Annotated in this window: 157 protein-coding genes and 2 tRNA genes; 62 read left to right on the forward strand and 97 right to left on the reverse strand. The window is 39.7% G+C overall.

Translation table 11 applies throughout. The annotated features are described in order from the left end of the window. The first annotated feature begins 125 nt into the window (after nucleotides 1-125). The 5 genes from ABFX33_RS22590 to ABFX33_RS22610 all read left to right on the forward strand — a co-directional run bounded on the left by ABFX33_RS22590 (nucleotide 126) and on the right by ABFX33_RS22610 (nucleotide 7,261). Nucleotides 126-1,418 (forward strand): HAD-IB family phosphatase, encoded by a 1,293-nt coding sequence (locus tag ABFX33_RS22590; RefSeq protein WP_346088433.1) that lies wholly within the window; start codon nucleotides 126-128, stop codon nucleotides 1,416-1,418. A 176-nt stretch (nucleotides 1,419-1,594) separates the two neighbouring features. After that, a complete protein-coding gene (locus ABFX33_RS22595) occupies nucleotides 1,595-2,179 on the forward strand; it encodes a hypothetical protein (RefSeq protein WP_257096531.1) in 585 nt (194 codons plus the stop codon). Nucleotides 2,180-2,181: 2 nt separating this feature from the next. Further along, nucleotides 2,182-2,313, forward strand: a complete 132-nt coding sequence (locus ABFX33_RS22600) for a hypothetical protein (protein ID WP_257096529.1) — start codon at nucleotides 2,182-2,184, stop codon at nucleotides 2,311-2,313. Nucleotides 2,314-2,526: 213 nt separating this feature from the next. Continuing rightward, nucleotides 2,527-5,865 carry a transcription-repair coupling factor gene (mfd, locus tag ABFX33_RS22605; protein ID WP_346088436.1) on the forward strand — a complete coding sequence of 1,113 codons (3,339 nt, stop codon included), beginning with the start codon at nucleotides 2,527-2,529 and terminating at the stop codon, nucleotides 5,863-5,865. 202 nt (nucleotides 5,866-6,067) lie between these two features. Beyond that, nucleotides 6,068-7,261, forward strand: coding sequence for a trans-sulfuration enzyme family protein (locus ABFX33_RS22610; RefSeq protein ID WP_346088438.1), 1,194 nt, complete (start codon nucleotides 6,068-6,070; stop codon nucleotides 7,259-7,261). Nucleotides 7,262-7,569: 308 nt separating this feature from the next. On the opposite strand, the gene galK is transcribed toward ABFX33_RS22610, so the two are convergent. From galK to ABFX33_RS22635, 5 genes are all read right to left on the reverse strand, one after another. Continuing rightward, complete coding sequence (gene galK, locus ABFX33_RS22615; protein ID WP_346088440.1) at nucleotides 7,570-8,721, reverse strand: galactokinase; 1,152 nt, start codon at nucleotides 8,719-8,721, stop codon at nucleotides 7,570-7,572. A 2-nt stretch (nucleotides 8,722-8,723) separates the two neighbouring features. Beyond that, a complete protein-coding gene (locus tag ABFX33_RS22620; protein WP_346088443.1) occupies nucleotides 8,724-9,773 on the reverse strand; it encodes a UDP-glucose--hexose-1-phosphate uridylyltransferase in 1,050 nt (349 codons plus the stop codon). Between the two features lie 202 nt (nucleotides 9,774-9,975). Then, a complete protein-coding gene (locus tag ABFX33_RS22625) occupies nucleotides 9,976-11,250 on the reverse strand; it encodes a metallophosphoesterase (RefSeq protein ID WP_346088608.1) in 1,275 nt (424 codons plus the stop codon). Nucleotides 11,251-11,262: 12 nt separating this feature from the next. After that, on the reverse strand, nucleotides 11,263-12,297 hold the full coding sequence (hemH, locus tag ABFX33_RS22630; RefSeq protein WP_346088445.1) for a ferrochelatase: 1,035 nt from the start codon (nucleotides 12,295-12,297) through the stop codon (nucleotides 11,263-11,265). Between the two features lie 80 nt (nucleotides 12,298-12,377). Beyond that, nucleotides 12,378-13,226 (reverse strand): 4-hydroxy-3-methylbut-2-enyl diphosphate reductase, encoded by an 849-nt coding sequence (locus ABFX33_RS22635; RefSeq protein WP_346088447.1) that lies wholly within the window; start codon nucleotides 13,224-13,226, stop codon nucleotides 12,378-12,380. A gap of 300 nt (nucleotides 13,227-13,526) precedes the next feature. Between ABFX33_RS22635 and ABFX33_RS22640 the strand changes: the two genes are divergently transcribed. After that, entirely contained in the window at nucleotides 13,527-13,946 is a 420-nt protein-coding gene (locus ABFX33_RS22640; protein ID WP_077437233.1) for a nucleoside-diphosphate kinase, read from the forward strand. Between the two features lie 68 nt (nucleotides 13,947-14,014). Here ABFX33_RS22640 and ABFX33_RS22645 read toward each other — a convergent pair whose 3' ends face one another. The 3 genes from ABFX33_RS22645 to ruvX all read right to left on the reverse strand — a co-directional run bounded on the left by ABFX33_RS22645 (nucleotide 14,015) and on the right by ruvX (nucleotide 16,093). Next, nucleotides 14,015-14,791, reverse strand: a complete 777-nt coding sequence (locus tag ABFX33_RS22645) for a class I SAM-dependent methyltransferase (protein ID WP_346088450.1) — start codon at nucleotides 14,789-14,791, stop codon at nucleotides 14,015-14,017. Between the two features lie 319 nt (nucleotides 14,792-15,110). Beyond that, nucleotides 15,111-15,539 carry an rRNA maturation RNase YbeY gene (gene ybeY, locus ABFX33_RS22650; RefSeq protein WP_257096504.1) on the reverse strand — a complete coding sequence of 143 codons (429 nt, stop codon included), beginning with the start codon at nucleotides 15,537-15,539 and terminating at the stop codon, nucleotides 15,111-15,113. 140 nt (nucleotides 15,540-15,679) lie between these two features. After that, nucleotides 15,680-16,093 carry a Holliday junction resolvase RuvX gene (ruvX, locus tag ABFX33_RS22655; protein ID WP_257096502.1) on the reverse strand — a complete coding sequence of 138 codons (414 nt, stop codon included), beginning with the start codon at nucleotides 16,091-16,093 and terminating at the stop codon, nucleotides 15,680-15,682. Between the two features lie 175 nt (nucleotides 16,094-16,268). Here ruvX and def point away from each other — a divergent pair, with 175 nt between their 5' ends. After that, the gene (gene def / locus ABFX33_RS22660) at nucleotides 16,269-17,495 is read left to right on the forward strand and encodes a peptide deformylase (RefSeq protein ID WP_346088453.1); all 1,227 of its coding nucleotides are present in this window, start codon (nucleotides 16,269-16,271) and stop codon (nucleotides 17,493-17,495) included. A gap of 121 nt (nucleotides 17,496-17,616) precedes the next feature. Here def and ABFX33_RS22665 read toward each other — a convergent pair whose 3' ends face one another. Next, nucleotides 17,617-18,606 (reverse strand): aspartate-semialdehyde dehydrogenase, encoded by a 990-nt coding sequence (locus ABFX33_RS22665; protein WP_120260404.1) that lies wholly within the window; start codon nucleotides 18,604-18,606, stop codon nucleotides 17,617-17,619. A 405-nt stretch (nucleotides 18,607-19,011) separates the two neighbouring features. Between ABFX33_RS22665 and ABFX33_RS22670 the strand changes: the two genes are divergently transcribed. The 10 genes from ABFX33_RS22670 to trhO all read left to right on the forward strand — a co-directional run bounded on the left by ABFX33_RS22670 (nucleotide 19,012) and on the right by trhO (nucleotide 28,544). After that, nucleotides 19,012-19,959, forward strand: a complete 948-nt coding sequence (locus ABFX33_RS22670) for an NAD-dependent epimerase/dehydratase family protein (protein WP_346088456.1) — start codon at nucleotides 19,012-19,014, stop codon at nucleotides 19,957-19,959. A 2-nt stretch (nucleotides 19,960-19,961) separates the two neighbouring features. Beyond that, nucleotides 19,962-20,687, forward strand: a complete 726-nt coding sequence (locus ABFX33_RS22675) for a YebC/PmpR family DNA-binding transcriptional regulator (RefSeq protein ID WP_120260406.1) — start codon at nucleotides 19,962-19,964, stop codon at nucleotides 20,685-20,687. Nucleotides 20,688-20,809: 122 nt separating this feature from the next. Next, nucleotides 20,810-22,405 carry a hypothetical protein gene (locus ABFX33_RS22680; protein ID WP_346088458.1) on the forward strand — a complete coding sequence of 532 codons (1,596 nt, stop codon included), beginning with the start codon at nucleotides 20,810-20,812 and terminating at the stop codon, nucleotides 22,403-22,405. A 66-nt stretch (nucleotides 22,406-22,471) separates the two neighbouring features. Continuing rightward, nucleotides 22,472-23,215, forward strand: a complete 744-nt coding sequence (locus tag ABFX33_RS22685; protein ID WP_120260408.1) for a DeoR/GlpR family DNA-binding transcription regulator — start codon at nucleotides 22,472-22,474, stop codon at nucleotides 23,213-23,215. A gap of 23 nt (nucleotides 23,216-23,238) precedes the next feature. Further along, a complete protein-coding gene (locus ABFX33_RS22690; protein WP_120260409.1) occupies nucleotides 23,239-24,699 on the forward strand; it encodes a lipopolysaccharide biosynthesis protein in 1,461 nt (486 codons plus the stop codon). Next, nucleotides 24,700-25,572, forward strand: coding sequence for a glycosyltransferase family 2 protein (locus tag ABFX33_RS22695; RefSeq protein WP_346088461.1), 873 nt, complete (start codon nucleotides 24,700-24,702; stop codon nucleotides 25,570-25,572). A gap of 3 nt (nucleotides 25,573-25,575) precedes the next feature. Beyond that, nucleotides 25,576-26,490: a glycosyltransferase gene (locus tag ABFX33_RS22700; RefSeq protein WP_346088463.1), complete on the forward strand. Its 915-nt coding sequence runs from the start codon at nucleotides 25,576-25,578 to the stop codon at nucleotides 26,488-26,490. A gap of 2 nt (nucleotides 26,491-26,492) precedes the next feature. Then, on the forward strand, nucleotides 26,493-27,248 hold the full coding sequence (locus ABFX33_RS22705) for a glycosyltransferase family 2 protein (RefSeq protein ID WP_257096479.1): 756 nt from the start codon (nucleotides 26,493-26,495) through the stop codon (nucleotides 27,246-27,248). Continuing rightward, nucleotides 27,248-27,463 (forward strand): DUF3820 family protein, encoded by a 216-nt coding sequence (locus tag ABFX33_RS22710; RefSeq protein ID WP_046673143.1) that lies wholly within the window; start codon nucleotides 27,248-27,250, stop codon nucleotides 27,461-27,463. The genes ABFX33_RS22705 and ABFX33_RS22710 overlap by 1 nt, the downstream gene beginning before the upstream one ends. Before the next feature lie 94 nt (nucleotides 27,464-27,557). Further along, nucleotides 27,558-28,544: an oxygen-dependent tRNA uridine(34) hydroxylase TrhO gene (trhO, locus tag ABFX33_RS22715; RefSeq protein WP_257097194.1), complete on the forward strand. Its 987-nt coding sequence runs from the start codon at nucleotides 27,558-27,560 to the stop codon at nucleotides 28,542-28,544. A 65-nt stretch (nucleotides 28,545-28,609) separates the two neighbouring features. Here the strand turns inward: trhO and ABFX33_RS22720 are convergent, their stop codons facing one another. The 4 genes from ABFX33_RS22720 to ABFX33_RS22735 form a co-directional block, all read right to left on the reverse strand. Next, the gene (locus ABFX33_RS22720) at nucleotides 28,610-29,290 is read right to left on the reverse strand and encodes a DUF937 domain-containing protein (RefSeq protein ID WP_346088466.1); all 681 of its coding nucleotides are present in this window, start codon (nucleotides 29,288-29,290) and stop codon (nucleotides 28,610-28,612) included. Nucleotides 29,291-29,417: 127 nt separating this feature from the next. Further along, the gene (locus tag ABFX33_RS22725; RefSeq protein WP_257096473.1) at nucleotides 29,418-30,677 is read right to left on the reverse strand and encodes a DUF5689 domain-containing protein; all 1,260 of its coding nucleotides are present in this window, start codon (nucleotides 30,675-30,677) and stop codon (nucleotides 29,418-29,420) included. 3 nt (nucleotides 30,678-30,680) lie between these two features. Continuing rightward, nucleotides 30,681-32,150: a SusD/RagB family nutrient-binding outer membrane lipoprotein gene (locus ABFX33_RS22730; protein WP_346088468.1), complete on the reverse strand. Its 1,470-nt coding sequence runs from the start codon at nucleotides 32,148-32,150 to the stop codon at nucleotides 30,681-30,683. 11 nt (nucleotides 32,151-32,161) lie between these two features. Then, nucleotides 32,162-35,416, reverse strand: coding sequence for a SusC/RagA family TonB-linked outer membrane protein (locus ABFX33_RS22735; RefSeq protein WP_346088469.1), 3,255 nt, complete (start codon nucleotides 35,414-35,416; stop codon nucleotides 32,162-32,164). Between the two features lie 413 nt (nucleotides 35,417-35,829). On the opposite strand from ABFX33_RS22735, the gene ABFX33_RS22740 reads away from it, so the two are divergent. Continuing rightward, a complete protein-coding gene (locus tag ABFX33_RS22740; RefSeq protein WP_257096448.1) occupies nucleotides 35,830-36,414 on the forward strand; it encodes a hypothetical protein in 585 nt (194 codons plus the stop codon). 75 nt (nucleotides 36,415-36,489) lie between these two features. Here the strand turns inward: ABFX33_RS22740 and trmB are convergent, their stop codons facing one another. Next, entirely contained in the window at nucleotides 36,490-37,146 is a 657-nt protein-coding gene (gene trmB, locus ABFX33_RS22745) for a tRNA (guanosine(46)-N7)-methyltransferase TrmB (protein ID WP_257096446.1), read from the reverse strand. 57 nt (nucleotides 37,147-37,203) lie between these two features. Here trmB and fcl point away from each other — a divergent pair, with 57 nt between their 5' ends. Then, nucleotides 37,204-38,142, forward strand: coding sequence for a GDP-L-fucose synthase (fcl, locus tag ABFX33_RS22750; RefSeq protein WP_346088471.1), 939 nt, complete (start codon nucleotides 37,204-37,206; stop codon nucleotides 38,140-38,142). On the opposite strand, the gene ABFX33_RS22755 is transcribed toward fcl, so the two are convergent. The 3 genes from ABFX33_RS22755 to ABFX33_RS22765 all read right to left on the reverse strand — a co-directional run bounded on the left by ABFX33_RS22755 (nucleotide 38,139) and on the right by ABFX33_RS22765 (nucleotide 39,453). After that, nucleotides 38,139-38,642, reverse strand: a complete 504-nt coding sequence (locus tag ABFX33_RS22755) for a hypothetical protein (protein WP_346088473.1) — start codon at nucleotides 38,640-38,642, stop codon at nucleotides 38,139-38,141. The genes fcl and ABFX33_RS22755 overlap by 4 nt on opposite strands. Next, nucleotides 38,635-39,054 (reverse strand): hypothetical protein, encoded by a 420-nt coding sequence (locus ABFX33_RS22760; RefSeq protein ID WP_257096441.1) that lies wholly within the window; start codon nucleotides 39,052-39,054, stop codon nucleotides 38,635-38,637. Before ABFX33_RS22760 ends, ABFX33_RS22755 begins: the two co-directional genes overlap by 8 nt. A 129-nt stretch (nucleotides 39,055-39,183) precedes the next feature. Further along, nucleotides 39,184-39,453, reverse strand: coding sequence for a YtxH domain-containing protein (locus tag ABFX33_RS22765; RefSeq protein ID WP_104383581.1), 270 nt, complete (start codon nucleotides 39,451-39,453; stop codon nucleotides 39,184-39,186). A 238-nt stretch (nucleotides 39,454-39,691) separates the two neighbouring features. On the opposite strand from ABFX33_RS22765, the gene ABFX33_RS22770 reads away from it, so the two are divergent. Beyond that, nucleotides 39,692-41,236, forward strand: coding sequence for a YifB family Mg chelatase-like AAA ATPase (locus tag ABFX33_RS22770; protein ID WP_346088475.1), 1,545 nt, complete (start codon nucleotides 39,692-39,694; stop codon nucleotides 41,234-41,236). Here the strand turns inward: ABFX33_RS22770 and ABFX33_RS22775 are convergent. From ABFX33_RS22775 to rsfS, 4 genes are read right to left on the reverse strand one after another with little or no spacing between them, the layout of a single operon-like run. Further along, a complete protein-coding gene (locus ABFX33_RS22775) occupies nucleotides 41,233-41,856 on the reverse strand; it encodes a rhomboid family intramembrane serine protease (RefSeq protein WP_346088477.1) in 624 nt (207 codons plus the stop codon). The genes ABFX33_RS22770 and ABFX33_RS22775 overlap by 4 nt on opposite strands. A 2-nt stretch (nucleotides 41,857-41,858) precedes the next feature. Further along, a complete protein-coding gene (locus ABFX33_RS22780) occupies nucleotides 41,859-42,506 on the reverse strand; it encodes a LutC/YkgG family protein (RefSeq protein ID WP_104383578.1) in 648 nt (215 codons plus the stop codon). Nucleotides 42,507-42,563: 57 nt separating this feature from the next. Next, entirely contained in the window at nucleotides 42,564-44,648 is a 2,085-nt protein-coding gene (ftsH, locus tag ABFX33_RS22785; protein ID WP_346088480.1) for an ATP-dependent zinc metalloprotease FtsH, read from the reverse strand. 48 nt (nucleotides 44,649-44,696) lie between these two features. Beyond that, nucleotides 44,697-45,071: a ribosome silencing factor gene (gene rsfS, locus ABFX33_RS22790; protein ID WP_104383576.1), complete on the reverse strand. Its 375-nt coding sequence runs from the start codon at nucleotides 45,069-45,071 to the stop codon at nucleotides 44,697-44,699. A 47-nt stretch (nucleotides 45,072-45,118) separates the two neighbouring features. On the opposite strand from rsfS, the gene ABFX33_RS22795 reads away from it, so the two are divergent. From ABFX33_RS22795 to pfkA, 4 genes are all read left to right on the forward strand, one after another. Continuing rightward, on the forward strand, nucleotides 45,119-45,889 hold the full coding sequence (locus ABFX33_RS22795; protein ID WP_346088481.1) for a biotin--[acetyl-CoA-carboxylase] ligase: 771 nt from the start codon (nucleotides 45,119-45,121) through the stop codon (nucleotides 45,887-45,889). 123 nt (nucleotides 45,890-46,012) lie between these two features. Continuing rightward, nucleotides 46,013-46,462, forward strand: coding sequence for a protein-disulfide reductase DsbD domain-containing protein (locus ABFX33_RS22800; RefSeq protein WP_120260426.1), 450 nt, complete (start codon nucleotides 46,013-46,015; stop codon nucleotides 46,460-46,462). Nucleotides 46,463-46,548: 86 nt separating this feature from the next. Continuing rightward, nucleotides 46,549-48,255 carry a protein-disulfide reductase DsbD family protein gene (locus ABFX33_RS22805; RefSeq protein WP_346088483.1) on the forward strand — a complete coding sequence of 569 codons (1,707 nt, stop codon included), beginning with the start codon at nucleotides 46,549-46,551 and terminating at the stop codon, nucleotides 48,253-48,255. 196 nt (nucleotides 48,256-48,451) lie between these two features. Then, nucleotides 48,452-49,426 (forward strand): 6-phosphofructokinase, encoded by a 975-nt coding sequence (gene pfkA, locus ABFX33_RS22810; RefSeq protein WP_257096435.1) that lies wholly within the window; start codon nucleotides 48,452-48,454, stop codon nucleotides 49,424-49,426. Nucleotides 49,427-49,647: 221 nt separating this feature from the next. Here the strand turns inward: pfkA and ABFX33_RS22815 are convergent, their stop codons facing one another. From ABFX33_RS22815 to ABFX33_RS22835, 5 genes are all read right to left on the reverse strand, one after another. After that, nucleotides 49,648-50,094 (reverse strand): hypothetical protein, encoded by a 447-nt coding sequence (locus ABFX33_RS22815; protein WP_257096433.1) that lies wholly within the window; start codon nucleotides 50,092-50,094, stop codon nucleotides 49,648-49,650. A gap of 370 nt (nucleotides 50,095-50,464) precedes the next feature. Beyond that, complete coding sequence (locus tag ABFX33_RS22820) at nucleotides 50,465-51,604, reverse strand: TlpA disulfide reductase family protein (protein WP_257096432.1); 1,140 nt, start codon at nucleotides 51,602-51,604, stop codon at nucleotides 50,465-50,467. A gap of 74 nt (nucleotides 51,605-51,678) precedes the next feature. Beyond that, entirely contained in the window at nucleotides 51,679-52,470 is a 792-nt protein-coding gene (locus ABFX33_RS22825) for a TPM domain-containing protein (RefSeq protein WP_428835660.1), read from the reverse strand. Nucleotides 52,471-52,489: 19 nt separating this feature from the next. After that, nucleotides 52,490-52,918, reverse strand: a complete 429-nt coding sequence (locus tag ABFX33_RS22830) for a TPM domain-containing protein (protein WP_346088486.1) — start codon at nucleotides 52,916-52,918, stop codon at nucleotides 52,490-52,492. A gap of 153 nt (nucleotides 52,919-53,071) precedes the next feature. After that, nucleotides 53,072-53,650: a LemA family protein gene (locus tag ABFX33_RS22835; protein WP_120260560.1), complete on the reverse strand. Its 579-nt coding sequence runs from the start codon at nucleotides 53,648-53,650 to the stop codon at nucleotides 53,072-53,074. Nucleotides 53,651-53,816: 166 nt separating this feature from the next. Here ABFX33_RS22835 and ABFX33_RS22840 point away from each other — a divergent pair, with 166 nt between their 5' ends. After that, nucleotides 53,817-55,361: an NAD(P)/FAD-dependent oxidoreductase gene (locus ABFX33_RS22840; RefSeq protein WP_346088488.1), complete on the forward strand. Its 1,545-nt coding sequence runs from the start codon at nucleotides 53,817-53,819 to the stop codon at nucleotides 55,359-55,361. 59 nt (nucleotides 55,362-55,420) lie between these two features. Continuing rightward, nucleotides 55,421-55,496, forward strand: a tRNA-Gly gene (locus ABFX33_RS22845). A 49-nt stretch (nucleotides 55,497-55,545) separates the two neighbouring features. On the opposite strand, the gene ABFX33_RS22850 is transcribed toward ABFX33_RS22845, so the two are convergent. Continuing rightward, nucleotides 55,546-56,769: an MFS transporter gene (locus tag ABFX33_RS22850; protein WP_346088489.1), complete on the reverse strand. Its 1,224-nt coding sequence runs from the start codon at nucleotides 56,767-56,769 to the stop codon at nucleotides 55,546-55,548. Between the two features lie 28 nt (nucleotides 56,770-56,797). Between ABFX33_RS22850 and ABFX33_RS22855 the strand changes: the two genes are divergently transcribed. Next, nucleotides 56,798-56,983 carry a hypothetical protein gene (locus ABFX33_RS22855; protein WP_346088491.1) on the forward strand — a complete coding sequence of 62 codons (186 nt, stop codon included), beginning with the start codon at nucleotides 56,798-56,800 and terminating at the stop codon, nucleotides 56,981-56,983. Nucleotides 56,984-57,151: 168 nt separating this feature from the next. On the opposite strand, the gene sufD is transcribed toward ABFX33_RS22855, so the two are convergent. From sufD to sufB, 3 genes are all read right to left on the reverse strand, one after another. Continuing rightward, the gene (gene sufD / locus ABFX33_RS22860; RefSeq protein ID WP_346088493.1) at nucleotides 57,152-58,459 is read right to left on the reverse strand and encodes a Fe-S cluster assembly protein SufD; all 1,308 of its coding nucleotides are present in this window, start codon (nucleotides 58,457-58,459) and stop codon (nucleotides 57,152-57,154) included. Nucleotides 58,460-58,519: 60 nt separating this feature from the next. Then, entirely contained in the window at nucleotides 58,520-59,278 is a 759-nt protein-coding gene (sufC, locus tag ABFX33_RS22865; protein ID WP_104383566.1) for a Fe-S cluster assembly ATPase SufC, read from the reverse strand. 63 nt (nucleotides 59,279-59,341) lie between these two features. Further along, nucleotides 59,342-60,793, reverse strand: a complete 1,452-nt coding sequence (gene sufB / locus ABFX33_RS22870) for a Fe-S cluster assembly protein SufB (RefSeq protein ID WP_346088496.1) — start codon at nucleotides 60,791-60,793, stop codon at nucleotides 59,342-59,344. 333 nt (nucleotides 60,794-61,126) lie between these two features. Between sufB and ABFX33_RS22875 the strand changes: the two genes are divergently transcribed. Next, nucleotides 61,127-61,597, forward strand: coding sequence for an Lrp/AsnC family transcriptional regulator (locus tag ABFX33_RS22875; RefSeq protein WP_028071042.1), 471 nt, complete (start codon nucleotides 61,127-61,129; stop codon nucleotides 61,595-61,597). Nucleotides 61,598-61,608: 11 nt separating this feature from the next. After that, a complete protein-coding gene (locus ABFX33_RS22880; RefSeq protein WP_346088497.1) occupies nucleotides 61,609-62,682 on the forward strand; it encodes a DUF6695 family protein in 1,074 nt (357 codons plus the stop codon). Here the strand turns inward: ABFX33_RS22880 and ung are convergent. Next, a complete protein-coding gene (gene ung / locus ABFX33_RS22885; RefSeq protein ID WP_346088499.1) occupies nucleotides 62,679-63,353 on the reverse strand; it encodes a uracil-DNA glycosylase in 675 nt (224 codons plus the stop codon). The two genes, ABFX33_RS22880 and ung, sit on opposite strands and share 4 nt — an antisense overlap. 232 nt (nucleotides 63,354-63,585) lie before the next feature. On the opposite strand from ung, the gene ABFX33_RS22890 reads away from it, so the two are divergent. Further along, nucleotides 63,586-64,125 (forward strand): tetratricopeptide repeat protein, encoded by a 540-nt coding sequence (locus tag ABFX33_RS22890; RefSeq protein ID WP_257096415.1) that lies wholly within the window; start codon nucleotides 63,586-63,588, stop codon nucleotides 64,123-64,125. Nucleotides 64,126-64,210: 85 nt separating this feature from the next. On the opposite strand, the gene ABFX33_RS22895 is transcribed toward ABFX33_RS22890, so the two are convergent. Continuing rightward, the gene (locus ABFX33_RS22895; RefSeq protein ID WP_346088501.1) at nucleotides 64,211-64,678 is read right to left on the reverse strand and encodes a hypothetical protein; all 468 of its coding nucleotides are present in this window, start codon (nucleotides 64,676-64,678) and stop codon (nucleotides 64,211-64,213) included. A gap of 66 nt (nucleotides 64,679-64,744) precedes the next feature. Next, nucleotides 64,745-65,227: a DUF4293 domain-containing protein gene (locus ABFX33_RS22900; protein ID WP_257096413.1), complete on the reverse strand. Its 483-nt coding sequence runs from the start codon at nucleotides 65,225-65,227 to the stop codon at nucleotides 64,745-64,747. A 283-nt stretch (nucleotides 65,228-65,510) separates the two neighbouring features. On the opposite strand from ABFX33_RS22900, the gene ABFX33_RS22905 reads away from it, so the two are divergent. Beyond that, on the forward strand, nucleotides 65,511-66,029 hold the full coding sequence (locus ABFX33_RS22905) for a PglD-related sugar-binding protein (RefSeq protein WP_346088503.1): 519 nt from the start codon (nucleotides 65,511-65,513) through the stop codon (nucleotides 66,027-66,029). 3 nt (nucleotides 66,030-66,032) lie between these two features. On the opposite strand, the gene ABFX33_RS22910 is transcribed toward ABFX33_RS22905, so the two are convergent. From ABFX33_RS22910 to ABFX33_RS22920, 3 genes are all read right to left on the reverse strand, one after another. Further along, the gene (locus ABFX33_RS22910) at nucleotides 66,033-67,796 is read right to left on the reverse strand and encodes an ABC transporter ATP-binding protein (protein ID WP_346088504.1); all 1,764 of its coding nucleotides are present in this window, start codon (nucleotides 67,794-67,796) and stop codon (nucleotides 66,033-66,035) included. An 8-nt stretch (nucleotides 67,797-67,804) separates the two neighbouring features. Further along, nucleotides 67,805-68,560, reverse strand: a complete 756-nt coding sequence (gene truA / locus ABFX33_RS22915; RefSeq protein WP_257096408.1) for a tRNA pseudouridine(38-40) synthase TruA — start codon at nucleotides 68,558-68,560, stop codon at nucleotides 67,805-67,807. A 254-nt stretch (nucleotides 68,561-68,814) separates the two neighbouring features. Next, a complete protein-coding gene (locus ABFX33_RS22920; RefSeq protein WP_346088506.1) occupies nucleotides 68,815-70,116 on the reverse strand; it encodes a UDP-N-acetylmuramoyl-tripeptide--D-alanyl-D-alanine ligase in 1,302 nt (433 codons plus the stop codon). A gap of 314 nt (nucleotides 70,117-70,430) precedes the next feature. Here ABFX33_RS22920 and uxaC point away from each other — a divergent pair, with 314 nt between their 5' ends. From uxaC to ABFX33_RS22945, 5 genes are all read left to right on the forward strand, one after another. Then, complete coding sequence (gene uxaC / locus ABFX33_RS22925; RefSeq protein WP_346088508.1) at nucleotides 70,431-71,831, forward strand: glucuronate isomerase; 1,401 nt, start codon at nucleotides 70,431-70,433, stop codon at nucleotides 71,829-71,831. A 5-nt stretch (nucleotides 71,832-71,836) separates the two neighbouring features. Beyond that, a complete protein-coding gene (locus ABFX33_RS22930) occupies nucleotides 71,837-72,862 on the forward strand; it encodes a PfkB family carbohydrate kinase (RefSeq protein WP_346088509.1) in 1,026 nt (341 codons plus the stop codon). Then, nucleotides 72,859-73,503 carry a bifunctional 4-hydroxy-2-oxoglutarate aldolase/2-dehydro-3-deoxy-phosphogluconate aldolase gene (locus ABFX33_RS22935; RefSeq protein WP_346088510.1) on the forward strand — a complete coding sequence of 215 codons (645 nt, stop codon included), beginning with the start codon at nucleotides 72,859-72,861 and terminating at the stop codon, nucleotides 73,501-73,503. Before ABFX33_RS22930 ends, ABFX33_RS22935 begins: the two co-directional genes overlap by 4 nt. Before the next feature lie 31 nt (nucleotides 73,504-73,534). Further along, complete coding sequence (locus ABFX33_RS22940; RefSeq protein ID WP_346088611.1) at nucleotides 73,535-74,974, forward strand: MFS transporter; 1,440 nt, start codon at nucleotides 73,535-73,537, stop codon at nucleotides 74,972-74,974. 72 nt (nucleotides 74,975-75,046) lie between these two features. Continuing rightward, nucleotides 75,047-76,666 carry an NADP-dependent glyceraldehyde-3-phosphate dehydrogenase gene (locus ABFX33_RS22945; RefSeq protein WP_120260446.1) on the forward strand — a complete coding sequence of 540 codons (1,620 nt, stop codon included), beginning with the start codon at nucleotides 75,047-75,049 and terminating at the stop codon, nucleotides 76,664-76,666. 83 nt (nucleotides 76,667-76,749) lie between these two features. On the opposite strand, the gene ABFX33_RS22950 is transcribed toward ABFX33_RS22945, so the two are convergent. The 3 genes from ABFX33_RS22950 to ABFX33_RS22960 all read right to left on the reverse strand — a co-directional run bounded on the left by ABFX33_RS22950 (nucleotide 76,750) and on the right by ABFX33_RS22960 (nucleotide 81,342). After that, the gene (locus ABFX33_RS22950) at nucleotides 76,750-79,158 is read right to left on the reverse strand and encodes a TonB-dependent receptor domain-containing protein (protein WP_346088512.1); all 2,409 of its coding nucleotides are present in this window, start codon (nucleotides 79,156-79,158) and stop codon (nucleotides 76,750-76,752) included. Nucleotides 79,159-79,307: 149 nt separating this feature from the next. Further along, nucleotides 79,308-80,978, reverse strand: coding sequence for a PspC domain-containing protein (locus ABFX33_RS22955; protein WP_346088514.1), 1,671 nt, complete (start codon nucleotides 80,976-80,978; stop codon nucleotides 79,308-79,310). Next, entirely contained in the window at nucleotides 80,971-81,342 is a 372-nt protein-coding gene (locus tag ABFX33_RS22960) for a PadR family transcriptional regulator (RefSeq protein ID WP_120260448.1), read from the reverse strand. The genes ABFX33_RS22955 and ABFX33_RS22960 overlap by 8 nt, the downstream gene beginning before the upstream one ends. A gap of 155 nt (nucleotides 81,343-81,497) precedes the next feature. On the opposite strand from ABFX33_RS22960, the gene ABFX33_RS22965 reads away from it, so the two are divergent. Next, nucleotides 81,498-81,881: a VanZ family protein gene (locus ABFX33_RS22965; RefSeq protein ID WP_346088516.1), complete on the forward strand. Its 384-nt coding sequence runs from the start codon at nucleotides 81,498-81,500 to the stop codon at nucleotides 81,879-81,881. Between the two features lie 85 nt (nucleotides 81,882-81,966). On the opposite strand, the gene ABFX33_RS22970 is transcribed toward ABFX33_RS22965, so the two are convergent. From ABFX33_RS22970 to ABFX33_RS22995, 6 genes are all read right to left on the reverse strand, one after another. Continuing rightward, nucleotides 81,967-82,668, reverse strand: coding sequence for a ComF family protein (locus ABFX33_RS22970; protein WP_346088518.1), 702 nt, complete (start codon nucleotides 82,666-82,668; stop codon nucleotides 81,967-81,969). Between the two features lie 42 nt (nucleotides 82,669-82,710). Further along, complete coding sequence (gene rlmN / locus ABFX33_RS22975; protein WP_208642585.1) at nucleotides 82,711-83,778, reverse strand: dual-specificity RNA methyltransferase RlmN; 1,068 nt, start codon at nucleotides 83,776-83,778, stop codon at nucleotides 82,711-82,713. A gap of 108 nt (nucleotides 83,779-83,886) precedes the next feature. Next, entirely contained in the window at nucleotides 83,887-84,468 is a 582-nt protein-coding gene (locus ABFX33_RS22980) for a MiaE family protein (RefSeq protein WP_346088520.1), read from the reverse strand. Nucleotides 84,469-84,540: 72 nt separating this feature from the next. Next, entirely contained in the window at nucleotides 84,541-85,581 is a 1,041-nt protein-coding gene (locus tag ABFX33_RS22985; RefSeq protein ID WP_346088521.1) for an Atu2307/SP_0267 family LLM class monooxygenase, read from the reverse strand. A 76-nt stretch (nucleotides 85,582-85,657) separates the two neighbouring features. Continuing rightward, nucleotides 85,658-86,326 carry an AcvB/VirJ family lysyl-phosphatidylglycerol hydrolase gene (locus ABFX33_RS22990; RefSeq protein ID WP_120260454.1) on the reverse strand — a complete coding sequence of 223 codons (669 nt, stop codon included), beginning with the start codon at nucleotides 86,324-86,326 and terminating at the stop codon, nucleotides 85,658-85,660. A 39-nt stretch (nucleotides 86,327-86,365) separates the two neighbouring features. Further along, the gene (locus ABFX33_RS22995; RefSeq protein WP_346088524.1) at nucleotides 86,366-88,960 is read right to left on the reverse strand and encodes a phosphatidylglycerol lysyltransferase domain-containing protein; all 2,595 of its coding nucleotides are present in this window, start codon (nucleotides 88,958-88,960) and stop codon (nucleotides 86,366-86,368) included. A gap of 121 nt (nucleotides 88,961-89,081) precedes the next feature. On the opposite strand from ABFX33_RS22995, the gene ABFX33_RS23000 reads away from it, so the two are divergent. After that, nucleotides 89,082-90,320, forward strand: a complete 1,239-nt coding sequence (locus tag ABFX33_RS23000; RefSeq protein ID WP_346088526.1) for a glycosyltransferase — start codon at nucleotides 89,082-89,084, stop codon at nucleotides 90,318-90,320. On the opposite strand, the gene ABFX33_RS23005 is transcribed toward ABFX33_RS23000, so the two are convergent. Continuing rightward, nucleotides 90,321-91,430, reverse strand: a complete 1,110-nt coding sequence (locus tag ABFX33_RS23005) for an MBL fold metallo-hydrolase (RefSeq protein WP_346088528.1) — start codon at nucleotides 91,428-91,430, stop codon at nucleotides 90,321-90,323. 1 nt (nucleotide 91,431) lies between these two features. After that, nucleotides 91,432-91,968: a dCTP deaminase gene (gene dcd, locus ABFX33_RS23010; RefSeq protein WP_120260458.1), complete on the reverse strand. Its 537-nt coding sequence runs from the start codon at nucleotides 91,966-91,968 to the stop codon at nucleotides 91,432-91,434. A gap of 311 nt (nucleotides 91,969-92,279) precedes the next feature. Here dcd and ABFX33_RS23015 point away from each other — a divergent pair, with 311 nt between their 5' ends. Together ABFX33_RS23015 and ABFX33_RS23020 are read left to right on the forward strand one after the other, a co-directional pair. Further along, nucleotides 92,280-92,921, forward strand: a complete 642-nt coding sequence (locus tag ABFX33_RS23015; RefSeq protein ID WP_120260459.1) for a 4'-phosphopantetheinyl transferase family protein — start codon at nucleotides 92,280-92,282, stop codon at nucleotides 92,919-92,921. 111 nt (nucleotides 92,922-93,032) lie between these two features. Next, a tRNA-Glu gene (locus ABFX33_RS23020) sits at nucleotides 93,033-93,107 on the forward strand. A gap of 552 nt (nucleotides 93,108-93,659) precedes the next feature. Here the strand turns inward: ABFX33_RS23020 and ABFX33_RS23025 are convergent. The 8 genes from ABFX33_RS23025 to ABFX33_RS23060 form a co-directional block, all read right to left on the reverse strand. Further along, nucleotides 93,660-95,009, reverse strand: a complete 1,350-nt coding sequence (locus ABFX33_RS23025; protein WP_346088531.1) for a BT_3987 domain-containing protein — start codon at nucleotides 95,007-95,009, stop codon at nucleotides 93,660-93,662. A 25-nt stretch (nucleotides 95,010-95,034) separates the two neighbouring features. Then, the gene (locus ABFX33_RS23030) at nucleotides 95,035-96,873 is read right to left on the reverse strand and encodes a RagB/SusD family nutrient uptake outer membrane protein (RefSeq protein WP_346088533.1); all 1,839 of its coding nucleotides are present in this window, start codon (nucleotides 96,871-96,873) and stop codon (nucleotides 95,035-95,037) included. 11 nt (nucleotides 96,874-96,884) lie between these two features. Continuing rightward, complete coding sequence (locus ABFX33_RS23035; protein ID WP_346088535.1) at nucleotides 96,885-100,181, reverse strand: TonB-dependent receptor; 3,297 nt, start codon at nucleotides 100,179-100,181, stop codon at nucleotides 96,885-96,887. Between the two features lie 180 nt (nucleotides 100,182-100,361). Beyond that, nucleotides 100,362-101,531: a FecR family protein gene (locus ABFX33_RS23040; protein WP_346088537.1), complete on the reverse strand. Its 1,170-nt coding sequence runs from the start codon at nucleotides 101,529-101,531 to the stop codon at nucleotides 100,362-100,364. An 83-nt stretch (nucleotides 101,532-101,614) separates the two neighbouring features. Continuing rightward, nucleotides 101,615-102,193, reverse strand: coding sequence for an RNA polymerase sigma factor (locus tag ABFX33_RS23045; protein ID WP_346088539.1), 579 nt, complete (start codon nucleotides 102,191-102,193; stop codon nucleotides 101,615-101,617). A 252-nt stretch (nucleotides 102,194-102,445) separates the two neighbouring features. Continuing rightward, a complete protein-coding gene (locus tag ABFX33_RS23050) occupies nucleotides 102,446-105,235 on the reverse strand; it encodes a sugar-binding domain-containing protein (protein WP_346088540.1) in 2,790 nt (929 codons plus the stop codon). 8 nt (nucleotides 105,236-105,243) lie between these two features. Beyond that, the gene (locus ABFX33_RS23055; protein ID WP_346088542.1) at nucleotides 105,244-108,612 is read right to left on the reverse strand and encodes a tetratricopeptide repeat protein; all 3,369 of its coding nucleotides are present in this window, start codon (nucleotides 108,610-108,612) and stop codon (nucleotides 105,244-105,246) included. Nucleotides 108,613-108,682: 70 nt separating this feature from the next. Beyond that, a complete protein-coding gene (locus ABFX33_RS23060; RefSeq protein ID WP_346088544.1) occupies nucleotides 108,683-110,071 on the reverse strand; it encodes a sugar porter family MFS transporter in 1,389 nt (462 codons plus the stop codon). Nucleotides 110,072-110,197: 126 nt separating this feature from the next. Here ABFX33_RS23060 and ABFX33_RS23065 point away from each other — a divergent pair, with 126 nt between their 5' ends. Beyond that, nucleotides 110,198-111,091, forward strand: coding sequence for an AraC family transcriptional regulator (locus ABFX33_RS23065; RefSeq protein ID WP_120260468.1), 894 nt, complete (start codon nucleotides 110,198-110,200; stop codon nucleotides 111,089-111,091). Between the two features lie 138 nt (nucleotides 111,092-111,229). On the opposite strand, the gene ABFX33_RS23070 is transcribed toward ABFX33_RS23065, so the two are convergent. The 24 genes from ABFX33_RS23070 to ABFX33_RS23185 form a co-directional block, all read right to left on the reverse strand. Beyond that, a complete protein-coding gene (locus ABFX33_RS23070; RefSeq protein ID WP_346088545.1) occupies nucleotides 111,230-112,012 on the reverse strand; it encodes an enoyl-CoA hydratase/isomerase family protein in 783 nt (260 codons plus the stop codon). Nucleotides 112,013-112,016: 4 nt separating this feature from the next. Next, the gene (locus ABFX33_RS23075) at nucleotides 112,017-114,491 is read right to left on the reverse strand and encodes a DUF5686 family protein (RefSeq protein ID WP_346088547.1); all 2,475 of its coding nucleotides are present in this window, start codon (nucleotides 114,489-114,491) and stop codon (nucleotides 112,017-112,019) included. 192 nt (nucleotides 114,492-114,683) lie between these two features. Beyond that, nucleotides 114,684-116,060, reverse strand: coding sequence for an NADH-quinone oxidoreductase subunit N (locus ABFX33_RS23080; protein WP_346088549.1), 1,377 nt, complete (start codon nucleotides 116,058-116,060; stop codon nucleotides 114,684-114,686). Nucleotides 116,061-116,078: 18 nt separating this feature from the next. Further along, on the reverse strand, nucleotides 116,079-117,521 hold the full coding sequence (locus tag ABFX33_RS23085; RefSeq protein ID WP_120260471.1) for a complex I subunit 4 family protein: 1,443 nt from the start codon (nucleotides 117,519-117,521) through the stop codon (nucleotides 116,079-116,081). Between the two features lie 15 nt (nucleotides 117,522-117,536). After that, nucleotides 117,537-119,459, reverse strand: coding sequence for an NADH-quinone oxidoreductase subunit L (gene nuoL / locus ABFX33_RS23090; protein WP_346088550.1), 1,923 nt, complete (start codon nucleotides 119,457-119,459; stop codon nucleotides 117,537-117,539). A gap of 19 nt (nucleotides 119,460-119,478) precedes the next feature. After that, nucleotides 119,479-119,808, reverse strand: a complete 330-nt coding sequence (gene nuoK, locus ABFX33_RS23095) for an NADH-quinone oxidoreductase subunit NuoK (protein ID WP_077437306.1) — start codon at nucleotides 119,806-119,808, stop codon at nucleotides 119,479-119,481. After that, a complete protein-coding gene (locus ABFX33_RS23100; protein ID WP_120260473.1) occupies nucleotides 119,808-120,305 on the reverse strand; it encodes an NADH-quinone oxidoreductase subunit J family protein in 498 nt (165 codons plus the stop codon). The genes nuoK and ABFX33_RS23100 overlap by 1 nt, the downstream gene beginning before the upstream one ends. Nucleotides 120,306-120,316: 11 nt before the next feature. After that, nucleotides 120,317-120,826: a NuoI/complex I 23 kDa subunit family protein gene (locus tag ABFX33_RS23105; protein WP_077437308.1), complete on the reverse strand. Its 510-nt coding sequence runs from the start codon at nucleotides 120,824-120,826 to the stop codon at nucleotides 120,317-120,319. Between the two features lie 12 nt (nucleotides 120,827-120,838). Beyond that, nucleotides 120,839-121,882 carry an NADH-quinone oxidoreductase subunit NuoH gene (nuoH, locus tag ABFX33_RS23110; RefSeq protein ID WP_077437309.1) on the reverse strand — a complete coding sequence of 348 codons (1,044 nt, stop codon included), beginning with the start codon at nucleotides 121,880-121,882 and terminating at the stop codon, nucleotides 120,839-120,841. 9 nt (nucleotides 121,883-121,891) lie between these two features. Then, nucleotides 121,892-122,911: an NADH-quinone oxidoreductase subunit G gene (locus ABFX33_RS23115; RefSeq protein WP_346088552.1), complete on the reverse strand. Its 1,020-nt coding sequence runs from the start codon at nucleotides 122,909-122,911 to the stop codon at nucleotides 121,892-121,894. A 30-nt stretch (nucleotides 122,912-122,941) separates the two neighbouring features. Beyond that, the gene (gene nuoF / locus ABFX33_RS23120) at nucleotides 122,942-124,297 is read right to left on the reverse strand and encodes an NADH-quinone oxidoreductase subunit NuoF (RefSeq protein ID WP_346088553.1); all 1,356 of its coding nucleotides are present in this window, start codon (nucleotides 124,295-124,297) and stop codon (nucleotides 122,942-122,944) included. A gap of 1 nt (nucleotide 124,298) precedes the next feature. Next, a complete protein-coding gene (locus ABFX33_RS23125; RefSeq protein WP_282251597.1) occupies nucleotides 124,299-124,820 on the reverse strand; it encodes an NADH-quinone oxidoreductase subunit NuoE family protein in 522 nt (173 codons plus the stop codon). Beyond that, nucleotides 124,813-126,048, reverse strand: a complete 1,236-nt coding sequence (locus ABFX33_RS23130) for an NADH-quinone oxidoreductase subunit D (protein ID WP_257097179.1) — start codon at nucleotides 126,046-126,048, stop codon at nucleotides 124,813-124,815. The genes ABFX33_RS23125 and ABFX33_RS23130 overlap by 8 nt, the downstream gene beginning before the upstream one ends. 10 nt (nucleotides 126,049-126,058) lie before the next feature. Continuing rightward, complete coding sequence (locus tag ABFX33_RS23135) at nucleotides 126,059-126,553, reverse strand: NADH-quinone oxidoreductase subunit C (RefSeq protein ID WP_346088555.1); 495 nt, start codon at nucleotides 126,551-126,553, stop codon at nucleotides 126,059-126,061. A gap of 3 nt (nucleotides 126,554-126,556) precedes the next feature. Then, a complete protein-coding gene (locus ABFX33_RS23140; protein WP_077437314.1) occupies nucleotides 126,557-127,108 on the reverse strand; it encodes an NADH-quinone oxidoreductase subunit B in 552 nt (183 codons plus the stop codon). A 61-nt stretch (nucleotides 127,109-127,169) separates the two neighbouring features. After that, nucleotides 127,170-127,544, reverse strand: a complete 375-nt coding sequence (locus tag ABFX33_RS23145; protein WP_346088557.1) for an NADH-quinone oxidoreductase subunit A — start codon at nucleotides 127,542-127,544, stop codon at nucleotides 127,170-127,172. A gap of 119 nt (nucleotides 127,545-127,663) precedes the next feature. Further along, entirely contained in the window at nucleotides 127,664-129,472 is a 1,809-nt protein-coding gene (locus ABFX33_RS23150; RefSeq protein ID WP_346088558.1) for a tetratricopeptide repeat protein, read from the reverse strand. A 25-nt stretch (nucleotides 129,473-129,497) separates the two neighbouring features. Then, nucleotides 129,498-130,397, reverse strand: a complete 900-nt coding sequence (locus ABFX33_RS23155; protein WP_346088613.1) for a PstS family phosphate ABC transporter substrate-binding protein — start codon at nucleotides 130,395-130,397, stop codon at nucleotides 129,498-129,500. A gap of 357 nt (nucleotides 130,398-130,754) precedes the next feature. Next, on the reverse strand, nucleotides 130,755-131,645 hold the full coding sequence (locus ABFX33_RS23160; protein WP_257096276.1) for an energy transducer TonB: 891 nt from the start codon (nucleotides 131,643-131,645) through the stop codon (nucleotides 130,755-130,757). A 33-nt stretch (nucleotides 131,646-131,678) separates the two neighbouring features. Next, on the reverse strand, nucleotides 131,679-132,236 hold the full coding sequence (locus ABFX33_RS23165; RefSeq protein ID WP_120260485.1) for an ExbD/TolR family protein: 558 nt from the start codon (nucleotides 132,234-132,236) through the stop codon (nucleotides 131,679-131,681). Nucleotides 132,237-132,260: 24 nt separating this feature from the next. Continuing rightward, complete coding sequence (locus tag ABFX33_RS23170) at nucleotides 132,261-132,923, reverse strand: ExbD/TolR family protein (protein ID WP_172395938.1); 663 nt, start codon at nucleotides 132,921-132,923, stop codon at nucleotides 132,261-132,263. Nucleotides 132,924-133,024: 101 nt separating this feature from the next. Beyond that, complete coding sequence (locus tag ABFX33_RS23175; RefSeq protein WP_120260487.1) at nucleotides 133,025-133,849, reverse strand: MotA/TolQ/ExbB proton channel family protein; 825 nt, start codon at nucleotides 133,847-133,849, stop codon at nucleotides 133,025-133,027. Nucleotides 133,850-134,281: 432 nt separating this feature from the next. Continuing rightward, nucleotides 134,282-134,632, reverse strand: a complete 351-nt coding sequence (locus ABFX33_RS23180) for a translation initiation factor (protein WP_259179496.1) — start codon at nucleotides 134,630-134,632, stop codon at nucleotides 134,282-134,284. A gap of 5 nt (nucleotides 134,633-134,637) precedes the next feature. After that, complete coding sequence (locus ABFX33_RS23185; RefSeq protein ID WP_346088560.1) at nucleotides 134,638-135,516, reverse strand: diacylglycerol/lipid kinase family protein; 879 nt, start codon at nucleotides 135,514-135,516, stop codon at nucleotides 134,638-134,640. A gap of 308 nt (nucleotides 135,517-135,824) precedes the next feature. Between ABFX33_RS23185 and metK the strand changes: the two genes are divergently transcribed. Both metK and ABFX33_RS23195 read left to right on the forward strand, forming a co-directional pair. Continuing rightward, nucleotides 135,825-137,078, forward strand: a complete 1,254-nt coding sequence (gene metK / locus ABFX33_RS23190) for a methionine adenosyltransferase (RefSeq protein ID WP_346088562.1) — start codon at nucleotides 135,825-135,827, stop codon at nucleotides 137,076-137,078. Between the two features lie 83 nt (nucleotides 137,079-137,161). Then, nucleotides 137,162-137,566, forward strand: a complete 405-nt coding sequence (locus tag ABFX33_RS23195; RefSeq protein WP_257096266.1) for a Dabb family protein — start codon at nucleotides 137,162-137,164, stop codon at nucleotides 137,564-137,566. Here ABFX33_RS23195 and ABFX33_RS23200 read toward each other — a convergent pair. From ABFX33_RS23200 to ABFX33_RS23225, 6 genes are read right to left on the reverse strand one after another with little or no spacing between them, the layout of a single operon-like run. Continuing rightward, nucleotides 137,559-138,887, reverse strand: coding sequence for a DUF58 domain-containing protein (locus tag ABFX33_RS23200; RefSeq protein WP_346088563.1), 1,329 nt, complete (start codon nucleotides 138,885-138,887; stop codon nucleotides 137,559-137,561). The genes ABFX33_RS23195 and ABFX33_RS23200 overlap by 8 nt on opposite strands. Further along, nucleotides 138,887-139,876 (reverse strand): AAA family ATPase, encoded by a 990-nt coding sequence (locus ABFX33_RS23205; RefSeq protein ID WP_346088564.1) that lies wholly within the window; start codon nucleotides 139,874-139,876, stop codon nucleotides 138,887-138,889. The genes ABFX33_RS23200 and ABFX33_RS23205 overlap by 1 nt, the downstream gene beginning before the upstream one ends. Next, nucleotides 139,873-141,066, reverse strand: coding sequence for a DUF4350 domain-containing protein (locus ABFX33_RS23210; RefSeq protein WP_346088565.1), 1,194 nt, complete (start codon nucleotides 141,064-141,066; stop codon nucleotides 139,873-139,875). The genes ABFX33_RS23205 and ABFX33_RS23210 overlap by 4 nt, the downstream gene beginning before the upstream one ends. Further along, a complete protein-coding gene (locus ABFX33_RS23215; protein ID WP_346088566.1) occupies nucleotides 141,063-141,944 on the reverse strand; it encodes a DUF4129 domain-containing protein in 882 nt (293 codons plus the stop codon). The genes ABFX33_RS23210 and ABFX33_RS23215 overlap by 4 nt, the downstream gene beginning before the upstream one ends. Continuing rightward, nucleotides 141,937-142,848 (reverse strand): ABC transporter permease, encoded by a 912-nt coding sequence (locus tag ABFX33_RS23220; RefSeq protein WP_346088568.1) that lies wholly within the window; start codon nucleotides 142,846-142,848, stop codon nucleotides 141,937-141,939. The genes ABFX33_RS23215 and ABFX33_RS23220 overlap by 8 nt, the downstream gene beginning before the upstream one ends. After that, nucleotides 142,839-143,801, reverse strand: a complete 963-nt coding sequence (locus tag ABFX33_RS23225) for a stage II sporulation protein M (protein ID WP_346088570.1) — start codon at nucleotides 143,799-143,801, stop codon at nucleotides 142,839-142,841. Before ABFX33_RS23225 ends, ABFX33_RS23220 begins: the two co-directional genes overlap by 10 nt. A gap of 29 nt (nucleotides 143,802-143,830) precedes the next feature. Here ABFX33_RS23225 and ABFX33_RS23230 point away from each other — a divergent pair, with 29 nt between their 5' ends. Then, entirely contained in the window at nucleotides 143,831-144,562 is a 732-nt protein-coding gene (locus ABFX33_RS23230) for an RDD family protein (RefSeq protein ID WP_346088572.1), read from the forward strand. 217 nt (nucleotides 144,563-144,779) lie between these two features. Here ABFX33_RS23230 and fabD read toward each other — a convergent pair whose 3' ends face one another. From fabD to ABFX33_RS23245, 3 genes are all read right to left on the reverse strand, one after another. Next, complete coding sequence (fabD, locus tag ABFX33_RS23235; RefSeq protein WP_257096240.1) at nucleotides 144,780-145,670, reverse strand: ACP S-malonyltransferase; 891 nt, start codon at nucleotides 145,668-145,670, stop codon at nucleotides 144,780-144,782. Between the two features lie 99 nt (nucleotides 145,671-145,769). Then, nucleotides 145,770-146,999 carry a M16 family metallopeptidase gene (locus tag ABFX33_RS23240; RefSeq protein ID WP_346088574.1) on the reverse strand — a complete coding sequence of 410 codons (1,230 nt, stop codon included), beginning with the start codon at nucleotides 146,997-146,999 and terminating at the stop codon, nucleotides 145,770-145,772. 280 nt (nucleotides 147,000-147,279) lie between these two features. Beyond that, on the reverse strand, nucleotides 147,280-150,114 hold the full coding sequence (locus ABFX33_RS23245) for an outer membrane beta-barrel protein (RefSeq protein ID WP_346088575.1): 2,835 nt from the start codon (nucleotides 150,112-150,114) through the stop codon (nucleotides 147,280-147,282). Between the two features lie 225 nt (nucleotides 150,115-150,339). Between ABFX33_RS23245 and ABFX33_RS23250 the strand changes: the two genes are divergently transcribed. Then, nucleotides 150,340-150,936 (forward strand): ribonuclease HII, encoded by a 597-nt coding sequence (locus ABFX33_RS23250; RefSeq protein WP_346088577.1) that lies wholly within the window; start codon nucleotides 150,340-150,342, stop codon nucleotides 150,934-150,936. 30 nt (nucleotides 150,937-150,966) lie between these two features. On the opposite strand, the gene ABFX33_RS23255 is transcribed toward ABFX33_RS23250, so the two are convergent. The 5 genes from ABFX33_RS23255 to ABFX33_RS23275 form a co-directional block, all read right to left on the reverse strand. Further along, nucleotides 150,967-153,450, reverse strand: coding sequence for a YfhO family protein (locus ABFX33_RS23255; protein ID WP_346088579.1), 2,484 nt, complete (start codon nucleotides 153,448-153,450; stop codon nucleotides 150,967-150,969). 248 nt (nucleotides 153,451-153,698) lie between these two features. Further along, complete coding sequence (locus ABFX33_RS23260) at nucleotides 153,699-154,016, reverse strand: YbjQ family protein (protein ID WP_346088581.1); 318 nt, start codon at nucleotides 154,014-154,016, stop codon at nucleotides 153,699-153,701. Between the two features lie 4 nt (nucleotides 154,017-154,020). Next, entirely contained in the window at nucleotides 154,021-154,707 is a 687-nt protein-coding gene (locus ABFX33_RS23265) for a potassium channel family protein (protein ID WP_259179472.1), read from the reverse strand. Nucleotides 154,708-154,814: 107 nt separating this feature from the next. Next, the gene (locus ABFX33_RS23270) at nucleotides 154,815-156,605 is read right to left on the reverse strand and encodes a TrkH family potassium uptake protein (RefSeq protein WP_346088584.1); all 1,791 of its coding nucleotides are present in this window, start codon (nucleotides 156,603-156,605) and stop codon (nucleotides 154,815-154,817) included. A gap of 124 nt (nucleotides 156,606-156,729) precedes the next feature. Further along, nucleotides 156,730-158,625 carry a hypothetical protein gene (locus tag ABFX33_RS23275; protein ID WP_346088585.1) on the reverse strand — a complete coding sequence of 632 codons (1,896 nt, stop codon included), beginning with the start codon at nucleotides 158,623-158,625 and terminating at the stop codon, nucleotides 156,730-156,732. A 95-nt stretch (nucleotides 158,626-158,720) separates the two neighbouring features. On the opposite strand from ABFX33_RS23275, the gene ABFX33_RS23280 reads away from it, so the two are divergent. Further along, nucleotides 158,721-159,758 (forward strand): hypothetical protein, encoded by a 1,038-nt coding sequence (locus ABFX33_RS23280; RefSeq protein WP_346088587.1) that lies wholly within the window; start codon nucleotides 158,721-158,723, stop codon nucleotides 159,756-159,758. Beyond that, entirely contained in the window at nucleotides 159,718-162,174 is a 2,457-nt protein-coding gene (locus ABFX33_RS23285) for a hypothetical protein (RefSeq protein ID WP_346088588.1), read from the forward strand. Before ABFX33_RS23280 ends, ABFX33_RS23285 begins: the two co-directional genes overlap by 41 nt. Nucleotides 162,175-162,226: 52 nt before the next feature. Here the strand turns inward: ABFX33_RS23285 and rsgA are convergent, their stop codons facing one another. After that, nucleotides 162,227-163,147 carry a ribosome small subunit-dependent GTPase A gene (gene rsgA, locus ABFX33_RS23290; protein WP_346088590.1) on the reverse strand — a complete coding sequence of 307 codons (921 nt, stop codon included), beginning with the start codon at nucleotides 163,145-163,147 and terminating at the stop codon, nucleotides 162,227-162,229. A 106-nt stretch (nucleotides 163,148-163,253) separates the two neighbouring features. Between rsgA and polA the strand changes: the two genes are divergently transcribed. The 11 genes from polA to ABFX33_RS23345 all read left to right on the forward strand — a co-directional run bounded on the left by polA (nucleotide 163,254) and on the right by ABFX33_RS23345 (nucleotide 176,749). Then, nucleotides 163,254-166,052, forward strand: coding sequence for a DNA polymerase I (gene polA / locus ABFX33_RS23295; protein ID WP_346088592.1), 2,799 nt, complete (start codon nucleotides 163,254-163,256; stop codon nucleotides 166,050-166,052). Nucleotides 166,053-166,060: 8 nt separating this feature from the next. Next, the gene (locus ABFX33_RS23300; RefSeq protein ID WP_257096213.1) at nucleotides 166,061-167,191 is read left to right on the forward strand and encodes a toxin-antitoxin system YwqK family antitoxin; all 1,131 of its coding nucleotides are present in this window, start codon (nucleotides 166,061-166,063) and stop codon (nucleotides 167,189-167,191) included. A gap of 24 nt (nucleotides 167,192-167,215) precedes the next feature. Further along, complete coding sequence (locus ABFX33_RS23305; protein WP_257096212.1) at nucleotides 167,216-167,869, forward strand: phosphatidylserine decarboxylase family protein; 654 nt, start codon at nucleotides 167,216-167,218, stop codon at nucleotides 167,867-167,869. A 62-nt stretch (nucleotides 167,870-167,931) separates the two neighbouring features. Further along, complete coding sequence (locus tag ABFX33_RS23310) at nucleotides 167,932-168,969, forward strand: sensor histidine kinase (RefSeq protein WP_223581244.1); 1,038 nt, start codon at nucleotides 167,932-167,934, stop codon at nucleotides 168,967-168,969. Nucleotides 168,970-169,059: 90 nt separating this feature from the next. Further along, nucleotides 169,060-169,707: a DUF47 domain-containing protein gene (locus ABFX33_RS23315; protein ID WP_104383452.1), complete on the forward strand. Its 648-nt coding sequence runs from the start codon at nucleotides 169,060-169,062 to the stop codon at nucleotides 169,705-169,707. A 37-nt stretch (nucleotides 169,708-169,744) separates the two neighbouring features. Beyond that, nucleotides 169,745-170,755: an inorganic phosphate transporter gene (locus tag ABFX33_RS23320; RefSeq protein WP_346088594.1), complete on the forward strand. Its 1,011-nt coding sequence runs from the start codon at nucleotides 169,745-169,747 to the stop codon at nucleotides 170,753-170,755. A gap of 198 nt (nucleotides 170,756-170,953) precedes the next feature. Beyond that, nucleotides 170,954-172,387: an OmpA family protein gene (locus ABFX33_RS23325; RefSeq protein WP_428835661.1), complete on the forward strand. Its 1,434-nt coding sequence runs from the start codon at nucleotides 170,954-170,956 to the stop codon at nucleotides 172,385-172,387. 181 nt (nucleotides 172,388-172,568) lie between these two features. Then, the gene (locus ABFX33_RS23330; protein WP_223581242.1) at nucleotides 172,569-173,981 is read left to right on the forward strand and encodes a tetratricopeptide repeat protein; all 1,413 of its coding nucleotides are present in this window, start codon (nucleotides 172,569-172,571) and stop codon (nucleotides 173,979-173,981) included. Between the two features lie 106 nt (nucleotides 173,982-174,087). Further along, nucleotides 174,088-174,831 carry a shikimate dehydrogenase family protein gene (locus ABFX33_RS23335; protein ID WP_346088596.1) on the forward strand — a complete coding sequence of 248 codons (744 nt, stop codon included), beginning with the start codon at nucleotides 174,088-174,090 and terminating at the stop codon, nucleotides 174,829-174,831. A gap of 43 nt (nucleotides 174,832-174,874) precedes the next feature. Continuing rightward, a complete protein-coding gene (locus tag ABFX33_RS23340; protein WP_257096206.1) occupies nucleotides 174,875-175,516 on the forward strand; it encodes an MBL fold metallo-hydrolase in 642 nt (213 codons plus the stop codon). A 3-nt stretch (nucleotides 175,517-175,519) separates the two neighbouring features. After that, complete coding sequence (locus ABFX33_RS23345) at nucleotides 175,520-176,749, forward strand: FtsX-like permease family protein (RefSeq protein WP_346088598.1); 1,230 nt, start codon at nucleotides 175,520-175,522, stop codon at nucleotides 176,747-176,749. On the opposite strand, the gene ABFX33_RS23350 is transcribed toward ABFX33_RS23345, so the two are convergent. After that, nucleotides 176,746-177,396 (reverse strand): hypothetical protein, encoded by a 651-nt coding sequence (locus tag ABFX33_RS23350; RefSeq protein ID WP_346088599.1) that lies wholly within the window; start codon nucleotides 177,394-177,396, stop codon nucleotides 176,746-176,748. The genes ABFX33_RS23345 and ABFX33_RS23350 overlap by 4 nt on opposite strands. Nucleotides 177,397-177,453: 57 nt before the next feature. Beyond that, on the reverse strand, nucleotides 177,454-177,729 hold the full coding sequence (locus tag ABFX33_RS23355) for a NifU family protein (protein WP_028070934.1): 276 nt from the start codon (nucleotides 177,727-177,729) through the stop codon (nucleotides 177,454-177,456). Between the two features lie 241 nt (nucleotides 177,730-177,970). Between ABFX33_RS23355 and ABFX33_RS23360 the strand changes: the two genes are divergently transcribed. Genes ABFX33_RS23360 through coaBC form a run of 3 tightly spaced genes read left to right on the forward strand, consistent with a single transcriptional unit; the run spans nucleotide 177,971 to nucleotide 180,436 of the window. Further along, nucleotides 177,971-178,900 (forward strand): outer membrane protein assembly factor BamD, encoded by a 930-nt coding sequence (locus tag ABFX33_RS23360; RefSeq protein WP_120260520.1) that lies wholly within the window; start codon nucleotides 177,971-177,973, stop codon nucleotides 178,898-178,900. Continuing rightward, nucleotides 178,884-179,213, forward strand: coding sequence for a DNA-directed RNA polymerase subunit omega (locus ABFX33_RS23365; RefSeq protein ID WP_075990346.1), 330 nt, complete (start codon nucleotides 178,884-178,886; stop codon nucleotides 179,211-179,213). The genes ABFX33_RS23360 and ABFX33_RS23365 overlap by 17 nt, the downstream gene beginning before the upstream one ends. A 14-nt stretch (nucleotides 179,214-179,227) precedes the next feature. Continuing rightward, nucleotides 179,228-180,436 (forward strand): bifunctional phosphopantothenoylcysteine decarboxylase/phosphopantothenate--cysteine ligase CoaBC, encoded by a 1,209-nt coding sequence (gene coaBC / locus ABFX33_RS23370; RefSeq protein ID WP_257096191.1) that lies wholly within the window; start codon nucleotides 179,228-179,230, stop codon nucleotides 180,434-180,436. A 42-nt stretch (nucleotides 180,437-180,478) separates the two neighbouring features. On the opposite strand, the gene ABFX33_RS23375 is transcribed toward coaBC, so the two are convergent. Beyond that, nucleotides 180,479-181,846, reverse strand: a complete 1,368-nt coding sequence (locus ABFX33_RS23375; protein WP_346088602.1) for a methyltransferase RsmF C-terminal domain-like protein — start codon at nucleotides 181,844-181,846, stop codon at nucleotides 180,479-180,481. An 88-nt stretch (nucleotides 181,847-181,934) separates the two neighbouring features. Here ABFX33_RS23375 and ABFX33_RS23380 point away from each other — a divergent pair, with 88 nt between their 5' ends. Then, nucleotides 181,935-182,321 (forward strand): SRPBCC family protein, encoded by a 387-nt coding sequence (locus ABFX33_RS23380; protein WP_120260523.1) that lies wholly within the window; start codon nucleotides 181,935-181,937, stop codon nucleotides 182,319-182,321. Nucleotides 182,322-183,227 lie beyond the last annotated feature (906 nt).

Genomic DNA, 183,227 nt, shown 5'->3' on the forward strand with positions numbered 1-183,227 from the left:
GCCTGTGCGTTTATGATTGTTTCAAATAATAAAGATGAAACAATCAGGATTAACCAATTCTCAGTTCGATAGTAATAAGTACCCCTCATGATAGCTTCATCACCACTAAACAACAAATAATTAAGATGAAAAACTATTACATCATTGATTTTGATAGTACATTTACCCAAGTAGAAGCGCTCGATGAGCTCGCCCGGATCTCACTTGAAAATCATCCTGACCGCGAATCTATCTACAATGAAATTGAACGATACACCAATCTTGCCATGGAGGGAAAACTCTCTTTCCGTGAAGCCTTGGCCGGTCGTGTGAAATTGCTAAACGCGAACAAAAGCCACTTGGATAAACTGGTATCTCATCTCAAGAAAAAAGTTTCAACGTCTTTCTCACGTAATCGTGAATTTTTCAAAAAACATTCGGATACGGCCTGGATTGTTTCCGGTGGATTTAAGGAGTTTATCACTCCTGTGGTAACACCTTATCATATCAAAACCGAAAATATCTACGCAAACACATTTAGATTCGATGCGGAAGGCAATATCATCGGCTTTGATGAGGAAAACCCCCTATCCACTGAAGGCGGAAAAGTACAGCTCTTAAAACAACTGAATATCGAAGGCCGACTTTTTGGTATCGGTGACGGTTATTCGGATTTTCAATTGAAAGAGTCGGGTTTAATCGAAAAGTTTTTTGCCTTTACGGAGAACATCCAACGTAAAAGTGTCACTGAAAAAGCGGATTTCATCACGCCTAGCTTTGATGAATTCCTATATGTAAATGATCTGCCACGTGCGATCTCTTACCCTAAAAACCGTATTCTTTGTCTCATTGTCGGTGATGTTCCGGAGATTGCTGCCCATATTCTGAAAAGAGATGGTTTCTCGATCCGTACGAAAGAGACTTTTGAGGAAAAATATGTAAAAGATGTTGGCATGCTTTTGCTAGGCGACAATATCGACATTACTGATGAACAGCTTCAACAGGCAGATAAATTAAAAACAATCGGTTATCTGGGCGACATCAAGGGACATATCAATAAAGATATCTGCAATGCCAAGGGAATTGTCGTATTTGATGATAAGAAAAGTAAAAAGAAAAATTCGGAATTTATTCCACGTCGTATGGCCGAATTTATCAACAATGGTGACACTTATCTCAGCCGCAATTTCCCGAACCTGGTATTACCAAAAGTTAAACAGGTGACAAGATTGCTGCATATCCATAAAAACGTACCGGGTATCATGGCCCAAATCAATAAGGTCTATGCACAAAACAACATCAATATCGTTGCTCAGTTCTTAATGACCAGGAGTGATATTGGCTATGCAGTAACTGATATTCAGGGCGAATATGATAAAGATCTATTGAAACAATTGAAGCAAATTGACAATACGATCAAATTTAGAATATTATATTAACAATCAACCAGCGGATCTATGTTGTAGGGTCGGAATGATACTTTCCATTCACCTATTTAGGTCGCTGATAAAATAGGGATAAAGGAGCAAGGATAACAGACTATTAGCTGAACAATCAGGCGTCTTTCATCTTTGCTCTTTCATCGCTAATAATAAGATCATTTTACGTAAACATTATGTCTCTACATCAAGATGCCGAGTTAAAGAAAGCTGTCCTTGAGCTGCCACAAAAAGAAAAAGACAAATTACTTGTCCGTCTGATCAGTAAGGACAAAATGCTGATGAAACAATTGCATTTTCAATTGTTAGAGAACGAGTATGATCTGGAGGAACGTATTGATAAATTGCGGAAGCAATTAGCTCAATTATTTGACATCGGAACAAGTCAGATTGGCAATACACCGCATCACAGCAATTTTATCGGGCTGAGCAAGCTGGTCAAACAGGCAAGCGGTCTGGTGAACGAGCATGAGAAAGTCACCAAAGACAAAACCAGTGAAGCTGAATTCCGTTTTTATATCCTACAACGGGTTATAGGCGACTATGAACGACTATTTGATTCATCTTATCAATCGGCAGCCCATAAATTGCATAAATATATCACGGGCCGTATTAAACATGCTGTCGGTAAATATGATAAACTTCATGAGGACTTTCAATTCGATTACCGGGAAGATTTTCAAAACACACTACATGCTTTTGGTAATACAACATTAAAAAGCTATATTAGTGAACAGCGAATTGAGCTTGACCTGAATTAATTATGAGAAACAGCAAAAACCGTGTTAAAATTGGATCCTATCGTGTCACTGCCTACGAGCAGTATAAATTACTCTATCTGGCGATCCTTTTGATCTTATTGGCCTTTGCCTATACATTTCACTTAGCAAAATAATTCATTACTGAATCTCCATTGCTAGTCTTCAAGGACAGGCAGCATAATTGCTCGTTTGCCACAATACTCTCGCTCGCTATTCATGGGACATTCCCCTTTTGTCCCGGCAACAAAAGTTCTCTTTTTGATCAATTTTTACCAAAAAATTTAGCACAACATACCACATACTTAAGAGTATTTAATTAAATTCGCAATTATTCGAAATTTTTGCTCGTGGGAATTCAAGAAATACTAGAAAAATACAGCCAAAGCGAATCAGTCCAGTCGCTTACAAAGGCTATGCAGTCCAAAAATCCAAAGATTCAACTGAAAGGCCTTGTCGGTTCTTCGGATGCATTCATCGCTGTCTCATCCTACAAATTGCAGGAGCATCCAATGGTCTTTATTTTACCAACGCACGAAGATGCCTCCTACTTTTTAAGCGACCTAGAAAGCTTATTGGACAAACAGGTACTTTTTTTCCCTTCTTCTTACCGAAAAGCTTTTGACTTCACACAGACGGATTCAGCAAATGTACTACAGCGTGCAGAAACATTAAGTTCGCTCAATCATACGTCGGAATTACCAAAGATAGTGGTCACTTACCCCGAAGCAATTGCTGAAAAGGTAATCAATCGTACCGATCTGGAGAAAAACACGCTGGAAATTACAGAAAACACGGCTTTAAGTATTGATTTTATCAACGAGTTTTTGATCGAATATGACTTCGAACGTGTAGATTTTGTCTATGAACCCGGACAATTTGCAATACGAGGTGGTATCGTAGATATTTTTTCATTCTCGAATGACCTTCCCTACCGCATCGAATTCTTTGGTGATGATATCGAAAGCATTCGGACCTTTGACATTGAATCGCAGCTCTCGGTCAATAAAATCCATAAGGTTACCATTGTTCCGAATGTTCAGGCCAAGTTCCTGACCTCGCAGCACATTTCCTTATTGGAATATATCGATCAGGGGGCTTCCATCTGGATCAAAGACGCCCAGTTTACACTTGATATTGTCAAGGATGGGTTGAAAAAAGCAAAACAACTCTGGACCAGTTTGACTGATAAACAGAAAAAAGATAATCCAGACTGGCATAATCCAGAGTATGAATTTACCGATGAGAAAAACCTCAATGCCCTATTTTTTGATTTCCCGATCATTGAATTTGGAAAACAGTTTTTCTATAAGGGGGAAGTCACACTCAAGTTTGATATTCATCCTCAACCTTCTTTTAATAAAGATTTTAATCTGCTGATCCATAACTTTAAGGAAAATGAGAGCCATCGGATCCAGAATCTGATCTTTTCGGATTCAGCGAAACAAGTGGAGCGAATCTATACGATATTAGAGGATCTTGACAAAGCGGCTACGTTTATCCCTATTCATAAAGCATTGCGCGAAGGCTTTAGGGACGACAGCTTAAAATTGGCTTGTTATACAGATCATCAGATATTTGACAGGTACTACAAATACAAACGGAAAAAAGCATACGAACGTTCGCAGGCAATTACATTGAAAGATCTACGGGATCTCAAACCCGGAGATTTTATCACGCATATTGATCATGGGGTAGGCCGGTATGGCGGACTGGAAAAGGTGGATGTCAATGGCAAATCCCAGGAGATGATCCGGCTGATCTATGCGGACAATGATTTGCTTTATGTCAATATCAACTCGTTAAACCGGATTTCAAAATATTCCGGCAAAGAGGGCACAGTTCCGAAGATGAACAAGCTCGGTACGGATGCCTGGGATAAATTAAAGAAAACGACCAAGAAGAAAGTCAAGGATATTGCCCGTGACCTGATTATGCTCTATGCAAAACGGAAGGCTCAGCATGGGAATGCCTTCTCTCCGGACAGCTATTTGCAGAATGAACTGGAAGCCTCATTTATCTATGAGGATACACCAGATCAGGAAAAGGCTACCGCAGATGTAAAAAAAGATATGGAGTCGCCACATCCAATGGACCGGTTGATCTGTGGTGATGTCGGGTTTGGAAAGACAGAAGTTGCCATCCGGGCAGCATTTAAAGCCGTTGCTGATAGCAAACAGGTTGCTGTGTTAGTCCCAACAACGATCTTAGCATTACAGCATCACCGTACTTTTACCGAACGTCTGAAAGGACTTCCATGCAATATTGACTACATCAACCGTTTCAAAACGACCAAGCAGATCAAGGACACTTTGGCGCGTCTTGCGGAGGGAAAAATAGATATCATCATCGGTACACATCGTCTGGTGAGTAAGGATGTCAAGTTCAAGGATCTGGGTTTGATGATTATTGATGAGGAGCAGAAATTTGGTGTTGCCGCTAAAGAGAAGTTAAAGGCTATGCGTGCCAATGTGGACTCGTTGACCTTAACAGCGACCCCTATCCCCAGGACCTTGCATTTCTCCTTGATGGGAGCGCGAGATCTAAGCATTATATCGACTCCTCCGCCCAATCGTCAACCGGTACAGACCGAGCTTCACGTATTTAATGAATCATTGATCGGTGAAGCAGTCAGTTATGAACTCGATCGGGGTGGACAGGTGTTCTTTATCCATAACCGTGTGGCTGACCTTCCTCAATTGGGCAATTTAATCCGCAAGCTTGTACCTGGAGCACGTGTCGGTGTGGCCCATGGTCAACTGGAAGGAGATGAATTGGAAGATGTGATGCTCAAATTCATCAACCACGACTTTGACGTGCTTATCGCAACGACAATTATTGAAGCAGGCCTGGATATCCCGAATGCCAATACCATTATCATCAACCATGCGCATATGTTCGGCTTGAGTGACCTTCACCAAATGCGGGGCCGTGTAGGTCGTTCGAATAAAAAAGCCTTCTGTTACTTATTGAGTCCTCCATTATCGACACTGACATCGGAGGCATACAAACGACTTTCGGCGATCGAGGAATTCTCAGAGCTAGGTTCGGGATTCAATGTTGCCATGCGGGACTTAGATATCCGGGGTTCCGGAAATTTACTGGGCGGAGAGCAATCAGGCTTTATTGCTGAAATAGGTTTTGAAATGTATCACAAAATCTTGGATGAAGCCATCCAGGAACTGAAAGATGATGAGTTCTCGGAGGTATTTGCGGATGAACAGGAACGCAAATATGTTAATTTTACACAAATAGACACCGATCTTGAAGTATTAATCCCTGATGAGTACGTAACGAATATCACCGAACGCTATAACCTCTATACGGAGCTTTCCAAACTCGAGAACGAGCAGCAACTGGCGGCATTCAAGAAAGAACTCGAAGACCGTTTTGGCCCGATCCCACACGAAGTATTCGAGCTATTCAATACTTTACGCCTGCAATGGTTTGGAAAAACAATTGGGTTCGAGAAGATATCCTATAAAAAGAATACACTAAAAGGGTATTTTGTCAATAACCCAAAATCGAGCTATTTTGAATCGGATCAGTTTGGTCGGGTACTGTCTTTTGTGCAGTCCCACCCTGAAATCAGCAATCTCAAAGAAGTAAAAGGGCAACTTCGCCTTGCGCTAAGTAATGTAAATACAATAAGCTACGCGCTAAACCTACTCAAACAGATGTTATCGTAACGCTCTTGGCACTCAGCTATAAATAAAATCTACTTATTGTGTAGATTTTATTTATATTTGGGTATACAAGAAACCTTCCTATAGCAATCTGCGCCAAGTGCAATGAAAGGATATTGAAGGCTCTTATTGGCTATCAGGAACAGACATATATGTGATGTGTCTATTGAAGCTAAAAAAAGGACACTTATCAATAAAAATTAGCATGGCATCCAATACCGAAACGATACTCGTCCATGAAGGACAACACTTCAATTCAACCGCTGCTGTAACGGCTCCTATCTTTCAGACATCAACTTATATTGCGGACAGTGATCCCGCGGAATACATCAAGGCAGCGACCGAACCCAAACATCCTTACTTTTATCACCGTCATGGCAATCCAACCAATAGCCAAGTTGCAGCGGTAGTCGCCAAACTGGAGAAAACAGAAGATGCACTCGTATTTGCGACGGGCATGGCCGCTATCAGTACCGCCATATTAGCTATTGTGAAATCTGGTGACCATATCGTTGCACAGCTTGCCCATTACTCAGGAACAGCTATTTTTTTTAAAGAATTTCTGACCGACTATGGCATCAGCGTCACAGCCGTGGACCAAACGGATACCGCAGCCTTTGCCCATGCTATTCAGGAAAACACCAAACTCATCTATATCGAAACTCCTTCCAATCCGAATTTAAATATTACGGATCTAAAGGCAGTTGGTGAATTGGCCAAGCAACATGATATTTTGAGTATGGTTGACAATACCTTTGCCTCCCCCATAAATCAGACACCACGGGACTTTGGGATTGATATCGTTGTTCATAGCGCTACGAAATATCTGGGTGGGCATAGCGACCTAACGGCTGGCATTGTCTGTGGAAGTCAGGACTATATTTCAAAAGTCTGGAAGCGCAGTGTTGCTCTGGGGGCATCTTTGGCACCATTGGATTCTTGGTTGCTCCTCCGTGGGCTCAAAACGCTGAGCCTACGTGTCAAACAAATCAATTCAAATGCATTAGAACTCGCCAGTTTCCTTGATCGGCATCCTAAGATTAAGAACGTAAGTTATCCGGGGCTTTCAAGCCACCCCCAGCATGAACTTGCGGCTCGCCAGATGCGCGGCTTTTCAGGAATGATCTGTATTGAAGTTGAGGGAACAGATGAAGAGCAGGCCTTCAAAAATGCACAGGCTTTAATTAACAATCTGGAAATTTTTATCAATGCAGCTAGTTTAGGCGGTGTTGAATCACTTATTGTGCATCCGGCCAGCATGTGGGGCGGACACCACACACAGGCGCAAAAGGAAGCGTCCGGAATCACTTTGGGCATGCTCCGCATCTCAGTTGGGATTGAAAATGTAGCAGATTTGATTGAAGACCTAGAGCAAGCGTTGGGGAAACTTGACACATAAAAATAAAAACAGCTCCTCCTATCGTCAATCGGCCTGTTTCACCATAACAACCTGTAATATTGCACCTTGCGTTATCATATATTATAGCTTATATTACAATATATGAATTTATATATTGGTAGTGAACAATATTATATATTACCAATATACACTTTTAAAGATTCACCCCCTCGTCGAAATAAAACAAAAAATACCCGCCGAAGTTCAACGGGTATTTATTACTAAAACTTTTATTCACTCAACTGTATGAAAATATACTGAAAGTTATATTGATCACTGAAAACGAGCGCTTTATAATAAAAAATGGATTACAAAATCCTTGTACCATTCGCAATTTCTACCTGAATGACTGAAAGTTCCTTATCAAATTTTTGTTGATATTCTTTCTCCAAGGTTGGCAAAATTGATGCAACAGCACCTTCTTTAACAATATTGATTGTGCAGCCGCCAAAGCCGCCGCCCATCATTCGGGCACCAATGACTTCAGGGAATTGTTTGACATAATCAACCAGGTAATCCAATTCAGGACAACTTACCTCATATACTTTGCTCAAGCCCTCATGACTCTGAAAAATATATTGCCCCAACTGTTCAATATCCCCAGAGCGTAATGCTTCGCAAGACTTTTCTACCCGTTCATTTTCACGGACAACAAAACTTGCTTTGGCATAGATATCTGCATCTTTATCTTTAACCAGTTCATCCAGCATATCTACTGTAACATCTCTCAGATTTTTAACTTGAGGATATTGCGCTCTTACCCATGATGACGCCTGCTCACATTGCTCTCTACGTGTATTGTAAGCCGTTGAAGCAAGGGAGTGTTTCACGTTTGTATTCAATAGGACCACTTCATAACCTTTGAGGTCAAGTGGCACGTATTCAAATCCCAAGGAGCGACAATCCAGCTTAATGACATTTTTCTCTTTACCAAATGCCGACGCAAATTGATCCATGATACCACACATCACACCGGCATAGGTATGCTCGGCTTTTTGTGCAATTTGCGGGATATCAATCTGTTCTACATTTAATTCAAACAGTTCACTAAGGGCCAAAGTAACAGCACATTCTACTGCTGCTGAAGAAGATAAGCCGGCACCCAATGGTACATCACCATCAATATAAAGGTTAAACCCGCCCAATATAGCACCTCGCTTTTGGTATTGGTCCACTACACCGAGGATATAATTCGGCCAGTGCTTTTCTGAAATAGCGATTTCACTTAATTTGACCTCATGGCTTTCTTGATAGTCTTCAGCATACAACACAATATTATCGTCCGCACGTCTGCTGACAGCAACATAAATAGCCTTGTCAATAGCTGCAGGTAATACAAAACCATCGTTATAATCGGTATGTTCACCGATAATATTAATGCGCCCCGGCGAGGAAACCACAATGGGTTCTTCCTGATATAAGCTCTTAAATTTATTTACTATAGTTTCTTTTGCGATCATTCTTACTTAGATTTATAATGTTTGGTAGCACAATTCCGCAATTGTTCGGCGGCAACTTCAGGTGTAATATCCCGCTGTGGATTAGCGAGCATCTCGTATCCGACCATAAATTTTTTGACTGTTGCCGAGCGTAATAAAGGTGGATAGAAATGCATATGCCAATGCCATTCCGGATGATCTCCATCATTGACAGGAGCTTGGTGCATACCCGCAGAATAAGGAAAAGATGTTTTGAAAAGGTTATCGTAACGTGTGGTCAATAACTTGAGTATTGCGGCAAGATCTTCCTTCTCCTTTTCGTCAAATCCGGCTATATTTTGCACAGCTCTTTTGCTAACAATCATGGTTTCATAAGGCCAAGCGGCCCAAAAAGGCACCAAAGAGACAAAAGAATCATTTTCATCAATAATGCGCTCTTCTTTTTTTAGTTCGGCTTTGATATAATCGGCTAATAGCGTACGCTGGTATTTGTCGAAGTACTTTTGCTGTTGCACACACTCCTTTTGAATCTCTACCGGTAAATGATTTTGTGACCAGATCTGTCCATGGGGATGTGGGTTGCTACAGCCCATAATAGCGCCTTTATTTTCAAAAATCTGAATATAGCGGATCCATTCCACTTTGGAAAGTTCCTCAAATTCCTTTTGCCAAAGATCAACTACAGCCTTTATAGCTGATTGTTCCATTTCAGGCAAGGTGAGGTCATGGCGTGGTGTAAATGCAATAACTTTACAGATTCCTTTTTCAGTCTCTGCAATAAACAATTCGTCCTCATTAAATTCCTGTTGGCTAGTATCTTTCAATAATGCCGAAAAATCGTTGACGAAAACGAAGCTTTCTTTATAATCTGGATTGATATCCCCATCTGCCCGTTTATTGGTTGGGCACAAATAGCATTTGGGATCATAAGCCGGTCTATCATCGCCTGGCAGATCTTCTACCTGGCCTTGCCATGGTCGCTTGCTGCGATGTGGAGACACAAGTACTTTTTCCCCGGTAAGAATATTAACGCGTGTGTGGGGAGAGTCCCCAAAGTTTAAAGTTGATTGCATGTTATGTATAACTGGTGTACAGAATACACAATATTAGCTTTTTTAAGTAAAAAGTTAAAATTAAAAAGTAAAATTATCTAAAGATGAGTCCTTTAAAGCTATGTTAAAAAATATCAGAATCACTGACATCTCCCGTGACAGCTAGTCATCTCCCAGATTATTAAGCCAAAGATCGGAACGACCAAAGCCTCCATACAGCAGGTTAAGCCTTAAATTTTGGATCTTGCCCTTTAATCAACTCAAAGATTGTAATTTCAGGAAGGATACCAACACGACCGGGATATCCTAAGAATCCATAACCGACATTGACATATAAACGTTTATTTTCTTGTGCACGGTAGAGTCCAGCCCATTCTTTATAAATATATTGTACAGGGCTCCACTGCAACATTTCAGCGCGTACACCGAACTGCATACCATGGGTATGGCCTGCAAACATCACATCGACATCAGTATCCAATACCTGTGCGCGCCAATGAGAAGGGTCATGGGACAATAATAACTTAACGGACTGTTCCTCGGTTCCCATCAAAGCCTTTTTGATATCGCCATGTTTTGGGAAACGACCTGTTCCCCAGTTCTGCACCCCAACGATACAGAGTTCTTCGCCATCTACTTTGATCTTGCGGTTTTCATCCATTAATAGATCCCAGCCCATCACTTTATGGACATCAATCACATCCTTCAAATTTTTTCGCTTCTCGGGAGAATCTTCTTTTCCATAATAGTAATCACCATAATCATGGTTACCCAATGTTGAGAATACGCCTAAATCCGACTTCACCCGCGCAAAAATATCTTGGTATTCGCGCATTTCAGATGCTTGAGCATTCACGATATCGCCTGTAAAGAATGTCACATCTGCCTTTTCTTTAAGTAACATATCGATTCCACCGTTTACAGCAGTCTTGTTATAGAAGGATCCCGAGTGTACATCTGATATCTGTGCGATGGTCATGCCGTGGAAAGCTTTCGGAAGATTAGGTAAATATAAAGGTACACGTCTCACGCGATAATCGTATGCGCCAGAAATAATACCCCAGCTTAATGGAATCAACGGCGAAGCGCCAATTAAAATACCCGCTTTGGTCAAAAATTCGGATCGACTGATGCCTTTGACCGGATTTTCAGGCAATGAACTGCCAGCATCTGCCACAACATCCTCTACGGATTCCTTCTTGCTGAACAAGCGTTTGACCCAGACTCCGCCACGACGGATATCATCAATCAACAAAATCAAAAAGAAGAAGATCTTTGAAGCTGCTGTCAGAAAGAACCCGACCAAAATAACAGATCGTACAATCAATGGAATGTTATATTTGGCAGATATAAAAACACCTAATAATAATAGGGCCGAATACGACCACCATAATACGGCGAATATTTTTGTTTTGGGAAATTTAATCTTCGTAGCTCGGAGGGCAAAAAAGATATAAAAATCTAGAATGAGTAAAACACATGCATTTACTAACAACATCATTAATTCGTTTTAATTTTTGGCATTGAGTGCCAATTGCTTCAGAGATGCTATCCATTTGGGATCATCATTAAGACTTTCGACCAAACAGACCTCCTCTCCACCTAAATCCTTGAATTCATTAGCATATTCCACGCCAATTTCATCGATAGTCTCTATACAGTCTGCCACAAATGCCGGACTGAAGACCAATAATTTTTTATAGCCTTTACTAGCGAGGTCATGCAACAAATCGGAAGTATAGGGCTGAATCCACGGTTCTTTACCCAGACGGGACTGGAAACACAGGGAGTATTGTTCTTTCTGCAAGCCTAGTTTTTCAACAATGGTCCGCGTCGTCGCATAACACTGAGAAACATAACAATATGCATTGACATTTGTTTTGCAGGAGTCACAACCCGATTCAGGACATTTTAGTTTGCCAGTAGGATCCACCTTACCCAGCTGCCTGACAGGAAGGCCATGATAGCTAAACACAAAGTGGTCGAAATGTGTAAGATCGTGTTTTCGAGCATGGTCTGCAAACGTCTCAGCCATTAAGTCATCCGTGCAGAAATTGCTTACAAAACTAATCTCAGGTAAATAATTCCATTTGCGGATCAGCTCCATTACACGGTCTATTACAGAACCTGATGTGGCTGATGCATATTGTGGGAATAATGGAATAACGCGAACGGATTCGAGCAGCATCCCCTCCATCTTGCCCAGTGCAGCTTCGATGGATGGATTTTGGTAACGCATAGCCAACTCCACATGGTACTCGTCCCCTAGCGATTCCTGCAATAGGTCTCGTTGCAATATACTGTAATGCATCAAGGGGGAGCCAGTTTCCTTGTCCCAGATTGTTTCGTAAATTTTTGCTGATTTTGGAGCGCGGGTACGAGCAATAATTCCTTTTACCAATAATGTCCGTTGAAAATAAGGAATATCGATGACGCGGGGATCCATTAGGAATTCGGTCAAATATTTTTTTACGTCTGGAGTAGTTGGACTATCGGGTGTACCTAATTGTACTAAAAGAATACCTTTTTTGGCTTTATTGCTCATAGCCTACAAAAATAAACAAAAAAGCATGTACTGCAGATTCACTCGCGATAATATGAAATATCTATGACGGGTGAACTAGGTTAGAGTGCTTCCAAGGTCGCTTTTACATCTTTCATCAGCCACATTGGTGTTGAGGTTGCTCCACATATACCGATACGGTCACCGGTTCTAAAAACTGACGCATCCAGTTCGGCAGGGTCGGAGATAAAGTAACTTTCGGGATTGGCTTTTTGGCATACTTCAAACAAAACCTTTCCATTGGAAGACTTTTTACCGGACACAAAAACAATTTTATCATATTGTCGAGCAAAGGCACCAAGATCCTCATATCTGTTAGACACTTGTCTACAGATAGTGTCATTGGCTTTGACCTCATACCCTCTCTTGATCAGTTCCTCTTTGATGGCGTAGAATTTATCCACACTTTTTGTTGTCTGACTATAGAGCGTAAATGAAGCTGGCAGATCGGCATCATCCAACTCAGCGATATCCTGAAATACGAGTGCTTCGTTATTTGTCTGTCCCTGTAGACCGATGACTTCCGCATGCCCATGTTTTCCAAAGATCAAGATCTTTTCCTCCTGATCAAAAGAGGTTTTGATCCGATTCTGCAACTTGAGTACGACTGGACAGGAAGCATCAATTAGGGTAATATTGTTTTCTAACGCTGTACGATAGGTTTCGGGGGCTTCACCATGCGCACGGATCAGTACCTTCTCGTTTTGTAGTGTAGGCAGTGCAGCATGATCGATAATACGCAGTCCTTTGGCTTTCAATCGGGCTACTTCTTCGTCATTGTGTACGATATCACCAAGACAATAGAGGTAACCGTCCTCTTCCAAAATCTCCTCTGCCATATCTATAGCGTATACCACTCCAAAGCAAAAGCCGGAATCCTTATCGATGTCTACTGTTAGATTTAATGCCATAACATTACAAAGTTACATATTCGTATCGAATATATTTATTTAATAGATTTGTTTACAGTTGATTTTTTATTTCTGGTCATTATCAATTGCCTATAAACTTATTACATTTTCCACGGCAAAAAGATTGCCAGTGACGGAGGGAGGCACAACTTGCGGGTTCAGCAGAATTGAACTGAGACTTGTTTCACGACCCTGAGCACTTTAAATTAAGACACTATGACGAATAAATTGTTTTTATATAAGTCTAATTATATTGCATATAAAAAGCAATTTATCTAAGTTTGCAAAAAAATTAAAATAATGGCAACTAACAGAACTTTTACGATGATTAAACCTGACGCAGTAGCGAACGGTCACATCGGTGCAATCTTAAACGATATTATTGCTGGTGGTTTCAAAATCATTGCAATGAAATACATTCAATTATCAAAAGAAACTGCTGGCGCATTTTACGCAGTGCACAAAGAACGTCCTTTCTACGGTGAATTGGTAGAGTTCATGACTTCAGGTCCTATCGTTGCTGCAATCTTAGAAAAAGACAATGCTGTTGAAGATTTCCGTACATTAATCGGTGCTACTAATCCAGCTGACGCAGCTGAAGGTACAATCCGTAATAAATATGCTAAATCTATCGATGCTAACGCTATCCACGGATCTGATTCTGATGAAAATGCGGCTATCGAAGGTAACTTCTTCTTCTCTCAATTTGAAAGATTTTAGTCATTAGCAATGCTATAAAAAAAGCGTTGTACAGCTGTACAACGCTTTTTTTATGTATTATCGATTTGCTATCTCCACATAAATCCACCAATCCTAAAAAAACGGAGGAATTTATTGATCGCAGTTAACGCCGGTTTCTTAATCTTCCACTTTAATCCGCTTATCCCTGTTGGCGGAGCATCAAAATCCTGTACTGTAGCAGTACCTGTTCTCATATGTGTTGGCGGCTGCATTTTTCGTTTCTCAACCACCAATATGCTGTCGTAATAATGCAAGGAGTTGACCGAACGTGTAAATTCATTGACTTTCAGCCCGCGTTGTTCTGAATGATGAGCATTGATGTAATCAATAAAATTCTTACTGTATTCGATAAAAGTGCCATTCCGTTTATGCCCACCACCATAAAAAACTTGGTAAGAGGTATGCAGGTCTTCACATAGATAGACACCATCTTCTTTTACATGTCCAAATAACTCTTCAAATGTAATAATCTGTTGCAGCATGGTATGCCCCCCATCATCTATCAGGATATCTATTGGTGGGATTGATTCTTTCACTTTACGAAGGAATTTACGGTCTGACTGAGATCCTATAAATATTTCTACGTTCTCCTCTTCTAATTCTTTGCAATTGGGGTTGATGTCTACACCATAGATTTTAGCTTTGTCGCCAAAATATTTCTTCCACATCTGCAGGCTTCCGCCCTGAAAGACACCTATTTCCAGCACGACGATCTCTTTATCTTTAAATCGACGGAAATGGCGATCGTATACGTCGAAATAATGCATCCATTTGTTGATCAGCTTCGCATTGTTATTTCGGAAATATTCCTCTAATTCGTTCATATTAGACACATTATAAATGGTTTAGCAATTTGTGTTTTGAAGCTAATTAAATATAATGGGAAAGTCAAGTTTTTTTGACGGAAAAACTCAGGAGATATTCGCGTATATACCTTATACTTAAGTGTTCCTCAGCTGGGAAGAACTGAATCAGAAAATAACAGATCACTTGCATAAAAGATAAATAAGAAGCTGTCAAAAAAGGGAAAGGACCCCGCTGGAGAATTGAACCGCTGAAATGAGGTTTCAAGAGGATACGAGTAAAAAAATAGGGTATCCATTTCTTTTGGACACCCCTACTGACATTGGATGGTAGAATAAACTAGAAATTTCTTTTCCCTAGATATTCATCTTCTTTAGCCGTCATCTTAGCTTTATCAGCCGGTTTTTTGTCCGGATATCCACAAAGGTGCATAACACCGTGAATAATGACGCGATGCAACTCATCACGTTCATCAACCTTAAATTTTTGTGCATTCTCCTGGATACGTTCCACGCTGATAAAAATATCGCCAGCAATGGTATCCTCATCTTCTGATGAATCAAAAGTCACAATGTCGGTATAGGTATCGTGATTCAGGTATTCTTTATTGATTTCCAAAAGATAAGCGTCCGAACAGAGGATAAAACTTAGTTCGCCTACGCGCTTAAATCCCTCAGCTTTTATCGCATCAGCGATCCATTGGCGAATCTTACCTTTTTCTTTTAATTTAAAATCTATGTCTTCTGTAAAAAATAATATGCTTTTCATCTGTAATTATGTATTAAGTGAGCCCGCTACGCCCAGTTTTGATTACATCGCCTACATGGACTATATGATCATAAAATTGACACTACTCCATTAATAAACGAGTTATCTATTGCTAACGGTTCATGCGATAAAATTCGTATTTAAAAATTCCGACCCTCCATATAGCTCTGCAAGATAATTGTCGCTGAGACTGTATCGACCAGGCCTTTCTGTTGACGGTCCTTTTTCTTCTTCCCACTTTGAGCGATGGCTGCAGAGGCCATTTTTGAAGTAAACCGTTCATCAATTTCCACAACTGGAATTGTAGGGTAGGTCTTTTTCAATTTGCGCATAAACCCGACCACATGCGAAGCTGACTCCGAATCCGATCCGTCCAATTGTTTGGGTTTACCGACAACGAATGTTTCGATCTGTTCCGTGTGGAGGTAATCCGTAAGAAAAGTCCAAATATCCTGCGGATGAACTGTTGTCAGTGCTGTAGCAATAATTTGCATCGGATCCGTAACCGCAACCCCAATTCGTTTTGTACCATAATCAAATGCCATTAACCTCATGGAAAATCGTTTTTTACAAAAGTACAATTTAGATTTGAGTATCGAGATATGCGTGTTGAGATTCTGCTTCCACAGGCTATTAGCCCATGAAGTGTCATCATTTTTTTATTTTTTATTGTGTAAAACTTCAATTCACTAAAAAAGCTATAACTTTGATAGACTATTTAAAAGATAAATGAGAAAAACAGTTATTGCCAGCCTTTTTGTTGCATTTTGCCTATATGGTCATGCGCAGAGCAGTTATGAGCAACAAATTTTGGCCCAGCGCAAGGAGAAGGCTTTGGAATTAGCCAAAGAACAATTTGGCCCATTGAAAGCCGATCAAGTGGCATCTTTAGATTACTTTCCTATTAGCCCTAACTATAAAGCTAAAGCAAAAATAGAGGTCTTATTTGATGAACCTGTATTTCGTATGCCTACCTATGACGGTACCAGCAATGAATACAAACGCTATGCGATTGTGACATTTCAATTGAACGGGGCTGAAAGGACATTAAATATCTATCAAAGTGTGGCCTTATTTCAAAATCCTGCTTACAAAAAACATTTATTTTTACCATTTTTAGATCAGACAAACGGCCACGAGAGTTATAGTGGTGGGCGGTATATCGACCTGTCCACAGATGATATCAAAGGCAGTACCATTGAGATAGATTTTAATAAGGCTTACAATCCTTATTGCGCCTACAGCAACGGTTATCGTTGTCCAGTTCCCCCAGTAGAAAACAATTTAGAAACAAAAATTATGGCAGGAGAAAAAGCCTTTCATAAAGCGAAGAATGAGCGACCGGTCAACCTGAATGCCGGACAGGAATTTACGGAAGCTGACAAGAAGATTATTCTATCAGGGAATGAAAACACACTTCTTCGTGTATTACAAACTACCGACGAAAAAGATTTAAAGGTATTGAAAGCGACAAGCAGTGATGTTAAGTACAATGACCCACTGTTAGAAACACTTTCAAAGCGGATGTTTGCAACTGTTCGGGATCCAAACCATCCAGGGGTAGGAATAGCGGCACCTCAAATTGGGATCAACAAAAACCTGATCTGGGTGCAACGGTTTGACAAACCGGAACAACCTTTCGAGTTTTATGTAAACCCAAAAATCCTGTGGCGTTCAAAGCTAAAACGGAAGGGTGCAGAAGGCTGTCTATCCATCCCAAATCGCAAAGAAGACGTTTTGCGGAGCTACGCGATCCGTTTGCAATACATCAATAAGGAGGGAAAAGTTATCGAAGAAAATATTGAAGGGTTTACCGCAGTAATCTTCCAGCATGAAACGGATCACCTCTTCGGCATATTATTTCCTGACCGCCTGGAAGAGCAGGAAAAAGACAGCTATGTACCATTGAATGATAAGATTGATTTTTCCATCTTGCCAAAGACCTTGACACCATAGCAAGAGATTTGTTGGACCTGGCTGAAAAATGCCTGTCCTCCTGGAAATCATAAATGTACCTATAAAAAAGAGCCCCCATGAATTACTTCATGGGGGCTCAATATTATGGAATCTACTTGAGTTAGATCAATCCTTTTTCTGCCAATAGTTCAGCAACTTGAACAGCATTTGTTGCTGCACCTTTACGCAAGTTGTCTGCTACTACCCACATATTTAACGTATTCGGTTGCGAGTCATCACGACGGATACGTCCTACAAAAACCTCATCTCTACCATGTGCATCTTTTGGCATCGGGTATTGAAGATTAGCAGGATCATCAACAACGATACAACCACTTTGAGCTGCTAATGCAGCACGTACATCATTTAGATCAAAGTCATTTTCGAATTCGATATTCAATGATTCGGAGTGCCCGCCCATCACTGGAATACGCACAGTTGTTGCTGTTACCTTGATTGAATCGTCGCGCATGATTTTGTTTGTTTCCAAAATCATTTTCATTTCCTCTTTGGTGTAGCCATTTTCCTGGAATACATCGATATGTGGAATGACATTCAAATCAATCTGATAAGGATAAGCTTTTTCGCCTTCTTTACCTGCGCGTTCATCCATCAACTGGTTAACGGCTTTTACTCCTGTGCCTGTTACGGACTGATAGGTCGAAACTACGACACGCTTAATTTTATATTTATCGTGTAATGGTTTTAACGCCACTACCATTTGAATAGTTGAGCAATTTGGATTTGCGATGATCTTGTCATCAGCAGATAACACATCGCCATTTACTTCTGGAACAACCAATTTCTTCGTCGGATCCATACGCCATGCTGAAGAATTGTCAATAACTGTAATTCCAGCTTCTGCAAATTTTGGTGCAAATTCTTTAGACGTGTCACCTCCTGCGGAGAACAATGCAACATCAGGTTTCAAAGCAATAGCCTCAGATGGTGTAACCACCTTATACTTCTTTCCCTTGAATTCAATTTCCTTACCCTTGCTACGCTCTGAAGCTACTGGAATCAATTCTGTTACTGGGAAATTTCGCGCCGCCAACACGGTTAGCATCTCAGTACCTACAAGGCCTGTTGCGCCGACTACTGCCACTTTCATTTTTGTCTGTGTTTAAATTGTGTATATAAAATTTGTTATTTGATGTGTTTTTAGTTGATTCTTGAAGAATGAATTCTTCAAATTTAAAAAATATTCCCCAATTACAATATTAAAATAACAAAATATCGCTTATTCTGCTAAAAAAGTCACAACGGCTCCGTTTTTTCCGCCTTGATCAAAAAAATATTGAGCACAAACCGCCGTATTTGACCTAAAAAAATTGAAGTAACGATAATTCAAAAAAAATAAAAATTTTCGCTGCTCATTCAAAAAAACAGAACAAACGATTGAAACGGTTTAAAATCTCATAAAAACAGCGCCAAGAGTCTATAAATTAACATTTTTAGGAGACTGTCCTTTGCATCAAACAGTTGCTAGATACTGAAAAGCCGTTATATTTGCATCATGAAAGAAAGCATTATTATCATTGGTGCAAACGGCCAAATCGGTACTGAATTGGCAATCGCTCTGCGTAAAAAATTTGGTGCAGAAAATGTTGTCACCACAGACATCAGAGAACCACAAACAAAAAGCCCCGACGAGAATTTTGAAATTGCAAATGTGCTTGACAAAAATGGTCTGGACATATTGTTTCAAAAATATAAACCTACTCAAGTATATTTATTGGCAGCCATGCTTTCAGCAACAGGAGAGAAATATCCTGAAAAAGCCTGGGAGCTTAATATGAATGGATTGCTCAATGTGCTTGACCTAGCTGTTACGTATAAAGTTTCAAGAATATTCTGGCCAAGTTCCATTGCTGTCTTCGGTCCGCACTCACCGAAAGTAAATACGGAGCAATACTGTGTTATGGATCCGAATACGATCTATGGAATCAGTAAGCTTGCAGGTGAGCGCCTTATCGAATGGTATCAGGAGCACCGCGGATTGGATATCCGTAGCGTAAGATATCCAGGTATTATCTCCTGGAAAACAGAACCGGGAGGTGGAACGACAGATTATGCTGTTGATATCTTCTATGAGGCACTGAAAACAGGTACTTACGAATGTTTCCTATCCGAGAATACAGCATTACCGATGTTATATATGGAAGATGCCATCCGCGGCACACTTGAGCTGATGGACGCGCCACAGGAAAGTCTGAGCATCCGCCACGCCTATAACCTTGGTGGAATTACTTTTACTCCAAAAGAACTCGCACAAGAAATTAAAAAAATTCTTCCTAATTTTGCAATCTCTTACGTAGCGAATGACCCAAGACAACAGATTGCCGATTCATGGCCTGCAAGTCTGGATGATTCATACGCAAGTAAAGACTGGAACTGGAAGCCAGAATTTGACATCCAGAAGATGACAGTCGATATGATTGAGAATCTTAAAAACAAAATATAACAATGGGAAGAGCTTTCGAATTCAGAAAAGAGCGGAAATTCAAACGCTGGGCTAAGATGGCCGTGCAATTTACACGTTTAGGTAAAGAGATCGCTATGGCGGTTAAAGAAAGCGGCCCTCACCCTGAAACCAACTCGAGACTTCGCACAGCAATACATAATGCTAAGGCTGTAAATATGCCTAAAGATCGTATCGAAGCAGCTATAAAACGTGCTTCAGAGAAAGATTCAAAAGGCTACGAAGAATATGTATATGAGGGTTATGGCCCACATGGTGTTCCGGTTTTGATCGAAACAGCAACAGACAATACCAACCGTACCGTAGGAAATATCCGTAGCTATTTTACCAAAGCTGGGGGTTCATTGGGAAAAACAGGATCCTTGGATTTTATTTTCAATCGCAAGTCTATTTTCCGCTTTGCAGCTACAGACGAATTGGATCTTGAAGAATTGGAACTGGAACTTATCGATGGTGGTTTGGAAGAATTGTACGTTGAAGCTGATGAAGAAGGCAATGATGTTGCTGTAGTTCAGACTTCTTTTGAAGATTTCGGTAATATGCAAAAATTGCTGGAAGAGAAAGGTATCGAAGTAAGCTCGGCAAAGTTGGAGCGTATTGCTTTATCACACTCTGATATTACTGAAGAGCAAGCGGCAGATGTATTAAAGATGATCGATAAAATCGAAGAGGATGATGATGTTCAGGCGGTATACCATAATATGGCATAAGCTGTTTATCTCACAAAATATCTAAAAAAGAGCGCTTGTCGCTCTTTTTTTATAGCAAGGCCTCTCAGCGCCGTCAGAAAAATTACTACATTTGTAATAGACTATATCAAACTCGTAACAGGATGACTTTTGAAGAATTTTTCACGAAAAAGAAAATTGATTTAAAAGCTTTAAAAGCTGCAGATGAACCTTTATTTGAAGAGTTCAGAGCACACTATTCTGCTATGGGCGAGAAAAGCTTTGATCATAGCAAGAAGTTTTGGTTCAACAAGCTTCGTAAAAGTTACCATCTGACGGAAGAAGAAACGGCGGTTATCAAAAAACCGATCCAAACAGATCCTGTTGAGAAGGCTCCGGCCGTAACAGATGCCACTGCCGCAAAACCTGCAGGTTTCAAACCAAGGTTTAAGGCAGCAACTCCAGCTGAACCTGCTGAGCAGAAAGAGGAACCTACAACAGAACCTTCGACGGCAGCTGCAAATTCTACCACAGGATTTAAGCCACGCTTTAAACCGGGAATCACTAAAAACACAGCGACTTCAGCCGAGGAGACGGCCGCACCTACAGATTTGTCGAACGACACTGCGCCAGAAACGACTAAACCAACAGGGTTTAAACCCCGTTTCAAGCCAGGTGTTACGAAAGCAGCTGATAGTACTGTTAACGAGGATATATCCTCACCTGCAGAGGCCCCGGACAACTCGGCAACAGAAGCACCGAAGCCGACAGGCTTTAAGCCAAGATTCAAAGCAGGTCTGACGAAAGCAGCAAGTAACGGCTCGACACAGGAAATGGCTCCGTCAGCAGAGTTACCGAGCGCGAAGCAGACAGCTGCTCCAGAAGCAACACCAACGCTAACCGAAAGTAGCCCAGCCAATCCATCCATTGAACCACAACAGGAGAATACGGCTGAAACGGATACAACCGCAGCAAACAAACCGGCAGGTTTCAAGCCTAGGTTTAAAGCTGGTGTAACGAAAACAGCAAGTACGGATTCTTCCCAAACAAAGCCGCCGGCAGTAGAGAACACTGTTGACAAGCAGCAAAAAGAACCCAGCGAGCAGGAAACAGCAATTGCTAAACCAACGGGGTTCACTCCTCGCTTTAAAGCCGGTGTGACGAAAACAACTGATAGCACTATTAATGAGGATACATCTTCACCTGCAGAGGCCTCGGACAGCGCGGCAACAGAAGCATCGAAGCCGACAGGCTTTAAGCCAAGATTTAAAGCCGGAATAACGAAAACAGCAAGTGCTGATAACAAACAGGCGGCTGAATCTGTTCAATCCGCAAACTCTTCGGTAGAGGATGCGACTACACCTTCAGCGGTCGAGGATAGCACTGTTACAGCGAATACATCCTCACCTGCGGAATCCGCGACAAGTTCGGCAACAGAGATATCAAAGCCAACAGGCTTTAAGCCAAGATTCAAAGCTGGTTTAACCAAAACAGCAAGTACTGATTCTCCATCGACAGTAGTTCCCTCAGCAGCAAATACGGACGATACACAGGAAGTGGATCCGCCAACAGAAGACCCGAACGCGAAACAAACCGCGGCTCCAGAAGCAACACCAACGGGAAGCAATATGGCCAATCCAACTGTTGAACCCCAGCAGAATGATGATACTACAACGGAACAAACTGCAGCTAGCAAGCCAACAGGATTCAAACCTCGCTTTAAAGCGGGTTTAACAAAAATTGATAAAAAGGAAGAATAATTTTCACTACATTTAAACTGATTTTTTTTCAACTAGTTTAATAACTCCGATTAAAACCAAAGACCAATGTTAAAGGAAGAAAGACAAGCATTTATTATACATCAGATCAATCTACATAACAAAGTTTTATCTTCAGATTTAAGTGTCCAACTTAATGTATCCGAAGATACGATCAGACGTGACTTGAACGAGCTTGCAGAAAATGGCAAAGTTTTAAAAGTCTACGGTGGAGCGCTTTCCAAATCATTTCAATTTCCTTTTCAGGACGGAAATGTCTACGCTAAAGAAGCGAAAAAAGAAATTGCCAAGAAGGCAAGCTCATTAATCTCAAATGGTATGACTGTATTGGTCGGCGGGGGAACGACCTTGATTGAACTGGCACGAACAATTCCAGACCACCTTCAATGTACATTCTTTACGATCAGCCCACTAGTTGCATTAGAACTGGCTGAAAAGCCAAATCTTGAAGTGATTTTGGTTGGCGGAAAGCTTTCACGTAATACAAATATTGTATCAGGTGCACAGGTGGCCAATGAATTGGCGGACCTAAAAGTAGATCTTTGCTTGCTGGGTACCAATTCACTCTCTGTAGAAGATGGGGTAACGGATTCCGACTGGGAAGTTGTGCAAATCAAACGTGCAATGATCAAATGCTCTAAGAAGGTTGCTATACTCAGTATTGCGGAAAAACTTAATTCCGTTCAAAAAATGAAAGTGGTACCTCTACGTGATATTTCCTATTTGATTACTGATATCAATCCGACTGATGTTTCCTTAAAAGAATTTGCGAATACAATTGCAATACTTTAATATTGCCGCTCATTTAATTTAGCATGTCATCGCAAACAGGAAATGACTCTTTAAAATCAAAAACAACAAAAGGATTGCTATGGGGTGGTATGGCCAGTATCATCCAGCAGTTTTTGGGCTTCGGCTTCGGCATTCTACTAAATCGTAAACTAACAGCAGAAGATTACGGTTTAGTAGCCATGATTACCATATTCTCTGTTCTTGCCTCAGCATTTCAAGAGAGCGGATTTGTGTATGGGATTGTCAATAAAAAAGAAGTTCAACATAAAGACTACAATGCCGTATTCTGGACAAGTGTTGGAATAGGTACATTTATTTATATTGTATTATTCTTTTCAGCACCGCTCATTGCCCTGTACTACAACCAGCCGGTACTTGTTGAACTCAGTCGATTTACCTTTCTATCCTTCTGGTTAGGAAGTTTCGGGATTGCGCATAACGCCTACCTTTTCCGCAATTTAAAGATCAAGGAAAGAGTGATCACCGGGACTTTGGCCCTTATCTTATCAAATACAATTGGTATATATTTAGCCTATAAAGGTTATGCCTATTGGGCATTTGCGGTCCAGATCGTTTCCTATAGCGGTTTTAATATGCTTGGCTTTTGGTATTTTTCCAAATTCAAGCCCTCATTTACCTTCGATTTCAGTCCTATCCGCGATATTCTAGGGTTTAGCAGTAAAATACTGGTTACCAATATTTTTATCAATATTAATAAAAACATATATGCGGCAATTTTGGGAAAACATTATACAACCGAAGAATTAGGATATACTGTTCAACCAAATAAATGGAGCCAAATGGCGCAGTCTATTTTAACCAATATGGTTAATAACGTCACACAACCTATCCTACGTGAGATAGAAGACGATAAGGACAGACAGGTTCGTGTATTCCGCAAGCTCATCTCCTTTACTGCTTTTTTGGCTTTTCCAATGTTATTTGGTTTAACAACCGTTGCACAAGACTTCATTACGATTACAATAACCGAAAAATGGCAGCAAAGTGCTATCTTTCTTCAGATTTTCTGTATTGGAGCTGCTTTTGACTCAGTAAGCAATGTCTTCTCCAGCCTGATTATCAGCAAGGGAAAGTCCCAGATCTATATGCGAAATATCGTTGTTTTTGGTTTACTTCAAATCGCTATTTTAGTCTTTGGCAAATCGCTTGGCATTGAAATGCTCATCGCCTTAACCTCCGGATTAAATGCCTTATGGATATTTGTCTGGTACGCTTCGGCTAAACCCTATATGACCTATTCATTCCGTTATCTAATTCAGGATGTATTTTCATATGCTGTATTAGCCGGTATCAGCTGTTTGGCAGCACACTATGCCACCGCATCCATTGCCAACCTGTACCTTCGGTTTGCAAGTACTATCGCTGTCGCTGTATGTGCATATATTATCGTCAATAGAGTCTTTAAGCCGAGTATTTTGTTGGAATTATTCAGCTATTTCATCACAGTTATCCGAAAAAAATAGATGGCCAAGATTCTCACCATAATCGTTTCTTATAATTTTGAACCTTGGATTCACAAATGCCTGCACAGTTTATTATTATCAAGCCATCCAACGGATATCCTTGTTATAGATAATAACTCAAGGGATCATACTACCTGTATCATCAAAGAAACTTATCCTGCTGTCAGGCTGATAGAAAGTCCCGAAAACCTCGGTTTTGGGAAAGCCAACAACATTGGATTGACTATCGCCCTCGAGGAAGATTATGACTACGCCTTTTTAGTCAATCAGGACGCTTGGGTAGATCAAAACTGCATCGCCAACCTGATCAAGGTAAACACTGCAAACATTGGAATTATTTCCCCCATCCACTACGATGGTACGGAGGAAAAACTCGACCATGGGTTCTCAATTTATACGAAGCATACGCAGTTTGAAAATTCCTACCGAACCTGCTCATTCGTCAATGCTGCTTTTTGGTTGATACCAAAAGCTGTCATCAAAAAAGTCGGCGGTTTTTCTCCAATTTTCTTCCATTATGGAGAAGATAAAGATTATGCCAACCGCATCCATTATTATGGATTAAACTTTGTATTAGCCGAAGATGCCAAGGCTTATCACGACAGACAGCAGCGCCAAGTAGATCGCAAAGCTTTTCTAAAGAGCGAATTCGTCTATCATCTGACAGAATATTGCAATATCAATTATACGTTTACAAAGGCTTTCTCAATGGCGATATTAGCGAGCGTAAAGAAAATGCTGTCTTCTTTGGGTAAAGGTCGTATTTTTGAAACAAGAAGTTATTTCAATATTGCTTTTAGACTATTGGGTAAGACCATGGAAGTCCGTGATACCCGTCAGGCTAATAAAAAAGCTTTTAACAAAATTTTTTGATAGATGAACAGTCTTGCTCCAGTCTTACTCTTTGTGTATAATCGTCCAGCGCATACGCTAAAGACTCTTGCAGCACTTGAGAGAAACAGGTATGCTGACCAGACTATTCTCTATATTTATTCGGATGCGGCAAAAGATGAGCGCGCGATTGAGGCTGTAGAAGAGGTACGTCGGATTATAAAAAAGCCCTGGTATTTTAAACAGATCAAAATTGTCGAGCGGGACAAAAATTGGGGCTTAGCTGCGAATGTCATTGACGGTGTTACCAAAGTCGTGCAAGAACATGGGCAGATTATAGTCTTAGAAGATGATCTCGAAACATCAGCATTTGCTCTCGATTACTTTAATAAAGCACTAAACCGCTATAAAGAGGACGAACAGGTCATGCAGATCAGTGGCTACGGCTATCCGGTAAAAAATCTGAATGAGCTTCCTGAAACGTTTTTCTTTCGAGTCGCCAATAGCTGGGGGTGGGCAACATGGGATCGTGCTTGGCAACATTTCAACCCCAACATAGATGAGCTTGTTTCCGATTTTTCGGAGGAACAGATTCATCAGTTCAGTATTGAAGGAAAAGAGAACTTTTGGAAGCAGGTACAGGAGCTACGCACTGGAAGGATCAACTCCTGGGCAATACGTTGGTACGCTTCGGTATTCAAAAAAAATGGACTAGTTTTGTATCCGAGGAATTCGATGACACAGAATATCGGTAACGATGGTTCGGGCACTCATACAGCTGCAGAATCAACCTATCAGGTCACTTTAGCAGATCATCCTGTACATTTTTTCCCTACCGAAATAGCGGAGAATGTACAAGGGTATGAAGCTATCAAATATTTCTACGCACATCGGAAAGGTTCTTTATTCAATCGGGGCATCCGATTCCTCAAGAAAAAAATTAACAAATTCAATAAATAGACATGTCTGCTCATCCAAAATTTTCAATCATCACTGTCGTTTACAATAATGTGCGGGATATTGAGCATACCATCACATCTGTTGCTAACCAGACTTACGACAATATTGAATATATCGTCATTGATGGGGAATCATCCGATGGTACTTTAGCCGTTATTCAAAAATATCAGGATAAAATTGCGGTCTTATTATCTGAAAAAGACAAAGGAATTTACGATGCGATGAACAAAGGCCTTGCTTTGGCTACAGGTGACTATGTTCTCTTTTTGAATTCCGGAGATGAAATATACGATCTCAACAGCATCGAAAATCTAGCGAAGCTCAGTGATGGTGCCGATATCCTCTATGGTGAAACGATACTTGTAGATGACAATCGAGCTATTATTGGTGAACGAAGACATAAAGTACCAGCAAATTTCGACTGGAAGAGTTTTCGTTATGGCATGAATATCTGTCATCAGGCGATTTATATCAAACGGAGTATTGCAGAACCGTATGACCTCAATTATAAGCTATGCGCCGATATAGATTGGGTCATTCGCTGTGCTAAAAAGGCAAATAAATCTGTTAATGCACATCAATATGTAGCGCGCTATCTCGTGGGCGGGATGTCAAAACAGAAACATAAGGAGTCGCTAAAAGAACGCTTCGCCATCTTCAAACACTATTACGGCACCATTCCCAATTTATTCAATCATGGGATCATCGCGTTAAAAGCGATCTGGTACCGCATTAATTATGGAAAACCCCAAGACTAATGCTAAATCCTGAAATCCTCACTGAACTTGTGACAGTTAAAATGCCCTTCGGCAAATATCAGGGCTACACCTTATGCAATCTTCCGGAGCCTTATTTGGTCTGGTACAATCAAAAAGGATTTCCTAAAGGTAAATTAGGACAGCAACTGGCCACACTTTATGAGATCAAGCTAAACGGCTTGGAGTACCTCTTGGAACCTTTGAAGAAAAGGTGACGAAGGTCATTTCCTTCCATTTATTATTTTTTGTAGCTTTGCAGTGAATTTATTTTTGCATTAAACGCCGTTTGCAGCGGTATCAATGAATATCATGACACAATATCAAACATTGCTGTACTATTGTTACAGCCCTATCGAAAACGCAGAACAGTTTGCGACTGATCACCTTGAATTTTGTAAATCACTTGACTTAGTAGGACGTATTATTGTTGCCGATGAAGGCTTGAATGGTACTGTTTCGGGTACGACTGATGCTTGTCAACAATATATGGATGCAATTTATGCGGATGGTCGTTTTAACAAAACAGAATTTAAAATCGACAACGTTGATGAACCTTCTTTCATCAAAATGCACTGTCGCTACAAAGCTGAAATCGTGCACTCTGGCCTAAGGGATCCGAAAGAAATCGATCCAAACCGCCAAACAGGTATACATCTGGAACCAAAAGATTTCTTGGCGATGAAGGACCAAGAAGATGTCGTTGTATTAGATGTGCGTTCAAACTACGAGCACAATGTAGGTCACTTTAAAAATGCGGTGACTTTGGACATTGACAACTTCCGCGAGTTTCCAGAAAAAATCAAAGAGCTTGAACAATATAGAGGCAAAAAAATATTGACCTATTGTACTGGTGGGATCAAATGTGAAAAAGCTTCTGCCCTATTGTTAAAAGAGGGCTTTGAGGATGTCTACCAATTGCATGGTGGAATCATTAAATATGGCAAAGAAGCAGGTGGTGAAGATTTCGAAGGACAGTGTTATGTCTTTGACAATCGTGTCACAGTAGACGTCAACTCAGTCAATCCATCGGTCGTATCAACCTGTTTCAATTGTGGCAAACAGACGACCAAGATGATCAACTGCGCCAATCCGGTATGTAATGAGCATTTCACGCAGTGTGACGAATGCGGATGGGAAATGGAAGGCTGTTGCTCTGTTGCCTGCAAAGAAAGCCCGAATAAACGAGAATATGATGGTACAGGATACTATGTTAAAGTTCCTCAACCTGTTAATGTAGACAAAATCAGCAAAAGAAAACATAAGAATTTTCCACCTAAAGTAACGGTAGAAAATTAATTCAATATAACATAAAAAAGTCGGTAACTGATCAGTTACCGACTTTTTTATGTTATAAGATTGCTTTACTTCGCAAACATTCCTGCGATCGAGTCAAGGATATTTCCTTTGGATTGACCATCGTTACTTTTATCAAAGAAGCTGCCGGCCAAACCGCCCAACATATCAGTCATACTACCGCCTGTAGAAGCCTGTTGTGTTTCTTGTGCAGGCTCTTCCTGTCCGCCGCCTAGAAATGAACTGAGAATCCCTCCTAGCATACCACCCCCAGCACCTTGCTGTCCACCAGCACCTAAAACAGATCCGATCAGGTCACCAATACCCCCGCCACTGGACGCCTGTTTTTGTTGACCTAAGTAACTCATGACAATAGGCGCTAACGTTGCTAAAACCCCAGTTACCTGAGCAGAGCTAATACCAGCTTTATCGGCAATATTCTGTGTCACCACCTCTGTGTTTTGTCCAAACATATGGTTGACAATCTTGTTCCCGTCGTCAGATCCACCCTGGCCAAATAAATCACCTATCTTATCGAAGATACCTCCACCGCTATGTTGATCGATCGCTTTGTCAATGTTTTCCGATTGACCTTTGTTTTTTGCATTGTAGTTCAATGCTGCAATCATTAAAGGAACAGCCGCTGCCACAATCCATTTTGCTTTGGATTCACTGACGCCTGTCATTTTAGAAATGGCTTCTATTGCTTTCGAGCCAACTCCTCCTGTAACTAAGTCTGTTAAGTTCATAAGTCTTCGTTTATAGTTACTATGAAGATAACGAATTTTTATGAGGAGTTTAGAAAATATATGCCGACAACAGAAAGCCCTGTGGAGTCTTCACTACACAGGGCTTTTACATAATCAGTCGTTCAACTTAATAACTCTTATAGATTGCAATATCATCCAGGCCGAGCCTTCCATTATTAATGACATTGTTGCTGGTTCCCAATCCAAGCTTGGTGACCCGGAAACGAACAGCTCCTTGAACATTCATTAAAAATACAGTCTGTTTTGAATTCATACTCTGCGAAGTTGGATGTGCGTCAGCGATGGATTCACCTATTTGCTTCCAAGTCGCGCCCTGATCGGTAGAATATTCCAGCTTAAACGTGCATGACCGATCTGTATAATATGAACCATACCAAAGTGTCACTTTTGAAGCGCCATTTGGTACATCAAAATTCATCTGTACATGACCATCCACACTTAAATTCTGTTGCATGCGTATCGCATTTTTACCGGAAACAATTCGGTCACGACCAGCAGTAGTACCCAATATTGCCTGATATAACTTCCATTGCCCAGTTGGGAAAGACACGTCGTTCTTTTCGCCCATATCGTAACTTCCTTTCACACTCGCGTCTACAGCATCAAAAGTCTCCGGCCATCCAGCATATAGTTTACCACTTGCATAGGCCATGTCGGAGTAGTCCTGCATTCGGATTTGCAATTTATCCCCCTCTCTGAATGCTATTCCTCTGAAAGAGGCGCTGGGAGCAATAGACTGTGCCGCAAATGTTGCATTGTCCTCGGTATGTAAGGTAATCTCATTTTTATCTCCATCCATCAAGATCTTATCGCCTTTTAGGGCTGTTCCGGTTGCAGGCTCTGGCTCGACATCAGCAGTAACATCAATATAAGTTGATTCAAATTCGTCGAATTTCGCATTGAGGTTCGCGACCGATACGGCCAATGGAGCAACATCCTTATTTGAGGCAAAGACATTGACCTGTTGATTATTAACGGACGATAAAACCATTAGACCAGATTTTTTGACCAATTTTGTACCATCGATATTGATCTGAACAGAGTCACCAAATTTGAAACTCGAGGCATCAGTAACCTCTACTAATATTCCTCTACGTTGATTGCGCCAAATATTCTGAACAGCAATGGTATTTTCGGGCAAATTCTTATTCTCAGCGCGTGAAACCACAAGCGCCTTCACGTACTTTGCGCCAAGCGCACTTGATTCGTTGAGCTGTAGGTCCGTATTTTTATAGAGGCTGCGTAATGTATACAATGATATTTCAGGATTTAATTCTCCGATTGACTCATTGATATCTTCTTTACAGCCTGTCAGGAGCGTTGACATCGCCAACGCAGTCCATATTACTAACTTTAATTTTTTCATGAACTAGTTGATTGTAGGTTGCCACCACATTTTTTCATTTATTCCATCTCCGCCCATGCGACCGACCGCATCTTGGTAATTTTCCCTATTAAGCGATTGGACAATAATTGGGTAATTTAATCTGACCGGCATCTTTCCATTGTTTAATAAACCTGGCCCTTTGTACAGATCTAGCAACTGTGTTCGACGATATTCATACCACTGTTGGAAATCCGTAAACATCATCGCATAGTATTTTTGCAGATGCACCTTTTTTAGCTTTTGAGTTTCGGAATCCTCAGCCGAAAAGATCACTTTTGGATTTGCCAAATAGCCCTGTGGAACAGTAGTTCCCCAATATTCCATCGCTCCATTGATTCCTTTTGTATATGCCTCAGAAGCATCAAGCTCAACATATTTCCGCAGGGCACATTCCGCTATGATAAATTGCAATTCAGCATAATTCATGATATTTCCCATGTGCGCATCTGACTTTAGCGCTGCGAGGAGTGTAGATTGACGCTCAGGAACATTTCCGCGAGCATAACCAGACTGCATACCTCCATAGACACCTAGAGTAGCCTCCGTAGCCCAAAGCTTCAAACGAGGATCGCCCAGGTCCATCAAATTATTAATAAAAAATTCAGAATACCCCCTAGTGCCATTAAAATCAATATCGCGCACATTATAATTGGGATTCATATAAGGCTGTACATTGGTATAATACAATGCGGCTGTTTCAGCATTACTTTGCATAATCGGATATTCGGCAGCATTAGTCTCCAATATTTCCTTAATCTTGGCAACAGCATTCGTTTCTGTTTTATGTGCAACCCGCAATAACAAACGCAAATACAAGGAGTTACCAAATTTGCGCCATTTTGTCGGATCTGAACTATAAATTGGATCCATCGCGTTATTGGCCGACTCTACCAAAACATTTTCTTTCAATAGGGCGTTCGCTTCCTCTAGTTTTCGGAAAATATCCTTATAGATATCCTCCTGTTTATCAAATTTGGGGGTGAGATTACCTTCGGAAAAACCTTTATTACTATCGAAATACGGTACATCACCATACATGTCCGTGATAAGCGAACTTACCCATGCATCCATGACCAAGGAAATACCCATATAAGTCTGATAACCGACCTGTTTTGCGTCGTTAGCCCTCTGATATATATCTCTAATATTCGTCAGTTGCACATACCAGCCAGTCCAGCTTGACTCCGATTCCGATGGTCTAATCTCATAGCGCTGAATTTCCAAATTATCATTTATTGTGACTGTAACCTGCATCAATTCGTTATTGATTCTTAAATTACGAGATAGATTAGTACTCAACACATTAACCAAAGCCGGTGCAATCAAGCTTTGCGGTGCTACTGCAGAAACTTTATTAGGATCGGTATTCTTTTCTACAAAATCTTTAGTACAACTCTGGAATACTATACTCCCGAGTATGAGTAAAAATGTTATACGGATATATTTTTTCATAGCGTCAATAATTAAAATGAAAATGATAGGTTCACACCCATTGTTCGCGTCGAAGGAAACTGAGCAATTTCAGCTCCTTTCTCAATTCCACTACCGGTCAAAGAAGCAAATTCTGGATCAAAAGCTGGCCATTTAGTAAATACAAAAAGATCCCGTCCATATAAACCGATAGATGCCTTTTCAATTTTGTAACGACTTAAAAAAGATTTCGGCAATGAATAATCCAGTCTAACTTCCCGCAGTTTGATAAAGTCAGTAGAAAACGTATTTGATTCAAGATTGTCACGATTAAAATGTCTTGCATAATAATCTCCAGCTGTTGCAACGACCGTATTTTTGCTATAACTTCCATCTGGATTCAGCACAACGCCGTCGCCAATAATCCCTGTATAACGCCCCGGAAGCGTCTTCTTTAATTTTCCCTCTTCCATCAGAACAGCATGCGTTAATGAATAACCTACCCCGCCAAACTGTCCGTCAAACAGGAAATTAAAACGGAAACCTTTGTACTTGAATTCATTGCCCCAACCAAATTTCGTGGTCGGATTGGGATTACCAATATAACGGCTTTCCTGTGCCAATACAGGTACACCATCAGCATAGATGATCTTTCCATCTGGGTTTCTTTCATAACCTAGTCCCCAGATATCACCAAATCTACGCCCTGGTATAGCCTCTATCGTGCCGCGGCTACCAAACAATGTAGAAAGAATAAGTCTCCCTTCAAGCGAAGCCGGTATAGAAACGACTTCCGAATCATAATGGGTAAAATTCCCATACATATTCCAGTTTAACTTATCCTGGCTTTTCAAAATATCTCCCGATAAAGCAATCTCAATTCCTTGAGTTTTAACTTCCCCACCATTGGTGAACTTTCGTCTATAACCACTGGAAGGGTCTACAGGCGTTTCGATTAACTGCCTGTCCATCAATGTACTGTATACAGTCAAATCCAGTTTTATTCGGTCTTTAAACATCCGAAAGTCGGTTCCTAGTTCATAAGACAAGGTATTTTCGGCTTGCAAATTTTCATCAGGAACTGTCGAAGGATTAGATAATCCACCGTTAAATCCGATCACACTGCTATATCCATAAAAGTTATTAAAGGGTTTGGTTCCTCCCCCTCCTACTCCAGCAATAGAGGCCCGTAATTTCCAATAGTTGATTGATTTCGGCAATTCAAAGATTTGACTTAGGATAAAGCTTGTATTAACCGATGGGTAAAAGAAAGGCTTAACTTCATTTCTTTTAGGTGAAGCCAATGTACTTGCCCAGTCTACGCGACCCGTAAAGTCAATAAAATATCTTTCTTTATAACTATAATTTGCCAAACCATAGACACTATGAATAGCGTACTCCGCCCTATACGGATCATATAGCACCCTTTCTCTGGCATTTGCAAACTTATACTGGTTTGGATAAATCAGACTATTTGCTGATGCATCATCTTTAATGTATTTGTTGTTTAATAAGGCTCCCCCAGCTGAAACACCAAAACGATGGTTTTCCGAACGTTGGTTATTATATTGTAATAAAAAATCTGAATTTCGTTCCTCGGCATAAATAGATTGTTCACGATAGTAACCAAACGCATATTTATAAGTATCAAAAGGTCTTGACTGCTTACGTTTGTCATATCCCATATCGATTCCTGTCCGGAGCATCAAACTTAGTTCATTGGTGAATTTATAATCCAACTGCACGTTTCCGATCAGGTTATTTTTATTCTGCGCATTGACCATATCATAAGAAATCGTTCTCGGATTATCCAGTAAATTGGAAAATGGTGTCATTTGCTCAATGCCCTCCTTGCCAGGAAGCCAATTCTGATCCAACCAAGCCGCATCTATATTCGGCACAATCCCCCGAACAAAATACATATAGCTTTGATTATTGTAACCGCTATTAGGCAAATTGTCAGAACCTCTATTATTAAAATTAATTTTTGTGGACAAGGTCAATTTATCGGTGATCTTACTGCTAAATTGCGTTGCAATTGTGTGCCTATTATAGCCCATATTGGGAATAATCCACTTATTGGTTACATTGGTATAAGAAAAGCGCGCTGTCGTCTTATCTGTAGATCCGGAAACACTAATGGAATTTGTCGAAGTCAGCTCCGTTTGAAATAGGTCCTTGCGATTGTTTTCATAAGGTCGCCAAAGTGTACGTTCGGCAGGTGTTTGTCTATAATTAGCGGGATCATATTGGTAATAGTATTGACCATCAAATTTAGGTCCCCAAGCAGATGAGGTGCTCAACGTACTTGCACCATCTTCCGATTGACCATAGGAGTAATACAAGTCCTGTCCTATAGCACCTTGCCCATATTCATACTGATAATCAGGCCATCGATTAATTGTCCCGATTGCAGTATTTGAATTGACAGTAACCCCTATTCTATTTCGTATACTCTTCCCTTTTTTAGTCGTAATAATGACTGCACCACGAGACCCTCTATACCCATATAATGCTGCAGCACCAGGCCCCTTAAGAACTGAAACTGACTCAATATCTTCAGGATTAATATCAGCCAAAGAAGAGCCAAAATCTACGGGTGAATCACCATCCAAATAGGCCGAATTCCCATTCCCTGTCATTTTAGTCCCACCTCCCATGATAATCCCATCCACAATAATAAGCGCATCATTGTCCCCCGTCATGGATGTTTCGCCACGCAGGATAACTTTATTTGACCCCAACGGTCCTGCACCAGATTTAACCAGATTTAAACCAGCTACCTTACCAGTCAATGCATCTGTCCAGTTGTTTGAAATTGCATTGGTCAATTCCTCCCCCTTCACGGTACTAATGGAGTAACCAAGTGCTTTCTCCTCCCGCTGAATACCCAGCGCCGTAACAACTACTTCATTCAATGCCTCGGAAGTAACATTTAATGCGATTTGAGCATTTGACTGTGCTGTTGCAAAGGTCTTGGTCTGCCCCTCATAACCAATCAATTGAAAACGGACCAAAGCACCGGTCTCAACCTCTATTTCAAAATGCCCCGTTCGATCAGTCGTCCCCTTCGCTACCCCGCCAGCAAGGATAGATACCGATGCTAAGGGCTCCTGTGTCTTGCTATCTACAACTTTTCCTTTAATTTTAATCTTCCCCTGATTAAAATTATGTGTGACTCCATGGCTGTTGTCCATTGGAACAGCCGCCGAAGCTACATCCAGATTGCAAGCAACTGCCAGCGCTGCAAATAGCACTTTCGAGGATGAGTGCCTTAGATTAATTTGGATAGGGTTAATACTAAACATAGATATTAGTGTAAATTGTTAATTTGCAATTTGGGACAAAAGTATACTCTTAACAAAAAGTTTGTTTTAACTTAATGTTTTCTTTCTGTTAACAATTGTTTCGAATATAATTTCCTTTAAGAAACATTTTGCCCGATTTACATCATATAAAAATGCATAAGAATTCATTACAGACAGGAATTTCACGCATTAGGTCTAAAAAAAAGCAAGCCTTTACCTTGGTTATTTACTATAATAGTATCGAAAATAATAAATATTTCTTAAAAAACGAAGCAAATCGAAGTTATTTAAAATACATATCGCAATAAAAACACACAGCACGCTAAGCTAATTCTGCCTTGATTAAAAATATATCCATGGTTTTCGAGAAAGGCAGAAAGAGAAGAAATGAATAAAGAGCGGCCCATTATCTTATGCACGATCTGACCTGGGATACCTTGCAGCAGCTCAAACAGCACAATCAGGCTTTGGAAGAAATTGATTTTGAGATTGCCGAACTCGAATACCTGTTATTCCCTATCGAACAGGATCTTGATATTCTTGAGGTATTTCTCAAGATCAAGGATCCCTCGGTGCTTCCATTCGATAAGCACGATGAAGTAACGGAAATAAGTATAGACCTGGAAGACTTCTATAAAGGGGTAATATATCACAACCAGCACATTCAGGATCTCCACGATGATGTATCTAGGGAATACCAGTGGTTCAATGCTCATTTCGAGATGATCTATGAAAAAGAAGGCTGGATAAATGAAGCGCTGTGGAATGACATCCATCTGATCTACAAAAACTACCTGGGTGCGCAGGTCGACATTGTTTCTCTGGATCGCGACCAGGAGGAATTTAGAGAAGTATTGGCTGAGGTCAATGACGTACAGGATAATTACAATGAATATGGAGAGGTCATTTTCAATTCTTTCAACGCTCTTCATACTCGATCTCAGGAATGTTATAAAAGGGCAGAAATTGTCAATAAAGGATTGGATGAACTGAAATAGAAGAAACTGTCTCCTATGCTTGCATCATGCAAATGTAGGAGACAGTTTCTTTCTTTTACAATAAAAACTTTGATGTTAGCGTTTCTCAAAGCTCCATTTCACATAGTTTATATTCTTATCGTCAGCAAGATACTTTTTCTCATAGTATGTCTTGATTGATAAAACATTATCGACCAAGTCCGAGTGATACAGATCTGTCGTCTCTTTATATTTCTTCAGATTCTGTAACTCTATTTGCTCAAGAGTATATGCATAGAAGCCATCATTATCTGTCTTTAGATTCATCATCCCTTCTGGCTTCATGACAATCTGGTAACGGTCTAAAAATTTAGGGCCTGTCAAGCGCTTCTTTTCGCGACTGTCCTGCGGCTGTGGATCTGGAAAGGTAATCCAAATTTCATCAATTTCATTCTCAGCAAAGTGCTCAAGAAGCGTTTCAATCTGTATCCGTAAAAATGCGACATTTTTGATACCATCTTCCAACGCGGTTTTTGCGCCACGCCAGATACGGTTGCCTTTAAAATCAATCCCGATAAAGTTCTTTTCCGGAAACAAGCGCGCCAAATTAACTGTATATTCTCCTTTACCGCAGGCAAGTTCCAAAACAACCGGGTTTGCATTTCCAAATTGTTTCTCAGCCCATTTTCCTTTATATTCTTTGCCGGCATCGAGCTGGATGACATTCTCAAAAGTCGCTACTTCGGCAAATTTACGTAGTTTATCCTTTCCCATTTTTTAATTAATATCCCGCAAAAATAACCTTATATTTGCAGGAATCAATAACTTATCGTGGAAAAAGACGCTAAAATTTACGTAGCAGGCCATCGAGGAATGGTCGGATCGGCAATATATCGCAAATTAACAGAACTGGGATACAGTAACATCGTGACCCGTACCTCTCAAGAATTAGATCTGCGTAATCAACAAGCAGTTGCTGACTTTTTCAACGAAGAAAAACCTGATTATGTTTTCCTGGCAGCCGCTAAGGTTGGGGGGATTATGGCAAACAATACCTATCGCGCAGATTTCATCTACGAAAACATGGCGATACAGAATAACGTTATTAAATCCTCTTACGACAATGAGGTTACAAAGTTGATGTTTTTAGGTTCAAGCTGCATCTACCCCAAAATGGCACCACAACCTTTGAACGAAGACTTATTGTTGACAGGTACCTTAGAGCCTACCAATGAGCCTTATGCCATCGCCAAAATAGCTGGTATTAAAATGGCAGAAGCTTTTCGTGATCAATATGGTTGTAACTATATATCAGTTATGCCAACTAATCTCTATGGTATCAATGATAATTATCATCCACAGAACTCGCATGTTTTACCAGCCCTGATCCGTAGATTTCACGAGGCAAAGGTAAATAACTTAGATGAAGTGGTTATTTGGGGTACGGGGACTCCTTTAAGGGAGTTTCTTTTCTCGGATGATCTAGCTGACGCCTGTGTATTTTTGATGAATAGCTATAATGAGAAACAGTTCGTCAATATCGGCATCGGTGAAGATTTAAGCATAAAGGATCTTGCCGAACTCATTAAGGACGTCATTGGATATACCGGCAAAATCTCATTTGATACAAGTAAGCCTGACGGAACACCACGCAAATTAATGGACGTATCCAAATTACACGCCTTAGGCTGGAAGCATAAAACCAATCTTCGCGAGGGAATTAAATTAGCTTACGAGGATTTTTTGAGTAAAGAAGAGGCAACTTCCTAGTAGGTTTCACTATAGGAAGGAATTCCATATTCATTGACTTCATCTTTTAGAGGAACCTCCCCTTCAATTTGTGAGGCTTTCTTTTTCTTCTTTTTGGGACGGATAAAATTGCTGAGTTTACCTATCAATCCACTGATTTTATCCTGATTGATCTGGCCGACAGCACGCTCCGATAGCAGCAACATTAACGCTTTTTTTAGCATTCCTGCGTTTTTCAAAAACAGCCTGTTCATCACAAAAGGAACACCTATGCGCAAGGTTTTTGTCAGCCAATCCGAATCAGGATTGTTACTTTTCGCAAATAATTGCTGAATGATATTGACTCCGGGAATATTATTTTTTAATGAATTGAAAAAACGAATCGGAGCTTCGATCTTGTTATTAAATAAAGTAAACTGTGTTTTCAGGTAAGCCTCTTGTTCATTTTTGAGTTCCTTTAAACGAGCGATTTCAGTCTTAAGCTCCTGTAAATTGCGTATTTTCGTTTGCTTGTTATTCATTTGTAGTCCCTTCTCTATCAAATTTTTCGTTTTTTCTCAACTCTTCTTCCTCTTCTTCGATCTCATCATTCCACTTGGCCAAAAAGCGACGGATGGAAAGATCCATAAACTTAGATTCCAATGCAGGTTCGAAAATCCGTATAATTACGATAATAACCATAAAAATGCCTGCTGTCGCCAGAAATCCCAATGAATAACTTCCCAATAGCTCACCTAGCCAAAATCCCAAAGCCAAACACAGGAAAAAGACAACAAACAAAGTGAATATCAATTTAGTCGCGTCCACCACCAAACTCGCGATCAACCGCGATGATCGCTCGATTGTTTTCAATTTAACGAGCTTAAACTGGGAATCTATGTACTCTTTTGTTTTCTGAAAAGTACCACTAAGTGAAAATTTTTCTTCTTCCATGCATCTTAATTTTATTTAGGCTATCTCAAAAGTCTATACGAACTTCAATAGAATATTTATATTCAGCCTTTTGAAATAGCCTATAATTCTATGTATCTCCCAAAACTGTCCTGAGGGACAATTTGCTTCTTATGCATGCTCGATGATATCATCGTCTACAATCTCCTCTGCCTGGTTTAATTTACCTTTTAGGGTGGAGACAATTTTTTCTTTAAACTCATTCAATTGATCGAATTGTTCTTCAGCTCTCTCACGAATAGCATCACTCAAATCGCTTAATGAATCATTGATCTTATCTCTTGTATCTGATCCTTTGTCCGGAGCAAATAAAACTCCCAAAGCTGCACCTGCAGCAAGACCTGCCAATAACGCCAAAGCTACTTTACTTGTGTCATTCATTTCTTTTTCGTTTTAAAGTTCTAATTCTATTACACGATGAATCTAGTCTTCGATAATAATACAATTTATAAAGCAAATCGTTTGCCAAATACCGCGATTATTCATTATTAACTAGAATCTATATAATTACAATATAGTCATTTTTCAACAATTCGTAATCGATTTACAATAATTCACTAGCGCATTATTATTTATGATTTAATATTTAGTATCTTTAAATCAACCGATTATAGAATTTATGCTAAACAAAACCTATTGTAGTGCCGTCTATGGGATTGAGGCATGCACCATAACAGTTGAGGTAGTTGTTTCTACTGGACTACATTATTATATAGTCGGGCTTCCTGACAATGCTGTCAAAGAAAGCCTCAGACGTATTGAAAGCGCTATTACTTCCTGCCAACTTCACATGCCACGACAGAAAATTGTGGTCAACTTGGCACCAGCTAACATCAGAAAAGAAGGCTCTAGTTATGATTTATCGATCGCTATCGGTATACTCGCGTCCTCGGGACAGCTTCCAAATGAGCTATTGGAACAGTATCTGATCGTGGGAGAACTATCCCTGGATGGTAGCATAAAACCTATCAGAGGCGTATTACCTATTGCCTTACAGACATTAAATGACGGGTTTAAGGGAATTATACTTCCGCAACAAAATGCACAGGAGGCAGCCATCGTTGCTGGCATCGATGTGATTGCCGTCGAACACCTAACAGAGGTGGTACAGTTTCTTAATAACTCAAAAAATATCCTTCCAACGAAAGTCGATATCCAATCTCTCTTTCACACTGAAACAAATAAGTATGATGTTGATTTTGCAGATGTTCGGGGACAGGAAAATATCAAGAGAGCATTAGAAATAGCCGCTGCTGGAGGACATAATGTTATTCTAATCGGTCCCCCAGGCGCGGGGAAGACGATGTTAGCGAAAAGATTACCAACGGTATTACCGCCCCTCAATATGATCGAATCGCTTGAAACAACCAAAATTCACTCTGTTTCGGGAAACCTTAAAGCTAAAGACGCCTTACTAACGATACGGCCATTTCGCGCCCCTCACCATACCATCTCTGATGTAGCCATGGTGGGTGGAGGCTCCAATCCTCAACCCGGCGAGATTTCACTATCACATCATGGCGTACTATTTCTGGATGAACTTCCTGAATTTAAACGAAGTGTCCTTGAAGTCATGCGACAACCACTCGAATCCCGAAGTATCACCATATCAAGAGCAAAATTAACCATAGATTATCCTGCCAGCTTTATGTTGATCGCCGCCATGAACCCATGCCCTTGTGGATACTTCAATCACCCCGAAAAAGAATGTATCTGTGGCAACAACACTGTTCAGCGTTATTTAAGTAAAATATCGGGTCCATTATTGGATCGGATTGACCTCCATGTAGAAGTCACGCCAGTACTTTTCGATGAGCTGAGTGCCTCAGCTTCTTCTGAAAATAGCCTGACAGTCCGCAATCGTGTCATCCAAACGAGGTTGGTTCAAAAACAACGATTCGAATCTTATCCAGATGTTCATTGTAATGCACACATGAGCACCAAATTAACCAGAGATATCTGTCAGATCGGCGAATCGCAAAAAAAACTATTAAAGACAGCTATTGATCGTCTAAATCTTTCCGCGAGGGCTTATGATCGAATATTAAAAGTCGCCCGTACCATCGCCGATATGGAAAATAGTCCAACGATCGAAAACCACCATCTCGCTGAAGCGATCCAGTATAGAAATTTGGATAGGGAAACCTGGGGCGGAAAATTTTAGAACTGTGCCAGACAATGTTTTATGACCCAAGGAAAACAGATAATGGTCAAGATCAGTCCTGATAATGCACCAAAGAAATGCGCATCATGGTTAATCCCGTCCTGTGCTTTTTTGGAAGCCCAAATACAATAACCCAGAAACAGAAAGGCAAATAAATAAGCTGGCATTGGGATAATCATCATGACTCCGATAGTCATCTTCGGGTTAAAAAGGATATAGCTAAATAAAACGGCACAGATAGCGCCCGAAGCACCCAGACTGTAATAACCGTAATTATTTTTCTGTTGGATAATCGTCGGAATGTCACTCAGCACCAGACTTCCTAAATAAATGACAGCAAAGAGAAGATGTCCATAGGGACTTGCCTGTGCCAGCATCTGTTCCAATCCAAATGCGAAATAATAAAAAGTGATCATATTAAACAGCAGGTGCCCCCAGTCTTTATGGATAAAACCACTGGTTAATATTGTATACAAGCGCTGTTTACGCGCGATACTATACGGATGGAGCATTAACTTACCATAAAGCTGCTCATGAGAAAAGGTATAGATACTCGTAACAAGCGTAAAAAAGAAAATAACACTTGCGACGGGAGTTTGTTGTAAGTAAAAAGTAAGCATTGCTAGAAACGGTCTTCTAAAAGTAAAACATATAACTCTTTGGGGCCATGAGCCCCCAAAACCAGCCTTTTCTCAATATCTGCAGTACGTGAAGGACCTGTAATGGTTGAAATCATCGTTGGAATCTCCTGGCCATAACGTTTCTGCATATAAGCTAAGGCATCTTTCACATCCCACACCAATTGAGAAGCTTTGGCCACAACGATATGAATCGGTGGGTAGATACTCAGACGACGTCCGGAAGCATTAGCATTGCTCACCATGATACTGCCATTACGTGCGATCAAGGCTTCACATGAGGTGATACTCGCATTGGCAGACTCGAAATCTTTCTCCGTTTTGAAAAAAGGGAAACCATAGGGACTCAGCAGATTTTGGATCCCCTGCTCCCAGGCATAGATATTTTTTATATTGTTTACCTCTGTTAATGTAATCAAATTTTCGATGAGGCCAATCTCACCATCGCAATAAAGAAACTTGCCGCCAGCGGCTGTCAATTCACGAACAAAAACAAGATCAACCAATTCATCCTCTTCTTTGTAAAGGGGTGTTTCTTTGAAATTAGGGTGTGGATTATCGTTTTTTTGAAGCAATGCCTGACGTATGCGTTTTAACATTACCTCCTTCGCTGTCGCGTTCTTCACGTTCATGGCTCAATAGCAATATAAATACAGCGCTAGAGTTTTTCTAGCGCTGTAAAATCTAAATTAGTTTAAACTATTCGGTGATGGATTATCCAATCGCTGTTCATCTTTTGAAGTTGCCTCCTCAGGGTGAACATCCAATGGCAAATCGGTCTGTGGTACACCGCCACCATCCGCACCGTTGACAAATTCATCATAAGTTGTCTTGGTATCGAAAGGACGCTTACCTAATATCTCTTCAAGGTCAGATTGGAAAAGAATCTCTTTTTCCAATAACTTCTCTGCAATCTTAATCAGTCCCTCACGTTTGTCCAACAAAAGTTGTTTTGTACGTGCATAGACATCTGTAATCAGATTACGAACTTCGGCATCAATAAGCTCTGCCGTTTTGTCAGAATATGGCTTTTGGAAAGAAGCCTCTGAGCTGTCACGGAAAGACACATTTCCTACCTTATCGTTCATACCATAGATGGCAATCATTGCATAAGAAAGCTGCGTGATACGTTCTAGGTCATTTTGAGCACCTGTGGAAATCCGCCCAAAAGTAATATCTTCGGCTACACGCCCACCCATAGTCATACACAGGCTGTCCACCAGTTGTTCTGTTGTATATAAGAACTGTTCACGAGGAAGGTATTGTGCATATCCCAAAGCCGCTACTCCACGCGGAACAATAGAAACTTTTACCAAAGGATCCGCATGTTCCAAATACCAGCCCGCAATAGCATGCCCTGCTTCGTGGTAAGCAACAATACGTTTCTCCTCAGGAGAAATGATTTTATTCTTTTTCTCAAGACCACCGATCACACGATCCACGGCATCCTGAAAATCTTGCATATCTATCTCAGGTTTGTTTTTACGTGCAGCAATCAGCGCCGCTTCATTACAAACATTAGCAATCTCTGCACCAGCAAAACCTGGAGTCTGTGCCGATAATTTTTTGGCATCTACCTCCGCTGATAACTTCAATGGTTTTAAGTGCACTTTAAAAATATGCTCACGACCGATCAAATCTGGTTTATCAATAGAAATCTGACGATCGAAACGTCCTGGACGCAATAATGCAGTATCCAATACATCAATACGGTTTGTCGCTGCTAAAATAATAACACCCGAATCCGTACCGAAACCATCCATTTCCACCAATAACTGGTTCAATGTATTTTCACGTTCGTCGTTACCACCCATCATAGAATTCTTACCACGGGCACGACCGATCGCATCAATCTCATCAATAAAAATAATACATGGTGCTTTCTCTTTGGCTTGTTTGAACAAGTCCCGAACACGTGAAGCACCCACACCAACAAACATCTCTACGAAGTCTGAACCAGATAGGGAGAAGAAAGGCACCTGTGCTTCACCAGCAACAGCTTTTGCCAATAAAGTCTTACCTGTTCCCGGAGGGCCTACCAGCAATGCTCCTTTTGGAATTTTACCCCCTAGATTCGTATACTTACGTGGATTTTTCAAGAAATCCACAATTTCCATTACTTCTTGTTTTGCTTCTTCTAAGCCTGCAACATCATTAAAAGTGATATTGATTTGTGATTCTTTATCGAATAACTGTGCTTTGGATTTGCCGATATTAAATATCGCACCACCGCCACCACCAGCACCACCGCCCATACGGCGCATCAAGAAAATCCAGATCGCTGCCAACACTAACAATGGCAACATAAATGTCACAAACCAGCTCGCCCAAGGATTAGAACGATCGGCATATTTTAATTGCACTTTAGGTGTTCCTGGAGCCAGTTCAGCCTGCGATGCAGCTAATTTTTTCTCCAGAACCTCTGCTGAGGCATCCTTAAAGATATACTGCGGACCTGTTTCCTCTTGACCAGCAAGACTAGGGATTGGATCATTGCTTTTAGTTACGTCTTTAAAATTGGGATTATCTTTCCAGCCCTTTTTTAGATAAACTTCTACCTCGACAAGATCATTTTTCTTATATGCTTCCAAACGCTCAACAGCGCCGGTTTTTAACATGCGTGTTTCAAAATCACTATAGCTAATTTCCTTAGCCGGGTTTTCTCCAAAAACATATTGCAAGGCAAAAAAACCTAAAAACATGGCAATCATAAGCCACACAAAATTGAATTTTGGCGGTTTCGGGCTTACCTTACTACTTGGGATTTTTTTCATTATATCGTAATTATATTTTCTGTATAAATTATTGAATTGAGGCTTTTATTAAGCGCTTTGGAAATGCTGAACTTGTGCATCTCCCCACAAATCCTCGATTGCGTAATGCGCTCTTTTTTCGGTCTTAAAGATATGTACAACCACATCCACAAAATCCAAAATCAACCACTCTCCATTTGATTGTCCTTCTTTATATTGGGGTTCTTGACCAAAAGCCTTATAGACTTCCTCCTCAACACTTTTGGCAATCGCATTTACCTGAATGTTGGAGTCGGCATGACAAATCACAAAATAATCAGAAACAGAACTGTGAAGATCTCTTAAATCCAAGCGAACAATCTCGTTTGCTTTCTTTTCCTGCATACCGTGAACGATAATTTCTGATAGACGTTGCGACAATTCTGAACTTTTATTTTTACTCATTAAAAAATATGATAGTTTTGACTTAATATTTATTTAATACTTTCAGTTTGCAAAATAACAATATTTCGGGACTTATCATCGGTCAAAATACAATATATCTTGACAAAGTTGCCTCTACAAACGATTATTTAAGAGATTTATTGTCAAATTTCAAGCCACTCGCAGAGGGCACTGCCATTTTAGCAGGAGAACAGTTTCAGGGAAAAGGGCAACGAGGAAGCACCTGGGTCAGTGAACCTGGAAAAAACCTGACTACATCAATTCTTTTAAAACCGCATTTCTTATCAATAGCGCAACAATTTGCGCTCTCAGCCACGGTTGCAATCGCCGTAGTCAACTGGCTTAAACGCAAGACTGAGCAGGATGTGACCGTAAAATGGCCCAATGACATTTATGTGGGCAACAAAAAAATAGTAGGCATCCTTATTGAAAATAAATTAAAGGGAAATAAAATTGAAGCGTCTATTGTCGGAATCGGCATTAATATTAATCAAGTCAATTTTGACACAGCGACAACAATTACTTCGCTAGCTGTTCTTACAAACAAAGCCGATTATGTCATAAAGGACCTGGCCGTCGAGCTTTTTGATAGTATCCAAAAGGAGTATAACAACCTCTTCACCCAATCCTGGCAGCCTATATTGGACCGCTATAATGAGTCACTATTTTGGAAAGATCAGGAACGCCCATTTTTAGTGGCAGGCGAAAAAAAAACGGGAATCATTAAGGCAGTGGGCATTGATGGTCAACTACAAGTGCTTATTGACAACAAATTGCAGAAGTTTAACATCAAAGAGATAAGCCACCTTATATCCTAATCTTTACACTAAATACAGATAAACCATTTTAGAATATGCTACTTTTGTAAAGTGGATAAATTAAACCTTTTTTAACTTTAGTTATCAAAGGTGTATAACGAACTGCAATAATTATTTAGGAAAATGAAAAAATTAGTATTGTTAATAACTGCAGTAATTTTCGCAGTTACTGGAGCCTTCGCTCAAATTCACAAACCTGTAAAATGGACTGTAGCCAGCAAGAAACTGAACAACAACGAAGCTGTTGTCTATGTCAAAGGAACAATCCAAAACGGATGGCACATTTATTCCCAAAATGTAAAAGATGGTGGACCTATTCCAACTTCCTTCAATTTTGCAAAAGCTGCTGAATACGCATTAGTTGGTAAAACTGCTGAGCCAAAACCAAAAGTTAAACACGAAGAGGTGTTTAAAATGGACGTTGGTTACTTTACAAATGAAGTGATCTTTCAACAAAAAGTAAAGTTGAATAAAGGTACAGCAACAGTAAAAGGTACCGTTGAATGGCAAGCTTGTGATGCATCACAATGTCTTCCTCCTGACGAATATGCTTTTGCTGTGACAATCAAATAGTAAAAATGATCATACACGGATAAAATAATAAGGCGATTCTCATCGCCTTTTTTTATTTTTGAAGCTGACATCAGAAACAGATACGCATGTTAAAAAACACATTTATTCTACTTTTAATTGCTTTTTTCAGCCTCTCTCTTACGACGACGACTTTTGCCTTCGAACAAGATAGTTTAACGAGTACAGAAGGGCTTCAATTTGAATCTTCACCAGATACTACACCTGCAGTAGAGGCAGTACCGGACGACCTGGCTTTTTCAGACGCTCCGGATACAACCCTGAGTCAAGATAGCAGCAAATTGGATAAGGCAGCAACAAATATTCCCGCCGGTAATTCCGAAACTGGGAAGAAATCTCTTTGGAGTATTTTTATCGCTGGATTAATTGGCGGGTTTGCCGCACTCTTGATGCCATGTATATTTCCGATGTTACCACTGACAGTCAGCTACTTTACCAAACAATCTGGTACGCGTGCGAGTGGCATTAGCAAAGCGCTATTGTATGGCCTTTTTATTATTGTGATCTATGTCGCGCTCGGAATGATTATCACAATTGCTTTTGGTTCGGATGCGCTTAACGCCTTATCGACCAATGGGATATTCAATTTCCTATTTTTTCTATTACTTGTCGTTTTTGCGGCATCATTCTTTGGCGCTTTCGAAATCACATTACCAAGTTCCTTTGTTAATAAAATGGATGCAAAATCAGATAAAGGGGGCCTTATTGGACTTTTCTTTATGGCATTCAGCCTATCACTTGTATCCTTTTCCTGTACAGGTCCGATCATCGGCACCTTGCTTGTTGAGGCCGCATCAAAAGGTGAACGTTTAGGCCCAGCCGTTGGTATGTTGGGTTTTTCTATTGCATTAGCGATTCCTTTCGGTCTATTCGCTATGTTTCCTTCGATGTTAAAGTCATTGCCCAAATCGGGGGGATGGCTCAATTCGGTAAAAGTAGTTCTTGGATTTTTAGAGCTTGCCTTGGCTTTAAAGTTTTTGTCCAATGTAGACCTAGCTTATCACTGGAATTGGTTGGATCGTGAGGTGTTCCTATCCTTGTGGATTGCTATATTCGGCCTAATGGGCTTATATCTTATTGGGAAGATCAAGTTTTCACATGATAGCGAACTGAAATTCCTTTCTGTACCGCGTACAATACTTGCCATAGTTGTATTCTCCTTTGTCATTTATATGGTTCCTGGCCTATGGGGGGCACCATTGAAATCCATCTCCGCTTTCTTACCGCCTTCTGCGACACAGGACTTTGACCTTTCGGCTGGAGTAGTAGGTACGCCTGCTCACAGTGATGGTAAAGTAAAAAAATATGCGGAAATCTTCCATGAGCGCGGTACCCCAAAAGGCTTTGATCCATACTACGATTATGATCAAGCTTTGGAAACTGCAAAAGAACTGAACAAACCTGTATTAATAGATTTCACGGGCTGGAACTGTGTCAATTGCCGAGAGATGGAAGCAAATGTTTGGACTGATCCTGGTGTTGCCAAACTATTAAAAGAAGAATTTGTTATGGCCGAACTATTTGTTGATGATAAAACAGAATTACCGGCAAACGAACAATTTGTTTCCAAATATAGTGGCAAGAAAATTAAAACAATCGGTAATAAAAACAGCGATTTTCAGGCATCGACGTTCAATAGCAATTCACAGCCTTTATATGTAATCGTGGATGCCTCAGGTAAGGTATTAGTACCTCAATCTGGTGCAAATAGAAATATCGAACAATACAAGGCTTTTTTACAAAGCGGAATTGATGCTTTTAAAGCTAAAAAATAAGCCTGCTGATATAACAACCGGAAATAGCTCATTTAACATGTAAAAGGCTATTGTAAAGTTTACATGAAGTTTGCTACTCGCTTAGATTAATTGCATAGCATAAGGCAATTATTTAAGCACTTTTAAGCGATTCAGAACTTTTTATAACGGAAATATAATTGTATATAAGCACAAAAATAGCTAAGTTTGAGTACGTATGAGTAACATTAAAAAAATTGCTGTTTTGACATCTGGAGGAGATGCTCCAGGAATGAATGCCGGTATTCGCGCTGTAGTGAGAGCGGGTATCTTTAACAATCTTGAGGTATTTGGTGTACGCAGGGGCTATGATGGTTTGGTAAATGGAGAAATTTTCCCTATGGATGCCAAATCCGTAGCCAATATCATACAACGTGGCGGCACAATCCTAAAAACTGCGCGCAGTGAGGCTTTTAAGACCATAGAAGGCCGTAAACAAGCTTATGATAACTTACGTAGCCATGAAATTGACGCTATGGTCGTCATCGGTGGTGACGGAACATTTACAGGTGCATCAAAATTCATTGACGAGTTTGACTTTCCAATTATCGGTCTACCAGGAACAATCGACAATGATCTGGCCGGAACTGATTTCACCATTGGTTATGATACAGCAATAAACACCGTTATTCAGGCAGTAGACAAGATTCGTGACACTGCTGAGTCTCACGACCGTGTTTTTGTCATCGAGGTTATGGGACGTGACTCTGGCTTGATCGCCATCCGTTCGGGTATAAGTACCGGAGCTGAAGCGGTATTGGTTCCGGAATTTGAAGTGGATTACGATGCAATCATGAAAAGATTGGATAAGAGCCGTAAGAACAAATCTTCGCGTATTATTATTGTTGCTGAAGGGGACAAAGAAGGTGGAATGATCGTGTCGGAAAAAATAAAAGAAAATTTCCCGCATTATGATGTAAGGCTTTCTATTTTAGGTCACATCCAACGTGGTGGTAGCCCAACATGTATGGACCGTGTACTTGCAAGCAGACTTGGTGTAGCGGCAGTAGAAGCGCTTGTTGCGGGCCGTAGAGGTGAAATGGCCGGACTAATCTGTAGTGAAATCAGATTCACTCCTTTTAAGAGCGCTATTAAACATAACGTCAAACTTAATGAGGATCTGCTTCGTATCATTGAGATACTTTCTTTATAAAAAGACAGGCTTCCAAATTGGGATATATAAGAAAACGAAGCTACTCAAAAGTAGAAGCACTTCCTCTAAAAGTTGAATAGCTGAAAACCAACTGTAGGAGAAACAAATAAAACTAAAAAAACGGTGTGTCCAACCAGCTCGGACACACCGTTTTTTTATGAGTTATTAGTAGTTACTATATTCTTACCTCGAAGTCCTTGTCTTATCTTCTTTTGAGACGCCTATTTCAGCAAGTTATTTAGATACTCCTCATTGACAATAGGTAATTGAATGGTCTGTCCAGCCTTAGCCATTGAATCGGCAAAATGATTGGTATTTAGAATTGCCTGCTCATAGGCTTTGACAACCTGATCGGAAATATGTAAGGACTTTGGGTCCTTGATATTAACTTTATACTGGTTGTCCGTTAACGTTACATGGTGATAGAAACGATAGGCAGCAGCCTTCAACAAGCCTAGTTCCTGTTGCGATAACTCATCTATCCGTGCATTAGGTGGTAATGTCACATCGATAAACGCTGTTCCTTTAGCCAGTGTGTCAATAGAATGATCCAAAGGAATTGCACTGAGTGCTTCTAGGTTAACCACGGGGACGCCATTTTCTTTCTTCGAATTACAGGCAACGGCACATATAACCCACGCCATCACCACAATCAGTTTCTTTCTCATTTTATTATTTTCTGAGTGTACTACGACACCCGGTTTGATTATTTATGAAAACCCGAGCAGTTGTCCCCACGGGTCAAAATTATGTCCTGCTCGATTTCATCCCTACAAATTACCCTAATTCGATTATCTGGGGGATATAAATCGACAAAAAATCATCCTTCTTGTTTCTTGCTTGATCGGATCCTTCCAAAGCATTCATACGATCCTCAACAGCTTAAAAGGAGAAACCCAAGTTAATTTCTTAAGCAAAGGTAAAGAAAAGATACGTAGGACAACCCATAACAAAAAGACACTTATTTAAAATCTCTCATACATAAAAGATTTTAAATAAGTGTCTTTGTATAGCGCAGTCTTAGGCTGTAAGATCAGACTATTTCAATAATTCTGCTAATTTAGCTTCCAAAGCTTCTCCTCTTAGATTTGAAGCGACAATTTTGCCTGAAGGATCAATTAAGAAGTTTTGCGGAATTCCACGCACCTCATATAATTTAACAGGAGCAGATTTCCAACCTTGCAAATCGGATACATGCGGCCATTGCTGCAAATTATCATCATGGATCGCTTTCATCCAAGCATCTTTCTTACCTGGATTATCCAAGGAAACACCAAATACTGTAAATCCTTTATCTTTATACTTATTGAATGCCGCAACAACATTCGGGTTTTCATGACGACAAGGTCCACACCAGCTTGCCCAGAAATCCAACAAGACATATTTTCCTCTCAACGAAGATAAAGAAACATTGTTACCGGTCGTATCAGGCAATGTAAAATCTGGCGCTACAGAACCTACGGCAACAGCTTTCAATTTCTGAATACGTTCTGCCAGTTCTTTTCCTTTTTCAGAATTTTTTAATTCCGGAGACAGTTTATCAAAAGAAGCTACATATTCATTCACATTTTCGCCGCTTATATTTTCCGCCAATAGATCCAAAGTATACCAGCTTTTTGGGTTCTTATTGATAAATTCAGCGTCAGATTTTTCCATCTTTTCAGAAATCTCACCAGCTTGCTTTTGCAATCCCTCAATAAATTTTGGGTCTTGTTTTTGAGCTTCAGACGCCGCAAAATATTGCTGATTTAATGCCTCATATGCATCTGTATGAGGTTTTACAAAAGTTTTGTATTGGGTAAAATCATCATTGATTGCTGTACCTGTTACCGACGCGTCTTTAAATCCTTTGGATGCATCAACCTTGATCACCCCTTTGGATAAATACAATTGTGCTGTTTCAGGTTGCTTTTGAGCACCTCTTAATTCTCCGAAAGAAAGTCCATCAGGAGAATAAATCATTACACCTTTAGTTGGTGAAGCTACCTGACCGTTGAATTTAAACTCGCCTTTAACGACAGCTGCTGAATCCAACTGACGTGTACCATTATTAGGATACTGCAAAAATACTTTGGCTTTGTCAGAAGCCGCATTCACTTTTCCTGTTACCGTATAGCTTTCTTGTGCCATCAATAAGGCTGGTAAAAAGCTTAAACCCATTAATATTCCCTTTTTCATAATTATATACTTCCCATAAATGTAAAACATTTCCTTTGCACTGACATGCTATTTAACATTATTTAGCAAAGTTGTTACCAACGTCCCGAAGCACCACCGCCGCCAAAATCGCCGCCGCCGAATCCACCAAATCCACCTCCAGATCCACCACCGAACCCGCCATCACCACCTCGACCGCCACCACCAAGACCGTTAAGCAAGGTCCACCAGAAAATATCGGACGAGCCACGACCATTCATCACACGACCACCACCCTTTCCTCCTCCACCTCGATTTGAAAACATCACAACAAGAAATATTACTACAATGATGACAAATATAATTGATCCTGATCCACCACCACTAGGCTGTTTAGGATCAGCTTTATATTCTCCTTTTGCATACGAAATCAGGGAATTCGTGGCTTTGTCAACTCCACCATAATAATCACCCTGACGAAACGCTGGTTTGATATCATTTTCAATAATACGATAGGCTATCGCATCTGGAATAGCTCCTTCAATCCCGTAACCAGTCTGAATGGTAACAGCCCGGTCGCCCAATGCCGCTAATAATAAAATACCATTACTGTATTTTTTGTTCCCGACACCCCACTTCTTCGCCAGCCGAACCGCATAATCTGAGATATCATACCCTCCGGTAGAGTTCATCACAACAACGGCAATCTGTGTGGAAGTAGAATCTTCAAATGCCAACAGCTTTTGCTCCAATTGCTGTTTTTGACTGGCTGTCAATGTATTTGTATAATCGTTGACAAGTTTATTGGGTGTCTCTGGAAAATCCTGCCCTATTGCAGTCATGAAAGTCAGTGCCCACAGCACTATCATCATGACCGGAATCCGAACCCGAGAAAATAATTTCGACATAAGTTTTATTTTTTATTGACTAGCGATCACCGAAAACAATATCATTTGGAAGTTCATTGATATCATCATGTTCTCTGGGAAAGAATTTCGCTAATTGTTTGCCTGCATGTTCAATTCCCTTCACGAGACCTTCAACAATTTTATCCATACGGAATTCTTCGACCATAAGATCTTTGGTACAATTCCAAAAATCGCTTTCCACCCGTTGATTGATACCCTTATCACCGATGATAGAAAATTTATGATCCTCCAATGCGATATAAATAAGCACGCCATTTTTCAGCATGGTTTTATGCATGCCCAATTTGGAAAAATAGTACGTTGCACGATCGTGAACTTCATCGGGACAATGATTTTCGATCACAACACGGATTTCTCCCGATGTCTCGTTTTCAGCCACATTGATGGCATGAACGACTCTTTCTTGTTCCTCAGCATTTAAAGCCATAATATATCTTCATTTATGTTAGCGTTCGTCTGTCTGACTAGGCCTGCCGGCAAACACTTACCACCTATAAAACATTCTGTATAAAAAATGGATGAAGGGCCCATACGCAAGCCGCATCATCCATGATATCGTGTATTTCTAATAAAAGTATTATTAGAATGATACGGTCGGTGCTTTGTCTGAGCCGGGAGCAGCAGTAAATGTTCCCTTCGCTTTAAATCCAAACATACCAGCCATTAAATTATTTGGGAAGCTACGTACAGTCGTATTAAATTGCTGTACAGCCTCGTTATATGACCTGCGTTCGGTCGATATACGGTTTTCTGTACCTTCCAATTGAGCCTGTAATTCCAAAAAGTTTTGATTTGCCTTCAAATCTGGGTATGCCTCTACCGAAGCCAATAGGCGGCTCAAAGAACCACTGAATTGATCTTGAACTTTTTGGAACTTCGCAATATTCTCTTCTGTTAAGTCATCTGCATTAATTGTAACAGATGTTGCCTTAGCTCTCGCTTCAACGACTGCGGTCAATGTGCTCTCCTCGTGTTTTGCTGCACCTTTGACAGTATTCACCAAGTTTGGCACCAAATCAGCGCGGCGCTGGTACGCATTTTCAACCTGTGCCCATTTCCCTTTGACGTTCTCATCTTGAGAAACCATCGTATTGTAACCACATGAGTTTAATGACACTAATGCAAATAAACCACATAGGGCTACTAAAAATCTTTTCATTTTCATTGTTCAAAGAATTAAATACTATTCAAATTATATGGTTACACTATCAAAGCATATACCAAGCTCTTACTAAGATAAGAATATTTTTATTTCCAAATCGGCAAACAGCCAATATTCCGTAACTTTGTCGCGGTTTTGGGATAAAAACCCAGCCCTTTATCTTATGCAAAAAGAAATTGAGATTGCTATCCTTCCCGAAAAAATCGAAGATGAGCAATATATTCTACAACAAGGTGTAAAAGCCCTACGTCTGAAACCACAACAGGTCAAAGGTTATAAAATCCGTAAACGTTCTATCGATGCCCGCAGTAAGCAGGTGGTCTATCGAGCAAGGGTCATTTATTATATCGACGAACTTCCGGTACCGGAGATTTATGAAAACCACTTTAAGTCTGTCCAGGATGGCAAACCGGTCATTATCGTTGGTGCTGGCCCTGCTGGCTTATTTGCGGCAATTCGCTGTATTGAACGTGGCCTCAGACCGATTGTCATCGAAAGAGGAAAAAAAGTACAGGACCGAAGACGTGATCTTGCGAAACTGAACCGCGAAGGTGTTGTAAACCCTGAATCCAACTACTGTTTTGGAGAAGGTGGTGCAGGAACTTATTCAGACGGGAAGCTCTATACTCGCTCCAATAAAAGGGGGGATGTAGACAAAGTTCTCAAACTTTTTGTATCTCATGGAGCGACAACAGACATCTTAGTGAATGCCCGCCCCCATATCGGTACAAACAAGCTCCCTCATATTATTGAGGCGATGCGGGAGAGTGTGATTGAATTTGGCGGTGAATTTCTTTTCGACCAACGTGTAGATAATATTTTGGAATCCTTTGGTCAGGTTCGTGGTGTAAAATTAGCCAGTGGGGAGGAAATCAAAGCTGATCATGTTATCGTGGCCACTGGCCACTCCGCTAGGGATATTTTTGAACTGTTTCATCGCAACAACTGGCTGATCGAAGCAAAAGCCTTTGCCTTAGGCGTCCGCATAGAACATCCACAAGCAATTATCGATCAGGCACAATACCATTGCCAAGTCAGAAGTGAGCATTTACCTCCAGCTTATTATAGTCTGGTCGAACAGGTTAATGATCGTGGTGTATTTTCATTCTGTATGTGCCCCGGTGGCGTCATCGCTCCCTGTGCAACAGACCGTGATGAAATCGTGGTCAACGGATGGTCGCCTTCCAAACGTAATAATCCACATGCCAATTCAGGCACCGTCATCCAGATCAACCTCGAAGATGTACCTAATGCCCTAAATGATCCCTTTGCTTTACTTGATTTTCAAAAGCAAATTGAACGCAAAGCTTTCGAGGTTGGTGGAGGAAGTCTTGTTGCCCCCGCACAACGAATGGTTGACTTCGTTGAGGGACGGGTCTCGATGGACCTACCGGAGAATTCGTACAAACCTGGGACATCTTCGGCAGACTTGAGGGAGGTTTTACCGACTTTTGTGCATGAAGCCCTTCGTGGTGCCTTACCAATATTTGGAAAAAAGATGAAAGGGTATTATACAAATGATGCGATTTTGGTCGGTGTAGAATCGAGGACATCTTCACCCATACGTATACCTCGAAACAAAGAAAATCTGCAACACCCTCAGGTCAAAGGACTTTACCCTTGTGGGGAGGGAGCCGGCTATGCAGGCGGTATTATTTCGGCTGCTATAGATGGAATTAATTGTGTCGATGCAATTGATTTAAGTTAAGATTTTTTATTTTTTCTCTTGCAGAATAAGAAGAAATGCCTTACTTTTGTAGCATCAACGCGAAAGTAGCTCAGTTGGTAGAGCACAACCTTGCCAAGGTTGGGGTCGCGAGTTCGAATCTCGTCTTTCGCTCCAAATAAAAAACGCTTCCAAAATTTGGAAGCGTTTTTTATTTGTGTTCAACTTACTTTTCCGTGTGTCCTAAACTCATAATTGATGCATTGAAAAAAGACAGTAGCCCGACCAATACAACAATAAGACCCGCAATAATAAAAGCTGTTGCCACTCCGATTACGTCTGCGATAAAGCCTGTAAAAAGAAGTCCTATCATACTCGGTAAAATGGCTATGCTAAAATAAAGCGAGAAAACACGCCCCAACATTTCTACTGGTACCTGTTCTTGAATAATTGTCATAAATGATGCCGAGAAGATAGACATGGAGACTCCACCTAAACCTGTCATGATGACAAATGGAACAAACCAGGTCGAGGGAAACCAACCCGATAGCGCAAAGGTTATCCCCAATACAATATGCATGCTATTCACTAATACTACTTTTGATAGGGATACTTTTGCAAGTCCCAAAAAACTGCCCCCAACAAGCATACCTATCCCCCAAATAATCTCAATAATACTCATCTCCCACTTGCCACCGCTATAATGACCGATCGTCAGCAAGGGAAACATAATGGCAACGGGCATAATACAGAAAGTCGCCACCATGGCATATAGGAACAACATTTTTAGTCCTTTATTATGATAGATAGCATGCATTCCCTGTTTAAGATCATCCAAAACAGCAGCAATAGAAGGTTTTACATCAGAACGGGACAGGTGTGGGATAGTCACAAAGAGTAAAGATGTAATAGCTACTGCGGCACCGATGACATCCAGATACAAGACACTCGAAATAGGAAAATAGCTGATAGCCAAGGTTCCCAATGCGGGACCTGCAATACTACTTACCGACTGTAACATTTGATTAATACCTGAAACACGTAATAATTTGTCTTCCGGAACGAGAAGTGGCGCAATTGCCTGCATGGCTGGCGAGTGAAATGCCGAACCGATCGAACGACAGGCCATTAACAGATAAATCAGAAACATATTGGTACCATCACTTTTGAGTACAAAGGTCATTCCTAATGTACAGAGCGCTATAAAGCCATCTGCAAAGATCATGACTTTCTTTCTATCCCATCGATCAATATAGACACCAGCAAATGGCCCGATGATCGCTTGCGGCAATAAGCCGGCGATAGCAGCAAAAGCCAATACTTCAGCAGACTTGTGCGTCAAACTCAACCATATCATGATCGAAAAGTTGACAGCTGAACTAGACAGCAAAGAGATAAATTGCCCAGTCCATATATAACTATAGGTACGAAACCAGTTATTTTTTTCCATAAAATTTTATATAAAATACAACAGGTGTATGATCAAGAATGACCAACACATTAAAGTAAAACGTTTATTACGCATGTCAGACCAACGAAATAAAATAGAAGGAAGTTCTTCCACGAGTATCAAATCAGTTAAAGCTGATTTTTTGATATCTCAGTATGAAACAAGCCATTCCTTTCGTGAACGGATGCGTTCTATTAAGATTTTAAAAACGTAAATGAGCTATAAAACCCAAGGTTTATAAGCGTAAGTTGTATATAAAGACGTGTACATAGCACTACAAAAGTAAAAGAAAAAGACCGAAAAAAAGGAATATTAATAAAAAAATAAGGCGTTTACCGAATTAGTAAACGCCTTATCAAGTGTATAGTTTGTGTGATTTAGTTTAGTTCGTTCTTAAACTTTCTTCCACCAATTCTTCCACATATCTCCGAACGATCTCATTTGAAAAACGAGTTGTTACGTCAAATGCGAAAGCATGTACGAGAAGAATACGTGCTGACTCCTCACCAATTCCGCGTGCTCTCAAATAAAACAAAGCTTCATTATCAAACTGACCGATCGTACATCCATGTGAACATTTCACATCGTCTGCAAAAATCTCCAGTTGGGGCTTTGTATAAACCGCTGAACTATCGGACATCAACATATTATTGTTCTGTTGGAAAGCATTGGTTTTTTGTGCATCCTCCCGAACAAAGATTTTTCCGTTGAAAACAGCTGTAGATTTATCTTGAGTAATATTCTTATACCATTCGTACGATTCACAATGTGGTTTAAGATGATCTACGACAGTGTGATTATCCACCAATTGATCTCCTGCGGTCAAGTTAATCCCGTACAAATGACTTTCTACATTTTCTGCATCCAAGCGTACATTAATATTGTTACGGATAAAAGATGCACCCGGGAAATTACAATTGTAGTTATTGTAAAGACTGTGTTTCTCTTGGTATACTTCCGTATGATTAAAGTAACGGCTTACAGATTGAGCCACTTGAAGATAGTAATGTTGAACTTTAGCATTCTCTTTTACGACAATCTCTGAAACTTTATTATGCACATTGCTTGCAGCACCATCTGCAGTGATAAAGCTTTCGATCAATTCAAGTTCAGCATTAGCTTCAACAACAACCAAATTCCGTGTTTGTGCAAAGAAATCTTCTGTTCCTGTAGCGAGGTGAATAATCTGTATAGGCTTATCAAGTACAACACCTTTTTTTAAATGGATAAATACACCATTGGTAAAAGCAGCTGTGTTAAGCGCCACCATGATATTATCGGATTTATCAGCGTACTTCGCAAAATGCGCTTGAAATGCAGGTTCAGTAACAGCGTCATCCATTGGAATAACAACAAGTCCTTTTACCTTTTCCAGCTCACTCACCGCCAATACATACTGGCCATTAACCAGAATAATACGGTACGCATCCAAATTTGGGATCTCTCCCGCACTAAAATCCAAGCCCTCGATATCCACATCTACATCAAGCGCATAGGGCTTATTGATAATACTGTGGATGTTTGTATATTTCCATTCTTCATTCTTAACTGTGGGAAAGCCTGCAGCTTCGAAACGTTCGAATGCTTGTTGACGTGCCTCTGTAAAGAAAGCAGGTTCGTCTGAAACACCTTGCTCTTTAAAAGCTCCCAACACTTGTTGAAGTAATGATTCTGAAACTAATGTACTCATGTTATTTTTTAATCAAATCGCCAAAATTCTCTTCCACTCCTATTTTACCGGTGTAAAAGATTAGGCGTTTTGTGTATCATATTCTTTTAACCAATCGTATCCTTTTTCTTCCAGCTCTAAAGCCAATTCTTTAGGGCCTGATTTCACGATACGACCATTGTATAATACGTGAACAAAATCTGGAACGATATAATCTAATAAACGTTGGTAATGTGTGATGACAATAAAAGCATTGTCTTTAGAACGCAACTCATTCACACCATTTGCGACAATGCGAAGAGCATCGATATCCAAGCCCGAATCTGTCTCATCCAAAATTGACAATTTAGGATTCAGCATCGCCAATTGAAAAATCTCGTTACGTTTTTTCTCACCACCGGAAAATCCTTCATTCAAAGAACGGTTAGCTAAGTTGGCTGAAAATTCAACCAGCTTTTGCTTGTCTTTTACCATTTGTAAGAACTCTTTCGCTTCCATCGGAGGCAAACCTTTATATTCACGGATATCATTTACTGCTGTTTTCAGGAAATTGATATTCGATACTCCTGGAATTTCAACAGGGTATTGGAATGCCAGAAACAGCCCCTCACGGGCACGGTCTTCCGGAGAAAGATCCAATAGATCTACTCCATCCAATAAAGCAGAACCTTCACTCACTTCGTATGATTCACGTCCAGCCAATACATTCCCTAAAGTACTTTTTCCAGCTCCATTAGGTCCCATAATAGCATGGACTTCCCCTGCTTTAACTTCTAGGTTTAATCCTTTTAATATTTGTTTGTCTTCTACAGACGCATGTAAATTTTTAATGCTTAACATTTTATTCTTATTGAGTATTGAACGATAGGCCAGTATTAGCTGGCTTGCTCAATTATTTTTTATCTATCCTACTGAACCTTCTAAAGAAATCGCCAATAATTTCTGTGCCTCAACAGCAAATTCCATTGGCAGCTGATTTAACACCTCTTTGGCATAACCATTAACAATTAATCCCACCGCTTTTTCAGAGTCTATACCGCGTTGGTTCAGATAAAACACTTGATCTTCACCAATTTTTGATGTAGTTGCTTCGTGCTCTAATTTTGCAGTCTTATTCCGGTTTTCGATATATGGGAATGTATGCGCACCACATCTATCACCGATCAACAAAGAATCACATTGGGTAAAGTTTCGGGAATTATCTGCATTAGGTCCGATTTTCACCAAACCTCTGTAACTATTATGGCTTTTTCCAGCAGAAATTCCTTTTGAAACAATTTTAGACTTCGTGTTTTTACCTAGGTGGATCATTTTCGTCCCTGTATCCGCAACCTGAAAATTACGGGTCATCGCTACAGAATAAAACTCACCGATCGAATTATCGCCTTTTAGGATTACCCCTGGATACTTCCAGGTAATTGCTGATCCGGTTTCAACCTGCGTCCAGGAGATTTTACTATTATCACCTCTACAGATTCCACGTTTTGTTACAAAGTTAAAAATACCACCTTTACCATCTTTGTCACCAGGATACCAGTTCTGCACAGTAGAGTATTTAATCTCAGCATCGCGTTCAGCGATCAATTCTACCACAGCAGCATGCAGTTGATTTTCATCACGCATAGGTGCAGTACAACCTTCCAGATAGGACACATAAGCGCCTTCATCCGCAACGATTAATGTACGTTCGAACTGGCCTGTATTCTGTGCATTAATACGGAAATAAGTTGATAACTCCATTGGACACCGCACGCCTTTTGGAACATAAACAAATGATCCATCCGAAAAAACAGCAGAGTTTAATGCCGCGTAGATATTATCTGTTTGAGGAACTACTGTTCCCAAGTATTTCTTTACTAAATCGGGATGTTCTTGAACCGCCTCGCCAAACGAACAGAAAATTACGCCCTGTTCTTTCAGCTTCTCGCGAAATGTTGTTTTTACCGAAACGGAATCAAAAACAGCATCGACAGCAACCACACCTGCCAAGATCTTTTGCTCATCCAAAGGAATACCCAGCTTTTCAAAAGTCGCAATCAACTCAGGATCAACTTCGTCCATGGAATTCAGCTGTGGCTTTGCTTTAGGGGCAGCATAATAAGATAGATCTTGAAAATCAATCTCTGGAGCTCTGAAATTTTGCCAAGTAGGCATCTTTAACGTCAAAAAATGACGAAAAGCTTTCAATCTCCACTCCAATAACCATTCAGGTTCATTCTTTTTTGCCGAAATAAAACGCACCGTATCCTCTGTAAGGCCTTTGGCTGCAATTTCCATTTCGATGTCTGTCGTGAACCCGTATTTATATTCTTCGAGCTCCAGCTCTTTTAATAAATCGTCGTCTTTAGTACTCATATTGCGCTCTCACGGTTTAACTAATTCGGGAGGAGTCTAGCCTCCGCAACTATCGAACTGCAAAGTTACAATTTCAAAGCCAATAAAATACATTTTATGTACCCTCACACAGGTATTTTTAATAAAAAAATGACATTTATCACTCCATTTCATTGAAATGCGCACATTTCAAACGATTATGACAGTCAAATGATTTTAAATCAATTAAACTTATAATATGGATTGAATAATATAGTCAAAATCTATTAATCGTCAATAATTTTGTATATTTTTAAATTTCCAAATATAATTTTGTATATTTACAAATACAATTGATTATTAAGACTCTAAGATATGCCGTTTGCACCAGACAAAACAGATTTAAAAATTCTTAAGCTATTACAAGAGAATGGCCGCATTACCAATTTGCAATTAGCATCAAGTATTGGCCTTTCTCCCGCACCCACGTTGGAACGTGTAAGAAAACTTGAAAATTCGGGCTTCATCAAGAGTTATCATGCTTTTGTTGACGAAGAAAAACTAGGACTTGGGATCAAATCGTTTATACAGATCTCATTGGACTTCCATACACACAATGCAATTCCCGAATTTGTTGCTGCCGTAAAAATGATCCCTGAGGTCACCGAATGTCATCACGTCACCGGAAATTGTGATTTTATCCTCAAAGTCTATGTGAAAGACATAAAGGCCTATGAAGGCGTTATCATGGAGAAGATTGCCAAAATTCCATTTGTAAAAACATTCCAGACAATGATGATCATGTCTACCAGTAAAAAGGAACCGATTATTCCTTTGGAATATTAAACGAAAAACTTATGAAAACATCATCCCAATATCAGGATCTAGCGATGATCCTTGCTTGGCCTGATGCTACAATCCGTGGTGATGAGGCATGGATGATGTTTTTCAAGAAAATAGGATTTGTTAAAAACCTGAACTTTAAGGTCGGTCATACAGGTATTATTCTGATTGAGCGCGATACAGGTGAACTTCATTTTTACGATTTTGGCCGATACATTGCGCCGAGAGGATATGGAAGAACTCGCTCGAAAGATTCCGATCCCAAATTAACAATTAAAGCTAAAGCACAAATTGACGGCGACCGCATTGTAAACCTACTCGAAATTGTCCAGTTTTTTGAAGAAATAAAAGATGCGATGCAGGGTGTGGGTGATCTTTATTTTTCTATTGTCCAGGGAATAGATTTTTATAGCGGAAAAGCTTTCGCAGACCAATGGGTCCATAGAGGTTCATACCCCTATGGTGCAGTAGCCTTCAGTAACAATAACTGCTCCCGATTTATTGCAAGACTCCTCAACCATGCCTCCAAAAGATTTCATTTCTGGCATTCCATCAATTTCCCCGAAACGATAAAAGCAAGCCCAATGAGCAATGTGGTAAATGCCTCTCCGAATAGATCGATCTATAAATATACAGAATCAGGCGGCCTTGAAATGATGAAAATGAACAGATTCGCATCGCTAATATTTTTATTAAAAAAACTACGAACGAATATCTGTCGTGATCTCGCAGAGTCCCTACCTGAAGATATTACAATCGGCGGAATAGTACAAAAGGACAAACCTGACTCCATCCCAACCAAAGCACAATATCTTGGTGGCGTTGGCGAAGGAGCCTGGTTCTATATCGAACCCATTGGCACCAGTCAGGCAATCATACATCGCTTTACTCCGAAAGGGGAACTAGAATATACTGTACTCGGAAAAGCCTGCCAATCAATCGATTTTGAAAGCCCTTATCAGATTACTTATGACAGCCATTTTCTATTCAGCCATATTCTACAAGCTAATAATATCATTAGACTGGAACATATTTGTGTGCTGACTGCTGGTGAAAAAGGTTTTTCTAAGAATGACAAATATGCCTAAGACAACCGCCAGTCAATCGGAGCCTTACCATGTTCCACCAAATATTTATTTGCCTTTGAAAAGTGTTTGCTACCAAAAAACCCCCTATAAACAGAAAGTGGTGACGGATGCACTGATGTCAAAATAAGATGTTTCCGAGCATCAATCAACACACTCTTCTTCTGCGCATAGCTTCCCCAAAGCAGAAAAACCACATGCTCACACTGTTCCGAAATAGCATGTATGATACTATCAGTGAAAACTTCCCACCCCCTTTTTTGATGTGATCCAGCTAAATGTGCCTGCACAGTCAACGTTGCATTGAGTAATAATACCCCCTGTTTGGCCCAGGATGTCAGATCTCCAGAGCGAGGTTCTACAAAGCCTTCAATATCATCTTGTAATTCCTTAAAGATATTTTTTAGCGAGGGAGGTAAAGCAATCCCTTCTGGCACAGAAAAAGACAAACCATGTGCCTGACCATCGTTATGATACGGATCCTGTCCCAGAATAACGACCTTAACATCTTGGATCGGCGTAAGCTTAAAAGCATTCATCACCAGATCAGCAGGCGGAAACACCTTTGCCCGCTGGCGTTCCTCTTGCACAAAGGCAGACAGCTGTTTCATATAGGGCTGGCTGAACAAAGGTTTCAGCACCGATGCCCAAGATTCATCATATAGTTTTTCCATAAACCAAACTTAGATAAAGTTGTATGTAATGACAAATTTTTTCACTTGCATCTTTTCACAAAGCATTTATAGCGGCAGCATGATCGGCTACCCTAAGGAATCTTTGATAGTCATCATCTACATTAAAAACATAATTTTACAAAATAACCACTTGAACGAGTTGCTTAAACGACGAAATTAACGGATATTTGCAGAATTAAATTGAACACAAATATTTTTTAAACAAAGATTTATGTCAAATCTCGTTAGAATCATCATTTGCAGTGCATTGCTGATTGGAACAGTTGCCTTATTTTGGACTGGAAATTGGGGATGGGGAATTCTAGGCGTCTTGATCACTATCCTAGGTTTTGTCACTGTATTTTTTCATGAATACATGCTCATCGCGCAATGGTATATGCGCAAACAAGATATGGCTAGCGCCGAAAAATGGTTGAGGAAAATCACGAATTATGAAAAACAATTGATCCCACAACAACACGGTTATTACAACATGTTGATTGGATTGATTGAATCTCAACGTGCTCCGATGCAATCCGAAAAATATTTCAAAAAAGCACTGGCATTAGGGCTCCACATGGACCACAACATTGCATTGGCAAAATTGAGCTTAGCAGGTGTTGCCATGGCAAAACGCAATAAGCGCGAAGCAGAAAAATTACTTCAAGAAGCTAAAAAAGCAGACAAGAATAAATTGTTGGCTGATCAGATCAAAATGATGAAAGATCAGATGGGCATGCTGGACAAACAACAAATCCGATACAACCGATAGGTTGAGGCAAATTGCTAAAGACTAAAAAAGCGCTGTAATCTTCATAGATCACAGCGCTTTTTTAGTCTTTAGCCGCTCCGATCAACTATTTATTCAGCAAGATAGGGACATCCAAAAATTTACCTTCCTCCTCACTACTCTCAAAAACAAGCTTAATACTACTGGGTTTATCTGTCTTCTTCCAGTCTTTCACAATGACCTGGATATCTACCGGCTTGTCCTCCTCAAGCAAGTAATGCAAATAGTTCTGTTTGTCCTCAAATCTTATCTGGACATTTCCCATCTGAATCGAAGAGAAAAAGCGAGGCTGTTTCTTCTGATCCAAAATCTGTGTGGAGAACGTATTCATTTTAAACTCCCGAGGATCTTTGCTATAAGAGATTGCAAACAAATTAATAACCAATTCATTTGTTGCCTTGTCTACATGAAACTCTTTTAAATCAAACTGAATATCATCAACCACCAATAATGAATCTGCTGACTGGGCCTTTACCGCACCGCCCACAAAGCAAAGAAAAAGCAGCGTGGCAGTACAACGAAAAATTACATTCATATTTTATACCATTTAAAAAGCCACGCTAACCGTGGCTTTCCATATTAAAAATCTATTTAAATAAAATTATGCACGCAAACGATCAGCTGAGCGAATCAATTTTTCATCCCGTCGCACTCCACCTAATGCTAGCGCACAGAAAATAATTGATATCGGCAGCAAAAAGAAACCTACTCCAATATTACCTGCTCCCAAAAATTGATTAACGGTAGTGAGATGTGTACTTGCTGAAGAGTAAAGCCAGATCGCGAAAAAGATAATCGCAACAATCTCCACCCATATCAGCAGAAGCTGTACCTTACGCTGTTTAAATTTAAAGATCGTGAAGATCGGGAGCAATCCCAATAGGACTGTCACGATGGTCTGCAGGATATAACCAAAACCACCTTCATGCACCGGCTGTCCGGCAGCAACACCATAAACACCGGTCACCTTCACATTCTTTCCCAAACCGACTAAATCACTGTAATTTACATAAGGGAATAAAAACAAGCCGAATATAACTAATCCTGCCACTAATAAATAAACAGTTTGGATACGTTGAATCATATTTTAATTTTTGTATATCAACAAATATAATAAGCTTTCTTTCTATTTAGAAATCAGAACAATCGAAAGGGCTATTTTGTTGCAACTTTTGGTAGATAAAACACGCCCTTTGACCTTTAAGTCACCTATAATTTACTCCAAACTCATTCTTTGTGGCAGCGGAATGCCCACTATACCGTGTACGAATCTAATACCAGTCCCGATTCACTATTCCACTATAGATGCGAGCTACCTCATGGAGTTCTTTTCAGAAAGCACTATCTTTGCACAAATTTAAAAGATCATGCTATACATATATGGAGCAACAGCACATGCAAAAACTGCGGTAGATGTTGCAGAGGATTTAGATATCGAAATCGGTGGCCTTATTGACAAATCTTTGTTGATAGAGGATGTATTTGACTATGAGGTCCAACTCCACCATCGGGTTAAAGATGCTGCAGAAAATTTCTTTGTTGCCGTTAAAAACCCTGGTCTCCGTGAAAGAATTGTCTCTGAAAATCCAGAATGGAATTTTCAATCCTTAATCCACCCTAAAGCCTATGTTTCAAAAAGAGCTGAAATCGGCGAAGGCTGTATCATTCTTCCTGGAGCAACCATAGCCCCAGATGTACAGATTGGCAATCATTGTATCATCTCAGGTTCGGCGGTCATTGAAAGCAACACCATCATTGAGGACTTTGTGAACGTTGGGCCAAACGTCTCCATTGGGGCCAATGTACTCGTAGGTCGAGGATCGGAAATCAAAGCGAATACACATATTGAAGACGAAGAAACCATCCCCAAAGAGAGTGTCGTTTAACGACTAAATTCCTGCGGAATGGAACTGTAGATCGTATAGCTTTTTATAGTAACCATCAAAAGACAAAAGCTCTTGATGTGTCCCGATTTCCTTAATTTCACCTTTATCCAATACGATGATCTTGTCTGCCTTTTGAATGGTGGACAAGCGGTGCGCAATGACAATGGAGGTCCGTCCCCGCATTAAATTGTCAATTGCACTTTGGATCATTTCCTCTGTTTCAGTATCAACGGAAGAAGTCGCTTCATCCAAGACCAGAATTCTCGGATCATGTACCAATGCCCGAATAAAGGAAATTAATTGCGCCTGTCCTGCTGACAGTGTAGCTCCCCTTTCCCTGACATCATAATCGTATCCGCCCGGAAGTCGCATAATAAAATCATGTGCGCCCACTTCTTTCGCTGCCTCGATGACCTGCTCCCTCGAAATTGAAGGATCTCCTAATGTAATATTATTGATGACAGTATCTGAGAACAGAAACACATCTTGTAACACCGTTGCAATGGTATTTCTTAAATAATCAAGATCATAATCGCGAATATTTACACCATCTAGCAAAATTTCCCCCTTATTGACTTCGTAAAATCGACTTAGGATGTTAATAGTCGATGATTTTCCGGCTCCCGTAGCTCCAACTAAAGCCAATGTTTCACCAGGTTGTACGCTAAAATTCACATCTCTTAACACCCAACTCTCATCATTATAGGCAAACCAAACCTGCTTAAAAGCAATTTCTCCTTTGATATGATCGGGCTTCAATGTCCCCAAATTAGGCGTCATCTCGTCCGTATCCAGAACCTCAAAAATACGTTCAGCACTAACCATACCCATTTGAAGTGTATTGAATTTATCGATAAGCTCACGAATAGGCCGAAAAATCATGTTGATATACATGATAAAGGCAACGACCACGCCCGGTGAAATCACGTCACCCATAATCTGTTTGGCTCCAAACCAGACCAACAGACCTAGTGAAATAGCCATGATAATTTCCAGAACAGGGAAAAAGATAGAGAAGTACCAGTTCGTACGGATATGAGCATTCCTATGCTGTGCATTGATCTCCTTAAATTTATCCATCTCCTGCTTTTCGCGTGCAAAATATTGGATAATCCCCACCCCGGTGATATGCTCTTGCAAAAATGTATTCAAATTAGACACCCATTTCCGGACATCTATAAACGCTGCTTTCATTGCCTCTTTAAATACATAGGTTGCAGCAATCATCAAAGGCATAGGGATGAGCACGATCAGCGTCAATTTCCAATCTGAGTAGAACATGACCCCCAATATCACAGCCAGTTGCAATAGGTCACCAATAATCTGAATCAATCCCTCAGAGAAGATATTGGAAAGTGTTTCTAGATCAGATATCGTCCGTGTAATCAACTTTCCTAAAGCTGTGCGATCAAAATACTTAAGACGCAACTGGACGATATGATTAAAGACCTGGATGCGAATATCCTTGATAACAGACTGCCCCAGGGTATTTGTCATCAGGGTATGATAATAACGGATTAAGGTCTGCACAATGACCAATGCCAGCATGGCAATCAACATATAAGACAATCCCCCAGTGTCAAAGTTCAAGATATAATTGTCTAGTGTATGCTGGATCAGCATAGGTAGGGCTGGCGCTACAGCCGCCAATAGGATTGTTAAAACGACCGATATCCAAAATGCAACATGATAGGGTCGCATATAGCGACTCATGCGTCGCAACAAATTGACATCGTATGTTTTACCTGTTATTTTATCTTGACTCACGTTAATATTTATATATAAGGGTATGCTACTTCTGTTAAATACAATCCATGTGCAGGGACAGATACACCCGCTTTGCCACGACTTTTGCTCTTGATCACTTCTTGCATAAAGGACGCTGGTTTACCCTTCAGTCCGATCTCTAACGAAGTTCCTACAATAGCACGAACCATATTGCGCAAAAAACGATCAGCGGTAATATGAAAAACGAGATCCTGCTCGTTATGCCATAACCATTCTGCTCTACGAATATCACAAATATTTGTAAAGACTTGCGTATGAGACTTGCTAAAACATTCAAAATCTTGCCTACCCAACAAAAACTGGGCAGCTTCGTTCATTTTATCGACATCAGGGCGGTCGCGCATGAAACAAGAATAGGGATAAATAAACGGATCCTTATGGAAATGAAGGTGGTACTCATAAGATCTATGCGTCGCATCGAATCGGGCATGTGCATCATCGGCAACTTCAATTAATCTTTTAACCGCAACATCAAAAGGCAATAGGGCATTAAGTGAATGAATAAAACGCTCTGGTTTTGCTAATATCCCTACAGGAGCTGCATCAAAATGAGCATACAATTGCTTCGCATGTACACCGGTATCTGTCCTCCCGGCTCCGGTAGTCTCGATAGGCTCACGCAACAAGGTCTCCAAAGCAACATTCAATACTTCCTGTACAGAAATCGCATTGTTTTGAACCTGCCAGCCATGATATGATTGCCCAAAGTAGGCTATTTCTAAAAAAAAACGTCTTTTGTCCATTATACGATACAAAGGTACATTTTTCCAAATGAGCTACATTTCCCCGAAGGACTATTTTGCTCATTTTCGTCAATATTTAATCCTCACATGACAAAACTTAAGCCGCTTTTAGATTTAACTTAGCACCTTGAGCCCACATCAGCTCCGCATCAAGTCCACCTTTTTAAGTGCACTCAGCATGAAAACATTGCGCTGGTAGGTCAGACAAAGTCCAACCTTCATACCTGGTTGACCTTAAGAAAAATAAAAGGAACTTACAGTATGTCTATCAGATTTTCAAAAGCCATACCACGGGAAGCTTTTAATAATATGGTAGCTCCGATAATCGGTTTTTCTTGCAAGGCAGTCTTCGCTTCGATTGTCATTTCATAAAACTCGGCATCATCATTTCTATGTTCAAAAAATGCCTTTCCGACAAAAATCTTGCGATCAGCGAACATACTCTTTACATTATCCACGATTTTCCGATGTTCTTCAAAAGATTCTGCTCCAAGTTCAAACATATCCCCCAAGATAACCGCCTTCTTATCGGCCTCAATAATCCGAATATTATCCAATGCAGCAGCCATACTCGTTGCATTGGCATTATAATAATCACAGATCACTGTATTTTGAGCTGTCTTCATGATCTGCGAGCGATTGTTGGTCGGTGTATAACCTTCGATACCCGAATTGATCTCCTGTGGAGAGACATTGAAATGTAGGCCCACTGCAATAGCGGCTAAAAAGTTTTCTGTGTTGTATGAACCTGTAAGTTGCGTATCGATCACATAGATCTGTGGATCTTCTTTTGTCTTCCAGGAAATCTGCAACAACGGGTTTGCTTTCATCAATTTACCGATGATATCATTACTCTCTGAAAATCCGTAAGTCACAGTTTTAGCAATTTGACGGGCAGCAGCCATTTCGGCAAGATGTGGGTTATCCCCCTGCAAAAAAAGTGTTCCTTGGTGATCCTGGAGCCAATCATATAGTTCTCCTTTGGTTTTCTTAACACCTTCAAAAGAACCAAATCCCTCCAGATGTGCCTTACCCACATTGGAGATCAGTCCATGTGTTGGTTCAGCGATTGCACATAAAAAGGCTATTTCTCCGAGATGATTTGCCCCCATTTCTATAATGGCAACCTCAACAGTTGCATCAATGGCCAACAAGGTCAAAGGAACGCCAATATGATTATTTAAATTCCCTTTTGTGGCATAAGTCTTATATTTCTGAGAGACAACCGAATATAATAATTCCTTTGTTGTTGTCTTTCCATTCGTTCCTGTTACACCGATAACAGGAATATTTAGCTGTTTCCGATGATGGTTTGCCAGCCCTTGCAGTGTTGTCAACACATCTTCTACCAAGATATATTGTTCCCCTTTTTTATAAATTTCCTCATCAATGACAACATACCTCGCTCCGATTTCAAGAGCCTGTTCCGCAAAGGTATTTCCGTTGAAATTTGCGCCTTTCAGTGCAAAGAAAATACTATCCTTCTCAATTTTACGCGTATCTGTTGTAATATTTGGATACTGTTTATAAATCTGATATAGCGATTGAATGTCCATGTTTAGAAATTTGATGAGCAAATATAACCATTCTGCCTGATTTCAGATAAATCGGGAAGCACATCTAAAATAATTAGATCCCAAATACAATCCCCGATAACGTTTGCGCATTTATTTTAATCAATTTCCTTTAACTAAGGCTTTAATATTGCTAATTTCATTGACCAATTAGACAGTTTGAAATGCGGACGACCAAACTTTAAACTCTTTTGCAATTTTTCTTTCCTTTCGCCTCAACAGCGAAAGTTATGATACTTTGTAATCGCAAAAACGGTACTGTAGTAAAATAGAATACAAGCTTATAAATTATATATATGAAAGCTTTCTTAGACGAGAATTTTTTATTAAACAACAAAACAGCAGAAGAGTTGTACCACAATTATTCAAAAGATCTACCCATCATTGATTACCATAACCACTTGATTCCGGAGCAAATAGCCAACGATATCAAGTTTGACAACATCAGTCAAGCCTGGCTTCATGGAGACCATTACAAATGGCGGGCTATGCGGGCAAATGGGGTCAATGAGCGCTATATTACTGGAGATGCATCGGATGAAGAAAAATTCATCAAATGGGCCGAAACTGTTCCTTATACATTACGGAATCCGCTTCATCATTGGACCCATCTTGAGCTGCAGCGTTATTTTGGTATAACGGATTTACTTTCCCCCAAAACCGCATCCCAAATATATGCAGACACCCAAGCCAAACTACAACAAGACAGTCATTCCGTACGCGGGCTGCTTCGGATGATGAATGTTGAGGTCGTATGTACAACCGATGACCCGATCGACAGCCTCCAATATCATCAACAGTTTGCCCAAGAAAAGGAATCTTTCAAAATGCTTCCGGCATTCCGCCCAGATAAATCCATGAATGCCGACAACATCGCAGCACTTAATCAGTATATTGACGAACTTGAAAGAGTAAGCAATCGGCAAATCAGTGATTTACAGGACTACCTGAATGCATTGAAATCGAGACATGATTTTTTCGCTGCCAATGGTTGTAAGGTTTCTGACCACGGGTTAGAGCAAATTTATGCGGAGGATTATACGGAACAGGAGATTAAGGATATATTCGATAAGATCAGAAGTAAAAAAGAAATTAGTCTTATCGAGAATCTAAAATTCAAATCGGCCATGTTGATCTATTTTGCCGAATGGGATTATGAAAAGGGCTGGGTACAACAGTATCATATTGGCCCACTGCGCAACAACAATGCCCGCATGCACCGTTTGATCGGCCCAGATACGGGCTGGGACTCGATCGGTGATTTCAGTCAAGGACGCGCTTTGTCAAAATTTTTGAATAAATTAGATAATGAGAATAAACTGACCAAGACAATCTTATATAATCTGAATCCGGCAGACAATGAACTCTTTGCGACAATGATCGGGAATTTCAATGATGGTTCTGTAAAAGGGAAAATACAGTTTGGTTCGGCTTGGTGGTTTTTGGATCAAAAAGATGGCATGACAAAACAGATCAATACCTTATCAAATATGGGCCTGTTAAGTCGATTTGTTGGTATGTTGACTGATTCTAGAAGCTTCCTTTCCTTTCCACGGCATGAATATTTCAGGCGATTACTCTGTAACATCTTCGGACACGATATCGAAAATGGCGAAATCCCGAATGATATCCAGTGGGTGGGAAAAATTGTACAGGATATCAGCTATAATAATGCAAAAGAATATTTTGATTTTTAATAAAAATGCACGGTAAAGTATTAAGTTTCGGCGAATTGTTGCTGCGGATCTGTCCAGACATCGAGCAGGATTGGATTGAACAGCATCAACTACCCTTCTATATTGGAGGAGCAGAATTAAATGTGGCTACGGCATTGGCACTCTGGGGAGTGCCATCGTCTTATCTATCAGCCATTCCTCACAATGCAATCTGTGAAGCAATTGATCTCTATTTAAAACGAAAAAATATAGACACCTCTCCCATGCAATGGACAGGAGATAGGCTAGGAATTTATTATCTACCTAAAGGAAAAGATCTGAAAAACGCAGGGGTAATCTATGACCGGGCCAACTCCTCATTTGCTAGCCTAAAAGTAGGCAGTATAGACTGGGATCAGGCATTTTCGGGTGTTCAATGGTTCCATTTCTCTGCGATCTGTCCTGCGATCAGTGCAGACATTGCCGACCTCTGCCTTGAAGCTGTTAATGTGGCGCAAGAAAAAGGGATTTTTGTGTCTTTAGATCTTAATTACCGTTCAAAGCTCTGGAAATATGGTAAGGATCCCAAAGACATTATGCCAAAGATCGCAAAACACTGTAATCTAATTATGGGCAACATCTGGGCTGCACATCAAATGCTTGGCACGCAGCTCGACAGTAAGTTCATCACACAGTCAGCAGGATACGAAGAAGAGGAATTATTACGGCAGGCAGAGCAAACAAGCAAGGAGATCATAGCGAACAACCCGCTGTGTCAATATGTTGCCAATACCTTCCGATTCGACTATGAATCCAAGGGAATAAAATATTATACCACCCTATTTAATCAGGGTAATTTAATTGAATCATCGGAATTCCGCTCGGCAGAGATTTTGGATAAAGTAGGTAGTGGAGACTGTTTTATGGCGGGCCTGATCTATGGCCTGTATTCCAACCTTTCGCCAACGGAGACACTGGAGTTTGCAACGCTCGCTGCATTTGACAAACTATTTATTCCCAGCGATGCCACAACAAGTACTGTTGAAGATATAAAAAATAGAATGATAGCATGAGTTTGAAAGAGAAAGTATTAGAAAAGATTATTGAACAGGGGATGCTTCCTTTGTTCTTCCATCATGATAAAGAAGAGAGCATTGATATTCTCCGCACTTTATATCAGGCAGGAATACGTGTTTTTGAATTTACGAACCGTGGGCCTGAAGCACTAAGTGTATTCGAAAGCTTGCTCGCCGTGAGAGACCTTGAGATGCCAGATCTTTATCTGGGTATAGGTACCATTAAATCCGTCGAAGACGCAACGCAATTTCTCCAAATCGGTGCAGATTTTATCGTTGCACCACTGGTCAATCCTGCGGTTGGAGCGCTCGTACATGAACAAGATAAACTTTGGATTCCGGGTTGTATGACACCGACTGAGATTTATACTGCTCAACAGCAAAAAGCCGCACTCATCAAATTGTTTCCGGCAAATATCTTGGGGCCAGCCTTTATGTCATCTATACGCGATCTTTTTAAAGGTCAAAAATTTATGCCTACAGGGGGTGTAGAGATCGAAATGGAAAATTTAAAAACATGGTTCAAGTCAGGAGTATGTGCTGTTGGTATGGGCAGCAAGCTGATCGATCCAAAAAATACCGACCGACTAGCTGAAAACACAAAGCTAGCACTCGAGTTCGTGTCGAAAGCACGATAAACTTAAAAAACAAAATTATAAACCTATTATGATGAATACGGAGAAAAAGGGAAATTACCGTTGGGTAATCTGCTCCCTACTATTTTTTGCTACTACGATCAATTATTTAGACCGTCAGGTACTCTCTTTGACCTGGAAAGATTTTATTAGCCCCGAATTCCATTGGACAAATACAGACTACGGTAATATTACGGCCTTATTTTCGATTTTTTACGCCATCAGTATGCTTTTTGCAGGTCGGTTTGTAGACTGGATGGATACAAAAAAAGGATTTTTATGGGCTATTGGCATTTGGTCTATTGGCGCCATATTGCACGCTTTTTGTGGCATCGCAACCTCCGGTATTGTCGCTGGTGAATGGTTTGTAGGCTTTGAGGGCGCAAAAGAAGCGATTTCTCACGTTAACAATGCGGGTCTTGTCATTAGCGTCAGTGTCAACCTATTTATCTTTGCCCGCTTTATCCTCGCCGTTGGAGAGGCAGGAAACTTTCCTGCGGCAATCAAAGCTACCGCCGAGTACTTCCCAAAGAAAGATCGGGCGCTGTCGACAAGTATCTTCAACTCAGGAGCAACAATAGGTGCCCTGGCTGCACCTTTGACCATCCCTGTTATCGCCGCACATTGGGGCTGGGAAATGTCATTCATTATTATTGGTGCCCTAGGATTCGTTTGGATGGGTTTCTGGATCTTTCTTTATAAAAAACCTGATGAAAATCCGAAAGTAAATGCTGCGGAATTAGCCTATATCAATCAGGATGATCACGAGCAGCAGCCGGAACTACAGGGGAATACAAAAGTCCCAAGAACAACAATTTCTGAATGCCTTAAATACAAACAAACCTGGGCCTTTGTCTTCGGAAAATTTATGACAGACGGTGTTTGGTGGTTTTTCCTATTTTGGATGCCAGCCTACCTCTCCGCCGTATACGATATAAAATCGTCCGATACTGAAGGACAGCTGGCTATATTCGTGCTCTATGCAATTACAATGCTTTCCATTTATGGCGGCTGGTTACCGACCTATTTCGTTGATAAGAAAGGTATGAATGCCTATGAAGGTCGTATGAAAGCCATGCTTTTATTCGCCTTTGTTCCATTAGTGGTTCTCCTGGCACAACCATTGGGACATATATCCTACTGGATACCTGTAATCTTGATCGGTTTTGCAGGCGCAGCGCACCAATCATGGTCCGCTAATATTTTTTCTACAATCGGAGATGCATTCCCAAAACGTTCCATTGCAACGGTTACTGGAATCGGTGGACTTGCGGGTGGCGTTGGTGCTTTTATCATCAATAAAACATCAGGATGGTTGTTCGATTATGCCAAGGAAACGCAAATGACCTTCATGGGCTTTAAAGGTGAGGAAGCAGGATATTTTATCATCTTCTCTTTTTGCGCGATTGCCTATTTGATTGCATGGATCGTAATGAAAACACTAGTACCTAAACTAATTTTAATAAAAAATTAACATATATTGTAAAATTTATATTATATTAGCAATATCATTACAAATATCAATCTAAACCATTTTTTAAAAACAATGAGCTTAAACTTAGAAGGTATCTTCTACGAGGAGAAAGACATTCCCGCAGAATTTACACTGGACGAACAGGTCGATCAAAGAGAGTTCCTTTCCAATGGAGAAATGATTTCTTGGACGGGTCAAGTAAACGAGGTATTTTCACCGATTTGTGTGAAGACCAAGGATGGCTTGAAACGTAAGCGCATCGGCAGCTTTCCTGTTTGTACAGAAAAGGAGTCCATCGAAGCCCTTGACGCTGCTGTAAAAGCATACGACAACGGACGTGGAGAATGGCCAACAATGAGTGTTGCCGATCGTATTACCTGTGTTGAAAATTTCACACAAAAGATGATTGCCAAGAAGGACATTGTTGTCAAGCTTATTATGTGGGAAATCGGCAAGTCTTATGCAGACTCTGTAAAGGAATTTGACCGCACAGTAGAATATATCTATGCGACAATCGATGCACTAAAAGATATTGACCGCGATTCATCACGTTTTCAGATTGAACAAGGTATCATTGCACAGATCAGAAGATCTCCTTTAGGTGTTGTTTTATGTATGGGACCATTCAACTACCCATTAAACGAAACTTTTACAACATTGATCCCTGCATTGATCATGGGGAATACGATGTTGTTCAAACCACCTAAACACGGAACGCTATTACATTACCCTTTATTAGAAGCTTTTAGAACAAGTTTTCCAAAAGGTGTAGTTAATACGATCTATGGTCGAGGCAACAAGATCGTACCTAGTTTGATGCAATCCGGCAAGATCAATGTATTGACCTTAATCGGTTCAAGCCGTGTAGCTGACGAACTTAAAAAGTTACATCCAAAAGTAAATAGATTGCGTGCAATTTTAGGATTGGATGCCAAAAATGCAGCAATTATTACAAAAGATGCCGATTTAAATCTAGCTGTCTCCGAGACTGTATTGGGTTCGTTATCTTTCAACGGACAACGTTGTACAGCATTGAAAATAATCTATGTACACCGCAGTTTAGCACAAGAATTTTTAAAACGTCTCTCTGCCGAAGTGAGCAAACTTAAATATGGAATGCCATGGGAGAAAGGAGTATCCTTAACACCACTTCCAGAAGTTAATAAACCCGCTTATCTGACTGAATGTATCGAAGATGCGAAAGCTTATGGTGCAAAAGTAGTGAATGAGAACGGCGGTCAGGTTGCCGAATCATTTTTCTATCCTGCTATTGTCTATCCAGTAAATTCACAGATGAAGCTTTATAGAGAAGAACAGTTTGGACCTGTCATCCCTGTTGTTCCTTTTGATGATCTGGAAGAGCCTATCGAATACCTCATCGGTTCATCTCATGGACAGCAGGTGAGCATTTTCAGCAATAATGCGGCGGTAGTCTCATCTTTAATCGACCCATTGGTCAATCAGGTTAGCCGTGTCAATATCAATTGCCAATGTCAGCGCGGTCCAGATACCTTCCCATTCACCGGAAGAAAAGATAGCGCCGAGGGAACATTATCTGTGGTAGATGCATTACGCTCGTTCTCCATCCGTTCATTGGTCGCTGCCAAATTTACCGAGGAAAACAAAAAACTCCTAAATGAGATTGTTAGCGAAAATGAGTCCAACTTCCTGAGTACGAAGTATATTTTTTAGTAGTTAGTATAAACCAAAAGAGGGCGTCCATTTAATTGGACTGCCCTCTTTTTTGTTACCACATATTTTATTAAGCTTTCTTTCTATTGAGCCCTATCTTTCTCTTCGTTACTCGTATCCTTTTTACGATAATTGTTTTTAAGATTACCAAATTTATACGAGTAGGTCAATCGTACTACCCTGCGATCTTGACGCTGCCTGATCTTAGAATCAAATTCGCCAAAAGTAGTGAGTAAATTCTGATTACCTGTATTGAACAAATCACTAACAGCTAGTTTTAATGAGCTTCGTTGATCCTTAAATGTTTTGGTCGCACCGACTTCCATATCCCATCGTCCTTCTAGATCATATACACTATATTTGAAAGGTGAGAAATAACGTAAATTAACATTGGCAGAAAGGCTCTTACTTAATTTTAGGTTATGCATAGAATTCGCTTGAAGCAGAAATGATTTCCGTTTGACCTGGATACCCGAAATCATACCATCGAAATCAAAATAGATTCCAGTGATGTTGTTGTTCATACTCCAGATCTTCGACACAGTCACAGGAATATTGAGGTTTAAATAGGAATTCAGGTTCCGCCCTAAATTCTCTCGAATGACCCAGGTTTCACCTTTGACCGAATCCTGTCCCATGCTTTCGACAATTGCATCTTTCACATCATTAACTCCCAGTGTCACATTATAACGTTGCAATAGCGTATAGTTTAATGTGAACTCATTGGAAAATTGAGGATTTAAATAAGGATTTCCACGCTCAAAGGTCAACTTGTCAATATAATAGTCAAATGGGTTCAATTGTCGATAATTAGGGCGCGTCACTTTTCTGGTGTACCCTAATGAGAGTATATGGTTTTCATTTAGCGAATAGGTCAAATTAGCATTGGGGAAAAGTTGAAAATAATCACGTTTCACACGTTTACTTGTCGTAAGAGAATTACCGTCCGAAATCGTATATTCTCCCCTCACACCTGCCTTAAGGCTCCACTTTCCGATACTGGTATTATAATCCAGATAACCAGCCACGATTTGCTCTTTGTATACAAAATGGTTTGTCCGTGTCGTATCATTTACCCAAGAATCATTCTGCAGCTTTTCGAAAAGGAGGTCATTATCAGACTTTACATTTGAATATTTAGCCCCCATCTCGAGCTTTGATTTTTTTGATAAGGGATGTTCATAGTCGAATTTTGCAACATAGATGTCAATACCAATTGGCATTCCACTACGTTCATTTTCTGCAGGACCAATTGGTTTACTATTGAGATCAGCATATTGATTGAGATAAGTAACACGTTTACTGCTCCTAAATTTACTCCAGTCCAAGTCAACAGTCAGTTTCCGTCCATTGGAATCTATCTTAAACTCATTATTGAGATTAGCCGAATAACGATCAAACAATTCTTTGAAAGAAGACGAAGAGCTTAATATTGTATCATAAACGGAAACAGCTGTACCAATGTTAGTTTTACTATTATTGTCATTGCATTCGGTATTGTTAGATCCATTGAATTGCAGGGTCAACGTATTTCTTGAAGATGTCTTTTGTTCAACACCGAAACGATAAGAATGATTACGTTCGTCTTCATCCAATGTTGATTTTTGATTGAAATATTTCTTCTGACCACCATTCTGTATGACACGATCGATATACAACTTACGATGAGATTTCTCATCAGAATAAGCATATGATCCAAATAGCGTGGTATTATTCCTTTTATAATTCAATGAAAGGGAACTATTTCCGCGGAACTTTTCACCATGCCCCGCTGTCAGATTAAAGGCTCCGTTAAACCCCTCCATCCGATTCTTTTTAAGGACAATGTTAATCGTTCCCACAGCTCCCTCGGCATCATCTTTTGCGGCTCTGGTCGTAATCACTTCCACAGATTTAATTTGATTGCCATCTGTACTTTTCAGAAAATTAAGCAACTGTTCGCCAGACATGTAAGTCTGTCTTCCATCAATGGTAACCGCTACCCCCGATTGCCCCATCAACTGCAAATTATTATTGTTATCGAGGCTCACACCAGGTGCACGTTGCACAATATCCAAAGCATTGTTGCCCGCTGCTAATGGAGAATTCTCTACGTTTAGGATCAACTTGCCAGGCTTACTCTCGACCATTGGGCGTTTTCCTTCCACCATGACTTCCTGCAATTTTCGGTTATCAGTATTAAGATGGATCACTGCAAGTGAATGATCGGACTTATTGATAGCAAAGGTGGCACTTCGATTTGAAGCATACCCCACCATCTTTGCTTCGACGAGATAGCTACCCGGCCCCACATCTGTAAATTGGTATTCTCCTGATTCATTCGTCCCGACAGCTTTTAGGACAACAGCAGAATTGACTTTCATCAGGTAGGCCGTTGCTAAAGGCAGCGGCACACTATCTGCAGATTGCACTTTTCCCGTAACCTTCACCTGCGCTTGGACAAAGGAGACAATCAACAAATTTAACAGTAAGCAGTAAAAACACTTTTTCATTAGGTTAATCATTTTTTAAGGCAATGAAGTTCCTACGAGGCAAATATTTATCTGGCTTTGCAGATTCAATAAGCTCATGAAGGCCTCATAATGGTATTGGCTTGTATATTTTGTCTTCCGCCCCATAGGAGCGGAAGACTTCTAAAGATTTATTTCTTTTTTATCTGAACAGACACACCGTCTTTTTTCGCATTGATGATCGTATCCCTTCGAATTACAATGGATGTATCAGCAATAACAATATGATTACTATCTGAATCATCATTTTCTTCTTCTGCAGATTCCTTTTCTGGCAAGGCACATTTTACGCCGAGCGAAGTCACCACAAATTCGACATCTCTTACATTCCTTAAATCTTTATTGTATCGGTCGCGGCAATCATAAAATGAGATGTCACGTAACTTATCCTCCAGGTTATCATTGATCACCAGTTTGGTACCTACAGGCAAAAACAATGTAACATTTACCTCTTGATCCCGATAACGCTCACCCTCACTCAACTGGAATGCATTATCAAAAATCAGTGCAGTTGAATCTTGTTTAAGGGCATAATTGATTTTGGCAGCCCTATCGGTAGCCACTTTATAGGTATTTCCTTTAGCGGAATATTCATAGCGCACATAGGGAGCCTGCAATGAATCAATACGTTCGATCCGGATCCGGATATCACGTTTCAGATAGGACGAAAAGTTATCACTTTTTATGCCGACACCACTTTTAACCCCATTTTTTAAACGGATTACCCGAATATCATTTTCACTCAAAAAGTATACAGATTGTTTTTGTAGAGGCTTCTCTTCGACAATGGTACTCGATTCTCTAAATTCTTTTGCTACTGAAGTAGAATAGTAAATAATCGCTCCTATAGAAGCCAACCACACCAAGAAGAGCGTTGTTGTCAAATAATTATTCATCGGCTTCTTTTCAAAAAGAACACGTAGAAGCAAGTAAAATAACCCTGCAAGAGGAATGAATATAGACAAAAAGCCAGCTATCAAAGCAAAAGGCACATCATTAGGCTCCATTAAATAGAATGGTCCAGAGTCGTCCATTACATCAGGAATCACGTTTACAATAGCTAATGCAAAGAATATTAATCCGATAATCAATCCAATGAGTGTAGCCCCAACAAGGATAACAAAAAAGACACCAATGGCTTTTACAATGATTTGCAACAGTTTTGTCACGCCATCTCCGGTTCGATCTAGTCCGCGTGAAAACGTATCACGTACACCGCTCATTTCCTCATCAAAAGAGCGCTTAAAATTCTGGATATTCGGCGCTTCGCCCCGCATCTCCATTTTATCCGCCCTGGTCATAGCGGGTGGCATGACAATCCAAAGAATGACATAGACCAACAGCCCCGATCCTCCGATGATGACAAACAGTGCAAAAAGTAGTCTAACCCATTTGGCCTCAATACCAAAAAAGTGACCTAGCCCGCTACAGACACCACTGAAAACGCGATCATCGGGATCACGCATCAACTTTTTCCCAACCTTAAAACCATCGGAATTTGTCTCGCGGCGAAAAGAAGCATAGTCGTCCTGATCCTCTGATTCGAAATCACTCACCCTGCCCATCTGATCAATAACAGCGTTTACATCTTCCATATTGAGAACCTCTTTACTTCCTGCCTGGATCTTCTCTGTAAACATCTCAGAAATACGGTTCTCAATATCTTCCAAAATCTCGCGGCTATCCTCCGATTGACCAAAATGCTTCTGTATATCAATCATGTACGACCGCAGTACCTCATAGGCATCTTCCTCAATATGGAAGACGATGCTATTTATATTGATAATTATTGTCTTATTCATCGCTATTGTCTTTAACTGGTTTAGTTGAATCATTGTTTCTACCTACCAATGATGTGTTTACAGCAAACACTAATTCATTCCAGGTAACATCCAATCTTGAAAGGACATCGAGCCCTTCTTGGGTAATTTCATAATATTTTCTAGGCGGACCTGAAGTCGATTCCTTCCATATATAACTCAACAAGCCATTATTTTTAAGACGTGTTAAAAGCGGATATAAGGTTCCTTCCACAACCAACAATTGGGCTTTCTTCAGTTCGCTGATAATATCGGAGGCATAAATTTCTCCTCGAGAAATTATGGATAGGATACAATATTCAAGTATCCCCTTCCTCATTTGGATTTGTGTATTTTCAGCTATCATAACAATACAAAGATATATGTATTTTATGGTACCATGCAATACATAGTACCATATAAAACAAAATAAACACAATAATCAACTGATTATCAGTGCAATAATTTTTTAAAATTATTTAAATTTCATTTCTATCAGGAAATTTTTGGATATTTATCCCCATGATTAAAATCCTACTGGACTATAAATGGTGTTTTATTTGGGCCATCATAGTTATTGTTTTGTGTACGCTTCCCGGAAATAATTTTGACACAGTGCCTAGCTACCCTGGCATGGATAAACTCGTTCATGCAGGTATGTTTTTCGTTTTCTGCACCCTCTTGTATAACGGTGTTATTCAGCAATTTAGAGGAAAACCAACACGTTGGATCCCTATTTTCATTGTATCATTCCTAGGCTTTTCATTTGCCGGATTGACCGAATTACTTCAGCTTTATATTTTTACTTACCGTAGTGGTGATTGGTGGGATTTATTTGCTGACTCTGTAGGTATTGGTATGGCGGGGTTTGCCTATCTATTGAATTACGTAAACAGAAGAGTGTAGAAGATCTTCTTCATGTACTCAGAACTATTTAATACTTTAGAGCGCTTGGATCAACGATAGCTTCATCATGGGCTGTCAAAGGCAATTATTGGGCACGAGCCAAAGTCGCCACCGAGACCTTACATCCCCACGATTCCTGCAGCGTAAGTGTAGCCGAAACGATTGTCGCACCGGTTGTTAGAACATCATCAACAAGTAAAACATGTTCTCCCAACGGTTGTGAAAGCTGTCTACAGACAAATACATCTTCTACATTTTCATAACGTGATAGACGGTCTTTACCTGTTTGTGTCATTGTCGCCCGTTGACGTTTCAGTACATCATCCCGCAAAGGAATATTCATTGCCCGAGATAGGCCTTGCCCAAAATATGTGGATTGGTTATATCCTCTTTTCCTGAGTTTACTCGTGTGCAAAGGAATTGGAACAATCGCAGATAAACCCCGATATAGCTCCGATTCAAGCAGTTTGAGACCATACTGATAACCAAAATATTCGGCCAAAAAGGGTTGATTATTGTATTTAATCTGGTAAATTAAACGCTCCACACGACTCCCCTTTTGTAGGAGTATAAAAGAGCAAGCTTCTTCGATAGGGACTTTCCCCCAAAGCTGCCTGGCAGTATCGTTATCCGAGTAAGTATGAAAATTGGTATACGGCAAATGGAAATCGCAGGCAATACAGATATATTTTTCCTGATATTTAAGCGCACAACCGCAGCACGCACATTCCTTGGGAAAGAATATGGCGACAAAATCACCCAGAATATTTCGTAGATCAAATTGCATACAGGTAACTCCCTCAGTTAAAGATACCAACAATCTTGTAAACTACGCCTCTGAAGTCTCCTTATCCTTGTCTTTTATTGCCAATTGTCCACAAGCAGCATCAATATCTTTTCCTCGGCTTCTTCTTACATTGGTAATGATGCCTTGGCTTTTGAGGTAGTTGGCAAATACATCGATCTTATCAGCTTCCGCATTCAGGAAGTCAGCAAGAGCAATTGGGTTGTACTCAATCAAATTTACTTTACAAGGCACATGCTTACAGAATCTAGCAAGTTCCTTTGCGTCCTCCAATTCGTCATTGAAATTATTGAAAACAATATATTCAAATGTTATTGGGCTCTTCGTCTTCGCATAAAAGTATTTCAGTGCTTCCGCCAATGCAGCTAAGGAATTCTGCTCATTGATCGGCATAATCTCATTCCGTTTTTTATCATTGGCTGCATGTAACGAAAGAGCCAAGTTAAAACGCACCTGATCATCACCCAATTTTTTGATCATTTTCGCAATACCGGCGGTAGATACGGTGATTCGCTTGGCAGCCATATTAAGACCATCTGGAGCTGTGATACGCTCAACAGACTTCATCATATTGGCATAGTTCAACAGCGGTTCGCCCATACCCATATAGACAATATTCGTCAGCGGCTGATTGTAATTTTCCTCAGCTTGTTTACTGATGAGCACCACTTGATCATAAATTTCATCCGCATTAAGATTACGTTTTCGATCCATATAACCCGTCGCACAGAATTTACAGGTCAAACTACAGCCGACTTGCGAACTAACACAGGCGGTCATACGTTCGGGGGCAGGAATAAGTACACCTTCTATGATATTACCATCATAAAGCCTAAAACTGCTTTTTATCGTCTTGTCTGAACTGATTTGCGACTCCTTAACTTTGACAGCATTAATCGTAAAATTTTCTTTCAGCTTTTCGCGTAGGGGCTTGCTCAAATTACTCATTTGATCAAAATCTACACAGGATTTTTCCCATAGCCACTCGTAAATCTGCTTTGCACGAAAGCCTTGCTCACCCAGCGCGGTCAGTTGATCTTTGATCTGACTCAAAGACAAACTCCTGATATCTATTATTTTACTTTTTTCAATCACGGTACAAAGATAAGAATAATTAAGTGACAAAAAATCCCGTTCTAAAGAAAATAGAACGGGACAACTGTTATGTATGTGTTTTAAAATAGGTAGATTTGCTATCCTTTAGCCATGTATGGCCTCTTTATTTCCGTAAGACTGGATCAGTTTACCCTCAAAATCCAACCATTCTTTCCAACGTTTGTCCACATCGACATCCACGGAATATTTCCTTGCAAAATTCAGAAATGTGGTATAATGGTTTGCTTCAGACACCATCAGATCATAATAAAATTGCGCTAGATCTTTATCTTGAATATTTTGCGATAAAACCCTAAACCGCTCACAGCTACGCGCTTCGATCATGGCAGCAAATAGTAGTCTGTCTATAAAAGCCATATTCCGGCTGCCATCTTTTTTGGAGAATTTCATCAGCTGACCGACATAGTCATCTTTCCGTTCACGCCCCAATGTGTAGCCCCGTTCTTTGATAATGTCAACAACCATTTTGAAATGCTCCATTTCTTCAATGGCTATAGCTGTCAATTCATGAACCAAATCCTCATGCTCTGAGTTGTTTGTGATCAAGGATATTGCATTTGAAGCGGCTTTCTGTTCACACCAAGCATGATCTGTCAGAATCTCCTCCAAATTTCCTTCAGCGATATTTGCCCATCGCGGATCTGTCAACAACTTAAGTCCAAGCATTCTACTATCTAAAATAATTTACTGACAAAGGTAGGTAATATCTCTGCTTAAAAAAAATGATAATGCGCTCTTTTAGCTATCTTTATTAAGTATCGACCTAATTTTAGGTGCTATTTTTTCGCCATAGATCTCAATAGACCGCAACATTTCTTTATGTCCGGGTGCGCCAACGTCCATGTGTGCCGAGAAACGGGTCAATCCAAATTTCTCATGGATCTCCAAAATTTTGTCCACGGCATATTCTGCATCACCAACGATAAGATGCCCCCGAGACGATCTGCCAAAGTCATATTGTGTCTTTTGATAGGGTGGCCATCCGCGACTTGCTCCGATCCGATTCATCTGTGCCGAGTAGATCGGATAATAATAGTCGGCAATCTGCGCACTGTTATCACCAAAAAAAGCATGCATGTGAACACCAACTTGAAATTTTGACATATCGTGTCCATTATCTTCATAAGCGTGGCGATACATTTCAAACAAATGGTCGAAACTTTCATACATCCCCCCAATAATTGCGAACATGACAGGTAAACCCAGTTTTCCGGCACGGATAACAGATGAAGTGGTCCCCCCTACTGCAACCCAGATTGGCAAAGATCCATTCTTTGGTCGTGGGAAAATTTCTTGATTGATCAAAGGAGCTCTAAAATTTCCACGCCAAGTCACTGGATTCTGTTTATTCAACCGAAGTAATAGTTCCAGTTTCTCCTCAAACAAATCCGCATAATCCTTCAAATCATATCCAAATAGTGGAAATGACTCAATAAACGAGCCCCTACCTGCCATAAGCTCTGCCCGACCGTCGGACAACAGATCGACTGTTGCAAAATCTTGAAACAATTTGACAGGGTCAGCCGAGCTCAATACCGAAACAGCACTACCCAACTTGATTTTTTGGGTCACTGTAGAAGCCGCCGCCAGTATAATTTCGGGAGCAGCGACAGCATAATCTTCCCGATGGTGCTCACCGATACCAAAGAAATCCAACCCGACCTGATCCATCAGTTTGATTTCTTCAATAATTTCTTTCATTCTATCCTGTGCAGCCTGGATCTGACCTGTAGCGGGATCTATCCTGGAGTCACCAAACATTCCTATTCCTAATTCCATGTGTCTTCTCTATTTAAAAACTAATTCAAAAATAGTGGGTCTTTTTATCAATTTATTTGATCTAGGATAAGAAATACTAAAAAAGAGACAGGGTTGTCTTAACCACTTTATCTGCATTGCCACTAAAATGGTGTCCACCTGAAAGATATTTCTTGTTAAAGTTTTTCAATCGAATCTTTTCTACCGGAAATTCGGTCTCATCATCTCCCAAAACAATGCTCGTTTTAATCCCCTCTATCCGATTAATCTCGGCAACAACGTCAAGGCTACGTTTAGTATTACTCCGTCCTAAGATGTCGGCGATATGAATCTCTAAATCTGTGGACACTGAGGGCTCCAACAGTACGATGCTTCGCACATTTTTCTTTACTAAGGGATCAATACGGTTTATGATAAAAGGTACTGCATCTGCTCCAAAAGAATAGCCCACAATAAAAAGCTGCTGGTTCTGTCTTGCCAAAATAAGGTTTTTGAGTGTATTCGAAATATCCGCGGCGATATCCTTGGCGGTCTTTTTCTTCCAAAAATAGTTCTTGGAGTCAATAGCAGCCACAGCGTAACCCGCATCAGCAATCAACTGACATATCTTATTTGAAAAAGAATTGAATCCACCATCTCCACTCAAGTAAAGCACCAGAGGTAATACTGCTTTATTATTCCAATATTTCATTTCGATCAAACGTTGTTGGGCGAGGGCATGAAATGCCATGCAACCAATGATAAATAAAACGGTCAACTTCTTCATAGGATCAGTAATACTTGCTAAATAAGGCTCCAAAGTATATTAATCATTAGGTTTCATCACCTTAACTAATGCAACAGGGAGCTGTATCAGATCAAAATCATTATCAAAGATAAGGTATTTGTTTTCCCAAAAGGTCGCATATTTCTCTTTAAAATCGCGCAAACTATGATAATGTTTGAAGTTTCCTAACCGTGTGGAAGCAAATTTCATAATCTTTTCTGCCGGACTATCTGTTGTTTCCAACCCAGTCATGGGAACCATTCCCATATTCAAATAACTATAATTTTGGGCTTTTGCATAGCTGATCATCTCAACTATTAGTGCATCCATACTGCCTCCTGGTGCTTCCAGCGACTTTCGGATCATATCATAAGTACATTCATCCTTGGCATAATCAGGAATAATATTCAGGAAGGCCACGATTTTGTCACTATCATTTTTAAGGACAATAATATCCTGCTCGACGAGCGTTTCGGCATTGAACATCCCCTGTGAAAAGACCATTTCTTTTTTATCAAATTCTCTCAGCCATTCGTCAGAAATGGCCTTAAGCTCTTCCAACATCGCTAGTTGCTGCGGCGCTTTCAATACTGCCGTGGTAAACCCTTTTTTCTGAATTGCATTAAGTCCATTACGAAGTGATTTACGGTCTTTTCCTTCCAGTGTAAATGTCTCTAATTCCAAAACAGCCTCTTGGCCGATTGTTATCTTTTGTTTTCGAAGCGATGAGAAATGAACCAGACTATTTTCATCAACCCGATAATAAATAGCCTTTAATCCATTTGCATAACAATACCGGTCAAACTCTTCAACCAGTTCTTCTTTATCGCCTTGTTCACAGACTGGCTCATCCAATACAATTGCAAACTCATTTGCTAGTCGATAAGCTGTAAAACCCTCAGAAATCTCGGAGAAAAAAAGATACTTGTCCTTCCCCAATTTGAAAAAATCCATCGCTGATTGCCCAAATTCGTCCAACAGCTGTTGTGCCCGTTCTAGTTCAGACTTACTCGAATCCTCGTCGGTGATCAAGCGTGGGCGAGCGAGCGCATAGATGAGTAGAAACCAGCAAAAAATCCCCAAAACTTGCGTAATCCGCATGAATTCCTGTCCAAAATTGGTATGTGGCATCAAATCATCATCAGCGAATAACAGAAAACTTCTTACGGTATGATAAATAGACTGTCGCCAAGTAAACTCAATACCAAAATGCTGTTTATCAATAAAGTAAAAGCTTAATATCTCAAATAAACAGACCCCAATCAATCCGACCGCAAATGTTACGAATCCAATCCTTATCCAGCGAATATTACTTTTAATTGGATACTGTTTATAGCTAATCCCCAAAAAGATAAGGGTCAACAGGGCTACTGATGCTTCCTCATAGTCCAATGCTTTAAACACATGTCCAAATAAAGAAAGCGCGCTGAACACAACAGCTATCCAGAATGCCACGCGAAAGCCCTTGATCAAATAGGCTGAGGTAACCAATAAACCTACTCCCAGAACAAATACCATAAACTTAGATGCGTGGATAGCTTCGAGAGGTAAATAAAACCGGTCTAGCTTCATGCGATCCGCCAACGGAGGCGTCAGTACCGAAACAATGTTGACCATACCCAAAAAGAAGATCAACAAGGCTGGTCCTACACGCGCTAAAAGCTGCCTACCGCGCCAAGCGAAAGCGATTAATCCTAACAATAGCGGCAGCCAGAATTCGAATACCCGATAAAGAATGGTTATACCCAAACCTTCGGCCTGACCGTAGCCGTATGCTTTGAAGATATATAGCATAGTTAGTTCCACCGCCCCCAATCCTCTCAAAAAAGGGGATACAATCATCAAAACCACTGATACCGTATAGGCGATAGCTGCCGCCTCAAAGGAATGATCCAAGCCCAAAGCATACATACTGACAAAAGCATGCGCTATCCCACAGCACTCCACGACGATTGAAGCCAATACCGTCCCCAAGAGATATTTCATCTTCACTTCTCCAGAAAATATCTCGTCTATATTGGAGGCAACTGCCGGAAATTTTAATTCCACCCATCGATAGATTCCTTTATGCGTACGAAAGGACCATACCAACCAAAACACAACGGCCAAAAGCACTCCCAAAATCAGTAATGAAATCCAAGCATCTCCAAAATTTTTATTGTCCCAAATGGTATATAATATCACGGGGACACCGATCAGAAAAACGGTTAGTAGTCCCACATAACCATAAAGGGCACCAGCCTGATGAATCTGTGTCGTATTTAGATTCCTCTTTCGCAACTGCGTGGTGGTATAGGCAAGTGAGCTAATACCACCTGCTGGGAGGAATACACTGAGCAGGTTTCTTTTTAAGAATAGATCTATGGCAATTTTCAAACTGATTGAAAGACCAATGGCTTTGAAACTCTGCACATACATCAGGCCTTGCAATAGGACATAGAGCAGGGTTATACCAATGCCGACCGAAACCCAAGTCAGATCTGCCGCCTTTAACTGTGGAATAATGGCAGCTAGCTCTTTTCTTTCATTTCTAAAAAAAACAAAGGCTAACAAAATGACCAAAACAGCTATTAGCTCCTTCCAATAGGTCTTTGGCGAAAAATGTCGAATGCGTTGAACAATAGTCTTGCCCATATTATCGTTTATTGTATAATAACCAACCGTATTATAAACACGAAATAAAGCTAATCGTTTGAAAATGATAAATTGTTAAGTTTTCGTCAATTCTTTTGACATTAATCTGTAATTTTCGCCCATGAAAGAGAAAAGGGTTTTGTTTATCGGACTGGTGTGGCCAGAGCCAACATCATCAGCTGCCGGCTTTCGGATGATGCAACTGATCGAGACATTCCTGGATCGTTCCTATCAAATTACATTTGCTTCCGCCGCCGCGAAGTCTCCCTATAGTGCCGCATTAAAACCATTAGGTGTTGATGAACAATCCATTGTATTGAACAGTGATAGTTTTGACGGATTTATTGCAGCACTACAACCTGACATTGTCGTCTTTGACCGCTTTATGGTAGAGGAACAATACGGTTGGCGGGTGGCTCAGCAATGTCCTGATGCTCTACGGATACTTGACACCGAGGATCTGCATTTCTTAAGACAAGCACGACAAACTTGTATTAAAAACAAAGACGATTTTTCCTTCGAGGAATTATTTACCGACACAGCAAAAAGAGAAATTGCTTCGATATTACGATGCGATTTATCATTAATCATTTCGGAGTCCGAAATGAAAATTCTAACAGAAGTATTCCGCATTTCACCCGATATTCTATATTATCTCCCTTTTCTTGAAAATGAGATTACTGCTACCGATATTAATGCCTGGAAACCATTTGAAGAGCGAAAAGACCTGCTATTTATTGGCAACTTCATCCATGAGCCGAATTGGCATACCGTGCAATATCTAAAGACAACAGTTTGGCCAATTCTTCGGAAAATGCTTCCGAAAGTAGAATTACACATTTATGGAGCTTATCCCACCCAAAAAGTACTTCAGCTGCATAACCCCCGAGAGAATTTTCATATCAAGGGAAGAGCTGATTCTGCAAAGCTCACTATGTCCAATTACAGACTACTGGTTGCCCCAATCCAATTTGGCGCTGGTGTAAAGGGCAAATTTATCGATGCAATGCAAACAGGGACTCCCTCCATCACCACGTCCATTGGTGCTGAGGCGATGAGAGGTAACCTAAGCTGGAATGGCTTTATTGAAGATGATCCTGAGAAATTCTGTCAAAAAACAGTGGAACTTTATAACGATAAGATCACCTGGAAAACAGCACAGACCAATGGCATTCATATCATCAACGAGCGTTATGAAAAACGAAAATATCAAGCAGATTTCATGACCAATCTATCTTTACTTAAAGTACAATTGGATAAACATCGGCAGCAGAATTTTATTAGCCAGATACTCCTGCATCACACGGTACAGAGCACAAAATATATGTCGTTGTGGATTGCTGAAAAGAACAAGCAATAATTAATTAACCTCCCGCCACCAAGGGGAATATACGGTATCTAATTTATTCAGATGAACCAGTTCTCCTATCTTCGGGGTAATAAGTTTACTATGTTCCTTTTGAGCGGTTTCATAAAACTTTTCCATTGGCTCTTTCCATCCGTGCATGGCCAAAGCAAATTTTGAAGAGTGGACAGGCAGTGTAACTTTGGCTTGTAGATCTTTGGTTTCAAGGCCCCATTCTTCGGGTAAAGAGTGAATATAATGCCAAGCATCATTGTACTGCCCATTTTCCAAAATAGCCAGGTCAAATGGACCAAACCGTTCACCGATTGTCTTAAAATGTTTTCCATAACCACTATCGCCTCCTAAAAATAAATTATATTTTGAAGTCTTCAGGACGAAGGAAGTCCAAAGGGTATTGTTTCTCGTGACTCTACGTCCGGAAAAATGTCTAGCGGGCGTAAAAGTTACCTGAAAATCAGGCACAAGATTTATCTGATCATACCAATCGCCTTCGACAATTTGTTCTGCTTTATAACCCCAGGATTCGAAATGCGCTCCTACCCCCAAACCACAGATGACTTTACCTACCTTCTCACGCAGTTTGATTATGGTCTCATAATCAAGATGATCATAATGATCATGGGAAATAAATAGGTAATCTATTTTGGGGAGATCTGCTGCTGTATAATTCACTGCGATTTTAAACGCTTTGTTACTCCCCGGAACGGGCGAGGCATTTTCGCTGAATACAGGGTCGACAAGCAATAATTTACCATCAATCTTCAGGAGATAAGATGAGTGGCCAAACCACACCAGAATATCTTGTAACGGCAGTTTTTTTAGATCACATTTCATGGCCGGTAATGCATCCAATGGCTTCAGTCCCGTTTTTTTGTTGAAAAGAAAATCCCACATTAAAGAGACGATGTTTACATCACTCTTCAAGGATGGTGTCACCTCAAGATTATGAAATACACCATTTCTGAAATTAGGCGATTGCTTCATCCGCTCCAATCGCGCACCTTTAAAGCTTCCGCCAAACATCGGATGGACAAAATAATAGAGCAACCCACTGACTAAGACAATCAATAGCATCCCTAAAATAACCCATCCGACGTTTTTCATTTTAGAAACTATTCTTCCACATCATGGATTCGACAGGACGGATAGTCTTGCCATTATATTTTGCATTACCCTTTGTATTGTAAAAAGTCTCTATCTCGCCTTCTACAGCAAAATAAATCAATTGACCGATTGGCATACCTGCATAGACTCTCACGGGTTGTGCAACAGATATCTCCAATGTCCATGTATTGCAAAAGCCCACATCTCCTTTACCAGCTGTCGCATGGATGTCAATTCCCAAACGACCAGTACTCGATTTTCCTTCCAAAAAAGGAACATGTTTGTGCGTTTCTGTATATTCCTGAGTGACACCTAAATAAAGGGTATTAGGTTCCAATACAAAACCCTCCTCTGGAATTTCAAAATGATTAATTTCATTGTGTTTTTTGGCATCCAAAACGCGATCTGCGTAAGTTGCTAAATATTTACCCAAATGCACATCGTAGGAATTTGTTCCTAAGCACTTACGATCAAATGGTTGAATGACAATGCTGCCATTTTCAATCTCTTCAAGAATTCTTTTATCCGATAAAATCATGTGTATCAAGATAGCAAGAGCATCAGGCCATGCTATATAAATTCAAAAATACGGTTCTCACACAAATTTTTACGCTATTTTTTATTTAAAGTGCTCGTTTTTATTGATAATTCGCTCCGTCGGGTTCGGATCAGCCTCATTTGATCATTTCAAAGACGAGCGGCAGCCCGTTTTTCAAATGCTATTAACGCTAATCTCAGCAATCCGCTCAAATTGATTTTGTCCTCTTCTTTTCAGACATGCTAATCAACTTTTCAAATCGCTTGGCATTGAGTGTGCGATAATTTGCGATTTGTTTTTTAAATTTGGGTATGAGTCTAGTGTATTTACGTGAAATAGATAGCCAAACCAAATTTGCCATTTGGCGGATTGAAGAATCGGATGATGATTTATTGTCCAAACTTCAGTTGGATGAGCGTGAGAAGGCCAAATTAGCTTCTTTTAATAAGGGGAAGCGGCGCTTACATTGGCTTGCTACGCGTGTGTTGTTGCGGACCTTACTAAATACTTCACGTTATATTGACTGCCCTTCTGATGCTAACGGTAAACCTTACCTTGCCAATTTCCCGCAGAAAATATCACTTTCGCACTCTTTTGACTATGCCGCAGCAATGATAAGTACCGAAGGAGAAGTAGGGATAGATATGGAAATTATCAAGACGAAAGTTGAACGGATCCAGCATAAGTTTCTCAAACCCGTTGAACTTGCTTTTATTTCACAGGGGGATACACGATACGAGCAGTTGTATGCCTGTTGGTGTGCCAAAGAGGCAATCTATAAACTTCAGGGGAATTCAGGTGTCTCTTTCTTAAACAACATGACCATACAACCCTTCGAATACCAAAAACAAGGTGTCTTGAAACTTGATCTGGACAGCAACCAGACCCACCAGACTTTTGAGGTACATTATGAAAAATTCAATGAATATATGCTTGCATATGCTGTTGGCTAAGGTCGCTTAAAAAAATAATTTTTCTCAATTTCAGCGAATTAGCGATGTAAGCGCACTTTTTTTTTGTGCTTATTGAAAAAGCTTCTATATTTGCAGCATCACAAAGGAAATGGCCCGTTCGTCTAGGGGTTAGGACGCAAGATTTTCATTCTTGAAACAGGGGTTCGATTCCCCTACGGGCTACCAAAAAAAAATCCTGCAAATTTTGTTTGCAGGATTTTTTTTTGGTCCCATCTGAATAGATACCAATACGCAGATATCTCATTATTTTTTATCTCCTCGACAAATTTTGAACAAGACCCATAAAAATCAATAAGAACACCGTGACCATTTTTTCGATGTAACCATATGACATTGCAAAAATAAAATTTTGGTCAGCGAAATGCGAAATTTATTTATCACACACATGAAAGTAACCACGAAAACTGATTCAAGATTTTTATAGGGGGTCAAATCGGGCCAAAATTATTGGAAGAATACCTGATTTTTGGCTCAATTTGATCCCCACCTCTTTAAAAATAGGCTATTTTATGCATTTACAGCCGATAAACGCAGATTCCATTTGCTTTACAAATCTTCCTTTTCTCTTGACAAAAAGTCTTTATTAAGTAACAAAAGCCTCTTATTGTTAAACAACTAACATATTCCTCTTAAAGAAAAATAGGGCCATTCGATTTTTTTCGAACAGCCCTATACTAACAATCTACCTGCAGATAATACGATAAATATCAAATATCGCTACAGCCCCTTTACATATACTTCGGCGATAGCAGATGAAGGTGGACGGTTACTCTCAGTAACAATACATTTCAAATAACGTGCTTTCGTCGTCGGAATATTGGTCATAAGTGTATGTTTTGGATTATTTGTACCAAAGTCAACTTTACCTACCGGAATATAGGTTTTATTATCGGTGCTAACCTCAAATAATACGGTTTTCAGATCATTGTTTGCTCGTCTTATGAGCTCAATTGCCATCATTTCGTGCTCTTTACCCAAATCAATGATCAAGAAATGAGGTAATGGCGGTTCTCCCCCCACCCATACGTTATGCCAAAAGGTCTCCGTTTTACCATCCAGAATGTTCTCCTTTTCACCGCCACCGATCCATTCGGATGAAGCCTGAATAACCTTCCATCCTGTACGGGCGATATCTGGCGGTTGAAATGAAACGGGTATTAATATGGTTGACGCTTCTGGATTAATACTATTTTTTGAAACAGATTTAATCCGTAAAGGCAAGGCATATTCTCCAAATAAATTTGTGGCTCCACTAACAAGCCCCTTTTTGATGATCGTAAAATCAAAGGTCGCCTTATTTTTCTTCTCTCCAACCTTATAGGGCATCTGCGGTAACTGATACGCTGCCTTTGGAAGCAATTTCAATCGTTTATCCTTGTCTTCCTCCTTTATGGTTGCATTATATGCATCTAAAGCAGCTGGATACTCCTCGATTTCATAATCAAGACTCCACTGATTAGGATAGTTTGTTGCGACCCCTGCTTCCCCTTTTATCTGTTCGGCACTTGTTGGCGTCAATTTGACCAGATCAAGTTGCAATCCAGGCGAGATAAACTCCAAAAAAGGATCCTTGACAATAGGTATTAGTAAGACGACTCCCATCTCTGGCTTAAGCGGCTGCAACAAGCCACCCTCAGATTCAATACGGCAGGGAAGCACATATTGCTCTTTGTATTTACCTTGTAGCGCTTTTATTTTCTCAGTATCGAAGATAAATGGAACATCTCGCTGCGTTTCTTTATCCCCAAATGTTAAAACAGAATTACCCATTGTATAACAATCTGCTGGAAGCAGTCTATAATTTGTCCCTTCTCGAGCGTTATAATCAGCCAGATATGCTTCATCAATCTTAAAGTTCACCTTCGCTTCCTTCTGCCCAATTCCAGCTTTAACGACTGTCACATTGTAATCAAACTTCCCCCAGTCAAATACAGTTATTTTATTTTCTTTAAAGTCTCTGAAATAAATGGTATCATCGACCATATTATTCATTCGATCATCCTTCTGACATCCAAGAATCAGGGCAAATGCCAACAGGAAGACACAATAGGAAATACAATTTTTCATCTTCTTCAGTATTAGTAAATTTGCACTACCATCCATAGTTCTGTGTAATGTTGACCATCTCGCTCAATTGCTTTTGATGTATCGGAAAGAAATAATGCTTTGACTGAAAAACTCTTCTTCCAGGAAAAACATCCTTCGTTCTTTCCCATGAGGCTTCATACGTTTTGGCGGCAACATTGCGCGTGTAATAAGGTTCGTTCATTTCCTGCTCTGCGATCATCCAAGTCCTTAGATCCGGATAGCGATGCCCCTCAAAAGCCATTTCTACCATCCGTTCTTTGCGGAGCAATACCCGAAGCAACTCCTTATTTCCTAAAACTTCAGGATAAGCGACCTCCATTTTATTCAATCCACTACGTTCACGCACCAGATTGACATAGCGCAATGCTTCCGCTTCATCCCGGTTTGGTTTTTCATTACATGCTTCTGCATAATTGAGGTATATCTCAGCAAGGCGATAATAGGGCCAAGCAAACTGCCCCCAGTTTCCCGACTCGATATCATTTGTCGGGTCACTCATTCTTCGCCAAAGGTACCCAGATTTTACACAGTCACCTGTTGTGGTATAGGTTGATGTTCCGCCATCAAAAAACGTAACCTTCTTCATGCCATGTAATGTATTGATCCAGTACATTCCATTAGCCAAAATAGAGGCATAGAAGCGGGCATCACGTCCCACACAACTGTTATGAGCTTTGAAGTTCCCAAAATTGTCCAACGGGTGAACATAGTTATCTGTAAATCCTGTTTCTTGATAGCCCGATTTTTCATCGATAATCGGTTGGCCATTGGTACTATACCCTGTTACCGGATATCGTCCAGAACTTGCCATGGGATAACCATCTACCAATTTCAATGATGGCGCATATCCACCCCAGCCCGTTGTCACTACCCGGGGCGGAGCTGTACGGACATTATAATTAAAACCATCGTCTGACCAGCGGCCCCAAATAATTTCTGAATTCCATTTTTCGAAATAAATACCCATATAAGACTTTATAGCTCGACGAAAGGAATTTGTCTCTTTATTGTCCTGATACAGTGCATACAGATTTAAATCAATCACATCTTTGGCCGCTTTGGCGGCCAGCTCCCATTTAGTGAGATCGGTAGTCTGAGGAAACAAGAATTCTCCACTTTTATTCTTCATTCCAACATATAATTTTGCGCCATTGAATAAGGGACGTGCCATATACATTAACAGTTCCGATTTTGCAGCCATGACGGCACCTTTTGTCAAGCGACCATACCATGCCTGATCTGTAATCTCCCGCGGCAACACCGCTGTTGACTTATCAAATTCGGAGAGAATAAAATCTACATTCGCTTGCAAAGACATCCGATCCACTGACCTAGCGTCGATCTTATCATCAGCAGCTCGATCACCCCAAATAAATACTGGCCCATAGCGTCTTAACAGCAAGTAATAAAAATACGCGCGTAAGAATCTCGCTTCTGCCTTCATAATGCTTTTGGTTGATTCATCTAATTCCACGTTTTTATCAATATTATTGATAAAAACGGTCGCCTGGTTGATCCCTTGATAATTATGTACCCAAGTCGCATATTCATCTGTGGTAACACCCCATCCTCCATTAGCGAAGTTGAGCCAAGGCACCCAAGCCACCCAAGAAAATAGCGCTTCATCACTCAGCGGGACATTCCCCCCTTCACTATTAAACAGATCATGCTCAACAGGTAGATAACCATATACCTGAGCTAGATATCTCTCGGTTGTAATACGCTTCATAAACGTCTCATCGAGGGTTTTTTGATTGGCCAGATCGACATCTAAATACTTGCTGCATGCCCCAAAGAAAAATGGCACCAAAAGACAAGACAGGAGGTAAATATATTTTTTCATCATTTTTTCAGTTAAAATATCACACTTAGACCAATATTAAACACACGCATTTGCGGGTAGCTGCTTCCAGACACTGTTTCCAGTTCAGGATCCCATAACTTGAATTTACTGAATGTAAAGACATTCACTCCTTGTGCATACAAACGCAGGGAGGATAACTTCCATTTTTCAATCCATTGTTTGGGTAATGTATAGCCAAACTCCAAATTCTTTAAGCGGATAAAACTCATGTCCCGCTGCCACCATGTTGATGCTTGGGAATTATTTGCAATGTTAAGCGACAGGCGTGGGTAGAGCGCATTTGGATTGGGATTATCAGCACTCCAGCGGTTATCCGCGACATCTGCATAAATTTGTCCCGAATTCCAGATATTGCCCGTCTGTCCGTACAAAGGTCCTCCCGCAATAATCCGGGTGATATCCCCCACACCGTGAAAAAATGCTGCAATATCGAAACCTCTCCAAGATACACTTGTTCCAAAACCATACGTCAACTGCGGCATATCGGTATCACCGATAGCGACCATATCTTCAGAAGATATCTGCCCATCGCCGTTGATATCTCGGTACTTCAAATCTCCTGGACGTGGGGGGCTAAATTTTTGTACTGGACTATGTGCGATTTCCTCCTCCGACTGAAACAAACCCATCGCGATTAGACCACGTTGCTGCCCCCAACGTTGTCCTATATCCGATTGGTAGGCCCATATCGGGGTGGGTTTGTCATCAAAGATTTTTTTGTTGCGATTATAAGTGATATTACCCCGAACCTGAAGGCCGAAATCTCCTTGATGATGGTTAAATTCCAAAGAACCTTCTATCCCTTTATTCTCCATTTTACCGATATTTACTAACGGCTTTATATTAACTCCGACGATAGATGGAACACTTTCTTGTGGAATATAAATCCCTTCACGTTTCTCGGCAAAATAATCCGCCTGAATCGTCAACTTATTGAACATGGTTAATTCCACGCCAATATTGCGCTTCAAAGCGCTTTCCCAGGCGACCAATGGATTTCCTGGATAACCCGTCGCAATTCCGGTCAGTATTTTCTTCCCTGCTAAGCCAAATGTATATCCACCACGATCTTCCATCTCCGAGTTATAGGCAAATCGGCGGCGCCCATCAATCTTATCACTACCGATCTTACCAATGGATCCTCGTATCTTTAGGAAATTTATCACAGGCAATAACGGTTTAAAGAACGATTCATTACTCAACACGTAGCCCATTGCCAAGGACGGAAAGAATCCGAAACGCTTTTTGGGTGCAAAATTTTCCGATCCATTATAGCCAAAGTTTCCTTCAATAAAATAGCGGTCCTGATATGAATAAGTTAGGCGGGAGGCAATCCCAGTATTACGATAAGGAAGCGCTGCAATGTAATTTTTACTTGGAAAATTATTCGTTCGCTCGCGCATAGAAAATAAGAATAGCCCACCTAAACGATGTTTGTCAGCGAACAGCCGATCATACATCAGAGAACTTTCAAAGTTAATCGCCCGTTCGCCAGAATGAAAGTCTTCCAGTTCGAAATAGTCGCTTCCCGCACCATTATCTATCAAAATAAGATTTCCATCGCTGTCCCGTGCATTCTTCTTGTCTACATAATAGGTGACTGGATTCTTCCGCCTATCCAAAGATGTAGAGTTCTTCGCATCCCAAGAAAATTTGACATTGGCTCTTAATCCGGGCGTGATTAATTCAGAGAAATCCTGCGTTATTCCAACCAAAGACTGTGCATTATTCCAAAAATCTTTCGAATACCCTGTTGTATTTAGAAAATAATAGGGACTCATTGCATAGGCTCCTGTCGAAAATTGCGTTGGAGTGGCCACGGGGGTGGTATGCAGGATGATATCATACATGGTTCCCAAATCCACTCCTAAACGATTCTTTGTTTCAAACTGATTGGAAAGATTTAAATTGACTTCGGTCGAAGGTGAAAGCCTAATGTCCACATTTGACCGGAAATTGATTCGGTCGAAATTCACAGAAGGATCATAGTTGGATGTCTTTCGAGGTTGAAAAATCCCATTTTCTTTCATATAGGAACCCGACACATAATACTTAATAAAATCTCCACCTCCAGTTACATTCATGTTGAGCCTGCCATTGGACGTTCTTTTCTTAAATATTTCCTGCATCCAATCCACATTAGGGTATACATCCGGATCTAACTTATTTATATGCTTGTTGATCTCCTCTGGCGATAGTGGTGCCACACCAGATTGTTCATAATTAAGATCGTGATAGTAGTCCAACCATTGTGCGGCATTGGCCAGTTTTGGTAGTCGTATGGGTTCCAGCATACCACGTTCTACACGTGCATTGATTGTCGGTTTGGCACTTTTCTTTCCACGCTTTGTTGTGATGATCACAATGCCATTGGCACCTCTTACCCCATAGACAGCGGTGGCTGTCGCATCTTTTAAAACGGAAAATGATTCCACATCCTCAGGGTCAACTAAATCCATGGGACGTTCGATTCCATCGACCAAGATCAATGGACTGTTACTTCCAGCGAAACTACTGACTCCCCGTATCCAAAATGATGTCGCCGATCCAGGTTCACCGGAGCCTTGTACAGTAACGACTCCCGCCATTTGTCCAGCCAATGAACTACTGATTTTCGCAACGGGGCTTTTTAACTGTTGTGGTGAGACACTACTAATAGCACCTATTACACTGATTTTACGCTGTTTTCCGTAAGCAACAACAACAGCTTCCTCTAGATCACTGACCGCAGCTTCCAATGTTACGTTTACTTGGGTTGAGTTTCCGATAGGCTGTTCGATAGGTTGATAGCCCACCAAGGAAAACACAAGTGTCTTGTGCTGATCTTCTATTTCCAAGGTATATCGTCCCTGTGCATCGGTCTTTGTTGCTACACTTGTCCCTTTAACCGCAACGGTGACGCTCTCCAATGCATTCCCCTTTGCATCTGAAACGACCCCAGCAATCTTTTTTTTCTGTACTCGAGCGACACTTTGTGGCAGGTTAGACGATGCAGGTTTTGCAACGATCAATACCGTATTCAGATTTAGCTCATAAGCGAGATTTCTTTCGGTCAAAAACTCTTGCAGGACCTCCTTAAAGTTTCTATTTTTTGCTTTAATGGTCACCCGCTTCTGTTTATCGATTAATTTATTATTGTACAAAAATTCGTACCCCGTTTGTTTTTGAATCTCATCCAGGACATCCACCAAATGTCCGTTTTTTATATCCAAGGTTACTTGTTGACCAAAGCTAGCTGCATGGACATGCACCATGGAGATGACGAGGATTAGTATACATACTTTCATCCTGATAAATGCTTTTACAAAGAATTTCTGTTTAAAAAAGCAACTTTTGCTATTCCTTTTATACATTTGTATAAGTTTGGTGTTAAATGGTTTATAACTCAATTAGGTCTATTTAATTGCTAAGCATCGATCGGGAGTGTTACGAGCACTTCCGATTACTTTTAGCTTCATCTCGTATTGTCACATAACAAGGACCCTCCCATCCTGAATTTTAAATTTATAATTGGATGTCTTTTCGAGCTGCTTGAGTAAATCTGAAAGCTTCTTGGTTCTTTTCATCATAGCAGTAAATGTATCTGTTGAAGTCGATTGTATCGTGATCTCCTTGATATCATACCATTCTTTTACTTTTTGAAGCACTGTTTCTATATCATCTTCTGTAAAGCGGAAAAAGCCATCGCGCCAAGCCAAGATCTCTTTTAGATCGGCCTGCTTCAATACGATCTGCTGTTGTTGTGGATCTGACTCCGCTTGCATACCCGGGGCTAGAATTTTATGCGTGCCGCCCAAGCTAACCTCTACTTTACCTTTGATCAAAGTCGTCAGAGTTTTGGTTTTGGTTAAATCGGATGACACATTAAACTGTGTTCCCAAAACTTTAATCCGTGTTTGCTTTGTTTCTACGATAAAGGGCTTCGCGGGATCATGGGCGACATCAAAATAGGCCTCACCATCTAAGAAAACTAATCTATTGGCGGTCTCAAAATGTACGGGGTAAGTTAAACTGGATCCTGAATTCAAATATACCTTTGTCCCATCAATCAGTTGTAGTGTCAAAGCACTCCCTTTGGGGCTATGAAATGTCCGTTTTTCAGAACCACGCTCACCATGTTTCAGTTGATATAGCAACGTTCCATCGCTGTCTCTAACAATAGTCAGATTACCCTTGTCCAACGACTTGGGATTATCGGCAGAAATCGAATATTGCTCACCTGTAGACAGTGTAAGTATGGGGGCATTCCCATCAGGGAGAGCGATCTCATTCGTTAAAACCTGTTTGGGATGTGTTATTGGCGCCGCTTCACGCTTTACAAAGTATACGATCGAAAAACAAAAAAGAACAACCGCAGCGGCTAAACTCCCCCACTTGACATAGTTTATTCTATTTCTTCCACTGTCTGCTGATTCTTCTTTATTTTCTTGAATACGATGGGAGAGCTGCCTGGCCACACTATCCCTGTCAAATAGTTCTGAACGAACTGGGATCTCCTCCTCCATACGCTCAAAGAGAAATGAAAACTGGGATTCATCCAGATCATCCAATTTATCCAACATCTCTTTTAACTCAGTCCGCGAGATTGTATTTCGGAAATAATTGGTCAGCAAATAGCGTAGTCTTTCTTCTTGCATGGTCAAATTGGTTCGTACTTTCTAAGTTTATTTTAGACAGTACACCACAAGAGCAAAAAAGGACTACATGAAATATTCTTTTTTTAAAAAAAATAAAAAAATAGGGATAATAACAGGTTTCTTCCAGATCGGGCCTGTTTCAGTGATTTTGATGCTCTGGCAAGATGATTTTTTACCGTGTTTTTAGAGAGGTTTAGTTCTTCAGCTATTTGTTGGCAGGGAACTCCATCGACCCTGCTCAAGGTAAATATAAGTTTTTGTTGAGCCGGTAACTGGGAAAGGTAACCCTCAATTTCTTCGGACAGCTCTTTTCGTTCGACCATTCGATCAGCGGTCTCCGATTGGCTTTCGATGTGATATGCTAATAGTTCAAAAGCAGCATGTGAACGCTTAATACTCCTTAGTTTGTTAAAGCACTCTCTTTTGGCCAAAACATATAGAAATGGCCAAAGATCTACATCCTGTTTTATGCTCATACGATTGGTCCACAGCTTAACAAACACCTCCTGCACAATATCTTCGCTCCATCCCGTATCTTTCAACAAATGAAAGGAAACATCAAAGATTCGATCTGCATACAGCTGGTAAAACTGTAGCAAAGCGGCCTCACTTCCCATAGCGAGATCCTGAACCAAATTAGCTTCATAAAATTCTTTTCTCATAACCCAAGTCCCAACGCTTCAGTATATTGGTCGTTTTTCTTTTCCGGTAAAATCAGTTTATTGAGACAATTTAGCAATTATTTCAACAGCACCGCCTTTTTTTATTTAAAGTTTCATTTTCTCATAAAAATAAATTACTTGCGCATCAGCTTATATTATATATATATTATTTTTTTGTTTCGCCCAAGTCCTGCAACTCCGTTTTTCTTACCAAAATTATTGATATACAAATTTTAACCTGAATATATCAAACTAATAAATAGCACCGGGAGCAGCCTTTTCCTGCAATTCTTTATATTGTAAAATCTTCTGCAATACCTCAGGATTTTCGATAACTTTTGGCCCAAACTTAGAACTTTTCATGTAGGTGAGTATGGATTGCAACATCTGTTTTGCAACAGGTCGCTGATCCAAATCAGTCGCGAGGTCAAATGAGGCGACCATCAGTTTACCATTCCCCACTGCCCCCTCAAATAGTGAGGCTAATTTTCTATTGTTTGCAAAATTATCTATCATCTCTACAAGGGTTTCGCCACCTTTGATCTGATCCATCAACATTGTTGTCGATTTGATCTGTAGGTCCCACCACTGCCAGTCGGTATGTCCCTCTGTCGGAAAATCAGCGAATACAGGGTGTTTTGGATCACAGAGCAATCCCATTGTCCCAGCCTGCTTCGGAAAATGTACCGGGCTCCAAAATACCGGAACAAACTTGCCTTCAATACCTGTAATTTTTTTCCAATCAGGATTTAAAAGGACCTTTTTACCTGCCTGCAACAGCCGTAAAGCTTCGTCCAGCTCCCTTGTATAGCTTACATCAGCAAAATCAATTTGATTTTCTTTAGGATACACCCATATATTCCAATGATTTTCATAGCTCGTGCCTTTGAGATTAATATGAACTGTCAACTTTTTAGCTTGTTGTATAGCCTGCAGTGGCACTTCAAAACGGCCCGCATTCCCGTTGTACCCCTGACCTACGACTGTTTGAAAGTGACCTTTTGCAACAGTTTTCGTACCATCTTTCATAGACCACTCGACCAACTGATCGCTCAATGCTGCAACTCCATAATTGCTGATGTCTAAAATCCCCTCAAATACTTCATCATTGGTATATATGGCTTTGGAAAACTGGAGCAGGGGAACTACTGGTGCACAAAACTGCCTAAATTCAGCTGCTGAAAGAATGTTCTTACTATCCCAAAAGGCATCCAATAGCCCCACCAAAGCCGTGCCTTGGCCCGGGAAATCATGGAGATCCAATAATTGATAACCGCTGATGCCTGGTGTTTTTAAGGCCCGTTCCAGCTCTTCTTTATAGAGAATTGCTGCCAACTTGCCTGACGACATGGTATATGCCTTCGCTTTATGCAATAAACCCTTGCGTTTAAGATCTTCGGCTACAGCAATAAAGTTTAACGGCTTTAAAACGCCAGTATACTTTTTGATCTCCGCCAAATTGGGATAAACAGCATATTGTCCGATCTCATGAGTAACCACAGGAATCGAAACGCCATCCAATGAAGCGCTGTAATTTTTATTAAAGACAGGAGGTTCACTATTAAAAACCCCCTGTCCTCTCACCCAACCTTTTGCCGTCCACTGCGTAATCAGAAAATCGTCAAAAGGTTCGCCGACAATTCCATGTCCTTGTTGAAAAGTAAATGATGTCGCCGTATATAGATGTCTCCTATCTTTCTCTTTTAGATTTTTTACCAGTGCGTTAAGGGCATCGAAGTCGCCACTCAGCTCATTTCCCATACTCCAAAAGCAAAACGATGGATGATTGCCATATTGCCTGATCATCTTATCGGCTTCCTCATATAAAAAACGTAGCACTGCATCATCCTTACCAGCATTATTTTCCCAGATAGGCAATTCGACCTGAAGATAGAACCCCATTTCATCAGCTACAGCAAAAGCAGCTTCCGGAGGGCACCAAGAATGGAACCGTAAATGATTGAGTCCCCATTCCTTTGCAGTCAAAAAGACCTTCTTCCATCCTGCTTTGTCCATTGGGGGATGCCCTGTCAACGGAAAAATACTGCATTCCAATGTCCCCCGAAGAAACAGAGGCAGCCCATTGATTTTCATGACCGTTCCCTCCCTTGACAATTCACGCATACCAAATGATGTACTCATCACATTGACTCCCTCACCCGATTGGCACACCACTTCGACATCATAGAGATTTGGTGAAAATTCGCTCCATGACCGGATTTTCGCGCCCAGATCATAGCTTAATTGTATGGTGGAATCACCTGGGGCTAATAAAACCTCCTTTTCTATTGTCGGAAGATACTTGCTATCACCCTTAAATTTGGCTCTTACCCGGAGTGTACTACCAGTATTTCCTTGTGTTTTATTCGAAAGAACTACCCGCAGGTCTACACGTTTTGCTGTCAAAATCGGAAAAGTACTTACTTGCTTGATATGAACTCGATCCATTGCTTCAATGTACATCGAACCGATCATTCCGTTCCACATAATCTGGGTATGATCCGTATAGGCATGCGCCATATCATCGACACTGATCGCCAGCTTCTTGCGGTTATCAATTCGGATAGTCAGACGGTGCTTTTTTCCAACCTTTAAAAAAGAACTTAAATCAAATTCATGTGAACCTACCAGACTGCGCTGTTTTTGCGGAATTTCTACACCGTCAACCCAGACATTGGACTCCCATATAATCCGCTCCAGCTTCAGGATCATTTCTTTACCCGCCCAGCCTTTTGGAATAAATAGCTCCTTGCTGTACCAAGCCGCCCCCACATACCGGTGTTTCCTTGTCAGATGTGAAAGTTGGGGTTTTGTAAGCGCCGGGGTTAAGCTATTCGCAGCTCCCAGTCCTGCATCGTCAGTTGTCCCAGGTAATTTAATGGGTGTTGTGAAAGACCTATTAGTCCAACCGTTCTTCACACCCATATCCTCTGGATCAAGTTGTACACTCCATTGTCCGGCAAGATTGAGCTGATGCCCTCCAACTGCCAAAACACAGTAGCTCTGTAGAAGAGCAAGCAATAAAATGAGATAACGATGCATGTCTGAATTTAATTATTTAGGGTGACTTCCGCTATAAAAGAGCGTAGTATTGATAAACAACCCTGATGATTGGGCTCTAATTGCCTCACCTGTGCAAGATATTTCTTAGCCAGATCGGAATCTCCTTTACCTAAGTAACCCAAGCCCATTACATAAAAACAATGAATCCTATTTTTATGGTCAAGATCATCCTCCCAGATATCCATATCAGGCAATGAAACTGCAAAATAATCGATTTTAAAAGGTTTGTCTAGATAAGTTTTACCATGATCAATTAGACTTTGGAAACATTGTTCAGCTTTTTCTTCTTGTTTAAGCTCAAGCCATGCCAGCCCTTGGAAAAAGATCTTGTCTGGTTGTGGATCATTATAAAAAAGAGCCTGTTGGGGTTCCTGAGCCCCCTGTGTAGCTTTGATGAGATAGGCTGTTGCCTCCTCCTCATTACCCAACGAACCGTATGCAACACCTTTGTAATAATAAATATCGTTCTCCTCCATTGTAATCAGTTTGCCCTCACCAAGATTATGCGGATAGCTGTCAATAGCTGTCAACAAGGCTAAGGCTCCCTTTGGATCATTGGCTTTTAATCTTTCTTTTGCCAGTTCCAGATGACAGATTGTATATTGACGGGACACCTTCCCTTCCCCACCTTCCCAAGGTTTAAACTGTCGGGAAGCCAGCAATTGTCGAGCCTCTTGGTACCGTCCCAGAAGATTGAAAAGTGTAATCCGTTCCAAGAAAAGATCATCTCGACTAACGACAAGATCTGCATAGCGATCCAATAGCATCAATCTTTCCGCGTAATTGTATCCTTGTTTCTTATAGAGCTGGTGGAGTTCCATCAGCAACCGCGCATCTGTCTCATCCAATGCAAATGCTTTTTCAAGCAAAGCAACAGCCTCCTCTTTTCGTCCCATTCGATTATAATAGGCCAGAGCCAGATTCCGGAAAACGGTAGGGAATTGTTGATCCAATTGTATTGCTTGCTCCCAACAGTCTACCGCATCTTGATGTTGTCTCTTGCCGTACCATAGATTCCCCAGGTAGTAATATGCTTTTGCATCGTCATTATTGTGCAGGATTGCATCCTGAAGTATAACGATCTCTTCCAACCGATTTGGGAAGCAATAAGTCGGGTCCATAATACGAGCTTTGTCATAATAGGCTTTTGCTTGATTATTTTGTCCGATACAGGCGTTAAAATAACCCAGTGCATAATATATCATTGGATATACCATTTGCGGATCATCGATTGTTTTTTCCAATAACTGGATGGCTTCTTCATACAGACCAGCTTGAACAAAATCCAATGCATATTCCACCACACTCTGTACATTGACTTTACATAAGTCTAGAATAGGCAATAATATAGTCTCGTCCTTTGTCAGCAAGTACCATTCAAATTGACAGCCTATATTGAATGGATCTATTTCCAGAGAATCTTTAATGTAACTCAACGCTTCGTCTACCCGCCCCAGTTTTCTTAAAATCGAAGTTTTTAATTGCCGGGCTTTATGATGTTTCCAATTTCGGTTTATTGAACGTTCTATTTTTTCCAGAGCAACGTCCCACTGTCCACGCGTTGCATCTATCTGTGCAAGCCCAAAATAACCTGCATCCTGCCAGGCAGCATTCCAGGTTGCCTTGTAAAAAGCGACATAGGCAACTTCCAGTTCCCCGGATAATTGTAAAGCTAAGCCTAGATTATAATAGGCCTCGCCATCGTAAGGATTTGGATTACGTTCGGTAAGTCGCGTAATTGCGGTACGGAAGTAAGGGATGGATTCGGCGATCTTTCCATTTCTCAATAAAAGAGCACCCATTGCATTGTTACATCGTGCATCATGCGGATCCCGTCGCAATGCCTCAAGATAGTAATCCACAGGGTTATAGGTTGCGTGCCGATATTGTTCAAGGTGTTGTCCTGTTAGGAACAATTCCTCCACAGATTGAATGTCCTCTGGTATTGACGCAGCTTGAGCCGGTTCTGGAATATCTGTAATATCTTTTTGTTTTTCCAATTGATAATGCAACATTTCATTTTGATCACTATCATAAACCGATAGAATCAAATCAAATGGATCACTCTGCAAACCAGAAACAGTTTGTTTATAAATATCACGGGGGGAACAATGGATCTTTTCTTCGAGATATATTCTCCGTTGCTTATCCCTCAGAACAATATTAAGTCCTTCAAATGCAGCTGTTGCATATAGAATAATGTCGGCACGCTGCTGATGGACCTCCATATTGAGGACAAGCTCTTTCGTTGCATTCTTCACATGACCAACAGCCGCATAGGGCATAAAATATTGTGACCATGATTTCACCTCATAAGGCTGTAACCAAGCAAAATCGGGCTGATTGTCGGTGTAAACACCTGCCATTAATTCGATATAAGGACCATTTTCGTCCGTCAGATTCCGGTCCCAAGCTAAACCGAAATCCCCGTTACCCCATGTCCATTGCTTCTTTCCCGGAGAAATGTGGTGATCCGCAACGTGCAACATACCCGCATTGGTGTCTCCTGCCTCGTAACCTCCCACAAAATTATATTTTGATTGGATGGCCATATAGGATGTCGGAACAGGAATATTCTTATATTGTGCTATATCAACTCCAGCTGAATAATCGTATTTATAATAGGTTCCTGTCGCGATCGGAAATGTTGAAACTTCTCTTTTGCCATGATCAAAAACTGCATTTACATCAGGTGGAAAAACAGAGTAATAGTCATCATTGACGACAACAGCTGGATTGGCCCACCAGAGGAAAGTTTGCGGTAAGGCCGTGCGGTTATAGACCTGCACCTTTATTTCAATAAAGGCTTTGTCGGGATAAAGTGTAAATCCCTGCATGGCCTTCATGCGAAACATGCGTTCGATTTCATTGCACCATACGGTCACACTGCCATCTGCATTATGCTCAACTAAATATTCTGTTGGCATAAAGGTCGTCGGACGGTGATGCTGAGGCCAGTTGAACTCGATTCCACCCGAAATCCAAGGGCCTGTAAGCCCTACCAGAGCCGGCTTTATCACCTCATTATAATAAACAAAATGCCGTTCTCTGACTTTATCATAGGCCATGTGGATCCTTCCGCCGAGTTCAGGCAGAATCATCACTTTGATATATTCATTTTCAATAAATAGTGCCTGATAGATCTTATCCTGTTTCTCATCACTAATTTTTTCAATAATGGGATAAGGATATACCACACCCGAGCTACCTTGGTATACACGTTTTTCAGCAAAAATCGGATTTTTTTCCATCGTACCAACCTCGTAGGTTGGTATCGCCACAGGTTCCTCCCAAACTTTTACTATGCCGCACTGATCGACTGTAGATTTAATCAGGTAACGTGTCAATTCTGTCATGTTCTAAAGAGCTATTAGGTTATATACTGTAAGTTGATTTAATTATAAAATGGATTCCCATATGCAAAAATCAGGGTGTTATGGCTTCATCAGACCATTCCTGTTCAATTTCCTCGAGACTTTTACCTTTGGTCTCTTTCAATTGCCCCCACAAAAAGACGTAGCCAATCAAGCAGACTATTCCATAGAGCCAAAATGTGCCCGCCGCTCCCAAGCTTTGATTCAATATCGGAAAGGTATAGGTAAGTACGAAACATGCTATCCATAATAGCGAGGTAGCTATAGCCATCGCTTGAGCTCTAACTGCCGTAGGGAAAATTTCAGCAATGATAACCCAGGTCACCGGCGCTAATGTCATCGCATAAACCGCAATTCCAGCTAATACCAGAAGAAGTACAAAGATGCCGCTGCAATTAAAATAGTAGCAAGCACCTAAAGCCGCATAAATACCAAAAAGTCCCGCAGCACCAAACAACATTAATGCGCGACGCCCGACCCTATCGACCATATACATTCCTACGACGGTAAAGATGACATTGATCACACCGGTTATAATAATATTGAAGAGCATCCCCGAAACCGTGTATCCTGCAGCTGTAAAAATCTCTTGCGCATAGTTAAAGATCACATTGATGCCACACCATTGTTGAAAGACTGCGATAAAACTTCCGAGCAGCAACAACTGCAATAATTTCCCCCTAAATAGATTTCTTTTCTTTAGTTTATTATGGTTTTTATTGGCAGCGTCAATGGTGGCCATGTTTTCGTTAGCATAATAATCACCACCCATCCGCAAAAAGATACGTCTGGCCTCTTCATGTTTTCCTTTGTTGTATAGCCATCTTGGACTTTCCGGGATCAGGAAAAGCAGTAATAAAAAAATAACTGCTGGAATCGCTCCTGCCCAAAACATCCACCGCCAGCCCTGCTGTCCATTCCATGTTGTCGCGATAATCTCGTCAGGTAACACAGGTTTTGCAATTAGCCAATTGACAATTTGCGCAGCGAGTATTCCCAATACGATCGTCAGTTGGTTGATCGAAACAAATTTTCCACGACTCTCCGCAGGTGCTATCTCGGCAATATACATTGGTGCCAAATTGGAAGCTACGCCTATACCTATTCCGCCGAGCACCCGATAGATAATAAAGATGTTAAGGTCAGCAGCCATACCCGTCCCCACCGAAGAAATAATAAATAGAATTGCGGCGGTATAGATCAATGGTTTTCTTCCATAACGATCTGCCAAGCCTCCTGAAAGTAATACGCCGATAAAACTGCCTACAATCGCTGACGACATCGCCCAACCTTGAAGTGCTGGGTCAGATTCCAAATGAAAATATGCCTCATAGAAAGGCTTCGCCCCTCCAATAACAACCCAATCGTAGCCAAAAAGAAACCCACCAATAGCGGCCACAAAAGTGATTAACAGCAAATACGTCGTCGCGGTCTTTTGCATAAGAATTTACATATTTAGATTTATTGACGTAAAATTACAGGAATACTGCGTGAGAATCATGTAAGTGAGCACGATAAACATGTAAAATATTATTATTTTTACAGCATATACCAAATTTCCTAACTTATGATTCGAGATACGGATGTAATTGCAGAAGGATTTAAAGGAGAGAAGGCTATTGTGCTTCCCTATTCCGTGTGCAACTATCAAGCACTGAATAATATCACTTCAAAATTGCACATCACACATATCGGCTACTATCCGACAGCAAAAAAGCATTACCGCGATCGACAGGAAGGCTGTACAGAATATATTTTGATCTATTGTGAGAAAGGACGCGGTTGGATCAAACAGGATGAAATGCTATATAATCTTTCTAGGAACGACCTTTATATCATTCCAAAAAATACAACACATTCCTATGGATCCAAAGCCAATGATCCCTGGAGTATTTATTGGATCCACTTTCAGGGCACGGAGGCTTCCCTTTTTGAGAACATAATCGGGCAGATCATTCATATCAATGATACTGACTCAAACAAACATACTGATCGTTTTCAGCTGTTCGAAAGTATTTACAAAAATTTGGAAATGGGGTATAGTCCGGAAAATTTAGAATACACGAGCTTCTGCCTTCAATATTTTTTGGCATCTATCAAATATTCAGCGCAATACGAGGAGAGTAATCGAATTAAACATGATAATATCATTCAGGATATCATCATGTTTATGAAGGACAATCTGGAGAGCAACATTAGTTTAGATGAAATTTCAGCTCATTTCAATTATTCAAAATCCCACTTGATTAACCTCTTCAAGCAAAAAACATCCTATCCTCCCATGGTATACTACAATCAGTTACGCATGCAAAGGGCCTGCTCCTATTTACAATTTACGCTACTGAAAATTAAAGAGATCGCTTTCAAATTGAATTTCTATGATCCATTTCATTTTTCCAAAGCTTTTACCAAAGAAATGAAGATGTCCCCCCAAGATTACCGGAAAAAGTATCAGAAATAGTGTTGATTTCTGATAGCCCCATTTAGCATGGGTCTATTTCAGATAGGTTCCTATCTATAGTCTACCTTAGGTGAAAGAAGATCAGCCTAACAATTTATAGCGTTGCTACGTCGCGTTACCCCACAGGTAGGGCTACTTTTACAGAGGAAATTTGGGGGATCTTTTTTCAAGAAAAGCGGAAACTCCTTCTTTGAAGTCGTCTGTGCCGAACAAATGACCAAATGCATCCATCTCCACCTTACTACCATCCCGTTTTTTATCTCCGGCGGCATTGATAGCATCAATGGCATTGGCAACCGCAACACGTGACCGTGTAAATATTTTTTGAAGGATTTCTTCTGCTCTAGCGATTAGCTTTTCTTGCGGGACCACTTCGTTAACCATGCCCATTTCATAAGCTTTTTGCGCATCAATCATATCGCCGATCAGGATCATCTGCATCGCTCGTCCCTTTCCTATTAACGCGGGCAGGCGCTGTGTACCTCCGTAACCCGGTATTAATCCCAGTGAAACCTCCGGAAGTCCCATTTTTGCATTTTCAGAAGCGATACGTATATGACAGGCTAATGCCATCTCAAGTCCGCCCCCTAACGCATAACCATTGATAGCGGCTATAACAGGTTTCGGAGCTGCCTCGATAAGATCTGTAAATATAATATGGCCGCGCTCGCTCAACCAACGGGCCTGAACGACAGACAGGTCGGTAAACTCTTTGATATCTGCACCGGCCACGAAAGCTTTGTGTCCAGCTCCTGTCAAAATAATACCACGCACATGATTATCCGCATTAAAGTGCCTAAAAATCTCCTGTAACTCATCGAGTGTCTCCTGATTCAGGGCATTCATTTGAGGTTCGCGATCGATTATAATATAGCCAATGCTATCTTTAACCTCATATTTTAAGTTCGAATATTGGATCATAAAGCTAAAAATTAAAATGTATGGATGCGGTGAAGGTATCTGAAGGAACCCCATCTCCACCTTTGTAGCTCAATCTTTTTTTATACTCTAATCTAAGCAATTTAAATATATTATCCACGCCTACCAAACCTTCAACATAGGGTCTATCGCGGTCTGCTTTAGTTTGAATGATACCATCTTTATCCGCCTCAAACTGAATATTTTCAGGGGTAACAAAAGGATTATTCACGTCGCTTAATTTTCCATAGAAAGCCTTAAAGCCAGTAACTTCACGCCATTTCAGTCTTTTAAACAAAGGGATTCTATTGAAGAAAAAACCGTTCCAATTGTGATAATAGGTCAATTTTAAAAACTGATCCGATGCAAATTCCGAAGTGGCCATCAAATCAAAATTTACCAAAGGCCCAGATTTATCTCTAGTGACTTCGGGAAGCTCTAATAGGGTATATGGCAAATGTTTCCCCCAGATCCTTCCACCTGAAAACTGAAGATCGGCCTGACCTGCCGGAGATAGAAATAATCTTTTGAACACACTAAATCGCAAAGCATCATAACTATAATCTGCCCCCCAAAAGCCTTTTAAACCCTTGTTATATTGAAGAGTAAAAATTGGATATTTGTTTTCTACCGTTCCACGATCCAGATTATGATAAGTAAAATCTTCATTTGGAGCCCAGCGCAAAATGACTTGTAGATCGTTGGTATTTACGCGACGGATAGTGTCTGGATTAGGTAAACTATTCACATAAAATAAATCGCCCCTAGGCTGTCTACGGGTATGTGTAAATGCAGTTCCAATACTAACATGGTTACCGAATTCGATCAGATGATCAAGGCGATAGATATCATTGAATTGCCACTTATTCGGTCTGTTCTTTCCAAAGGACCTGAAAAATCCGTCCCCTTTTAGGAAGCCTAAATTGCGCCCCGGCTCCATGACATCGTGCTGGACGGTAAAGCGCAGGTAGTTCGCGGGGAATTGAACAATACGTTCGCCATTTAATGTAAATGCTGTACTCAGATAATACTTTATTTCCTTGTCTTTATCTCCATAGGCGGTATAACCCTCTATAAATGCTTTCTCGGAAAATAAACGCGTTGTCCGACCACTCAATCGAATACGATTGCCTTCATAGTTATTCCGACTATAGAGATACTCTAATGGTCCGAACTCAACCTTCCCTGCATTATAATATCCCTTGGCCAATAGATAGCCTAATGCTACTAACTGATTGAAAGAACGCATGTTTTGAACGGAGTCGACTTTCTGATAGGCTCCCAATTCTGCCTTGCTTAGTGGTGTAGGTCTGACTTGAACTATTGGGACTTTTGTTGCAGACTGCAGCAGGTACCTTTTTTCAACAGGGACACCAACAAAATTCTCATTTGAGATTGAATCTGTCCGATGCCCCAGATATTGCGTTTCGCGCCGGCCATATAAAACGTCGGATTTACTTCCTCCAATCAACATTTTCAAATCGGTATGTACCGGAAGCATACTACCATTTTTAAATTCGCTGTACCCCAGATCAATCTGTACATCATTAATCCAGTTGATATTTGCAGTCTTTCCAATATTCAGTGTCGCCTGATGAACAGCATAACGTGTATCATCTGATATCAAAAGTACACCGTAGAACAATAAATCAATCTTTGACTTACCCTCAAAATGAAGTTCGATATAGTCTTTACCAGCTATTTGAATGGTATCCTGTATACGATATTTGTAAAAGGCTGTTGCGCCGCTGGCTATTGGACTCAATATACCCTTATTCGTAACCTGTATGGTATTGTCATAGAGATCGACATCTCGAAGTATTGTTTGAAAACGGGTCTGCCAATTGTCGTTATTAAAAAAACGGGGATTTAGTTCGGTTTGATTATGGCTGATAACGATCTTCTTGCTTCGGTTAGGATCATATGAAGAATAAACATTCGCATAATTTTCCTCCAAATAGAATGGTGCTATTGTTACCCCCCTAAATACAGCTGAATCTATATTCTCAAAAAGAAACCGAAACGGCTTTGGAAATTTCTTGGCTTTATCTTCAGGGTTTACAAAGCCAAATTGCGTCTTCTCATATTCGTCAAAACGAATTTCAGGGATACGACTATAATGATTTTGTGAGCGATGGGCAATTACCTGCTCTATTAAAGCAATCGCAGGATCTTTCGGCTTCTTATTTTTTCTATTAATAACAACCATATCCAAGGTATTATCTTTCGCCGTTAACCGGACAGTCATCAAAGAATCACGCCCACGACGGACATCAACTGTCCTTCGTTCATAAGCCACAGCCCCAAATACCAATTGCTTGTATTGTTTTTTATCCAGAATCTTAAAATAACCAAGCGTATCGCTGACGCCACCGCCATCCTCCCCAACCCAGTTGATGGAGACGCGACTAATCCCCTTTCCTGTCTGTGCGTCAACAACCTTTCCACGGATAAATTCTTGTGCAATTGCTTCTCCTCCCATCAGTAGGAACAGCAACACACTCAAAAAGCTTATTGAAAAATATTTAACACACACTTTAAACACCATCTGCAAACTGATAGGATTTCTTTTTTACAATATACAATTTGTATTCAAGAGTTATATCAATAAATATAAAAAAAGCATAGCGAAATCGCTATGCTTTATTAAACAACAAGTATTTTAACAGAAACTTTATATTAATTTTAAAAGACAGTCCGGATATACTCCGATAAGAATTGTCAATCCCACTGCAAGTAGTAGAACAAATGAATAATTCCACTGCACATTTACACAGGATTCTTCACTATCTCGAAAGTACATTGCAACCACCACTTTCAAATAATAGTAAACTGCGATAGCAGCATTAATCACGGCCAAAATCAGCAATACAATGTGGTAATCCTCCATAACCGAAGAGAACATCATAAACTTACCAATAAATCCGGCGGTTAAAGGAATACCTGCTAGTGAAAGCATAGCCACTGTCATAGCAAATGCTAACATTGGATTTCGTTTTCCTAGTCCATTGAACGCCTCAAAATGTTCGGATCCCGTTGTCTTCTTTACAAGGATCAGCCCTGTAAATGCTACAATTGTTGCGAGTGAATAGGCCAGCCCATAAGCAAAGATACTGTTTGCTGAACTCGCTCCGACGGCGATAATTGCAAACAACATATAACCCGCATGAGAGATACTGGAATAAGCCAACATACGCTTGAAAGAAGATTGCATGACAGCCGAAATATTTCCGATAAACAATGTGATAATCGCTATAATCAAGAATACAGGCTCCCAAAAATCTTGTAAAGGAAGTAGACTGTAACTAAATAAGCGTAATAAACCTGCAAAAGAAGCCACTTTGACCACAGTACTCATATAACTTGTTATCAAAATAGGCGCTCCATCATACACATCTGGCGTCCAAAAGTGAAATGGTGCTGCCCCAACTTTGAATGTCAGGCCAACGATAAGCAATAGGATACCACCATAAAATAAGGGTGAGATCGCATGTGGATTATTCACAACATAGGCTTTTATCTCATCCAAATCGAATGAACCTGTGGCTCCATATAATAACGCAATACCAAACAATAAAAATCCGGTCGAAAATGCGCCCATTAAAAAGTATTTCAGTGCAGCCTCATTTGACGCTTTATCCCGTTTACGGATACCGACTAAAATATAAAGCGCCACGGACATGATTTCTATACCCAAAAAGAGCATGGAGAAATTATGATAGCTATTTACCAAAACAGCCCCGGTCAAAGAAAATATCAGTAATGAATAATACTCTGCAACCTGTCCCCCTTCATCAAAATACCCTTTTGAAATAATAAATATGCACAAAGTAACGACGATACATAAGACCGAAAAAGCAATCGCGTAATGATCGAAATGAACCATCCCACTGAAAAGAGGTCCCTTGTCAGCTGTCCAATCGTTCAATAGAAAACCAATCGCTACCAAGAATCCAAGGATGGAAACCGGCAAAAGCAAGGCTTTCGCTTTGAACAAGCCAAGATAAAGAACAACTAATGCTAATATTGAAAGTGTAATTATAGCTCCCATACAAATTGATATATCTATTTATCTGCCTAAAAATGTGCTTAAAACTTCCACTGAACCCGCAGAAAGATTCAATAGGAAATTCGGGAATATACCGATATAAAGAATCAAGAAGGAGATCAAACTCAATACAACGAGTTCTCCCCCTTTTACATCTTCAAACTGCATCGTCTTGTCCGTTGCTTCTCCCAACATTGTCTGCTGATAAAGGCGCAGCGTATATACAGCCCCTAATATCAGCGTTAGTCCGCCGAAAACCGCAAACCAGAATCCATATTGAAATACACCTTTCAATAACAGAAACTCACCAATAAAACCGTTCGTTAGGGGCAGTCCAACTGCTCCCATACAGATAATCATAAAAAAGATCGCTAATTTCGGAGCCTTGCTCGCGATTCCGCCAAGTTCTGAAAGACTGCGTGTTTGTGTACGTTGCTGCACGATATCCAGTACATAAAAAAGTCCAATGACCGAAATACCGTGATTTAACATTTGTATCGTTGCACCGCTTAGACCATTTGTATTCCAAGTGAAGACCCCCGCACTGATCAATCCAACGTGCGCAATAGAGGAGTACGCGATCAATCGTTTAGCATCGTCCTGTTTAATAGCGATGATAGAGGCATAAACAATTCCAATGACACATAAGATCATGGCAAATTGCCCATACAAAGCTACGCCCGTAGGAACCACAGGCAATAACCAACGCATTAAACCATATACCCCCATTTTCAACATAATACCAGCTAACAACATCGTTCCGGCCGCCGGGGCATTTGTATATGTATTCGGCTGCCAAGTGTGAAACGGAAAGATGGGAATCTTAATCGCAAAGGCGATAAAAAATGCCCAGAATAACCAACGTTGTGTGTTATCCCCCAGCTCCAAAGCGATAAAAGAAGTCCATTCAAAATCGTGGTTTGGTACCTGTTGATAGAGATAAAGAATTCCAATCAACATCAAAAGGCTTCCCAAAAAAGTATAAATGAAAAACTTTAGATTAACCCGAATACGGTCACCTTCGCCCCATAGTGCGCAGATAAAATAAATTGGAATCAAAGCGATTTCCCAACCCACATAGAATGTAAAAGCATCCAATGCCATAAACACAAGCAGTAATCCAGCTTGCATAAAAGCCATCAATGCATAAAAATTGCCCTTATAGTCTTTAGAAAAAGTCGTCGCAATAATGAAAGGCATCAATCCATTGGTCAATAGTATCAGCGGCAAGCTAATCCCGTCTACCCCAAGATGAAAATGAATATGCAAGGCAGAAATCCACTCCCAATTTTTTTCGAATTGCATTCCGCCATTTGGATCAAATTGACAAAGGAATGGGATAGTCAATGCGAGCGATACGATTGATAAAATCAATGCTATTGACTTGGCAGCATTGGTCTTTAATAAAGCTAAAATCAATGCGCTGATTAACGGCAATAAAATAAGTAAGAAAAGGTTATCCATCGATTATACTAAATATTAAAGACTCAAAAATCCATAAACGAAAATAGCAATCACTCCAATTACCATCATCAATAAATAAAACCCAACATTTCCATTTTGAAGCAAGCGAAGTACTTTTCCGGTATCAAATGTTGCTTTACCAGCTCCATTAACAATACCATCAATACCCCGTTGATCCACGACCTGACCAAAGAAAGTCGATAGCCAGTTGATCGGGCGTACAACGACTGCATCATAAAGTTCATCCACATAAAATTTATGGTAGGAAAGATTTGCCAGAAAGCCCCGTGGAGCTTCATCTCCAGCAGGTATCTGCTGACGCTTCACATAAACGTTGTAAGCAAGGCCAACCATAATTAATACACCGACTATAGAAACAGCCATTAACATATATTCGGTGCTATGCTCCAAATGATGTGCCGCAGGAATCAATGCTTTCCCCTCAGCAAATACCGGTGCAAGAAAATTCTCCAACCAATGGTTTCCACCTAGCGCCGCAGGCAAATTAATTGCTCCACCAACAGCAGAAAGCACGGCTAATACCATTAAAGGAATTGTCATGCTTTTTGGTGATTCATGCAGGTGATGTTTTTGCTCGTCAGTACCTCTAAATGAGCCGGAAAATGTCATGAATAACATTCTGAACATATAGAAAGCTGTCATTAACGCTCCCAAAAATCCGAGCCCCCATAAGAGCGGGTTGGCAGCAAATGCATTGGCCAATATTTCATCTTTAGAGAAAAATCCGGAAAACGGAGGGATACCTGCAATTGCTATTGTTCCAATTAGCATGGTGATATAAGTAATCGGCATCGCTTTCCTTAATCCACCCATTTTTCGCATATCTTGCTCATCACTCATACCATGAATAACTGATCCTGCACCAAGAAATAATAAGGCTTTGAAGAATGCATGAGTCAATACGTGAAAAAATGCACCCGTAAATGCTCCCACGCCTAGACCGAGAAACATATAACCTAGTTGTGAAACTGTAGAATAAGCCAGTACTTTCTTAATATCATTTTGCGTTATTGCAATTGCAGCAGCCAACAAAGCAGTACAAATCGCTATAATGGAAATCAGCTGTAATGTAATCGGTGAGAGTACAAACAATACATTGGATCGAGCGATCATATAGATCCCCGCTGTAACCATAGTCGCTGCGTGTATCAAGGCCGATACGGGTGTAGGACCAGCCATGGCATCTGGCAACCAAGTAAATAGTGGAATTTGTGCGGATTTACCTGTTGCAGCGATAAATAGCAGTATGGTGATACTCACCACAGCGATGTCACCAACAGCAAAATTCTTTGCCCCTGCAAATACCGTAGAAAATTCAAGTGACCCGAAAGTTCCCAGGATCAAAAATACCGCCAACAAGAATCCTAAATCACCAATTCTATTCATCACAAATGCCTTTTTCGCAGCATTTGCATAGGAAGTGTTTTTATACCAAAATCCGATGAGTAGGTAAGAACAAAGTCCGACACCTTCCCAACCAATAAACATGACTAGATAATTAGAGCCCAACACCAAGAGCAGCATGAAAAAGATAAATAGATTCAAATAGGCGAAAAACTTACCGAATCCGTTATCATGATGCATATACCCAATAGAATAAATATGGATCAAAAAGCCGATACCTGTCACAATCAACAACATAATCGCACTCAATGGATCCACTAAAAAGGAAAGACTTATTTTTAGATGCCCCACTGAGATCCAGTCAAATAGATGTTGTTCGATAACTCCTGCTTGTCCAGCCTGTCTTGATTGATATACTTCAGAAAAAAGGATACAACTGCAGATAAAAGAAATAAAAACCACGGCACTGCCCAAAGTACCAATCATACCTTTGGAAAATGCATTTCTGCCCAATCCATTTACTATAAACCCGATCAAGGGCAAAAGGGGAATCAACCAAATTAATTCACTCATCGTATTTATTTCTTAAGTTCTACCAACGAAGTTTATTTAAGGAATCGATATCCACAGACTTCGTATTCCGATATACCATAATAATAATAGCCAGACCGACGGCTACTTCCGCGGCTGCAAGTGCCATAATAAAGAAGACAAACACCTGTCCTGATGAATCGCCATGCTGCACCGAAAAAGCTGCTAATAGCAGGTTGACGGCGTTAAGCATCAATTCGATGGACATCATAATAATAATTACATTACGACGGATCAATACGCCGATCACACCAATAGCAAAAATAATAGTGCAAAAAATCAAATAATGATTTATCGGTACGCCTTGCAACTGTTGAACAACTGTTTCCATTAGATTTGTTTAGGTTCTTTCTTAGCTAATAAAATCGCTCCTATCATGGCTGTCAATAATAATAAAGAGGACAACTCAAAAGGAAGCAAAAATTCGTTAAACAATACCTTGCCCAGATTTTTCACCAATCCAATTTCAGGATTAACGACAGTCAAGGGGTTGGAGATCTCAAACACACGATATACTCCAAAAAAGGTCACCAAAAGACAACAACCGGCAATTACCCCCATAAATTTAACCAGATTGGATTTCATCGGTTCGGTATCCTTATTTAAATTGAGCAACATGAGCACAAATAAAAAGAGTACCATGATCGCCCCCATATAGACAATAAAATTGACCACAGCCAAAAACTGGGCATTCAATAAAATGTAATGCACTGTAAATGTGAAAAAAGTAATGACCAGGTACAAAACACTATGTACAGGGTTCTTTGTAAAGATGGTCATCAGCGCAAAGAAAATAGACAAGAAGGCTACTAAATAAAATACTGTCATAATTTCTTGAATTAGCTCTTTAATTTGGTAATATCAAAGGTCGGCTCGACCAACTTATCCTTCCCATATATAAAATCCTTACGTAGGTAATCTGCTGTGACATGTGGACCATCCAAATAAATAGCTTCTTTTGGACAGGCTTCTTCACAAAGACCGCAGAAAATACAACGCAACATATTAATTTCATAAACTGATGCGTACTTTTCTTCGCGATAAAGGTGTTCTTCACCTTTTTTACGCTCGGCAGCAGTCATAGTAATGGCCTCCGCAGGACATGACAACGCACATAATCCACATGCGGTACAGCGCTCACGTCCCTCCTCATCTCGCTTCAGCGAATGTTGCCCTCTAAAATTCTTCGAATAAGGTCTTATTTCCTCAGGATACTTGACAGTAGGGATTTTCTTGAAAAAATGTCTCAATGTAATCCGTAACCCTCTAACAATTGCCGGAAAATAGATTCTTTCCGAAAAGGTCATTGGTTTTTGTTCGATTACTTTCTTACGATTGCTTAGTTGCATAAAAATCCTTTTTTATGATGAGAAATAAGTATCTTTTATCAATGTAAATACACCTGTAAGTACAATATTGGCAATAGCCAACGGAATCAGCATCTTCCAGCCCAGATTCATCAATTGATCATAACGGAACCGTGGTAATGTCCAGCGGACCCACATAAAGAAAAAGATAAATCCAAATATTTTAAGGAAGAATACGATGACACCAATAATTGTGATCCAATTTGCTGACAGCCCTAGGTCATTCATAAAAGGGAAATTATACCCTCCAAAGTAAAGAGATGCCATCAATGCCGAAGAAACAAACATATTAATGTATTCAGAGAACATATAGAGCCCCAATTTCATGGAAGAATACTCTGTATGATAACCGCCAACCAATTCAGTCTCACATTCTGGTAAATCAAAGGGAACACGGTTACACTCCGCAAATGCACAAACCATGAAAATAATAAATCCAAGTGGTTGTGCCCAGATATTCCAATTGACGAAACCAGATTGTTGGGCTACAATCTCTTTAAGGGAGAGACTTTGTGTCACCATCAATAACGCGATAATGGAAAGGCCCATAGCTATCTCATAGCTAATACTTTGTGATGCCGCACGAATTGCTCCCATTAAAGAAAATTTATTATTGGATGCCCATCCGCCCAACATGATACCATATACCCCTAAAGCGATCACACCAAACATGTACAATATACCGACATTGACATCTGCAACCTGTAGAGAGACCACACGATCTCCAATCTGCAATTCCTGCCCCCAAGGGATAACAGCCGAACTGATACAGGCGGTAATGATTGCGATGGTCGGTCCGACAATAAAAAGCACCTTATGTGCACCCGCAGGGATAATCTCCTCCTTAAAAAAGAACTTTCCTCCATCACATAATGGTTGCAAGATCCCAAATATACCAGCCCGATCTGGACCATATCGATCCTGCATAAAACCTGCTATTTTACGTTCCGCTAGCGTTGAATACATCGCAATCACCAAGGTAATCACGAAGATCACAGACACCAATATTAATTTTTCTATAACAAAAGACCACTCCATGATTCCTGTTTATTTCAATTTTTCTGTTCTAGCCAACTGTTCGCGATTTTGCTGTTGAAGTATAGGATTTTCCTTCACGACTTTTGGCGGGTTAAATAGTTCATAATGATTGGCCGAGATAACAGATTGCGGATCAATTTCCGTCGGTTCATCCAGGATCCAATCACTTGTTTTTTTCTGATCAAAGCGACAGGTATTACAGATAAATTCTTCTACCTCACCAAATTCATCTTTCCGTGCAGTTACACGGATAACTTCTTCCCCTTTATACCATAAAGTCACTTTACCAGAACATGTCGGACAGTCACGATGCGCATCTACCGGTTTTGTAAACCAGACCCGATTTTTGAAACGGAACGTTTTATCTGTAAGTGCTCCAACTGGACATACATCAATAACATTTCCAGAAAAATCATTGTCAATGATATTTTCGATATAAGTAGATATTTCAGAGTGATCCCCACGGCCCAAAATACCATGCACGCGTTGATCTGTCAATTGGTTAGCCACATAAACACAACGATAGCATAGGATACAGCGATTCATGTGCAATTGGATTTTGTCACCTAGATCAATTTGTTCAAACGTTCTTCGATCAAATTCATATCTTGTATCAGCGCTGCCATGTTCATACCCTAGATCTTGTAATTTACATTCCCCGGCCTGGTCGCATATCGGACAATCCAGTGGATGGTTGATCAAAAGGATCTCAACAACACCCTTTCTCGCCTCTACTACTTCTGGTGAAGTGATATTTTGGACCTCCATGCCATCCATAACAGTAGTCCGGCAGGATGCCACTAATTTTGGCATTGGCCGAGGATCCTTCTCAGACCCTTTCGAAACCTTCACTAAACAAGTCCGACACTTTCCGCCACTCCCTTCCAATTTTGAGTAATAGCACATTGCTGGCGGAACGATGTCGCCACCAATTTGCCTTGCTGCATTCAATATGGTTGTCCCCGGTGATACCTCCACTGGTATACCATCGATTGTGACCTTAAACTTTACATCTTCCGCTTCTGCCATGATATTTATAATTTATCGTTACAGCTTTTATTATGATACAATTGGTTGCAATGGATCTGCGTAATGTGCCAATCCATAATTTCTTGTTTGTGATTCTTCAGGATGTAGTATATGCCATTCAAACTCATCCCGGAAGTGCCTGATAGCCGCTGCTACTGGCCAAGCGGCAGCATCGCCCAATGGACAGATTGTATTTCCCTCGATCTTGCGCTGTACATCCCAAAGCAAGTCAATATCGGACATCGATCCATGCCCACTTTCAATTTTATGTAACACTTTTTCCATCCATCCGGTTCCCTCACGACATGGCGAACATTGCCCACAACTTTCATGATGATAGAACCGAGCAAAATTCCAAGTGTTGCGGACCACGCATTGATCCTCATCAAATACGATAAAACCACCCGAGCCAAGCATGGTTCCCGTTTGAAAGCCCCCATCAGACAACGACTCATAAGTCATCAAGCGACTGTTTCCAGCAGCTGTTTTGAGGATAAGGTTTGCTGGAAGAATCGGTACGGATGAACCTCCAGCCACAACAGCTTTCATCCGTTTTCCGTTAGCTATACCGCCACAGTATTCGTCCGAATAAATAAATTCTTCTACAGGTAGTCCTAATTCAATTTCATATACCCCAGGTTTAACGATATTACCACTGGCCGAAATCAATTTAGTTCCTGTACTACGCTCGACACCGATTTTTGCATACTCATCCCCACCCAAATTAATAATGGGAACGGTTGCCGCAATAGACTCCACATTATTCACGACTGTAGGACAGTTATATAATCCTGCTATAGCTGGGAAAGGTGGTTTAATACGTGGATTTCCGCGCTTTCCTTCCAAAGATTCCAACAAAGCGGTCTCTTCCCCACAGATATATGCACCACCACCTGGTTGGACATAAATCTCCAGATCATAGCCTGAACCCAATATATTTTTACCTAAAAATCCTTTCTCCTTTGCTTCAGCAATAGCACGTTCCAAGATCCTGATCTGTGGCATCATTTCCCCTCTCACATAGATATATGAAGTATGTGCACCCAACGCAAAACTGGCAACAATCATCCCTTCAATCAACGCATGTGGGATATAAGTCATTAAATAGCGATCCTTAAATGTCCCCGGTTCAGACTCATCAGCATTACAAACCAAATAACGTGGTACCCCTTCCGGCTTGGCCAAAAAAGACCATTTCATTCCCGTAGGGAATCCCGCGCCACCTCTTCCACGTAATCCAGATTTTTTCACTTCCTCGACCACATCCTCAGGAGACATCGTTTTTATTGCCTTCTCAATAGCAGCGTACCCTCCTTTTTGACGATACACTTCAAAGGTATTAATGCCAGGAACATCGATATGTGTCAGCAAAAGTTTACGTGCCATATTATTCCGTTTTAGCTTTTAAATTATCAATCAATTCATCCACCTTGTCTTCATTCAAATTCTCATAGAATGTATACTCAGGACCAATTTGTAGCACCGGACCAAAACCACAGGCGGCCAAACATTCAACACCACGCCAGGAGAAAAGCCCATCTGCTGTAACCTGTCCCTCTTTTACCCCAAGTTTCTGTTCCAAATGTGTCATAATTCGTTCCGCCCCAACTAAGCAACAAGGCCCAGTACGACAGATCTCTAGAACATACTTACCTTTAGGCTCCAACAAAAACATGGTATAGAAAGTTGCAACCTCATAAACCTCTATCGGTAAAATATGGAGATAAACCGCTACCTGATCCATTGCATCGGCGCTAACCCAACCAAATTCTGCTTGGACCAAATGCAAAATAGGCAATAGACCAGATTTTTGCTTCCCTTCCGGATAACGGCTCACGACCTCTCCAAACTTGGCCAATAGTTCTGGGGAAAACGTTACATTTTCATTATGTTGTTTTACACTAAGCATCTAATTCTCCTGCTATAACGTTAAGACTACTCATATTTAAAATTGCATCTGATATTAGCATTCCCGCACTCATCGGTGCAAACATCTGATAATTGACGAAAGAAGGTCGTCTAAAATGAAGACGGTAAGGTGAACGGCCACCATCATGAATCAAATAAAATCCCAATTCGCCATTTGCTCCCTCTACGGAATGATACACTTCAGCTTTAGGTGTATCAACTTCACCCATAACGATTTTAAAGTGATATATAAGTGCTTCCATATTGGTATAAACCTGCTCCTTTGGGGGCAAATAAAAATCGGGCACTTCCGCATGAAACACACCTTTAGGCTCCTTTTCGATTTTTTCCAAAGCTTGCTCAATGATGCGGAGCGATTGCCACATTTCCTCATTTCTGACCATAAATCGATCATATACATCTCCCGTTGCTCCAACAGGCACATCAAAATCAAACTCCTCATACGAACAGTAGGGATTTTGTACCCGAACATCATAATCTACACCTGTTGCTCTTAAAATAGGTCCAGACCAACCATAATCTAATGCCTCCTCTGGAGTAACAGCGGCAACACCTGAAGTTCGCTCGATAAAGATTCTGTTTCGCACAAACATCTCCTCAAATTCTTTCAATACGGGCGGATACCGTTTTATAAATTCACGAATTTTCTCAAAAGCAACTGCATTAAAATCGCGCTCAAATCCACCGATACGCCCAATATTTGTTGTCAGGCGTGCACCACAGATTTCTTCGAAGATCTCATAGATAAATTCGCGTTCTTGCATTACGTATAAGAATCCAGAAAAGGCTCCAGTATCAACACCCAAAATTCCATTACAAATGATATGATCAGCTATACGCGCAAGCTCCATCACAATGACACGCATATATTGTACACGCTTCGGGATTTCGATTTTTAACAGCTTTTCAACTGTCATATGCCAGCCCATATTATTGATAGGCGCCGAACAATAATTTAAGCGGTCCGTCAGCGGAGTGATCTGATAAAAAGGCCTATGTTCAGCAATTTTCTCAAAAGCACGATGAATATAGCCAATAGTGGAGACACCACTTACAATACGCTCCCCATCTATCTGCACTACATTCTGGAATACACCATGTGTAGCTGGGTGAGTCGGGCCAATATTCAGGGTGATTAGCTCATCCTGTGGATCGTTATCATCGAAAACGGGCTGATTAGGTGTTATCTTGCTTATAAACTCGCTCATATCATATAAATTAACGGCCGAAATACAAATCTTTTTTATCTACTCGGTTTGGATCCTCCAAAGGATATTCTTTTCGCATTGGAAATACGTCCATATCGTCAACGTTTAGAATTCTTCTTAAATCTGGATGACCTATAAAGTTCACTCCAAAAAAATCAAATGTTTCACGTTCCATCCAATTTGCGCCCTTCCAAACAACTGTTGCCGTCGGAATTTCGGGATTTGGACCATACAAATACACTTTTACGCGTATACGGATATTGTGAATCAAACTATGAATATGATACACAACGGCAAATTCTTTCTCCAGATGAGGATAGTGTACAGCAGTAATATCAGTTAAATGAATAAACTGTAACTCCCTATCTGTCTTTAGAAAACTCAGCACATCGATTATATCATCCACATTTACAAGGATAGTTAGTAAATCATGCGCATCTGGAATTTCTACAATCTTGGCAGGAAAATTTCCCTGGAGTTTCTCCAATAAAAAACTGTTCTCCATCCTCTACTTATTAGTATGTATACCGTATTTTTCTAATAGTGCTTTATACTCCGGTGTGTTTCGCCTATTTAACGATTCATTTTTGACAATATCCTGCAAACGCAATACACCATCCAAAATTGCTTCTGGACGCGGAGGGCAACCTGGCACATAAACGTCCACGGGAATCACCTCATCTATACCCTGCAATACAGAATAGGTATCGAAGATCCCGCCGCTGGAGGCACAGGCCCCTACAGCAATCACCCAACGCGGTTCGGCCATTTGCACATAGACCTGTCTCAAGACAGGAGCCATTTTCTTTGCAATAGTTCCCATGACCAATAACATATCCGCCTGACGCGGAGAAAAACTTGGTCGTTCTGCACCGAATCTAGCCAAATCGTAGGTAGAACCCATCGTAGCCATAAATTCAATACCACAACAGGATGTCGCAAAAGGCAAGGGCCACAATGAATTTGCACGCGCCAACCCGATCGCTTTATCCAAGCTTGTCGCAAAGAAACCTGCGCCTTCTACTCCCGGAGGAGCTTCTGCCAATTTTATATCACTCATGAAAAGACGATTTATAAGGTTTAAGTACAATCGGCCATTACAGCCAATGTTACAGGACAATTTAGTCCCAGTTTAATGCTTTTTTCTTAATGACATAGATAAAGCCCAACAAGAGCATTCCCATGAAAATAAACATCTCGATCAAGCCTTGAAAGCCCATTTCCCTAAAGTTGACAGCCCATGGATACATGAAAATAACCTCAACATCAAAAATGACAAACAAGATTGCTACCAGAAAATATTTAATTGAAAAAGGTTGCCTAGCATTCCCTATGACTTCAACACCGGATTCAAATGCTCCAAGTTTATTTTCCGTCCTGACTTTCGGTCCGATAAGGTGTGTAATAATTATGGTACCTACTCCGAATCCTACTGCTACGATAAGCTGTATGAATATAGGGAAGTAGTCTATCGGCATACTATTGGCGTGCTCCATCTGAATCAAAATTTATATTGGTAACTGTCTTTAAATATAGAGATTCCAAGACTAAAATCAAAACAAAAAAGGAGCAGATCGTACGATCTGCGCCTAATTTAGAATCATTTTACTTAAGCTTATTTGATAGCATCCAAATATGCTTTCGCTCCTTCATTCGTCGGATCGATTTCCAATACTTTCTGCAAATTTTGCTTCGCTTTTGGCATATCTTGCTTCATATAATGGAAAAGACCAATATAGGTATAGGCATCAACTAAATAGCTTTTGTTTTTTTCTTGCGTACCACGTTGGTTGATCGTATCAATCAATTTTTGGAACATTGGCACGAAATCACCTTTTGGACTTTCCAAATTATCAGCAGTTAATGCGGAGAAAGCTTTATAATAAAGGGCATTGACTAAATATTTATCTTGTGCTTCTTTATTATCTGTTGTCTCAATTACCGTTAAGAACCCAATCGCCTTATTCAATGTTGCAATTGCTTTATCTTTTTGTGCTTGATCAACAATTGCGCCTTCTTCATTTTTACTAGCCGCTTCCTCTTTAGATCCTATTTGGAAATAAGCCTCACCAGCATAGTAGTTAGCATCGTATAAGTAAGTTGGATTGTCTTTATATTGACCAACTAACTCAAATAGAGAAGCTGCAGTTTGTAATTCTTGCTCTTGGTATTTCGCAAATGCCAATTCAGCAACCTCACCCAACAACTCCTTATCACCATCAATTGCTTTTTTGATATCCGCAATTCCTTTTTGGATATTAGCCGTATTTTCAGGAGTCAAAACAGGCGCAGCAACTGTCGCAGTGCTATCCGCACCAGCGGCTGGTGCTGCAGGTTTCGGACTATTAGCAGCAATCTGAGCCATACCCAAATACATATAATCCAAAGGAATCACACGGTCTTTTTCCATCTTGCTGAACATTTGATTCAAATACTCCAGTGCTTTCGAATAATCCTTCGTTTTTTGGAAAGCGATATATCCCAAATAACGATAGATCTTAGGATCAACTGATGGATTCTTTGCTAATTCCTCTGAAACAGTCTTTAGTTCATCATATTGACGTGAATAAACCAAGAAATCCGCATAACGAATTTTTGCTTCCAATGTATTATCACCAGCTGCCTCCAAATATTTCTTATATTGAGCAACACCTTTCTTGTTTAACTCAAGGTATTTCTCATCCGTAGTTCCGGGCATTCTTGACCATTGGTAGTATGTTTCAGCTAACTCACGGTAAGTCGGTGCGTAAGCTGGAGTTTCGGCCGCAATAGCTTCCAATTGTGTTACAGCTTCGTCATAAGCTTGCGCTCCACGAACGATAATTGCCTGACCAACTTTCGCTTTAACCGAGTTTTGATCAATATCCATCGCATCACCATAGCTGGTATACGCCAATGAACCTTCTCTCAAGCCACGGTATGCATCACCTAAAGCTAAAGGAATCGCAATATCTTTTGTATTTTTCGCTTTCGCTTGTGTCAGATATTCTAGAGCTTTCGCATAATCTGGCTCCGGCGTTTCAATATATGCACGACCGATTTCCAATAATGGCTCATAATCTTTTTTACCTAATTTTGCTGTTGCCAAAGCAAACTTGGATTCAGCGCTAGCTTTATCTTTTTTCAATAAGTCAACATAACCCAAACCTACATTGTTGATAGTGGCTTTTGGATCAGCAGTCAAACCTTGGTTGAAAATCGCAGCGGCAGAGTCCGCTCTGTCGTTTACCAAATAAACTTGACCCAAATAGAAATAATTATCTCCATTCTTAGGTTGCTTAGTCACTAATTGTTGAAGAATAGTTTTCGCTTTACCATAGTTTTCAGCCTCGATAGCTGCTCTAGCATCTTTCAAACTTTGCGCACTTACTGTGCCCACAGATCCAGCCAATAAAAGACTAAATAATAATTTACTGTTTGTCATAATCTATTTTTGTACTATTTATTATCTATTTAATATAACTCTCATCTCTAATAATGATCTCGCGCCCAGGCATTGTCACAGGGACTAACCCTGCTTTTAATACGATCCGTTGCCCGCGATCTCCTGTCAAAAACGCACTAAAGCCCAAGCCTAGTCCCATGTTCGGCTGGTAATTCATGATGTAAACCGGTCTGATGAACGGATACACTCCGTCGGCTATGGTTGACTGTGATGGCTTATAAAAATGTGCCTTGTCTGCCCCCGCACTAACATTTTCGATGCTCAATGTACGAATTTTATCCAATAATTGCGAATTTTTTTCAACCGCTTTCAAGTACCAATTATAACCGATAACTCCCACTGCATTAGCATTTTCACTAATATACTTCATCACATCCTCACTATCTCTCATTGCTGAAACAGCCTTCGGATCAATTTTATCTATTTTGAAGTAGTCCTTCAAAAAGCGTAAGGTACTTGAATTAGCATTGTCAAAAATCAATCGCTGACCTCCTAAATTACCCTCCAACAAAGACTTAACGTTATTTTGGGACATTATAGTATCAGTACTGTTACGATTATTAATTAGTACTACGGCATCGGAAGCCATCTGGAATATTTTAGGCTGAATCCCCCGCTTCTTAAAATAGTCTTCTTCTTGGCTATTTAATTTCCTAGTTAATACAATCACATAGGCTGAGTCTGACAATAAAGCATTAACAGCTTTGATCTCTGGTCTCGCCATAATTTCAAGACTGGAATTCGGATAGGAACTTTCAAACACATCAGCAGATTCCTTAATGATCGGCAGTAATGTCTGATCAACCAACACGGGTAATTTACCGGTTAGAATATCCTCGCTCCCCTTATTACTTTTTGCTCGATCTTTGCAGGACAGCAACAGTCCAACACAAAGGCTAAACATCACAAGAATTACACTATATTTTCTCATACGATACATCATATAATAAGACAATTAAAATAAAAGAATAGTTTAATTTTTGAAGAGAGTTTAATGAAATTTAAAAAGACCGCTAGCAGCTAATTAAAATTGTTTTGCCAAAGTCGGACAAACCGCATAAAAGAATAAAGGATCAGCACGACACCGAAGACTGTTTTGTAAGCTGAATTAATTTCAATGGGAAAATTGTCCCAAAAAATAATCAGCAGGCCCAAAACAAAATAAAAACCAAACATAAATAGTCCTAAAATAGACAGAAACCGCTTTAAAGGCGATTTCTGTCTATAATTAGAATTATTATTCGAATTAAAATCTGTCATTCTATTGTGACTGAAGATTCAAACGAATTGGTAAGGTGTAAGCCACACGAACTGGACGACCATTTTGAATACCCGGTTTCCATTTCTTAGCTTTCTTCAACAACTTAACAGCTGCATCCCCTGTACCATATTTCAAATCGCGTTTTACACTGATATCTGTCAGACTACCATCTCTTTCCACGACAAAGGAAACTTCCACCACACCATTAACTCCACTTTCCTGTGCCGCTTGGGGATAATCATAGTTAGAGGATACCCATGACATAAATGCTTTCATACCGCCTATTGGCTCAGGATTAACCTCTACCGCAGTAAAGATTTTATCTCCATTCGGATCTCCATTTGGATCTCCTTTTGAAACACCAGTGATTCCACCATCTTGTTTCTTGGAACCAAACTCACCACGCGCTACTGAAGTACCTGTTGGACTACCTTTCAAAGTAATACGTGCAGGAGTTTTATTTGGATCCTTCAATTCTTCCTGCGAAGCCACTTCTTCTACAACTTTATTTGCAGGAGCCACTTTCGGCTCAGGAAAACGAATCAAATCCTCTTTCGGCACATCCATTGCCACTTGTTGAGGTTTTTCTTCCGGTTCTTGTGGAAGAGGCTCCTCTTCTGGTGGTTCTGGTGGTTTGATCTCTTCAAGGTCTTCCAAGGTAACTTCTGTTACCTCTGGAGGTGCTTCAACAGGTTTCTTTGGAAAAAGCTTATTTCCATAAACACTAAGGAGACTGGCTATGACTACGATGCCGATAACGACAACAAGCCCTCTATTGGTCGCTTTAGGGGCAAGTTTACGTAGCTCATACGCTCCGTATTCCTTGTTACGTCCCTGAAAAACGACCTCAAGCCATTCTTTCTTAAAAATATCTAATTTTGACCCTATCATATTTTTATACTTTATCGTGCTATCTAATAATGATTAATCATTGTAGATATTATCACGTTTTAAAACCTCCACTTCTTCTGGACTGATTTTAGCAATCATGTAACGTTTGATATCCACGATTTTCATTTCGTCAAGAATGTCAACTAAGTTACGTTGCGTGCTTTTATCACTCGGTCTAATGATAACGATCAAATCCTTGCCGCCAGCAACGCGAGGTACATAGGCTTTTTTCTCCATCAATACCTTACGAATACCATCAGCTCCGAAACCAACTGTAGTTGGTCCTTCGATAGGATTTTTTACTTGTCCGTAAATCACAGAGACTTTGTTATCAGATCCCAATAAAACTGTCAATGAACGGTTATCAGCTGTCAATAAATCTGGCTGAGGCTCATCCTTAACTTTATTTTTATCTGGCATCGCCACGTCCATCGCTTGTGGTTTATTTAAAGATGTGGTCAACATGAAAAAGGTAATCAATAGGAAGGCCAAATCCACCATGGCTGTAAGGTCAACCTTACCACCATTCTTCTTGGACCGTACTTTCCCGCCTTTGCCTTTTTTACCACTATCCTGATTTAATTCTGCCATTTTTTGTTCTTATTAAATCGTCAATTATTTTTCCTCAGCACGCATGCCAGTGATGAAACTAAATTTGTTTTGCTTTTGATTACGCAATGTTTCAATCACCTGGTTTACAGAAGGATATTTTTCGTTTGCATCAGCTTTGATTGCAATCTTCAAAGGTCCTGGGTGAACAAAGTTCTTATCCGAAGACTCTTTTTCTTTATTTACTTCCTCAGCAGCTAAACGTGTATTTTGAACCCAGTAGTACAACTCATTCGATGTGTTCTCTGTACTGTCAATTGGAATACCAGTCTGTACACCTTTTTCAGTACGCTTGCTACCATCCAAAGCCAACAATCCTTTCAACTTAGACATTGGTACACCGAAGTTTTCCATCAGTTTGAAATGATCATAGTCTTCTTGTGAAAAGCCAATGCCATATTTTGCTGACATTCTTTCTAATGCTTTTACGCGAACTTGCTGATCTGTCGTTCCGAAGAAAACTTTTCCACCATCACCGATCGTAATCATACCCACATTAGAGTCAGGTAATTTATCTTTCGTAGTTGATGCTGGGGTATCCACCGTCAATGCTTCCGGTTGGCGCGCTGTCGCCGTTAATACGAAGAACGTAAGCAGCAAGAACGATACGTCACACATCGCTGTCATGTCGATTGACGTACTGGCTCTTTTTACTTTTGCTTTACCCATTTTAAATTCTTCTTTTTAAATTAAAAACTCAATCTTCTATCCTATGATGCTTTAGTTTTTTGATTTCCATAAAATAAAATCAAAAATTTTCATCATAGTTCTTATTTGTGGTTTGCAGCGTATGTTTGTACGATTGAGAAACCAGCTTCGTCGATAGAGTAAGTTAATTTATCGATTTTTGCAGTAAAGATGTTATACAATACGATAGCGAATGTAGAGGTCGCGATACCTGTTGCTGTATTGATCAAGGCCTCAGAGATACCGTTCGCTAATTTAGCTGAATCTGGAGCGCCACCGGTTGCCAATGCCGAGAAGGCTTTGATCATACCTGTTACTGTACCTAATAGACCACATAATGTACCGATAGAAACTAATGTTGCGATTACGTTTAAGTTTTTCTCTAACATTGGCATTTCTAATGCTGTAGTTTCTTCGATTTCTTTTTGAATTGCAATAGCCGCTTTTTCAGTATTCACTTCAGGGTCTGCTGATACTGCTTTGTATTTCAATAAACCAGCTTTTACTACGTTTGCAACTGAACCTTTTTGTTTGTCACACTCAGCGATAGCTGAATCGATGTTTCCACCATTAATCAAAGATTGGATTTTTCTAACAAAGTTTCCAACGTTTCCTGTACCAGAAGCTTTGTTAATAACGATAAAACGTTCTACGGAGAAAACCCATACCATCAAGAATAAACCAAGCAAAACAGGTACGATAGCCCCAGCGTGGTAAACCATTCCTAAATAGTTACCAGGATTAGGAGCATTTTCAGGATTGTTATCAACGAAGTTAGTTGGATTACCCATTACAAATTTCCATAAACAGAAACCAACGATGAAACAGATGATGATTGCAGCTTGAGCGAAGAAAGATCCTCCGTTGTTGCTTTCTTGTTTTGCAGCAGTTTTAGGTGCGTTTGCCATTTTTCTAATTTTTAGTTTTTTACTGTTGTTTAAATATATAATGTTGTTTAAATTATATGCACTCTTATTCGCTTTCGAAATCAATTTTGCAAAGCAAATTTAATATTTAATGTCAAATTTAAAATATTCATCTCAAATATATAAAAAAAATCAAATTTGTTTTTTCAAACTGAACACACCATTCATAGTGTTATTTTTCTCAGCAGTTCCCGTTATATAATCCTTATTACAATGAGCTAAATCGCTTATTAGCAATAATTATTTTACAATGAAAACCATTTTTTTTTTGATATGCAAGAAAAACGAGGATTTTCAGCGACAAAAAGTAAGTGATTACTCATGTTTTTCATTCCATTCTCATCTCTTTTTTACATCATATTTATCTAATAAACAATTCATTAGATTTACTACAATTAGTACAGATATAGTTGTTTAACCACCAACCAATTTCACACGATACCCTTCTTTAAGTAACAACTCATAGATCTTTTGCTTAAATTCACCTTGGATCACAATCTCCCCATCTTTAACTGTCCCCCCTACTCCACACTTCTGTTTCAATAATTTCCCTAAGGCTTCCAAATCTTCTATTTGTCCCACAAATCCAGTGATTAAGGTAACAACTTTACCCTTCCTCATTTTGCGATCGAGTTGTACTTTAAGGTTTTGCTGATTCACTGGCAATGTCTCCAATTCCTGAAAAGAATCAGCAAGCTGATAGTTATAACTGTCATCCGTTGAATATACAACGCCTTCGTAAGACTGTTTCTTATTTTTACTCATGATTTTTAACAAATAATTTTTATCGCCTTTGGCATGATCGAAATATTAAGCTTATCACCGAGCTCGATCGGTTCACCATCCACATGTACTGGTGAAATAGAATCCATTTCAATTTCGATATTCCTTCCCGGTATAATCTCCACATAACTTGACTGGTCAGCAGATTTATTAAACAAATGAAAAATCATCTTAGGCAAGATATATAAAGGGAATTTATGTACAATACAAACATCTAGTATACCATCATTAACCGAAGCCTGAGGTGCGATATACGCATTATTTCCATACTGGGGTGAATTGGCTACGCTAATCATAAAGGCTTGCCTTTCATAAACCTGGCCATCTATCGTTAATTTATAATTCGCTGGTTGATATTTGCTTAGCACATTAAAAACAGATTTCATATAACCCAAAGGTCCACGGATATTTTCGTTGGCAAAATTCTCACTTACTGATGCGTCGAACCCCAGTCCTGCGATATTAAAAAAACGACGATCATTAATGACACCACAATCGACCTCAATGGATTCAAAACGATTTATACGGCGGATAGCCGCAGCCTCATTCATCGGAATACCTAAATAAAGTGCCAGACCATTACCTGAGCCCTCAGGAATAATACCCAAAGGTATGCCTGAGCCAACCAAAGCAGATCCTAATTCATTGATTGTCCCATCTCCCCCAACGGCAATTACCGCATCATAGCCCTCCTGAATAGCCTTTAAGCCAATTTCGTAGGCATGATTGGGTCTCGCTGTTTGCTGAAATGTAGGATCAAATTTCTGCAAATCCAGCACATCCAATACCTGCTTTTTAAAGGACGTTTTACGCTTTCCTCCTGAAATAGGGTTAATAACAAACAATATTTGTTTACGTTCTGACATATCCAAAGATAGCGGAAATTACCAATTTCTTAAAATAATGTAATCTTTATACCGTTTTAGCATCGCTTTCTACGCTTTTTAAAATTAAAAGACAAATTTGATTTTAAATATCCCACAAAGTATCGTAGCTTTGTCGCAACAAAAAATAGAATGTGGACTGATTTGCGTGCTGTTGCATACACAAAGCAACGACAAGGAGATTGCAACCACAGTAAAAAAGTGCTAAAAACCCTTCGCTATCACGGCTCTTATCACTTTGCTGTAATTTCATTTCTAGCGCGAATCCAATATTAAAATTACGTAAAAGCATGGCTTATTTATTTACGTCAGAATCTGTTTCTGAAGGACATCCAGACAAAGTTGCGGATCAAATTTCAGATGCACTAATAGACAATTTTCTAGCATGGGATGAAGACTCTCGTGTTGCTATTGAGACTTTAGTAACGACTGGTCAGGTCGTTCTTGCAGGTGAGGTTAAATCAAACATATATTTGGATGTCCAGAAAATAGCCCGCTCTGTTATCCAAAAAATCGGCTATACCAAGTCTGAATATATGTTTGAAGCAAATTCCTGTGGTGTGTTATCTGCAATCCATGAGCAATCTGCGGATATTAATCAAGGTGTAGACCGCAAGACAAGACAAGAGCAGGGAGCTGGAGACCAAGGTATCATGTTTGGATACGCAAATAATGAAACCGAAAACTTCATGCCTTTAGCATTAGACCTTTCCCATCGTCTTTTATATGAACTAGCGGAATTGCGTAGAGAAAACAATGAAATAAAGTACCTACGACCAGATGCAAAGTCACAAGTAACATTGGAATATGGCGATGACCATAAACCAAAAAGGATTGATACCATCGTAATTTCGACACAACATGATGATTTCGACAGTGAGCCTGTCATGTTAGATAAAATCACACAGGATATAAAAACAATTTTAATTCCGCGTGTTAAAGCACAATTGAAACCAGAACTTCAGTTGTTATTTAATGATGAAATTAAATTCCATATCAACCCCACGGGAAAATTTGTTATCGGCGGCCCACACGGGGATACTGGGCTTACTGGCCGTAAGATCATCGTAGATACTTATGGAGGTAAGGGTGCACATGGCGGCGGGGCTTTCTCTGGAAAAGATCCATCAAAAGTAGATCGTTCAGCGGCTTACGCAACCCGTCACATAGCCAAAAACTTGGTTGCTGCGGGTGTGGCAGACGAACTACTCGTTCAGATATCCTATGCAATTGGAGTGAAAGATCCGATGGGAATTTATGTAAATACCTATGGTACGAGTAAAGTAAACCTGACAGATGGCCAGATTGCTGATAAAATAGCGCAATTGTTTGATATGACTCCTTATGGCATTGAAACCCGTCTTGGTCTTAGAAACCCAATCTATTCTGAGACCGCCGCTTATGGTCACATGGGAAGAACACCAAGAAAAGTAACCAAAGAATTCGAAAGTTCCACTGGAGAAAAGAAACAAATCGAGGTGGAGTTATTCACTTGGGAAAAGTTAGATTACATCGAGAAGGTGAAAGAAGAATTCGGTCTGTAAAGGACTCACCTATCAAAATATAAAAGGGATATAGCAAATGTATCCCTTTTTTTGTACCTTACTATCTCTAAACCGCATCATAAATGAAAAGACGCAATTTTTTGCTTGCACCTATGGTGCTCGCCTCCGCACCAGCATGGGCAAATTCGGCGCAGTCAGATAACGACATGCACCCTAACACAATTATCCACGTTGTCAATTTTTGGCTGAAGGAAGATATCAGTGAAGAACGTAAAAAGGATTTTGTCGGATTTTTTGAAGAACTCAGAAAAATTGAAACAATTAAAACACTCAATTATGGAGTTCCTGCACAAACAACCGCGAGGCCCGTTGTTGATAATAGCTTCGATTATACATTAATTGTAACATTTAAAGACCTTAAAGATATTGGTATTTATGAAACCCACCCAATTCATCTAAAAGCCATTGAGAAATACCAACACTTTTGGACAAAAGTCATGGTGAAAGACACAACCATTATTAAATAAGTCCACGTGCCTTTATTTCTAAATATTTATTGATGGAATTTATAGTCAAATTTTCCGGAGCAGTGTAAATGGTCTGAAACCCATTACGGATCAGTTCCTGTACAATAAGTTGTTTCTCATAGATAAATTTTTCAGCAATAATTTGATTATAGATCTCAATCGTTTTTTTAGGTGAACTTTTAGCCAAATCTTCAACTTCAACATTTTTGAAGACCACCACAACAATGATATGACTCCTGTTTAACATCGACAGATAATTCATCTGTCTTCTTAGCGAGTCTAGCGTTTCAAAATTTGTATAGAGAAAGACCAACGAACGTTTATTAATATGTGCATTTGCATAACTATAAAGTTTCCCATATTCAGGCTCGTCAAATTTTGTAGTCACCTGATATAAAGCTTCCGAAATCTTGAGCATCTGATTATTCCTTTTTTCAGCCGGAATAAAAACGTTCACATCTTTTGAAAAGGTCAATAATCCAGCGCGATCTTGCTTTAGTATTGTTGCATTTGAAAGAACCAGGGAGGCATTGATTGCATAGTCCAATAGTGTCAACCCATCAAAGGGCATTCGCATGGCTCGCCCCAAGTCAATAAATGAATAGATCGGCTGTGACTTTTCCTCTTCATACTGATTGACCATTAGCTTTTTGGTTTTTGCTGTTGCCTTCCAATTCATACGACGATAATCATCGCCTTGAACATACTCACGAACATGGTCAAACTCCATTGCAGAACCGATACGGCGGATTCGCTTTATCCCCAATTCATTTAACCGATTGCTCGTTGCTAAGAGCTGATACTTTCTCAACTGAATATACGATGGATAACAAGGAATTTCTTGAACCTGGTTGGTCACAAATCTCCGTTTGAAAAACCCAAAACGTTTCACGAGTGCCATACATCGCCCAAACTGATATATCCCCCTTTGTGTTGGCCGCATCAAATAAGAGATTTCCGAACTTTGATACGCAGACAAACGGGTAGAAAATTCATTGTTACGAATTTGAAGTTGTATTGGAAATTCCTCTAGGATCTCTATAATAGTTGGAAATGGATAGAAGGAATTGACGATTAACTTCATCGGATTTTCATCCCCATTGGACAACTTCTCGGGGTATGCCCTTGTGATTTCAATACGGCCCTTGCCTGCAAATAATACAACGAAATCAAAAATCAACACAGCTAACCATAGCCAAAAGACAATCCATGCAACAATAAACAATCCCTTAATAAAAAAGGAAATTGCAAAAAGTGTTGCTATCCCCAATAGAGAATAGAAAAACTGATTGGTCAGAAAAAGCTGCTTTAATCTTCTCATTATCTTGGAATTTCTACCGTATTAATGATTTGGTCAATAACATAAGAAGTTGTAAAACCCTCCATTTCCCGTTCAGGAGTCAGCATAACACGATGTCCCAAGACCGCGGATGCAACCCTTCTAATATCTTCAGGTGTAACAAAATCTCTTCCACTTAATGCTGCAGACGCTTTGGCAGATTCCAATAAGGCAATAGAAGCCCGCGGTGAGGCTCCTAAAGTTAAGCTTGGATTGGTACGCGTCTTTATGATCACCTGAGCAATGTAGCTTAACAATTCTTCGTGTACGAAAATTGATTTGATAAGTCGTTGAAATGAAAAAATTTCTTCCGCTGAAACCACACTATTTACTTGATCCTCTTTATTGGATGCTTTCTGCGCATGATGCTCTTTCAAGATCTCCAGCTCCTGCTCAAGTTCTGGATAATTCACATTGATCTTAAAAAGAAAACGATCTAGTTGTGCTTCAGGCAATCGATAGGTTCCTTCGTGTTCGATCGGATTTTGCGTAGCAAATACAATAAATGGAACTGGCAAAATATAGGTATTTCCATCAACAGAAACTTGATGCTCAGCCATACTTTCGAAAAGTGCAGCTTGTGTTTTTGCTGGAGCACGATTGATCTCGTCAATCAAAACAATATTGGCAAAAATAGGACCTTTGCGAAATTCAAATTCGTTGCTTTTTAGATCCAAGATAGATGATCCCGTCACATCTGAAGGCATCAAATCTGGGGTGAACTGAATACGTTTAAAGTCACTGCTGATTGTCTTAGCTATTAATTTTGCTGATAAAGTCTTCGCTACACCAGGTAACCCTTCTATTAGCGAGTGCCCAGAAGCCAAAATCGAAATCAGTAACATATCAATCAGTTGATCCTGTCCGACAATAACCTTTTTTACCTCCAACTTTACTTGAGCCATTTTATCATACAAAACCGAAATATCAATTCGGTTTTCGAAAGATATATATTTATCGAAGTCACTCATATCATTTTTGCTTTATGTTTAAAATCTTCTATAATTTCATTAATCTGCCTTAATCCTGCCACATCATTCTGCTGTATTCCTTGCATGTGAATGATTAATCTGATTAGCTGTTGTGTTTCAGCTAGAGAGACTCCCGATCTCTCTGCCAATTCTTCACAGAAGCCCTCTTCTCTTAACGCTAAGGTATCCATATGAAAACGGGTTCGTATATCGTGTAAGAAATAATCTATTTTCTTATCAACCATATTGGCTGGTGTGCCGTTTTCGTAATATAATGTTGCAATTGTCTCACAAAACTCTTTGGAAAGATTGGGTTCCGGCTTAGCAATTTCCACTGCACGCTGCTCCCTTTTGCTCTTAAACGCAAGCAAAAGAACAAGTCCCCCCAAAAGCACATACCATGCTTGCCTTAATCCCGGATTGGTCAACAGAACCCGCAATGGAGTACGGTACTGAGCCGTATTCGCCTTAAAATCATACCATACAATAGGTTTATCATTTAAGTAAGATAATGATTTTGCGGCATACGCATATTGAGAGGCTGAATTCAGTAGATAATAATTTCCAAATAAATCTGGGGTCAGGTGCAAATAAAGTCTGCCCTTGCCAATCTGTACCTCAACAAAATTAGGTAGTAAATATTCCTGATAAGTGACCCCGCCCAGAATGGTTACATTCTTGGGTAGCTTACTAAAGACAGTACTTAAATCCGATTTTGCATAATGAATTTTACTATTATCGTTAGTCAGCTTGACTCTTAAATGGCTTTTAATATCAACGCCTTTTTTATAACCATAAAAATCAAATACCTTAATGGCCAAGGAATCCAAAAGATAATAATCAATCGTTTCAGCAATAATCATCGCCTTTCCTCCTCGAGACACATAGTCAAGTAATTTATTTTCCGCTGCTTCACCCAAGGAAAAATATGAAGTATAAAATAGAAGGTTCTTATCCGTTCCTTTCGTACTATCTAGATATTGATATAATGGACGCTTGAGATCCTCATTATGCTCATCAATAATATGTTTTAATTCATTTCTGAGCACGTATCCTCCAAAAGGATTTTTATCTTTCGCATCGAAAGTCCGATCCCAAATAATCGGTTTCTTGCTCGTCATGTCGATGATACCAATCAGTAACAGGACGATTCCCAATAATATCAATCCAAATTTTACTGATCCCTTCATGTAATTTGATTTTGATATTGGTTAAACAATTGTTCATACTGACTGAAATCTGAGGCATTTAATTCAAATTGCCCAAACCAGACATAGTCAAATATTCTGGTACATTCCTCGAATCCCTCACGTAAGGTATTATTCTGTATCTCATTAGCAAATTCAGCATTTGTTTTACTATGCTTCCACTTAATGTAACCTGTTTGCGCCAGTTTTTGAATATTCAATAATTGTAGATAGCGAATGCCCAGAGCATAATTTTTCTGTTCAACAGCATCATTAATATATTGTCTGAGATCGCTGTTCATCAAGTTCCTCTCCACATAAGCCAATGTATCCAAGACATCTTCTTCCCGCTCATGTTTAATGAAATATTGATTTTTATTATATAGCACTTTATAGAGAACAAAAGCCAATGCGATTAACGCAAAAAAAGCAAAAACATAACCAAATTCTTTATCAAATTTATACGGATTATCAGGCATTATATCTCCCAGCCATTCCGAAATGCGGGATAAAATACGTTGCAATACGCTTATCTTATCTTTGATATTCTCGGAATACACAAAATCATCACGTTCATATCGTTTGATAATTTCTGGATAGGGATCCATCTTAAATACCCTCTCCTGACTATATTTAGGAATAGAATCAAATAAATGGGGATCCCAAAGTGCATTGTCACTATTGTCAGCTTTTGTCATTGCAACAGAATCCATTGCTGCAGAGTCTAGGGTGATACCCACAGAATCCAACAGGGAGGCAATAGAATCAACTGCCACCGAGTCCACGGTATAAGTTTCCGATTTCTCAGTTGTCGGTTTCGGATCGCAGCCGCCTAGTGACAGCATAAATACAAAAGAAACAACGAATAATATTCTATTCATTCTTGCCTCCAATCTGATCAATTATACCATAAATACGTTCACCAAATTTGAGATCCTTTGCCGTTTCATAAATTATACCATTGGCCAATACACCTGCCATATATAAGAAAAGGGTAAACAATGTAATAAACATCCCTCCCAAAGTCATTAACAGTTTTCCCCAGGACGAATCAAAGAAAGCTGCGTCCAATCCCAAAAAATTGTAAGATATAAGGGAAATAATTATCATGGGAATTATAGAAATCATCATGATGGCCATCTGGAAGATAAAATTGACGATATAGGTCGCAACCCCATATTGGATCAGCTTTTTACTCAGCATAACATAGGAATCAGTAAAACAGCTTCCCAATTCAGAATACCCCTCACGGTAGAACAAAAATGAGCTAAACAACCAGATTCCTACGATTGACATCAATATACCAATCGCAAAACTCCCAATAAACGGAATAAAAGCGGAGAGGATCGCAACAATTGCGAGTGGTATCGAAACAACGATCAACGCCAAAACCATCGCAAATAAAAACATAAAATACCGACCTATATTTGCTCTAAAATTTTGTAGGACCTCTTTTCCTGTAAATAATGTGTTTTTACGTTCTTTCAGAAGAATAAAATATTCAATAGAAATACCATAAACATATAAACCAAGCCCAATTAATGCTAGAATCAGTAATCCGGCCCAAGTGAATCCATCAATATCTTCGAATGAGCTACTGCTTGCAGAAAAGGTGATTTTTGTAGAAAGAAAATAATATACCAATGCTATTCCAGCTAACGGCAATGCAGACAGGCCAAATATTGTCGTCACAAAATGTTTATAGATCAATTTAAAAAGGTCTATAAAGTTCTGGACAAAATCGCCTATCTTTCGTTCTTTCTGAAACTCAAATTCTACTTCCATTGAAACCGTTTTGCTAATCGATAGGGGTTAATAACATAAAAGAATAAGATAGCGATCAATGATAGGAGTATGATGAATAGACTAAGCCATATCGACACATCATAGTATCTAGTTACAAAGCCCTCCAATGTGCCCGCGACAATAAAAAAGGGTATTGTACTAACCAGTACTTTCATAGCAATCTTTGCTGTCTGAACAAAAGAAGCCATCCGAGTATAAGATCGTGGGAACAAGATACTATTTCCAATCGCCAGTCCACAGCCTCCTGCAACGATGATCACCGAGATTTCGATAGTTCCATGAATCCAAATAGCTGACATTGCTTTTCCCATTACACCATATTGGAAGAACATCTGATGAAAAGCACCCAGCATAATACCATTGCTAAACAATATATAACCCGTGCCAATACTCAGAAACAACCCCAATGCAAAAGCCATAAAAGCGACACGCACATTATTGATCGTAATCCAGATCGCCGAACCGAAATTACTTCCTTTACCATAAACTGCGGCAGGATCACCGGCTTTAATGCTCTCGATCGTTGAATCAACATAAAAATCGCCTAAGATCAGCCGAATAAAATCTATATCATACATCGCTGAAAGAAAGCCAATCGCCGATGCGAGTATAAAAATCAATAAGGAGTAACAAAGCTGCCGACGTATAGACCAAATTGCCTGAGGAATCTCTTCGTTAATAAAAGATTTAAATTTATTGTTAGAGGCCTTGCGATCTTTATAGATTTTTTGATGAGCTGTTACAGCAAGTTCATTTAAGTAACTTCGAACCTTACTATCGGGATAAAATGTTTGTGCGTAAGCCAGATCATTTGTCAGCTCAATATAATTTGAAGCCAGTTCGTCTGGATCAACCTGCATATTAATTGACAAATTATTTTCAATTAACGTCCATTTTTCTTTATTTCGTTCTACAAATGATGCTTCTCTCATTAATTTTTTTAACTGGCTAAACCAAATATATGAATAAGCTTGAGATAAACACAGCACAAAATGTAAAAATCCAGTATAATCTTGCTAGCCTAGGTTCGAGGATGATCGCATTTGCAATAGATTACTTTATTATCGTGTGTTACTTTTTCTTTTGCATGTTTCTGTTGGATGCATTAGATATCACGAGTAGAGACCCTTATCTTTTCTACGGTATTATTATGGGGATGACGCTACCTGCATTTTTTTACACCTTGATTACTGAAACGGCATTTGGCGGTCAAACCATTGGTAAAAAGATCATGAAAATAAAAGTAGTGAAGCTCGATGGCTCTCGTGCTGACTTTTATCAGTATCTATCACGATGGACATTATCAATAGTAGATATATGGATGACAATGGGTGGTATTGCGATTACTGCTATTGTCCTATCCAAAAATGGTCAACGCATTGGAGATATCGCCGGAGAAACATCTGTCATTAGTTTGAAGCCTAGTTTGAAGCTCAGTGATACGATTTATGAAGAGACATTTGAAAATCATCCTATTTTATTCCCTCAAGTCATTAAGTTGAGCGACAAAGATGCGAACGCGATCAAAGAGGTTTATCAAACAGCATTTGAAAGAAGAGATGTAGGAATACTGACAGCCTTGGTGCAGCGTCTCGAAACGGTTATGGAAGTTAAACATCCTGAAAAAATGACACCTAATGATTTCGTTTTACAGGTTATGAAAGATCATTACAGCATGTTTAAGGACAAATAGACTTAATAATTTGCTATATAAACTTTGCTTTTAATTAAGCAATTGGTATTAACCAGAAGTACTACGACTTTTATACCCTAGCAACCGAAGAAGCACCTTAGAAGGCAAAGTTTATGCGCCCTCAATTCATGTTTTGTAAAGAAGAAACGGTGAGATTTTAAGTATAAGAAAAGGGCCGAATAATCGGCCCTTGATATCCTTTTAGCTAGGACAACTCTTAAGCTGTTACCGAAGCAGCAGAAGTTTGTACCTGACGATCTACTTTCTTAACTAAACCTTGCAAGACATTTCCCGGTCCGACCTCTACAAATGCAGTAGCACCGTCCGCAAGTATATTTTGTACAGTCTGTGTCCAACGGACGGCCCCGGTCAACTGTGCAATCAGATTTTGCTTAATAATAGCGGGTTCCGTTTGTGGCTTTGCGTCAATATTTTGATAAATAGGGCATCTTGGCGATAAAATATCAGTCGCTTCAATGGCAGCCTGTAATTCTACTTTTGCAGATTCCATCAATGGCGAGTGGAATGCACCACCTACATTTAATTTTAAAGCTCTTTTCGCTCCTGCTTCAGTCAATAAGGCACAAGCTTTATCTACACCCTCAATTGATCCTGAAATAACCAATTGTCCTGGACAATTGTAATTTGCAGCTACAACCACTTCATCCACTTTAGCGCAAATTTCTTCCACAACAGCATCTTCTAAACCCAAAATAGCCGCCATTGTTGAAGGTTGCAATTCACATGCTTTTTGCATAGCATTCGCACGTTGTGACACCAATTTCAATCCATCTTCGAAACTCAAAGCTCCTGCTGCAACCAATGCCGAAAACTCACCTAAGGAGTGTCCTGCCACCATATCTGGCTGAAATGAGTCTCCCAAAGCTTTGGCTAAAATAACAGAATGCAGAAAAATTGCAGGTTGTGTTACATTGGTTTGTTTCAACTCTTCGTCCGTACCGGAAAACATAATATCCGTGATACGAAATCCTAAAATATCATTAGCCTTTTCGAACAAAGCTTTTGTTTCTTCATTTAAGTTATACAGGTCTTGTCCCATCCCAACAAATTGGGCTCCTTGACCGGGAAATACATATGCTGTTTTCATCTGTTATATTTTTTTCTTTAATGGCTGATGAGAGCTCGCAAGCTCGGTTTCATATTTAAGAATTACTGCAACCGCAAATATATAGAATTCTATCAAATATTAATCTTCGGGAACAAAACTCAATGACAGCATCTTCCTGGGATCAAAGACATCCTGGGCAATGGCTAAAAGACTAGTGTTATCTAAATGCTGGATTTTTTCGATCACTTCATCCAATAATATAACACGATTATAATCCATCACATTTTTAGCCGCCGAAATAATCATACTCATCCGATTTTCTTCTGTTAAAGCAATTTGACCGATAAACTTCTGTTTTGCTTTCTTCAGTTTAACATCGGATAGGGATTGATCGCACATTTTAAATAGCTCTTTAAACACCAACTTTTTTGCTTTTTCAACCTTTTCTTCATCGGTTCCAAGATAAATACTAAATAACCCTGTATCCGAAAAGATCGTGTAATTAGATTCGATGGTGTAGGCAATTCCATATTTTTCCCGAATGGAGAGATTAAGGATAGATCCCATCCCCATTCCTCCCAACATATTATTCAGAAGTAACAATCCTGTTTTGCGTTCGTCACGATAGTCATAGGCCAATGAGCCCAGCATATAGTGCACTTGATTAATTGGTTTGGGAATTTCAATATGCTGTTCTATAATTGGACTAACATCATTTCTCGTACGCGAAATAGTATTTTGCGTTATTCCTCCAAAGACTTTATGCAATAACTTTTCGACCTCTTTAAGCCTGTAATTACCAGTAATACCGATAACCATTTCATGAGTATCGTAATTAGATTTCATAAAATCTGTAATATCATTCTTTTGTAATGCTAGAAGTTGATCTTCAAGCCCCAGGATGTTATGTCCCAAACCCGATCCTCGAAATACAAGATCTTCAAAATCATCGACGATAGATTCTTCCGGACTATCCAGATAAGATGCCATTTCATCGACAATAACCGATTTTTCCTTGTCCATCTCCACCTCAGGAAAAGTAGAATGAAAGAAAATATCCTCAAATAGATCCAGCGCTCTATTGAGATAAGGCTGTAGTATAGATGCATGAACACAAGTATATTCTTTTGTTGTATAAGCGTTCAGATCTCCTCCGACAGACTCCAAATAATCAATAATCTGTTGCGTTGAACGTTTCTCGGTTCGTTTAAATAAAAGATGTTCAATAAAATGAGCTACACCAAACTTACCCTCGGATTCGTCCCGTGACCCTGCATTAATAACCATACACACATGGGTTATTGGCAAATTTTGATATTGGAACACCACACGGATTCCATTTGAAAGTCTAATGATTTCGTACTCCATTCAGTTTATGAAATTTCTTTAATTGATCTATTCTCACTTCTCTAATGCATTTCCCCCTCACAAACCGGCCAAGCTTTCCTTATTTATGATAATTGGCGAAAAGATCGTCCATCTATATTTACAGTCAGCCCGTTATTGCAACAATAGCGCAAACATATTGTATGCCATAGGTCAAACTTAACCATTTTGGTGAATTTTCAGCAAAACTAGGGATTTTTAAACGCAAAACGGTCATAGCGAAATCACTATAACCGTTTTTTAGCTAGCTTTTTTGTTCGGCTTACATACGGGGTCTTCTCATACCTCCATGAAAGTCATCTCCTTGTGGTGTCCCCATTGCAAACTTCTGGAATTTATAGGTGAATAACAGCATGAAATAACGTCCGAGGCGATTCGTGCGACTATCCATGATCATGGATTCGTTCACTGTTCTAGATACATTGGTCTGTTCGTTCAGCAAATCAAATGCCTGCAGACGTATAGTACCGCGTTGTTCCTTTAAGAACTTTTGCTCAACATAAGTATTGATAACAAATGGATTTGCATTGATTCCCGCACCATAACCACTATTAAACTGTTTTGATAGATCTGCCCCAAAAATTGTTGTCGGTGTAATATTTATTGAACCAATCAAAGTCGGTGTCCAAGAAGAAACATTGGTTGTTCGATTTGTCAATGAATTTTCCGTATGATTGTATTGATAACGAACACCAGGATTTATTTCTAGATTTTCGGAAGGATTATACCGAAACATCAAACCCTGATTAAATACAATATTGCGGGCAATATTTTTTTGACCAATATTATCATCCTTCTCCGTAGAAATATAACCTATGTTTTTGTTATAAGAAACTCCTCCCATCAACATAATATTGTAGGTTTTTTCTTTCAGTGATTTCCCATAGTGATAAAAAGAACTAACATTAAATGGTTTGTCATTAGTTTCATTCAAATACCGTGTTTCGGAAATTAAGGTGGAATTTGTTTGTCCCGTCTGATAATCTATTAAATCATCAAAATAACTCTTGCTAAGGCTCACAATTTTATTATTTGTCAGGCCAGCATTGACAAAAGCGAAGAAGTTATTCCCTTTCTGAAAATCATTTTTGCGAAAACGCATATTCAATTGGTGGCTAAACTCGGGATTTAGATTTGCATTACCGATTACTATACTCGTACGATTTGTACTCATATCAAAGGGTAGAATCTGGGTAACTGACGGTTCATTTGGCGTGCCGGAATAGTTCACAGAAATATTGGATTGACGAGAGAACTTATACTCAAATCGCGCAATTGGCATCCAATTCATATTGTTGCGATGTATTGGAACAATTAATCCCGAACTGATTGCATCCCCCCGCAATTGAGACGGTTGTGCAGCTGCCCCAATGGAATAGGTGATTTTATCGCCATTGTATAAATAATTCGCACCTACTTTATGTGTTGAGAAAGAATAATCATAATTATAGTCAAAATTCAATTTAGGATCATCAGCAATTAGCTCCCCAGCCATATTACGACCTTCCTGTCTATTGGAATTATCATATTTATTCTTGTTGAAATCATAGGTAAACTCTAATCTTCCTTTTTCTGAAAGTGGCTCTGTATAGTTCAATGAAGCCCCTGCGTTCCAGCTTTTATTGCTGGCCTCTAAAATCGTTTTCTCATAAATCGAACTTAAAGGAGCATCTGCATTATTGGGATCTGCCAATAACCTATCCAAGATTGCGTTTTGATCTTTTTCTGTTTTTGCGTTATTGAAGTTCATATTTACAAAAACATTTCTTCCTTTATCATTCAGTTTACGATTGTATAATCCGCTGACACCAAATCGAGGAGCCGTCGAATTAGCGATAATATCCTGTTTTTGTGAATTGTTAAATGCGTTATTGCGATAGGTAGTTGATTCAGAAAATGTTGTTACATCACTTTTATCATAACCAAACTGTGGTGAGATTTTAATATAGTCATTGGCTGAGGGCTTCCACTCCACATTTGCCTCGAAGCGATGACTACCACCAATCGTATTGCTATTAGAAGTAACACTATCTGTTTGCATGATATTGGGAAGCGTATTTTCCTGAAATCGCTGTGACAATGTTGTATTATTGCTGTGGCTATAGCTATAGCTACCATAAGCAGTCAGCTTATCAGAAAAATCTTTGCGAAAATTAAGGCCAATGGAACCTATCTTAGTCAGGCCATCTGAACCACCAAACATACCACCACCACGGCGTCCACCGCCACCTTGACCCCGTCGAGCACCACCACCTGTTGTGTTGAAATCAAACAAGGGTGCATTGGTATTGTTTAAGTTTCCTAGTACAGAAATCTGCTCTCCTTCGCGCATCCCCATCCACATTCCTGTTGCCTGATAACGATCCTCTGTACCATAACCGGCACGGAGCGTTGTCATATGACCTTGGTTATATTTGGGATCGATCTGAATGTTTAGTACTTTTTCGGAATCGCCGTTCTTGTTCCCTGTAATATTGGCCATATCACCATAATCATCGATGATCTGCATTTTCTGGATAATATTTGCGGGAAGATTTTGCGTAGCCGTTTTTACATCGCCACCGAAGAAGTCCTTTCCATTGATACGAACACGCTTCACCGATTCGCCCTGTGCGGTAACATTCCCATCTTTATCTACCTCCACGCCCTGCAATTTTTTTAATGCGTCTTCCGCAACGGATCCCTCGCGCAACTTCAGATCCTTCATCGTGTACTCCAGCGTATCACTTTTCACAACAACGGTAGGCACCCCATCCACAACAACCTCCTCAAGCATCTGCGAATTCTGCTGCAAGGTCAAACTTGGGATAATGTATTTTACCTCTCCCTTAGGAAAATCAAACTCCTTTTCAAAACGTTCAAATCCTAAATTAGAAACGGTAATCTTAAACGTATCCGCCTTGATCTTATCAAAGATAAAAATACCGGCCATATTTGAACCTGCTACCATAGAATCCAATTTTGAAGTCAACTTAACTGTTGCTCCAGCGACAACTCGGTTCTTGTCGTCTTTCAACATTCCTTGTACGCTTCTCGTCTGGCCATATACAGTCCATCCAGTTAACATACTCAACAAAAAAAGCATAAAGCCTCTCATAACATCTATTTTTATATTTCTATAGTTGACAAATTATTTGACCGAATGCCCCAGTTTAAGTTTAACCAAGCCCTCTTCATTTCTATTCACAACAGCGCATTCTAAATCTTTACAAAAGAAGATATTATTAGTGTTAATTAATGTAAAAGGGCATTATTCACACAGAAGTTACAATGCATAACTCTAAATTTATTTGTACTTTCGTTCATTTACAGAACTAGAAAGATGCTATTATCATATTATCAAGATCAACAGGTTGAAGCTGGATGTGACGAGGCTGGCAGAGGCTGTTTGGCAGGCCCAGTCTTCGCTGCAGCAGTAATTTTCCCAGCTGATTATCATCATGAGTTGCTCAACGATTCGAAAAAATTAAGCGAAAAAAAACGGATGGCATTGCGTCCGATTATTGAACGGGAAGCACTGGCCTATGCTGTAGCGAGTGTTTCAGCGGAAGAAATTGACCGCATCAATATTCACAATGCCAGTTATCTTGCCATGCACAAAGCTTTAGATATGCTACAGATAAAAGCGGAATATATTATTGTGGACGGGAACAGATTTATTCCTTACCAAGAAACACCCCATGCGTGCATCGTAAAGGGCGATGGAAAATATCTTTCTATTGCAGCAGCCTCCATCTTGGCCAAAACCTACCGCGACGAATACATGGACAATATTGCTTCGGATTATCCCGCTTATGATTGGCTTAATAACAAAGGCTATCCGACCATAAAGCATCGGACTGCAGTGCTCGAATATGGTTCGACACCACATCATAGAAAAAGCTTTAGAATAACTGACCCACAGCTCAAATTATTCTAAAGCTTCAACTTTTGAAAAAGAAACAGCTTCCTATGCGGCTGTTTCTTTTTTTGTCTCCCGTAGTGAGAAGTATGCTGCAGCAGCTATTCCTAATCCGAGGATAATCGATGATATTAAAGTCAAAAGATTACCCATCTTATGTGATTCTGGATCAAAGACAAATTCGACTTTATGTGTTCCTGATGGCAACTGTAAGGCTCTCAACAAATAATCTGCACGGATAATTGGTATTTCCTTTCCATCGACATAAGCCTTCCATCCTTTATCATAAAACACTTCAGAGAATACCGCAAATGCGTCATTGGTAGCCGTATATTCATACTGCATTTTATCAGGATGATACGATGTCAGTTTAATTTCCCCTGTTGTAGCCGCGCTCGAAGTTTTTGCTTTGATTTCATTCTGGTATTGCTGATTCACAAAAGCTTCTTTACGTGGATCAAAAGAGCTGATCGCTTGCATTTCCTCCGCATTTCCTTTTACAAAAGTCACCTTGTCTACAAACCAAGCATTTCCAGCCGCAGTGCTCCGTCGCACAATACGCTGCGATTGATTCTGAGGATCTGTTGTGATCAAATAACGCACATTGAACATATCCAGCACGTCTTCATTAAGCGCCCCATTGAATTGGTTCTCTAAAATCTCCTGAAAACGCATTAATTTAGCAGCATGATAGCCTCCTAACGATTTATGGAAATACGAAGGGCGGGCATCAGAGAATGGATCAGTCGTCAAGTCAAGGACGCGATAACTTGGATCCTTATCCATCAAAATTAATTGATCAACTTCGCGTTGCTGAAATACCTGCTGGGCAGTCGCGCCTTTCTCCATAAACGACTTATCATTCAAAAAGCGTTTATCTACGCTCCACAAATCGAATAAGAATAAGATAAGCAAGGTCCCCAATAAAACGCCTTCATTAAGCTTTTTCTTAAGGTAAAACCAAATAAGTCCGAATGTAAGCAAAATAATCACAAAGGAACGGTAAGCATCTTTACTCGCGATATCCTTACGATCCAAAACCAATTGATTCACCAACTCTGTTGCTATAGATTTATCGCCAATTTGCTGGGGTTGAGCATAGTACTCTATTAAATTATTATGACCTGCATTTCTGAAGTTCAAGAACAAATCCGGCATCAAACCAATCAGCAGACAAACACCCCCCACACCTGCAAAAGTATATAGTACTTTCTTATCCAGATTTGGAATTTCTTTGGCTCGTGTCAGCAGTTCATTCACTGTCATAATGGCCATCAATGGTACCGTGATTGAAACAAGAACCAAGATGGATTCAACAGCCCTAAACTTGTTGTACATCGGGAAATAATCAAAGAATAAATCAGAGACCAATGTAAAATTCTTTCCAAATGACAAAAGTAATGCTAATACCGTGGTCGTTAATATCCACCATTTGAAACGGTCTTTAACAATGACAAGGCCCAATATGAACAGGAAGAAAACACCAGCTCCAAAATACCAAGGCCCCGAAGTAAAACGTTTGTCACCCCAATATGTTGGCATACTTTGCGCTATCTGTCCAGCTTGCACAGTTGACATCCCCTTGTCCGTAAAAAATTTGGCAACATGTGATTTTTCGTCCAATTGACCACCACTAGCTCCGCCATAAGCATTAGGAATCATAAAAGTCATGGTCTCGCCAACACCTTGGCTCCATTCATAAGCATATTCTTTATCAAGTCCTTTTGCTTTTGCATTATTATTGTCAACCTTCGTAATATTCGCATGGCCACGTGTACTTAGCTTACTGTACTCCCAAGTAGGCAATAAAATGGAAGCGTTGACCATTAAAGCAATGATAACCGCAATCACCTGTCTGCCGGAGGCAATAGAGAACTCCTTTATTTGTTTTTGTTTGATTGCATCTACTAAGGCAAAAATAACGTAGACCATCAGCGCCATTAACAAGTAATAAGTCGTCTGTAAGTGATTGACACGTATTTCCAAGGAAAGAAATAACGCCAACAGTACTGGTCCCCATAACTTACTCCCGCGATAACACATAATCACCGCTGCAATAACAGGCGGTATAAAGGCGATTGCATTTGCCCTGGTAATATGTCCAGCTTCAATATAAATAAAGTTGTAGGAAGTAAAGGCTATTGCAACTGCGCCCACCGCAGCAAGCCAGGGTTTGATGCGTAATACGCTAAAAAGAAAGTAGGCCCCCAATAGATAAAACAACACCGTGTCCATCGGACTTGGAAAGGCAAACTTCACCGCTTTCAACAAGTAGGTACCAATATTATTTTCATTTGCCTGCCAGATTTGATAGGTAGGCATTCCTCCAAACATAGAATTCGTCCATAAAGGCGCCTTTCCATCTTTGGCTTTATAATCAAATAATTCTTTTTGTCCAGCTTGCGCCTGTACTACATCTGATTGGGCAAGTGTCTTTCCCTGCCAAACGGGTGTGAAATAAAAAAATACGAGCGCAATAAATACCGCAATAACGATCAAATGTGCTGAATTCGCCTTAAACCAATTTTTCATTTATCCTCTTAGGTTGTTTAAAAGTCTTAAAAGCCAAACTTAGATAAATTTGTTTTTATATACAATTATAATTACGCGCAATCTATTAAATACAGTTCTCTGAGATGATGAAAAGAAAATAAACCTCAAATTGCTATGATTTATCAAAGACAGTCTAGCCTAAAAACGCATGGAAATTGAATAACGATGGATTCGCTCCTGCCTTTTTATAAAAAAAATGCCCTAATTATATTAGGGCTATCTTGAGTTTATTTCATTTTAACGGCTGTCCCCGTGGCGCCTACCATCATCATTCCCCCTGTTCCAACAGTTTGGAAATCCAATCGTACGCCAACGACCGCGTCAGCTCCCAATGCTTTCGCGCGATCTTCTAGTTCACGCAATGCAGCCTCACGAGTCTCCTGAAACGCCCGCTCATAGGAATTGGATCGACCGCCAAAAAAATCTCTAAATCCAGCCATCATATCCTTAATGGCATTTGCTCCCAAAACAACCTCTGAAGAAACAATCCCCAAATAACGCTCGATTTGGTGTCCCTCGATAACACTTGTTGTTGTTAATAACATAATTTTATTCTCCTTTTTGAATTAACTTATTGATGTTGGATAATTCACCAAAAACAACTAAGATATCCCCTTCCGCCATGACTGTTTCAGAAGTGGCAATACCAGATGCTTCCTTTTGTTCTTTGGTGATTCCGTCTTTTTTCGTTTCTGTAATTTTTACTGTCGTCAGTACAATAATTTTATAAAGATTCGTCAGATTAGCCTCACGTAGCGTCATGCCAACATAACGTTGTGGAACCTTTGTTTCAACAATAGAATACCGATCTGAAACCTTAAAGGAATCAACAATATCGATATTGTCCAACCGCATCGCCAAACGCTCTGCAGCCTCTTCTTCTGGCATAATATACTCATTGATCTCCATCGCTTCCAGAACTGTTTTCTGCAAATCGGATACAATACGGCCGATTATACGCTTGACTTTTAATTGTTTTAGGAGCGCTACAGTCATAAGAGATGCTCCCTCATCTTCCCCAATAGCGACAATGACAGCATGCGCATCTTTCAAAGGCAATGAAGATACAGCCTCCCGATCTGTTGTATCCAAACATACGGTATGTGTGATCTTATCTTTGAGCTGCTCCACTATATTTAAACTTTTATCTGCTCCAATCACTTCATGACCGAGTTCAGTAAGATGAACACCCAATGAACGCCCAAAATGCCCTAATCCTAAAACAATATACTTCATAACTCAAACTAAGATAAATTTATTGTATTTACAAGCACAATCACATCCCAGACTATTAAATCAACCTCTTCTCCTCAGCTCCAAATTTATGCTTCAAAAAAATGCTTTTAAAACAGAATCTTTTCTTCTGGAAATATGATATTCCGACGTGTCGTATTTTTGATAAAGGCAACCAATAATGTTAACATACCTACACGACCGACAAGCATGGTCACCACAATGATCAGTTTTCCTCCCATACTTAAAGAAGGTGTAATACCCAAACTCAAGCCACAGGTCGTATATGCCGATAACGACTCAAACAACAAATCTTTCATACTTTTATCTGGATCAGTAAATATAAGGACAAAAAAACTGAGCCCAACGACTATAAACGATAATAAAATGATTGCAAAAGCCTTATTGACGGATTCGCCTGCTATTCTTCGTTTAAAAATTTCAATATATTCCTTACCCTTTGCTAAAGAAATAATATTTATAAAAGAAAGCGCTACTGTTGTCACTTTAACTCCACCCCCAGTAGACCCCGGAGAGGCTCCTATCCACATCAGTAACATGATCAGAAAAATAGTAGGAGCTCCGACAAAACTCAAATCAATACTATTGTAACCAGCGGAACGAGCGGCATTTGCCATAAAAAAAGACGTAGCCCATTCGCCATCTAAGCCCTTTTCTAAGGAAAGCGTATTCTTCCGTTCTAAAAAGTAAAAGAATAGTGTTGCCACAACAATAATAATCGCATTACAGAGTAGAACTAACTTGGAGTTGAAGCTAAAACTCCAGGCTTTATGTTTGTATTTTTTCTTCGTGATCAAACGGTGGTACCACAGGAATATCGATTCCTTTATATAGGTATAAAAGTTGAGCACGATTCCAAAACCTAATCCTCCAAGAATAAACAACGAGGAAAGAGCCAATTGAAATGGATAGTTGAACTTATACGCATCATTGGTAATTCCCCCAGACAAAATAGAAAATCCGGCATTACAGAAAGAAGAAATGGAATGAAAAATTGAAAAGAAAATCATACTACCCATATTCGGGAAGTTAACCCTTTCCAAGGTACTGAAAATTAATAACGCACCAAGAAATTCAAACAACAGTGTTATAAATATCATGGTCAACAATGTCTTAATGACTGATGCCACTTTATTTTCACCCAATATCTCACCAAACATCAGTTGGTTTTTGAATGAAAATCCACCAGAAAAAAAATAACCAAAAAATCCTGTAAACGTCATAATTCCCAATCCTCCAACCTGTATCAATACAATAATAACTGTCTGACCAAACATGCTAAAGTTGGTGGAAATATCTGCTACGGACAATCCCGTTATACAAACAGCACTAGTGGCCATAAATAAGGCATCGACAAAACTGAGCGGAGCTTCAATCGTTGTTCGCGGAAGCATCAATAGGACTGTCCCTATTAGGATAAGCACAAGAAAGCTAATAACAAATAGGATGGTAGGATTAAAATAAAAATTATCGAAAAAAAGTGTGCTTTTCGATAATTCCGCAATAAAAATAATATAGATCCCTAAATAAATCCACTGTTCGCGTGAAAAGACCGATAGTGCATCAATCCTGGCGAAACGAGCAATCAAAATAAAAATAAAATAAATCAGGATAAACAAGCCTGAATAATGTTCAACAGCAATTTTCTTCAGTGCATAGATGGATGAAGATTCCCGCAATGCAATCATAAAGAAAAGCACAAAAAATAGGTAGTGAATGGTTTTACCGAGCAGAGTCCCCAACGTTGGATCTGTTACATAACCAACATTGAAAATAACTATTGCAGCACAAATCATGCTCACATAGAACATGATCTTATCTACAAGACCGTTTTTATATTTGAAAACAAATCGAACAAAACTTAATATAGAATCTACCATTATAAAACGCAAACTAAGATAAATTTGCCTTTATTCAAAAATCTACCAACATCTTATCCCCTAAAAGCACTTTATTTTCACGTGAAACGGAATCTACCAGCGTCTTTCACTACATCTCCTCTTCTTAATCTCCAGGCTTTTCTTTCTCTAATTCCTTTTCAGCCTTCTCTCGATCCCGCTTTCGCTTTTCCTCTATTTTGGCCGCCGCTTTTGCTTCTTCCTCCTTCTCCTCTTTTAGCAACTCTTCAGCGGTTTTATGCTTTTTAAATATCCCTGAAAATAATTTCTTCGCTTTCTCCACACCACTCACGACCTTCTCAACACGATCCGCTGTGTTCATCAATTTCGCCTCCCGCTCTGGCCCTAAACCGACACATTGTTTAATTCCCATCAGCAAACTTTGCCACATCGCCTTAAAGAAAGGATGGGAGGGATCACGATGTTTGTTAATATGCCCAACAGTATATTTACCATAAAGGTCTGGGTTCCCAGGATTAAATAAAACCTGATTGACCATAAATGAAAGGAAGCCCTTCTTTTCTCGACGTCCGTCTTCACCTGTTTCAGAGAGTATGTTGACTTTCAAATCGTTATAATCCATTTTAAAAGTCCCTTTACTCCTGTAGTCATTAGCCCAGACATCAAATACGATTTGTTTTAGATGACCAGATTTAACCTCAACATTCAGCAATGGTCGAATCATTTTATTGACAGCGGTTAAATCCATCTCCCCAAGACTACCTTTATATGTATATGCTCCAACCTTGGAGGTCATATCAAAGACAAAATTGGTCAATAGCTTTCCTGAATTCATAAAATTGGTGCTCAGATTAGCACGCATAAGCTTCTGCTTCAACAGCTTTGTCGAATCATTTGTCACATTCAAAATGGTACCATAGGTATGATCAAAAGTAATAGTTCCAATTTGGCTATATTGATCACTCATCTCAGAATAGGAAATACCAATATTATCCAGAATCAGCGAATCAATTCCCATTCTAGTTGACATTTGCATCAATTTCATGTGCGGTGCATTTCCAATCTGACGGGTAGCAGGACTCTTATAGTGCTTATCGCTATAGATGGAAAGTTGTCCATTTTTTAAGAATGCTTTTTGTGCATAAACCTTTTTATCTCTGGAAAGTTGCCCAAAATTGAACCCGGCCAGTTGTAAGGTGTCCATTTTAAAGACGATATAACTTCCTCCTTCCCCTTTCTTCTTATAATAGGCCGCCTTGTTTAATGTCGGCTGATAAGCGACCTTGGTCAGGAGAACATTCCTGTCTCTACTATTGATATTAAGTTTATCAAAATTGATTTTATAAAAACCATCCGGAGTTTTATAAGTAAAGCCAGGCACTTCGATATCGATCATCTTCGTATGATAAAAACGTTGCCTGTCTTGTTCCGAAGTTGAATCAATAAGGACATCATCAATCCGCACTTTCACTTTTTTTATCTCAAAATCCTGATGTACACCCTTTTGTACCTGCGTATATTTAAAATCAATATTATTCAAATTGACCGCCTCAACATGAATCTTCTTTAAATTATCTTTTATTTTTTCGTACAAAGGTTTCTTAGGCCCCTGGCTTACAGTATCGTTATAACTATGCACCTCATTGATAATATGTATCATTGGCGTATCTACAGTGACATCGTGTAGGAAAAGCTCTTTATCCATTAATACCTTACGGATGCCAAAGCTTTTAATCTTAAGCTTGTTAATGATTATTGCATATCGATTATCAGGAGCCTTTTTCATAAGCTCTAATTTTTTATACACGACACTATCCGGAATTAAATGAAGGTTATCTATGGTTAGATTTCCAAGTGCAAGATTAACATGAATATCGTCATAGTGAACTGTATACAGACTATCTGTAGCTTGCAAAACCAGCTGTTTTATTTTGGTATCCAACAGCGGTTTCCATTTATTGCTAAAATACATAATGCTCCCAGTCAGAGCCAGGAGGATAAACACAACAATTCCAATGATCCACTTAAAAATAGGCTTCATAAAGTCACAATCTCTTTGTAATTTAGTCTTTATTTATTGAATAGCAAACAAGATCAATTCCCCTTTTGTTTCAAATACTACTAAATAAAGCAAATATGCAGCTCCGAATACGACTTTTCTTATTTCTTGTACCGTTTTGGCTACTTATATTCAATTCCTGTTCAAATTCCAAACCCGAAACAGGCTTCTATTTTTGGAAAACAGTCTTTCAACTTGATACTGTCGAAAACCGTGCGCTAAAAGAAGTCGATGCGAAGTCCATATATACTCGAATTATGGATATAGACTTCGATCCTTCCGGTATTCAGGCTGTTCCCATTAGCCCCATTACCTTCTCCCAGCCTGTGCCTAAAGAACAAGCTTTAATACCAGTGGTATTTATCAATCAGCGCATTTTTTCAGAAATGGACAGCCTACAGATAAGGGCCTTAGCCAATAAGATTGTCCCATTTGTCTCTGCAAAAATTAAGCAGGCCGGCAAAGAAAAATTCAACGAATTGCAATTGGACTGTGACTGGACACAATCCTCTCGAGACAAATTCTTCTACCTACTCAATTACCTTCAAGAATTACCTGATTTAAAAGATATTATTATCAGCTCAACCTTAAGATTACATCAAGTTAAGAATACTGTGACAAGCGGTATTCCTCCAGTAAAGAAAGTGACTTTAATGTGCTACAATATGGGCAATTTACGCCAGTTTGGAAACCAAAACTCCATTCTGAATCAACATGATCTAAAGACATATTTAAGTGGTACATTACGCAATTATCCAATGCAAATGGATATTGCACTCCCTCTATTTCAATGGTTTGTGGTTTTTAGAAACAATAGTTACATTGGTATTTCAAAATATATCAGTGAACAGGATATCAATAATAAAGCCCTATTTACACGCAACCCAAAAACTAATTTATATATTTTAATTAACGACCTTCCAAAAGCAAACCTCAAAAAAGGAGATGTTGTCCGATTTGAACAGGTAACTCAAGATGATCTTTTGCAAACGGCAAAATTTTTGAGGGGAGAACTGAAAGGAAAAAAACATCAGATTATTTTTTATCATTTAGATCAAGCTACATTAGCAAATCATGGCAATGCCGAGTTACAAGAAATTATTCGTGCTTTCTAGCACCACGCTTGCTTTCTTTTTTGGAGAGATTGCAACAAATATCGCTTGCGGGCCCGAAGTGGATCCCTATGACAACCAAACAACTTACTATCTTCCGAATCTTGAAGACAATGGATTTTCTGCATTTCAATACATCCCCTATCAATTTCTTTATACCGAAGAAGCTCCAGTCAAGGAAAGCATCGTCAACAGTGAAGCTTGGGCGAAATACCTCGGGTCAGCTGTCAATGTAAAAGATATCGAACAATTGATGTACTACAGCGACTCAGCTACCGCTGATTTGGTCAGTAATCAAAAAAGATCATCCTGGAGCAATCTTCCGGATTCTATCAAAGGAAATACATTTTTACAAACTTTAGTTGATGGTAAACATGAATCTGAGCGAGCTTACTTTGTTTTCACAAAAAAGCAAGAGCCCATTACAAATGTTCAACACAGTTATTGGGATCCCGATACACGGAATTTTAAAGAGATCGTGCAATATGCTGAATTCGCCGAAGCACAGATCAACAAACATAAGAAAAACAGCTTCCTTTTTGTGCGTTACGCTTATCAAGCCGCACGTTTATATCTATTCGGCCAGGAATATGCCAAAAGTATTGCTGTCTATGAAAAGTATTTAAAGCCTATAAAAGGGAACGAAGCTATCTTAAATTGGGCACTTTCCAACTACGCTGGTGCTGTCCGTAAAAATGGTGATGGGGCTAAAGCCGCCTATCTTTTCTCCAAGCTATTTACAGCAAGCCCCGAAAGACGGGTTTTGGCGTACGCTAATTTTCATTATATCACAGCTTCTGACACCGAGATTTTTCAATACGCCAACACGGATGCAGACAACTTTAACATTAATGCCATTATTGGTTTCGGTACAGGAGATCGTACCATGAAATATCTGAATGCCTGTTACAAGCTTGACCCGGCCAATAATGTAAATGCGGTTCTGCTGGGAAGGGAAGTCAACAAAATAGAAGGCGATATGAACGAGTCTTTTTATATCGGTTATGGCGAAAACTACAACTATTATGCTAGGAATGAAGACAAAAGCACCGTTAAACAACATTTGGATTCACTTCGCGATTTCGCATTAAACCTCTATCAAGACAAAAAATACGTTCAGCCACAGCTTGGCCTGATTACAGCAGCCTATTTAAGCTGGATGAATAGAGAAAATGATCTAGCAAAAAAATATCTTGCTCAGGTAAAGGAAAATGAATTGAATCCTAGGTTGGGCGATCAGTATCAGATTACAGTGCTGCTTACGCAATTAGCCGATTGGCAAACCAGTAAACAGATTGACCAGCCAAAGCTGGTCAAAACATTAGCGTGGCTGGAGCAGAAAGCCAAACAGGATGGCAAAAATTCAAGTAACAAAAAAGAATGGAGCTATAGTGCTTTCGAATACAGCAATTACAGTTTGATTGCTAGAAATATCCTCCAGAACCTTGTCGTCAAACATTATCTCAACACTCAAGATACGGCGATGGCAAGTTTAGCTGCTGTTAAAGCCGACATCTTCTATAATTATGGTGTCGCCAAAGATTCTCTTGAAGACAACATGCAGTGGTCTACCATGCATTTTTGGGAAAATAGCCTCACGCCTAAAACATTATTAAAAATAAGGGCACTCCTGTCAAACAACACACAACAAAATACATTATCCCGCTTTTTATTGGAAGATATCAAGCATTTTAATAGAGATTATTTGACAGAATTACTAGGCACTGCATACCTACGGGAGCTTGATTTTCAAAAAGCAGCTACAACATTACAGGCACTTCCTAAAGATCACAAAGTAAAGGAAATAAGGAATTCGTACAATGAAGATGAAACGGATGTTATCCCCAGTCCATTTATTGTCACCATCAATGACTATCCAAAGAAATATGGAAAAGAGAATACAACTAAATTAAAATATGCTGAGCGTATGGCCCGATTGGAGAATGCCATAAAAAGCGAAAAAAACAATCAGAAAAAAGCCGACTATTACTTTCAGATGGCCACAGGCATTTATCAGACCAGCACCTACGGAAACGCCTGGTCGCTAGTGGCGTACGATTGGTCATCCTCAGACAACCATGCTGCCACAACAATTCACTGGCAACGGAATTACTTACAGACAAAATCAGCAAAAGATTGGTATAACAAAGCCCGTTCACTAAGCTCCGACAAAGAGTTTAAGGCCAAATGTACCTTCATGCTCGCAAAATGTGAACAGAAAGATTTTGTTTATACGGATGAAACACGCTGGCAATATTATGACTCCCCATTGAAAAATCCGTTTTACCGCTTTTCACTACAGAATAAATACTTTAAAGAATTAAATACACAATATAAGGATACGCCTTTTTTCAAGATGGCTTCAAAGGAATGTACCTACTTGAGAGACTACATAAATCTGACCCAGGCTATAAAATAAAGACGCTCTTGCTTAATACAAACAGGGCTTCCATATGGAAGCCCTGTTTGTATTAAGCTCTGCTATCTTCATTGTGATATATACTGAGATAACTATCATAACGTGAAGATTCAATCTCTCCCTCCTCGACGGCTTGCATAATCACACAGCCGGGCTCATTGATGTGCCGACAGTTATTGAACCGGCATTGGTTCATCAACGCACGCATCTCAGGAAAAAAATGGGACAGTTCCTGTTTTTCAATATCCACAATTCCCAGCTCGCGAATACCGGGTGTATCAATCAGTTTACCCTCAAAAGGTAAGTCAAACATCTCTGCAAACGTAGTGGTGTGCTTCCCCTTATCTGACCAATCCGAAATTTCTCCTGTTTTCAAACCATATTCAGGTACAATAGCATTAATCAAAGTGGACTTACCAACACCTGAGTGACCGGACACTAATGTAATTTTATTCTGAAGTAGCCCCTTGACAACATCAATATTCTTTCCCGTCAAAGCCGAGATCTCATAGCATGGATAACCGATTCGTTCATAAATCGCCTTATAGTCGGCCAATATTTCCAAACCTTCATCACTGAAAAGATCAAGTTTATTAAAAATAAGTACTGCAGGTATCCCATAGGCTTCGGTCGTTACCAAAAAGCGGTCAATAAAACCCAAAGATGTTGGCGGGGAAGCCAACGTAACAACCAAAAAAGCCTGATCTAGATTCGCACCGATAATCTGCGTTTGCTTGGAAAGGTTCACCGATTTTCGGATAATATAGTTGCGACGGGGTTCAAGTTCTCGAATAACAGCACTTTCAAGATCTGGCTCCACATCAAAATGCACCCAGTCTCCTACAGCCACCGGATTGGTCGTTTTAATTCCTTTGGTACGAAATTTCCCTTTGATCCGGCAATCATATCTCTTGCCATCTTCGCCCAAAACCTGATACCAACTACCTGTGGACTTTGTTACCAATCCTCTCATAGAACCTGTTGCATTAAATGTGTCATAGCACAAAAATCGGAAAAATTTATTAAACTTACGGTTTGATGAATTTCTTACCTTTGTAAGGAGACTAAAATTCAATTTTGTGAAAAAACTATTTCTTTTAGATGGCATGGCTCTTATATATAGAGCATATTTTGCTTTGAGCAAGACCCCACGCATCACCTCGACAGGGTTGAATACTGGGGCGATCATGGGTTTTACCAATACACTGTTGGAGGTATTGAAAAATCAGCAACCTTCTCATATAGCAGTAGTGTTCGACACGGCGGCTCCTACAGCACGCCATATTGAATTTGAAGCCTATAAAGCGCATCGTGAAAAAATGCCCGAAGACCTTTCAGCTTCTATTCCTTATATCTACCGCCTGATTGAGGGATTCAATATCCCCATTATCACAATGGACGGTTATGAAGCGGATGATATCATCGGAACATTAGCGAAAAAAGCAGAACAAGAAAACTTCCAAGTCTATTGTATGACACCGGATAAAGATTTTGGTCAGCTTGTCTCAGACAATATTTTTATTTACAAACCAGCCCGTATGGGGAATGGGGCTGAAGTACAAGGTGTCAAAGAAATCCTCGAAAAATGGGAAGTCACAGATGTGAACCAAGTTATTGATATCTTAGGATTATGGGGTGATGCTGTAGATAATATCCCAGGAATTCCAGGTATTGGTGAGAAAACCGCAAAAAAACTTGTTCAGGAATTTGGGTCAGTCGAAGGAATTATTGCCAATGCGGATCAGCTAAAAGGAAAAATGCGCGAAAACGTTGAAAATTTCGCAGAACAGGGGTTAATTTCAAAAAAATTAGCAACAATTTTGTTGGATGTGCCCGTTGAGTTTAACGAAAAAGCGCTAGAACTTGAGGATCCAAATAAAGACATGCTCGAACCCCTCTTTGCTGAATTGGAATTTAGAACATTGGGAAAAAGAGTTTTTGGAGATGATTTCTCTATACTTGAAAAGAATTCACCTGTAAATGGACAGATGGATTTATTTGCTACAGAGATAACAGCAAATACAACAAGTACAGTAATAGAAGTTTCAAATGAAAATATTGTTCTAAAAAATATTCATAATACAACACACGAATACACACTGGTAGATACAACCGAAGAACAAGAAAAACTCGCCAAGGAACTCAACTCAAAACGCAGCTTTTGTTTCGACACAGAAACAACAGGGTTAGACGCGAATCTTGCTGATATTGTCGGACTTTCATTTTCGTTTGAAACTGGGAAAGCATACTATATCCCTACACCAGCAAATCGGGAAGAAGCCCAACGCATCGTCGATATCTTTAAGTCTGTACTGGAAAATCCAGCAATTGAAAAGATAGGTCAAAATATCAAATACGATATCCTCTTATTGGCAAGATATGGTGTTAAGGTGCAGGGAGCCTTATTCGATACCATGTTAGCGCATTACCTCATTGACCCTGATACGCGACATGGCATGGATGTCCTTGCGGAGAACTATCTGAATTACACGCCAGTCTCCATTACAGAACTCATTGGAGAAAAAGGGAAAAAACAAGGAAATATGCGGGATGTTGATTTCGAAAAAATCAAAGAATACGCTGCTGAAGATGCTGATATTACATTACAGCTAAAAAATATATTCCACCCCCTTTTGGTAGAAACGGATACATTACAATTGGCCCAGGAGGTCGAATTTCCACTTGTGTATGTACTTGCTGAAATAGAACGCAATGGCGTAAAAGTGGATGTCCCCGCTCTTGGCGAATTTTCCAAAACATTGGAACAGGACATCAAGGATCTAGAGAATGCCATATTTGAAAAAGCTGGAGTGAACTTTAATATTGCCTCGCCAAAACAGTTAGGCGAAGTCTTATTCGACAAGCTCCAACTGGATCCGAAAGCAAAGAAAACAAAAACAGGGCAGTACAAAACCGGTGAAGATGTTTTATTGGCGCTGGCGCACAAATCAGATATTGTCCAGGACATCTTGAATTTTAGGCAGTTACAGAAATTAAAGTCAACTTACGTAGATTCATTACCTGAATTGATCAATCCAGAAACCGGTCTGATCCATACTTCCTATAATCAAGCTGTCGCCGCAACAGGTCGTTTGAGCTCTACCAATCCTAATCTGCAGAATATTCCGATCCGTACGGAAAGAGGTCGGGAAGTGCGGAAAGCATTTATCCCGCGTTCGGAAGATCATGTGATCTTATCCGCCGATTATTCACAGATCGAATTACGCTTAATAGCAGAGTTGAGCAAAGATCAAAATATGTTAGAAGCCTTTACTCAAGGACATGATATTCATCGTGCCACCGCTGCCAAAGTGTATAATATGGCTTTTGAGGAGGTTACATCAGAACAGCGTCGCAACGCGAAAGCAGTAAATTTTGGTATTATATACGGTCAATCCGCCTTTGGTTTATCTCAAAATCTAGGTATCTCGCGTAAAGAAGCTGCTGACATCATCAACGAATATTTCAACCAATATACCGGTATAAAGAAGTATATGAGCGACGCCGTTGAATCTGCTAAAGAGAAAGGCTACGTTGAAACAATTTTAAAGCGTAGACGTTATTTGAGAGACATTAATTCAGCAAACATGACTGTTCGGGGATTTGCTGAACGAAATGCGATCAATGCCCCTATTCAAGGTTCGGCAGCTGATTTAATCAAGATTGCCATGATTGCAATACAAAAGGAAATCGAGCATCAGGGATTGGTAGGGAAAATGATTATGCAAGTACACGATGAGCTGGTGTTTGATGTTCCGAAACAAGAGGTCGAAGCATTCAAAACCATTATTCTGGACAAAATGACAAATGCTATAAAAACAAACGTTCCGTTGATTGTTGAAATCGGAGAAGGTAAAAACTGGCTTGAAGCACATTAATTTTTGTTATGACTAAAAAGATCATTTATATATTGTTATTGTTTTCCTCGTTTTGCTGCCAATCTATTCAGGCGCAAGACGGTAAACCTGTATTTTACGAGAAATTAGATCAAGGCTTAATTCGTTTCTATTTTGATAAGTATTATTATCTGGCGGCAAAAGATTGCGAATTCAAATCAATTGAACGTGTAAGCAAATTTGATTTCACAAAGCAAATTTTCGAAGGCGAGTTTCGTGATTTCGCGCCCAATGGCAACCGTATACTGGTTGGCAATTATAAGGATGGTAAAAAAGAAGGTCTATTTCAAGCTTTTCATCCGAATGGTGTGTTAAAATGGGAAATAAATTTTAAGGATAACTATCCTGTCGGTGATTGCAAATATTATTATCCCGATGGTAAACCGTTATTAACGGTGGCCTATGGTGATTACGGTTATTTCATTAAAGATTATTGGGATAATCGAGGAAAACAGGAAATCGTTGGCGGTGAAGGAAACTATGAATTCGCTATTCCATTCGAAGGGTTCACAGAATTCGGGTATGATTTTTATCTACGTAAAGGCAAAGTAAAAAGTGGTAAACCACAGGGAAACTGGAACACCTACTTTTACAATGTTGGACAGCAACCCATTTACGCGATGACACAACGCTTTGTTGATGGAAAAATCGTTGCTACTTATGATGATAATGGAGAGCTTCCAAGTGAAGATTTTCAGGCTTTAAGTGTTTTGCCCTACGATTATTTTATCCGAGCTGAACTATTAAACAGCAAATCCTGTAGTTTTGATGACTTTTCAAACTTCTATGCGTTCCTTGCTAAACGGTTTACCGATAGGATCAATAAAAGCGGATTCGAAGTCGCAACTCAACTAAATTTCTCCTATGAAGTTGAAGTCAAAAAAACGGGCTTAGCCAATTTGCGAAGTCTTAAATTGAATGTAGACTCCAATAATGAAAATGATCTCACCGTTTTGAATCGAATTGCTAAAAGTGTAGATTTTTATTTTCCAACCTACAAACAAGATCAACCTCAAGACGATACGATTAAAGTTTCTGGGAGTATTGCCACAGGAAGTGATGGAAAAGTCTATACCCATTCAATTAAAATCGAAAGACAAATAGACAATTCGAGTAAATAATTATCTTTGCAGAAATAAATAGATATGAAATTCCATAAAGAAGGATATACCACATTAGCGATTGCTGTACTTTTTATCTTTATCATCAATGCCGTTGCGGACTATTATGATGCACCGCAGTTTGTAAAATGGTTTATTTATGCCCTTTCAGCATTCCTATTCATTACAGTTGTTCAGTTTTTTAGAAGTCCTAAGAAAGTAGTGATTCCACAAGATGGCACAATCTTATGTCCTGCTGACGGAAAAGTTGTAGTCATTGAAGAAACCGAAGAAAATGAATATTTTCATGACAGAAGGATACAGGTCTCTATTTTCATGTCACCCATCAATGTGCATGTGAACCGAAATCCAATCAGTGGTTTGGTGACTTTCTTCAAATATCATCCTGGGAAATTCTTGGTTGCTTGGCATCCAAAATCATCGACAGACAATGAAAGAACCACTGTTGTCGTAAAAGACAAAACAGGCAGGGAAGTTCTTTTCCGTCAAATTGCTGGCGCGTTGGCCCGTCGTATTGTTTGGTATGTAAAGGAAAATGATCAGGTTGTTCAGGGCAACGAGTTCGGCTTTATCAAATTTGGCTCACGTGTGGATCTATTCCTGCCTCTGGGAACAGAGATCAATGTGAATATTGGTGATAAAGTTACCGGAGCCAAAACCGTTATCGGAAAATTTTAACAATTTATTAATATCATTATAAGTAACTTAGGCTCCAATTAGGGGCCTTTTTTATTCAACAAATGAATTTTAGACAATTATTATTAGCAAACTCCGCTGGTGTTGGCATTGCAATATCCACTATCAGCTTTTATTATAAACATGACCTTCAGACTGCACTGATTATTTTTTTTGTAGCCTTGGTCATTTGTTTTCTTCTATTCAACTACCTGTTCGAGAAATACATCTACCGCCGTCTTAATACCATGTATAAATTGATTCACAATCTAAAACTCGGTAAGGATCTTAAAGATGCGATTGGTGAACATGTCAGTGAAGATCCCATTACAGATGCAGAAAACGACGTAAAGGCTTGGGCAAAAGATAAAAAAAATGAAATTGAACAGCTGAAATCGCAGGAAAAATTTAGGCGTGAATTCCTCTCCAATATATCCCATGAGTTCAAAACACCCCTCTTTGCTACCCAAGGGTACATCGAGACATTACAAGATGGACTAATGGAAGAAGACATGGAAATGGCAAAGAATTTCTTAGACAAAGCTGCTCGAAACCTTGACAGATTGAATTACCTCATTCAAGATTTAGATGAAATATCCAAACTGGAATCAGGTAAAATGGTATTGAACATTGAAAAATTCGACATTGTAGATCTTATCAAAGACACCTCGTACTCATTGGAGGACAAAGCCAAACAACATAATATTAAGATTGAGTTCAAACCCAAAACTGGCACGCCACATTGGGTTAAAGCAGATCGCAATAAAATACATCAAGTATTGTATAACCTTATCGATAACTCACTCAAATACGGAAAAGAGGGAGGTACCACCAAAATCAAAATTTTTCCACTTTTTGAACAGGTCTTAATAGAAATCACGGATAATGGTTATGGTATCGAAGAAAAAAATCTGAGCCGGGTATTCGAAAGGTTCTTCCGTACGGATAAAAGTCGCTCAAGAGATATCGGCGGATCGGGCTTAGGGCTTGCGATTGTCAAACATATTGTTGAAGCCCATCAACAGAATGTTAACGTACGTAGTACAGAGGGCATTGGAACCACTTTTGGCTTTACTTTGCAAAAAGTTCAGACCGGAGATTAAACAATTGATGACATTTTTGTGTTTAAACAAAACCAATGTTAACATTAACTTAACATTAGGGTATTATTTTTGCAAAAATAAATTTAAGATATGTCTTTAAATAGCATTTTTCAATACTTCGTTCCAAAGGACAAAAAATTCTTCCCTTTGTTTGAACAAGCCGGCAACAATTTGATCGAAATGTCTCAATTGTTAAAAGATATTGTTAACTCAAACAATCCGGAGAAGAAGAAAGAGTTCACTCGTAAGATGGAAGACTTGGAGCACAAAGGCGACAACATCACACATCAAATTCACTTGGAACTAGGTAAAAATTTCATTACACCTTTCGACCGCGAAGATATACACTCGTTAGCAAGCTCATTGGATGATGTAGCCGATTTTATACACGGCGCGGCTAATAGAATGGACTTATACAAGGTAGAAAAAGCTACAGAACCGATGATCGAAATCGCGGATCTATTGGTAGAAGCTACTGAGCACGTTTCAAAAGCAATCCATGAACTTCGGGATTTAAAAAACATTCGCAATATCACAGATTCTTGTGTGCGTATCAATAGTGTAGAAAATAAAGCAGACTATATTTTTGATAAGGCAGTAGCTGATCTTTTCGAATTTGAAAAAGACGCTATTTCATTGATCAAACACAAAGAAGTGTTATCCGCAATGGAAGATGCAACAGACAAATGCGAGGACGTTGCTAACGTATTAGAAAGTATTCTAGTTAAAAACGCATAATCATTCGATCATAAGTGCATAAAAATTCTACGAGATTATGATGTCAACATTACTCGTTGTTGTGATTGTCTTAGCAATTGCATTTGACTACATCAATGGATTCCATGATGCAGCCAACTCTATTGCGACAGTCGTATCAACAAAAGTTCTAACACCAGCAATGGCCGTATTATGGGCTGCCATATTCAACTTTGCTGCTTATTTCTACTTTACAGACCACAAAGTAGCCAACACCATTGCCAAAACGGTATTGGAAGAATATATTACCCTAGAGGTTATCTTTGCGGGCTTGCTCGCAGCAATAGGGTGGAACTTGTTCACTTGGTACTACGGAGTACCGTCAAGTTCCTCACACACCCTAATTGGTGGTTTTGCGGGGTCAGGAATGGCTTATGCCTTTATTCTCGGCGCAGATCCTATTCACGCTATCAATATCGATGCAACATTAAAAATTATTGCTTTCATCGTGCTGGCGCCAATCATCGGTATGACCATATCTATTATTATTACTTTAATAGTAATTAACCTCGCCAAAAACTCCCGACCTAGTGTCGCTGAAAAATGGTTTAAAGTATTACAATTGGTTTCATCAGCAGCCTTGAGTTTTGCGCATGGTGGTAACGATGCACAAAAGGTAATGGGTATTATCCTTGTAGCTATGGTTGCTGGTGGATATATGCAAAACACAGAACACATGCCAGAATGGATTCCTCTAACTTGTTACGCGGCTATCGCTGCTGGGACAATGAGTGGTGGTTGGAAAATTGTGAAGACAATGGGAACTAAAATCACGAAAGTAACACCATTAGAAGGAGTTTGTGCTGAATCTGCAGGAGCAGTAACATTAGGTATTACAGAGCATTTCGGTATCCCTGCATCAACCACACACACGATTACAGGAGCTATTATTGGTGTCGGAGTTGTTAAACGTGTTTCAGCAGTACGCTGGGGGGTAACTATTAGTTTGTTATGGGCTTGGATATTGACAATTCCAGTATCAGCTTTGCTTGGAGGGCTCTCTTTAGTCATTGTACATTATTTACTTTAGAAAGAATTTCTTAATTTTTTTCTAAAAGCTATTGAAACAAAACAAAAATTTGGTACTTTCGTACCGGATTTTTGTTTTGTTGTTTCACATTAAATACTTAATTTAGTACGAAATATCAGGAATTTAAAAATTTAACATAATTTTAAGACTTTGGCACGGCAATTGTACTGTTCCAGATATTAAATAAGATAACAAAGTTTGAAAACAATTAAAATTAATAATAACCTTAAAAACAAGAGTATGAACTATTCTACAATTAAAAAAACAGCTGTTGCTGCTACATTAGTTGCCGCTTTAGGTTTCGCTGATACAGCACAAGCTCAACAAGTATTCGGTGGTAGATCACAATACAGAACTTGGTCTATCGGAGTTCAAGGTGGTATCACTACGCCTAATGCTTTAATTGGTGGTAACAATAACTTTGGTCAAAAAGTTGGTTACTTCCAAAACAAAGTTGGTGAGTACTATGGTTTAACAGTACGTAAACAATTCTCTCACCTATTCGGTTTAGAAGTTGAAGCTAACCGTGGTAAGATCAAAACTTACAACCACAATGAGTCTGGTCCTGCTTTCGAAAACAATTCTGGTTCAAATTTAGGTCGCGCTCAATCAGCTGAAACAAAAGTAAACTGGGCTGCTAGCTTAAATGGTGTGTTCCAATTAGGTACAATTGATTTCTTAAGAAGAGAAAATGCCGTTAACTTCTACGCTAAAGTAGGTATCGGTGCTTTCGCTTACAACCCAACTCAATTCTCTAACAATGACTTCGGTGGAACTGTTGTTTATGATCAAAAATGGGGTGAAGATATTCTTGGAGACCGCTCTCCTTCAAATCCTCGTGATAAAGACTACCGTCTAGGTATGATCGTTCCTGTAGGTGTTGGTGCTAAATTCAAATTATCTGAAGTTGTTGCATTGAACTTAGGTTACACAATGAACTTCACTGATGAGGCATTATTGTACGGACCTGGTAGAAACACTACTACTAAACAACGTTTCTCTAACGTATACGGTGGTTTAGAGTTCACTTTAGGTTCGAAAGACAAACAAAACTTGACTTTTGCTAACCCAGTAGCTACAATGTATGATGAGTTGAAAGACCCTTCATTGAGAAACGAAGTTGAAGCATTAAAACAACGCGTAAGCACATTAGAAGGTACTGTTAACACATTAAGCGCTGACGCTGATGGTGACGGTGTATCTGACAAATTTGATAAATGCCCTGGTACTCCTGCTGGTACTCCAGTAGATGGTTCAGGATGTCCAATCAAATTCCCAGAGCCAGTTGTTGACAACGTTACTTCTAACGGTTACTATGCTCCAATTCAATTCGAATTTGATAGCTCAGTATTGAAAACTTCTTCTTACTCAACTTTAGATAAATTGGCTAAAGAAGTACGTGACAACAATTCATCTGTAACTTTAGACGGTTATGCATCTGCAGAAGGTTCTGAAGCTTACAATATGACTTTGTCTAAAGACCGTGCTAACTCTGTAAAACAATACTTAGTAAATGCTGGTGTTTCTTCATCAAGCATCACTGCTAACGGTTACGGAGAGAAAAACCCAATCGCATCTAATTCAACTGAAGAAGGTCGTGTTCAAAACCGTCGTGTTGAGATCAAAAAATAATCGTATATAATTTATACCATTATATTAAAAGCCGGCTCTAGAGCCGGCTTTTTTATTTTGACAGTATTTATCCTTAACTTTGTGGATGATATCCAATTTGTGGAAAATTTATTCAAGCAAATTAGATAAGAAATTAGTATTTTGATTTAAGGAACAGAATACTGGTTTTAAACTTTTGAGAATGGAAGAGGATTTTGAATTTGAAAACCCCGAAGAAAGAAAAATCTCGGTGGACAGATATGAGGAAATGCTTCGAAACGAGGATCAGTATTTTTTTGACTCCAAGGCTTTCGAAGGAATAATAGACTACTATGCTGAAAAAAATGACCCTGTAAAGGCACTACAAGTAACCGAATTTGCAATCAGCCAACATCCCTTTGATATTACATTTTTGTTGAAGCAAGCTCAATTGTTTTCAACAATTCAACAGTATCAGAATGCATTAGCGGCCTTGGACAAAGCGGAACTGCTGGAAGCTTCGGAAGGAGACATATTTCTAATTAGGGGTGGTATTTTGGGGAGCATAGGGCAATTTGATGAAGCATTAGATCAATTATTCAAAGCATTACCCTTATTAGACAATAAAGATGAGGTTTATTTTCATATTGCCATGATTTTTCAAGCGCAAATGAACTACGACAAAGCTATTGTCTATTTAAAGAAGGCGCTTGAGCTCAATATGGACTATCAAGAAGCCCTCTATGAGCTTGCTTATTGTTATGATGTACTTGATAGGCAAGAAGAAAGTATATCTTTCTATAAAAAATATATTGACTCAGACCCTTATTCGTACTATGCTTGGTATAATCTAGGCAACTCCTATCATAAAATAAGCAAGTTTGAAGAAGCATTAGATGCATATGACTATGCCATATTAATCAAAGAAGACTTCTCATCTGCTTATTTCAATAAAGGAAATGCACTAGTCAACTTAGATCGTTATCAAGAGGCATTGGACGTATACAAACAAACTTTTGAATACGAACAACCTAGCGCGGATACCTATTGTGCTATAGGAGAGTGTTACGAGAAACTGGAACAAATGGAAGAAGCTCGAAACTACTATAAAAAAGCCGTAAAGTTAGACGCCGAGCTTGCAGATGCATGGTTTGGTATTGGTGTCACGCTCGATTTTGAAGAACGATATTTTGAGTCGCTTCATTTCTACAAAAAGGCTTTGGAACTAGAAGACACAAATCCAGATTACTGGTTTGCAATCGCAGATGCTCGGTATAAGCTACAGCAAATTGATCAGGCTGAAGATGCGTATAAAAAAGTAGTTGCATTAAATCCATCAGATATAGATGCTTGGCTCGATTATTCTTCGATCTTATTTGAACAGAGTAAAATTGATGAAGCCATCAATGTCATGTCGGATGCGATTACGCAAAATCCCGAAGCGGCGGAATTATATTATCGTGTTGTGGCCTATCTATTTGCAAATGGACAATACAATGAAGCTTTAAACTTTTTGGAACTAGGCTTAGCAACGAATCCGGAAAAACATCATATTCTCTTTGATTACCTTCCTCAATTGCAAGGAAATCAAATTATCACTGAAATTGTAAAAAAATATACCAAACCAAAAAATTAAAGTTGAAAATACATAATACCCCAGGCACTCTTTCGGACTTGCCTGGGGTATAAAATGCAATTAGATTAAGCTTACCTTTTCACCCAAAGAAGTACTAAACCATTTAATGAAAAAATTAGGTCTGATAGGATATCCACTAGGACACTCCTTTTCCAAGAAATATTATTTAGAGAAGTTTCAGAAAGAAAATATTCAACATATAGATTATGACTTATATCCAATTGAACGTATATCAGATTTTCCATCTATATTTAAGAATAAGGACTTTTATGGGGTAAATGTGACCATTCCATACAAGATAGAGGTCCTGGACTATTTAAACGAACTATCAGAAGAAGCTAAAGCTATACAAGCTGTAAACTGTATCCGCATTACACATCTAGCAAATGGTGCTCCATACTTGAAAGGTTATAACACTGATGCATTTGGATTTGAAGAATCATTGAAACCACTTTTAACCCATAATGACAAGAAAGCTTTAATTCTTGGAAACGGAGGAGCGGCAAAAGCAGTGATCTATACCTTAGATAAATTAGGGATCAAATACAAGCTTGTTAGCAGAACCAAACAAACGGACAACTACACCTATGATGAATTAGATGCCCCGATTTTAGCTGAATATACATTAATTATTAACTGTTCACCCGTTGGAACATTCCCCAACATAGCAGAGTCTCCGGCCCTACCATATGAACATATCAGTGCTAAGCACCTATTCTATGACCTTATTTATAATCCAGAAGAGACAGTATTCCTAAAGAAAGGTAAAGAAAAAGGTGCTCGAACTAAAAATGGCTATGAAATGTTGCTACTTCAGGCGGAGAAAAATTGGGAAATTTGGAATAGCTAGTCTTTCTCTATATACAGAACAATAAAAAATGTAATTTTACCTTATGCTAACGATCAGAACATTCACTTTCAATCCATACCAAGAAAACACCTACTTGTTGTATAACGAAGAGGGAAACGCCCTAATTATTGACCCAGGTATGTATGGAGAAAAAGAGCAGGAGGAGTTTTTAACCTTTGTCGATCTTCATAATCTCACTCCACAATTACTACTGAATACACATTGTCACATTGATCATGTCTTAGGCAATTATTTTATTCATGAGAAGTTTGATTTACTTCCTCAATTTCACGAAGGAGAACTATCTATATTGGTTGCAGTTCAGAACTATGCTCCGCAAATGGGTTTCCGTTATGACATCTCTCCTATTGGCGAAGTATTTCTAAAAGATGGAGACAAAATACAAATAGACAATGACGAATTGGAAGTGATATTGGCGCCCGGCCACTCACCGGCGCATATCTGTTTTTACTCCGCTTCTCAAAAATTCTTAATTGGTGGAGATGTCTTGTTCCGCAATAGTATTGGTCGTACGGATCTACCCGGAGGAAATCATCAGCAGCTTTTAGACAATATTAAGCAAAGACTTTATACTTTACCCGATGACACCGTTGTCTACCCAGGTCATGGCCCATCCACGACAATAGGTTTTGAAAAGAACTCCAATCCATTTATACAAGGATAAGATATGAACTTACCTTTTCTATTTGCCAAGAGATACCTATTTTCAAAAAAATCGGTCAATGCTATCAATATCATCTCCTCAATTAGTGTGATAGGTGTTACGGTAAGTAGTGCCGCATTAATCATACTCCTTTCCTCTTTCAATGGGATGGAGGAGCTTATTATATCTATGTATAGCAAATTTGCTCCCGAACTAAAGATAGAGCCAAAAAAAGGTAAGCTCTTTACAACAAATAAATCAGTCTTTAATGAGTTGCGAAAGAATCCTGATGTTATCCATTATACAGAAGTATTAGAAGAGAAGGTATTACTTCAATATGCAAATCGACAGTATATTTCAACTATCAAAGGAATCGAGCCCAAATCGCTTAATAAGAGTATTGGTGATAGTATTCTTGTGGATGGCGTATATCAGCTCTCCCGTGATTCAACTAATTTGGCTATACTTGGAGCAAGTGTCCAAGCTAATCTTGGCATTTCTATGCAAAATACCCCCGATTTAATCCAAGTCTATTCACCAAGAAAAGGCGTCAAAAATACATCTAATCCTGCCGAAGAATTTAATATTAGAGCTATCAGTCCAGGAGGTGTCCTCAGATACCAACAGGACTTTGACAATTTCGTTATTACACCCATTTCGTTTGCCAAAGAAGTACTCGGTGAATATGACAGAGTTTCCGCTATTGAATTTTATCTAAAGGAGGGTACTAACATCAAGCTATTTGAACAAGACCTTCAAAAAAAATTAGGTGAAGAGTATCTCGTCAAAAATCGGGAAGAGCAAAACCCAACCTTATATAGAAATGTACGTGTAGAGAGATGGGTTGTGTTTTTTATCTTAACATTGATTAGTATCATCGCAATTTTTAATATTGTAGGTTCATTGACGATGTTAGTGTTGGATAAACAAAAGGATATGACAGTCTTAAAAAGCTTAGGTGGTAACAATAGCTTAATTCAACGCATCTTCTTTTACGAGGGGTTGATGATTGCAATTATTGGTTGCATTTTAGGTTTATTAATTGGAGCAATATTCAATTATATTCAGTCAACCTATGGTATAATACGGGTCGAAGATGGTGCTAACGCGATCTTGGATAGCTACCCTATGCTTAGCCGCTGGAGCGACTATGTGTTAGTATTCATCACGGTAACCAGTATTTCGGGATTAGTTTCTTATTTCTCAGCAAAGATAAGTGTAAAGGAGCTGAACAAGCTCAAAGCAACAGATTAATAGCGGGAGTTTTTGGAACGGCTTTGACTTCCCTTCGTTATTTGCTGTATTAAACTTCCCCATGCAAAAGGATTTAATAGCGGGTTTGCGTAACGTTGGTTAATAACTTTATTATTCATTGTATTAAAACTTTGTGCATTATTGATTGAACGCATCTCGTTGCCATCGCGAGGTACTACAGCAGCCATAGCTGATAAAGATTCGTTGGAAAGTGTTCTTTTTGCCCGTACAATATGATCCTCAGATACATCTAAGTTCATAAATGCAATATTAAATTCCTCAATACTCGCCCAGGGATATGGAGTCACCATTGGCAATTCAGTTACTAAATTTTGCATTACGATACTCGCTGTATATTTGTCGCCGGCAACTTCAGGTACAGTTACTATGAGCGGATCGAATCCTACAGAGGAAAAACGAAGTGTGTCTCCTACATGAGCTACGAAAGAAAAATAGCCTTCATTATTGGCCGCAATGGCCTCGTTACGGAAAGATAAATTGGTTACTGTAGCATATCCAACAGGAAGCCCAGACCCCACAGTAGTTACAATACCGGAATATTGGACGATCTTCCTTTCTTGCGCCTTTAAAGTCGAAGACTCAAAAAATACAGATAAAACTAATAATATAGGGATCAGCAACTTCATAGAACAAATTTACACAAAAGCAGCTGAGCTAGCCGTTAAATTGTGTTAATAGATAAACTAATTGGCCGACGGCAAGGTAGCATCAGGAGAATCCGGATCAGTTAGATTAATTGCTTCAACCGCTGTTACCTCTGGCACAGCTTTTTTAATAGCTTGTTCCAATCCTGCTTTAAAAGTCATAATGCTCATTGAACATGAAGCGCAAGCGCCCAATAGTTTTAATCGCACGACATTATCTGCAGTAATCTCTTCAACACTCACATTTCCGCCATCAGTTTCCAAATAAGGTCTCAAGGTATCCAATGCTTGCTCCACTTTTTCTTTTAAAGTCATACTCTTTATTAAATTCAATGATTGTACATGTAAAGATAATCAAATATTTTAAAATCTATATTTTTCCTCTCCTTGCGCAATGGAAAAACAACAAGTTCATGACAATACTGCCACCAAATTGCATCCAACGAGTTAAAGAATGTTAATAAAAAATGTTGTTTTTGGGATCAAATAATTATTAAACTATATTGCGCAGTAAAATTTAATTGATTAGTATAACAAATTCACTTATCTTTGTAAAATGTTTTTAAATAGGCGTATAGCGGCTATCTGTGCCGGCATGATGTTTCTATTGGTGTTTACTGGTTGCAAGAGTAAATTTGAGAAATTGCGCGCAAGCAATAATATCGCTCAAAAGTACGAAGAAGCCGTAAAACTTTATGAGAAAAAGAAATATACAAAGGCGTTAGTTTTGTTTGATGACTTGCGGACAAAATTCCGCGGACAAGCTGAGGCAGAAAATATCTACTATTATTTGGCATTTGCCAATTACCGTTTGAAAGATTATACTTCAGCAGCATACCACTTTAAGGACTTTGCAGATGTTTATCCCAACAGTCCACGGGCAGAAGAATGTCGTTTTATGCATGCTTACTGTTACTATTTGGATTCCCCTCGGTCAACTTTGGATCAGGCAAATACGAAGAAAGCAATCGATGCCCTACAGCTTTTTGTCAACCTCTATCCAGAATCAGAACGTTCTAAAGAGGCAGCAGATCTCATTCAAAAGCTACGGGACAAACTCGAGCTTAAAGCTTTTGCCAATGCTAGACTCTATTATGATATGGGGTTGAATGATGATTATAGAGCTGCTGTAATTGCGTTACAAAATGTTCTGAAAGAATATCCAGACACCAAATACGCTGAAGAAATTGAATTTTTGACGCTAAAGGCGCAATATATATTTGCATCAAAAAGTATTTTGCAAAAGCAAGAAAGCAGATATGACGAAACATTGGATTACTACCGTAGCTTTGCGAGTAACTACCCCAATAGCAAACATATAAAAGAAGCGGAATCTATTCGTCAAGATTCTGAAAAAGGAATTAAGACGGCCGTTTCGCACATGAAAGAATATAATAAAGCTCTTGCTGAGCAAGAAGCATATATCAAAGAACAAAAGGCGAAAAAAGAAAAAGAAAATACCCAAAAAGATGAGTCAAAAAAATAATAATTCAATTCCAAATTCTACAGTTACACGTGACTTAAGACAATTGGACAAAGGAACTGACAATCTCTATGAATCCATTGTAGTTATTTCTAAACGCGCGAATCAAATTGCAGTAGATATTAAGGAAGAACTAAACGGAAAACTTGCTGAGTTTGCAAGTAATAACGATAACTTGGAAGAGGTATTCGAAAACCGCGAACAAATAGAGATTTCTAAACATTACGAACGTATGCCAAAACCTACTTTGGTAGCAATCGATGAATTTCTACACGATAAAGTGTATTACAGAAATCCTTCTAAAGAGCAAGACTAATCGCAGAATCAACGATGGCTTTAGCTGGGAAAAATATTGTAATTGCTGTATGCGGCAGTATTGCCGCATACAAGATTGCAACTTTGATTCGTTTGCTCGTAAAAGCGGATGCTCAGGTTAAAGTAATTATGTCAGAGGATGCCACAGCGTTCATTACCCCGCTTACACTATCTACGCTTTCCAAAAATCCTGTTTTGGTTGACTATTATCAGCCGGATACTGGAGAATGGAATAATCATGTGGAAATTGCGCTAAATGCAGATTATATACTTGTAGCCCCAGCAACAGCAAACACCATCGCAAAGATGGCGAACGGTCTCTGTGATAACTTACTGATGGCTGTATATTTATCCGCAAAATGCCCGGTCTTCTTTGCTCCTGCAATGGATTTAGATATGTGGAAGCACCCGTCCACGCAATCGAATATCGCTAAACTAGGAGCTTATAGCAACATTATTATCCCGCCTGAAAAAGGTGAATTAGCTAGTGGATTAGTAGGAGAGGGACGTCTCGCCGAACCAGAAGAAATTTTTCATTTCCTAGAAAATTACTCCAACCAGAATCTCCCATTACTTGGTAAAAAAGCGCTTGTATCAGCAGGCCCCACTTATGAGGCAATAGACCCTGTACGCTTTATTGGAAATCATTCTAGTGGAAAAATGGGCTATGCTATTGCCCAACAATTAAAAGACCTTGGGGCTGATGTAACCTTAGTTTCCGGACCAACCGCGCTACCAAAACCTGATCAAATAACGGTTGTTCCTGTCACTTCTGCTGCAGAGATGCTTCAAGCCTGTGAAAAGTACTTTGATCATGCTGCTATAATTGTCATGAGTGCTGCAGTTGCTGACTACACTCCTATTGAAGTAGCATCTCAGAAGATAAAGAAGAAAGAGGATGAATTTTCTATTGCTTTAAAGAAAACAACAGATATTCTCGCCACTTTAGGAGGTAAAAAGAAGAAAGATCAATTACTAATCGGATTTGCTTTAGAAACCAACAATGAGTTCGAAAATGCAAAAGACAAATTGGTCCGAAAGAATCTCGATTTTATCGTTCTCAATTCCATGCAAGATCAGGGAGCTGGATTTGCTACCGATACAAATAAAGTCACAATTATCAACCGTTCAGGCGAAAGCAGCGTATTCCCATTGAAATCGAAGGAAGATGTTGCAAAAGATATCTGTTCGATTATCTTACAGTATATTCCTTCGACAATATAAATTCTCCCTAAATTTAGAGGAATATATGATTTCTATTATCTGTTATAGATTCACAATTCGTAATTCTTTAGGATAATAATTATTGATCCTATTTGGTAATAGTTTCATCCACCCAAGTGACATTCCTTTATATTTAGCAAGCGTCCAGCCTTTCATACCAAAAGATACAGTATCTAGTGTCACGTTTTCCTTTCTAAGGTAGTTTTGAGCCTCCTCAAGCGAAAGTTCAAGACTTTGGAAGCCAGGGTTTAATACATTACTTAACGCCAGTGCGTGGCTTGGAATCAATTCCTTTCGATTAAGTTTTCCAATATTGATTCCAGCATTTTTGAGATAGAGTACGTTCTGGAGATATTTCAAATCATTTTCATATTTTTTGGGGAATATATACAGGTCATCATGATGGATAAATGGAAAGAACTCATCAACGTTAACTATCCAAGTGTCCAGAATTCCCTTCGGCACATCTGATTTTTCTGGTTTTATCCGTTTTCTATTAAATGTACCTTGCTCTGCAACTTTCTTCAAAACTGTAATAAAAAAACCTTCCCCACTCAATTTATGTGGATAGAAACGATAGCCATGTGCCCCATGCCCAATCGACTTTGTATGCTCGATCCCCCAATTATCATCAATGACAATTTCGATAGATTCAAAATCTCCAGTTTCTATTAGCCAATCGGCAATATCCTCATTTTCCTCTTCTGAATAGGAGCAGGTTGAATAAAGGAGGTAACCACCAGTTTTCAATGCAGCAATACTTTCTGCCAATATTCTTTGTTGTCTTTCGCTACAAAGTTTGACATTAGCTTCTGACCATTCATCTATTGCATCCGAATCCTTTCTAAACATTCCTGATCCAGAGCAAGGTGCATCTACGACCATGATATCAAAATATCCTGGCAATCGGTCAAAAGCTGAAGGATCATTATTGGTAACCACCGTATTTGCATTTCCCCATTTTGTTAGATTATCCTGTAAGATATTTACACGAGTCTTAATTATCTCATTGGCGACAAGTAGACTATTGGGATGTAAGCTACTGTTTAGCAAGGTAGACTTTCCTCCAGGAGCTGCACAGAGATCCAATGCATAAACTGGTTTAGATCCTATTTCGAGCTCATGGATAATATAGTCTATAAACATAGAAGAAGCGTCTTGGGGGTAATACCCTCCAGCATGAAATAAAGGATCAAGTGTGAATACGGGGCGTTCGTTTAGATAAAAGGCGTTTTCGCACCAAGGCACCCTTCCTCCACTGAAAAATGGACATTCCTTCAATTTTAGTGGGTTTAACCGTATCGCTGTTGCTCGCTTGCCCTCCTCATGTACTTTAATAAATTCAGCAGTATCGAATAATGGGTTTACACCTAATTTTTTCACTAATGAATTTGGCAGAAAATTACTCATGTCGTCCTAATAGTTTATGCTAAAAATAATATAAATAAAAATGAACTCAAAATAACTAGTAAATTACGGGAAAGAGTAAATTTGCATTATGAAAGATCTTAAGAAATACGCTATTATCCCGGCGACACCAGAAGAACTGTATCTCGCCTTAACAACCGAAATTACGGCCCGTCTGTGGACTGGCGATCTTGTATCAATAGATGCAACAGTAAATGGTGAATTTTCCTTGTGGGATGGTGCAATTACTGGTCGATTCTTGGAATTAGAACCTTCTACCAAAATTGTGCAGGAATGGTATTTCGGAGAAACTGACAGTCCTTCTATTGTTACATTAAAGCTACATGAACACAAAAAAGGAACTTCATTAGAGATTAGACAGACCAATATACCAGATGAAGATTATGAAAATATTGCTGAAGGTTGGGAAGATCCCTATATCTCTTCTCTAATTGATTTTTATACTGAAGAAGATTAATTTTTAAATAAGATCAACAGAGAGCCTGGTTTTTTAAAGCTAGGCTCTTTTAATCATTATGCCATTTAACAAAGAATTCTTAAATTCTCCCTGAATTAACCATTCAATATCTTAAATTCAATAGTTTCCTTCCTTCATAATAGATTTTTGAACCACTTTAAATCTTTTCCATATATAGCAGCTATTTAGAAAAGCTGTTCTTCATCTATCTATTGCCAAAGAATCCTCACACCATATGATAATGTAGTACATTTCTATTGTTTAAGTGGTACATTTTTTTCAACCTGGTTCAATCTCGAAGTATTTATTTGTAACAATAAATCTTATCGGCTCTTATCAATTCCCTATTTTAACCCTCATATCTTTAGTCCTCAAACAATATATCCTTTAACCCTATCCTCCCATAGCTTATAACTGGAAATATATATTCGAAGCTGTGCTCGAGAAATCTTCCAGCCTATAACAGGCTTAGTTATTATAGCGAATAAGATACCTTCTAAATTTACTTTTATTCATGAACGATTCACATAAAAGCAACTTCACTCGGTTAAGATCATTACAGCAAAAGCCGCAATAACATCGGCTAAGATATAGCCTTAGACGACAAGCAAGATATACACCGGCTTGATAAGGTTTGTCCTACGCCGAATTACCGTTGTGGGGGCATTGATCTGCGTGAAATATATTAAGAGGTAATAATGCAGTACCTCAGATCAGTACCTGGCAAAACCGTATTTAATGGCACCATTTCGGAATCGGATCCTTGGGCATTTGTGGCGGAACCATTGTTTTTTTGGAATCTTTTAGATAGTACCTAAACAGAGTCATAGTGCAGCACCTTAGAGCGGTGCCATACAGGCTTGCACCTGACAGTGCTATTCCTGAGCGGAGTCTTTTGTGTGGCCT

This window comes from Sphingobacterium ginsenosidimutans, assembly GCF_039536865.1.
GTDB lineage: Bacteria > Bacteroidota > Bacteroidia > Sphingobacteriales > Sphingobacteriaceae > Sphingobacterium > Sphingobacterium detergens.

Coding starts and splice junctions, on each gene's coding strand:
- ABFX33_RS22590 (WP_346088433.1), top strand. CDS start 126: ATGAAAAACTATTACATCATTGATTTTGATAGTACATTTACCCAAGTA.
- ABFX33_RS22595 (WP_257096531.1), top strand. CDS start 1,595: ATGTCTCTACATCAAGATGCCGAGTTAAAGAAAGCTGTCCTTGAGCTG.
- ABFX33_RS22600 (WP_257096529.1), top strand. CDS start 2,182: ATGAGAAACAGCAAAAACCGTGTTAAAATTGGATCCTATCGTGTCACT.
- ABFX33_RS22610 (WP_346088438.1), top strand. CDS start 6,068: ATGGCATCCAATACCGAAACGATACTCGTCCATGAAGGACAACACTTC.
- galK (WP_346088440.1), bottom strand. CDS start 8,721: ATGATCGCAAAAGAAACTATAGTAAATAAATTTAAGAGCTTATATCAG.
- ABFX33_RS22620 (WP_346088443.1), bottom strand. CDS start 9,773: ATGCAATCAACTTTAAACTTTGGGGACTCTCCCCACACACGCGTTAAT.
- ABFX33_RS22625 (WP_346088608.1), bottom strand. CDS start 11,250: ATGTTGTTAGTAAATGCATGTGTTTTACTCATTCTAGATTTTTATATC.
- hemH (WP_346088445.1), bottom strand. CDS start 12,297: ATGAGCAATAAAGCCAAAAAAGGTATTCTTTTAGTACAATTAGGTACA.
- ABFX33_RS22635 (WP_346088447.1), bottom strand. CDS start 13,226: ATGGCATTAAATCTAACAGTAGACATCGATAAGGATTCCGGCTTTTGC.
- ABFX33_RS22640 (WP_077437233.1), top strand. CDS start 13,527: ATGGCAACTAACAGAACTTTTACGATGATTAAACCTGACGCAGTAGCG.
- ABFX33_RS22645 (WP_346088450.1), bottom strand. CDS start 14,791: ATGAACGAATTAGAGGAATATTTCCGAAATAACAATGCGAAGCTGATC.
- ybeY (WP_257096504.1), bottom strand. CDS start 15,539: ATGAAAAGCATATTATTTTTTACAGAAGACATAGATTTTAAATTAAAA.
- ruvX (WP_257096502.1), bottom strand. CDS start 16,093: ATGAGGTTAATGGCATTTGATTATGGTACAAAACGAATTGGGGTTGCG.
- def (WP_346088453.1), top strand. CDS start 16,269: ATGAGAAAAACAGTTATTGCCAGCCTTTTTGTTGCATTTTGCCTATAT.
- ABFX33_RS22665 (WP_120260404.1), bottom strand. CDS start 18,606: ATGAAAGTGGCAGTAGTCGGCGCAACAGGCCTTGTAGGTACTGAGATG.
- ABFX33_RS22670 (WP_346088456.1), top strand. CDS start 19,012: ATGAAAGAAAGCATTATTATCATTGGTGCAAACGGCCAAATCGGTACT.
- ABFX33_RS22675 (WP_120260406.1), top strand. CDS start 19,962: ATGGGAAGAGCTTTCGAATTCAGAAAAGAGCGGAAATTCAAACGCTGG.
- ABFX33_RS22680 (WP_346088458.1), top strand. CDS start 20,810: ATGACTTTTGAAGAATTTTTCACGAAAAAGAAAATTGATTTAAAAGCT.
- ABFX33_RS22685 (WP_120260408.1), top strand. CDS start 22,472: ATGTTAAAGGAAGAAAGACAAGCATTTATTATACATCAGATCAATCTA.
- ABFX33_RS22690 (WP_120260409.1), top strand. CDS start 23,239: ATGTCATCGCAAACAGGAAATGACTCTTTAAAATCAAAAACAACAAAA.
- ABFX33_RS22695 (WP_346088461.1), top strand. CDS start 24,700: ATGGCCAAGATTCTCACCATAATCGTTTCTTATAATTTTGAACCTTGG.
- ABFX33_RS22700 (WP_346088463.1), top strand. CDS start 25,576: ATGAACAGTCTTGCTCCAGTCTTACTCTTTGTGTATAATCGTCCAGCG.
- ABFX33_RS22705 (WP_257096479.1), top strand. CDS start 26,493: ATGTCTGCTCATCCAAAATTTTCAATCATCACTGTCGTTTACAATAAT.
- ABFX33_RS22710 (WP_046673143.1), top strand. CDS start 27,248: ATGCTAAATCCTGAAATCCTCACTGAACTTGTGACAGTTAAAATGCCC.
- trhO (WP_257097194.1), top strand. CDS start 27,558: ATGACACAATATCAAACATTGCTGTACTATTGTTACAGCCCTATCGAA.
- ABFX33_RS22720 (WP_346088466.1), bottom strand. CDS start 29,290: ATGAACTTAACAGACTTAGTTACAGGAGGAGTTGGCTCGAAAGCAATA.
- ABFX33_RS22725 (WP_257096473.1), bottom strand. CDS start 30,677: ATGAAAAAATTAAAGTTAGTAATATGGACTGCGTTGGCGATGTCAACG.
- ABFX33_RS22730 (WP_346088468.1), bottom strand. CDS start 32,150: ATGAAAAAATATATCCGTATAACATTTTTACTCATACTCGGGAGTATA.
- ABFX33_RS22735 (WP_346088469.1), bottom strand. CDS start 35,416: ATGTTTAGTATTAACCCTATCCAAATTAATCTAAGGCACTCATCCTCG.
- ABFX33_RS22740 (WP_257096448.1), top strand. CDS start 35,830: ATGCACGATCTGACCTGGGATACCTTGCAGCAGCTCAAACAGCACAAT.
- trmB (WP_257096446.1), bottom strand. CDS start 37,146: ATGGGAAAGGATAAACTACGTAAATTTGCCGAAGTAGCGACTTTTGAG.
- ABFX33_RS22755 (WP_346088473.1), bottom strand. CDS start 38,642: ATGAATAACAAGCAAACGAAAATACGCAATTTACAGGAGCTTAAGACT.
- ABFX33_RS22760 (WP_257096441.1), bottom strand. CDS start 39,054: ATGGAAGAAGAAAAATTTTCACTTAGTGGTACTTTTCAGAAAACAAAA.
- ABFX33_RS22765 (WP_104383581.1), bottom strand. CDS start 39,453: ATGAATGACACAAGTAAAGTAGCTTTGGCGTTATTGGCAGGTCTTGCT.
- ABFX33_RS22770 (WP_346088475.1), top strand. CDS start 39,692: ATGCTAAACAAAACCTATTGTAGTGCCGTCTATGGGATTGAGGCATGC.
- ABFX33_RS22775 (WP_346088477.1), bottom strand. CDS start 41,856: ATGCTTACTTTTTACTTACAACAAACTCCCGTCGCAAGTGTTATTTTC.
- ABFX33_RS22780 (WP_104383578.1), bottom strand. CDS start 42,506: ATGAACGTGAAGAACGCGACAGCGAAGGAGGTAATGTTAAAACGCATA.
- ftsH (WP_346088480.1), bottom strand. CDS start 44,648: ATGAAAAAAATCCCAAGTAGTAAGGTAAGCCCGAAACCGCCAAAATTC.
- rsfS (WP_104383576.1), bottom strand. CDS start 45,071: ATGAGTAAAAATAAAAGTTCAGAATTGTCGCAACGTCTATCAGAAATT.
- ABFX33_RS22800 (WP_120260426.1), top strand. CDS start 46,013: ATGAAAAAATTAGTATTGTTAATAACTGCAGTAATTTTCGCAGTTACT.
- ABFX33_RS22805 (WP_346088483.1), top strand. CDS start 46,549: ATGTTAAAAAACACATTTATTCTACTTTTAATTGCTTTTTTCAGCCTC.
- pfkA (WP_257096435.1), top strand. CDS start 48,452: ATGAGTAACATTAAAAAAATTGCTGTTTTGACATCTGGAGGAGATGCT.
- ABFX33_RS22815 (WP_257096433.1), bottom strand. CDS start 50,094: ATGAGAAAGAAACTGATTGTGGTGATGGCGTGGGTTATATGTGCCGTT.
- ABFX33_RS22820 (WP_257096432.1), bottom strand. CDS start 51,604: ATGAAAAAGGGAATATTAATGGGTTTAAGCTTTTTACCAGCCTTATTG.
- ABFX33_RS22825 (WP_428835660.1), bottom strand. CDS start 52,470: ATGTCGAAATTATTTTCTCGGGTTCGGATTCCGGTCATGATGATAGTG.
- ABFX33_RS22830 (WP_346088486.1), bottom strand. CDS start 52,918: ATGGCTTTAAATGCTGAGGAACAAGAAAGAGTCGTTCATGCCATCAAT.
- ABFX33_RS22835 (WP_120260560.1), bottom strand. CDS start 53,650: ATGAAAAGATTTTTAGTAGCCCTATGTGGTTTATTTGCATTAGTGTCA.
- ABFX33_RS22840 (WP_346088488.1), top strand. CDS start 53,817: ATGCAAAAAGAAATTGAGATTGCTATCCTTCCCGAAAAAATCGAAGAT.
- ABFX33_RS22850 (WP_346088489.1), bottom strand. CDS start 56,769: ATGGAAAAAAATAACTGGTTTCGTACCTATAGTTATATATGGACTGGG.
- ABFX33_RS22855 (WP_346088491.1), top strand. CDS start 56,798: ATGATCAAGAATGACCAACACATTAAAGTAAAACGTTTATTACGCATG.
- sufD (WP_346088493.1), bottom strand. CDS start 58,459: ATGAGTACATTAGTTTCAGAATCATTACTTCAACAAGTGTTGGGAGCT.
- sufC (WP_104383566.1), bottom strand. CDS start 59,278: ATGTTAAGCATTAAAAATTTACATGCGTCTGTAGAAGACAAACAAATA.
- sufB (WP_346088496.1), bottom strand. CDS start 60,793: ATGAGTACTAAAGACGACGATTTATTAAAAGAGCTGGAGCTCGAAGAA.
- ABFX33_RS22875 (WP_028071042.1), top strand. CDS start 61,127: ATGCCGTTTGCACCAGACAAAACAGATTTAAAAATTCTTAAGCTATTA.
- ABFX33_RS22880 (WP_346088497.1), top strand. CDS start 61,609: ATGAAAACATCATCCCAATATCAGGATCTAGCGATGATCCTTGCTTGG.
- ung (WP_346088499.1), bottom strand. CDS start 63,353: ATGGAAAAACTATATGATGAATCTTGGGCATCGGTGCTGAAACCTTTG.
- ABFX33_RS22890 (WP_257096415.1), top strand. CDS start 63,586: ATGTCAAATCTCGTTAGAATCATCATTTGCAGTGCATTGCTGATTGGA.
- ABFX33_RS22895 (WP_346088501.1), bottom strand. CDS start 64,678: ATGAATGTAATTTTTCGTTGTACTGCCACGCTGCTTTTTCTTTGCTTT.
- ABFX33_RS22900 (WP_257096413.1), bottom strand. CDS start 65,227: ATGATTCAACGTATCCAAACTGTTTATTTATTAGTGGCAGGATTAGTT.
- ABFX33_RS22905 (WP_346088503.1), top strand. CDS start 65,511: ATGCTATACATATATGGAGCAACAGCACATGCAAAAACTGCGGTAGAT.
- truA (WP_257096408.1), bottom strand. CDS start 68,560: ATGGACAAAAGACGTTTTTTTTTAGAAATAGCCTACTTTGGGCAATCA.
- ABFX33_RS22920 (WP_346088506.1), bottom strand. CDS start 70,116: ATGGACATTCAATCGCTATATCAGATTTATAAACAGTATCCAAATATT.
- uxaC (WP_346088508.1), top strand. CDS start 70,431: ATGAAAGCTTTCTTAGACGAGAATTTTTTATTAAACAACAAAACAGCA.
- ABFX33_RS22930 (WP_346088509.1), top strand. CDS start 71,837: ATGCACGGTAAAGTATTAAGTTTCGGCGAATTGTTGCTGCGGATCTGT.
- ABFX33_RS22935 (WP_346088510.1), top strand. CDS start 72,859: ATGAGTTTGAAAGAGAAAGTATTAGAAAAGATTATTGAACAGGGGATG.
- ABFX33_RS22940 (WP_346088611.1), top strand. CDS start 73,535: ATGAATACGGAGAAAAAGGGAAATTACCGTTGGGTAATCTGCTCCCTA.
- ABFX33_RS22945 (WP_120260446.1), top strand. CDS start 75,047: ATGAGCTTAAACTTAGAAGGTATCTTCTACGAGGAGAAAGACATTCCC.
- ABFX33_RS22950 (WP_346088512.1), bottom strand. CDS start 79,158: ATGAAAAAGTGTTTTTACTGCTTACTGTTAAATTTGTTGATTGTCTCC.
- ABFX33_RS22955 (WP_346088514.1), bottom strand. CDS start 80,978: ATGAATAAGACAATAATTATCAATATAAATAGCATCGTCTTCCATATT.
- ABFX33_RS22960 (WP_120260448.1), bottom strand. CDS start 81,342: ATGATAGCTGAAAATACACAAATCCAAATGAGGAAGGGGATACTTGAA.
- ABFX33_RS22965 (WP_346088516.1), top strand. CDS start 81,498: ATGATTAAAATCCTACTGGACTATAAATGGTGTTTTATTTGGGCCATC.
- ABFX33_RS22970 (WP_346088518.1), bottom strand. CDS start 82,668: ATGCAATTTGATCTACGAAATATTCTGGGTGATTTTGTCGCCATATTC.
- ABFX33_RS22980 (WP_346088520.1), bottom strand. CDS start 84,468: ATGCTTGGACTTAAGTTGTTGACAGATCCGCGATGGGCAAATATCGCT.
- ABFX33_RS22985 (WP_346088521.1), bottom strand. CDS start 85,581: ATGGAATTAGGAATAGGAATGTTTGGTGACTCCAGGATAGATCCCGCT.
- ABFX33_RS22990 (WP_120260454.1), bottom strand. CDS start 86,326: ATGAAGAAGTTGACCGTTTTATTTATCATTGGTTGCATGGCATTTCAT.
- ABFX33_RS22995 (WP_346088524.1), bottom strand. CDS start 88,960: ATGGGCAAGACTATTGTTCAACGCATTCGACATTTTTCGCCAAAGACC.
- ABFX33_RS23000 (WP_346088526.1), top strand. CDS start 89,082: ATGAAAGAGAAAAGGGTTTTGTTTATCGGACTGGTGTGGCCAGAGCCA.
- ABFX33_RS23005 (WP_346088528.1), bottom strand. CDS start 91,430: ATGAAAAACGTCGGATGGGTTATTTTAGGGATGCTATTGATTGTCTTA.
- dcd (WP_120260458.1), bottom strand. CDS start 91,968: ATGATTTTATCGGATAAAAGAATTCTTGAAGAGATTGAAAATGGCAGC.
- ABFX33_RS23015 (WP_120260459.1), top strand. CDS start 92,280: ATGAGTCTAGTGTATTTACGTGAAATAGATAGCCAAACCAAATTTGCC.
- ABFX33_RS23025 (WP_346088531.1), bottom strand. CDS start 95,009: ATGAAAAATTGTATTTCCTATTGTGTCTTCCTGTTGGCATTTGCCCTG.
- ABFX33_RS23030 (WP_346088533.1), bottom strand. CDS start 96,873: ATGAAAAAATATATTTACCTCCTGTCTTGTCTTTTGGTGCCATTTTTC.
- ABFX33_RS23035 (WP_346088535.1), bottom strand. CDS start 100,181: ATGAAAGTATGTATACTAATCCTCGTCATCTCCATGGTGCATGTCCAT.
- ABFX33_RS23040 (WP_346088537.1), bottom strand. CDS start 101,531: ATGCAAGAAGAAAGACTACGCTATTTGCTGACCAATTATTTCCGAAAT.
- ABFX33_RS23045 (WP_346088539.1), bottom strand. CDS start 102,193: ATGAGAAAAGAATTTTATGAAGCTAATTTGGTTCAGGATCTCGCTATG.
- ABFX33_RS23050 (WP_346088540.1), bottom strand. CDS start 105,235: ATGCATCGTTATCTCATTTTATTGCTTGCTCTTCTACAGAGCTACTGT.
- ABFX33_RS23055 (WP_346088542.1), bottom strand. CDS start 108,612: ATGACAGAATTGACACGTTACCTGATTAAATCTACAGTCGATCAGTGC.
- ABFX33_RS23060 (WP_346088544.1), bottom strand. CDS start 110,071: ATGCAAAAGACCGCGACGACGTATTTGCTGTTAATCACTTTTGTGGCC.
- ABFX33_RS23065 (WP_120260468.1), top strand. CDS start 110,198: ATGATTCGAGATACGGATGTAATTGCAGAAGGATTTAAAGGAGAGAAG.
- ABFX33_RS23070 (WP_346088545.1), bottom strand. CDS start 112,012: ATGATCCAATATTCGAACTTAAAATATGAGGTTAAAGATAGCATTGGC.
- ABFX33_RS23075 (WP_346088547.1), bottom strand. CDS start 114,491: ATGGGAGGAGAAGCAATTGCACAAGAATTTATCCGTGGAAAGGTTGTT.
- ABFX33_RS23080 (WP_346088549.1), bottom strand. CDS start 116,060: ATGGGAGCTATAATTACACTTTCAATATTAGCATTAGTTGTTCTTTAT.
- ABFX33_RS23085 (WP_120260471.1), bottom strand. CDS start 117,521: ATGGATAACCTTTTCTTACTTATTTTATTGCCGTTAATCAGCGCATTG.
- nuoL (WP_346088550.1), bottom strand. CDS start 119,459: ATGAGTGAATTAATTTGGTTGATTCCCCTTTTGCCCTTGATCGGGTTT.
- nuoK (WP_077437306.1), bottom strand. CDS start 119,808: ATGGAAACAGTTGTTCAACAGTTGCAAGGCGTACCGATAAATCATTAT.
- ABFX33_RS23100 (WP_120260473.1), bottom strand. CDS start 120,305: ATGACAGTATTTTATTTAGTAGCCTTCTTGTCTATTTTCTTTGCGCTG.
- ABFX33_RS23105 (WP_077437308.1), bottom strand. CDS start 120,826: ATGCAACTAAGCAATCGTAAGAAAGTAATCGAACAAAAACCAATGACC.
- nuoH (WP_077437309.1), bottom strand. CDS start 121,882: ATGGAGTGGTCTTTTGTTATAGAAAAATTAATATTGGTGTCTGTGATC.
- ABFX33_RS23115 (WP_346088552.1), bottom strand. CDS start 122,911: ATGGCAGAAGCGGAAGATGTAAAGTTTAAGGTCACAATCGATGGTATA.
- nuoF (WP_346088553.1), bottom strand. CDS start 124,297: ATGGCACGTAAACTTTTGCTGACACATATCGATGTTCCTGGCATTAAT.
- ABFX33_RS23125 (WP_282251597.1), bottom strand. CDS start 124,820: ATGCTTAGTGTAAAACAACATAATGAAAATGTAACGTTTTCCCCAGAA.
- ABFX33_RS23130 (WP_257097179.1), bottom strand. CDS start 126,048: ATGAGCGAGTTTATAAGCAAGATAACACCTAATCAGCCCGTTTTCGAT.
- ABFX33_RS23135 (WP_346088555.1), bottom strand. CDS start 126,553: ATGGAGAACAGTTTTTTATTGGAGAAACTCCAGGGAAATTTTCCTGCC.
- ABFX33_RS23140 (WP_077437314.1), bottom strand. CDS start 127,108: ATGAGTGATATAAAATTGGCAGAAGCTCCTCCGGGAGTAGAAGGCGCA.
- ABFX33_RS23145 (WP_346088557.1), bottom strand. CDS start 127,544: ATGGAGCACGCCAATAGTATGCCGATAGACTACTTCCCTATATTCATA.
- ABFX33_RS23150 (WP_346088558.1), bottom strand. CDS start 129,472: ATGACAAACAGTAAATTATTATTTAGTCTTTTATTGGCTGGATCTGTG.
- ABFX33_RS23155 (WP_346088613.1), bottom strand. CDS start 130,397: ATGTTTAGCCTTTGTGTTGGACTGTTGCTGTCCTGCAAAGATCGAGCA.
- ABFX33_RS23160 (WP_257096276.1), bottom strand. CDS start 131,645: ATGATAGGGTCAAAATTAGATATTTTTAAGAAAGAATGGCTTGAGGTC.
- ABFX33_RS23165 (WP_120260485.1), bottom strand. CDS start 132,236: ATGGCAGAATTAAATCAGGATAGTGGTAAAAAAGGCAAAGGCGGGAAA.
- ABFX33_RS23170 (WP_172395938.1), bottom strand. CDS start 132,923: ATGGGTAAAGCAAAAGTAAAAAGAGCCAGTACGTCAATCGACATGACA.
- ABFX33_RS23175 (WP_120260487.1), bottom strand. CDS start 133,849: ATGGCAAACGCACCTAAAACTGCTGCAAAACAAGAAAGCAACAACGGA.
- ABFX33_RS23180 (WP_259179496.1), bottom strand. CDS start 134,632: ATGAGTAAAAATAAGAAACAGTCTTACGAAGGCGTTGTATATTCAACG.
- ABFX33_RS23185 (WP_346088560.1), bottom strand. CDS start 135,516: ATGTCAGAACGTAAACAAATATTGTTTGTTATTAACCCTATTTCAGGA.
- metK (WP_346088562.1), top strand. CDS start 135,825: ATGGCTTATTTATTTACGTCAGAATCTGTTTCTGAAGGACATCCAGAC.
- ABFX33_RS23195 (WP_257096266.1), top strand. CDS start 137,162: ATGAAAAGACGCAATTTTTTGCTTGCACCTATGGTGCTCGCCTCCGCA.
- ABFX33_RS23200 (WP_346088563.1), bottom strand. CDS start 138,887: ATGAGAAGATTAAAGCAGCTTTTTCTGACCAATCAGTTTTTCTATTCT.
- ABFX33_RS23205 (WP_346088564.1), bottom strand. CDS start 139,876: ATGAGTGACTTCGATAAATATATATCTTTCGAAAACCGAATTGATATT.
- ABFX33_RS23210 (WP_346088565.1), bottom strand. CDS start 141,066: ATGAAGGGATCAGTAAAATTTGGATTGATATTATTGGGAATCGTCCTG.
- ABFX33_RS23215 (WP_346088566.1), bottom strand. CDS start 141,944: ATGAATAGAATATTATTCGTTGTTTCTTTTGTATTTATGCTGTCACTA.
- ABFX33_RS23220 (WP_346088568.1), bottom strand. CDS start 142,848: ATGGAAGTAGAATTTGAGTTTCAGAAAGAACGAAAGATAGGCGATTTT.
- ABFX33_RS23225 (WP_346088570.1), bottom strand. CDS start 143,801: ATGAGAGAAGCATCATTTGTAGAACGAAATAAAGAAAAATGGACGTTA.
- ABFX33_RS23230 (WP_346088572.1), top strand. CDS start 143,831: ATGAATAAGCTTGAGATAAACACAGCACAAAATGTAAAAATCCAGTAT.
- fabD (WP_257096240.1), bottom strand. CDS start 145,670: ATGAAAACAGCATATGTATTTCCCGGTCAAGGAGCCCAATTTGTTGGG.
- ABFX33_RS23240 (WP_346088574.1), bottom strand. CDS start 146,999: ATGGAGTACGAAATCATTAGACTTTCAAATGGAATCCGTGTGGTGTTC.
- ABFX33_RS23245 (WP_346088575.1), bottom strand. CDS start 150,114: ATGAGAGGCTTTATGCTTTTTTTGTTGAGTATGTTAACTGGATGGACT.
- ABFX33_RS23250 (WP_346088577.1), top strand. CDS start 150,340: ATGCTATTATCATATTATCAAGATCAACAGGTTGAAGCTGGATGTGAC.
- ABFX33_RS23255 (WP_346088579.1), bottom strand. CDS start 153,450: ATGAAAAATTGGTTTAAGGCGAATTCAGCACATTTGATCGTTATTGCG.
- ABFX33_RS23260 (WP_346088581.1), bottom strand. CDS start 154,016: ATGTTATTAACAACAACAAGTGTTATCGAGGGACACCAAATCGAGCGT.
- ABFX33_RS23265 (WP_259179472.1), bottom strand. CDS start 154,707: ATGAAGTATATTGTTTTAGGATTAGGGCATTTTGGGCGTTCATTGGGT.
- ABFX33_RS23270 (WP_346088584.1), bottom strand. CDS start 156,605: ATGGTAGATTCTATATTAAGTTTTGTTCGATTTGTTTTCAAATATAAA.
- ABFX33_RS23275 (WP_346088585.1), bottom strand. CDS start 158,625: ATGAAGCCTATTTTTAAGTGGATCATTGGAATTGTTGTGTTTATCCTC.
- ABFX33_RS23280 (WP_346088587.1), top strand. CDS start 158,721: ATGCAGCTCCGAATACGACTTTTCTTATTTCTTGTACCGTTTTGGCTA.
- ABFX33_RS23285 (WP_346088588.1), top strand. CDS start 159,718: ATGGCAATGCCGAGTTACAAGAAATTATTCGTGCTTTCTAGCACCACG.
- rsgA (WP_346088590.1), bottom strand. CDS start 163,147: ATGAGAGGATTGGTAACAAAGTCCACAGGTAGTTGGTATCAGGTTTTG.
- ABFX33_RS23300 (WP_257096213.1), top strand. CDS start 166,061: ATGACTAAAAAGATCATTTATATATTGTTATTGTTTTCCTCGTTTTGC.
- ABFX33_RS23305 (WP_257096212.1), top strand. CDS start 167,216: ATGAAATTCCATAAAGAAGGATATACCACATTAGCGATTGCTGTACTT.
- ABFX33_RS23310 (WP_223581244.1), top strand. CDS start 167,932: ATGAATTTTAGACAATTATTATTAGCAAACTCCGCTGGTGTTGGCATT.
- ABFX33_RS23315 (WP_104383452.1), top strand. CDS start 169,060: ATGTCTTTAAATAGCATTTTTCAATACTTCGTTCCAAAGGACAAAAAA.
- ABFX33_RS23320 (WP_346088594.1), top strand. CDS start 169,745: ATGATGTCAACATTACTCGTTGTTGTGATTGTCTTAGCAATTGCATTT.
- ABFX33_RS23330 (WP_223581242.1), top strand. CDS start 172,569: ATGGAAGAGGATTTTGAATTTGAAAACCCCGAAGAAAGAAAAATCTCG.
- ABFX33_RS23335 (WP_346088596.1), top strand. CDS start 174,088: ATGAAAAAATTAGGTCTGATAGGATATCCACTAGGACACTCCTTTTCC.
- ABFX33_RS23340 (WP_257096206.1), top strand. CDS start 174,875: ATGCTAACGATCAGAACATTCACTTTCAATCCATACCAAGAAAACACC.
- ABFX33_RS23345 (WP_346088598.1), top strand. CDS start 175,520: ATGAACTTACCTTTTCTATTTGCCAAGAGATACCTATTTTCAAAAAAA.
- ABFX33_RS23350 (WP_346088599.1), bottom strand. CDS start 177,396: ATGAAGTTGCTGATCCCTATATTATTAGTTTTATCTGTATTTTTTGAG.
- ABFX33_RS23355 (WP_028070934.1), bottom strand. CDS start 177,729: ATGACTTTAAAAGAAAAAGTGGAGCAAGCATTGGATACCTTGAGACCT.
- ABFX33_RS23360 (WP_120260520.1), top strand. CDS start 177,971: ATGTTTTTAAATAGGCGTATAGCGGCTATCTGTGCCGGCATGATGTTT.
- ABFX33_RS23365 (WP_075990346.1), top strand. CDS start 178,884: ATGAGTCAAAAAAATAATAATTCAATTCCAAATTCTACAGTTACACGT.
- coaBC (WP_257096191.1), top strand. CDS start 179,228: ATGGCTTTAGCTGGGAAAAATATTGTAATTGCTGTATGCGGCAGTATT.
- ABFX33_RS23375 (WP_346088602.1), bottom strand. CDS start 181,846: ATGAGTAATTTTCTGCCAAATTCATTAGTGAAAAAATTAGGTGTAAAC.
- ABFX33_RS23380 (WP_120260523.1), top strand. CDS start 181,935: ATGAAAGATCTTAAGAAATACGCTATTATCCCGGCGACACCAGAAGAA.